189 protein-coding genes, 1 tRNA gene and 2 other RNA genes (2 of these 192 running past the window's edge) are annotated in these 230,686 nt (G+C 66.7%); 113 read left to right on the top strand and 79 right to left on the bottom strand.

What is annotated here, in order from left to right; genetic code table 11:
* Window positions 1-476, top strand: the 3' portion of a protein-coding gene (locus WDM91_13370) for a carboxyl transferase domain-containing protein (GenBank protein ID MEI9995580.1). Its footprint begins 1,084 nt before the window's first position; 476 of the gene's 1,560 nt are visible here — the last part of the coding sequence; its start codon lies off the left edge, out of view; its stop codon occupies window positions 474-476.
* A 103-nt stretch (window positions 477-579) separates the two neighbouring features.
* Window positions 580-1,605, top strand: coding sequence for an alcohol dehydrogenase AdhP (gene adhP, locus WDM91_13365; protein ID MEI9995579.1), 1,026 nt, complete (start codon window positions 580-582; stop codon window positions 1,603-1,605).
* A gap of 30 nt (window positions 1,606-1,635) precedes the next feature.
* On the opposite strand, the gene WDM91_13360 is transcribed toward adhP, so the two are convergent.
* Window positions 1,636-2,691, bottom strand: coding sequence for a putative zinc-binding peptidase (locus WDM91_13360; GenBank protein ID MEI9995578.1), 1,056 nt, complete (start codon window positions 2,689-2,691; stop codon window positions 1,636-1,638).
* A 119-nt stretch (window positions 2,692-2,810) separates the two neighbouring features.
* Here WDM91_13360 and WDM91_13355 point away from each other — a divergent pair, with 119 nt between their 5' ends.
* The 5 genes from WDM91_13355 (at window position 2,811) to WDM91_13335 (ending at window position 12,212) form a co-directional block, all read left to right on the top strand.
* Window positions 2,811-6,113 carry a transglutaminase family protein gene (locus WDM91_13355; protein ID MEI9995577.1) on the top strand — a complete coding sequence of 1,101 codons (3,303 nt, stop codon included), beginning with the start codon at window positions 2,811-2,813 and terminating at the stop codon, window positions 6,111-6,113.
* A complete protein-coding gene (locus WDM91_13350) occupies window positions 6,110-8,629 on the top strand; it encodes a circularly permuted type 2 ATP-grasp protein (GenBank protein MEI9995576.1) in 2,520 nt (839 codons plus the stop codon). The genes WDM91_13355 and WDM91_13350 overlap by 4 nt, the downstream gene beginning before the upstream one ends.
* On the top strand, window positions 8,629-9,501 hold the full coding sequence (locus WDM91_13345; GenBank protein MEI9995575.1) for a transglutaminase family protein: 873 nt from the start codon (window positions 8,629-8,631) through the stop codon (window positions 9,499-9,501). The genes WDM91_13350 and WDM91_13345 overlap by 1 nt, the downstream gene beginning before the upstream one ends.
* Before the next feature lie 255 nt (window positions 9,502-9,756).
* Window positions 9,757-10,488, top strand: coding sequence for a cyclic nucleotide-binding domain-containing protein (locus WDM91_13340; GenBank protein ID MEI9995574.1), 732 nt, complete (start codon window positions 9,757-9,759; stop codon window positions 10,486-10,488).
* A gap of 59 nt (window positions 10,489-10,547) precedes the next feature.
* On the top strand, window positions 10,548-12,212 hold the full coding sequence (locus WDM91_13335) for a PAS-domain containing protein (GenBank protein ID MEI9995573.1): 1,665 nt from the start codon (window positions 10,548-10,550) through the stop codon (window positions 12,210-12,212).
* A 124-nt stretch (window positions 12,213-12,336) separates the two neighbouring features.
* Here WDM91_13335 and WDM91_13330 read toward each other — a convergent pair whose 3' ends face one another.
* Complete coding sequence (locus tag WDM91_13330) at window positions 12,337-12,522, bottom strand: hypothetical protein (protein MEI9995572.1); 186 nt, start codon at window positions 12,520-12,522, stop codon at window positions 12,337-12,339.
* Between the two features lie 294 nt (window positions 12,523-12,816).
* Here WDM91_13330 and fixJ point away from each other — a divergent pair, with 294 nt between their 5' ends.
* Together fixJ and WDM91_13320 are read left to right on the top strand one after the other, a co-directional pair.
* Window positions 12,817-13,431, top strand: coding sequence for a response regulator FixJ (gene fixJ / locus WDM91_13325; GenBank protein MEI9995571.1), 615 nt, complete (start codon window positions 12,817-12,819; stop codon window positions 13,429-13,431).
* 71 nt (window positions 13,432-13,502) lie between these two features.
* Window positions 13,503-13,895: a response regulator gene (locus WDM91_13320; protein ID MEI9995570.1), complete on the top strand. Its 393-nt coding sequence runs from the start codon at window positions 13,503-13,505 to the stop codon at window positions 13,893-13,895.
* Between the two features lie 370 nt (window positions 13,896-14,265).
* On the opposite strand, the gene WDM91_13315 is transcribed toward WDM91_13320, so the two are convergent.
* Window positions 14,266-14,907, bottom strand: coding sequence for a TetR/AcrR family transcriptional regulator (locus WDM91_13315; protein ID MEI9995569.1), 642 nt, complete (start codon window positions 14,905-14,907; stop codon window positions 14,266-14,268).
* 139 nt (window positions 14,908-15,046) lie between these two features.
* Here WDM91_13315 and WDM91_13310 point away from each other — a divergent pair, with 139 nt between their 5' ends.
* From WDM91_13310 to WDM91_13300, 3 genes are read left to right on the top strand one after another with little or no spacing between them, the layout of a single operon-like run.
* Window positions 15,047-16,261, top strand: coding sequence for an efflux RND transporter periplasmic adaptor subunit (locus WDM91_13310; protein ID MEI9995568.1), 1,215 nt, complete (start codon window positions 15,047-15,049; stop codon window positions 16,259-16,261).
* Window positions 16,262-16,317: 56 nt separating this feature from the next.
* Entirely contained in the window at window positions 16,318-19,476 is a 3,159-nt protein-coding gene (locus WDM91_13305) for a multidrug efflux RND transporter permease subunit (GenBank protein ID MEI9995567.1), read from the top strand.
* Entirely contained in the window at window positions 19,477-20,958 is a 1,482-nt protein-coding gene (locus WDM91_13300) for an FAD/NAD(P)-binding protein (protein ID MEI9995566.1), read from the top strand.
* 24 nt (window positions 20,959-20,982) lie between these two features.
* Here the strand turns inward: WDM91_13300 and pgl are convergent, their stop codons facing one another.
* The 3 genes from pgl to WDM91_13285 all read right to left on the bottom strand — a co-directional run bounded on the left by pgl (window position 20,983) and on the right by WDM91_13285 (window position 23,633).
* Complete coding sequence (pgl, locus tag WDM91_13295) at window positions 20,983-21,708, bottom strand: 6-phosphogluconolactonase (GenBank protein ID MEI9995565.1); 726 nt, start codon at window positions 21,706-21,708, stop codon at window positions 20,983-20,985.
* Window positions 21,701-23,146: a glucose-6-phosphate dehydrogenase gene (zwf, locus tag WDM91_13290; GenBank protein ID MEI9995564.1), complete on the bottom strand. Its 1,446-nt coding sequence runs from the start codon at window positions 23,144-23,146 to the stop codon at window positions 21,701-21,703. The genes pgl and zwf overlap by 8 nt, the downstream gene beginning before the upstream one ends.
* A 106-nt stretch (window positions 23,147-23,252) precedes the next feature.
* On the bottom strand, window positions 23,253-23,633 hold the full coding sequence (locus WDM91_13285) for a response regulator (protein ID MEI9995563.1): 381 nt from the start codon (window positions 23,631-23,633) through the stop codon (window positions 23,253-23,255).
* A 73-nt stretch (window positions 23,634-23,706) separates the two neighbouring features.
* Between WDM91_13285 and WDM91_13280 the strand changes: the two genes are divergently transcribed.
* Entirely contained in the window at window positions 23,707-25,401 is a 1,695-nt protein-coding gene (locus WDM91_13280; GenBank protein MEI9995562.1) for a PAS domain S-box protein, read from the top strand.
* Here WDM91_13280 and WDM91_13275 read toward each other — a convergent pair.
* Window positions 25,391-25,912, bottom strand: a complete 522-nt coding sequence (locus WDM91_13275) for a cupin domain-containing protein (protein ID MEI9995561.1) — start codon at window positions 25,910-25,912, stop codon at window positions 25,391-25,393. The two genes, WDM91_13280 and WDM91_13275, sit on opposite strands and share 11 nt — an antisense overlap.
* 149 nt (window positions 25,913-26,061) lie before the next feature.
* Between WDM91_13275 and WDM91_13270 the strand changes: the two genes are divergently transcribed.
* Window positions 26,062-26,280 (top strand): DUF6496 domain-containing protein, encoded by a 219-nt coding sequence (locus WDM91_13270; protein ID MEI9995560.1) that lies wholly within the window; start codon window positions 26,062-26,064, stop codon window positions 26,278-26,280.
* Window positions 26,281-26,282: 2 nt separating this feature from the next.
* Here the strand turns inward: WDM91_13270 and WDM91_13265 are convergent, their stop codons facing one another.
* The 3 genes from WDM91_13265 to WDM91_13255 all read right to left on the bottom strand — a co-directional run bounded on the left by WDM91_13265 (window position 26,283) and on the right by WDM91_13255 (window position 37,770).
* Complete coding sequence (locus WDM91_13265; protein MEI9995559.1) at window positions 26,283-28,130, bottom strand: response regulator; 1,848 nt, start codon at window positions 28,128-28,130, stop codon at window positions 26,283-26,285.
* A gap of 10 nt (window positions 28,131-28,140) precedes the next feature.
* Window positions 28,141-34,452 (bottom strand): HAMP domain-containing protein, encoded by a 6,312-nt coding sequence (locus WDM91_13260; protein ID MEI9995558.1) that lies wholly within the window; start codon window positions 34,450-34,452, stop codon window positions 28,141-28,143.
* 285 nt (window positions 34,453-34,737) lie between these two features.
* Window positions 34,738-37,770, bottom strand: coding sequence for a glycoside hydrolase family 38 C-terminal domain-containing protein (locus WDM91_13255; GenBank protein MEI9995557.1), 3,033 nt, complete (start codon window positions 37,768-37,770; stop codon window positions 34,738-34,740).
* Window positions 37,771-37,796: 26 nt separating this feature from the next.
* Here WDM91_13255 and WDM91_13250 point away from each other — a divergent pair, with 26 nt between their 5' ends.
* The 3 genes from WDM91_13250 (at window position 37,797) to WDM91_13240 (ending at window position 43,523) form a co-directional block, all read left to right on the top strand.
* Window positions 37,797-39,857, top strand: coding sequence for a sulfotransferase (locus WDM91_13250; GenBank protein ID MEI9995556.1), 2,061 nt, complete (start codon window positions 37,797-37,799; stop codon window positions 39,855-39,857).
* A 160-nt stretch (window positions 39,858-40,017) separates the two neighbouring features.
* Window positions 40,018-42,471 carry a TonB-dependent receptor gene (locus WDM91_13245; GenBank protein ID MEI9995555.1) on the top strand — a complete coding sequence of 818 codons (2,454 nt, stop codon included), beginning with the start codon at window positions 40,018-40,020 and terminating at the stop codon, window positions 42,469-42,471.
* Between the two features lie 104 nt (window positions 42,472-42,575).
* Window positions 42,576-43,523 carry an SDR family NAD(P)-dependent oxidoreductase gene (locus WDM91_13240; protein ID MEI9995554.1) on the top strand — a complete coding sequence of 316 codons (948 nt, stop codon included), beginning with the start codon at window positions 42,576-42,578 and terminating at the stop codon, window positions 43,521-43,523.
* Between the two features lie 283 nt (window positions 43,524-43,806).
* Here the strand turns inward: WDM91_13240 and WDM91_13235 are convergent, their stop codons facing one another.
* On the bottom strand, window positions 43,807-45,345 hold the full coding sequence (locus WDM91_13235) for a carboxypeptidase M32 (GenBank protein MEI9995553.1): 1,539 nt from the start codon (window positions 45,343-45,345) through the stop codon (window positions 43,807-43,809).
* 118 nt (window positions 45,346-45,463) lie between these two features.
* Window positions 45,464-45,913, bottom strand: a complete 450-nt coding sequence (locus WDM91_13230; protein MEI9995552.1) for a PaaI family thioesterase — start codon at window positions 45,911-45,913, stop codon at window positions 45,464-45,466.
* Between the two features lie 156 nt (window positions 45,914-46,069).
* Here WDM91_13230 and WDM91_13225 point away from each other — a divergent pair, with 156 nt between their 5' ends.
* From WDM91_13225 to WDM91_13195, 7 genes are all read left to right on the top strand, one after another.
* The gene (locus WDM91_13225; protein ID MEI9995551.1) at window positions 46,070-48,691 is read left to right on the top strand and encodes an alpha/beta fold hydrolase; all 2,622 of its coding nucleotides are present in this window, start codon (window positions 46,070-46,072) and stop codon (window positions 48,689-48,691) included.
* 607 nt (window positions 48,692-49,298) lie between these two features.
* On the top strand, window positions 49,299-50,975 hold the full coding sequence (locus WDM91_13220) for a ShlB/FhaC/HecB family hemolysin secretion/activation protein (GenBank protein MEI9995550.1): 1,677 nt from the start codon (window positions 49,299-49,301) through the stop codon (window positions 50,973-50,975).
* Between the two features lie 11 nt (window positions 50,976-50,986).
* Window positions 50,987-63,496 (top strand): filamentous hemagglutinin N-terminal domain-containing protein, encoded by a 12,510-nt coding sequence (locus tag WDM91_13215; protein ID MEI9995549.1) that lies wholly within the window; start codon window positions 50,987-50,989, stop codon window positions 63,494-63,496.
* Window positions 63,493-66,462, top strand: a complete 2,970-nt coding sequence (locus WDM91_13210) for a CHAT domain-containing tetratricopeptide repeat protein (protein ID MEI9995548.1) — start codon at window positions 63,493-63,495, stop codon at window positions 66,460-66,462. Before WDM91_13215 ends, WDM91_13210 begins: the two co-directional genes overlap by 4 nt.
* Window positions 66,459-67,154: a hypothetical protein gene (locus tag WDM91_13205; GenBank protein MEI9995547.1), complete on the top strand. Its 696-nt coding sequence runs from the start codon at window positions 66,459-66,461 to the stop codon at window positions 67,152-67,154. Before WDM91_13210 ends, WDM91_13205 begins: the two co-directional genes overlap by 4 nt.
* A complete protein-coding gene (locus tag WDM91_13200) occupies window positions 67,151-69,181 on the top strand; it encodes an adenylate/guanylate cyclase domain-containing protein (protein ID MEI9995546.1) in 2,031 nt (676 codons plus the stop codon). Before WDM91_13205 ends, WDM91_13200 begins: the two co-directional genes overlap by 4 nt.
* Window positions 69,178-70,617, top strand: a complete 1,440-nt coding sequence (locus WDM91_13195) for a mechanosensitive ion channel family protein (protein ID MEI9995545.1) — start codon at window positions 69,178-69,180, stop codon at window positions 70,615-70,617. Before WDM91_13200 ends, WDM91_13195 begins: the two co-directional genes overlap by 4 nt.
* On the opposite strand, the gene WDM91_13190 is transcribed toward WDM91_13195, so the two are convergent.
* Window positions 70,614-71,006: a DUF3307 domain-containing protein gene (locus WDM91_13190; GenBank protein MEI9995544.1), complete on the bottom strand. Its 393-nt coding sequence runs from the start codon at window positions 71,004-71,006 to the stop codon at window positions 70,614-70,616. The two genes, WDM91_13195 and WDM91_13190, sit on opposite strands and share 4 nt — an antisense overlap.
* A gap of 137 nt (window positions 71,007-71,143) precedes the next feature.
* Here WDM91_13190 and WDM91_13185 point away from each other — a divergent pair, with 137 nt between their 5' ends.
* From WDM91_13185 to WDM91_13175, 3 genes are read left to right on the top strand one after another with little or no spacing between them, the layout of a single operon-like run.
* Window positions 71,144-73,114, top strand: a complete 1,971-nt coding sequence (locus WDM91_13185) for a protein kinase (GenBank protein MEI9995543.1) — start codon at window positions 71,144-71,146, stop codon at window positions 73,112-73,114.
* Window positions 73,111-74,253, top strand: a complete 1,143-nt coding sequence (locus WDM91_13180) for a tetratricopeptide repeat-containing protein (GenBank protein MEI9995542.1) — start codon at window positions 73,111-73,113, stop codon at window positions 74,251-74,253. Before WDM91_13185 ends, WDM91_13180 begins: the two co-directional genes overlap by 4 nt.
* 23 nt (window positions 74,254-74,276) lie before the next feature.
* On the top strand, window positions 74,277-76,151 hold the full coding sequence (locus WDM91_13175; protein ID MEI9995541.1) for a serine protease: 1,875 nt from the start codon (window positions 74,277-74,279) through the stop codon (window positions 76,149-76,151).
* Between the two features lie 23 nt (window positions 76,152-76,174).
* Here the strand turns inward: WDM91_13175 and mmsB are convergent, their stop codons facing one another.
* From mmsB to WDM91_13160, 3 genes are all read right to left on the bottom strand, one after another.
* Complete coding sequence (gene mmsB, locus WDM91_13170; GenBank protein MEI9995540.1) at window positions 76,175-77,062, bottom strand: 3-hydroxyisobutyrate dehydrogenase; 888 nt, start codon at window positions 77,060-77,062, stop codon at window positions 76,175-76,177.
* A 127-nt stretch (window positions 77,063-77,189) separates the two neighbouring features.
* Window positions 77,190-78,227: an enoyl-CoA hydratase/isomerase family protein gene (locus tag WDM91_13165; GenBank protein ID MEI9995539.1), complete on the bottom strand. Its 1,038-nt coding sequence runs from the start codon at window positions 78,225-78,227 to the stop codon at window positions 77,190-77,192.
* Window positions 78,228-78,385: 158 nt separating this feature from the next.
* Entirely contained in the window at window positions 78,386-79,885 is a 1,500-nt protein-coding gene (locus WDM91_13160) for a CoA-acylating methylmalonate-semialdehyde dehydrogenase (GenBank protein MEI9995538.1), read from the bottom strand.
* 261 nt (window positions 79,886-80,146) lie between these two features.
* On the opposite strand from WDM91_13160, the gene WDM91_13155 reads away from it, so the two are divergent.
* Window positions 80,147-80,665 carry a hypothetical protein gene (locus WDM91_13155; protein ID MEI9995537.1) on the top strand — a complete coding sequence of 173 codons (519 nt, stop codon included), beginning with the start codon at window positions 80,147-80,149 and terminating at the stop codon, window positions 80,663-80,665.
* 112 nt (window positions 80,666-80,777) lie between these two features.
* Entirely contained in the window at window positions 80,778-81,596 is an 819-nt protein-coding gene (locus WDM91_13150; GenBank protein MEI9995536.1) for an enoyl-CoA hydratase/isomerase family protein, read from the top strand.
* A gap of 100 nt (window positions 81,597-81,696) precedes the next feature.
* On the opposite strand, the gene WDM91_13145 is transcribed toward WDM91_13150, so the two are convergent.
* From WDM91_13145 to WDM91_13135, 3 genes are all read right to left on the bottom strand, one after another.
* Entirely contained in the window at window positions 81,697-84,042 is a 2,346-nt protein-coding gene (locus tag WDM91_13145; protein MEI9995535.1) for a UvrD-helicase domain-containing protein, read from the bottom strand.
* A gap of 147 nt (window positions 84,043-84,189) precedes the next feature.
* Window positions 84,190-85,566 (bottom strand): MFS transporter, encoded by a 1,377-nt coding sequence (locus WDM91_13140; protein ID MEI9995534.1) that lies wholly within the window; start codon window positions 85,564-85,566, stop codon window positions 84,190-84,192.
* Entirely contained in the window at window positions 85,563-86,975 is a 1,413-nt protein-coding gene (locus WDM91_13135; protein MEI9995533.1) for an MFS transporter, read from the bottom strand. The genes WDM91_13140 and WDM91_13135 overlap by 4 nt, the downstream gene beginning before the upstream one ends.
* A gap of 178 nt (window positions 86,976-87,153) precedes the next feature.
* Here WDM91_13135 and WDM91_13130 point away from each other — a divergent pair, with 178 nt between their 5' ends.
* Window positions 87,154-88,254, top strand: coding sequence for an NADH:flavin oxidoreductase (locus WDM91_13130; protein MEI9995532.1), 1,101 nt, complete (start codon window positions 87,154-87,156; stop codon window positions 88,252-88,254).
* A gap of 134 nt (window positions 88,255-88,388) precedes the next feature.
* Here the strand turns inward: WDM91_13130 and WDM91_13125 are convergent, their stop codons facing one another.
* A complete protein-coding gene (locus WDM91_13125) occupies window positions 88,389-89,771 on the bottom strand; it encodes a cytochrome P450 (GenBank protein MEI9995531.1) in 1,383 nt (460 codons plus the stop codon).
* 101 nt (window positions 89,772-89,872) lie between these two features.
* Between WDM91_13125 and WDM91_13120 the strand changes: the two genes are divergently transcribed.
* From WDM91_13120 to WDM91_13075, 10 genes are all read left to right on the top strand, one after another.
* Window positions 89,873-90,400, top strand: a complete 528-nt coding sequence (locus WDM91_13120; GenBank protein ID MEI9995530.1) for a ClpXP protease specificity-enhancing factor SspB — start codon at window positions 89,873-89,875, stop codon at window positions 90,398-90,400.
* A gap of 134 nt (window positions 90,401-90,534) precedes the next feature.
* Complete coding sequence (locus WDM91_13115; protein ID MEI9995529.1) at window positions 90,535-90,747, top strand: hypothetical protein; 213 nt, start codon at window positions 90,535-90,537, stop codon at window positions 90,745-90,747.
* Entirely contained in the window at window positions 90,744-91,160 is a 417-nt protein-coding gene (locus WDM91_13110; GenBank protein MEI9995528.1) for a type II toxin-antitoxin system VapC family toxin, read from the top strand. The genes WDM91_13115 and WDM91_13110 overlap by 4 nt, the downstream gene beginning before the upstream one ends.
* Window positions 91,161-91,179: 19 nt before the next feature.
* Window positions 91,180-92,574, top strand: coding sequence for a class II fumarate hydratase (gene fumC, locus WDM91_13105; GenBank protein ID MEI9995527.1), 1,395 nt, complete (start codon window positions 91,180-91,182; stop codon window positions 92,572-92,574).
* Between the two features lie 155 nt (window positions 92,575-92,729).
* A complete protein-coding gene (locus tag WDM91_13100; protein MEI9995526.1) occupies window positions 92,730-93,437 on the top strand; it encodes a fused MFS/spermidine synthase in 708 nt (235 codons plus the stop codon).
* Window positions 93,434-93,640, top strand: a complete 207-nt coding sequence (locus WDM91_13095) for a ribbon-helix-helix domain-containing protein (protein MEI9995525.1) — start codon at window positions 93,434-93,436, stop codon at window positions 93,638-93,640. Before WDM91_13100 ends, WDM91_13095 begins: the two co-directional genes overlap by 4 nt.
* A 70-nt stretch (window positions 93,641-93,710) precedes the next feature.
* Window positions 93,711-94,271: a glutathione S-transferase family protein gene (locus WDM91_13090; GenBank protein ID MEI9995524.1), complete on the top strand. Its 561-nt coding sequence runs from the start codon at window positions 93,711-93,713 to the stop codon at window positions 94,269-94,271.
* Between the two features lie 66 nt (window positions 94,272-94,337).
* Window positions 94,338-94,937, top strand: a complete 600-nt coding sequence (locus WDM91_13085) for a glutathione S-transferase family protein (GenBank protein ID MEI9995523.1) — start codon at window positions 94,338-94,340, stop codon at window positions 94,935-94,937.
* A gap of 1 nt (window position 94,938) precedes the next feature.
* Entirely contained in the window at window positions 94,939-95,127 is a 189-nt protein-coding gene (locus tag WDM91_13080; GenBank protein ID MEI9995522.1) for a DUF4169 family protein, read from the top strand.
* Between the two features lie 146 nt (window positions 95,128-95,273).
* Window positions 95,274-96,449, top strand: a complete 1,176-nt coding sequence (locus WDM91_13075) for a CoA transferase (protein ID MEI9995521.1) — start codon at window positions 95,274-95,276, stop codon at window positions 96,447-96,449.
* Window positions 96,450-96,480: 31 nt separating this feature from the next.
* Here the strand turns inward: WDM91_13075 and ssrA are convergent.
* Window positions 96,481-96,801, bottom strand: a transfer-messenger RNA (tmRNA) gene (gene ssrA / locus WDM91_13070).
* Between the two features lie 98 nt (window positions 96,802-96,899).
* On the opposite strand from ssrA, the gene WDM91_13065 reads away from it, so the two are divergent.
* Together WDM91_13065 and WDM91_13060 are read left to right on the top strand one after the other, a co-directional pair.
* Window positions 96,900-97,382, top strand: a complete 483-nt coding sequence (locus WDM91_13065; GenBank protein ID MEI9995520.1) for a lysozyme — start codon at window positions 96,900-96,902, stop codon at window positions 97,380-97,382.
* Between the two features lie 58 nt (window positions 97,383-97,440).
* The gene (locus WDM91_13060; GenBank protein ID MEI9995519.1) at window positions 97,441-98,232 is read left to right on the top strand and encodes a thymidylate synthase; all 792 of its coding nucleotides are present in this window, start codon (window positions 97,441-97,443) and stop codon (window positions 98,230-98,232) included.
* A gap of 40 nt (window positions 98,233-98,272) precedes the next feature.
* Here the strand turns inward: WDM91_13060 and WDM91_13055 are convergent, their stop codons facing one another.
* Window positions 98,273-98,959 carry an RcnB family protein gene (locus WDM91_13055; protein MEI9995518.1) on the bottom strand — a complete coding sequence of 229 codons (687 nt, stop codon included), beginning with the start codon at window positions 98,957-98,959 and terminating at the stop codon, window positions 98,273-98,275.
* Window positions 98,960-99,067: 108 nt separating this feature from the next.
* On the opposite strand from WDM91_13055, the gene WDM91_13050 reads away from it, so the two are divergent.
* From WDM91_13050 to WDM91_13030, 5 genes are read left to right on the top strand one after another with little or no spacing between them, the layout of a single operon-like run.
* Entirely contained in the window at window positions 99,068-99,550 is a 483-nt protein-coding gene (locus tag WDM91_13050; GenBank protein ID MEI9995517.1) for a GNAT family N-acetyltransferase, read from the top strand.
* Complete coding sequence (locus WDM91_13045; protein MEI9995516.1) at window positions 99,547-100,047, top strand: dihydrofolate reductase; 501 nt, start codon at window positions 99,547-99,549, stop codon at window positions 100,045-100,047. Before WDM91_13050 ends, WDM91_13045 begins: the two co-directional genes overlap by 4 nt.
* A 59-nt stretch (window positions 100,048-100,106) precedes the next feature.
* Window positions 100,107-101,027, top strand: a complete 921-nt coding sequence (locus WDM91_13040; GenBank protein ID MEI9995515.1) for an SMP-30/gluconolactonase/LRE family protein — start codon at window positions 100,107-100,109, stop codon at window positions 101,025-101,027.
* 40 nt (window positions 101,028-101,067) lie between these two features.
* Window positions 101,068-101,433 (top strand): hypothetical protein, encoded by a 366-nt coding sequence (locus tag WDM91_13035; protein MEI9995514.1) that lies wholly within the window; start codon window positions 101,068-101,070, stop codon window positions 101,431-101,433.
* Window positions 101,434-101,459: 26 nt separating this feature from the next.
* Window positions 101,460-101,834: a hypothetical protein gene (locus tag WDM91_13030; protein MEI9995513.1), complete on the top strand. Its 375-nt coding sequence runs from the start codon at window positions 101,460-101,462 to the stop codon at window positions 101,832-101,834.
* A 159-nt stretch (window positions 101,835-101,993) separates the two neighbouring features.
* Here WDM91_13030 and WDM91_13025 read toward each other — a convergent pair whose 3' ends face one another.
* Both WDM91_13025 and apbC read right to left on the bottom strand, forming a co-directional pair.
* On the bottom strand, window positions 101,994-102,614 hold the full coding sequence (locus tag WDM91_13025) for a putative 2OG-Fe(II) oxygenase (protein ID MEI9995512.1): 621 nt from the start codon (window positions 102,612-102,614) through the stop codon (window positions 101,994-101,996).
* A 3-nt stretch (window positions 102,615-102,617) separates the two neighbouring features.
* Window positions 102,618-103,730, bottom strand: a complete 1,113-nt coding sequence (gene apbC / locus WDM91_13020) for an iron-sulfur cluster carrier protein ApbC (GenBank protein ID MEI9995511.1) — start codon at window positions 103,728-103,730, stop codon at window positions 102,618-102,620.
* Window positions 103,731-103,869: 139 nt separating this feature from the next.
* On the opposite strand from apbC, the gene hflK reads away from it, so the two are divergent.
* From hflK to WDM91_13005, 3 genes are all read left to right on the top strand, one after another.
* On the top strand, window positions 103,870-105,024 hold the full coding sequence (gene hflK / locus WDM91_13015) for an FtsH protease activity modulator HflK (protein ID MEI9995510.1): 1,155 nt from the start codon (window positions 103,870-103,872) through the stop codon (window positions 105,022-105,024).
* Window positions 105,021-105,902 (top strand): protease modulator HflC, encoded by an 882-nt coding sequence (locus tag WDM91_13010; protein MEI9995509.1) that lies wholly within the window; start codon window positions 105,021-105,023, stop codon window positions 105,900-105,902. Before hflK ends, WDM91_13010 begins: the two co-directional genes overlap by 4 nt.
* Window positions 105,903-106,039: 137 nt before the next feature.
* A complete protein-coding gene (locus WDM91_13005) occupies window positions 106,040-107,497 on the top strand; it encodes a Do family serine endopeptidase (protein MEI9995508.1) in 1,458 nt (485 codons plus the stop codon).
* A gap of 165 nt (window positions 107,498-107,662) precedes the next feature.
* Here the strand turns inward: WDM91_13005 and serB are convergent, their stop codons facing one another.
* A complete protein-coding gene (gene serB / locus WDM91_13000; protein ID MEI9995507.1) occupies window positions 107,663-108,535 on the bottom strand; it encodes a phosphoserine phosphatase SerB in 873 nt (290 codons plus the stop codon).
* Window positions 108,532-108,780: a hypothetical protein gene (locus WDM91_12995; protein ID MEI9995506.1), complete on the bottom strand. Its 249-nt coding sequence runs from the start codon at window positions 108,778-108,780 to the stop codon at window positions 108,532-108,534. Before WDM91_12995 ends, serB begins: the two co-directional genes overlap by 4 nt.
* 12 nt (window positions 108,781-108,792) lie before the next feature.
* On the opposite strand from WDM91_12995, the gene miaA reads away from it, so the two are divergent.
* The 6 genes from miaA (at window position 108,793) to ilvC (ending at window position 114,291) form a co-directional block, all read left to right on the top strand.
* A complete protein-coding gene (miaA, locus tag WDM91_12990; protein MEI9995505.1) occupies window positions 108,793-109,698 on the top strand; it encodes a tRNA (adenosine(37)-N6)-dimethylallyltransferase MiaA in 906 nt (301 codons plus the stop codon).
* Between the two features lie 204 nt (window positions 109,699-109,902).
* Complete coding sequence (locus WDM91_12985; protein ID MEI9995504.1) at window positions 109,903-111,699, top strand: acetolactate synthase 3 large subunit; 1,797 nt, start codon at window positions 109,903-109,905, stop codon at window positions 111,697-111,699.
* 17 nt (window positions 111,700-111,716) lie between these two features.
* On the top strand, window positions 111,717-111,989 hold the full coding sequence (locus WDM91_12980) for a hypothetical protein (GenBank protein MEI9995503.1): 273 nt from the start codon (window positions 111,717-111,719) through the stop codon (window positions 111,987-111,989).
* Entirely contained in the window at window positions 111,986-112,495 is a 510-nt protein-coding gene (ilvN, locus tag WDM91_12975; protein ID MEI9995502.1) for an acetolactate synthase small subunit, read from the top strand. Before WDM91_12980 ends, ilvN begins: the two co-directional genes overlap by 4 nt.
* A 176-nt stretch (window positions 112,496-112,671) precedes the next feature.
* Complete coding sequence (locus tag WDM91_12970; protein MEI9995501.1) at window positions 112,672-113,256, top strand: hypothetical protein; 585 nt, start codon at window positions 112,672-112,674, stop codon at window positions 113,254-113,256.
* Window positions 113,257-113,274: 18 nt separating this feature from the next.
* A complete protein-coding gene (gene ilvC, locus WDM91_12965) occupies window positions 113,275-114,291 on the top strand; it encodes a ketol-acid reductoisomerase (protein ID MEI9995500.1) in 1,017 nt (338 codons plus the stop codon).
* Between the two features lie 10 nt (window positions 114,292-114,301).
* Here ilvC and WDM91_12960 read toward each other — a convergent pair whose 3' ends face one another.
* Window positions 114,302-114,475, bottom strand: coding sequence for a hypothetical protein (locus tag WDM91_12960; GenBank protein MEI9995499.1), 174 nt, complete (start codon window positions 114,473-114,475; stop codon window positions 114,302-114,304).
* 3 nt (window positions 114,476-114,478) lie between these two features.
* The gene (locus tag WDM91_12955; GenBank protein ID MEI9995498.1) at window positions 114,479-114,652 is read right to left on the bottom strand and encodes a hypothetical protein; all 174 of its coding nucleotides are present in this window, start codon (window positions 114,650-114,652) and stop codon (window positions 114,479-114,481) included.
* A gap of 169 nt (window positions 114,653-114,821) precedes the next feature.
* Between WDM91_12955 and purT the strand changes: the two genes are divergently transcribed.
* Both purT and WDM91_12945 read left to right on the top strand, forming a co-directional pair.
* Window positions 114,822-116,003, top strand: a complete 1,182-nt coding sequence (gene purT, locus WDM91_12950) for a formate-dependent phosphoribosylglycinamide formyltransferase (protein MEI9995497.1) — start codon at window positions 114,822-114,824, stop codon at window positions 116,001-116,003.
* A gap of 2 nt (window positions 116,004-116,005) precedes the next feature.
* The gene (locus WDM91_12945; GenBank protein ID MEI9995496.1) at window positions 116,006-116,878 is read left to right on the top strand and encodes a phytanoyl-CoA dioxygenase family protein; all 873 of its coding nucleotides are present in this window, start codon (window positions 116,006-116,008) and stop codon (window positions 116,876-116,878) included.
* An 8-nt stretch (window positions 116,879-116,886) separates the two neighbouring features.
* On the opposite strand, the gene WDM91_12940 is transcribed toward WDM91_12945, so the two are convergent.
* From WDM91_12940 to WDM91_12925, 4 genes are all read right to left on the bottom strand, one after another.
* Window positions 116,887-118,170 carry a nitrate/sulfonate/bicarbonate ABC transporter ATP-binding protein gene (locus WDM91_12940; GenBank protein MEI9995495.1) on the bottom strand — a complete coding sequence of 428 codons (1,284 nt, stop codon included), beginning with the start codon at window positions 118,168-118,170 and terminating at the stop codon, window positions 116,887-116,889.
* Between the two features lie 98 nt (window positions 118,171-118,268).
* Window positions 118,269-119,996, bottom strand: a complete 1,728-nt coding sequence (locus WDM91_12935; GenBank protein ID MEI9995494.1) for an ABC transporter permease subunit — start codon at window positions 119,994-119,996, stop codon at window positions 118,269-118,271.
* 212 nt (window positions 119,997-120,208) lie between these two features.
* Window positions 120,209-121,753 (bottom strand): ABC transporter permease/substrate-binding protein, encoded by a 1,545-nt coding sequence (locus WDM91_12930; GenBank protein MEI9995493.1) that lies wholly within the window; start codon window positions 121,751-121,753, stop codon window positions 120,209-120,211.
* Window positions 121,750-122,475: an ATP-binding cassette domain-containing protein gene (locus tag WDM91_12925; GenBank protein MEI9995492.1), complete on the bottom strand. Its 726-nt coding sequence runs from the start codon at window positions 122,473-122,475 to the stop codon at window positions 121,750-121,752. Before WDM91_12925 ends, WDM91_12930 begins: the two co-directional genes overlap by 4 nt.
* A gap of 439 nt (window positions 122,476-122,914) precedes the next feature.
* Here WDM91_12925 and WDM91_12920 point away from each other — a divergent pair, with 439 nt between their 5' ends.
* From WDM91_12920 to WDM91_12885, 8 genes are all read left to right on the top strand, one after another.
* Complete coding sequence (locus WDM91_12920) at window positions 122,915-124,483, top strand: 2-isopropylmalate synthase (protein ID MEI9995491.1); 1,569 nt, start codon at window positions 122,915-122,917, stop codon at window positions 124,481-124,483.
* 97 nt (window positions 124,484-124,580) lie between these two features.
* Window positions 124,581-125,621: a rod shape-determining protein gene (locus WDM91_12915; GenBank protein ID MEI9995490.1), complete on the top strand. Its 1,041-nt coding sequence runs from the start codon at window positions 124,581-124,583 to the stop codon at window positions 125,619-125,621.
* 36 nt (window positions 125,622-125,657) lie between these two features.
* The gene (locus WDM91_12910; GenBank protein MEI9995489.1) at window positions 125,658-126,725 is read left to right on the top strand and encodes a rod shape-determining protein MreC; all 1,068 of its coding nucleotides are present in this window, start codon (window positions 125,658-125,660) and stop codon (window positions 126,723-126,725) included.
* Between the two features lie 4 nt (window positions 126,726-126,729).
* Entirely contained in the window at window positions 126,730-127,263 is a 534-nt protein-coding gene (locus WDM91_12905; protein ID MEI9995488.1) for a hypothetical protein, read from the top strand.
* Window positions 127,263-129,155: a penicillin-binding protein 2 gene (gene mrdA, locus WDM91_12900; GenBank protein MEI9995487.1), complete on the top strand. Its 1,893-nt coding sequence runs from the start codon at window positions 127,263-127,265 to the stop codon at window positions 129,153-129,155. The genes WDM91_12905 and mrdA overlap by 1 nt, the downstream gene beginning before the upstream one ends.
* Window positions 129,152-130,306 carry a rod shape-determining protein RodA gene (gene rodA / locus WDM91_12895; protein MEI9995486.1) on the top strand — a complete coding sequence of 385 codons (1,155 nt, stop codon included), beginning with the start codon at window positions 129,152-129,154 and terminating at the stop codon, window positions 130,304-130,306. Before mrdA ends, rodA begins: the two co-directional genes overlap by 4 nt.
* A gap of 95 nt (window positions 130,307-130,401) precedes the next feature.
* A complete protein-coding gene (locus tag WDM91_12890; GenBank protein ID MEI9995485.1) occupies window positions 130,402-130,701 on the top strand; it encodes a glycine zipper 2TM domain-containing protein in 300 nt (99 codons plus the stop codon).
* A 106-nt stretch (window positions 130,702-130,807) separates the two neighbouring features.
* Window positions 130,808-130,883, top strand: a tRNA-Lys gene (locus WDM91_12885).
* A 7-nt stretch (window positions 130,884-130,890) separates the two neighbouring features.
* Here WDM91_12885 and WDM91_12880 read toward each other — a convergent pair.
* Window positions 130,891-131,196, bottom strand: a complete 306-nt coding sequence (locus WDM91_12880) for a hypothetical protein (protein MEI9995484.1) — start codon at window positions 131,194-131,196, stop codon at window positions 130,891-130,893.
* Window positions 131,197-131,313: 117 nt separating this feature from the next.
* On the opposite strand from WDM91_12880, the gene WDM91_12875 reads away from it, so the two are divergent.
* The gene (locus tag WDM91_12875; protein ID MEI9995483.1) at window positions 131,314-132,387 is read left to right on the top strand and encodes an alpha/beta fold hydrolase; all 1,074 of its coding nucleotides are present in this window, start codon (window positions 131,314-131,316) and stop codon (window positions 132,385-132,387) included.
* A gap of 82 nt (window positions 132,388-132,469) precedes the next feature.
* Complete coding sequence (locus tag WDM91_12870; protein MEI9995482.1) at window positions 132,470-132,664, top strand: hypothetical protein; 195 nt, start codon at window positions 132,470-132,472, stop codon at window positions 132,662-132,664.
* 6 nt (window positions 132,665-132,670) lie between these two features.
* Here the strand turns inward: WDM91_12870 and WDM91_12865 are convergent, their stop codons facing one another.
* From WDM91_12865 to WDM91_12825, 9 genes are all read right to left on the bottom strand, one after another.
* Window positions 132,671-133,645 (bottom strand): Gfo/Idh/MocA family oxidoreductase, encoded by a 975-nt coding sequence (locus WDM91_12865; GenBank protein ID MEI9995481.1) that lies wholly within the window; start codon window positions 133,643-133,645, stop codon window positions 132,671-132,673.
* A gap of 169 nt (window positions 133,646-133,814) precedes the next feature.
* The gene (locus tag WDM91_12860; GenBank protein MEI9995480.1) at window positions 133,815-134,288 is read right to left on the bottom strand and encodes a MarR family winged helix-turn-helix transcriptional regulator; all 474 of its coding nucleotides are present in this window, start codon (window positions 134,286-134,288) and stop codon (window positions 133,815-133,817) included.
* Window positions 134,278-134,934, bottom strand: coding sequence for a maleylacetoacetate isomerase (gene maiA / locus WDM91_12855; GenBank protein ID MEI9995479.1), 657 nt, complete (start codon window positions 134,932-134,934; stop codon window positions 134,278-134,280). The genes WDM91_12860 and maiA overlap by 11 nt, the downstream gene beginning before the upstream one ends.
* Window positions 134,924-135,907 (bottom strand): fumarylacetoacetate hydrolase family protein, encoded by a 984-nt coding sequence (locus WDM91_12850; GenBank protein MEI9995478.1) that lies wholly within the window; start codon window positions 135,905-135,907, stop codon window positions 134,924-134,926. The genes maiA and WDM91_12850 overlap by 11 nt, the downstream gene beginning before the upstream one ends.
* A complete protein-coding gene (locus WDM91_12845) occupies window positions 135,904-137,031 on the bottom strand; it encodes a homogentisate 1,2-dioxygenase (GenBank protein ID MEI9995477.1) in 1,128 nt (375 codons plus the stop codon). Before WDM91_12845 ends, WDM91_12850 begins: the two co-directional genes overlap by 4 nt.
* Complete coding sequence (gene hppD, locus WDM91_12840) at window positions 137,028-138,104, bottom strand: 4-hydroxyphenylpyruvate dioxygenase (GenBank protein ID MEI9995476.1); 1,077 nt, start codon at window positions 138,102-138,104, stop codon at window positions 137,028-137,030. The genes WDM91_12845 and hppD overlap by 4 nt, the downstream gene beginning before the upstream one ends.
* 69 nt (window positions 138,105-138,173) lie before the next feature.
* A complete protein-coding gene (locus WDM91_12835; GenBank protein MEI9995475.1) occupies window positions 138,174-139,037 on the bottom strand; it encodes a CopD family protein in 864 nt (287 codons plus the stop codon).
* Window positions 139,034-139,468: a copper chaperone PCu(A)C gene (locus tag WDM91_12830; GenBank protein ID MEI9995474.1), complete on the bottom strand. Its 435-nt coding sequence runs from the start codon at window positions 139,466-139,468 to the stop codon at window positions 139,034-139,036. Before WDM91_12830 ends, WDM91_12835 begins: the two co-directional genes overlap by 4 nt.
* An 8-nt stretch (window positions 139,469-139,476) precedes the next feature.
* Window positions 139,477-139,839 (bottom strand): copper resistance CopC family protein, encoded by a 363-nt coding sequence (locus WDM91_12825; GenBank protein MEI9995473.1) that lies wholly within the window; start codon window positions 139,837-139,839, stop codon window positions 139,477-139,479.
* Window positions 139,840-140,106: 267 nt separating this feature from the next.
* Here WDM91_12825 and WDM91_12820 point away from each other — a divergent pair, with 267 nt between their 5' ends.
* From WDM91_12820 to WDM91_12805, 4 genes are all read left to right on the top strand, one after another.
* Window positions 140,107-140,274 carry a hypothetical protein gene (locus WDM91_12820; protein MEI9995472.1) on the top strand — a complete coding sequence of 56 codons (168 nt, stop codon included), beginning with the start codon at window positions 140,107-140,109 and terminating at the stop codon, window positions 140,272-140,274.
* A gap of 52 nt (window positions 140,275-140,326) precedes the next feature.
* On the top strand, window positions 140,327-141,772 hold the full coding sequence (locus tag WDM91_12815) for an alpha-L-fucosidase (protein ID MEI9995471.1): 1,446 nt from the start codon (window positions 140,327-140,329) through the stop codon (window positions 141,770-141,772).
* 100 nt (window positions 141,773-141,872) lie between these two features.
* Window positions 141,873-143,138 (top strand): LLM class flavin-dependent oxidoreductase, encoded by a 1,266-nt coding sequence (locus tag WDM91_12810; protein ID MEI9995470.1) that lies wholly within the window; start codon window positions 141,873-141,875, stop codon window positions 143,136-143,138.
* Complete coding sequence (locus WDM91_12805; GenBank protein MEI9995469.1) at window positions 143,138-143,920, top strand: alpha/beta fold hydrolase; 783 nt, start codon at window positions 143,138-143,140, stop codon at window positions 143,918-143,920. The genes WDM91_12810 and WDM91_12805 overlap by 1 nt, the downstream gene beginning before the upstream one ends.
* Window positions 143,921-143,945: 25 nt before the next feature.
* On the opposite strand, the gene WDM91_12800 is transcribed toward WDM91_12805, so the two are convergent.
* Window positions 143,946-145,235, bottom strand: coding sequence for an HWE histidine kinase domain-containing protein (locus tag WDM91_12800; GenBank protein ID MEI9995468.1), 1,290 nt, complete (start codon window positions 145,233-145,235; stop codon window positions 143,946-143,948).
* Between the two features lie 305 nt (window positions 145,236-145,540).
* Here WDM91_12800 and WDM91_12795 point away from each other — a divergent pair, with 305 nt between their 5' ends.
* Window positions 145,541-147,274: an amidohydrolase family protein gene (locus tag WDM91_12795; protein ID MEI9995467.1), complete on the top strand. Its 1,734-nt coding sequence runs from the start codon at window positions 145,541-145,543 to the stop codon at window positions 147,272-147,274.
* A 57-nt stretch (window positions 147,275-147,331) separates the two neighbouring features.
* Window positions 147,332-148,984: an acyl-CoA synthetase gene (locus WDM91_12790; GenBank protein ID MEI9995466.1), complete on the top strand. Its 1,653-nt coding sequence runs from the start codon at window positions 147,332-147,334 to the stop codon at window positions 148,982-148,984.
* A gap of 27 nt (window positions 148,985-149,011) precedes the next feature.
* On the opposite strand, the gene WDM91_12785 is transcribed toward WDM91_12790, so the two are convergent.
* From WDM91_12785 to WDM91_12760, 6 genes are all read right to left on the bottom strand, one after another.
* A complete protein-coding gene (locus tag WDM91_12785; GenBank protein MEI9995465.1) occupies window positions 149,012-149,605 on the bottom strand; it encodes an LUD domain-containing protein in 594 nt (197 codons plus the stop codon).
* Entirely contained in the window at window positions 149,602-151,011 is a 1,410-nt protein-coding gene (locus tag WDM91_12780) for a lactate utilization protein B (protein MEI9995464.1), read from the bottom strand. Before WDM91_12780 ends, WDM91_12785 begins: the two co-directional genes overlap by 4 nt.
* Window positions 151,008-151,766, bottom strand: coding sequence for a (Fe-S)-binding protein (locus WDM91_12775; GenBank protein ID MEI9995463.1), 759 nt, complete (start codon window positions 151,764-151,766; stop codon window positions 151,008-151,010). Before WDM91_12775 ends, WDM91_12780 begins: the two co-directional genes overlap by 4 nt.
* Window positions 151,763-152,659: a lysophospholipid acyltransferase family protein gene (locus WDM91_12770; GenBank protein MEI9995462.1), complete on the bottom strand. Its 897-nt coding sequence runs from the start codon at window positions 152,657-152,659 to the stop codon at window positions 151,763-151,765. The genes WDM91_12775 and WDM91_12770 overlap by 4 nt, the downstream gene beginning before the upstream one ends.
* A gap of 103 nt (window positions 152,660-152,762) precedes the next feature.
* Window positions 152,763-155,354, bottom strand: a complete 2,592-nt coding sequence (locus WDM91_12765; protein MEI9995461.1) for an MMPL family transporter — start codon at window positions 155,352-155,354, stop codon at window positions 152,763-152,765.
* A 20-nt stretch (window positions 155,355-155,374) separates the two neighbouring features.
* Window positions 155,375-156,097 (bottom strand): VacJ family lipoprotein, encoded by a 723-nt coding sequence (locus tag WDM91_12760; GenBank protein MEI9995460.1) that lies wholly within the window; start codon window positions 156,095-156,097, stop codon window positions 155,375-155,377.
* A gap of 214 nt (window positions 156,098-156,311) precedes the next feature.
* Here WDM91_12760 and WDM91_12755 point away from each other — a divergent pair, with 214 nt between their 5' ends.
* From WDM91_12755 to WDM91_12735, 5 genes are all read left to right on the top strand, one after another.
* Window positions 156,312-156,740, top strand: a complete 429-nt coding sequence (locus WDM91_12755; GenBank protein MEI9995459.1) for an RbsD/FucU domain-containing protein — start codon at window positions 156,312-156,314, stop codon at window positions 156,738-156,740.
* On the top strand, window positions 156,737-157,570 hold the full coding sequence (locus WDM91_12750; GenBank protein MEI9995458.1) for an amidohydrolase family protein: 834 nt from the start codon (window positions 156,737-156,739) through the stop codon (window positions 157,568-157,570). The genes WDM91_12755 and WDM91_12750 overlap by 4 nt, the downstream gene beginning before the upstream one ends.
* A gap of 211 nt (window positions 157,571-157,781) precedes the next feature.
* Window positions 157,782-159,236: an MFS transporter gene (locus tag WDM91_12745; GenBank protein MEI9995457.1), complete on the top strand. Its 1,455-nt coding sequence runs from the start codon at window positions 157,782-157,784 to the stop codon at window positions 159,234-159,236.
* Complete coding sequence (locus tag WDM91_12740; protein MEI9995456.1) at window positions 159,233-160,174, top strand: nitronate monooxygenase; 942 nt, start codon at window positions 159,233-159,235, stop codon at window positions 160,172-160,174. Before WDM91_12745 ends, WDM91_12740 begins: the two co-directional genes overlap by 4 nt.
* 94 nt (window positions 160,175-160,268) lie before the next feature.
* Window positions 160,269-161,174, top strand: a complete 906-nt coding sequence (locus WDM91_12735) for a Ku protein (protein ID MEI9995455.1) — start codon at window positions 160,269-160,271, stop codon at window positions 161,172-161,174.
* A gap of 77 nt (window positions 161,175-161,251) precedes the next feature.
* Here the strand turns inward: WDM91_12735 and ligD are convergent, their stop codons facing one another.
* From ligD to WDM91_12720, 3 genes are all read right to left on the bottom strand, one after another.
* Window positions 161,252-163,102, bottom strand: coding sequence for a DNA ligase D (gene ligD, locus WDM91_12730; GenBank protein MEI9995454.1), 1,851 nt, complete (start codon window positions 163,100-163,102; stop codon window positions 161,252-161,254).
* Between the two features lie 17 nt (window positions 163,103-163,119).
* A complete protein-coding gene (locus WDM91_12725; protein ID MEI9995453.1) occupies window positions 163,120-163,842 on the bottom strand; it encodes a DNA polymerase ligase N-terminal domain-containing protein in 723 nt (240 codons plus the stop codon).
* 136 nt (window positions 163,843-163,978) lie between these two features.
* On the bottom strand, window positions 163,979-164,560 hold the full coding sequence (locus WDM91_12720; protein ID MEI9995452.1) for a TetR/AcrR family transcriptional regulator: 582 nt from the start codon (window positions 164,558-164,560) through the stop codon (window positions 163,979-163,981).
* A gap of 78 nt (window positions 164,561-164,638) precedes the next feature.
* Here WDM91_12720 and WDM91_12715 point away from each other — a divergent pair, with 78 nt between their 5' ends.
* Complete coding sequence (locus WDM91_12715; protein ID MEI9995451.1) at window positions 164,639-165,400, top strand: Coq4 family protein; 762 nt, start codon at window positions 164,639-164,641, stop codon at window positions 165,398-165,400.
* A gap of 73 nt (window positions 165,401-165,473) precedes the next feature.
* The gene (locus WDM91_12710) at window positions 165,474-165,806 is read left to right on the top strand and encodes a GIY-YIG nuclease family protein (protein MEI9995450.1); all 333 of its coding nucleotides are present in this window, start codon (window positions 165,474-165,476) and stop codon (window positions 165,804-165,806) included.
* Between the two features lie 9 nt (window positions 165,807-165,815).
* On the opposite strand, the gene WDM91_12705 is transcribed toward WDM91_12710, so the two are convergent.
* From WDM91_12705 to WDM91_12695, 3 genes are all read right to left on the bottom strand, one after another.
* Entirely contained in the window at window positions 165,816-167,303 is a 1,488-nt protein-coding gene (locus WDM91_12705; protein ID MEI9995449.1) for an AMP-binding protein, read from the bottom strand.
* A 124-nt stretch (window positions 167,304-167,427) separates the two neighbouring features.
* Window positions 167,428-168,057 carry a MarC family protein gene (locus tag WDM91_12700; protein ID MEI9995448.1) on the bottom strand — a complete coding sequence of 210 codons (630 nt, stop codon included), beginning with the start codon at window positions 168,055-168,057 and terminating at the stop codon, window positions 167,428-167,430.
* A 209-nt stretch (window positions 168,058-168,266) separates the two neighbouring features.
* Complete coding sequence (locus WDM91_12695; protein ID MEI9995447.1) at window positions 168,267-169,064, bottom strand: alpha/beta hydrolase; 798 nt, start codon at window positions 169,062-169,064, stop codon at window positions 168,267-168,269.
* 58 nt (window positions 169,065-169,122) lie between these two features.
* On the opposite strand from WDM91_12695, the gene WDM91_12690 reads away from it, so the two are divergent.
* Together WDM91_12690 and WDM91_12685 are read left to right on the top strand one after the other, a co-directional pair.
* Window positions 169,123-169,617: a hypothetical protein gene (locus WDM91_12690; protein MEI9995446.1), complete on the top strand. Its 495-nt coding sequence runs from the start codon at window positions 169,123-169,125 to the stop codon at window positions 169,615-169,617.
* A 105-nt stretch (window positions 169,618-169,722) separates the two neighbouring features.
* Window positions 169,723-170,127: a biopolymer transporter ExbD gene (locus tag WDM91_12685; protein MEI9995445.1), complete on the top strand. Its 405-nt coding sequence runs from the start codon at window positions 169,723-169,725 to the stop codon at window positions 170,125-170,127.
* A gap of 39 nt (window positions 170,128-170,166) precedes the next feature.
* Here WDM91_12685 and WDM91_12680 read toward each other — a convergent pair whose 3' ends face one another.
* Both WDM91_12680 and WDM91_12675 read right to left on the bottom strand, forming a co-directional pair.
* On the bottom strand, window positions 170,167-172,251 hold the full coding sequence (locus tag WDM91_12680; protein ID MEI9995444.1) for a 3-hydroxyacyl-CoA dehydrogenase NAD-binding domain-containing protein: 2,085 nt from the start codon (window positions 172,249-172,251) through the stop codon (window positions 170,167-170,169).
* A gap of 111 nt (window positions 172,252-172,362) precedes the next feature.
* On the bottom strand, window positions 172,363-172,953 hold the full coding sequence (locus WDM91_12675; protein MEI9995443.1) for a TetR family transcriptional regulator: 591 nt from the start codon (window positions 172,951-172,953) through the stop codon (window positions 172,363-172,365).
* 240 nt (window positions 172,954-173,193) lie between these two features.
* Between WDM91_12675 and WDM91_12670 the strand changes: the two genes are divergently transcribed.
* Entirely contained in the window at window positions 173,194-174,108 is a 915-nt protein-coding gene (locus WDM91_12670; GenBank protein MEI9995442.1) for an SDR family oxidoreductase, read from the top strand.
* Window positions 174,109-174,216: 108 nt separating this feature from the next.
* Window positions 174,217-175,083: an enoyl-CoA hydratase-related protein gene (locus WDM91_12665; protein ID MEI9995441.1), complete on the top strand. Its 867-nt coding sequence runs from the start codon at window positions 174,217-174,219 to the stop codon at window positions 175,081-175,083.
* A gap of 45 nt (window positions 175,084-175,128) precedes the next feature.
* Here WDM91_12665 and WDM91_12660 read toward each other — a convergent pair whose 3' ends face one another.
* On the bottom strand, window positions 175,129-175,830 hold the full coding sequence (locus WDM91_12660) for an MBL fold metallo-hydrolase (GenBank protein ID MEI9995440.1): 702 nt from the start codon (window positions 175,828-175,830) through the stop codon (window positions 175,129-175,131).
* Window positions 175,831-176,099: 269 nt separating this feature from the next.
* On the opposite strand from WDM91_12660, the gene WDM91_12655 reads away from it, so the two are divergent.
* The 6 genes from WDM91_12655 (at window position 176,100) to WDM91_12630 (ending at window position 184,771) form a co-directional block, all read left to right on the top strand.
* Window positions 176,100-177,212 (top strand): hypothetical protein, encoded by a 1,113-nt coding sequence (locus WDM91_12655; GenBank protein ID MEI9995439.1) that lies wholly within the window; start codon window positions 176,100-176,102, stop codon window positions 177,210-177,212.
* 184 nt (window positions 177,213-177,396) lie between these two features.
* Entirely contained in the window at window positions 177,397-179,835 is a 2,439-nt protein-coding gene (locus WDM91_12650) for a TonB-dependent receptor (GenBank protein MEI9995438.1), read from the top strand.
* Between the two features lie 158 nt (window positions 179,836-179,993).
* On the top strand, window positions 179,994-180,377 hold the full coding sequence (locus tag WDM91_12645) for a glycine zipper domain-containing protein (GenBank protein MEI9995437.1): 384 nt from the start codon (window positions 179,994-179,996) through the stop codon (window positions 180,375-180,377).
* A 147-nt stretch (window positions 180,378-180,524) separates the two neighbouring features.
* A complete protein-coding gene (gene ettA / locus WDM91_12640; protein ID MEI9995436.1) occupies window positions 180,525-182,183 on the top strand; it encodes an energy-dependent translational throttle protein EttA in 1,659 nt (552 codons plus the stop codon).
* A gap of 159 nt (window positions 182,184-182,342) precedes the next feature.
* Window positions 182,343-183,059, top strand: coding sequence for a Crp/Fnr family transcriptional regulator (locus tag WDM91_12635; protein ID MEI9995435.1), 717 nt, complete (start codon window positions 182,343-182,345; stop codon window positions 183,057-183,059).
* Window positions 183,060-183,526: 467 nt separating this feature from the next.
* A complete protein-coding gene (locus tag WDM91_12630; GenBank protein ID MEI9995434.1) occupies window positions 183,527-184,771 on the top strand; it encodes a sodium:proton antiporter in 1,245 nt (414 codons plus the stop codon).
* A gap of 21 nt (window positions 184,772-184,792) precedes the next feature.
* Here the strand turns inward: WDM91_12630 and WDM91_12625 are convergent, their stop codons facing one another.
* The gene (locus WDM91_12625; GenBank protein ID MEI9995433.1) at window positions 184,793-185,437 is read right to left on the bottom strand and encodes an ABC transporter substrate-binding protein; all 645 of its coding nucleotides are present in this window, start codon (window positions 185,435-185,437) and stop codon (window positions 184,793-184,795) included.
* A 79-nt stretch (window positions 185,438-185,516) separates the two neighbouring features.
* Entirely contained in the window at window positions 185,517-186,245 is a 729-nt protein-coding gene (locus WDM91_12620; GenBank protein ID MEI9995432.1) for a VacJ family lipoprotein, read from the bottom strand.
* A 136-nt stretch (window positions 186,246-186,381) separates the two neighbouring features.
* On the opposite strand from WDM91_12620, the gene WDM91_12615 reads away from it, so the two are divergent.
* Genes WDM91_12615 through WDM91_12600 form a run of 4 tightly spaced genes read left to right on the top strand, consistent with a single transcriptional unit; the run spans window position 186,382 to window position 192,389 of the window.
* Entirely contained in the window at window positions 186,382-187,335 is a 954-nt protein-coding gene (locus tag WDM91_12615; protein MEI9995431.1) for a metalloregulator ArsR/SmtB family transcription factor, read from the top strand.
* A complete protein-coding gene (metF, locus tag WDM91_12610; protein ID MEI9995430.1) occupies window positions 187,332-188,216 on the top strand; it encodes a methylenetetrahydrofolate reductase [NAD(P)H] in 885 nt (294 codons plus the stop codon). The genes WDM91_12615 and metF overlap by 4 nt, the downstream gene beginning before the upstream one ends.
* The gene (gene metH, locus WDM91_12605; protein ID MEI9995429.1) at window positions 188,213-191,926 is read left to right on the top strand and encodes a methionine synthase; all 3,714 of its coding nucleotides are present in this window, start codon (window positions 188,213-188,215) and stop codon (window positions 191,924-191,926) included. Before metF ends, metH begins: the two co-directional genes overlap by 4 nt.
* 7 nt (window positions 191,927-191,933) lie before the next feature.
* Window positions 191,934-192,389: a hypothetical protein gene (locus WDM91_12600; GenBank protein MEI9995428.1), complete on the top strand. Its 456-nt coding sequence runs from the start codon at window positions 191,934-191,936 to the stop codon at window positions 192,387-192,389.
* 261 nt (window positions 192,390-192,650) lie between these two features.
* On the opposite strand, the gene WDM91_12595 is transcribed toward WDM91_12600, so the two are convergent.
* Window positions 192,651-193,340 carry an SDR family oxidoreductase gene (locus tag WDM91_12595; GenBank protein MEI9995427.1) on the bottom strand — a complete coding sequence of 230 codons (690 nt, stop codon included), beginning with the start codon at window positions 193,338-193,340 and terminating at the stop codon, window positions 192,651-192,653.
* A complete protein-coding gene (locus tag WDM91_12590; protein ID MEI9995426.1) occupies window positions 193,337-196,942 on the bottom strand; it encodes a hydantoinase B/oxoprolinase family protein in 3,606 nt (1,201 codons plus the stop codon). The genes WDM91_12595 and WDM91_12590 overlap by 4 nt, the downstream gene beginning before the upstream one ends.
* A gap of 30 nt (window positions 196,943-196,972) precedes the next feature.
* Between WDM91_12590 and WDM91_12585 the strand changes: the two genes are divergently transcribed.
* Entirely contained in the window at window positions 196,973-197,704 is a 732-nt protein-coding gene (locus tag WDM91_12585) for a TerB family tellurite resistance protein (protein MEI9995425.1), read from the top strand.
* Window positions 197,705-197,713: 9 nt separating this feature from the next.
* On the opposite strand, the gene WDM91_12580 is transcribed toward WDM91_12585, so the two are convergent.
* Entirely contained in the window at window positions 197,714-197,947 is a 234-nt protein-coding gene (locus WDM91_12580; protein MEI9995424.1) for a hypothetical protein, read from the bottom strand.
* 189 nt (window positions 197,948-198,136) lie between these two features.
* On the opposite strand from WDM91_12580, the gene WDM91_12575 reads away from it, so the two are divergent.
* From WDM91_12575 to WDM91_12550, 6 genes are all read left to right on the top strand, one after another.
* Window positions 198,137-199,663, top strand: a complete 1,527-nt coding sequence (locus WDM91_12575; GenBank protein ID MEI9995423.1) for a hypothetical protein — start codon at window positions 198,137-198,139, stop codon at window positions 199,661-199,663.
* Between the two features lie 117 nt (window positions 199,664-199,780).
* Window positions 199,781-200,329: a hypothetical protein gene (locus tag WDM91_12570; protein MEI9995422.1), complete on the top strand. Its 549-nt coding sequence runs from the start codon at window positions 199,781-199,783 to the stop codon at window positions 200,327-200,329.
* Window positions 200,330-200,340: 11 nt separating this feature from the next.
* Window positions 200,341-200,637, top strand: a complete 297-nt coding sequence (locus tag WDM91_12565; protein MEI9995421.1) for a ribbon-helix-helix protein, CopG family — start codon at window positions 200,341-200,343, stop codon at window positions 200,635-200,637.
* Window positions 200,637-201,392, top strand: coding sequence for a siderophore-interacting protein (locus WDM91_12560; protein ID MEI9995420.1), 756 nt, complete (start codon window positions 200,637-200,639; stop codon window positions 201,390-201,392). The genes WDM91_12565 and WDM91_12560 overlap by 1 nt, the downstream gene beginning before the upstream one ends.
* Window positions 201,393-201,399: 7 nt before the next feature.
* Window positions 201,400-202,110: an N-acetylmuramoyl-L-alanine amidase gene (locus WDM91_12555; GenBank protein ID MEI9995419.1), complete on the top strand. Its 711-nt coding sequence runs from the start codon at window positions 201,400-201,402 to the stop codon at window positions 202,108-202,110.
* A gap of 68 nt (window positions 202,111-202,178) precedes the next feature.
* On the top strand, window positions 202,179-202,874 hold the full coding sequence (locus WDM91_12550) for an aspartate/glutamate racemase family protein (protein MEI9995418.1): 696 nt from the start codon (window positions 202,179-202,181) through the stop codon (window positions 202,872-202,874).
* 7 nt (window positions 202,875-202,881) lie between these two features.
* Here the strand turns inward: WDM91_12550 and WDM91_12545 are convergent, their stop codons facing one another.
* Window positions 202,882-203,154: a DUF1153 domain-containing protein gene (locus WDM91_12545; protein ID MEI9995417.1), complete on the bottom strand. Its 273-nt coding sequence runs from the start codon at window positions 203,152-203,154 to the stop codon at window positions 202,882-202,884.
* A 160-nt stretch (window positions 203,155-203,314) separates the two neighbouring features.
* Between WDM91_12545 and rnpB the strand changes: the two genes are divergently transcribed.
* Window positions 203,315-203,683, top strand: an RNA gene (gene rnpB / locus WDM91_12540) — RNase P RNA component class A.
* A 73-nt stretch (window positions 203,684-203,756) separates the two neighbouring features.
* On the opposite strand, the gene WDM91_12535 is transcribed toward rnpB, so the two are convergent.
* From WDM91_12535 to WDM91_12525, 3 genes are all read right to left on the bottom strand, one after another.
* Window positions 203,757-204,731, bottom strand: a complete 975-nt coding sequence (locus tag WDM91_12535; GenBank protein ID MEI9995416.1) for a nitronate monooxygenase family protein — start codon at window positions 204,729-204,731, stop codon at window positions 203,757-203,759.
* A gap of 152 nt (window positions 204,732-204,883) precedes the next feature.
* Window positions 204,884-205,231 carry a hypothetical protein gene (locus WDM91_12530; protein ID MEI9995415.1) on the bottom strand — a complete coding sequence of 116 codons (348 nt, stop codon included), beginning with the start codon at window positions 205,229-205,231 and terminating at the stop codon, window positions 204,884-204,886.
* A 66-nt stretch (window positions 205,232-205,297) separates the two neighbouring features.
* The gene (locus WDM91_12525) at window positions 205,298-206,587 is read right to left on the bottom strand and encodes an adenylosuccinate synthase (GenBank protein MEI9995414.1); all 1,290 of its coding nucleotides are present in this window, start codon (window positions 206,585-206,587) and stop codon (window positions 205,298-205,300) included.
* 172 nt (window positions 206,588-206,759) lie between these two features.
* Here WDM91_12525 and WDM91_12520 point away from each other — a divergent pair, with 172 nt between their 5' ends.
* Window positions 206,760-207,479, top strand: coding sequence for a TIGR02206 family membrane protein (locus WDM91_12520; protein ID MEI9995413.1), 720 nt, complete (start codon window positions 206,760-206,762; stop codon window positions 207,477-207,479).
* Window positions 207,480-207,570: 91 nt separating this feature from the next.
* Here WDM91_12520 and WDM91_12515 read toward each other — a convergent pair whose 3' ends face one another.
* Entirely contained in the window at window positions 207,571-207,978 is a 408-nt protein-coding gene (locus WDM91_12515; GenBank protein ID MEI9995412.1) for a hypothetical protein, read from the bottom strand.
* A gap of 137 nt (window positions 207,979-208,115) precedes the next feature.
* Here WDM91_12515 and WDM91_12510 point away from each other — a divergent pair, with 137 nt between their 5' ends.
* The 3 genes from WDM91_12510 (at window position 208,116) to WDM91_12500 (ending at window position 211,526) form a co-directional block, all read left to right on the top strand.
* Window positions 208,116-208,931 (top strand): Crp/Fnr family transcriptional regulator, encoded by an 816-nt coding sequence (locus tag WDM91_12510; protein ID MEI9995411.1) that lies wholly within the window; start codon window positions 208,116-208,118, stop codon window positions 208,929-208,931.
* A 51-nt stretch (window positions 208,932-208,982) separates the two neighbouring features.
* Window positions 208,983-209,705 carry a Crp/Fnr family transcriptional regulator gene (locus WDM91_12505; GenBank protein MEI9995410.1) on the top strand — a complete coding sequence of 241 codons (723 nt, stop codon included), beginning with the start codon at window positions 208,983-208,985 and terminating at the stop codon, window positions 209,703-209,705.
* A 354-nt stretch (window positions 209,706-210,059) separates the two neighbouring features.
* The gene (locus tag WDM91_12500; protein MEI9995409.1) at window positions 210,060-211,526 is read left to right on the top strand and encodes an exopolysaccharide biosynthesis polyprenyl glycosylphosphotransferase; all 1,467 of its coding nucleotides are present in this window, start codon (window positions 210,060-210,062) and stop codon (window positions 211,524-211,526) included.
* Between the two features lie 22 nt (window positions 211,527-211,548).
* Here WDM91_12500 and WDM91_12495 read toward each other — a convergent pair whose 3' ends face one another.
* From WDM91_12495 to WDM91_12475, 5 genes are all read right to left on the bottom strand, one after another.
* Window positions 211,549-212,130, bottom strand: coding sequence for a polysaccharide biosynthesis/export family protein (locus tag WDM91_12495; protein MEI9995408.1), 582 nt, complete (start codon window positions 212,128-212,130; stop codon window positions 211,549-211,551).
* A 137-nt stretch (window positions 212,131-212,267) separates the two neighbouring features.
* Window positions 212,268-212,984: a hypothetical protein gene (locus tag WDM91_12490; protein ID MEI9995407.1), complete on the bottom strand. Its 717-nt coding sequence runs from the start codon at window positions 212,982-212,984 to the stop codon at window positions 212,268-212,270.
* The gene (locus WDM91_12485; protein ID MEI9995406.1) at window positions 212,953-215,202 is read right to left on the bottom strand and encodes a polysaccharide biosynthesis tyrosine autokinase; all 2,250 of its coding nucleotides are present in this window, start codon (window positions 215,200-215,202) and stop codon (window positions 212,953-212,955) included. The genes WDM91_12490 and WDM91_12485 overlap by 32 nt, the downstream gene beginning before the upstream one ends.
* 92 nt (window positions 215,203-215,294) lie before the next feature.
* Window positions 215,295-216,467, bottom strand: coding sequence for an outer membrane beta-barrel protein (locus WDM91_12480; GenBank protein MEI9995405.1), 1,173 nt, complete (start codon window positions 216,465-216,467; stop codon window positions 215,295-215,297).
* A gap of 170 nt (window positions 216,468-216,637) precedes the next feature.
* Entirely contained in the window at window positions 216,638-217,156 is a 519-nt protein-coding gene (locus WDM91_12475) for a hypothetical protein (protein MEI9995404.1), read from the bottom strand.
* A gap of 463 nt (window positions 217,157-217,619) precedes the next feature.
* On the opposite strand from WDM91_12475, the gene WDM91_12470 reads away from it, so the two are divergent.
* Entirely contained in the window at window positions 217,620-218,402 is a 783-nt protein-coding gene (locus WDM91_12470; GenBank protein ID MEI9995403.1) for a transglutaminase-like cysteine peptidase, read from the top strand.
* On the opposite strand, the gene WDM91_12465 is transcribed toward WDM91_12470, so the two are convergent.
* The 4 genes from WDM91_12465 to asnB all read right to left on the bottom strand — a co-directional run bounded on the left by WDM91_12465 (window position 218,352) and on the right by asnB (window position 223,716).
* Window positions 218,352-219,152: a metallophosphoesterase family protein gene (locus WDM91_12465; GenBank protein ID MEI9995402.1), complete on the bottom strand. Its 801-nt coding sequence runs from the start codon at window positions 219,150-219,152 to the stop codon at window positions 218,352-218,354. The genes WDM91_12470 and WDM91_12465 overlap by 51 nt on opposite strands.
* A 27-nt stretch (window positions 219,153-219,179) precedes the next feature.
* Entirely contained in the window at window positions 219,180-220,451 is a 1,272-nt protein-coding gene (locus tag WDM91_12460) for a glycosyltransferase family 4 protein (protein MEI9995401.1), read from the bottom strand.
* A complete protein-coding gene (locus WDM91_12455) occupies window positions 220,435-221,748 on the bottom strand; it encodes a UDP-glucose/GDP-mannose dehydrogenase family protein (protein MEI9995400.1) in 1,314 nt (437 codons plus the stop codon). The genes WDM91_12460 and WDM91_12455 overlap by 17 nt, the downstream gene beginning before the upstream one ends.
* A gap of 90 nt (window positions 221,749-221,838) precedes the next feature.
* A complete protein-coding gene (asnB, locus tag WDM91_12450; GenBank protein MEI9995399.1) occupies window positions 221,839-223,716 on the bottom strand; it encodes an asparagine synthase (glutamine-hydrolyzing) in 1,878 nt (625 codons plus the stop codon).
* A gap of 217 nt (window positions 223,717-223,933) precedes the next feature.
* Between asnB and WDM91_12445 the strand changes: the two genes are divergently transcribed.
* From WDM91_12445 to WDM91_12435, 3 genes are all read left to right on the top strand, one after another.
* Window positions 223,934-224,875 (top strand): glycosyltransferase, encoded by a 942-nt coding sequence (locus WDM91_12445; protein ID MEI9995398.1) that lies wholly within the window; start codon window positions 223,934-223,936, stop codon window positions 224,873-224,875.
* A gap of 109 nt (window positions 224,876-224,984) precedes the next feature.
* Window positions 224,985-225,908: an endonuclease/exonuclease/phosphatase family protein gene (locus WDM91_12440; protein MEI9995397.1), complete on the top strand. Its 924-nt coding sequence runs from the start codon at window positions 224,985-224,987 to the stop codon at window positions 225,906-225,908.
* A gap of 37 nt (window positions 225,909-225,945) precedes the next feature.
* Window positions 225,946-226,914 carry a nodulation protein NodZ gene (locus tag WDM91_12435; GenBank protein MEI9995396.1) on the top strand — a complete coding sequence of 323 codons (969 nt, stop codon included), beginning with the start codon at window positions 225,946-225,948 and terminating at the stop codon, window positions 226,912-226,914.
* Here the strand turns inward: WDM91_12435 and WDM91_12430 are convergent.
* Window positions 226,911-227,624 (bottom strand): FkbM family methyltransferase, encoded by a 714-nt coding sequence (locus tag WDM91_12430; GenBank protein MEI9995395.1) that lies wholly within the window; start codon window positions 227,622-227,624, stop codon window positions 226,911-226,913. The two genes, WDM91_12435 and WDM91_12430, sit on opposite strands and share 4 nt — an antisense overlap.
* A gap of 208 nt (window positions 227,625-227,832) precedes the next feature.
* Between WDM91_12430 and WDM91_12425 the strand changes: the two genes are divergently transcribed.
* Together WDM91_12425 and WDM91_12420 are read left to right on the top strand one after the other, a co-directional pair.
* Window positions 227,833-229,083, top strand: coding sequence for a rhamnan synthesis F family protein (locus WDM91_12425; protein MEI9995394.1), 1,251 nt, complete (start codon window positions 227,833-227,835; stop codon window positions 229,081-229,083).
* A 72-nt stretch (window positions 229,084-229,155) separates the two neighbouring features.
* Entirely contained in the window at window positions 229,156-230,286 is a 1,131-nt protein-coding gene (locus tag WDM91_12420; protein ID MEI9995393.1) for a hypothetical protein, read from the top strand.
* On the opposite strand, the gene WDM91_12415 is transcribed toward WDM91_12420, so the two are convergent.
* Window positions 230,283-230,686 carry the 3' end of an oligosaccharide flippase family protein gene (locus WDM91_12415; GenBank protein MEI9995392.1) on the bottom strand. It continues 1,135 nt past the right edge of the window, so the window shows 404 of its 1,539 coding nt (coding positions 1,136-1,539); its start codon lies off the right edge, out of view — the gene reads right to left on this strand; the stop codon is at window positions 230,283-230,285. The two genes, WDM91_12420 and WDM91_12415, sit on opposite strands and share 4 nt — an antisense overlap.

Genomic DNA, 230,686 nt, shown 5'->3' with positions numbered 1-230,686 from the left:
TGCAAGACGTGCCGGGCGTCATGCCGGGACCGCAGTCGGAGCGCGAGGGAACCCTGCGCCCCGGTCTTGCGCTGACCTATGCGCTGGCCTGGGCGGAGGTGCCGCGGATCACGGTCGTGTTGCGGAAGGCTTTCGGTTATGGCGCCGTCGCGATGGGCGGCGGTGGACATTCCGGGCAAACGCTGGTGCTCGCCTGGCCAGGGGCGATGTTCGGCTCCTTGCCGGCCCGCAGCGCGGTGCTCGCCGCACATGCCCAGGAAATCGAGGAAGCGGCCGACCGAGAGGCCCATGAGCGCGAGCTTGTGGATCGCTACAATCGCAGCAGCGGCGCCTTCCATGCCGCGGCAAAGGCGAACATCGACGATGTCGTCGCGCCCTCCGAAACACGTGAGCGTCTCGCCGAGGCTCTGGCGCTGGCTCGCACCCGGCGGACCAAGCCGCCCGAACCGCGATATCGGCGCGGCGTGATGCCCTAGCGAAATCGCCGCTGCGCTGCATCGGCGACATTGCGCTGATCCTGATCAATCCTGTTGCATCCGACAGCGCTAGCGTCCGCTGGTGGTCTCAAGGGAGTGGCGGATGACACGAATGATGAAAGCCGCGGTGGTCCATCAATTGGGCAAACCGCTGACCATCGACGAGATTCCAATTCCCGAACCGGGCGTCGGCGAGGTCCTGGTCAAGATCGTTTCCACCGGCGTCTGCCACACCGATCTCCATGCCGCCGACGGAGACTGGCCGGTCAAGCCGACGCCTGCCTTTGTTCCCGGTCACGAAGGTGCCGGTGTCGTCGCCGCCATCGGTCCTGGCGTGACGGGCCTGAAGGAGGGCGATCCGGTCGGCATTGCCTGGTTGCACGACGCCTGTGGCGGTTGCGAGTATTGTACGACCGGTTGGGAGACGCTGTGCGAGACCCAGCATGACAGCGGCTACAGCGTGAACGGCACCTTCGCGGAATACGCGATCGGTTCGGCGGCCTATGTCGCGCGCCTCCCGGCCAACCCGGATTTCGCGCTCATGGCGCCGATCCTGTGCGCGGGCGTCACGACCTATAAGGGTATCAAAGAGACCGAAGCACGGGCCGGTGAATGGATCGCGATTTCCGGCGTGGGTGGCCTCGGCCACGTCGCGATTCAATATGCCAAGGCAATGGGCCTGCATGTCGTCGCGCTCGATGTCACCGAAGAAAAGCTCGCTTTGGCCGTAACGCTCGGCGCCGACATCGCAATCAATGCGGCCGAGCCGGACGCCGCCGCGCAGGTGATAAAGCAAACCGGCGGTGGGGCGCACGGCGTGCTCGTCACCGCGGTGTCGCCGAAAGCCTTCACCCAGGCCGTCAACATGACGCGCCGCAAGGGAACGGTCAGCCTGGTCGGCCTGCCGCCCGGCGACTTCGCGACACCGATTTTCGACATCGTATTGAAGCGCATCACGATCCGCGGCTCCATCGTCGGAACGCGACGGGATCTGGCCGAAGCGATCGCCTTCGCGGCGGAGGGCAAAGTTCGCCCGCATATCCACAAGGCGAAACTCGAAGACATCAATCACGTGTTCGCGAACCTGAAAGCCGGCAAGGTCGACGGCCGCGTCATCATCGACCTGTAGAAGAACACTGAAGATGGTCTCGTGGTCGGCCTACGAGCCGTGGACCAGATCGTGCACATAGCGCAGTTTTGCGATCACATTGGGCGACAGGATGAAGGGATAGAGGTCGCTCTGCCCCATGCTGCGGTTCAGACTGTTCATCGCAAAGGTCAGCGGCAGCCAAGCGTCTATTAGCGCCGCGATCGATGGGTTTTCATAAGGGGCAAAATCGACGGCGGCGGTGAGCTTGGTCCGCCAGCCGGGCTTGACCCTTACCCTGATGCCGAAGGCGCCAGCCGTCTCCAGCGTGTCGACGATGTGAAGGTAGTGAGCCCAGGTCTCGGCGAAGTCTTCCCAAGGATGCGCGCTGGCATAGCTGCTCACGAAGTTCTGCTGCCAGTCGACCGGCGCGCCGTTTTGATAGTGCGCCTGCAGCGCGGCCGCGTAGTCTTGACTCTCGTCGCCGAATATCGCGCGGAAGCCGTCGAGTTTGCCTCCGTCGCGCACCAACACATCCCAGAAATAGTGCCCGATCTCGTGCCGGAAATGGCCAAGCAAGGTACGATAGGGCTCTCCCATTGCCGCGCGGACATGCTCCCGCTCTGCATCGTCCGCCTCTTTGACGGCGAGCGTGATCAGCCCGTTGTCATGCCCCGTCATGACGCTTTGGCCATGGGTCTGCGGCGGATCGGCCAGGAAGTCGAAAGCCAACCCATGCTGCGGATCGTCGGTCCGGTTGCGAAGCGGAAGCTTCAACTTCAGCAGGCTGTAAAAGAGGCGATGCTTTGCCGCCTCGATCTTGGACCAGTGACCGGCATTTTCGGGCACGGACAGATCGGGGACCGTCCGGTTGTGGCGGCAGGCTGCGCAGAAGGCGCTTTTGCTCCGGACCGGCACCATCCAGTTGCAAACGCCGAATTCCTGGTTCTGGCAAAACCGATAGCGGCCACGCGCAGCCAAGGCGCGAAACGTGCCGTCTGTCAGGGGCTCGATGGCAGAAATCGTTTGCTTATCAGCAAGATAGCCGAGCGCGTGACCGCAATTTTCGCATCGGATATTCTCGAAATATAGCAATTGCCCGCAGGCTTGGCAGGTGAAAACGCGCATGGTGTGGGTCCCGGGAAGCGAGGGGTAACGCGGCGGGCAAAAGGCTGGTTCCGGGCTCCTTTGACGCGGTTGCGAAAGTGGCGTGGCAGGTTCTTCGCAGTTGCGGCAGAGTACCGGGAATGAGCATCCAGGTCGCCCTCCGCCATTCCACCCGCTACCGTTACGATCGGCTGATCAATCTTGGCCCCCAGATCGTGCGGCTGCGCCCCGCGCCACATTGCAGGACCCCAATCCTGAACTATGGCCTGACGATCAGCCCAGACCGGCATTTTCTCAACTGGCAGCAGGACCCGCAGTCCAACTGGCTGGCGCGTGTCGTGGTGCCGGAGAAGACCGACCATTTGACGGTGACCGTCGATCTCACCGCCGAGCTGAATGTCATCAATCCGTTCGATTTCTTTCTGGAGCCTGAGGCCGAGGCATTTCCCTTCGCCTACGCGCCGGAAATGCTTGAAGATCTCAAACCCTATCTTCAAGCCGCAACGCTCGGCGCCAGTTTCGAGACCTATCTCGCCGCTGTTCCGCGCCTGGAAAAGCCGACGACCGGATTTCTCTTCGATCTGAATGCGCAGGTGCAACGTGACATCGCCTATCTCATTCGCATGGAGCCGGGCATTCAAACGCCGGACGAGACCCTGGAGCGTCGTGCCGGCTCCTGTCGCGATTCGGCATGGCTGCTGGTGCAGTTGCTCCGTCGCCTCGGTGTCGCCGCGCGCTTCGCGTCGGGCTATCTGATCCAGCTCAAGCCAGATCAGAAGTCGCTCGATGGTCCGTCCGGCGCCGAGCAGGACTTCACCGATTTGCACGCCTGGTGCGAGGTCTATTTGCCCGGCGCAGGCTGGGTTGGGCTCGATCCGACCTCCGGTCTCTTCGCGGGCGAGGGGCACATTCCATTGGCCTGTGCGGCCAATCCTACACATGCGGCACCGATCACGGGCTCGCTGGACGAGTGTGAGGTCGCGTTCGAGTTCGAGATGTCGATCCATCGAGTCGTCGAGCCGCCGCGCGTGACAAAGCCCTACACGTCCGCACAATGGCGCGCGATCGATGCTCTCGGCGATCGCATCGATTCGATGTTGAAGGACGGCGACGTGCGCCTGACGATGGGTGGAGAGCCGACATTCGTATCGATCGACGACATGGACGGCGCGGAATGGACCACAGCCGCCGTCGGGCCCAATAAGCGCGGGCTCGCCGACACGTTGATCCGCCGTCTGCGCGACCGTTTCGCGCCTGGCGGTTTTCTCCATCACGGGCAAGGCAAGTGGTATCCGGGCGAAAGCCTGCCGCGCTGGGCCTTCGCGCTCTATTGGCGCGGCGACGGCGTTCCACTTTGGCGGGATGTCGAGCGCGTCGCGCGCGAGGCCGAGGATTACAAGCCGACAGCCGATGATGCTCGCATGCTTATCCAAGGCATTGCGCGCCGCCTCGATGTCAATCCGGCCTATGCCGTGCCGGCGTTCGAAGATCCGTGGCACTATCTCGGCAAGGAAGCCGCGCTTCCCTCCAATGTCGATCCCCTGGACTCCAAGCTTGAGGACGCGGAAGAGCGCGCGCGTCTGGCCCGCGTGTTCGAACGGGGGCTGAACAGTGTGGCGGGCTATGTGCTTCCGGTGCAGCGATGGAACGCGCCCGACAAGCGGCGCTGGCGCTCCGAGCGCTGGACTACGCGGTCGGGGCGGTTGCAATTGATACCTGGCGACTCGCCTGTTGGTTATCGCCTGCCGCTGGACGCGCTTCCTTGGTTGCCGGAGGCCGCACGGCCCTTCGTCCCGCCGCCTGATCCGTTCGAAAAGCTGCCGCCATTGCCCGAGCGCGACTCCTATCGCCAGCCCTATCTTGCGGGTGCGCTGCGCGATCCGGGTTGGGAAGCCCGGCGCGAGCGCGTCGAACAGGAGCCCCCGGTCGAAAGTGCCGCTGTCCGTACCGCGCTTGCTGTCGAGTCCCGCGATGGTCGCCTCAACGTCTTCATGCCTCCGGCGGAAAGCGCTTCCGACTATCTCGACCTCCTCGCCGCCGTCGAGGACGCCGCTGCCGAAATCGGCGCGCAGCTGCACATCGAGGGCTATGGTCCGCCTTACGATCCCCGCATCAACGTCATCAAGGTGACGCCCGATCCGGGCGTGATCGAGGTGAACATCCATCCCGCGCGATCCTGGCGCGACCAAGTCTCCATCACCGAAGCGCTCTACGAAGAAGCGCGCCAATCGCGCCTGGGAACCGAGAAGTTCATGCTGGACGGCCGCCATACCGGCACCGGCGGCGGCAACCACATCGTCCTTGGCGCGCAGCAACCGGCAGACAGCCCATTCCTGCGTCGGCCGGACCTTCTGAAGAGCCTCATCGCCTATTGGCAGAACCACCCGTCTCTCTCGTACCTGTTTTCGGGCATGTTCATCGGCCCCACAAGTCAGGCGCCGCGCATAGACGAAGCACGTCTCGATTCACTTTACGAGATGGAGATCGCGTTCCGCGAAGTGCCGGAGCGAGGTGCAGGCGGCGTTCCTCCGTGGCTGGTAGATCGCATTTTTCGCAATCTTCTGATCGATGTCACGGGCAACACCCATCGCACGGAAATCTGCATCGACAAGCTTTATTCGCCCGATGGCCCCACAGGTCGCCTCGGCCTTGTCGAATTCCGCGGCTTCGAAATGCCGCCGCATCCGGAAATGAGCCTGGCCCAAGGCCTGTTGCTCCGGGCATTGATCGCACGGTTTTGGCAGGCGCCGTATCGCGCCCCGCTCGTCCGCTGGGGCACGGCACTGCACGACACCTTCATGCTGCCGCACTTCGTCTGGGCAGATTTCGCCGATGTGATCGCGGATATGAACGCGAGCGGGTTCTCCTTCGACGCGGAATGGTTCCGCCCCCATTGGGCCTTCCGCTTCCCGTTGGCCGGCAAGGTGCAATATGGCGGCGTGGCGCTCGAACTGCGCCAGGCGCTCGAGCCGTGGAATGTGATGGGTGAGGAGGGCGCGGTCGGCGGCACTGTCCGCTTCGTCGATTCTTCCGTCGAGCGCCTGGAGGTGAAGGCCGCGGGCTTGGTCGATGGGCGTCACAAGATTCTCGTGAATGGCCGGGCTGTGCCGCTCAAGTTCATTTCACAGGGTGAGTCGGTGGGCGGCGTCCGCTTCCGGGCCTGGCAGCCGGCAAGCGCCCTGCACCCTACGATTCCCAGCCATGCACCCCTGACCGTCGAGGTCTGGGACGGCCGACGCAAGCGGTCCTTAGGGGGATGTACCTATCACGTCGCGCATCCTGGAGGACGCAACTACGTGACGTTTCCCGTCAATGCCTATGAAGCCGAGGGCCGCCGGCTGGCGCGGTTCGAACCGTTCGGATTCACCGGCGGCATCTTCGAACCGCCGGCGGAGGACATACATCCCGACTTTCCGCACACGCTCGACCTGAGATGGCGATGAACGAGGTCGTCCCTCGGTCGAAGCGATCGGCACGCTACGACGAGCTACGCGATGCCGATGGGGCTGTGCGCCCCGACTGGAAGCCGCTTGCCGATGCCTTGGGTGCAATGGGCACCGCGGAGTTCGCCCGCCGCGGCGCGGCCGCGCAGGCGATGCTGCGCGAAAATGGTGTTACCTACAATGTGTACGACGACGCCGGCGGCCAAGCGCGCCTCTGGCAGCTCGATATCGTGCCGTTCGTCATCGGACAGTCGGACTGGCGGATGATCGAGGCGGGGGTGATCCAGCGCGCCGAACTTACGAACGCCGTGCTGCGGGACGTCTACGGACCGCAAAAGACGATCGCACAGGGCCATTTGCCGCCGCATCTCGTGCACGGTCATCCGCAATTTCTCCGCCCTTTGGTGGGTCTGGAGCCGCCGGACGGCGTGCACGTGCATCTTTATTCCGCGGATTTGGCCCGCATGCCCGACGGATCATGGATGATCGTCGCCAGTCGCGCCGATGCGCCCAGCGGCATCGGCTATGCGCTCGAAAACCGCATCGTGGTCGGGCAGACCTTTCCCGATCTTTTCAGCGAAATGCGGGTTCAGCGCCTGGCTTCGTTCTTCAATGCCTACCGCGAGCATGTTCTGTCTCTGGGCCATGGTCGGCGCGGCCGCGCCGTCCTGCTCACGCCGGGGCCCCACAACGAAGCGTATTTCGAGCACGCCTATCTTGCGCATTATCTGGGCCTGACCCTCGCCGAAGGCGATGATCTCGCCATGCGCGATGGGCAGGTTTATCTCAAGACGCTGATGGGCATGGAACGCGTCGCGGTCATCTTCCGACGCGTGGATTCCGACTTCTGCGATCCTCTCGAGCTTCGCGGCGATTCCGCGCTGGGCATTCCCGGCCTGGTCGAGGCCGTGCGCTCGGGCAGCGTCGTGCTGGCGAACGCATTGGGCGGCGGCGTGATGGAATCGCCGGCGATGGACGCCTATTTGCCCGGCCTCGCGCGGGCCTTGCTCGGCGAGAATCTCAAGATTCCGGATATTCCGACCGTCTGGTGCGGCACCGAATGGGGCATTCGGGAAGCGCTCGCGCGGCTGGATCGCGTTGTCGTGCGGGACGCCTTCGATGCGCGCCCGCTATTCTCGCGACAGTCCTCGGCCCGGCTGGGCAGCGAACTCACCTTGGCCGATATACGCGTGCTGAAGGACCGGATTTCGCGCCGCGGTGCCACCGTGGTGACGCAAGATGCCGTGCCGCTTGGTCTCGCGCCGGTTTATCGCGACGGCAAGCTCGGGGCACGCCCTGTGTCGCTGCGCGTCTTCGCAGCCTGGACGCCCGACGGTTACGTCGTGATGCCCGGCGGCTTGGTGCGGGTCGCACCGGACGACCATGTCCGAATGCTCTCGATTCAATCCGGCGCCGCCAGCAAGGACGTTTGGGTCGGTGGACAAGGACCGGCCGATACTTTCAGCCTGCTCAATCCGCCGAGCCGGGCGATCGAGATTCGGCGCACTGGTGAGGCGCCGCCCAGTCGCGCAATGGACAATTTGTTCTGGCTGGGCCGCTATACGGAACGCGCCGAAAGTCTCGTGCGCATCCTGCGCGCCGTAACTTCCCGACTCGGTGAGGATCCGAACCTCGCCGTGGTCGGCGCGGAACGCTTTTTGCTTCCCTACGCGCAGGCGAGCACAGCCGCGATCCGCGAGACGATCGCAGGCGATGATACGAAGTTGCGCGGCGAATTGCACGGCCTTCTCTATGACCGCAAGGCAACTGACGGATTGCAGCGGCTTCTCTTTCGCGTACGCCAAGCTGCCTGGGCGGCGCGAGATCGTCTTTCGCTCGATACCTGGCGCACGATTCACATCCTCACGGAAAGCGTGCCGCCCGGCCGGAGCGACGAATTCGATCTCGCGCAGGCGCAAACCACGCTCGACGCGCTGGTGCGGCGGACGGCTGCGTTTTCCGGGCTCTGTGCCGAAAACATGACGCGAGGGCCCAATTGGCTGTTCGTGGATCTTGGCCGTCGCGTCGAGCGGGCTTCACATCTCACCTGGCTCGTCGGCCAGGCCGCAGGCCTGTCCGCGGATTCCGAAGCGGGATGCATCCGCATGGTGCTGGAGATCGCGGACAGCGCCATGACGTATCGGTCTCGCTATTTGAACGTCTTCGATGTCGCCGCGCTGATCGATCTGCTGCTGCTGGATGAAGGCAATCCGCGCGCCGTCGCTTTTCAACTGGCGGCAATCGAAAGGAACTTGAAGGAATTGCCGCTGATGACTCCGGCCCAGCGCGGTGGCAGCGCTTTGCGGATCGCCGGCGACGCGCGGCTTGCGGCAGCCGGCGCCAATTCGCTGTTGCTTGCCGTGTCGGGAGAAGACGGCGAGCGGACCGCGCTCGGCATGTTCACCGCAAAGATCGAAAATGCGATGACACACGTGACCAACGCGATTACCGATGCGTACTTTCAACATACGCTGTATCGGCGCACCGGCGCGGCGCCCGCGCGCGAGATGCCGTGATGCGATACGATGTCCGTCATCGCACGTCCTATCGTTATCTGCAGGATGTGTCCTATTCCTGTCATCTCGCCCATTTGCTGCCGAGGGCGACGGATTCCCAGAGCGTCGAGCAGGCGGAGATCGCATTGTCTCAGCCCGCCGCCCGCCGGCGCCGTATGGCCGATTATTTCGGAAATGTCGTGGAGTGGTTCGCGATCGACCAGCCTCATGCAGTGCTGGAGGTCATCTCGCAGTCGCGCGTGATCGTAACGCCGGCCAGACCGTTCGGTCCCACCGGGAGTGCGGCTTGGGAGCGCGTCAAAGGGGCTTTGGCGGACACTGCTCCGAGCGACGGCTGTGATGCCGTGCAATATACGTTCGACTCGCCGTTGACGGCGTCGAGCTCAGCCATCGCAATCTATGCAGCGCAAAGCTTTCCGGCCGGACGCGCGATCGTCGATGGCGCGTTGGACTTGATGCATCGCATTCACGCGGATTTTCGCTACGACACAACCGTGACGGACGCCGCGACGCCGGTTCATCGCGTGTTCGAGATCCGCTCGGGTGTCTGCCAGGACCTCGCGCATGCCGCCATCGCCTGTCTGCGCGCGCTGGGCCTCGCCGGACGCTATGTAAGCGGTTACCTCCTGACCAAACCGTCGCCGGGCCAGCCCCGCTTGCTTGGCGCCGATGCCAGCCATGCCTGGTTCTCCGTCTGGGCGCCGCCCTTTGGCTGGGTCGATCTGGATCCGACGAATGACGTGCGGGTCAGCGACGGCCACGTGACACTGGCCTGGGGCCGGGATTATGGCGACGTGGCACCGCTCAATGGCGTGATCACCGGCGGGAGCGAACATGTCGTAGAGGTTGGCGTCGATGTGATTCCGGCCTGATCCGCTCGATCCGGCGCCGGAATACGCAAGTGTCGAAGTCGCGACGGCACGAAGCGATATCTGGGCAAACTACATAGTGGCGAGCTGTGCAGATTTGCGCCGAGGCGATCGATGCTCCATGTGCATAGGGAGAACGCCTTATTCCAGACCCTGCGATTCTCCGTACGCGGAAGTCCCAGCTATTGATTCGATTCATTCTTAACGATGCTCCAACGGTCTCGCAGCAATTGCACCGATCGAACGGGAAACATCGACATGTCACTCAATGCCGCGCACGAACAGCCTCGCAGCATCGTTCTGCCGCATTCCGCGGTTGCGATCGCCGCGGCTCCGCCGGTTGCGCCCACGACGCTGCACGAGCACTTGGTTCTGTTGCGCGACGCCGGGGCAAGACTCAAGTTGTCTCGCAACGAAATGATCTTCCAGGAGGGCGATCCGGCTCAGCATATTTATCGGATCGTGAGTGGAACGATCCGACTTTGCCGTCATACGCCCGACGGCCGTCGCCATATCGCCGAATTCGCGCTGGCGGGAGACCTGTTCGGGGTGCTCGGCGGGCAACAACAGGCCTTCACGGCGGAGGCGGTCGGCGACGCCGTTCTCGTCGCCTATTCGCGGACTCAGCTCGATCGCGTCGCGGAGTGCGACGCGCGCTTCCGTGCCAACGTGCTTTCGCACCTGTCGACCGACCTGTTGAGCGCACAGCTCCATACCTTCATCCTGGGCTGTCAGAGCGCCAAGGAACGCGTCGCATCGTTCATCGTCCGGTTCGCGGAACGGACCGGTGCTATCGAAACCGGTCGGCTGACGCTCCCGATGGGTCGACAGGACATCGCCGATCATCTCGGTCTTACGATCGAAACGGTCTGCCGGGCAATCACGGCGCTAAAGAACGACGGCGTGTTGCTGGTTCCCAGCGTTCACGAACTCCTGCTGCGGAATGTCGAAGTTCTATGCAGCTTGGCCGAAGGTGATTCCTTGCACTAGCCGGCGGCTTCGCTCGCGGCCGCAAAGCCTGGCCGCTCATTTCATCGGGATCCGTTGCCATGCACGATATCGTCAGTGCGATCTTCAGCGCTTTCGTCCAGCTCACGATATGGACCTCCAGTCTCGCGACCGGCCTTGGCGCTCTCGGCGGGCACAAGCCGCAGCAGGGTGAACTCGCCATGGCTGCCATCGTCGTGGCATCGCTCCTGGTTTGTATCCTTGGCTGCTTCTGGGCGCTGGTCGAGAGGGGACGCCGCGCTGCCGGGCAGCATGCCATGAACCAGAATCTGGCGCGCGCGCAATCGGAAATTCGATTCCGCGAGGCGATGATCAGCGCCTGCCCGGAGGCGATCGTGGTCATGGGAGCCGACATGCCGGCGCCCCTGAGCTATCGGGGCGGTAGCGCCCTCCTTCAAGCCTGTCTTGCCGGCTCCGATTCCACAACGCTTGCAGCCCGGATGAAATCGCTTCTCGAAGCCGGGGCGCCGTTCGTCCTGACCGCCCGCACGGCGATTCACCAGGGGGTCGCCGTCCAAGGCTGCGTTGTCGGCAGTCGGGCCGCGATCTTCATGCGCATCGAAGACGAGACGACAGGACGCGCGCGCGATTTCCAGACGATGCTGGAGGCCATCCCCATGCCGCTATGGATTCGCGACCGCAGTTTCGCGCTGACCTGGGCGAATCGTGCATTTCTGGGCACGATCGGCGCAATCACGCTGGATGCCGCGCGCCGATCCGACCAGCGCCTCGTCCGCTCCGAGCGAGATCTGGTGGGTGCCGTACTAGAAGGCAACGACGTCATGGGCGAACGGCGGTATGCCGTCGTCGAAGGTCGGCGTCGCGCACTGTCCGTCGATATGGTGCGCTTGCCGAGCGCCCAGGTTGCAGGTATGGCGCTCGACGTGACGGAGACCGCACAGGCCGAGGCCCAAATCAGGCTTGATGCCGATGCAAATGCCGATTTGCTCGATAAGGTCGAGGTCGCCGTAGCACTGTTCGGCTCGGACCGGCGGTTGGCGTTCTCGAATCGGAAATTCTCGCAAATGTGGGGTCTGCCCGAGGCATGGCTCGAGACGCATCCGGCGATCGAGGACATCTTCGATCGACTGCGCGAGGTTCGGCGGCTTCCAGAACAGCGTGATTTCCAGAATTGGAAGAAGGAGCACCTGAAGCTATTCGAAACGGATGACGGCCAGCTCGACGAAGCATGGCATGTGCCGGGCGGCGTGAGCGTGCGCGTAAGAGCGTATCCCTATCTTCTGGGTGGCGTGTACTACATTTTCGAAGATGTCAGCGAAGCGCTGCGTCTCAGTACTTCACTTCACATGCTGACGGCGACACAACGCGCGACACTGGACACCATCGAGGACGGCATGGCCGTATTCGGCCCGGACGGGCGTCTGAAGATGCACAATGCCGCATTCGCAAGACTTTGGCATCTCGATGAGTCCGATCTGCAGGCCGAGCCGCACCTGACGACGCTGTCGGCGCTTTGTCTCACGCGTTTCGGTCGCGACGGGATCTGGAGCGCGGTGCAGTCGGGCGTCGTATCAAACGAGCCGGCGCGCTATGGCGATTGGGGCCGCCTCGCGCGGGCCGACGGCCGGATCTTGTCGCTCTCATTGACGAGATTGCCGTTGGGATCAACGCTGGTGAGCTTCGAGGACCGAACCGACTTGGAACGCTTTGAAGCTGCCATCGCATCCGACGTAGCCGTTGCATGAGCGGATTGTGAACGGGCATCCATACGGCACAGCAGGAGCCCAACGGCTGTCTGGGATGGGCCGGCTATAGCGCGATCTGCGCGGTTGTGGAGTCTGGAACATCGCAAGCTGTACGCGGCATCAACTAACCGTGACGATTGGCGATTTGCTGGTTGTACGCACCGGCAAGTGCATCGAGTTCGGCCGCGGCGGCAAGCAGTTTTGCAGCATAGCGTGGATCTGCGCCGGCTTCCGCATAGGCGCGGAGGTCGCGCGCGATCTCCGCGGCACGCTCCTGAGGCGTCAGGCTATTTGAATCGCATGTCCGCATCCCCGCTCCCGCGCGTTCAACCGGCAAGTCGAAGATGCGTCGGCGGCGCCGATTTCGACAATTAGGTCTTTCCGCTAGGCAAAACTGCGTAGAAGAGGGGCGTTGACGTCTATGAGAAACGCAGCAAGACGAAATTTGCTATATTGCGAACATTTAAGTAATTGTGGTGGTCATTCGTCTTTTTGCGCAAGATACCGACGCGACAAAGAGGAGCACCACCGCCCTTCCCTATGACGGTTCCGGCGCGGCGTTCCGCTTCCGCCTGCCGCTTGTCAATCCGAAGGAGGCTGCCGTATGAGCGCCGAGAAAACGATATTCGTCGTGGATGACGATCCCGGCGTACGCGACTCGCTTCGCGTCCTGATGGAGTCAGCCGGCTATATCGTTCGCGATCACGATTCCGCCAAGGCATTTCTCGCCGATCGAACCGGTGGCGGTTGTCTTGTGGCGGACATCCGCATGCCCGAAATGGACGGTCTGGAACTTCAGGAAGAGATGATCAGACGAAACATGCCAATACCGGTCATTGTCATCACCGGCCATGGCGATGTACCGCTTGCGGTGCGGGCGATGAAGGCGGGGGCGGTCGACTTCATCGAAAAGCCGTTCGACGACGAGGTGTTGCTCACCAGCATCCGACGGGCCTTGGAGATCGGCCAGAAAACCCGGGTCAAGGCCGCGGAGGTTGCGGCAGCCGAGCGCCTGCTTGCGTTGCTGACTCCACGCGAGCGCAATGTCCTGGACCAATTGGTGATGGGGCGTTCAAACAAGGTTGCCGCTTATGAACTCGGTATTTCGCCGCGTACCGTCGAAATCCATCGCGCCCACATCATGGACAAGATGAACGCCCGCAGTCTCTCCGATCTCGTTCGCATTGCGATCGCGTACCAGTCCGGACCCGGAAACTAGGCAATGGCACGTATGGCCGACCCCTTGGGTGCCGCCTAGGTTTAAAGTCGGCCAAACATGGTGAGACGGATGTGAGCGAGGTTTCAGAATGGCTGGCATATGTCGTCGATGACGATGACGCGGTCCGGGAATCGGCTCTCCTGCTGCTCGAAGCGGCCGGTGTTCCGGCGCGGGGCTACGGATCGTCGGGCGCATTTCTTGCTGCGTTTGATGCCACGCTGGCGGGTTGCCTGATCTTCGATGTCCATATGCCGGGCCTCAGCGGCATTGCTCTCCTCGCGCTTCTGCGCGGCTGGGGCGTGAATACGCCGGCGATTATCCTCACGGGACGAGCGGACCACGCCGTGGAAGCGGAGGCGTGGCGATATGGTGCCTCTTTGCTCAACAAACCTGCCTCTGACGACGAACTGATCGGCATGATCCGCGCGGCGTTTGCCACTCGGGGGTTATGTAGTGATCCGTAAGGGATCAACCCGAATATGGCCGGGCCGCGATTTGCGCCACTATCCGGGTGCCCCTCCTGATCTCTCCCCCGGGCTAAGAGGGCGGACGCGGCAGGCCTCGCTTTATGGCCGCCGCGTCCGAATGCCGGGACATGCCGCGTAGAAAACCACACAGGGGCGGCACACGCGCATTCTCCACATCGCGGACGACCCGAAGATCATCGATGTGTTCCTTTGTAGATTGCACAGGAAGCTGAGCGAGGCCGTCGGCCACGACACATATCCATGGAGCCGGCGAGACCAACCTCTGCGGCTATTCACACATGGCTCGACGCCAGGGCGCTGGCAACCCGGACGGAGTATCGCGCCGCGTTCGTTACGGCGCAGCGCGTCAGGACCGGGCTCTGCGGGACACGGAACCGCGCGCGTGCGGAGACGGTCGCTCGCCCGATGCGTTCCGCCTCGGCTTCGCCCGATCGCCGCCGGGCCAGGCAGCCAAGGCCATTGCTGCGACCTCTCGCAGATCCGCGGCCTTTGCGCCGGCCGACGCCTGCACGCACATTCCGTTCGCAATCGTGACGAGATAGCGCGCCAGCGCCGACGCATCGGCGCTTTCGGGCAGGTCGCCGGTCCGCCGCGCGCATTCGAAGCGTTCGCGCAAGACCAGCTCCTTCTCGGCGCGATGGCGTGCGAGCTCATTGGGGATGCGCTGATCGTCACCCGCAAGCCCACTCTGCAGCAACAGGCAGCCCGGTGGATGATTGTTGGGATCCGTCGCCATTTCGGCCACGCCTGTCAGGAACAACTCGGCAGATGCGCGGGCGGTCGGCGCGTCGAGCACTTCCTGCAGGAATCCCTTGCGTCCCTCCTCGTAGCGGTCGAGCACGGCGCGGAAAAGCCCTTCCTTGCTGCCGAAGCATGCGTAGAGGCTGGGCGCACTGATGCTCATTGCGCTGGTGAGGTCGGCCAGCGACGCGCCTTCGTAACCCTTGCGCCAAAACACATCCATGGCGCGATCGAGCGAATCCTCCACGCAAAAGGTGCGTGGTCGTCCCGTTCTCACTGCATGCCTCCCTGGCATTTATTTGTATCGTTCACTACATAATGGCCTTGAAGGTCTTCGTCCAGGGTCCATATCTGTAGCTCTCGTTACAGAATACAGGGGACCGCCCATGTCGCATATCGCCGAACTGACCGGAAAATTTACCGCCGCCGACGTCTCATCGCCTAAGCCTTTGTCTTTCCTAAAGAAACATCCCGCGCTGAGCGGCGTCGGGGCCGCCTTGGTCATCGGCCTGGGCGTCGCCATCCACAGCGCCAGCGGCAGCGAGGCGCCGGCCGTCTCCAATCTGCCCCCGGTTGTCACCGTCGCCGCGGTCAACCCGCAGGTGGTGCGCGTCTGGTCGGACTTCTCCGGCCGGATGGCTGCGGTGAACGCCGCCGATATCCGTCCCGAAGTCGGTGGCCGGGTGGTGGAGGTGCGCTTCAAGGACGGCCAGACGGTCGCCGCCGGCGACATCTTGTTCGTCATCGATCCGCGCCCTTATGAGGCGGCGGTCAAGAAGGCCGAAGCCGATCTGGCAACCGCCAATACCAATCTCAAACTGGCGGGAGCCGAGTTCGAGCGGGCGCAGCGCCTCATGGCAGCCCAGGCCGTCGCCCGGGACCTTTATGACACACGCGACAATGCTCGCGGCGTCGCGGTCGCCGCGGTACAGGCGGCGCAGGCGGAACTGGCGCAGGCCAAGATCGACGTCGACCACGCTTATGTTAAGGCGCCTATCGGCGGCCGTGTCAGCCGCGCCGAGGTTACCATCGGAAATCTGGTGCAGTCCGGCGCTACTGCCCCTTTGCTGACCAGCATCGTATCGAATGACGGAATCTATGCCGATTTCGAGGTCGACGAGCAGACCTATCTGCAGAGCATCCGGAGCCATGCGGCCACCATCGGCCAGGAGCAGCGCATTCCGGTGCAGCTCACGCTGCAGGGCGACGATAGCCATGTCTATCGCGGGACGATCGAGAGCTTCGACAACAAGATCGACACCGGCACCGGGACGATCCGCGCCCGCGCGCGCTTCGACAATGCCGACGGCTCCTTGGTGCCCGGCATGTTCGTGACGGTGCGGATCGCCAACCCCGCGACCAGCAAGGCACTGCTGATTCCGGAAGCCGCCATCGGCAACGACCAGAGCAAGCGCTTTGTCTATGCGCTGGACCGCGGCAATCACGCCTTGTTCCGCGAGGTTACCCTCGGGCGCGAAGTCGACGGGCGCCGGATTGTGACAGCGGGACTGAACCCCGGCGAGCGGATCGTGGTCGACGGTCTGCAGCGGGTCCAGCCGGGTGCGTTGGTCGACGCCCGCCAGGCGGTGGCGGCGCGCTGAGCGCCGCCCCGTCGGGGGTGCTATACATCCAAATATAAAGAGAAGCGGGGAACGCCGTGAACCTGTCCAAATTCTTCGTCGATCGTCCGATTTTTGCGGGCGTCATCTCGGTCGTGATCTTTCTCGCGGGCCTGATCGCGATGACGCAGCTGCCGATCTCGGAATATCCGGAGGTCGTGCCGCCCTCGGTCGTGGTGAAGGCGATGTTTCCCGGCGCCAATCCCAATACCATCGCAGACACGGTCGCGACGCCGCTCGAAGAGCAGATCAACGGCGTCGAGGGCATGCTCTATATGTCCTCGCAAGCCGCGTCGGACGGCACCCTGACGCTGACGGTCACCTTCAAGCTGGGCACCGATCCGAACCTGGCCCAGCAAATGGTGCAGAACCGCGTCAACCAGGCCCTGCCGCGCCTGCCGGACGTCACGCGCAACCTCGGCGTCACCACGATCAAGAGTTCGCCCGATCTCACCATGGTCGTCCATCTGAATTCGCCGGACGGCCGTTACGACATGCTTTACCTGCGGAATTATGCGGTCCTGAACGTCAAGGACCGTCTTGCCAAGATCGAAGGCGTCGGCGACGTCCAGCTGTTCGGTTCCGGCGACTATGCGATGCGGGTCTGGCTGAATCCGCAGAAGATCGCGGAGCGCAACATGACGGCGGACGACGTCGTCGCCGCGATCCGGGCCCAGAATGCCCAGGTTGCCGCCGGCGTGATCAACGGGCCGCCCTACAGCAAGACCGGCGAGCTGCAGCTTCCGGTGAACGTCCAGGGACGCCTTACGGATCCCGAACAGTTCGCCAACATCGTCGTCAAGCGTGACAACGGCGTCGTCACCAAGCTGGGCGAGGTGGCGCGGATCGAGATCGATGCTTCACAATATGGCTTGCGCTCCCTGCTGAACAACAAGCAGGCGGTCGCCATTCCGATCTTCCAGGCCCCCGGCTCCAACGCCATACAGATCTCCGACCGCGTTCGCGCGACAATGGAGGAGTTGAAGCAGAATTTCCCGCAGGGGCTCGATTATTCCATCGTCTACGACCCGACGGTCTTCGTCCGCGATTCGATCAAGGCCGTGGTGCATACGCTGCTCGAGGCGGTGCTGCTGGTCGTCCTGGTCGTGATCCTCTTCCTGCAGACCTGGCGCGCCTCGATCATCCCGCTGCTTGCCGTTCCGATCTCCATCGTCGGCACGTTCGCCGCGATGTTGATATTCGGCTTCTCGATCAACGCGTTGTCGCTGTTCGGCCTGGTGCTTGCCATCGGCATCGTGGTCGACGACGCCATCGTCGTGGTCGAGAACGTCGAACGCAACATCGAGGCGGGCCTGTCGCCCCGCGATGCCACACTGAAGGCGATGTCCGAAGTCACCGGTCCGATCGTCGCCATCGCGCTGGTCCTCTGCGCCGTGTTCGTTCCCATCGCGTTCATCAGCGGCCTGACCGGCGAGTTCTATCGCCAGTTCGCCCTCACCATCGCCTTCTCGACGATCATATCGGCCTTCAATTCCCTCACCTTGTCGCCGGCGCTGGCTGCAGCGCTGCTGAAGAGCCACGACGCCCCGAAGGATGCGCTGGCCCGCGGCATGGACCGCGTGTTCGGCGGCTTCTTCCGGCGCTTCAACGGCCTCTTTCACGCCGGCTCCGAGGGCTATGGCCGCGGTCTTGGCGGCGTCGTGGCCCGCAAGTCCCGCGCGATGCTCGTCTATGCCGTCCTCCTCGGCCTCACCTATATCGGCTTCCAGGCCGTGCCCCCCGGCTTCGTGCCGGTGCAGGACAAGCAATATCTCGTAAGCTTCGCCCAGCTTCCCGAGGGAGCTACGCTCGACCGGACCGAGGCGGTCATCCGCCAGATGTCCGATATCGCGCTCAAGGAACCCGGGGTGGAGAATGCCATTGCCTTCCCAGGCCTCTCCATCAACGGCTTCATCAACAGCCCGTCCGCCGGCATCATCTTCGTCGCCTTGAAGCCCTTCTCCGAGCGGACCTCGTCCGATCTCTCCGGCATTGCGATCTCCCAGAAGCTGCAGGCGAAGTACAATGCCATCCAGAAAGCGATGATCGCGATCTTCCCGCCGCCGCCGGTGCAGGGGCTCGGTACGATCGGCGGCTTCAAGCTGCAGGTCGAGGATCGCACCGACCTGGGCGATGCCGCGCTCGATCGTGTGATGAAGGACATCCAGACCAAGGCCCGGGCCAATCCGGCGCTGGTCGGCGTGTTTTCGAATTTCAACACGGGCGTGCCGCAGCTCTATGCGGATCTCGACCGGACCAAGGCGATGCAACTGGGCGTCAACGTCCAGGACGTGTTCGATGCGATGCAGACCTATCTTGGCTCGATCTATGTCGACGACTTCAATCGCTTCGGTCGTACCTACCAGGTGATCGCGCAGGCCGATACGCAATACCGCTCGAAGCCGGAGGATATTGCGCGCCTGCAGGTCCGCAACGCCGACAATCAGATGGTGCCGCTGGGCGCGATGCTGAATGTGCGGGAGACGACGGGACCGGACAGCGCGCTGCGCTACAACGGATTTCGCGCCGCCGATCTCAACGGCGCTGCCGCGCCCGGCTATTCGTCCGGCCAGGCGCAGGCCGCGATCACCAAGCTGCTCGCAGACAACCTGCCCAAAGGCATGACCTTCGAGTGGACCGACCTCACCTATCAGCAGATCCTGGCCGGCGACACCGCGCTCCTGGTCTTTCCGCTCTGCGTGCTGCTCGTCTTCCTCGTCCTGGCGGCGCAATATGAGAGCCTGTTCCTGCCGCTGGCGATCATCCTGATCGTGCCGATGTGCCTGCTCTCGGCGATCGCGGGCGTATGGCTGACGCATGGCGACAACAACATCTTCACCCAGATCGGCTTGTTCGTGCTGATCGGCCTCGCATGCAAGAACGCGATCCTGATCGTCGAATTCGCGCGCGAGCTCGAGATCCAGGGGCGCGCCACGATCGACGCGGCGCTGGAAGCGGCTCGGCTTCGTTTGCGCCCCATTCTGATGACGTCCTTCGCCTTCATCATGGGCGTCATACCGCTGGTCCTGTCCTCCGGGGCCGGCGCCGAGATGCGCCATGCCATGGGCATCGCGGTGTTCTTCGGCATGCTCGGCGTGACCTTCTTCGGCCTCTTCCTCACGCCGGTGTTCTACGTGCTGCTGCGCATGCTCGAAAAGCGCGTGACGGGCACTGAGATGGTGCATCACCACATCTGATTGTGGATTCGCGCCGGAAGACATGGTCTGATCGCGTCGATCAGAGAGCCATCCATGTCATCCAAAATCGTTGCGATCGTAGGCGGCGGCTTCAGCGGCGCGCTGCTGGGGCTGAAATTGCGCGAAGCCCGTCCCGACTGGCGCATCGATATCATCGAAGCAAAGCCCAGGATCGGGCGCGGCATCGCCTACGGCGCTTGCGCACCCGAACACATGCTGAACGTCCCGGTGGCGCGCATGGAACTGGGTCTGTCGCCAGGCTTCGCCGATTGGCTCGCTCGCGGCGGCGAGATGGAGGATGCCGTGGCCGAGGCCGGCGGCGACATGGCGGCGGCCTTCGCGCCGCGGCGGCTGTTCGGCGACTATATCGAGGCCCAACTGAAGACGGCGGTGACCACCCGTGGCCGCGCCGGCCTGCACGTGATCCGCGGTGAAGCCGTGCGCCTGCTGGCGGCGCCCCGCCGCGGCCTGCTCCTCACCGACGGCCGCGAAGTCGAGGCCGACATCGTGGTTCTCGCCATGGGCAACCTGCCGCCCCGCCCTCCGGGAGGGCCCGATCGCTGGCTGTATGATACCGGCACCTTCATCCCGGATCCCTGGGCGGTGGATGCGTTCCAGGATCTCGAAGATGACGAGCCTCTGTTGTTGATCGGCACCGGCCTCACCATGGTGGATGTCGCCTTGCATCTGGATAAGCGCGGCCATCGCGGCGCCGTCCTTGCCGTGTCGCGACGGGGCCTTCTGCCGCAAACGCACAGGGCCGGAGGAAACTGGCGCGCGTTCCTGCAAGGCCGCATTCCTGCCTCGCCGCTCGCCCTGCTGCGCCTGGTGCGGCAGGAGGTTGCGCGGGCACAGGAGCAAGGCGTGCCGTGGCAGCGCGTCTTCGACGCGATCCGTCCCGCCGTGCCGACGATCTGGGAGAGCTGGAGTGCCGAGCAGCGCCGGCAGTTCGTCCGGCATCTGAGGCCGCGCTGGGATATCCATCGCCATCGCATGGCGCCGCGCGTCGCGAATGCGCTGCACGACCTCATGCAAAGCGGGCGTATCGAGACGCTGGGCGGACGCATCGCCGGCTTCCGCGAAATCCCGGCGGGCGTTGCCGTGACGGTGCGCGCCCGCAAGGGAGGCGAGCGCCTCTTCGAAGCCGGCCGCGTGATCAATTGCACCGGCCCGGGCGCGGACTTCGGCAGGATCGCCATCCCGCTGATCGCGGACCTCCGCGAGCGTGGTGCTGCTCGCGCCGATCCGCTGGGGATCGGCTTCGAGACGTCCGATTGTGCTGTGCTTGACGCGAACGGCCGGGCTTCCGACTGGCTGTTTGCCCTCGGTCCGCTCACGAGGCCGGCTTGGTGGGAGATCGTCGCGGTGCCGGAGATCAAGATCCAGATCGACCGTCTCGTCGATCATCTGGTCAGCGAAGTGCCGGCCGGGAGCCGACGCCTGACGACCAGCGACTTCCTGGATATCGGCGAAGGCATCTAGCCTGCGGCCCTTCGCGATCGTCCTTCAGTCCGACCAGAAGACCGACACGGGCACGGCGGCCTGATGCAGCACGGCACGCACCGGTGCCTCGTCCACGTCGTGTCCCGCCAAGGCATGCCTGTAGGCATCGAGCTTCGCCTGGCCGCGGATCAACAACGCGATCCATCGCGCGTCGAGCAGGGCGCGCAAGGTCAGCGTCATGCGCTCGCCCATCGCCGAAGACCGCGGCGGGTCGACGGCGCGCGCGAGTGCTGCATCGGTCGTATCCAGCGCGCGCGCCAGCCCCACCGATCCGGGAATCAGCGAGGCGGTATGGCCGTCATCGCCCATTCCGAGCAGCACCACGTCGAAGGGACGCGGCATGGCGGAGAGCGCCGAATCCGCGTGGGGCTCAGCCTCCGCGGCGTGAAGGTGCATGGTCTTGAGCGGCACGAATTGCGCCTGCGCGGCCGCACCCACCAGCAAGCGTGTACGGATGAGATGCTCGTTGCTTCGCTCGGAGGTTGGATCGACCCAGCGCTCGTCCGACAGCGTGACCGTCACATCCGTCCAGGGCACCGCCCGAGCCGACAGCATGTCGTACAGAGGGCCCGGCGTCGTTCCGCCCGAGACGACGAAGCTTGCTCGCCCGCTTTGCGCCACGCCGGAGCCGAGACGTGCGGCGATCTCGCCGGCGAGAACGGCATGAAGATCGTCGGCGTTGCGGAAGCCGCAAAAGACCGGTTGCTGGAAGTCAGGAGTGCTACTCATACCAGCTGTGTCCGTTTCGTTCGGTGAGCGCGACCGCGGCGGAAGGCCCCCAGCTGCCGGCCGCATAGGGTAAAGGAGGCAGGCCATGCCGTTCCCAGCCCGCCATGATGGCGTCGACCCACGACCACGCGGCTTCGGCTTCGTCGCGGCGCACGAACAGCGTGCCCTTGCCGTGCAGCGCCTCGAGCAGCAGCCGCTCATAGGCGATGCGCCGCCGTCTGTTCTGGAAGGTGTCGCTAAGGCTGAGATTGAGGCTGAGCGGCCGCAGCTGCATGCCGTTCTGTTCGAGGCTCGGCGTCTTGTTCATCAGCAGCAGCGCGATTTCCTCCTCGGGCTGCAGCCGGATGGTAAGGCGGTTGGGCGGCAGGTCGTTGCCGGGGAAGATCGAGTGCGGCACGTCGCGGAACTGGATCACGATCTCCGAACGGCGCAGCGGCAGCCGCTTGCCTGTGCGCAGATAGAATGGCACGCCGGCCCAGCGCCAATTGTCGATATGGGCGGCGATGGCGACGAACGTCTCGGTGCCACTGCCATGGCCGCCGGCTTCGTCACGATATCCCTTAACCGCGTGCCCGTCGGCGAAACCAGCACTGTACTGTCCGCGCACGGTCTTCCTGGCGATGTCGCGGCCGCCGATGGGGCGGAGCGAGCGCAGCACCTTCACCTTCTCGTTGCGCACCGAATCCGGATCGAGGCTGGCCGGCGGCTCCATCGCGACGAGACAAAGCAGTTGCAGCAGGTGGTTCTGCACCATGTCGCGGATCGCGCCGTACTCGTCGTAATAGGACCACCGCTCCTCGACGCCGACCGTCTCGGCGACCGTGATCTGAACCTGCTCGATACTGATCTTGTTCCACAGGGGCTCGAAAAAGGCGTTGGCGAAGCGCAGCGCCAGGAGATTCTGCACCGCTTCCTTGCCCAGATAGTGGTCGATCCGGAAGATGCGCTCCTCGCTGAACGCCAATGCGAGCTGATCGTTGATCGCCCGGCAGCTCTCCAGATCGCGCCCGATGGGTTTCTCGACGATCACGCGGCTCTCCGGCGTCGCAAGACCCGACTCCTTGAGATTGCGGCAGATCGCGCCGTAATGGCTGGGAGAGGTCGACAGGTAGTAGAGGATGTCCCGCGCGCCATCGGTCGCACCGTGCAGATTGGCGAACGAAGCGGCATCGTTGGCATCCACCGTCGCATGACGCAGCCGGGCCTTCAGCCTGGCCCAATGCGCGGGATCGAACTGTTCGCCGGCGCGGGTGCGGATCGCCATCTCGACCATGGTGACGAAGGCCTCGTCCGTCATCGCGCCGCGCGAACAACCGACGATGATGAGGCCGTCGGGCAGCAGCCCCTCGCTGTCGAGGAAATAGAAGGATGGAAACAGCATGCGCTGCGCCAGATCGCCCGTGGCGCCGAAGATAACGATCGCGCGGCTCAAATGCATCAGAGTCCCCGTTCCGGACGTTTGTCTTTCCAGGCCGTCGAATTCTTACCGTATCGCAGGCCCGCGCGAAATTCGCGTGGTGGCCTGCGACACTCGTTCCGTATGCCTATTTCGCTTTCCGCTCGTAGAGATTCCGGCAGAGCGAGACAAGTTGCTCGGTGCGGGACGGCTTGCTGAGAAATACACTGTCCTTGACCATGCGATCCCGGTCGCAGGGGTTGGCCGATGCATAGACGACGGGGATCGCCGGATGGGCGGCGCGGCAAGCCTCGGCGACGTCCCAGCCATTGACAGGCCCCGTCAGCCGGATGTCGGAGACAAGGAGGTCGAGGGCATGTCCGCCGGCGATGTGCGCGACGGCCGCTTCGCCGCTGGAGATCTCCAAGACCTCCCAGCCGGCCTCCAGCAGGGCATCGGCGATTTCCATGCGGACGAGCCATTCGTCTTCGACCAGTAGCACGACCGGCTTTTGTGCGGAATCAGCCACGCCTTCGCTCCGAATGCCCTGCGGCCGGCACCATAGGCGAATAGTCGACGTCCGACACGCAGCGGCACAAGCGATGGTGAACGCGACTCGTCCATCTTGGTTCCGAAGGGGCGACCAATTTAATCGCTGGCCTTTCGCCGGGGCGCAGGTAAAACGAATTCGTGACAGCTGTATGCCTCCTGGGGGCCAGATGAGTTCGGGCACATCGGCGGAACACGAGAGCACGCCTGCAGGCCGCGCTTCGCCGACGCCGGATGCGGCGCAGCATCTGGCCGCGATCATCACCTCCTCGGACGACGCCATCATCAGCAAAGACCTCAACGGCATCGTGACCAGTTGGAACAAAGGCGCCGAGAGGCTGTTCGGCTATTCCGCAGAGGAGATCATCGGCAAGCCGATTTTGCTGCTGATTCCGGCCGACCGCCAGAGCGAGGAGCCGGGCATCATCGAACGCATCCGCCGGGGCGAACGGATCGAGCATTATGAAACGATCCGCCGCCGCAAGGACGGCTCTCCCATCGACATCTCGCTGACCGTCTCGCCCATCCGCGACGGCACGGGCACCGTCGTCGGTGCGTCGAAGATCGCGCGCGATATCTCGGAGCGCAGGCGCGCCGACGAGCAATTGCGCCGCCAGGCGAAGCATCTTCAGACGCTCAACCACGTCGCCGAAGTCGTGTCCCGCGACCTCGATCTGCAGCGAATCGTCCAGTCGATCACCGACCTTGCAACCGAACTGAGCGGCGCGAAATTCGGTGCGTTTTTCTACAACGTCTCCAATGAAGCCGGACAATCCTATCTTCTCTACGCGCTGTCCGGCGCCCCGCGCGAAGCGTTCGAGACCTTCGGCCTGCCGCGCAACACCGCCCTGTTCGCACAGACGTTCCGCGGCGAAGGGATCGTCCGCGTCGACGATATCGCGAAGGATCCCCGTTACGGGAAGAGCGCGCCGCACCATGGAATGCCGGCCGGCCACTTGCCGGTCGTGAGCTATCTGGCCGTGCCCGTGATGTCGTCGTCGAACGAAGTCATCGGCGGGCTCTTTTTCGGCCACGATCGGGCAGGCGTCTTCAGCGACGAATCCGAGTCCCTTATCGCGGCTGTGGCGGCGCAGGCCGCTGTGGCGATCGACAATGCAAGGCTCCACCGCGCCGCGCAGACGGAGATCGAGCAGCGCAAGAAGGCGGAGGAGGCCAAGGAACTGCTCCTCAACGAACTCCGGCACCGCGTGAAGAACACGCTCGGCACGGTCCAGGCGATCGCAAGCCAAACCTTTCGCACTGCACCCGAGGAGGAACGGCAGGCCTTTGTCGCCCGGCTTCATGCGCTCTCCGACGCGCATGATCTGTTGAACCTTCAGAATTGGCGATCCGTCGGAGTCGAGGAGACGATCGCGCGCGCCCTGACTCCGTTCCAGCAGCGGGACCGGAAGCGCTTCGTCCTCGGAGGCCCGGTGGTCGAACTCAACCCGACCACGGCACTCCTTTTGTCCATGGTGATCCATGAGCTCGGGACGAATGCGGTCAAGTACGGCGCATTGTCGAATGACAGCGGCGAGGTTGCAGTCACTTGGTCCCTGGGCGAGACATCCAACGGTACACGGCTGAAGCTCGACTGGGTCGAGCATGGCGGCCCGGCGGTCAAGAAGCCGGAAAAACGCGGCTTCGGCAGCCAGATGATCGAGCGCACCTTGCGCGGCGAGCAGGGTGCGGCAATGTTCGATTACGCAGCGGCCGGACTGCACTGCATCTTGGAGATCAAGATCTAGAACGGTTCCATTTCTGAAAAAGCGGACCGTTCGCGCCGTATACCGGATCCCTGCGCGGCAGTCTCACGCGCGCCGCAGAGCGTCGAACCTTGCCGTCGGTGTCCTTCGGCTCGCATTCGTCATACGCTTTCGCGTTGGGATAGGCGCCGACGATCAGAAGATCGCGGGCTTTGCGCAATCGGTAGTGGCCGAGACCGGCGGGTAGCACGATCACGTCTCCCGCCTTCACGGCGATCCGCCGGCCATTCCTTCCGCCGAAGCGGGCATGCAACCAGCCACGCGCCACGCCGAGCACCTCGTGTGTGTTGCTGTGATAGTGCAGCCAGTCATACATGCCGTCGCGCCACGAGCCGCGCCAACCATTGTGCGCAAACAGCGCCTCGAAGATCGCCGCCGGATCGTAGTCGCCGTCCAGCCTGACCGCGGAGCGATAGACCAGCAGCGGCCAGGGGCTGTTCGGAACCTCGCCGTCATCGCGAAAGCGGAACGTCCGCGGCTGCCTTTCACGCACCAACGATTCGAGAGCGGCATTCGACGGACGGCGGAGACCTGTGCGGCGCTCGACGAAGGCTTTGACATCTTCCACGACCGACATGTGCAGGAAATCCGGGATAAAAGAGAAGGTTCCGCGCGTTATGTCTTCCGAAATGGGAGGACACCATGGCTAGGTATTCCAAAAGCGCCGGCAAGGATGTGAAACGCGCGCTGCACCGGCGCAAGGCGGGCAAGCTCAAGCGTAGCAAGGGCGGCAAAGGCGGCACGGTCAAGAGCAGGAAGCAAGCGATCGCCATCGGCCTGTCCGAGGCCCGCAAGAAGGGCAAGAAGGTGCCGAAGCGCAAGGTCGCCAAGAAGCGCAAGACCAAGAAGAAATCCGCCTGAACCTAAGCAGCCGTCGGCACGGGCTTTGCGGGATTGGCAAATCCCGCGATGGCCTCGGCGAGCGCATCCCGCACCACCGGCTTTTGCAGCACGGGATAATGCCGGAAGCGCTTGTCGAGGCTCTCCGGTCCGTAGCCGGTCATGAAGACGAATGGGATGCCCCGGCCGGCCAGGGCCTCGGCAATGGGATAAGCCTCGTCCGCGCCGAGATTGACGTCGAGGATCGCGGCATCGAGTTGGCCGGTGAGGGCGTCGTGCGATGCAGCGACGTTGAAGAACGGCCCGACCACGCGATGGCCGAGCTCCTCTATCAGATCGCTCGTCGCCATGCCGATCAGGGGCTCGTCCTCCACGACCAGGATTCGGAGCGTCGCGACGCCGTGGCGCGCGTCAAGCGCTGCCGGGGCCGATTTGATCGCCAGCATCGCCTCCGGCGCCAGCAACGGGATGGTGATGGCGCATTCGAGGCCTTCCGGGCGCCAGTCGAAATGCGCACTGCCGCCGCGCTGGGTGGCGACGCTGGCATTGATGATCTTGCTCCCGAAGCCGCTGCGTGTGGGCGGCTCGACGGCAGGGCCGTCCGCCTCGCGCCAATCGATCGTGAGGCTGCCATTCTCGACCGACCAGCCGACATGAACCTTGCCTTGCGGCTCGGACAGCGCGCCATACTTTGCGGCGTTGGTCGCGAGCTCATGCAAGGCCAAGCTGATGGTTTGCGCCCTGTTCGCGTCGACCACGATGGCAGGGCCGTTGAGTGTCAGGCGTGCCGGATCTCCTTCGGAGAAGGGCGCCATCTCCTCGGCGATGAGCTTGTAGATATCGGCACCCTGCCAGCGCGCCTGCGACAGCAGATCGTGGACATGTGCCAGCGCGCGAACGCGACCTTCGACCGCGGCGACATAGCCCCTGATGTCGTCGGCCTTGGTAAGGCGGACGATCGCCTGGACCACGGCCAAGGCGTTGCGCGCACGATGGTCGACCTCGCGCGCAAGAAGCTCCTGACGGCCTTCGATCAGCTTGCGCTCCGAGATGTCGAGCGTCACGCCGCTTATCCGCGCCACGGAATCATCGGCACCGAAGGATGCGGTCGCGACTACGGAACACCAGCGCTCCTCTCCGTCGGGCCGCACGATGCGCAGTTCGCTCCGCGCCGTGTTCTGGCCGGGACCGAAGCCGCGCACGATCTTCTCCAGACGCGGCCAGTCTTCCGGATGAATGAACGGGGCCACCGAGGCGAGGTCGAATTTGGTCGCGGGCAGGTCGATGCCGAAGATCCGCGCCTGGCCCTCATCCCAGGCCCAGGTCCCGGCCACGGCGTCGTATTCCCACGACCCCATTTGCGCGGCCGCCAGCGCGAGGCTGCGACGCTTTTCGCTCTCGAAGAGCTGCGTCGTCGAGGCTTCGAGTTCCGCCGTCCGCTCCGCGACGCGCTTTTCGAGGTCGCGGTTGAGCTCCGCCAACTGGCGCGACTTGCGATAGAGATCGGCGAAGACCTTCACCTTGGCGCGCAAGATCTCCGGGATCACCGGCACCGAGACATAGTCGACCGCGCCGGCATCGTAGCCCCGAAGATGGTCGGTCTCGGAGATGTTGATCGCGGAGACGAAGATCAGCGCGGTTTCCTGGTAGCGGGGATGATTGCGGATCATCGAGGCCAATTCGAAGCCGTCGAGATCGGGCATGCACACGTCGATCAGCACGACCGCCACGTCGCTCTTGAGCAGGACCGCGAGCGCGGCGCGGGCCGATTGCGCCGTGATCAGGTTCACCTCCAGATCCTTCAGCATCACATGGTAGCTGAGGAGCTTGGCGGGCTGATCGTCGACAAGGAGGACGTTGACGTTGCTCATCATCATGCCTCTAGCGGTGCAGCCACATGCGCAGGGCGGAAAGCAGCTGGTCCGTGTTGACCGGCTTGGCCAGGTAGTCCGACGCTCCGGCCTCCAGGCATTTTTCACGGTCGCCCTTCATCGCCTTGGCGGTCAGCGCGATGATGGGAAGGCGGCGGAATTTCGGGTTTTCGCGGATCAGCGCCGTGGTCTCGTAGCCGTCCATCTCCGGCATCATGATATCCATCAGCACGATGGCGAGCTCGCGCGTGGATTCGACGAGCGCGATCGCCTCGCTGCCGGTGGTCGCGGTCAGGACGTGCATGCCGCGACGCTCCAGCACGCTGGACAACGCGAAGATGTTGCGCGCGTCGTCGTCGACCAGCAGGACGGTCTGTCCGATCAGATCTTCGTCGGAACTGTTCAGCCGCTCCAGCATGCGCTGCTTCTCGGGCGGCAGATCGGTGATGATACGGTGCAGGAACAATGCCGTCTCGTCCAACAGGCGCTCCGGCGATTCCACGCCCTTGACCACGATGCTGCGTGCCATGGTGTGGAGCTGGGCGTCCTCTTCCGCCGTCAACTCGCGTCCCGTGAAGACGATGACGGGAATGTCCGACAGTTCGGTATCCGCCTTGAGCTGTTCGAGGACCTCGAAGCCGCTCATGTCGGGCAGCCGCAGATCGAGCACGACGCAGTCGGAGGGCGCTTCCCGCAGCATGTCGAGCGCGTCCTGGCCGGACTCGGCCGTGACGATCTCGATGTCGTCATGCTCCAGGAGGGCGCGGATGCTCAGCTGCTCGTCGGGATTGTCCTCGACGACGAGCAGCTTCCTGCGCCGCGGCTTGGCGTACTCCTTGATGCGGTTGAGCGCCGCCTGAACGCCGCCCGTCGTCGCGGGCTTGGACACGAAGGAGAAGGCACCGCGTGCCAGGCCGTGCTGGCGGTCCTCGTCCAGGGTGACGATCTGCACGGGAATGTGGCGGGTCTTGGGATTCTGCTTGAGCTGGCTCAGGACGGTCCAGCCGAGCATGTCGGGCAGGAAGACGTCGAGCGATATCGCGCTCGGCTGATAGGCGTGCGCCATTTCGAGCGCATCGTCGCCGCGCATCGCGACCAGCACCTTGAAGCCTTCGTCATGCGCGAGATCGAGCAGGATGCGGGCGTAGTGCGGATCGTCCTCGACGATCAGAAGCACCGTATCGGTGGCGCCGATGTCGTTGCGGTCGTCGGGAATCTGCTCGATGCGTTCGGGACTCTGCGCGTTCGCCAGGGCCTTGGCCGCGAGCGGCGCAGCGGGCTGCGCCTGCGACGGCCGGGCAGTCGTCGCGGGACCCGCATAGCGCACGGGCAGATAGAGGATGAAGGTGCTGCCCACGCCGGGAATGCTGCGAAGCTGGATCTCGCCGCCCAGAAGGCTCGAAAGCTCGCGGCTGATCGCGAGGCCGAGGCCGGTGCCGCCATATTTGCGGCTGGTGGATGCGTCCGCCTGCTGGAAGGCCTCGAAGATGATGCGCTGCTTTTCCGACGGGATGCCGATGCCGGTATCGGCGACCTCGAAGGCGACGACGCCCGCGGCCTGTCCGAGCAGGGGATGGGAGGCGGTCCAGCCGGATTCGACCGACGTGACCGACAGGCGGACACCGCCGCGCTCCGTGAACTTGAAGGCGTTGGAGAGCAGGTTCTTCAAGACCTGCTGCAGGCGTTTGGAGTCCGTCGAGATCGTGCGGCCGAGCTTGGGGTCGATCTCGACGTCGAAGGAGAGCTGCCGGGTGTCGGCCTCGTGGCGGAACGGCCGCGCCACCGCGTCGATGACGCTGCTGAACGCGATCTCCTCCGCGTCGACCGTCACGGTGCCGGATTCGATCTTGGACAGGTCGAGGATGTCGCTGATGAGGTTGAGCAGGTCCGTTCCGGCGCCGTGGATGGTACGGGCGAATTCGACCTGCTTGGCGCTGAGGTTGGTCTCGGGATTGTCGGCGAGCTGCTGCCCCAGGATCAGGATGGAGTTCAGCGGCGTGCGCAGCTCGTGGCTCATATTCGCCAGGAACTCCGACTTGTATTTCGAGGTCAGCGCCAGTTCCGACGCCTTCTCCTCGAGCGCGAGGCGGGCCTGTTCGATCTCCTGGTTCTTGCGCTCGACCTCGACGTTCTGCTCGGCGAGCTGCTGCGCCTTCTGCTCCAGCTTTTCGTTGGTCTGCTGCAATTCGCGCTGCTGCGCCTGCAGCTCCGCGGCGAGCTGCTGCGATTGCTTGAGCAGGCCCTCGGTCTGCATCGTGGCCTCGATCGAATTCAGCACGATGCCGATATTGCCGGTCAGCTGATCGAGGAAGGCGATCTGCAGGTCGGTGAAGCTCGCCAGCGAGGACAGCTCGATGACGGCCTTGATCTGGTTCTCGAACACCACCGGCAGGACCAGGATGCTCTGCGGCGTCACCTTCAGCAGGGCGGAGTTGATCGGCGGGGTCGTCGCATGAAGGCCGGTGATCAGCAGGCGCCTTTTGTCCAGTGCGCACTGGCCGATCAGGCCTTCGCCGATCCGGACCGCCTTGGCATGCCCGTCGACGCCGTCATCGGCGTAGGAGGCCAGCAGGCGCAGGCTCTCGCCCTCGCTTTCCATCTGGTAGATGACGCCGAGCTGGGCGCCGATCAGCGGGGCGAGCTCGGACAGCAGCGTGCGGCCCACCGTGGCGAGGTCGCGCTGGCCCTGCAGCATGTTGGTGAAGCGGGCGAGGTTGGTCTTCAGCCAATCCTGTTCGGTGTTGCGGTCGGTGGTCAGGCGGAGATTGCCGATCATCGTGTTGATGTTGTCCTTCAGCTCCGCCACCTCGCCGCGGGCATCGACCTGGATCGAGCGCGTCAGGTCGCCCTTGGTCACGGCGGTGGCCACTTCCGCGATGGCGCGCACCTGGGTGGTGAGGTTGGCGGCCAGCAGGTTCACGTTGCCGGTGAGGTCCTTCCAGGTGCCGGCGGCGCCCGGCACGTTCGCCTGCCCGCCGAGGCGGCCTTCGACGCCGACCTCGCGCGCCACGGTGGTCACCTGATCGGCGAAGGTCGCCAGCGTCTCGGTCATGTTGTTGATCGTCTCGGCCAGCGCCGCGACCTCGCCCTTGGATTTCACGGTGAGGTTCTGCTTGAGCTCGCCCATGGCGACCGCGGTCACCACCTTCACGATGCCGCGGACCTGTTCGGTGAGGTTCGCCGCCATCACGTTCACCGTGTCGGTGAGGTCCTTCCAGGTACCGGCGACGCCCGGCACCTGGGCCTGGCCGCCGAGCTTGCCCTCGGTGCCGACTTCGCGCGCCACGCGCGTCACTTCGGAGGCGAAGGCGTTGAGCTGGTCCACCATCGTGTTGATGGTGTTCTTGAGCTCGAGGATCTCGCCCTTCACGTCGACGGTGATCTTGCGGCTGAGGTCGCCGCGCGCCACCGCGGTCGTCACTTCGGCGATATTGCGCACCTGCGCAGTCAGGTTGCCGCCCATCGAGTTCACCGAGTCGGTGAGGTCCTTCCAGGTGCCGGCGACGCCGGGCACCACGGCCTGGCCGCCCAGGCGCCCGTCGGTGCCGACCTCGCGCGCGACGCGCGTCACTTCGGCGGCGAAGGACCGCAGCTGCTCCACCATGGTGTTCAGCGTGTCCTTCAGCAGCAGGATCTCGCCGCGCACGTCGACGGTGATCTTCTTCGACAGGTCGCCGCCGGCGATCGCGGTCGCGACCTCGGCGATGTTGCGGACCTGCGCGGTGAGGTTCGAGGCCATGAAGTTCACGTTGTCGGTGAGGTCCTTCCAGGTGCCGGCGACGCCCGGCACCTGGGCCTGGCCGCCCAGCTTGCCCTCGGTGCCGACCTCGCGCGCCACGCGCGTCACTTCGGAGGCGAAGGAGTTGAGCTGGTCCACCATGGTGTTGAGCGTGTTCTTGAGCTCCAGGATCTCGCCCTTCACGTCGACGGTGATCTTGCGGCTGAGGTCGCCGCGCGCCACCGCGGTCGTCACTTCGGCGATGTTGCGCACCTGGGTGGTGAGGTTCGCCGCCAGCAGGTTCACGTTGTCGGTGAGGTCCTTCCAGGTGCCGGCCACGCCGGGCACGTTGGCCTGGCCGCCGAGGCGGCCTTCGGTGCCGACCTCGCGCGCCACGCGGGTGACCTCGCCCGCGAAGCGGTTGAGCTGGTCGACCATGGTGTTGAGAGTCTCCTTGAGCTGGAGGATCTCGCCGCGCACGTCGACGGTGATCTTGCGCGACAGGTCGCCGCTCGCGATGGCGGTCGCCACTTCCGCGATGTTGCGGACCTGGGCGGTGAGGTTGCCGGCCATCGAGTTCACATTGTCGGTGAGGTCCTTCCAGGTGCCGGCGACGCCCGGCACCTGGGCCTGGCCGCCCAGCTTGCCCTCGGTGCCGACCTCGCGGGCCACGCGGGTCACCTCCGAGGCGAAGGCGTTCAGCTGGTCCACCATGGTGTTCAGCGTGTTCTTCAACTCGAGAATTTCGCCCGACACGTTCACCGTGATCTTCTTGGACAGGTCGCCGCGCGCCACGGCGGTCGCGACCTCGGCGATGTTGCGGACCTGGGCGGTGAGATTCCGCGCCATCGAGTTCACCGAATCGGTCAGGTCGTTCCAGGTGCCGGCGACGCCGCGCACGACGGCCTGGCCGCCGAGCTTGCCTTCGGTGCCCACTTCGCGCGCCACGCGCGTCACTTCCGAGGCGAAGGCGTTGAGCTGGTCGACGGTGGTGTTAATGGTCTCCTTCAGCTGAAGGATCTCGCCCTTCACGTCGACGGTGATCTTCTTCGACAGGTCGCCATTGGCGATGGCGGTCGACACGTCGGCGATGTTGCGCACCTGCGCGGTGAGGTTCGACGCCATCGAGTTCACGGAATCCGTCAGGTCCTTCCAGGTGCCCGCGACGCCCAGCACGTTCGCCTGGCCGCCGAGCCGGCCTTCGGTGCCGACCTCGCGCGCCACGCGCGTCACTTCGGAGGCGAAGGCGTTGAGCTGGTCCACCATCGTATTGATGGTCTCCTTGAGCTGCAGCACCTCGCCCGAGACGTTGACGGTGATCTTCTTCGACAGGTCGCCGCCGGCGATGGCGGTCGCGACCTCGGCGATGTTGCGCACCTGGGTCGTCAGGTTGTTCGCCATGAAGTTCACGTTGTCGGTGAGGTCCTTCCAGGTGCCGGCGACGCCGGGCACCTGGGCCTGGCCGCCCAGCTTGCCTTCGGTGCCGACCTCGCGGCCGACGCGCGTCACTTCGGAGGCGAAGGCGTTGAGCTGGTCCACCATGGTGTTCATGGTGTCCTTGAGCTCCAGGATCTCGCCGCGCACTTCGACGGTGATCTTGCGACTGAGGTCGCCGCGCGCCACGGCGGTGGTCACCTGGGCGATGTTGCGCACCTGGTCGGTGAGGTTGCCGCACATCGCGTTCACCGAATCGGTCAGGTCCTTCCACGTTCCGGCGACGCCCGGCACCAGCGCCTGGCCGCCGAGCTTGCCTTCGGTGCCGACCTCGCGCGCCACGCGCGTCACTTCGGAGGCGAAGGAGCGCAGCTGGTCCACCATCGTGTTGATGGCTTCCTTGAGCTGCAGAATCTCGCCGCGCACGTCGACGGTGATCTTCTTCGACAAGTCGCCGTTCGCCACCGCGATGGTCACCTCGGCGATGTTGCGCACCTGGGCGGTGAGGTTGTTCGCCATCGAGTTCACGGATTCGGTGAGGTCCTTCCACACGCCGGTCACTTCGCGGACCTGCGCCTGGCCGCCGAGCTTGCCTTCCGTGCCGACTTCGCGCGCCACGCGCGTCACCTCGGAGGTGAACACGCCGAGCTGCCGGATCATCGCGTTCACGATGGTGGCGGAGCGCAGGAACTCGCCCTTGAGCGGCCGGCCCTCGACGTCGAGATGCACGGTCTGCAGCAGGTCGCCGCGCGCCACCGCGGTGATCGCGCGCGTCATTTCCGCGGTCGGCCACAGCAGATCGTCGATCAGCGAGTTGACCGAACTTTCCATCTCCGACCAGGCGCCGCTCGAAAGGCCGAATTTCACGCGATGGCGGGTCTTGCCCTCGCGCCCCACGAGACCGCCGACCCGGTCCAGCTGCTCCGCCATGCGCTGGTTGGCGGCGACGATGTCGTTGAACGTATCGGCGATCTTGCCTGCCAGCCCCACCTGGTCGCCGGCGAGCCGGACCGTGAAATCGCCGCGACGCATGGCCTGCAGCGCGGCCAGGAGGGCTTCGAGATCGGCTGGAGAGATGTCACGCAGGCGGCCATTGCCATGGTCGGCGGCGGCCGAGGCGGGGACGCGCGCCCGCTTGCTGCGCCGGACCATATCGCCACTCTCAGACATAGGCGCACTCCTTTGCCCGACGACCGTCGGCGGGATTCGCATTCTCGGAAAAATGCAGGAAAATCAAACGGTTCGCATGGAAAGGGTACGCTTGCGTACTCGCTGCGCCGCCTGAACACATAATTGGGCCCCATGCGGAGAATTCTCCGCCACCCGTTCGAACTCACTTTGTGTTTTTTGGTTCCCCGTGGGGTGAATCTTTTTTTCCCATGACGTTTTCAGGCCACGAATGGCCGGTCGAGCCATCGAAGCCGCAACCGATATTCGCCGTCGGCGGGCCGCCCGCTACGAGACCCGCAACGTCACGATCTGGAATGGCCGGAGCGCCAGCGTGACGGCATTGTCTTCGACGGCAATCGCCTCCAGGCGATCCTCCAGCGTGTTGCTCCGCATCACCGTGCGCACCGGAACGCCGAGCGCGATCCGCGACTCGCAGGCGCTGCCATGCGCTTCATAGAGACGCAGCAGCCAGCCTTCGCCGTCTTCCGCCGGCTTGATCGTGTCGATCACGACATGGCTCGGCTCCGCGACCGCCAATGGCCGCGCGAGGGTGTCGCTCGCGCCCCTGGTCCACAGCATGGGCCGGTTGAAGCGTAGCGCTTCACCGACCGTGCCGGCCCGCCGCCAGTCGCCGTCATGCGGATACAGCGCATAGCGCAAGCGATGTACGCCGATATCGGCGTCGCGATCCGGCGATTGCGTGCCGCGCAACAGGGTGAGGCTCATGGTCGATCCGAAGGTCGCATAGCCGTATCGGGAATCCGTCAGCAGCGAGACGCCGAAGCCGGGCTCCGACAGATCGGCCCAGCGATGGCCAGGGACTTCGTATTGCGCAAGGTCGGCATCGCTGTTGGCGTGGGTCGGACGCTCGACGGCGCCGGACATCGTCTCATAGGTGGCGCGCGGCGATTGCGGCGCGACCGGGAAGGCGACCTTGGCCAGGGTGCGGCGCTCGTGCCAGTCGATCTCGGTATCGAAGTCCAGGCGCTGGGCGCCGGCGTCGAGGCTGATCGTCTGAACGACACGGCTCTTGCCGCCGAGCCTTCGTTCGAAGCGGACGGCGACGCGCAGCGGGTCGCGCGAGACGATCTCGCAGCGTTCGGCGGGCGGCGTGACGCGGCCGGTCTCCAACGCGAAGGGATCGATGTCCCAGGCCTCGAAGGCCGTCGGGCGGTCGTCGAACAGGACAAAGCGGTTGGCCTCGCCGGACAGCATCTCGCGACCGGCCAGCATCAACGACACCACGCTGCCGCCGCGCGTGAGCGTGGCGCGCAGTTTGCTGTTTTCCAGGACAATGCCATCCGCCGTTTCGGTCAGCGACGCGCTTTCTCGCGTGTCTTCGATGCGGCCACTGGCGAAGGGCTCCGCGACAACCCGGCAGAGGGCGCCGTCGGGCGCGGTGACGATCTCGTCGCGGGCGAAGCCGATGGGGTTGAGCGGGACCATGCCTTCGCCGATGAGCGCCCGGTTCTGTGCCTCGACTTTGTCCGCCAGCTCGCCGAGCTCGCGGCGACTGCGGACATAGACCTCGCCGATGGAGCTGCCGGGGAGGATGTCGTGGAACTGGTTGGTGAGCAGCACGCGCCACAGGTCTTCGACTTCGGTGCGCGACGGTGTTTGCTTGCCCGCGAGCATCGCTCTCGTGCACAGATAGTCGAGATCCTGCAACCGGCCCTCGATCAGCCGGTTGAGCCGCTTGACCTCCGACTGGCTGGTGTAGGTGCCGCGGTGATATTCGAAATAGAGTTCGCCTTCGATGGTCGCGAAATCGCCGGCGTCGCGCGCCAGACGGTCGAAGAATTCGTTCGGATCGCGGGTTTCGCTGCGCGGGACGCCGAGCAGGTCGGCGGTGCGGCGCAGGCTTTCGATCATCGTCGCATCCGGCCCGCCGCCGCCGTCGCCATAGCCGAACAGATAGAGCGCCTCCGTGGTGCGATCGGCATCTTTGTAATTGGCGGCGTGGTAGCGCAGCTCTTCCACCGTCGCCATGCCGTTATAGGTGTCGGCCGGCGGGAAATGGGTCAGCACGGCGCTGCCGTCGATGCCGCGCCAGTGAAAGCTGTGATGCGGCGGCGCGGTGAAGCGGTTCCAGGAGAGCTTCTGCGTGAGGAAGCGGTCCATGCCGGCTTCGCGCATCAGCTGCGGCAATTGCCCGGCATAGCCGAAGACGTCGGGATTCCAGAACACCCGCGCCCGCGCCCCGAACGTCCGCTCGAAATAGCGCTGGCCGTAGAGGAATTGCCGGCACATGGCTTCGCCGCTGGGCAGGTTGCAATCGGGCTCGACCCAGCTGCCGCCGATCGGAATCCATTGTCCGCTTGCGACCTTCGCCCGGATGCGGGCGAAGAGCGCGGGATTGTCCTCTTCGATCATCACGTATTGCGCCGCCTGCGAACAAGCGAATTTGAATTCGGGATACGCGTCCATCAGGGCCAATACATTGGCGAAGCTGCGCTGGCATTTGCGCCGCGTCTCCTCGATCGGCCACAGCCAGGCGGTGTCGATATGCGCGTGCCCGATGGCCGACAGGGCGTGGACCACGCTGCCATTCGTCGCGCCGAGCAGGGCGCTGAGGATCGCGCGACCGGCCGGCCAGGTCGCGCGATCCTCCGGATCGAGCACGTTGCAGACCCGGTTGAGATCGTGGAGCAGCCTGCCGGCCCAGGTCGTGTCCAGTGCCGGACGCACGAGCTTGGGAGCCACGCCGCCCGTCGAGCGCGGCGTCTGGGCCGGTTCGCGGTCGGCCTCGAGCTGGCGCAGCACGTCGAAATCGTGGAACAGCGACCACGCCTCGGGATCGAGGCGGCGAAGCTCGCAGGCCTCAAGCCGATACGGCATGGCGGGCGGATGGCCGGCTTCCGCGGCGCCGAAGGCCCGGTTGCAAGCGATCTCGACATAGAACGTAAGCGTCTCGCCGCCCGTGGCCGCGTCGACCAGTCGCGCCGTGTTGCGCCCGGGGTTCAGGCCCTGCAGCGAACGGCCGCCCTGCCAGAGCATGGCCTCGGACTTCGAATCCCAATAGAGCTCGACCTGCGCATCGCGCCATGCCTCCGGAACCTGCGCCGTCACCCGCGCCCAATAGGTCGCCCAGAGCGGGCCGAGCGGCTCGCCAAGCGCGATGTTGCGATAGGTCAATTCGGTCGCTTCTTCGAAAGAGATACGGTCCGTCGGTCCAGCCAGCTCGATGTTCTGGACCGGTGCGCGAGCGGGGTGGATGGTGCGCTGCAGCCGCCGTGCAAACTGCGCCAGGCGGGTGCGGGTATAGCCGGCATAGCGGCCGCGGATGCGCTGGAATTCGGTCGGGACTTCGTCGTTCATGGCTGGACCTTAAGACAATTCGGCGCGTGGTTGACAGGCTTGGCCGGCAGACACTTCTATCGGCCGGCATGACGGACGCTGCCGCACCGACCGGGACGCTCGCTGCCGCGCTGGCCCACGCCGCGCGGCTGCTGGACAGCAACCCCGCCGCCGCGGCCGAGCAGGCCCGCGAAATCCTCGAGGCCGTGCCCGGCCATCCGCAGGCGCTGCTCTGCCTGGGCGCGGCGCAGCGGCGGCAGGGCGACCTCGCCGCAGCGCTTGCGACGCTCGAAGCGCTCGCCGCCGCGCAGCCGCGCGCGGCGTCCGTCTGGCTCGAGCTCGGGCTCGTCCGCGCCGCGCAGGGCGAAGGACGCGATGCCGTCACGGCGTTGCGGAAAGCCACGAGGCTCAACCCGGACTTCGCCGAGGCCTGGTCGGCGCTCGGCGAGCAACATGCCCTGCTGGGCGACGATGCCGCCGCGGCCGATGCCACGGCGCGGCAGCTGCGCAGCGCGACCAAGGATCCCAAGCTCCTGGAAGCCGCCGGGGCGTTGTGCGACGGCAAGCTCGCGGTCGCCGAACGGTTGCTGCGCGATTTCCTCAAAGCCGATCCGAACAGTATCGCGGCGCTGCGCATGCTGGCCGAGGTCGGGGCGCGGCTGGGTCGCTATGGCGATGCCGAGATCCTGCTGGCGCGGTGCCTCGAGCTGGCGCCCGGCTTTGTCGCGGCGCGGCACAACTATGCCGTCGTCCTGCACCGTCAGAACAAGTCGCTCGACGCCATCGCGCAGATCGAGATCCTGCAACGCAGCGATCCGCGCAATCCCGCCTATCGTGCGCTGAAGGGCGCGGCCTATGGCCAGATCGGCGAGTATGCGCAGGCCATTGCGGCTTACGAAGACGTGCTCAAGGGGTTTCCCAATCAGCCCAAGGTGTGGATGAGCTACGGCCATGCGCTCAAGGCGGTCGGGCGGCAGGCCGACTCCGTCGCGGCCTATCGCAAGTCCATCGCGCTGGCGCCGACGCTCGGCGAGGCGTGGTGGAGCCTCGCCAATCTCAAGACCGTGCGCTTCGGCCGTGACGACGAAGAGGCAATGCGGGCCGGCCTCGCGCGTGACACGCTGGACGGCGAGGACCGCTATCATCTCGATTTCGCGCTCGGCAAGGCGCTGGAGGACGACGGCCGCTATGCAGAAGCCTTCGCGCATTACGCAGCCGGCAATGCGCTGCGGCGTAAATCCGTCGTCTATGACGCCGAGGAAACCTCCGATCATGTGCGCCGTTCGCGGGCCGTTTTCACGCCTGGCTTCTTTGCCGGGCGTGCGGGGCAGGGCGATCCGGCGCCCGATCCGATCTTCATTGTCGGCCTGCCGCGCGCCGGCTCGACGCTGGTCGAACAGATCCTGGCGACCCACAGCCAGGTGGAAGGCACGATGGAGCTGCCGGACATCATCGCCATCGCGCGGCGGCTCTCCGGCCGCAAGGCGCGCAGCCAAGCTTCGAACTATCCCGAGATGCTGGCCGACCTGACGGCAGAGCAGCGTGCCGAACTCGGCGCCGAATATCTCGAACGCACCCGCGTGCAGCGCAAGACGGATCGGCCGTTCTTCATCGACAAGATGCCGAACAATTTCGCGCATGCCGGACTGATCCATCTGATCCTGCCCAAGGCCAAGATCGTCGACGCGCGGCGCCATCCGCTGGGCTGCTGCTTCTCCGCCTTCAAGCAGCACTTCGCGCGCGGCCAGGCGTTCAGCTACGACCTCATCGAGCTGGGGCGCTATTACGCCGACTACGTCGCGCTGATGACCCATATGGACGCCGTCCTGCCCGGCCGCATCCACCGCGTTCTCTACGAGACCATGGTCGACGATCCCGAAGGCGAAGTGCGCCGGCTGCTGGCGTATTGCGGTCTGCCGTTCGAAGCCGGCTGCCTGCAATTTCACCAGAATGACCGTGCCGTGCGCACTGCGAGTTCCGAACAGGTCCGCCGCCCGATCTCCCGCGAGGGCGTCAATCAATGGCGGCATTTCGGGCCTTGGCTTGGTCCGCTGGAGACTGCCCTGGGCCCGGTGTTGCAGGATTACCCGCAGTCGCCGCCGATCTGACGCGGTGCAGCATTTTTCGCGTGCCGCTCCGGCCGCGGCCATTGACGGCTCAACGGCCGGCGCTTCAACTTATGACAGATGTGAGACCGGGGTTCTGCCCGCGTTCGGGGGCGACATCTGTTGTTGGGGGGACATACTCGCGATGCGGGGTCATTCGATTTTGACCAAGGGCCGTCCGGCGCTTTGGCAGCTGCTTCTCACCACCACCATGTTGACCGGCGTCGCCGTGCCGGCGCTTGCCGCGGACGCGGACACCGGCGGCGGCATCGAGACCGTGGTGGTCACGGCCGAGAAGCGCAGCGAAGACCTCCAGAAGGTGCCGCTGAGCATCCAGGCGCTGCCGACCGAGAAGCTGCAGCAGCTTCAGATCACCGACTTCGCCCAATACGCGCGCTATCTGCCGAGCGTCACCTATACGGTGGGCGGCGCGGGCGCGGGCAATGGCGGACCGGGTTTCGCCAACGTCTCGATGCGCGGCGTCTCGAGCGGCGGCGACGGCAACCATTCCGGCTCGCTGCCGACCGTCGGCGTCTATCTCGACGAGCAGCCGATCACGACGATCGGCGGCTCGCTCGACGTGCATGTCTACGATATCGCGCGCGTCGAATCGCTGTCGGGTCCGCAAGGCACGCTGTACGGCGCGAGCTCGGAAGCCGGCACGCTGCGCATCATCACCAACAAGCCGGATTTCACCGGCACCTATGGCGGCTTCGACGCCGGGGTGGACACCGTCGATCACGGCGGCATCGGCTACGAGGCCGAGGGCTTCGTCAACCTGCCGCTGACCGACAAGATCGCGATCCGCCTCGTCGCCTATGACGAGCACGACGCGGGCTATATCGACAACATCCCCGGTTCGCGCACCTTCCCGACCTCCGGCATCACCGTCACCAACGCGGCGGTCGTGCGCAACGACTTCAACGTCTCCGACACCGCCGGCGGGCGCCTCGAGGCGGAGATCGATCTCGACAACAACTGGACGCTCTCCCCGTCGCTCATCGTCCAGCGCACCAACAGCAGCGGCCTGTTCGGCTACGACGCGAGCCTCGGCGATCTGAAGGTGCAGCAGTTCTTCCCCGATTTCGCGCATGACAGCTGGTACCAGGCGGCGCTGACGGTGCAGGGCAAGATCAGCAACCTCGATGTCGTCTATTCGGGCGGCTATATGGAACGCAACATCAACGCGGCGTCGGACTACACCGACTATTCGTTCTTCTACGACACGCTGCACGGCTACGGCGCCTATACCGTCGACAACCACAACAACCTCATCGACCCGCAGCAGTACATCCTGGAGAAGGACCACTTCACCAAGCTCAGCCAGGAAGTGCGCGTGTCGTCGCCGCAGGAAGGCCCCTTTCGCTGGCTGGGCGGGCTGTTCTTCGAGCGCCAGACGCACCACATCCTGCAGAACTACACGGTCGCCGGCTTGTCGGACGAGAACGCCGATCCGGGCGTGCCGCAGATGTCGGTGCCGGGTTGGCCGGGAACGCTCTGGCTCACCAACCAGCAGCGCGAGGACATCGACGTCGCGGCGTTCGGCCAGGTGTCGTATGATGTGACGCCGGACATCACGCTGACGGCGGGTGGACGCGTGTTCTATGCGGCGAACTCGCTGCAGGGCTTCTTCGGCTTCAGTTCGGACTACTCGTCGCACACCGGTGTTGCCGGCTGTCTGGGCCGGCCGCCGATCGTGCCGAACACGCCTTGCACGGATTTGAACGCGTCGGTTTACGAGAGCGGCTTCACGCACAAGCTGAATGCCACCTGGCGCATCGACGACGACCGGATGGTCTATGCGACATGGTCGACCGGCTTCCGGCCTGGCGGCGTCAATCGCCGTGCCACCGTCCCGAACTATCAGCCGGACCGGCTGACGAACTACGAGATCGGCGCCAAGACCGGGTGGTTCGACAACACGCTGCACGTCAACGTCGCGGCCTATATCGAGGACTGGAACCGCTTCCAGTTCTCGTTCCTCGGCCAGAACGCGTTCACCGAAATCCACAATGCCGGCAACGCCCGCATCTACGGCGCGGAAGGCGATTTCGTCTGGCAGCCGGTCGAAGGGTTGTCGCTCTCGGGCGCCGGCACCTATACCGATGCGCACCTGACGACCGACTATTGCGGGCCGGTGGTCGGCGGCGTGATCATCAATCAGTGTCCCGGTCCGGTGGATCCCTGGCAGCCGGACGCGCCAAAAGGCACGCAGCTTCCGGGAACCCCGAAGTTCAAGGCAAACATGATCGCGCGCTACGAATTCCCTTTCCAGGGATTGCTGGCGCATGTGCAGGGCGGACTCGTCTATCAGAGCACGAGCTGGGCCGACCTGCGCCTCAACGCGGCCGATCCGACGTCCGGCGACCCGTTGTCGATGCCGGTGCCGGTGCGCTCGGTGCTGGGTCCGCTCAAGGCGTTCACCACGGCGGACTTCTCGTTCGGCGCGGAGACGGATCACTGGGGCGTCGATCTCACGATCGCCAACGCGTTCGACGAGCGCGAGCAGTTGTACCGTTCGGCGCAGTGCACGGTGCAGACCTGCGAAGGCACGCTGTACACGGCGACCGACCAGCCGCGCACCTTCGGGATCCGGGTCACGCACAAGATCGACTAAGCCCCGATTTCCTTACCTTGGCGTAAGCGAAGGCCGGCAAATTTCGCTGGCCTCCCCGCGCGTGCTCGCCGACACTGCGCTGACAAAAAATCGGGAGACGCAGCATGAAGGACTTCGCGGGCAAGATCGCCGTCATAACGGGCGGCGGCACGGGCATGGGGCGCGAGCTGGCGATCCAGCTGGCCTCCGAGGGCTGCACGGTCGCGATGTGCGACGTGATCGCCGAGAACATGGCGGAGACCCAGCGCCTCGCCCTGGCGCAGGCACCGCAAGGCACCAGGGTGATCGGCACGGTGGCCGACGTCGCCATCGAGGACCAGGTCAACAGCTGGGCCCAGACGGTGCGGCGCGAGCTCGACACCGACAAGATCCACCTGTTGATCAACAATGCCGGCATCGGCGGCGGCGGCTCGATCGTCAACGGCGACCGCGGCCAGTGGGAGAAGACCTTCAACGTCTGCTGGGGCGGCGTCTATCACGGCGTGCGCGCCTTCCTGCCGCTGCTGATGAAGGCGAGCGAAGGCCATATCGTCAACACCTCCTCGGTCAACGGATTCTGGGCCTCGATCGGCCCGGGACGGCCCCACACCGCCTATTCGGCCGCGAAGTTCGCGGTGAAGGGCTTCACCGAAGCGCTGATCACCGACCTCGCCGTGAACGCGCCGCACATCAAATGCTCGGTCGTGATGCCGGGCCATATCGGCACCGAGATCGTGACCAATTCGCGCAAGATCCTCTCCGGCGGAGGGCCGGGCGACCTTGCCGGGGCGCGCGGCATGCTGGCGGCGCAGGGGATCAACGTCGCGGCGCTGAGCGACGCGCAGGTGCTGCAGTTCGTCCAGGCGGCCGGCGATGGCTTCCGCGACAGCGCGCCGACGAGCGCGGCGCAAGCGGCCAAGATCATCCTCGACGGCGTGCGCGAAGACCGCTGGCGCATCCTGGTGGGCAAGGATGCGCAATTCCTCGACGAAAAGGTCCGCGCCGCGCCGGAGACTGCTTATGCGCCGGAGTTCTACGAAGCCCTGGTCAAGGGGACGGAGTGGCGGATTTAGCAGGCTGCAGCATTTGAGCGTGGCCCTCGCCCTTCCAGGCTCAGGGCGAGGGCCATCGAGGCACAGCGCATGAACGCGGATCCAGGCACAAACCTCATCCTGAGCTCGTCGAAGGATGGACGGCAGGCACAGCCCCTCCGCAAAATGTCATCCCGGCCGAGCGGAGCGAGAGCCGGGACCCATCGAGACACTTGCGCAATGGGTCCGTCCGTACGCTGTCGCTACGGACCGGTGCGATGCTGACGCATCGCTTGGCCGGGATGACAGGCGTGATTCAAACGGATCACGACGGACTCTGATCCAGCGGCTCTTCGAGATAGCGCCGCCGCACATGGCGCTTCAGCGCGGCGGCGGAGAGCTTTTCGCCGGTGGCGGCGATGACGATGTCGTCGAAGCTCTTCAGACTCGCTTGCTCATGGATGCGGGGGCGCACCCAGGCGAAATAGGGCTTGAAGTCTCCCATTTCCAGCGCCGGCAGGATCGCCGGATCGTCGGCGCAGGCCCGCTCGAACAACTGCGCCCCCAGCGCTTCGCCCAGCGCGTAGTTCGGGAAATAGCCGAACAGCGCCGCCGCCCAGTGGATGTCCTGCAGGCAGCCCTTGGCGTGATTGGGCGGCACGCGGCCGAACAGTTTCCCGAACATCTCGTTCCAGGCGCCCGGGATGTCGTCGACGGCGAGATCGCCGCCGAGCAGCGCCTTCTCCAACCGGTAGCGCAGGATCACATGCAGGGGATAGGAGATCTCGTCCGCGTTGACGCGGATATAGTCGTCGTCGACGCGGCGGAAGAAGTTCAGCACATTCGCCGGCTGCCACGGCGCCGGGTCGCCGCCGAGATATTCGTGCAGCAAGGGCGCCAGGAAGCGCAGGAATTCCTTGCTCCGTCCCGCCATCATCTCCAGCATCAGCGACTGGCTCTCATGCGCCGAGGCGCCGCGCGCGAAGCCGACCGGCGAGAAGGCAAGCTTGCGCGGCAGGTTCAGCTCGTACATCGAATGGCCGGCTTCATGCAGCGTCGCCGCCACCGAATAGCGGAACTTGTCCTCGCTGTAGCGCGTGGTGAAGCGCACATCGCCCGGCGAATGCGGCATCGAGAAGGGATGCGGCGCCTCGTCGATCCGGCTGGTCTCCGGCGAATGGCCGACGATCCGCGCCAGCCTCTCCGACAGCGCCTTCTGCTTCGGGACCGAGAAGTCGCCGCCGAAGTCGAGTACCGCCGGCCACCTTGCCTGGCGTTCGCGAACCTCTGCGAGGAGGCCGGGCAGATCGGCTGCGAGATCGTCGAAGATCGGATCGATCACCGCACCGGTCAGGCCGGGGTCCTGCTCGTCCATCATCGCGTCGTAAGGGGCGAGGCCCAGCTTGGCGCCTTTCGCCGCCGCCACCTCCTTGTGGATCGCCATCAGCGTCTTGAACCCCGGCGCGAAGAGCGAGAAATCGCTGTTCGCCTTGGCCTCCAGCCAGGCCGCCTGCAGCGCCTGCGACACCCGTGCGCGTTCGACCACCAGATCCTTGGGCACCGCGGCGCGGTGGACCCAGAGCCGGCGCATCTCCGCCAGATTGGCGCGATCGGCGTCGTCGAGGACATTGGCGTAGGCCTGCGCCTCGTCGAGCAGGGCGCCGACCTCCGGCGTGCCGGTCAGGTCGGAAGTGACCTCCGCCAGCGCGCCGCGCTGTTCGCCGCGCGCCCAGCTGCCGCCCTTGGGCATGTTGGTCTGGGCATCCCAGTCGATCAGCGCCTCGATGCTGGCGAGCTTGGACGACAGCGCGAATTTCGCGGCGGCGCGCGCGTAAGGATCGGCCTGCGACGGCGATGGCGGCATGATGACCTCGGATGGACCCCGAGGCGGAGAGTAGAGCGGATTCTCGCCGGGCGAAATCTCAAACTCCGTTGTCATCCCCGTCGAGCGCGAGGGACGGGGATGACAAGTTGAGCGAAACTCAAATCACCATTTGCGTCTGGATCACCACCGCGACCAGCTTGCCGTCTTCGCGGGTGACGTTGGTCTGCCACACCGAAGAGCGGCGGCCGACATGCAGCGGCACGGACTCGGCGAAGATCGGAGCCCCTTCCTTGGGCGCGCCGAGGAAATTGGTCTTGCTTTCGATGGTCGTCGTCTTGGCGCCTTCGGGCAGGTTCAGGAACGCGCCGCAAGAGGCGGTGATGTCGGCCAGCGACATGATCGCGCCGCCATGCAGCGTGCCGCCGGAGCGGCACAATTCGTTGCGGGCCGCCAGGGTGGCGCGGACGCGCTGCGGCGTCGCTTCGGTGATCTCGAGGCCGATGAGCCGGGGGAAGGGCTGCTCGGCCGGCGTCAAGGGCTTGGGCGCGGGCGGCTCGCTGTCGTTTGCGGGGACGGCAATGAGCCTGGCTGTGTCAACGTGGAGCATGGTGGCCTCCGTGTCGGCCCGGTTCGGGACGGGAATCGCCCCTGCAAGCCGGGAATAAATCCTGCATGCGACGTCTTTGCAGGGAGCATGCCGTCCCGCGGCGGGACGCGAGCTCCCTTCAGGATTTGTTGGTCGGGTGGAGGCTATCGTCGGATCGTGTTGCACAGACTGACCGCGCCCTGGTTCGACCGCTCCAACTACCCGTTGGATTGGAACGGCCCCGTTCGCGCCTTTGTGCCGTTCCCGGACAACGACGCATCCGTCTCGGAACGCTTTGCAAGTATCGCGCAGACACATCCGGACCGGATCGCGCTCGACGACGGTACGGCCGCGCTCACCTACCGCGCGGCACAGGCCGCGGTCGCGAGTCTCGCCGGCTGGATCGCGGCGGAGACGGCGCCGGGCGATCTTGTGGGCATCCTGCTTCCGACTTCCGCGGATTTCCTCCTGACGATGCTCGCCTGCTTCGCGGCGGGACGGTTGTTCGTGCCGCTGGATTCGCACTATCCGCGCGCCTGGCTCGCCGAGGTCGTGAAGGATTGCGGCATGGCCGCGATCGTCGCGCGCTTCGACGATCCCGACACGGCCGGGCTCGTGCCGGACGGCATACGCCGTCTCGACTTGTCGGCGCCGCACGACCGCGCCGCGCCGCTGCAGCCGCTGGGTCCCGACGATCCGGCCTTCGTCCTTTTCACCTCCGGCAGCACGGGCAAGCCCAAGGGCATCGTCAACGGCCAGCGCGCCCTGCTGCGCCGCGTCGCGCAATATGTCGACGCCGCGCATGTCGATGTGCAGGACCGCTTCCTGCCGCTCAGCTCCGAATGCACCATCGCGGGATTGCGCGAGCGCTTCACCGCGCTGCTGACCGGCGCGACGCTGCACCTGATCGACGTCCAGCGCGCCGGGGCACGGCAGATCCTGAACCGCCTGCACGATGCGGGCATCACCATGATGTACGGCGTGCCGGCGCTGCTGCGCACCCTGATGCAGCTCGGGACGCCGGCGCCGGAGTCGCTGCGCGTTCTCCGGGTCGGCGGCGACGCCGTGCTGTGGAGCGACGTCGATGCTCTGCGCGCCTGGCTGCCGCCGGACTGCCGGATCGAGCTCGGCTATTCCTCGACCGAGGCGCCGATCATGCAATGGTTCGTGCCGAACGGTTTCCCGCGCGAGGGCTCGCGCGTCCCGCTGGGCTATCCGCTGGCCGGCAACGCGCTCGCCATCCTGGGCGAGGACGGCCAGGCCGTGACGCCCGGCGAGGAAGGCGAGCTCGTCGTGTGCAGTCCCTATGTCGCGCTCGGGCGCTGGCGGGACGGGCGTGTCGAGGCGGGCGATTTTCCCGCCGCGGCGAACGACCCTTCCTGCCGCGTGCTGCGCACCGGCGATCTCGTGCGGCTGCGCGCCGACGGGCTGATCGACCTGATCGGCCGCAAGGACCGCCAGCTCAAGATCCGCGGCCAGCGGGTCGAGCCCGGCGAACTCGAAGCCGCGCTGCGCCGCTGCGACGGGGTGCACGACGCCGCCGTCTTCCCGCGCCGGGTCGGCGCCCAATGGTGGCTCATCGCCTATGTCGTCGGCGCGGTCGATACCGCGGCGCTCAAGGCCGCCCTGCGCGATCGGCTTCCGGCTGCCCTGCAGCCGCAGCGCATCCATGCCGTCGCGGCGATCCCCCGCCTTGCCAGCGCCAAGCTCGACATGGCGGCGCTCGGCGCGCTCGATGCGGACTGGCAGGGCCGCGAGGTGCTGGCGGCCCTTCCGTCCAGCGATGCGCCGACCGGCGAGACCGAAACGGCGATCGCGGCGATCTGGCAGCGCGTGCTCGATACGGACGCCATCGGGCGGCACGACGATTTCTTCGAATCCGGCGGCGACTCGCTGTCCACGCTCAACCTGATGTTCGCCGTCGAGGAGGCGTTCGGCGTCGCGCTGCCGGTGACGATGATCTACGCCGCGCCGACCATCGCCGCGCTGGCCGCCGCGATCGACCGGCGGGAGACGGCCGCCTTCTCGCCGCTGGTGCGGATCCGGGACGGCGACGGCACGCCGCTCTTCATCGTGCACGGCATCGGCGGCAATGTGATGGAGCTGTTCGCGCTCGGCCGCCGGATCGCGGGCAAAGGCGCCGTCTACGGAATCCAGGCGCGCGGTCTCGACGGGCGCGAGGCGCCGGGCGCCTCCGTCGCCGCGATGGCGGCGGACTATCTCGGCGCGATCCGCGCGGCCTATCCCGACGGGCCGTTCCACCTGGCCGGCTATTCGGCCGGCGGCCTGATCGCCTTCGAGATGGCGCGGCAGATGCGGCCGGCATCGCTGACCCTGATCGATACGCAGATCCCGATGCGGCAATGGCCCTTCGCTACCTGGGCGAGACACATCGCCAAACGGGCACGGCATCATGCAGGCGTCCTTTCGTCCTTGCCGCTGCGCGACGGGCTTGGGCATGCGGTGCAGGCGGCGGCGTCGCTGACACAGCGGCTGCGTCGGCGCGCTGCGCCGCAAGCGGTCGCGGCACCGGCGCTGCACATCCCGCCTGCCCTGCAGGCGGTGCACGACGCCACGACGCTGGCCATCGGCGATTATCGCCCCGCACGGTATGACGGTCCGGTCGGGCTCGTCGTTCCGGTGCAGGAAGATCCGTGGATGCTGGACGTGGCGCGATACTGGAAGACGCGCGCCGCATCGATCCGTATACGGATCGTTCCGGGCGATCATCGCTCCATGGTGCAGGGCGCGAACGCCGCGCAAGTCGCGGCGGCGCTCTCGGCCCTCATGCAGGGCTGATCTCGTTCTCTCGCAATTGTGGGGATATGGCGCAAATGGGGTTTGGACCGACTCGGTTCAAGAGGGTCCGATAATTTTTTCGTTGTCGAGTTATCCCCACGCGATGCGCGCGAAAGGCGCGGCGGATGCGGAGAAATCCGCGCGCAAGCGAGGACAAGCCCCACACGGCGGCGCGGCGGACGATATTTTGTTTCAGATTTTTTTCAGGCTGTTCGATGCGGACGGACCTCCATCCAAATGCGATGACTGCAACAGCAGCGATCCAGTTGAGGCGCTGTCGCGGGCCAGGACAGACAGAGCACAGACATGATATATGGTGCCGGGAGGGCATTGCCGCAGCGCCCGCCCGGCCGGGGGAATCGGCTCGCGGCCTGGATGCCCCCGCCTTGAGCCCGACAAGTTCCAGAAGTTCCCACCGCAGGCCGGCCTTATGGCCGGGTATTTTCTTACTCCGTAATTGTTGCGCCACCAGAAACAGGGCAGATTGCGGGCGCCTCGCGGCCCAATTCGGGCAAGCGGGACCAGGCTATCCGAGGGGATGTCGTTGAGGGGTCGGAGGAAACGTCGGTCGACGGGGTGCGCGAAGGCGTCCGCGTCGGCACTGGTGTTGGCAGGCGGCATCATTCTGGCGGCCACATCGGCCGTGGCGCAGGTGCTGCCGGGTGCCGTGCAGCCCGGCCGCGACCGCACCGGGCCGACGGCGCCGCCGCAGCCCGATTTCGATTTCAGCATCGTGGCGCCGCACCGCTCGGCCGTGCCGCGCGCGGTCGACGAGGTGCATTTCAAGCTCACCGGCCTCAAGCTCACCGGCGCGACGACCATCCCGGCCGAACAATTCCGCCCGCTCTATGCCGGCCTGATCGGCAAGGACGTCACGCTGGGCGACATCCTCGACGTCGCGGACAAGATCGAAGCGATCTATCGCGCCCGCGGCTATCTGCTGGTGCGCGCCTATGTTCCGCCGCAGCGCGTGCGCGACGGGGTGTTCACGATCAACATCGTCGAGGGCCATCTGGGCGCCGTCGCGGTGCAGGGTGGCGACCGCCGCGTGAAGCGGCTGGTGCGCGGCTATCTGCGCGATGCCGCCGCGGCGCGGCCGCTGACGCTGCCGACGATGGAGCGCGGACTCCTCCTCACCAACGACATCCCGGGCATCACGGCGAGCGGCGTGCTCAAGCCGTCGCCGGACACGCCGGGCGCCTCCGACCTCATCGTCGACGTGCAGCAGCCCTTCATGACCGGCGGCCTGGCGGTCGACGATCGCGGCTCGCGCTTCTCGGGCATCTGGACGGTGTCGGGCGACGTCGAGTTCAACAGCCTGTTCGGCGCCGACCAGCTTGCCGCTTCGGTGGTCTCCTCGCCGGATTCGCTGGAGCAGATCCAGGGCTCGCTGCGCTACCGCACCGCGATCGGCGACGACGGGCTCATCGGCACGCTGACCGGCACGGTCACCCATGGCGAGCCGGGCTCGACGCTCAGCGCCTTCGGCGTCCTGACCGACAGCTGGGCGGCGGGCGGGCGCCTGACCTATCCGCTGATCCGCAGCCGGCGCGAAACGCTGCTGCTCGACGGCGGCTTCACGGTGCAGGATGCGCGGGTCGACGTCTCGGGGCCGGTGAGCCACGACCAGTGGCGGGTGATAGATCTGGGCGGCTCCTACCAGCGCACCGACATCTTCGGCAACGGCCTGTGGACCTCGACCTTCGACGCGGCGCAGGGCCTGCCGATCTTCGGGGCGACGCCGGACACGGTGATCAACCCGGTCACGCATCTCGAGCAGCCCAATCCCCTGCTGTCGCGGGTCGGCGGCACCACGGCCTTCACCAAGCTGACCGGCTACACCCGTTTGCTGCTGCCGCTGGGCGGCAATTTCAGCACGGCGTTCTCGGCCCAGGGCCAATACGCCTTCAACCGCCTGATCACCGGCGAGCAGATCGCCTTCGGCGGCACGCTGCTCGGCCGCGGCTACGATCCGGGTGCGATCACGGGCGACGACGGCCTCGGCGGCTCGGCGGAGCTGCGCTACGATTTCCGCTTCGCCGACTCCCTCGTGCAGGGTCTCGAGCCCTATATCTACGTTGATGCGGCGCAGGCCTGGTACAACGGCAATGACCCGTCGCTGAAGGACCAGAACATCCAGTCGGTCGGCGGCGGCTTCCGCTTCTGGCTCGCCTACAATCTGACCGGCGCGCTCGAGGGCGCGCGGACCCTGCATGCGGTGCCGGGCAGCGATGCCTACAGGGAATCCACCAAAATCCTCCTCGATCTCGCCGTGCGGTTCTAGGGACCAGAGTCATGAACAAGACCAACGCCGCCATCGTCCGCACCCTCCTTCTGGGTACGTCCTGCCTCAGCGTGCTGGGCGTGGCGCAGGCCGATCCGACCGGCGGCACCGTCGTCGGCGGCCAGGGCACGATCACCCAGCATGGCGGCAACAGCACCGTCATCGACCAGAAGACCGGCAAGCTGGTCATCAACTGGGACAGCTTCTCGATCGGCGCCGGCGGCACGGTGCAGTTCAACCAGCCGGGGCAGAATTCCATCGCGCTGAACCGCGTCACCGGTTCGCAGCCGACCTCGATCTACGGCAACCTGCTGGCCAACGGCCAAGTGTGGATCATCAACGGCAATGGCGTGCTGTTCGGCAAGGGGTCGCAGACCAATGTCGGCGGCCTCATCGCGACGACGGCGGATATCCGCGACGGCGACTTCCTGGGCGGCAATTACAGCTTCTCCGGCGGCACCGGCGCCTCGGTCGTCAACCAGGGCACGATCAGGACCCGGAAGGGCGGCTCGGTCCTGCTCTCGGGCGCGAGCGTCTCGAACCAGGGGCTGATCTCGGCGGACACCGGCACGGTCGTGCTCGGCGGTTCGAGCGCCTATACGGTCGATTTCGACGGCGATGGGCTGCTGCGCTACGCGATCACCGCGCCGACCGGCAAGGCCGACAACGGCCAGACCGGCGTCTCCAACTCCGGCACGATCAAGGCCGCGGGCGGCCGCGTGGTGATGACGGCGCGCGCCGCCTCCAGCGTGCAGGACGCGGTGGTCAACAACACCGGCATGATTTCGGCGACCAGCGCCAAGGTGCAGAACGGCGAGGTCATCCTCGACGGCGGCGACGGCGATGTGAGCGTCTCCGGCACGGTCGACGCGTCCGGTGCGGCCGCGGGCGCGACCGGCGGCACGGTCACGGTCACCGGCCGCAACGTCACGGTGGCGGACAACACCAAGATCGACGTCTCGGGCGATGCCGGCGGCGGCACGGTGAAGATCGGCGGCGACCTGCATGGCGGCGGCACGTTGCAGCAGGCGGACAACGTCCATGTCGGCAGCGCGACCATCAAGGCGGACGCGACGCATCGCGGCAATGGCGGCACGCTGGTCGTGTGGTCGACCGGACAGACCGATTTCGCCGGCATCGTCAGCGCCAAGGGCGGCGCGGCCGGCGGCAATGGCGGCTTCATCGAGACCTCGGGCCACAATCTCTCCGTCGCACCGACCACCAAGGTCGACACCAGCGCGCCGCACGGCAAGACGGGCAACTGGCTGCTCGATCCCAGCAGCATCGTCATCGACAACAGCGGCAGCACGCAGGTCGACGGCACGCTGCCGGTCGACCAGGATTCCGGCTCGACGGATTTCATCTCGCCGACGACCCTCATCGCGGCGCTGACGAACAGCAATGTGACACTCGAAGCCTCGACCGCGATCGAGGTGAACGATGCGGTGATCTATACGAGCGACCATTCGCTGACCCTGCTGTCGGAAGGCGAGATCGGAATCAATGAAGCGGTCCAAAACGGCGGCGCCGGCAACATCACCCTGATCGCGGGCTGGGACGGCTCGAGCACCGATTTCTCCAACCTCCTGGTGAACGGCAGCGACACGCGCTTCGGCAACAACAGCGGCAATGTCGCGATCGGCAACGGCCATGCGGCGGTCGGCAGCCTGGGCGGCACGACCCTGGTCGCGGGCTACAACGTCCTGCTGCAGGCGCAGAGCAACGACGCGGTGGCGCAGATCGGCTATCGCATCGGCGTGGGCGCGGGCGGCACGAGCGACATCATCGTGGCGGCGCAGAACCAGGTCTCGCTGTTCGCGGGCGAGGGCACCAATGCGCTCGCGATGATCGGCAACGGCGACAAGTTCGGCCTCGTCACGGGGCCGGTGAGCGGCGACATCACGATCATGGCCGGCAATGTCCTGCGCACCCAGGTCTATACCGGCGGCACGCTGTGGATCGGCAATGCCTCGCCCGGCGGCGAGAGCGGCAATGTCACGCTGGTGACCGGCGCGGTGGACGATGCGTCGTGCTGCGGCTTCGAGGGCCAGGGCTCGATCCTCCCGATGCTGACGGCGGACCTCAACGGCGGCAACGTCACCTGGGAGTCGACCGCGGCCGATATCGATATCGACCAGCCGATGCTCTATGCGAGCCCTTACGACCTGACGCTGATGTCGGTCGGCAATGTCAATATCGGTGCCAGCATCCAGAACGCGCAGCCGGAAGGCGCCGGCGCGATCAACCTGGTCGCGGGCTGGGACGGCGTCACGGCCATGGCGGACATACCGGCCACGTCCGGCGCCTATGGCAACAATGACGGCGGCATCGCGATCGGCGCGGGCGAAGGCGGCCCGGACGTCGCGGTGGGCACGGCCGGCGGCACGACGAACGTCTTCACCGGTACGCTCGACATCACCTCGAGCGGCGGCTATGCGCAGCTCGGCTATCACGGCGTCGGCGGCGGCGACATCAACGTCACGACCAGCGGCGATCTGTACATCGAGAGCTTCGGCGGCTTCGACGCGATGCTCGGCAACGGCTCGTTCCAGGAAGGCGACGAGGGCGGCGTCACCGGCAATATCGACGTGCGGGTCGGCGGGCTGTTCGGCATCTACGACGACAACAACGGCGATCTGGGCGAGCATGTCTGGTTCGGCAATGTGAGCGCGTCCTTCGCCGAGACCGGCAATGTCACGATCATCGCTGCGGACGGCGACGTGCCGTCGAGCTTCGCAGACATGGTCGCGGCCGATTTGAACGGCGGCGACTTCACCGTCGGCTTCACGGGCGAGGATGGCGGCTCGATCGGCGACATCATCTATGACAGCCCGCACGACTTCACCGCGCTGTCGACCACCGATCTGTATATCGCCGGCAGCGTCCAGAACGGCGGCTCTGGCGCGATCAACCTGGTGGCGGGCTGGGACGGCGTCTCGACGAATGTCAACGACATCCGCGACAATTACGGCTACGGCGTCGAAGGCTACGGCACCGTCACGATCGACGGCTATTACGGCGGCGCTTATGTCGGCTCCAAGGGCGGCGCGACAAACGTCCTGACGGGCAACCTGGTCGTCGAGACCGGCTTCGACGAAGGCACCAACGCGCAGCTCGGCTATCACGGCAACGGCACGGGCAACATCACCGTGCTGGCGACGGGCGACGTCAGCCTGCTGGGCGGCGACGCCTCGGTCGGCAGTCCTTATGCGATGATCGGCAATGGCGCGCTGGACGGCTCGGTGACGGGCGACGTCGGCGGCGACATCTTCGTCTCGGCCCAGGGCACGCTGCGCAGCGAGACGCTCGACGGCGCGCCGCCCTGCGACGATTGCGGCTTCGCGGAAGGGGCCGTGGCCGGCCGCGGGCTGCTGAGCGAGAGCGATGGCGGTCTGCCCTTCGTCACCGGCATCGGCAATGCGACGACGGACGGCACGATCACCGGCAGCACGGTGCTGCTGGCCGGCAGTCTCGACGACCAGTTCGACACCAATGGCGGCTTCGGCCGCATGATCGCGAGCGACCTGTCCTATGGCGACGTGACGCTGGGCCATACGAGCTGCGAGTGCAGCCTCGAGGTCGCCGGCGACATCATCTACGACAGCAGCCACACCCTGAACCTGGTGTCGGCCAGCGACCTCGACATCGAAGGCAAGATCCAGAACAGCGGCTCGGGCACGATCAACCTGGTTGCGGGCTGGGACGGCGATCTTAGCAATATCGGCGTCGACGGCCATTACGGCCTCGACGGCTTCGGCACCGTCGATATCGGCGGCAGCAACGCAGCGGGCGATTCGTGGGTCGGCGGCGCGATCGGCGCCACGAACGTCTACGCCGCCAGTCTCAGCCTCGACGCGACCAACGGCTATGCCCAGCTGGGCTATCACGGCGCCGGCGGCGGCGACATCAACGTCAAGGTCACGCAGAACATCAACGGCTTCGGCAGCAGCGGCAATTCCAACACGCTGCAGCTCGGCAACGGCTCGCTCGCCGGCGACATCCAGGGCGACGTCACCGGCAATATCAGCCTCGATGCCGGCAACCAGACGGTCTTCTTCTCGCAGCAGGGCATCGCCTGGCTCGGCAACGCCGCGTCGGACGGCTACAAGGAGACCGGCAACGTCACCTCGCTGGCGACCACCGGCAGCTATGACGGCGACTTCATGGAGGCCGACCTCGGCACCTCCGCCGACACCGGCGGCGACCTCTTCATCGGCTTCCGCAACAACGCCGACGCGGTCGGCTTCCGTATCGGCGGCCTCGAATACGACAGCCCGCATTCCCTCGTCTTCGCGACGGGCGGCAGCCTCGACGTCGTCGGCAGCGTGATCAACGACGGCGCGGGCGACATCACGATCGTGGCCGGCTGGGACGGCACGACGGTCGGCACGGGCGCGGAGATCCTCGCGGCCCATGCCTATGGCCTGAACGGCGCGGTGATGAATGTCGGCGGCGACCATGCCTATTCGATCGACGATTTCGACTTCAGCAACGACCAGACCGCGAACCTGTCGATCGGCACCGCCGGCGGCCACACCAATATCCTGACGGGCGATCTCGACATCGCGCCGGCCGAGGGCTTCTACGCCCAGATCGGCTATCACGGCCTGACCGGCGGCGATATCCTCGTGCGGGCGACCGGCGAGATGACGCTGACGGGCGGTGCGACCGCAGCGGAATACGCGATGATCGGCAACGGCTCGCTCACCGGCGACGTCGAGGGCCAGGCGACCGGCAATATCGATATCGCCGTCGGCGGCGAGAGCTCGCTTCTCGCCGGCGCGGCGGGCGGCAATGTGTGGATCGGCAACGCCTCGGGCCTCACGCCCAGCGGCAATATCGTGTGGACGACCGGCACGCTGGACGCCGAGACCGCGATCGGCGCGATGATCGGCACCGATCTGGCGGGCGGCGACGTCACGATCGGCGTGACCGACGACCTGGCCACGCCGACGCTGAGCGACGCCATCCAATACGACAGCAGCCATACGCTGAGCATGCTGAGCGCCGGCAATATCGTCATCGCGGCGGATGTCCAGAACGCCGGTACCGGCGCGATCAACCTGATCGCGGGCTGGGACGGCACCACGCTCGATCCGGCGCACATCCTCAACGACGGCGTCTATGCCAACAATGGCGGCGGCGTGACGATCGGCGGGGCCGACGCAACGGGCAACGTCTCGGTCGGCAGCGCCAATGGCGCGACCCATGTCGCCGGCGCCTTCGTGACGGTGGACGGCGAGGGCCACACGGCGCAGCTCGGCTATGGCGGCGGCGACGGCACCGGGATCCTTACGATCTACACGCCGGGCGAGCTCAACCTGGACGCCGGCGCAGCCGCGAATTCGCGGGCCGTGCTCGGCACGCCGACCGGTGGGCTGGTGGTCTTCGCCGATGCCATCAGCCAGCAGGCCAACACCGCGATCACGACCACCGACGCCAATCTCAATGCGGCGAGCGGCAATATCGTCCTGAGCTCGTCGCAGAACGACATCACCGGCACGCTGCGCGCCGTCGCCGATGGCGGCAGCGTCACGGTCGCCAGCCAGAGCGGCATGGTGCTGGACCTGATCGAGGCCGGCAGCGGCGCCACGATCACGTCGGGCGGCAACATCACCCAGATGGCCGACCGGAACATCGACGTCACCGGCGCGCTGAGCGTCAGCTCGACCGGCGGCGACATCACGCTGGACGACCGGAACAATTCCTTCGGCGACCTCACCGTCTCGACCGCGGGCAGCCACAGCGCGACCATCGTCGGCGGGCAGGCGATCAACGTGGCGAGCGCTTCGGTGGGCGGCACGCTGTCGCTCGACGCGACGGACGGCGACATCACCCAGTCGGGCGCGATCTCGGCCGGCGGCCTCGACGTCACGGCGGAGCTCGGCGACATCACGCTGACCAACGGGGACAACAGCTTCCACAGCCTGACCGCCTCCACGGTGGACGGCTATTCGGCGTCGTTCGTGTCGTCGGGCGATCTCGCCGTCGACGGCGCGACGATCGGCGGCCTGCTGACGCTGAACATCGGCGAAGGCAGCATCACGCAAGGCGCTGCCATCACCGCGAACGGCCTCGACGTCACCGTGACGGGCGGCGCCGTCACGCTGGACAATGCCGGCAATGCCGTGACCGGAACGGCCAGCTTCTCGGCGCCGGACGGCGTCACCTTCACCAACAGCATCGCGACGGAGCTGGGTGCGAGCGACACCGGCGGCAGCTTCACGCTGCGCTCGGGCGGCGCGGTCACGCAGAGCGGCGCGCTGGACGTGGCCGGCCTCGACGTCCGCACCACCGCCGGCACGATCACGCTCACCGACGCGGACAACACGATCGGCCAGCTGGCGATCTCGACCGGCGGCACGGACAACGCATCGGTCGCGAGCGCGGGCGATCTTCGCGTCGCCAGCGCGACGGTCGGCGGCACCCTGACCCTGGCCGTCGGCGAAGGCGCGATCACGCAGACCGGCGCGATCATCGCGCAGGGGCTCGACGTGAGCACCACGGGCGGCGCGATCACGCTGACCAATTCCGGTAACGATTTCGCCGCGCTGACCGTCGGCACCGCGAACGCCGACAACGCCAGTATCTCGGACGGCACCGACCTATCGATCACGAGCGCCCATGTCGGCGGTACGCTGACGCTCAACCTGGGCGAGGGCAGCCTCAGCCAGACCGGCGCGATCGTCGCCGGCGGGCTGGATGCCAGCGCGACCGAGGGCGGCATCACGCTGACCGATACGGACAACAGCTTCGCGAGCCTGAGCGTCCATGCGGGCACCGACGCCACGGTGGTCGATTCGACCGGCGTGGCGCTCGGCGGCAGCGCGACCGGCGGGGGGCTCTCGCTCACCGCCGGCGGCGCGGTCACCCAGACCGGTACGATCAGCGCGGCCACGCTCGGCATCGACAACAGCGCGGGCACCGGCGGCATCACGCTGAGCGACACGGGCAACCACGTCACCGGCGCCGTCACGCTCAAGAGCACCGGCGCGGTGAGCTTCGCCGACAACACCGCGACCGTGCTGGGCCAGGTCGACGCGGGCGGCACGTTCACCTTGCATTCGGGCGGCGCGGTCACCCAGACGGGCACGATCCATGCCGATGCGCTGGATATCACCGCGGTGACGGGCGCCGTCACGCTGACCAATGTGAACAACGACTTCGCCTCGCTCGAGATCGACGTCCAGGATGGCCACAGCGACGCAGCGGTCGCGGTGTTGGGCAACCTGGATGTGGTTGGCGCCGGCGTGGGCGGGACGCTGACCCTGACGTCGGGCGAAGGCAACATCACCCAGAGCGGCGCGATCAGCGCCTCGGATCTGGTGCTGAACGCGACCGGCGGTAGCGTCACACTGACCAATGCGGGCAACATTTTCTCGACCCTGCGGGCGAACGCGGTCACGGCCGACATCGTGGACGGCGTCGGCGTCGATATCGGCGCGAGCTCCATCGTCCGCACCTTCACCCTGGCGGCAGGCGGTCCGGTCACGCAATCGGGCGCGATCCAGGCGGCGGGGCTCGACGTCTCGACCACCTCGGGCGGCATCACGCTGACCGATGCCGGCAACACGTTCAGCGCGCTCAAGGTCGCGACGGCCGGCAGCGACGACGCCACGGTGCAGACCAGCGGCGCGCTGGCGGTGGTCTCCGCGGATGTCGGCGGCACGCTGACCCTGACGGCCGCGGGCGACATCACCCAGGCCAGCGACCAGGTGCCGGGCATCCATGCCGCGGCGCTGAACGTCACCTCGACCGGCGGCGCGATCAACCTGCTCTCCTTCGACAACGTGTTCGGCGAGCTCACGGTCTCGACCACGGGCGCGAAGGACGCGCTGTTCTGGGACGATTCGGTCCCGCTTTCGGTCAGCAGCGCCACGGTCGGCGGCCTGCTCACGCTGGATGTGGGCGTGGACGGCATCACCCAGACCGGCGCGATCCATGCAGGCGGATTAAGCGTCTCCGCCATCGGGACAGGGATATTCCTCAACAATACCGACAACCAGTTCAACACGCTGACCGTGAATTCGAGCGGGATCAACACGCCGGTGTCGATCACGGACAAGCTGGGCTTCACCCTTTCGGGCGCGAACACGACCGGCTCGCTGAGCCTCACCGCCCTCACGGGCGGGATCACCGCGCAGAGCGGCGTAAGCAGCCTGGGGCTGACGCTCAACGCCGCCGGCGACCTGGTGTTCGCCCACGGCAACACCGTCGGACAGCTGATCGCCACCACCGGCGGAGCCTTGACCTTCTACGACACCAAATCCCTCACCGCTTATCTTCAGGTGAGCGGCGCCCTGGCCCTGCTCGCCGAGGGTGACGTCAGCGTCGGCGCCTCGAACGTGCAGGCGTCGTCGGGCAACGTCGCCATCCTGGCGGGCTGGGACGGCACGACGACCGACGCGGCGCATTTCGGCGACGCCGGGGTCTACGGCAATCGTTATTACAACAGCCAGACCGGCTATCTCAGCGACGGCACGCTGAGCTTCGGGCCGGGCGTCGCGATCGGCGCGCAAAACGGCACGACGGCGGCCTATGGCTCGGCCATCTCCCTCACCGGCAATGCGGTGGGCAATTCGCAGCTGGGCTATCGGGGCACCGGGACGGGCAACATCATCGTCCGCGCGACCGGCGCGATCACGCTGACCGGCGGCGAGGGCCACTGGGCGCAGATCGGCGGCGGCACGGCGTTCGGCGACAACGCGACCGGCGGCGACGTCACCCTGGTCGGCACGAGCATCTCGTCCAGCGGCACGGCCGCCGTCACGGGCGACGATCTCTCCTTGACGGCCACCGGTGGCGGCATCGGCATGGCCGGCGGGCCGCTGCAGATCGCGGCCAACGGGCTGACGCTCTCGGTCCAGGGCGGCGATGCGAACCTGTCCTCGCCCAATGATGCGGTCGTCTTCCACGGCGCCGACCTGCATGGCGGCGCGCTGATCTTCACCGCCGGCGGCGCCATCGGGCAGGACGGCGCGATCCACGCCGCGACGCTCAATCTCGCGAGCCAGGCGGACATCACGCTCAACGACGCCGGCAACAGCTTCGCCACGCTGCTGGTGAACACCACCGGCGCCGCCGCGATCACCGACTCGACCGGCGTCGCGATCGGCCGCAGCAGCATCGGCGGCACGCTGACGCTGCATGCGGGCGGCGCGGTGACGCAAGGCGTGCCGGCGGGCAACGCGCCGCAGCAGGCGGGCAGCTTCCCGGCGCTCTCCGCCGGCGGGCTCGACATCTCGACCACGGCGGGCGGGATCACGCTCACCGATCCCAGCAACCATATCACCGGCACGGCGGCGTTCAGCGCGCCGGGCGACGTCGCGTACACCAATGACGGCGCCATCGACCTCGGCCAGGTCGAGACCGACGGCAAGGTCACGGTGCGCGCGGGCGGCGACATCACCCAGTCCGGCTATCTCCACGCCGCGACGCTCGATGCGGGCACGACCGCGGGCGACATCACGCTGCTCAACAAGGGCAACGCGGTCGCCAACAGTTCGGCGCAGGGCGCCTTGTTCTTCTCCGCGCCAGGCGACGTCGCCTACTACCAGAACGGCGACATCGTCCTCGGCACGACCAATGTCACCGGCGCGCTGTCGCTCTCGACCCTCGGCGAAATCGGCCAGGTTGGCGCGCTGAACAGCGGCGCGCTGACGCTCATCGCCGGCGACGGCATAGCGCTGAACAATTCCAGCAACCTGTTCGGCCCGGTTTCCATCACGGTGAACGGCGGCTCCAATGCGAGCCTGGTGAATTCCGGCGCGATCGTCGTCACCGGCGCGACCCTGGCCGGCGGCGAAGGGGTGGCGGGCGAGCTCGATCTCACCGCGCACGGCACGATCACCCAGACGGGCGCGATCCAGGCCGGCCAGCTCGAACTCTCGACGTCCGGCGCGGGCAGCACGATCACGCTGATCGATCCGGACAACAGCTTCGACGGGCTGGGCGTGGTGACGTCGGGCGCCGGCTCCAACGTGTCCGTATTGTCGAACGAAGCGGTGTTCGTGACCGGGGCGCAGGTGGCCGGCTCGCTCAGCCTCACCGCGGGCGGCGACGTGACCGAATCCGGTCCGCTCCAGGTGAACGGGCTGACGGTCCGCGCGAATGACGGCGCCATCCTGCTCACCAGCACGACCGGCAACGCGGTCACCGGCCCGGTGAACCTGACCGCCGACGACGGCGTGAGCTTCTACAACACGCAGCGCACCGTGCTGGGCAGCCTGCACGCGGGCGGCGACGTCGTCCTGCTGTCCAAGGGCGATGTGGTGTTCCTGGGGCCGGCGCAGACGACGGCGGGCAATTTCCTGGTTGTGGCAGGCTGGGACGGCACGACGACCGCGCCGACCGTGCTCGGCGCGACCGGCACCTATGGCAACGCCAACGGCAGCATCGTCATCGGCGGCGTCAATCCGGGCCAGGGCATCGGCGCGACGGGCAACGTCGCGGTCGGTGCCAGCACGGGTTCGACCACGGCCTATGGCTACGATCTCACGCTGAACGGCAGCACGGCCGGCTACGCGCAGCTCGGCCATCACGGTGCGGGCGGCGGGAATATCACGGTCCGGGCGCTGCATGACCTGACGCTGAACGGCGTCTCCACCACCGGCTGGGCGATGATCGGCAACGGCTCGCTGACGAACGACGTCGAGGGCACGGTCACCGGCGATATCGACATCCGGACCGGCGGTACGTCGCACTTCAACGCGGTCTCGGGGATGCAGGCCTGGATCGGCAACAGGTCCACCGGCGCCGAGACGGGCAACCTCGTCTTCGTGGTGATGGACGATGACGGCAGCCAGGACTGCGATCTGGGCTGTTTCGCGCAAGCCGCGATCGTGGGCGGCGACGTCACGCTCGGCATCACCGGCACCGACGATCACGATATCGACGGCGACATCACCTACAGCAGCAGCCACGCGCTGACCTTGCTGCTCGCGGGCGGTTTCGCCGTGACCGGCACGCTGCAGAACGCGGGCACCGGCGCGATCACCCTGGTCGCGGGCTGGGATGGCCACAGCTTCGGCTCCTTCGCGACCGCCGGCGCGTCCGGCAATGGCGGCGGGGGCGTGACGATCGGCGGCGCGACGGCGGCGGGCGACGCCGCGGTCGGCAGCGCCGGCGGCACGACCGCGATCTACGGCGCGAGCCTCACGCTGTCGGGGCAGAACGGCTATGCCCAGCTCGGCTTCCACGGCGCCGGCACCGGCGCGATCGTCGTCGACGTCACCGGCGCGGTGACGCTGACCGGCGGCGGCGGCGCGGCCTATTTCGCGCAGATCGGCAATGGCGGTCTCCAGACCAGCGGCGACTATGGCGGCGACATCGCGATCACCGCGGGCGGCGACCTGACGCTGAGCGGCGGGGCGGGCTCCGAAGCCTATGCCCAGGTCGGCCATGGCGGCGCGGAGTCGAACAGCAATACCGGGGGCTACAGCAACGTCGCCGATATCACGGTCGACGCGGCGGATGTGGTGCTCGCTGCGGGGACCGGTTCGGCGGATTATGCCCAGATCGGCAATGGCGGCTACAAGTCCGGCGCCGGCCTCAGCGGCGGTACGGGGCTGAACGGCGGCGACATCACGATCACCGCCGGCCACACGGTGAGCCTCACCGGCAGTGGCGACGACGGCTATGCGCAGATCGGCAATGGCGGCAGCCAGAGCAACCTGAACGCCGCAGCTTCCGCCGGCGGCACGGATTCGGGCGACATCATCGTGCACGCGCCGAACGGCTCGGAAGGCTCGGTGACGCTGACCTCCGGCACGGGCGCCAACGCCTACACCCAGATCGGCAATGGCGGCTATGCGATCAACTCCGGCGCGCAGGCCGTGGCGGCGAACTTCACCGTGACCGGCGACGTGACCGTGACCGACCTGGCGCTGCAGGGCGGCGGGCCGAACGGCTATTCGCAGATCGGCAATGGCGATCTCTCGCTGACCGGCTTCGGCAATATCAGCGGCGACATCGTGATCGACGCGAACGGCCAGATCACCTACCAGGACGGCCCGGGACCGCATTCCACCGCCTCGATCGGCAACTTCACCGGCCAGGGCACGGTGTCGGGCACCCTCAGCGGCGCGACGCCGCCGAACGAAGGCGGCGGCGGCGGCGACGTGCACACCGATCCCGTCGTCATCGGCGTGATCGTGACCAACACGGCCGGCAACAATCCGCCGGGCAACCCACCGATCACGACCATCTACACGATCGTGACGACGCCGACCGACGAGGACAATGGCGGCGCGACCGCGGTCACCGCGAGCCTCGAAGCCGTGAAGCCCGGGCCACTCGCCTCGCTCGACGACAATGGCGTGGACGGCGCCACGCCCTACAGCGCCGACAGCGCGACGGTGGTGATCGCGGACTCGCTCGACGGCGCCAAGAAGCCGGGAAGCACGCTGATCCTGCTGCCGGGCATGCTTAAGCAGACTGGACCGGGGCAGGGCGGCCTGCACGGCGTGCCGCCGGCCGACCAGGATTTCTCCAGCTGGGGTAACGAGGCCTTGTGGCAGTGAGCGCGAACCGACTCTCCTCCCTGCTGGCCGGCGCCGCGCTGATCGGCGTGGCGGCGGCGGCTTTCGCCGCCTCGGACGGCGCAAGCCTCGGAACGACCCTCGCGGGCGAGACCTGCCGGCTGTCCGGCGGCGACATCGTCTGCGGCGATGCGGTCGCGGGCACGCAGCGCATCTCGCAGCTTGCCGCCGGCCTGCCGGCCGACGAGGCGGGCCGCCATGCCGCGATCCTCGCCGGCGCCAAGGCGCTGCCGGGCGGCCTGGCGACGACGCAGGACGTGGCCTGCGATCCGGCGCAATGGATCGGCGGCGACGCCGCGCTCTATCTCTGCACCCTGCGCAGCAACAACTGGCCGCGGGTGATCCTGGTGGGTGCGAGCGGCAATACGCTGGTCGCGGCCGAGGGCCTGCCCTCGATGCTGCCGGTGCTTGAAGCCGCGCTGCAGAGCGCGACCGGACGCGGCGCCGCGCCGGGCGAGAGCGATGCGGCGGTGGCGCTGATGCGCGCGAAATACGGCGAGGCCGGGCTCAAGCTCGCCAGCGGCGATTTCTCCGGCTACCGCAAATATGTCGAGGCCGCGCGGATGTATGGCGGCGCCGACAATTATGCGGGGGCGGAGGATGCCTATCGCCACGCCCTCGACGTCGAGACGCGGCTGTTCGGCGACGATGCGCTGGCGGTCGGCGAGACGCTGGCCGAACTGGCGCTGCAGGTCTCCAACCAGGGCCGCTTCGACGAAGCGGCGGCCCTGTTCCGCCGCGCCCAGCCGATCATCGAGGGCTCCGCCTCGGCTTCGGCGCGCGCCCGGCTCGCCTCCTACCAGGCGCTCGATGCCGCGAACCAGCGCGATTACGCCGATGCGCTGAAATATGCCCGGGCCGCGACGGCGCTGCGCCGGGCCGAGGTCGACGCCGCCAAGGCCGCTTCGGTGTCGGCCGGCGCGGAGACCGTCGAACCGGTCGCGCCGGTCGCGCTGGAGGGCGAGCTCGCCCATTCGCTGCGCATCGAATCGGAGATGGCGCTGCGGCTCGGCGACAACGCCTCGGCCCAGGCCGCGGCGGAAGAAGCGCTGTGGATCATCACCGAGGAGCCCGGCCTGCCGCTGTGGTGGCGGCCAGAGATGGTCGCGCTGATGGGCGAGGTGAATGCCGCGCAGGGGCGCGTCGTGGTCGCCGAGCGCGATTTCACCGAGGCGCTGACGCTGGACCAGAAGCTGTTCGGCGACACCGCGCCGACCGCGCGGGCGCATCTGCGGCTCGGCCAGTTCTACGCCCAGCAGCAGCTCTACACCGCCTCGGTCGCGTCCTATCACAGCGCCTTCGCCATTCTCGGCAAGGACCGCGTGGCGCGGTCGCAGATCGTCTCCGACCAGATCGTGCCCTTCCTCGCCGCGGCGACCGCGCTGGCGGTGCAGGACCCGTCGCAGAAGCCGGCGCTCGACGCCGAGATGTTCGGTGCCGCACAGCTGGTGAATTCCGGCGTCGCCGACCAGACCATCGCCCGCGTCGCGGCGCGCGAAGCGGCCGGCGATCCGGCGCTGTCGGGACTGGTGCGCCAGCTCGAAGCCGCCCAGGCCAGGCGCGAGACCGCGCGCCTGGAGCTGGTAGCGGAGAACGCCAAGCCGAACGACGAGCGCAATGCGCAATTGCTCGCGCGCTACGATCTGGACCTCAAAAGCGCGGGCAGCGATGCCGACGCACTGCGCGCCAAGGTGACCCAGAGCTATCCGGCCTATGCCCGCCTCGCCGATCCCGGGCCGGTCACGCTCGGCGATTTCCAGAAGCAGCTCGGCGCCGGCGAAGCGTTCCTGACCTTCGTGGTCGGCGCCAAGGGCAGCTTCGCGCTGGTGGTGAGAGCCGGCGGCTTCACCGCCGCGCCGCTCGCCGCGACAAGCGACAGTCTTGCCAGCGACGTCACCGAGCTGCGCGCGGCGCTGGTCCCGCGGCTCGGCCGGCTGTCCGATTTCAGCCTGAACGCCTCCTACGCGCTCTACAAGCAACTCATCGCGCCGGTAGAGCCCGCGCTCGCAAGCGCGACGCATCTGATCGTGGCGCCGGGCGGCGCGCTCGACAGCCTGCCGCTCGCGCTGCTCGTCACCGCCGAGCCGAAGGGCGGCTATGCCAACGCCGCCTGGCTGATCCGCAGGCTCGCGATCTCGCAGGTGCCCTCGCCGCGTGCGCTGGTGACGCTGCGCGCCGAGCCTGCCGGCCGTGCCCCGCGGCCGTTCTTCGGCGTCGGCAATCCCGCCTTCACCGGCAATGGCAGCAAGGCCCTGTCGGCGCTTGCCGCCGCCTGCGTCCAGGGCGCCGCGGCCGATCCGGCGCTGCTGCGCGCCTTGCCGCCGCTGCCCGAGACCGCCGGCGAGGTGCAGAGCGTGGGCCGCACGCTGGGCGCGCAACCCGGCTCTATCCTGCTCGGCAGCGCTGCCACAGAGGGCGCGGTGCGCAGCGCCGGGCTCGATCAATATGCCGTCCTCTACTTCGCCACCCATGGCATGCTGCCGGGCGAGCTGCATTGCCAGGCCGAGCCGGGGCTCGTGCTGTCGCCGCCGCCCGGCGCGGCTGCGTCCGCCGCCAGCGACGGGCTGCTGAGCGCCAGCGAGATCTCCGCGCTGCATCTCAATGCCGATCTCGTCGTGCTCTCGGCCTGCAACACGGCGGCGGGCGGCGGCGGCAAGTTCGGCGGCGGCGCGCTGGAAGGCCTCGCCGATTCCTTCTTCAACGCCGGGGCGCATGCCGTGCTGGCGAGCCATTGGGAAGTGCCCTCGGCCGCGACCCAGACGCTGATGACCACGGTGTTCGCGCGCTATGCCAAGGACCCGCGCCGCGACCTCGCCGAGGATCTGCGCCAGGCGCAGCTCGCGATGATCGCACAGGGCCCGACGGCGCATCCCTTCAACTGGGCGGCCTTCACGCTGATCGGCGATAGCGGATCGACGGCGCAGGTCGCGATGGGAGACAGGAAATGACACGCGTTGCCCTTGCCGCGCTGGCGGCGCTGCTGCTGTCCGGTTCGGCCGTCCTCGCCGCCGATCTCACCGTCGTCGAAGCCCGCGGCATCGGCCTCAAGCCGGGCAGCACGGTGGATTCCACCAAGCCGCTGGTGCTCAAGCAGGGCCAGCACGTGACGCTGATCAACGATGCCGGCGCGACGCTGTCGATCGACGGACCGTACAGCCAGGCGCCGTCGGCCGGCGGCACCGGCCGCAGCCTGGGGACGACCCTCGCGGCGCTCGGAACCGAACGCAGCGCGCGCACCGGCGAGGCGGGCGTGACCCGCACCGGCGATGTCGCGGCCAAGCTGCCCGATCCCTGGCTGTTCGACGTGACGCGCAACGGCAATGTCTGCCTGCGCGAGGCCGCGCAGCCGGTGTTCTGGCGTCCCGATGCCAAGATCGCCACCGCACTCACCGTGATGCCGGTCGACCGCAGCTGGAAGAGCCAGGCGGCCTGGCCGGCGGGGCTCGACCGCCTGACGGTGACCACGGACGTGCCGGTGCATGGCGGCGCGGCCTATGTCGTGAACTATGCGGGGACCGATTACGCGCTGGCGGTGAACATCGTGCCGGCGAGCCTCGCCAACGACGCCATGCGGGCGGCCTGGATGGTGGAGAAGGGCTGCGAGGCGCAGGCGGAGGCGCTGCTTCACCCGCGCAAATGAAGGCCTGGCTGGCGCGCCTGGCGGCGCGGTTTCCGCTCCTGAAGGCGCTCGGGCGCAACAAGCGGCTGGCGGATGCGGCGACCGCCGTCAGCATCGCGCTCGTCGTCTCGCTGCTGGCGATGTATGCCGTCGGCAGCCTGTCCTTCCTGACCAGCGCCGACCGTTTCGTGCAGGATTGGGAGATCGCGACCCGCTCGCCCATCGAACCGCAGGATCCCGATATCCGCATCGTCGCGGTCGATGACGGGACGATGCAGAATTTCCCCTATCGCTCGCCGCTGGATCGCGGCTTCCTCGCCAAGCTGCTGCTGGCGCTCGACGCCAAGCATCCCAAGGTCATCGTCCTCGACTACCTGTTCGACCAGCCGACCGAACCGGCGAAGGACGCCGAATTGCGCCGCGTGCTGCGTGCGATCAAGACGCCGCTCGTGGTGAGCTATTTCGAAGCCGGCGGCCATGTCAGCGGCAAGCAGGTCGCCTATCTCGAATCCTTCGTGCCCCGCAGCACCTGGGCGGCCGCCAATACGGGCACCGACCAGACCGACACGGTGCGCTTCATCGTCCCGCGCATGAAGACGCCGGGCGGCGTCACGATCCCCACCGTGCCGCCCCGCGTGGCGCAGATCCTGGGCGTCCGGACGCCGGACGGCGAGGTGCCCATCGTGTGGCGGGGCGATCCGGGCGTGCACCAGCCCGCCTTCGCGGAGTACTCGGCCTGCGTCACCGGCTTCGAGGGCTGCCTGCCGATGCAGTTCTATCCGCCGCCGGTCTTCCGCGACAAGATCGTCCTGATCGGGTCGGACCAGACGCTGGTCGACCAGCATCGTACGCCCTTCGCGGCCGCGCCCTGGACCGGCAAGGCCACGATGCCGGGCGTCGTCACCTTCGCCTACGCCATCGCACAGCTGCTGCAGCACCGTGCGCCGCCGGAGCTGTCGTGGTGGGACAATTTCCTGGTCGCCCTCCTGTTCGCGGGCATCGGCGCCTGGCTCGGGCTGTTCGACTACCAGCTCGTGCTGCGGGGCGCGACGATCGCCGGCCTGACCGCCGCGCTCTGGGCCGCCGGCGTGCTGGTGCTCTATGAGCGGTTCGGCATCCTGATCGGCCTGATCGCGCCGACCATCGCGCTGATCGGCTCCTTCGCGGCGGTGGAGTCGATCACCGGCCTGGACGCACGGCGGCAGCGCCAGTTCATCCACAACACCATGTCGCTCTACCTGCCGCCCAGCTTCGTGCAGCAGATCGTCGACGACCCCGACAAGCTGGTGCTGGGCGGCGAGCGCCGCGAGATGAGCCTGCTGTTCACCGACATCCACGGCTTCACCACCATGTCGGAAGGCCTCGATCCCAGGGATGTCGGACGCGTCCTCAACAACTATCTCGACGGCATGACCGGGGCGATCAAGCGGCATGACGGCACGATCGACAAATTCATCGGCGACGCCGTGTTCGCGCTGTGGAACGCGCCGCTCGACGTCGCCGACTACGCGACCAAGGCGGTGCGCTGCGCCCTCGACATGGATCTCTTCACCGAGAGCTTCCGCAAGAAGATGAACGAGGAGGGCATCCCGCTGAGCTACACCCGCATCGGCGTGCATGCCGGCGCCGCGGCGGTGGGCAATTTCGGCTCCCGCGACCGCCTCAGCTACACCGCCTCCGGCGATGCGGTGAACGCCGCGTCCCGACTGGAGGGCCTGAACAAGACCTTCGGCACGCGGCTGTGCGCCAGCGACGCGGTGAAGGTCCTGTGCCGGGGGATCGCGTTCCGTCCGATCGGATCGGTGGTCCTCAAGGGCAAGACCGAGGCGCTCGACGTCTGGGAGCCCTTGCACGACGGGGCGTACCGGGACGATTATCTCGCGCGCTATGCCGAAGCTTTCGAGGCCGCCCATGCCGGCGACGCCGCCGCGCTCACCAAATTCGCCGCCCTTGCCGAGGCGCGGCCGGACGATCCTTTGGCTGCGTTCTACGTCCAGCGTCTCGCGCAGGGCGAGAGCGGCACCAAGATCAAGATGACCGAGAAATGATCTTCTGGTCCGCCTTCGCACTGATCGTTCTCGTCGCCCTGCGCCTGTGGGGGCTGGAGCCGCTCCACCCCTATTTCTCGCCGGGCGTCGTGACGGAGTTCTCCCATGGCTTGGTCGTCGCCATCGTGGTCGCCGCCACGCTGCTGGTCGACGGGCTGATCCGGCATTTCTACTGGCTGCGCTATCTGCAGCGCCGCCTCAACCGCGAGACGCCCGCGCTGATCCAGGACATCCTGACGATCGCGCTGGTGCTGCTCGGCCTGTCGATCGGCCTGTGGTGGCAGGAAGGATTCTCCTTCACCGGCTTCGTCACCGCCTCGGGCGCCACCGCCATCGTGCTCGGCATCGCGCTGCAGACGGTGATCCAGGACCTGTTCGCCGGCCTTTCGATCAATCTCGACGGCTCCTATTCGCTGGGCGACTGGCTGACGATCTATTCCGAGCAGCTGCCCGAGCCGGTCTATGGCCGCGTCACGCACATGACGTGGCGCTCGACCTTCCTGGCGCTGGACGACGGACGGCGCGTGATGGTGCCCAACCATCTCGCCACCGCCAATCCGGTGATGAACCATTCGCGCCCCGCCGACGCGAAGCGGCTCAGCGTCGAGATCGCGATCGACGGGCGGCTCGCATCGGAGCGCGTGCTCGACATGCTGCTGGGCGAGGCGTTCAAGGCGGTGCGGCGGCCCGGCCTGGCGCGGACGCCCGAGCCGTCGGTGATCCTGACCCGGCTCACGCCGGATGCGCTGTTCTACGACGTGCGGTTCTATTTCCATCCCGACCAGATCGAGCCGGGCTCGGCCAAGTCGATCGTCCTCACGGCGCTGCAGGACGTGATCATCCGCAACCGCATGCCGCAGCCAGTCACGCAGATCGAGCTCACCAGGGAGCCCGATTTCGAGCGCGCGCTGGGCGAGGCGGAGATCCGCGTCGCGCTGCGTCACGCCGGCCTGTTCGCCAATGTGCTGGACGAGGAGCAGTCGCAGGAGCTGGCGCGGCTCAGCCGGCCGGTGGATTTCGCGCGCGGCGGCAACCTGATGGTGCAGGGCGACCTGGCCTCGTCGATGTTCATCATCCTGGAAGGCGCGGCGCGCGTCAGCGTGCTGGGCCAGAACAACGATCCGCGCGAGGTGGCGGTGCTGGCGACGGGCGATGTGGTCGGCGAGATGTCGCTGATGACCGGCGCGGCACGCAACGCCACGGTCACCGCGCTCACCCGGGTGCGGGCGCTGGAGATCACCAAGGACCCTGTGGAGGCGCTGCTCAAGCGCTCGCCGGAACTGCTGCAGCGCTTCAGCCATGTGCTGGCGCGGCGCGAGCAGGAGCGTGCCGCCATCGCGCAGAAGACCGTGCAGGTCGCGGCGGTCGAGCAGGACCTCATGGCGCGGATGAAGACGTTCTTCAGTCGCGTGCTGTGGTCGGATGCGGGATCTTAGCGGAACGCCCCGGTCAGCAGCACATAGACGATGCCGAGATAGGTGAGCTGGTGGATCAGCTGGTCGGTGCCGAACAGGATCCAATAGCGCTGCTCCGTCGGCTCCATCCTGTAGAGGCGGTCGAGCCGTGTCTTCAACCAGTCGGTGTGGTAGTGGATCGCGAATTCGGCGACGAGGATGATGGAAGCGGCCTTCAAGCTCGGGCCGAAGATCAGCAGCGCCGGGATCGTGCCGAGGATGTGCAGCCCCGAATGGATGAAGCCGCCGAAATGGCCGTAGATGGCCTTGGTGCGGACCTGGTACTGCGTCTGCAGGACGAAGTCGCACAGGAAATGCTTGATCTGCAGCGCCAGAAGCGCAGACAAGGCCAGAGCCGTTTCCTGGCTCATATGCCGCTCCTTCGTCGTATCCGCCCAGGCTTGAGATAGTGCATATCGGCGCAAATAACCATTCCCATTTCCGGCTTCCGTGAGGCGCGGGGCTCGACTAGCATTCGGCTTTCGACAACCTGGGGACCGCGCAGAGCATGTGGATTGCGACGGTCGCGTTGCCGCCGGATCTCGCGGCCGATCTCACGGCGGGACGCTTCGCGGCGCTCGCCGCGCGGACGGCGCGCGATGCCGTCGGCGCGTTCGCCGCCGGCATCGCGCGGGCCGCACTGGGCCGGGCCCGCGAAGCACGCGAGGCTTTCGCGCAGGCCGCGGCCGATCCCGCACTGCGGGATGCCGCCGCCGTCGAGAACGGCTTCCTCGATCTCGCCGCGCCGGACAAGCTCGATGCCATCTGCGCTGCGGTTGCCGCACTGGACGAGCGCCTGAAGCCGGGCTCACTGCTGGCGGCGCGGGCGCGCCATCTGCTCGGCACGGCACAATACCGCCGGATGCGGATCGGCGATGCGCTGGATGCCCTGGCCGCGGCACAGGCGCTTTATCGCACAGCGGGCAGTGCCGAGGGCGAGGCGCAGACGCTCGACACGCTGGGCCAGTTGCACCAGGCGATGGGCAGCGAGACCGCGGCGCTCGTCTGCTATGCGCGATCGCTGGCGCTCAAGGCGAAGATCGGCGACCGTGCGGGCACGGCGATCACGTTGGGCAATCTCGGACGCTATTGCGCCGGGCTCGGCCGCGCGGCGGACGCGGCAGGCTTCCTCGCGCAGGATTTCGAGATCGCGGAGGAACTGGGCGATGCCCGCGGCCAGGCGCGGGTGCTGATCGACCTCGCCGGTCTCGACCGTGAGGCCGGCGATGCGGCCGCGGCGCGCACGAAGTTGCTGCGCGCCCGGACGATCGCGGCGCAATCGGGCCTCGACCAGCTCGCCTTCGAAGTCCTCGCGGAGCTCGCGATCACCGACCACAGCGCCGCCTATCTCGAGGCCGCGCGCGAATGCGCCGGCGCCATGCCTTCGGCCTTCGACAGCCTCATGCTCGGCTGGATCGAGGCGCGGCTGATCGTGGCGGCGGACCGGCCGCGCGCCATCGCGCTGCTGACCGCCGCCGCCACCGGCTTTCGCGACGCGGGGATTCCGTCGTCCGAGATCGAAGCGCGGCTCGCGCTGGCGGAATTGCTGCCCGGGCCGGCGGCGGAACGCGAAATCCTTCTCGCGCTCAAGCGCGCCCGCGCGGGCGGGCTGACGCGCTATCGCGTGCGCATCGGCGAGACGATGGAACGTCTTTCGCTTACCGAGGGCGTCGCGGAGGAGACCGGCAAGCCGATCGGCGAGGACGCCGGCGTCGACGGCTACGTCCTGCGCGAGCGTCTCGGCAGCGGCAGCTTCGCCACGGTATGGCGGGCCTTCGACGCCGAGCGCGGCCGCGAGGTGGCGCTGAAGATCCTCGATCTCGAATCCCGCTACGAGGTGGCGGAGCGCGAACGCCTGCTGGATTCCGCCCGGCTCGACATGGAGGCCGCGAACCGCGCCCGCCATCCCGGCCTGGTGAAGGTCTATGCCATCGGCCGCAACGGGCGCGGCAATGTCTATCTCGCCGTCGAATACATCGCAGGCGAGGACCTGCGCACGCGGCTGGAATCCGGCGCGGCGCGCGAGCCCAGGGCGATCTGCGGCACGCTGGCCGACGTCGCGGCGGCGCTCGCGGCGCTGCATGGGCAGGGCGTGGTGCACCGCGACCTCAAGCCAGAGAACATCATGCTGCGCGAGGACGGCTCGCCCGTGCTGGTCGATTTCGGCATCGCGCATATCGCGGGCCTGCCGCAGAAGGCCGGTTCGGTGTCGCGCGGCTCGCCGGAATATTTCTCGCCCGAACAGGGGCGTGGCGAGACGCCCGCGCCGTCCGACGACATGTATGCCCTCGGCGTGATCCTGTCGGAATGGCTGCAGGGCGTGCGGCCCGATGGGCCCGCGCATCGGTTCTCGCTGTTCGGCGGCCGTGCCGCCCCAGAGACGCCGGACGAGCTGGCCGCGGCATTGCTGGATCGGGCGGGCGCGAACCGTCCGACGGCGGAAGAGACGGCCCGGCTTCTCAAGAGGTTCGCGGGATGATCGACGGCTACGACCTCGACCGCGATCTCGCCGCCATCGGCCGCGCTCTCGGCAACGATTTGCCCGAGGCGGCGGTCTTCTATTGCGGCCGGGCGCTGGAGGTCACGGCGGCGCGCGCGGTGGCGGCGCTGGGCCTCGATCCCGCCGCCCAGGTCTTCGCCAATCTCGACATGCTGGAGCGCCTGTCGCTGATCGCGCGGCCGGCGCTGACGCTCGGCCATGCACTGCGCCGGCTGTCGAACGATGCGCGCCATGTCCTGCGGCCGCTCTCGGTGCAGGACGGGCAGTTCGCCGCGCTGTGCCTCGGGCCGTGGCTGCAATGGTATTTGAGCGACTATTTCCGCGGCCCGCACCACGCGCCGGCCGATGCCGGCTACGGGATCGCGACACCGCTCACGGCGGGCAATGTCGCGGAGCTTCTTGCCCTGCTGCGGCAGGCGCAGGCGAGCGGCGAGGATGTCTCGGACAGGCTCCTGCCGCTTTGCGACGCGCGCGTCGCGCGCCTGCCGGCGCTCGCGGCGATGGTCGCCGAGACGCTGATCTCCTGCGGCCATGCCGAAGCCGCGCATGGCGTCCTGGAGGCGGCGCGCGCCGTGACGCCCGACGACCTGCGGCTGAACCAGCTCCACGCGCTCGAGCGGCGCCGGGCAGGCCATGCGGATGAGGCATTGGTGCTGCTGCAGGCGCTGTCCGGCCGGCATTCCGAAGACGAAGAGACGCTCGGGATCACCGCCGGGGCGCTCAAGGCCTCCGGCGCGCTGGCGCCGGCGTTGCAGCATTACCTGAAGGGCTGGCAGGTCAGCCGCGAGCGGAACCTCTATCTCGGCGTCAACGCCGCGGCGCTGCTGTTCTGGCAGGGCGATGCGCGTGCCGCGCCGCTGGCCACCCGGCTGGTCCAGGTCTTCGCGGGCCGCAACGCCCGGCTCGCCGCGGCCGGGATCGACATCGCGGTGCAGCGCGACTACTACGACGAGGTCACCGAGGCCGAGGCGCGGCTGCTGGCGCGCGAAGATGCGGCGGCGCGCACGCTCTACGCGCAAGCCTTCGCCCGTTTCGCCGCGCGCAAGGGCGACATCGCCGGCACCAGATTCCAGGCAAACCGCTCCATCGCCTTGCTGGGCGGCGATCTGCTGGCGTAAATCGCAGACCCAGGGGGAATCGCATGCCGATCAAGATCACCTACAAATCGCCGCCCTATCGCGACAAGGTCCTGTCCTTCACCGATACGCTGGAGGAGATCCGCGTCGGCCGCACCCAGGACACCGACGTTCCGTTCCCCGAGGATATGGCGATCGTCGGTCACGACCACTTCGCGCTGCGCCGCGAGGCCGGCGGCTATCGCTTCGTGATCAATCCGCAGCATCGCGTCTATCTCGACGGCAAGGACGTCTATGACGGCCAGGCGCTGTCCACCCCGACCGAAATCCATCTCGGCACGCCGAGCGGACCGCGCCTGCTGCTGGAGCCGTCGCGCCAGCGCGGCACGCAATATGTCGCGACCGAGCCGCAAGGTCACAGCGCCGCGCTGCCCGAGGTCGCGCGCTCTGCGGCGCGCTGGACGCATATGCTGGGCGCGCTGGTCGCGCTCGGCCTGCTGTTCGGGCTTTATGCCTATTGGCGGCTGAGCGGCCAGGACCAGCCGCCGCTCTATGCCCATGCCGGTTCGGCCGCGGATTTCTCCGACATCATCGCGAAGTACCAGAATTCGGTCTTCCTGGTGGACGAGGTCGACGCCGGCGGCAATTCGCATGGCGGCGCCACCGCCTGGGTCGTCGCGCTGAAGGACGGGCGCAAGGGTTTCGCGACCAACGCGCATGTCGGCGGCATGCTGGCGGAGGCGCGGCAGAACCACTATCGCCTCGTGGTGCGCGCGCCCGATGCACAGCATCGCGAATATGAGATCGTCGATGCGATCATCCATCCCGCCTATGCTGCGTTCAACACGATGCTGGAGGATGCCGGCAAGAAGGCCAATTCCGGCATGCTGCGCCAGGTCGACCTGTCGCCGGCCTATGACGTCGCGATCCTGATCCCCGACCGCCAGGACGGCCTGCCCGAGGCGCTGCCGCTGGCGCGCGACAATGCGCTGGCCACGCTGCATGCGGGCGAGCCCATCGCCTTCATCGGCTATCCGGCGGAGAATCTCGTGAGCTTCGACGTGAGCGCGCCGACGCCGACGTCGCAGGTCGGCATCATCACCTCGGTGCGCAATTTCTTCCTCACTGCCGATGGCGGGCCGGCACAGCTGATCGAGCATTCGCTGCCTTCGGCCGGCGGGGCTTCGGGCAGCCCGATCTTCGATATCCATGGCCGGGTGGTGGCGCTCCTGTCCGGCGGCAACAACATCGCCGGCAAGGATGGCGACCGCATCCCCAACGCGGCGCTGGTGAATTTCGCGCAGCGCGTCGACCTGCTGGGCGATCTGGTCGACGGGCGGGCCGCCGACCAGCTCGCCGACGACCGCCGCGCCTGGGCCGAGGGCATCGCGCGCTGGAGCCGGCCGCCGGACGCCGTCGCCGCGGTCTATGCCAAGTCGTTCGAGGAGACCGAAGGCAAGCTGCAGCGATTCACGCGTGCCGGCGCGACCGGCGCCGGCGATCCGCTGTTCGCGGGCCGCTCCGCCGCGACCTACGACCTCGCCCTGCTGCCGGCGGTGCGTTACCTGGTGACGGCCTATACCGGCGCCAAGACGCCGCTGCGCATCGTGGTCTACGACGCCGACCATCCCGCGACGGTGCTCGACACGACGGTCTATGTCGCCGATGGGCCGCTCGGCGTGGTGGAGATCCCGGCCGGCCCGGCGGCCCGTGTGAAGATCGCGGTGATCTCCGAAGCCGGCGGCAAGGCGCCGGTGCCGTTCAAGCTCGACGTCTACTGGTCGACCGCGAAACCGCCCACGGGCGCGGGGCAGGAGGCCGCGTCGAGCCCGCATGGCGGCGGCACAAAGCCCGCGCCCACGCCGCCTGCGGCGGGGCCCGCGCCGTCCGGAGGGGACGAAGGCGGCAGCGGCGATGTCGGACAGGACGGGCCGCACTGATCGCGTCCCATCCCGGGGCGCGATCAGGCGCCCCGGAGCATCTTGATGATGCCGGAGAAGTCGACGCCGGCATTGCCTTGCGCCGCGAACAGCGCGTAGAGCTGCGCCGCTTCGGCGCCCAGGGGCGTTGCGGCGCCGGCGCTGGCGGCGGCCGCCTGCGCCAGCTTGAGGTCCTTGAGCATCAGCGCGGTGGCGAAGCCGCCCGTATAGTCGCGGTTGGACGGCGCGCTCGGCACCGGGCCGGGCACCGGGCAATAGGTCGTCAGCGACCAGCTCTGGCCGGATGCCGCCGACATGATGTCGAACAGCTTCTGGTGCTCGAGGCCGAGCTTTTCACCGAGGGCGAAGGCTTCGCAGGTTCCGATCATCGAGATCGCGAGCAGCATGTTGTTGCAGATCTTCGCCGCCTGGCCGGCGCCGGCGCCGCCGGCATGCACGATGCGCTTGCCCATCTTCTCCAGCACCGGCCTGGCGCGCGCGAAGGCCGCGTCGCTGCCGCCGCACATGAAGGCCAGCGTGCCGGCCTCGGCGCCGCCGACGCCGCCCGACACGGGAGCGTCGAGGAAATCGAAGCCGGCCTTCTCGGCGGCAACGTGCACCGCACGGGCGGAGTCGATGTCGATGGTGGAGCAATCGATCAACAAGGCGTCCTTGCGGGCGGCTGTGAGGATGCTCTCGCTTTCGAGATAGACCGAGCGCACATGCGTGCCCGCCGGCAGCATGGTGATCACCACGTCGGCATCCTTCACCGCGTCGAGCGCAGTGGTCGCGGCCTTACCGCCCGCATCCGTCACGGGCTTGAGCGCCGCGGGGCTCACGTCGAAGGCGCGGATCTGGTCCTGCGCCTTGAGCAGATTGCGCGCCATCGGCCCGCCCATATTGCCGACGCCGATGAAGGCGATGGTGGTCATGTTCGTTTTCTCCCGTCATCTCCATTTTCGTCATCGCCGGCCTCGTGCCGGCGACCCATGATCGCCGTGATGCATGGGTGTTCCTGGGTGGCCGGGACAAGCCCGGCCATGACGATTGTGCTGGTGTCTAAAGCGGCAACTCTCTTTCGCCCAGTGGCGCGAAGTAGGCGTCGATATCCACGTCGCTCACTTCCGCCAGCGTCGCCGGCTGCCAGTTCGGCGCGCCGTCCTTGTCGATGATGGTGGCGCGGACGCCTTCGTAGAAGTCGTGGCCGGCGATGACGCGGTTCACCATGCGGAATTCCATCCGCATGCAGGCGTCGAAGTCCAGCTTCGCGCCCTCGCGGATCTGGCGGAAGGCGAGCTTGGTCGCGGTCGGCGATTTGGCGCGGATGGCCTTCGCGGTGTCGAGCGCCCAGTCGGTGCCGTCGCGTTCGAGCCGTTCGAGAATGCCTTCGACCGAAGGCGCCGAGAAGATCGCGTCGATCCTGCCGCGCAGCTCGGCGAGCGGCGGCGGCGCGGTCTCGGCGTTCAGGCCGTCCAGGGCGGCGTCGGGCTCGTGGCCGTCGGCGAGGTTCTCGATCAAGGCCGCGCGCGCGCTGCTCGAAACTGTGTGGGTGGCGACGCCGCCATAGAGTGCGTCGGCGGTCTTCAATCGCGCGCCGGTCAGTCCCAGATACATCCCGATCTCGCCGGGCAAGCGCGGCAGGAAGAAGCTGCCGCCGACGTCGGGAAAGAGGCCGATGCCAGTCTCCGGCATCGCGAACTGCATCGTCTCGTCGGCAACGCGATGGCTGCCATGCACCGAGACGCCGACGCCGCCGCCCATCACGAAGCCGTGCAGCAGTGCGACGTACGGCTTGGGATAGTGCTTGATGAAGGCGTTCAGCAGATATTCGTCGCGGTAGAAGTCGATCGCGTAAGATGTCCCGGCCTTGCCGCTGTCGTAGAGCGTGCGGATGTCGCCGCCGGCGCAGAACGCCCGCTCCCCCGCGCCCTGGATGACGACGGTCTTCACCGCGTCGTCGCCTGCCCATTCGCGCAGCGTGGCATGCAGCGCCACCACCATGCCATGGGTGAGCGCGTTCAGCGCCTTGGGCCGGTTGAGCGTGATCAGCCCGACAGCGCCGCGCGTCTCGAACAGGATTTCTGCGTCGTCCGTCACCACTTGAACTCCGCTGTCATCCCCGGCCGAACGCCGCGTAGCGGCGTGAGGGGAAGGGGACCCAGGTGTTTGCCACCGTCACGGGTTTTCCGCCTGGGTCCCCTTCCCCTCGCATCGCCGCGCGATGCTCGGCCGGGGATGACAAGCGATGCATGCCTTCACTTCATCGTCGGGATGACGAAGCTCGCATTCTCGCGCACGCCGCCTTTCGGCCAGCGCTGTGTCACCGTCTTGACCCGCGTATAGAACCGCACGCCTTCCGGCCCATGCTGGTTGACGTCGCCGAACGCCGAGCGCTTCCAGCCGCCGAAGGTGTGATAGGCCAGCGGCACCGGGATCGGCACGTTGATGCCCACCATGCCGACCTGCACCTTGCTGGCGAACTCCCGCGCCGCGTCGCCGTCGCGGGTGAAGATCGCCACGCCGTTGCCGTATTGATGCTTGCTGGGCAGCGCCAGCGCCGCGTCGAAATCCTCGGCGCGCGCGATCTGCAGCACCGGCCCGAAGATCTCCTCCTGATAGGTCTTCATCTGCGGCGTCACATGGTCGAACAGCGAGCCGCCCATGTAGTAGCCGTTCTCGTAGCCCTGGAGCTTGAAGTTGCGGCCGTCGACCAGGAGCTGGGCGCCTTCCGCGACGCCCTGGTCGATATAGGCCTTCACCTTCTCGCGATGCGCCGCCGTGACCAGCGGGCCGTAATCGGCATCCGGATCGGTCGGGATGCCGACGCGCAGGCTTTCCACCCGCGGCTTCAATTTGGCGACCAGCGCCTCCGCCGTCTTCTCGCCCACCGGGACGGCGACGGAAATCGCCATGCAGCGTTCGCCGGCCGAGCCATAGCCTGCGCCGATCAGCTCATTGGTCACCTGGTCGAGATCGGCGTCCGGCATGATGATGGCGTGGTTCTTGGCGCCGCCCATCGCCTGCACGCGCTTTCCGTGCGCGGTACCGTGGCTGTAGACGTAATGCGCGATGGCGGAGGAGCCGACGAAGCTCACCGCTTGGATGTCCGGATCCTCGAGGATCGCGTCCACCGCTTCCTTGTCGCCGTTGACGACCTGCAGCACGCCGGCCGGCGCGCCCGCTTCCATCATCAGCTCGGCGAGCCGCATCGGGACCGACGGGTCCTTCTCCGACGGCTTGACGATGAAGGTGTTGCCGCAGGCGATGGCGACGCCGAACATCCACATCGGGATCATCGCGGGGAAGTTGAACGGCGTGATGCCGGCGACGACGCCCAAAGGCTGGCGCATGGAATAGATGTCGATGCCCGGGCCGGCGCCCTCGGTGTATTCGCCCTTCATCAGATGCGGGATGCCGCAGGCGAACTCGATCACCTCCAGGCCGCGCTGGATGTCGCCGCGCGAATCCGCGACCACCTTGCCATGCTCGGCGGAGAGCATGTGCGCCAGCGCATCCATATTCTTCTCGACCAGCGCCTTGAAGTTGAACATCACGCGGGCGCGGCGTTGCGGATTGATCGCCGACCATTCGCGGAACGCCGTCCTGGCATGCTCGACCGCGCCGCGCAGTTCGGCCCGGCTGGCGAGCGCGACCTTGGCCTGCACCTCGCCGGTCGAAGGATCGTAGATATCGCCGAAGCGGCCCGAGACGCCCTCGGCGATTTTGCCAGCGATGAAGTGGTCGATCGTTTTCATGGAACATGCCGACAGGTTGGGTGTCGGGATCGTTCGTAGCACCGGCATGGCGCCGGCAAAAGCGCTCTCGGAGGATTTCGCGAAAGCGGCCGATGGCGACCAAATCTTGCTGGAAAGGCCTGCGAAACGCGTACTAATGTGGCGAGACTTTCGTGTCTCAGACTGTCGCAACCGACGCGGCTTCGCGGCACGCGCATTGAATAAGAGCGTGCGCCTGCATAGGTCTCCAGTGAGCTATCCGTTGGCGAAAGAGGCCACACAATGACGATGAAAACGAGTGCAGCGATCTTTCTTGCCGTCGGCCTGGCCGTTTCCGGTCTTGCCGGAGCGGCGCAGGCGGCGGGCGGTCACAATGGCGGCGGCCATTCCGGCGGCGGCGCGTTTGGACATTCCGGCGGAGGCCATTTCGGCGGCCACGGTGGAGGTCACGGCGGCGGCCATTTCGGCGGTCATGGTGGCCATGGCGGGCACGGCTATGGCTATGGCGGCTTTGGTTACGGTCTCGGCTTCGGCCTTGGGCTGGGCGCGCTGTATTACGACTATCCCTATGCCGACACCTATGGCTATGGCCCGGCGCCCTACGATTATGACGACGACTATCCCGATGATTCCGTGCCGCCGCCGGGCGCGGGGGTCGGCAATGGGCCGCCGCCACCGGCTCCTGGCTACTGGTACCGATGCGACAATCCCGCCGGCTTCTACCCTTACGTTGCGACATGCGCGAACCCCTGGCAGGCCGTTCCGGCGGTGCCGCCGCCGCCGCCCGGCGATGCCGACTGAACGGAGCGGAGCCGCGGCGAACAAGGTTGCCGCAGCGAAAGGCCAATTTCCGCGTGATGGCGAGTGAAAGGGCGCTGTAGTGTTGCCCGCCGCCGCACCGGAAAGACCGTCCATGTCGCAGACATACGAAACGCTGCTGATCGAGAAAAACGGCGCGGTCGATTGGGTGACGCTGAACCGGCCCGAGGCGCTCAATGCGCTGAACACCGTCCTGGTCGATGAGCTGCTCGATTATTTCGGCGCGCTCTATTTCGACCGCAGCGTGCGGATCGTGGTGCTGCGCGGGGCGGGGCGCGCCTTCTGTGCCGGGCTCGACCTCAAGCAATCCGGCGAGCGCCGCAATGCCGAGGGTGCCAATCTCGGCGGGCCGGATGCCGGCCTGCTGGGCCAGCGCCGGATCAGCGAGATCGTGCTGCGCATGCGCCGCTGCGGCCAGCCGATCATTTCCCTGGTGCACGGCCCGGCCTGCGGCGGCGGCTTCGCGCTGGCGCTGGCCTCCGACATCCGCATCGCGGGGCAGAGCGCGCGGATGAACGCGGCCTTCATCCGCATCGGATTGTCGGCCTGCGACATCGGCGTGTCCTATTTCCTGCCGCGGCTGGTCGGCACCTCGGTGGCCTCCGAGCTGATGCTGACCGGCCGCTTCATCCATGCCGATCGCGCCCTGCGGACGGGACTGGTTTCGGAGGTCGTGCCCGATGCCGATCTCGCGAAAGCCGCCGAATCCTATCTCGAAGAGATGCTGACGACGGCGCCGCTGGGGCTGCGCCTCACCAAGGAGTGCCTGAACATGAGCATCGACGCGCCCGGGCTGGAGGCCGCGATCGCCATGGAAGACCGCAACCAGATCCTGTGTGCGCAGACCAACGACGTGCGCGAGGGCATGACGGCGTTCCTGGAAAAGCGGAAGCCGAATTACACGAACACGTAGCGGGTACGGAGACGGTGCTCCTCATCCTTCGACAGGCTCAGGATGAGGTCCTGGCCAAACGATCTCGTCAGTTTGCCGGCGCGCGCTGCTGTGCTTGGGCTCAGGCCCGGGTGACGAAGGTGTCGATCACCTTCTTCTCGCCGGCCTTGTCGAAATCGACGGTGAGCTTGTTGCCTTCCACCCCGTTGACGCGGCCATAGCCGAATTTCTGGTGGAAGACGCGGTCGCCGCGACTGTAGTCCGATGCGGCGGGATCGCTGGTCTGGATCGTGTAGGCCTGCGCCTCGATCAGCGGCGGCCGGGCGCGGGGCTGGCCGCCGGCGCGGTTGGCCTGGGCCCGCTTCCAGCCGGGCGAGTCATAGGTCGAGGCGAAGCCGCCGGCATTCATGTTGTCGCGGAAGCCGACATTGCCGCCATAGAAGCCCTCATCGACCATGGTCTCGACATGCTCTTCGGGCAGCTCGGTGATGAAGCGCGAAGGCAGCGCGCTCTGCCAGCTGCCATGGACGCGGCGGTTGGCGGCGAAGCTCACGCGGATGCGCTGGCGGGCGCGGGTGAGGCCGACATAGGCGAGGCGGCGCTCCTCCTCGAGACCGGCAAGGCCGCTTTCATCCATGGTGCGCTGGCTGGGGAACAGGCCTTCCTCCCAGCCGGGCAGGAAGACGGTGTTGAACTCCAGGCCCTTGGCAGCATGCAGGGTCATCAGGTTGATGCGGTCGCCGGTCTCGTCCTGCGCGATCTCCATCACCAGCGAGACATGTTCGAGGAACGCCGCGAGAGACTCGAAGGTCTCCATCGAGCGGACGAATTCCTTCAGGTTCTCCAGCCGCCCCGGCGCCTCGGCCGATTTGTCGGCTTTCAGCATGTCGGTATAGCCGCTCTCGTCCAGCACCATCTCCGCGAGCTCGGTGTGCGGGATGTGGCGCGAGGTCTCGGTCCAGCGGTGGAAATTCGCCGCCAGCTCGGTCAGCGCCTTGCGCGCCTTGGGCGGCAGCTCGTCCGTCTGCGCGATCTCGCGCGCGGCGGTGAGCAGCGGGAGCTGGCGGCTCCGCGCGAACTGGTGCAGCGACTGCACCGAGGCGTCGCCGATGCCGCGCTTGGGCTTGTTGACGATGCGCTCGAAGGCGAGGTCGTCATCTCCTTGAGCAATAAGCCGCAGATAAGCCATGGCGTCGCGGATTTCGGCGCGCTCGTAGAAGCGCGGGCCGCCGATCACGCGATAGGGCAGGCCGAGCGCGATGAAGCGGTCCTCGAACTCGCGCATCTGGAAGGAGGCGCGCACCAGGATCGCCATCTGGCCGAAGGGCTGGTCGCGGCGGTGCAGGTCTTCGGCGTCCGACGCGATGTTGCGGGCCTCCTCCTCGGCGTCCCACACGCCCTGGATCTTGATCTTCTCGCCCGGATCGCCCTCGGTCCACAGCGTCTTGCCGAGCCGGCCCTTGTTGGCGGCGATCAGGCCGGAGGCGGCGCCGAGGATCGCAGGCGTCGAGCGGTAGTTGCGCTCCAGCCGGATGACCTTGGCGCCGGGGAAATCGCGCTCGAAGCGCAGGATGTTCTCGACCTCGGCGCCGCGCCAGCCATAGATCGACTGGTCGTCGTCGCCGACGCAGCAGACATTGCCGGACGCGGTGGCGAGCAGCTTGAGCCAGAGATACTGGACGACATTGGTGTCCTGGTATTCGTCGACCAGCATGTAGCGGAAGCGCTCGCGATACTCCGCGAGGATGTCGGGATGCGCCTTGAGGATGTTCAGCACATGCAGCAGCAGGTCGCCGAAATCGGCGGCGTTCAGGTCCTTCAGGCGCTGCTGGTATTGGGCATAGAGCTCGACGCCCTTGCCGAAGGCGTAGCCATGGCCTTCGCCGGCCGGCACGTCGGCGGGGGGCAGGCCGCGGTTCTTCCAGTCGTCGATCATCGAGGCCAGCGCGCGCGCCGGCCAGCGCTTCTCGTCGATCCCGGCGGCATCGATCAGCTGGCGCATCAGGCGTAGCTGGTCGTCGGCGTCGAGGATGGTGAAGTTGGACTTGAGGCCGGCCAGTTCGGCATGGCGGCGCAGCATCCTGGCGCCGATGGAGTGGAAGGTGCCGAGCCACTGCATCCCCTCGACCACGCCGCCGATCAGGGCGCCGATGCGCTCCTTCATCTCGCGCGCCGCCTTGTTGGTGAAGGTGACGGAGAGGATCTGGCCGGGCCAGGCCTTGCGGGTGGCGAGGATGTGGGCGAGCCGGGTGGTCAGCACGCGGGTCTTGCCGGTGCCGGCGCCGGCCAGCACCAGGACGGGCCCATCGGTCGCCTCGACCGCCTCGCGCTGCTGCGCGTTCAGGCCGGCGAAATAGGGCGGATCGCGCGGAATGGGCGCGGTCTGGGGTTCGCCGGCGGGCGAGTCGTCCTCGCCGCCGAAGGCGTCGTCCAAGGGATCGTTGTAGCGGTTGCCATAGCCGCTCATGGGGACGCAGACGATTCAGGGTGCATGGGAACCAATGTAGAACCTGGAGGCCGGAATGTCATCGCCCGCGATGGCATTGCCGGGCGCGATCGTTTCCGGGCGCGGGCTGGAACTTTGTGGGGTTCCCGGTCCGCGCGGCCGGCCCTTTTACAGATTCCCCTCCTCGTCCTCGCGGCTCGCGAGACTCGTCGTCGCGGTCTCGTCCAGCGCCGCCGCCTTCTCCGCCTCGAGCTGCAGCCGCTTCTTGCGCGGTTCCTCGACCAGCGTCACCAGCAGCACCAGCGCGATCGCCTCGCAGGCCACCGCGACCCAGAACACCGCGTAATAGCCGAAGCTCGCCGCGATCAGGCCGCCCAGCAGCGGCCCGGCGGCGCTCATGATGCTCTCGGCGGTGTTGGAGAAGGCCAGGCGCATCGCCATGTCGTCGCGATGGCCGAACTCGAAGACGATGTTCTGCGCGCTCATCTGGTAGCCGCTGTTGCCGGCGCCCAGGCCGAAGAAGGCGATGAACAGCCAGAGCGGCGAGCTCACGCGCATCAGCAGGATCGTGGCGGCGATCCAGAACACCAGCGCGATGATGAAGTTGGAGCGGAAGCCGTGGCGGTCGGCGAGATAGCCCCAGCCCACGCTCATCACCGTGTCGGCGCCGAGGAAAGCGAGCGACAGCGAGCCGACCACGTCGCCGGAGAAGCCGATCTTCTTGCCGACATAGATGATATAGAAAGGCTGCGCCACGCGGCTGGCGATCGCGAAGGTCCGCGCGATCATGAAATACATGAAGCCGGGATTGCTCCGCAGCATCGGGACGAGGTCGCGCATCCGGTCGCCGATCGTGCTGCGCGCCCGCACCGTCGGCGGCTCCGGCTCGCGCACCAGCAGGCGGAACGCGGTCAGTCCGAGACTCGTCAGGACGAAGGCCAGCGCGAAGGTCGTCGAATAGCCGTTGCCGAGCACGTTGTGGCCGACGAGATATTTGCCGGCCGCCCAGCTCAGGCTGGCCGCGACGATGCCGCCGGTGAGGTTGCGCCAGCCCTGCAGCTGCCCGCGCCGCGCGATCGGGATCATCTTCCCCAGCAGGAACTGGAACGCGACGCTTTGCGGGCCCGAGAACAGACCGAGCAGGAAGAGGAACAGCAGCACGCTCACTAGCAGCGGCGTGCCGCCCAGGAACCAGCCCGCCAGCGCGATGCCCAGGATCTGCACCCGCATCATGGTGCCGAGGAACATCGAGACCGGCATGATCTTCTTGCGATGCTCGATCTGCGCCGCGCCCGCGATGGGCGAGATCACGCCGCCGAGCTGCTGCAGGCTGGCGCCGAGGCTGACGAAGAAGTCCGAGCCCGAGATCTGGTGCAGATAGGCCGGGATGAAGGTCGGCGCGTTCACCAGGCGGAAGCCCGTCATCCCCAGCATGCCGTGCACGAAATGGCCGGCATAGTTGCGCCGAAGGTTCTTCCACACGAAGCCCTCATAGGCCGCTTCGCGTTCCGCTTCGCTCGACAGGCCGGCGTAGATGTCGCTCATTCGGCGGGCGCCAGCGTGAATCCGGTGGCGCGGCGCCAGAAGAAGGCGAGTACCGCGCAGGCCAGCACGGCAAGCCCGCCGAAGCTGATCGCATCGGTCACGCCGACATGCTGGGCCAGCGTGCCCAGCATCAGCGCCCCCCAGGGCAGCATGCCCATGAAGCTCTGCGTGTAGTGGGAGATCACCCGGCCGCGGAAATTCTCCGCCGCCACGGTCTGGATGATGGTGTTGGTCGTGCCGCCCAGCAGCATCAGGAACGCCGACACCGGCAGCAGCAGCGCCATCGAGAGCAGCAGCACATGCGAATGCACGAAGGCGATGATGCTGACGCCGAAGATCCCCGCCGACAGCACCGGCATGTAGACGAGCTGCTTCTCGGTGATCCGCGACAGGAAATAGGCCCCGATCAGCGCGCCGGCGCCCGCCGCCGACATCAGGAGCCCTTGCTCCTTCGAGGTGCCGTGCAACAGGTCGCGCGTGATCGCCGGCATCATGGTGATATAGGCCGCGCCGAACAGCGACGACGCCGCCACCAGGACCAGCGACAGCCGGATCTGCGGCGTGGCAAAGGAGTAGCGATAACCCTCGAGGATCTCGTACAGCGCGTTGCGGTCGATGCGCGGCGGCCGCGCCGCCAGCCGCATCATCAAAAGGCTCAGCAGCACAGCGCCGAACGACACCGCGTTGAGCGCGAAGCAGATGCCTTCGCCCACCGCGAAGATCAGCAGCCCCGCCAGCGTCGGTCCGACGATCCGCGCTCCGTTGAACATCATCGAGTTGAGCGAGATGGCATGCCTGAGATCCTCGCGCCCCACCATGTCCAGCGTCATGGATTGCCGCGTCGGGATGTCGAAGGCGTTGATCGTCCCCATGGTCAGGGCCAGGCAGATGATCTCCCACACCTGCACCAGATGCAGCAGCGTCAGCACCGCCAGCACCGTGGCCTGCAGCATCGCCGCGGTCTGCGTCGCCAGCAGGAACTTCCGCCGGTCGACGCGGTCGGCGACCATGCCCCCGAACGGCGTGATGAGGAACACGGGCACGGTCGAGCAGAACGACACCACGCCCAGGAGGACCTTGGAATGCGTCAGGTCGTAGACCAGCCAGGGCTGCGCGGTGTTCTGCATCCACGAGCCCATCAGCGAGACGATCTGGCCGGTGAAGAACAGCCGGTAATTGCGGTGGCGGAAGACGGAGGCCAGGCCCGAGCGCCGTGGGCCGGCGATATCGGCGATTTCCTGGACGGCTTCGGCCTCGGACGGAGGCTCCTCCGGCGGGGTTCCCAGGATGGTTTCCGGCTCATCCGGCATCAGCGGCACGGAGGACGGCAGCGCCGCCGCACCGCCGTCTGGATTCGCGCCTTCGCTGCCGTCGTTGCCTTGGGGATCTTGAGGGGAGGAGGCACTCATGACCCACCGGAGGTACTCCCCCCTCCCGCTCCGCTCAAGGCTTAATTCCCCCCGCGCGGCACCATGGCGTGGCGGCGTTCCAGTTACCTCCCCCCTTGCGGGGAGGTGATCACGCGACCTTGTCACCACCGTACTTGCCGTGCTGACTCCCGCTACCCGCTATCGACAAGGAATCCCGATGCCCGCCACCGACGTCCTCTTCAAGCCGTTCAGCCTCAAATCGCTGTCCCTGCCCAATCGCGTGGTCATGGCGCCGATGACGCGCTCCAAGTCGCCCGAGCAGATCCCGAACGACCAGGTCGTCGCTTATTACCGCGCCCGCGCCGCCGGCGGCACCGGCCTGATCCTGACCGAAGGCACCGCGCCCGAGCATAAGGGCGCCACCAACGACGTGAACATCCCGCACTTCTACGGCAAGGAGTCGCTCGCCGGCTGGGCCAGGGTGGTGGAGGCGGTGAAGGCCGAAGGCGGCCACATCATGCCGCAACTCTGGCATCAGGGCGTGGTGCGCCATCCCGGCACCGGACCGCATCCCGAAGCGCCCAGCATGAGCCCCTCGGGCCTCGCGCGGAAGGACAAGAAGGTCGCCGAGCCGATGAGCGACGGCGACATCGCCGACGTCATCGCCGGCTTTGCCAGCTCGGCGCGCTATGCCAAGGAGCTCGGCTTCGACGGCGTCGAGCTGCACGGCGCGCATGGCTACCTGATCGACCAGTATTTCTGGGAGGGCACCAACCAGCGGGACGACAAATATGGCGGCGAGCTGCCGCAGCGCGCCACCTTCGCGGCCGACATCGCGCGCGCGGTGCGCCGCGAGACCGGTCCCGACTTCCCGATCCTGCTACGCTTCTCGCAATGGAAGCAGCAGGACTTCGCCGCCCGCCTCGCCCACACGCCCGCCGAGCTCGAAGCCTTCCTGAAGCCGATGATCGACGCCGGCGTCGATATCTTCCACTGCTCGACCCGCCGCTTCTGGGAACCGGAGTTCGACGGCTCGGATTTGAATCTCGCCGGATGGACCAAGAAGCTGAGCGGATTGCCGACGATCTCGGTCGGCTCGGTGAGCCTGAACATGGATTTCATCACCGCTTTCCGCCAGGCCGGCGCCGAGGTCAGCGGGATCGATCGGCTGATCGAGATGATGGAGCGCGGCGATTTCGACCTGATCGCGGTCGGCCGCGCCCTGATCGCCAACCCGGACTGGGCCAACAAGGTCAAGGCGGGCAAGCTGAACGAGCTCAAGCCGTACACGCCGGAGATTTTGGCGGAGCTGGTGTGATTGGATTGTCATCCCCGGCGAGCCGTGCGTAGCGCGGCGAGGGAAGGGGACCCAGGCGGTCAGACCGGAGTCGGTCTATCCGCCTGTATCCCCTTCCCCTCGCTTCGCTCGGCCGGGGATGACAATCGCGCGGCTTAGCGCCGCGCGATTGTCATCTTCAATCCGAACTGCGGCCGCAAGGTAAGGCGCGCCAGCGGCACCACCGGGTGCCCCTCGACCAGCGTCAGCCGATAGCGCTTGACGATCGCGCTCAGCACGATCAGCGCCTCCTGCATCGCAAAGCCCATGCCGATGCAGATGCGCGGCCCGGCGCCGAACGGGATATAGGCGAAGCGGTGGATCTTCTCGCGCCGCCCGGGCGCGAAGCGGTCGGGATCGAAGTAATCCGGCGCGTCCCACAGCTTGCGGTGCCGCTGGATCAGCCAGGGCGAGATCAGCACCGAGGTCTTGGCGCGGATGTCGATCCCACCGATCCGGTCCGGTCCGATGGAATCGCGGCTCACGAAGGGCGCGGGCGGATAGAGCCGCAGCGACTCCTCCAGCACCTGGCGCGTATAGACGAGACGCGACGTGTCGCCGTCCGCGGCGCGCACCTCCGCCGCGACCCGCGCATCGATCTCGGGGAATTGCGACAGCAGGTAGAGCGTCCAGGCCGTCGCGTTCGCCGTCGTCTCATGCCCTGCGAAGATGAACGTCATGACGTTGTCATAGACCTCGTCCTCGCCGAACAGCGCGCCCCCCTCCGGATCGCGCGTGGTCAGCAGCAAGGTGAGGAAATCCTTTGGCGCCGCCACCGGGGCGCGCGCGACCAGCGCCTTGCGCCGGGCGATCAGCGCCCCGATCTCCTTGCGGAAGAAATTGACCGCCACCCGCGCCCGCAGCCGCTTGGGCGTCGGCGCCCAATGCGGCACGCCCAGCGTGGTCAGCAGGTCGATCCGCCCCAGCGTGTCCAGATAGGTCACGAAATGCCGCGCCAGCGCGGGATAGTCGATCTTCACGTCGTCGGAGAACATCGTATGGGTGATGATCGCGTAGGTGACGCGCATCATCTCGTCCGCCGCATCGATCACCGTGCCCGGCGCAAGGTCGTCCCAGCGCGCCAATGCGTCTTCCGTCACGCGCGCCATGGGCGCGGCGAAATCGGCGATATGGCGCATCGAGAAGGTCGGCGCCGTGGTGCGGCGCTGGAATTTCCAGCTTTCGCCGTCGGCATTGAACAGGCCGTTGCCGAGCGCCGGACCGGTCGTGCGCTGCACCTGACGGCTCTTCACATAATTCTGCACGTTGTCGAGCAGGACGTGGCGCACGCCTTCGGGATCGTTGACCAGCAGGAAATCCTGCATCCAGTTGCGGTCATAGACGTAAAGTTCGCGATAGGCGCGTTCGCCCCAGGCCGCGACCGCGTTGCGCCCGATCTCGCGCACCGCCTGGATGCGGCCGATCGCACGGTCCAGCGGCACCGGCGCCGCGGGGCGCAGGCGCATCGATTCGACCGGTTTCATCAGGGCGTCGCTCATGGAACGACACTAGCACCGCCGCGCCGTTCTGACATCTTTGCGGCCCGATTGACTCCGAGTGGCGGGCGCTTAGTCTCGCCGCTTCAGGCAGCGGACCGTGCATGGCAAAGGACTTCATCGGCTATCAGGCATTGACGGACGCGGCGTTGCGCGGCGTCGTGCGCGACGCGTTGCGCCGGATCGAGAAGCAGGGATTGATCGGCTCGCACCATTTCTACCTGACCTTCAAGACGAAATTCCCCGGCGTCGACATTCCCGATTTCCTGCGCGAGCAATATCCCGACGAGATGACCATCATCCTCCAGCATCAGTTCTGGGGCCTGAAGATCACCGAGGAGTTGTTCGAGGTCACGCTGACCTTCAAGAAGCTGCCGGCGACGCTGGTCATCCCGTTTCCGGCGCTCACCGCCTTCTTCGATCCCGGGGTTCAGTTCGGTCTGCAGTTCCGCGGCTCGGAGGGCGATGCCAAGGCGAGCGGTCCCACGCCCCTGCCGCAGCCGGCGGCGGAGCAGAACCGCGAGAAGACGACGGAGCTCACGCCCAGGCTGCCGGCCGAGGCCGAAACGTCGGAAAAGCCCGCCCCCGCGCCCGGCGAAGTGGTGAGCCTCGATTCCTTCCGGAAGAAGTGAGGGTTCGCGTAACGTCCCAGATTCGCTTGAATAGAGATTCAACTATAAGTTGATCACACTATGGCCTCCCGCTCGTGCGCCGCATAAAATGCACCATGGCAAAAAGGACAATTCCTCCGACCAGGCAGCCCACTATGCCGTCGCGCCCCGGCGCCGCCGACGAAGCCCGCCCTTATCGCGACGACACGCTGGCGCATGTGGCGCCGTATGGAAATCTCGCGGACGCGATCCTCGCTGACATTGCCGAATTCGGTGGAGGATTTGACGACTTCGAGCCTCTCGAGAGGGACCATTATCGCCCATTACCCGATTTCCGCGACTGGGATATGGCTGACGGCGACGAATGATCATCGTCGACACCAATGTTCTCTCTGAAATGATCAGGCCGGAACCCGCGATGCCCGTCGTGCGCTGGCTTCGGTTCACGCCTGCCAATCATCTCTACACCACTGCGATAAGCGAAGCCGAAATGCGCTTCGGCGTGGAAAAATTCGGAGTTGGTCGCCGGAGGCTGGCACTTGAAAGTGCGGTCGAGCGCATTTTTGCCGTTCGCTTTGCGGGCCGAATTCTTCCGTTCGATAGCGATGCCGCCAAAGCCTTTACCCCCTTCGCGATTGCCATGCGGCGCGAGGGCCTTAGCTATTCCCGCTTGGATGCTCAGATCATCGCCGTCGCCAAGGCGCACAACGCCGCCATCGCCACCCGCGACGCTGGATTCGCTCATTCCGGCGTGCCACTTATCGATCCCTGGAACAGCTGATCGATACCGGATTGCCGCCATGACCAAGACCACCCGCACCGAAACCGACACCTTCGGCCCCATCGAGGTCGATGCCACGAAATACTGGGGCGCCCAGGCCGAGCGCTCGCTGCACAATTTCAAGATCGGCTGGGAGAAACAGCCGGCGTCGATCGTGCGCGCCCTCGGTATCGTCAAGCGCGCCGCGGCCGAGACCAACATGGCGCTGGGCCATCTGGACAAGACGGTCGGCGAGACCATCGTCAAGGCGGCGCAGGAGGTGATCGACGGCCAGCTCGACGCGCATTTCCCGCTCTCGGTCTGGCAGACCGGCTCGGGTACGCAGTCGAACATGAACGCCAATGAGGTGATCTCGAACCGCGCCATCGAGATGCTGGGCGGGGTGCTGGGCTCCAAGAAGCCGGTCCATCCCAACGACCATGTGAACATGAGCCAGTCGTCGAACGACACCTATCCGACGGCCATGCATATCGCCTGCGCGGAGGAGATCCACCACCATCTGATCCCCGCGCTGCGCACCCTGCGCGATGCGCTGCACGCCAAGGCGGAAGCCTGGAAGGACATCATCAAGATCGGCCGCACCCACACCCAGGATGCGACGCCGCTCACCCTCGGCCAGGAATTCTCCGGCTACACCCAGCAGATCCAGAGCGGCATCGGCCGCATCGAGCAGACGATGCCGGCCCTGATGCAGCTCGCCCAGGGCGGCACGGCGGTGGGCACCGGCCTCAATGCGCCCATCGGATTCGACAGGCTGGTCGCCGAACGGATCGCGCACATCACCGGCATGGCCTTCACCACCGCGCCCAACAAGTTCGAGGCGCTGGCGGCGCATGACGCGATGGTCTTCGCCCATGGCGCGATCAACACCGTCGCGGCCTCGCTGTTCAAGATCGCCAACGACATCCGCCTGCTGGGCAGCGGTCCGCGCTCGGGCCTGGGAGAACTGTCGCTGCCGGAGAACGAGCCCGGCTCCTCCATCATGCCCGGCAAGGTGAACCCGACGCAGTGCGAGGCGGTCACCCAGGTCTGCACCCGCATCTTCGGCAACAACGCGACCATCACCGTCGCGGGCAGCCAGGGCCATTTCGAGCTCAACGTCTACAACCCGGTGATGGCCTACAGCTTCCTGCAGAGCGTGCGGCTGATGGCCGACGCGGCGGTGAGCTTCACGGAGCATTGCATCGTCGGCATCGAGCCGCGCCGCGACAACATCAAGGCCGGGCTCGAGCGCTCGCTGATGCTGGTGACGGCGCTGGCGCCCAAGATCGGTTATGACGCGGCGGCGAAGATCGCCAAGACCGCGCACAAGAACGGCACCACGCTGAAGGAAGAGGCCCTGAAGACCGGTCTCGTCACGGCGGAGGAGTTCGACGCGATCGTACGGCCGGAAGACATGATCGGGCCGAAGTGACGAATCCACCTCCCCGGAGGGGAGGTCGAAAGTCACAAGCGAAGCGAGGTGACTTTCGGGTGGGGGGATTCTATCCGGATGGAGCGCCCCCACCCGAAAATCGCTTCGCGATTTTCGACCTCCCCCATTGGGGGAGGTGAAAGAGAGTCTTCCCATTGTCCGCCAGGCATCTCACCGTCATCGAGCAGGACAATGCCAGCGGCGGCGTCTCGTTCTGGCAGGCGGGCGACAACCATTCCGTCGCCGACGGCCGCGGCGTCAGCCTCGCCGACTACATCCATGCCATGTACGGGATGATCCGTCAGGCCGGGGCGCGGCGCGTGTTGCTGATCGGCTGCGGCGGGGGCACGCTCGCCACCATGCTGCACCGCGCCCGCGTCCGGGTGACCATGGTCGACATCGATGCGGCGTCGTTTGAGATCGCCCGCACCTATTTCCACCTGCCCGCCGCGATCGAATGCCATGTCGGCGACGGCGCCGCCTTCCTGCGCGATACGCCTGCGCGCTACGACGCCATCGTGCTCGACGCCTATTCCGCCGGAACGATCCCGGCGCAATTCCGCCGAGCCTCGTTCTTCAGGCTCGCCAAGTCGCGGATGCGCCCGCGCGGCGCGATCTTCCTCGCCAATCTGATGGCGGCAGACGACCATGACCGTGCGCCCGATCGCATCGCACGGCTGATGCAGGCGGCATGGCGCGACGTCCGCCTCCACGACGCCGACGGCTATGTGAACCGCAACGTCGTCGCGGTCGCCGGCGCGGTACGAGACCTGAAGCCGCCGCGCCTGACCATGCGGCCGCAGCGCCAGGCGCGGAGCATCGCCCGCAGCCTCGCCGAGCTGACCTTCCGGCTGCCGCGATGAGCCTGCGCAAGCGCTCCTTCTCGCTCTCCGGCCACCGCACCTCGGTCGCGCTGGAGCCGGAGTTCTGGGCCGTGCTGGAGCGCGAGGCTGCCGGCACGAGCCTCGCCGCCCTGGTCGCCCGCATCGATGCGGCGCGCGGCGAACGGCCGCTGGCGAGCGCGTTGCGCCTGCACGCGCTGGCGGCGGCCAAGGCCGGCGACTAGAGTCCTGCTGACACGATGCTGGCAACAGGCTGGCAGTAGGGTCTTTCCGGACCCGGCAAGGACGCATCCCGTGATCACGCTTTACCATCAGCCCAAGACCCGCTCGGAACGCTTCATCTTCCTGCTTGAGGAGTTGGAGGCACCCTATGAGCTCAAGCCGAACGGCGCTGGAAACCCGCACCCGCACGGCAAGGTCCCGGCGATCCGCGACGGCGAGACCGTCGTGTTCGAGTCCTCGGCCATCGCGCTTTACCTGACTGACAAATTTCCGAAAAACGGCATCGGCCCGCTGGTCGGCGACGCCAAGCGGGGGGCCTATCTCACCTGGCTCGCCTATTATTGCGGCGTCATGGAGCCGTCCTGGATGATGGCGTTCATGAAGGCCGAGGCGCCCCGGGTCTCGGCCGGCTGGGCGCCGGTCGAGGAGGTCATGGCCTTCGCGACGCGGACGCTGGAGCAGGGCCCCTACATCCTGGGCGAAAAATTCTCGGCCGCCGACGTGCTGATCGGCACGACCTTCCAGATGTTCCTGGGCGGACCGCTGCTGCCGAAAACCCCGCTGCTGGAGGCCTATGTCCAGCGGGTGGTCGGCCGGCCGGCCTACGCCCGGGCCGCGGCGAAGTCGGCCTAGCGGCTGTCACGCCCATGTCGTAAAAGCGCAATACGCAAATCCGGGCCACCGGAAGGGTTTGTCGACATGATCACGCTGTATCACGCGCCGCGCTCGCGCTCCTCGCGCATCATCTGGCTGCTGGAGGAGCTGGGCTGCGATTACAGGATCGAGCTCGTCCCGATCTTGCGCGGCGACGGCACGGGCGAGCCCGCGCCGGATTCCTATGCCGCGATCAATCCGCTCAAGAAGGTCCCGGCGATCAAGGTGTTCGACGAGATCGTCACCGAATCCGCCGGCATCTGCCTTTATCTGACCGACAGCCACCAGAAGCGTGCGCTCGGCCCACTCCCCGGTTCGAACAACCGTGCCGAATATGTCCGCTGGCTGTTCTTCTACACCGGTGCGCTCGAGCCCGCGGCGACCGCGCGCTTCTCCGGCTGGGACAAGGAAAAGCCGACCAGCTTCGGCAAGCTCGAGGATATCGAGGCCGTAATCTCCCGGCAGCTCGAGAGCACGCCCTATCTGCTGGGCGACGAGTTCTCCGCCGTCGACGTCCTCTACGGCTCGACCATCGCGTTCTTCAAGGGAACGTTGTTCCCGGCTCGCAAGCACTATGACGACTATGTCGCGCGGATCACGGCCCGTCCGGCCTATGCGCGCGCCCAGGCCAAGGACAACGGCTAGGATGGCGCAGATCGTCAACCTCCGCCGCGCCCGCAAGGCCAAGGGGCGCGACGCCCGGGCGGCGGAGGCCGACGCCAACCGCGCCAAGCACGGGATCGCTAAGCCGGTGCGGGCGCTGGCCAAGGCGCGGACGGAAAAGGACGCGCGCACCGTGGATGCGCACAAGCTGGACGGGGACGATCAAAACTAAGTTGTCATCCCCGGCCGAGCGATGCGATAGCATCGCGAGGGGAAGGGGACCCAGGTAGCGCCACCGTGAAGGTGTTTCCGACCTGGGTCCCCTTCCCCTCACACCGCTTCGCGGTGTTCGGCCGGGGATGACAGCGGAGTTTTGCGTTGAATACTGCAGCACCCGGCCCCCTCTCCGGCCTCCTCGTCATCGATCTCACCCGCGTGCTGGCCGGGCCCTATGCCGCGCTGATGCTCAACGAGCTCGGTGCCCGCGTGATCAAGGTCGAGCCGCCGCGCACCGGCGACGACAGCCGCCATATCGGGCCCTTTGTGAAGACGCCATCCGGCACGGTGAAGTCGGGCTATTTCATGAGCGTCAACCGCGCCAAGGAATCCATCGCCCTCGACCTGAAAGCCGACGGCGACCGCAAGATATTCGAAGCCCTGCTCGCCCGCGCCGATGTGCTGATCGAGAACTATCGCGGCGGGACGATGGAGAAGCTCGGCTATGGCTACGAGCAGATCAAGGACAAGTACCCGCGCCTGATCTATTGCGGCGTCTCCGGTTTCGGCCATACCGGGCCTTACGCCAAGCGCCCCGCCTACGACATGGTGGTGCAGGCGATGGGCGGCGTGATGAGCCTGACCGGTCATCCCGACTCGCCGCCGACCCGTGTCGGCACCTCCACGGGCGACCTCTCGGCGGGCCTCTTCGCGGTCATCGGCATGATCACCGCGCTCTACGACCGCCAGAACACCGGCAGGGGCCAGAAGGTCGACATCTCGATGCTCGACAGCCAGGTCGCGCTGCTGGAGAACGCGATCTCTCGCTATGTCGCGACCGGCGACGTGCCCGGCCGGCTGGGCAGCCGGCATCCCTCCATCGCGCCCTTCGCCGCCTTCGCCACGAAGGACGGCCATATCGCCATCGCGGCGGGCAACGACGATCTCTTCGCCCGGGTCGCGCGCGTGATCGGACGCGAGGACCTGATCGCCGACGCGCGCTTCACCAGCAATCCGACACGCGTGGTCCATGTGGACGCGCTCGCCGCCGAGATCGAGACCGCGCTGTCGGCGCGCAGCAGCCAGGACTGGCTGGAGGCGCTGGACGAAGCCGCCGTGCCTTGCGGCCCGCTCAACAATGTCGCGCAGGTGATGGACGATCCGCAGGTCCGCCATCGCAACATGATCATCGAAACCTTGGATCCGGACCTCGGCCCCATCCGCATGCAGGGCAATCCGGTGAAGCTGAGCGCGCATCCCGATCCGAAGACGCGCGCGCACGCGCCGGAGCTGGACGAACATCGCGCGGCGATCTTGAAGGAATTGGGCCTCTCTTAGGCCGGCGCATGCCCCGACGGTTCAGGGAAGAAGTGGGACGCTTCTGTTGCCCGGTGCGTCCCCAACCGCGCTTGGCTAACCGAAGTTAGGCAGCGAGGGCCATTTCATTATCGTTGGCACCTGTACGAATAGCCCGATAACGGCGGATACAATACCGAGCAAAAGGACAGCCTTTACACGTCCGTCGATCCTGTTTCGCCCCCAGCAGAAGACCACTGTGAAAAGTGGGCTTGTGGTGGAGGCGCCGGGTACCGCCCCCGGGTCCGGGCCGCTTATTACGAAGCCGTTTATCGCCATAGCCGGACAAGCCGGCACATCCAATATAGGCCCTGCGGGTTAAGAATTGAAGGGCCGAGAAAGGGCGGCGTTGGCGGGTTCCGCACGATCCGCTAACCTATGATTCCTCGACGCGTCGCGTTTTCGTCGAATGTCCCGGTGAAAGGCGACCGCATGTCCAATTGGCCCGATGAGGCATCCGTCTTCGCGCTGGCCGCGCCCCTGATCGAGCAATTCGAGGGCTTTCGCGCCGCGCCCTACCGCGACTCGGTCGGCGTGGCGACCATCGGTTACGGCACGATCCAGTATCCCGACGGCAAGGCGGTGACGATGAGCGATCCCGCCGTCACGCAGGCGCAGGCCGGCGAATATCTGTCCTATCAGATGCAGCTGAAAGCCGCGGCTCTGGGGCCGCTGCTGCAAAAGCCGGCGACGCTGCACCAGGCGGCGGCGATGCTCTCGCTGGCCTACAATATCGGAACCGGCGCGTTTCAGAGTTCGACGGTGCTGCGCAAGTTCAACGCCGGCGATCCCGCGGGCGCCGCCGACGCCTTCCTGATGTGGGACAAGGGAACGGTGAACGGCAAGAAAGTGGTCATCGACGGCCTGCACAAGCGCCGGGTCGCGGAGCGGACGATCTTCCTGACGGCGGATTGAGGATGCATGCCGTGCGGCGCCCGCGCTAGAATGGGCGCCGAGTCGAGAGTTGCACGGCATGCGGCAGTACCACGATCTGATGGAATTGGTCCTCAAGACCGGCGTGGAGCGGCGCGACCGCACCGGGACCGGCACGCTGTCGGTGTTCGGGCATCAGGCGCGCTACGATCTTGCCGACGGCTTCCCGCTGATGACGACCAAGAAGCTCTTCACCAAGGCGATCGTTCTGGAGCTGCTCTGGTTCCTGCGCGGCGACACCAATGTGCGCTGGCTGCAGGAGCGCGGCGTGACGATCTGGGACGAATGGGCCGACGCGCAGGGCGAGCTGGGGCCGGTCTATGGGCATCAATGGCGCTCCTGGCCGTCGCCGGACGGGACCATCGACCAGATCGCAAACCTCGTGCGCGACTTGAAGGCCAATCCCGAGTCGCGGCGGCTGATCGTGACGGCGTGGAATCCGGCCGACGTGCCGAAGATGGCGCTGCCGCCCTGCCACTGCCTGTTCCAGTTCTATGTCGCGAACGGACGGTTGTCTTGTCAGCTTTATCAGCGCTCGGCGGACATCTTCCTGGGTGTGCCGTTCAACATCGCGAGCTATGCGCTGCTGACGCTGATGCTGGCGCAGGTGGCGGGGCTCGAGCCCGGCGAGCTCATCCACACGCTGGGCGACGCGCATCTCTATCTCAACCATCTCGACCAGGCGCGCGAGCAGCTCACGCGCAAGCCCTATCCGTTGCCCACGATGCGGCTCAACCCGGACGTGACGGACATCTTCGGCTTCAAGTATGAGGATTTCACGCTGGAGAACTATCGCGCGCATCCGACCATCAAGGCCGAGATCGCGGTGTGAATCCTCCCCCGCGCCGCGGGGGAGGACCCGGAATGTCGGATCAGTAGAACAATCCGTATTGGACCTGGATCACCTCGCCGCTGTCTTCATCTATCAGCAAGGCGTCGTTGCCGTAACGCACCCAGGTCGTGCCCGGCGGCGGATCGGGAAGGTCGAAATCCTCATAGTCGTCGATCCAGTAATTCTGCGCGAAGAACAGGGCCGGCAGGACCTCGCCATAGGTCCAGCGATGCGCATACCAGCCGCTCGGGCGACGGTAGCTGCCGTGATGGTAATGCTGCGGCGCGTTGAGCACGCGGCGCAGTGCGTTGAAAGCCGGATTGCGGTTGTGCGCGCCGTTATGCGCCGCACCCCCATGCCCTTTATTGCCGCGGCGATCGAAGAGACCGCCGGCATTGTTGTCGCCACGCCCTTTGTCGTCACCGCGCCCGGCATTGTTGTCGCCGCGCCCGCGATGGGGTGCCCCCATCATCGCGCCCCCGGTCAACGGCGAGGCGTTGGTGCGGGCTGCCGGCGCTCCGCCGTGGTGAGCGCCGCCCGGCGCGCCGCCGCCCCCTGGGGCGCCGCCGCCGTGATGGCCGCCCGCCGCGCCGCCATGCGGTTGAGCCGCGGCGGGGGCCGCGCCGCCGCCATGGCGGTCGCCGCGGTCGTGATCGTGATCGGCGGCCAACGCCGGACCCGACATCAGCAGGACAAGCGCCGTGGCGCCAAACAAGGTAGATTTCATGGAGAGGGTTCCTTCTTCGAACATGTTAACCCGCGCCGCGTCTTCGGGTTCCCGGCGCGTTTACCGTGGCGCCGGTCACTCTTATGCTGCGGCGCGAAAGGAGGGGCCATGACGGAGCTTTCGATCAGGCGGGCGCAGGACGGCGATGCGGAATTGGTTGTCGCGCTGCTGCGGGAGCTGGCGGAATACGAGACGCTGCTACCCCTCTTTCATATCACGGCGGAAGCCGTCCGTCGCGATTTTCTTGGTGCGCAGCCGCTCTGCCAATGCGATCTCGCCTTCGAAGACGGCGCGGCCGTGGGCGGGATGACCTGGTACTGGACCTATACGAGCTTCGCGGCGAAGCGGGCGATCTATCTCGAGGATTTGTTCGTGCGGCCGGCCTTTCGCGGCCGCGGCCACGGCAAGGCGCTGCTCGCGCATCTGGCGAAAACGGCGGCGGCGGCGGATGCGGCGCGGATCGACTGGGCGGTGCTGGACTGGAACCGGCCGTCGATCGAATTCTATGACAGCCTCGGGGCGCGGCCGCATGCCGGCTGGCTGGGCTATCGGCTGGAAGGCGACGCGCTGAAACGGCTGGGCGGCGGATGACGGCCCCGATCGTTCTCGTGCTCGCGATGGCCGACAATGGCGTGATCGGCGCGGATGGCGGCATCCCCTGGCGCATTCCGGAAGATCTGAAGCGCTTCAAGGCGCTCACCATGGGCAAGCCGATCGTGATGGGCCGCAAGACCTGGGAGAGCTTCCCGAAGCGGCCGCTGCCGGGACGCACCAACATCGTGATCACGCGCGACACGGCCTATGCGGCCGGAGGCGCGGTCGTCGTGCATTCGCTGGACGACGCGCTGGTGCGCGCGCGTGCCGAGGCACCGGCGGAGATCGCCGTCGTGGGCGGGGCCGAGATCTATCGCGCGGCGCTGCCCTATGCGGACCGGATCGAGCTCACCGAAGTGCATGTCGCTGCGGAAGGCGAAACGCGGCTGCCGCCCTTCGACGCGAGCATCTGGCGGGAAACCGCGCGCGAGGCGCACACCACGGCGGATGGTCTGCGCTATTCTTACGTGGCGCTGGTTCGGCGCTCGCCTTGAGGGACGGTGCGAGGTCACGCTAGCTTCGCGCCATAGAAAAACATCCCGGGGAGCTGGACATGGAATTCAGGGAAATCGCGTCGGGGCTCAAATTCCCCGAAGGGCCGGTCGCGATGGCGGACGGCTCGGTCGTCCTGGTCGAGATCCCCGCCGGCCGCATCACGCGGGTGAAACCGGACGGCACGACCCAGATCATCGCGACCCCGGGCGGCGGCCCGAACGGCCTCGCGATCGGGCCGGACGGGCATCTGTATTGCTGCAACAATGGCGGCAATTTCGAGATGAACGACGTCAACGGCCTGATGATCCCGGGCCACACGCCGGCCGGCCACACGGGCGGCCGCATCGAGCGCATCGACATATCCACCGGCAAGGTGGAGGTGCTGTACAGCGCATGCGACGGGCAAAAGCTGTTGGCGCCGAACGATCTCGTCTTCGACACGGCGGGTGGCTTCTGGTTCACCGACCATGCGAGCAACAATGCCGAGCGCCGGCTGCATGGCGCGCTCTATTATGCGAAAGCCGACGGCTCGAAGATCACGCGCGTGCTGCGCGAATTGACCTCGCCCAACGGCGTCGGGCTCTCGCCGGACGGGATGCACGTCTACTATGCCGAGACCATGCCGGGCCGCTTATGGGAATTGCCTCTGACGGCGCCGGGCGTCGCGGCGATCCCTGCCGGGTTCACGCCGGCCAATTTCGTCGGCGCCTATCCGGGGCTCGCCTATTTCGATTCGCTGGGCGTGCAGGCCGATGGCGGGGTCTGCGTCGCGACCATCCTGGCGGGCGGCATCTCGACCTTCTGGCCGGGCACAGCGCCGGCAAGGTTCGAGCACACCGCGTTCCCCGACCTCATCTGCACCAATATCTGCTGGGGCGGGGCGGATATGAGAACGGCGTACATCACGATGTCGTCGACCGGAAAACTCGCCGCATGTGAGTGGCGCTCACCAGGCCTCGGGCTGGCTTATAACGCCTGAGGATTTCGGCTAGGGTTTTCGCAAATCGAGGAGACAGATCATGCGTGCGATTCTTCTGGGTGCCGTTTTCGCGATCGCGGCGGCGGCGCCGTCGCTGGCCGACGATGCGACCGATCCGATGGCGACGCTCTATGGCAACACCGTCCTGGTGGTGGACGCGAAAGGGCTCGAGTCGCACACCTATTACAGTGCCGATCACACCTTCAGCGGCGTCGCGCCGGCATACTCCTATCACTACAAGGGTACGTGGGAGATCACGGCGGACGGCAAGCTCTGCCGCACCTTCGATCCGGTGCCGCCCGGCGTGACCAATCCCGATTGCGACACCTTCACGCCGCGTGCGGTCGGCGACAGCTGGACCGCGCCGGACGGCGCCAAGGGCCAGATCGTGCAGGGCGTGAACTGAATCGAACCGATCGAAGGGCAAGAGATATGCGCAAGACCTTGATGGCGGCTTCCCTCATCGCGCTGTGCGCCGCGCCGGCGCTCGCCGCCGACGACATCATGGCGGGTTACTACGGCAACACGGTGATCTCGACCGGTGGAATGGCGGAGGTGCATACGCATTATCGCGCCGATCACAGCTTCGACCTCGTCGGCTCGATGATGGGCATGAGCCGCAGCTACAAGGGGACGTGGGCGCTGGACGGCAAGGGCGATATCTGCCGGACCTTCGTCGGCGACGTGCCCAGCGGAACGCCCAATCCGCTGTGCACGCCGGTGACGGCGCACAAGGTCGGCGACAGCTGGACGACCACCGCCAACGGCGCGACGCGAAATCTCGTGATGAAGGCCGGTGTGGAGTAGAGAGACGTCGCGCCTGCCGGCACGGGCGCAATACGCATCAACTTGAAACGACCGACTCTAGCGCGGCTCACCGTTTCACGGAATCGGTGATCCGCTCCAAGGTATTGGTTGGGCGCAATTCCCGGTGGAAAACCGCTTCGCACTTTTCCTGGAATTGCTCTAGGGCACGCTCATGTCGAATTCGATCGCGACGCGCTGGTGCTCGCCGTCATAGCGGCGTTCGCCGCGCGCGAGCCAGGACGGATGCAGCACGATCATGCCGCTCTGCGGCCGGATGATCTCGATCTGACCGGCCGTGAGGCCGCCCGGCACGCGGAAGGCGAGGCCCGGCGCCACCATCGCGGGCAGCGGGCCGCGCGGATCGGCGAGTTCGCACTCGCCACCCAACGCCTCGTCGTCCGATTTGGCATAGCCGTCGTCGACGTAATAGACGCCGGACCAGTAGGCGCCGGGCCGCGCGATGGATTCGCGGTACTCGCCCTTCTGCCGCAGGCAGGCGATGGCTTCGATCTTCCAGGGCAGGGTCACGCGCCCGCCGGTGCGCGTCGAGGTCAGGCTGTCGGCGAGATCGCGCGCGACGCGGAACAGGGTCTGCAGCGATTCGCCCGTCCAGGCCGCGCAATCGCCTTCGGAGCGCCAGCCCTGGCCGCGCGTGCCGGTGCCGGCGCGCTCGACGATCACAGGACGCAGCGTCGCGTTCACGTCCTGCGCCACCGGCAGGAAATGGATGGCGACCGGCGTCGCGAAGAGACTGCGAATCTGGGGCTTGCTTGCGGCCATAGCCTATTCCAGCACAATTCGCGGCGCTGCGCGTTGCGCCAGCGCAACACCGGCGGCGACTTCTTTCGCGACGGCGCGAAAGGCGGCGGCTTCCGCGGAGTCCGGTGCGGTTGCGACGATGGGACGCCCGGCGTCGGAGGTCTCGCGGATCGCCAGCACCAGCGGGATTTCGCCCAAAAACGGCACACCCATCCTCTTCGCCTCGGCGCGCGCGCCGCCATGGCCGAAAATGTGATGCTCATGACCGCACTGCGAGCAGATGAAGCTGCTCATGTTCTCGACGATGCCGAGCACCGGCACCTGGGTCTTGGCGAACATCGCGACACCCTTGCGGGCGTCGATCAGCGCGATGTCCTGCGGCGTCGAGACGATCACGGCGCCGCGCAGCGGCACGCGCTGCGAGATGGTGAGCTGCGCGTCGCCGGTGCCCGGCGGCATGTCGAGCACCAGCACGTCGAGCGGCGCCCACAACGTGTCCTGCAGCATCTGGGTGAGCGCGCTCTGCACCATCGGGCCGCGCCACACCACCGCTTCCTCCTCGCGGATCAGGAAGCCGAGCGACATGATCTTGATGCCGTATTTCTCGATCGGCACGATCTTCTTGCCCTCGGCGCGCGGCTTGTCGCGGATGTCGAACAGGCGCGGGACCGAGGGGCCGTAGATGTCGGCATCCATCAGGCCGACCTTGAGGCCCTGCTGCGCCAGCGCGATGGCGAGGTTGGCAGCGACCGTCGACTTGCCGACGCCGCCCTTGCCGCTCGCCACTGCGATGATGGCGGCGACGCCGGGAATGCCGGCGGGCGCGGCCGGCTCGGCGCGGGGCGGGGCATGGGCGGGGCGCTGCGGCGCGGGTCGCGGGGCGGCGGTCTGGTGGGCGGTGAGGACGGCGGTGACCGAGAGGACGCCGGGCAGGGTGCCGACCGCCTCCTCGCAGGCCTTGCGCAGTGGTTCGGCACCCGGGCCGCGGGCGGCGTCGACCTCGACCGCGAAGCCGACATTGCCGTCCCGCACGACTAGGCCCTGGATGATGTCTTCCTGCACGACGCTGCGGCCGCTCTTGGGATCGATGATCCGGTCGAGCGCCCTCAGCACCTCGTCGCGTGTCGCGTGCGCCATGTCATTAAATCCGTGTCTGTCCTTGAACCGCGTCGCTGCCGATCCGATCTAAGGGGATGGGGGCGCACGTTTGCGCCCCGGCGGCGCAGCACATATAACCGCCGGGCCTTGGGAAACCAAGGAAGAGGGCTCGCACAGAATGCCTTGGACCAATTCATCCGGCGGAAACGACAATAACAGCGGCGGCTCGCGCGGACCGTGGGGCCGTGGCACGCCGCCCGGCGGCGGGATGCGGCCGCCCGATTTCGAGGACATGCTGCGCCGCGGCCAGGATCGCCTGCGCCGCTTCCTGCCGGGGCCGGGTCTCGGCGGCGGCAGCCTGATCGTGCTGGCGCTGATCGTGGCGATCGTCTGGCTCGCCAGCGGGATTTATTTCGTCCGCGGCTACGAGCAGGGCATCGTGCTCCGCTTCGGACGCTATGTCGCGCGCACCGCGCCCGGCATCAATTACCACCTGCCCTGGCCGATCGAGACCGCCTACACGCTCGACGTGACGCGGCCGCGCCAGATCAATATCGGCTTCAAGCCGCCGGAAGCGGACGATCCCAACGCCACGCCGGAAGACATCTCGACCGAAGCCGACATGCTGACGGGCGACGAGAACATCATCGACGTGAACTTCACCGTGCTGTGGAAGATCAACGACGCCGGCGCCTATCTCTTCAACGTCGAGGACCCGGATGCGACGGTCAAGGCGGTGGCGGAGAGCGCGATGCGCGAGGTGGTCGGCCGCAGCCAGTTCGAGGACATCCTCACCCAGGGCCGCGAAGTGGTCGAGAGCGAGGTCCGCGACCTGATGCAGAAGACGCTGGACCAGTACGGCGCCGGCGTCGTCGTCACGAACGTGAACATGCAGAAGGCCGACCCGCCGGCTGACGTGCTGGGCGCCTATCGCGACGTGCAGAAGGCGCGCGCCGACCAGGAGCGCTTCCGCAACGAGGCCGAGGGCTTCGCCAACAAGGTGATCCCGGAGGCGCGGGGCAATGCCGCCCGCATCGTGCAGGACGCCGAAGCCTATCGCCAGCAGGTGATCGCCGAAGCCTCCGGCCAGGCCAAGCGCTTCCTCTCGGTGCTCGCGCAGTACCGGGCGGCGCCCGACGTCACGCGGCGCCGCATGTATCTGGAGACCATGAGCAGCATCCTGGCGACCACCAACAAGGTGATCGTCGACGATTCGGCCAAGGGCGTGGTGCCCTATTTCCAGCTGCCCAACATGCTGGGCAATGGCGGGGCGCGGCCCGCCCAGCCGGCGCCGGATGCCGGCCAGGCGCAGAGCGGGACGGCGTCGCCATGAACAGAATCCTCGCCATCCTCGCGGGCCTGACCGGCGTCGTCGCCTTCATCCTGCTGCTCTCGAGCTTCTATTTCGTCAACCAGACGGAAGAGGCGCTGGTGCTGCAATTCGCGGCGCCGCAATCGGTGGTCACCGAGCCGGGCATGCACTTCAAGACGCCGTTGACCCAGAGCGTGGTGTTCTTCGACAAGCGCGTGCTGCTGCTCGACGCGCCGCCGGAGGAAGTGGTCGCTTCGGACAAGAAGCGGATGATCGTCGACGCCTTCGCGCGCTGGCGCATCACCGATCCGCTGAAATTCTACCAGTCGCTGACCGACCGCGACAGCGCGCTGCTGCGCCTGACGCCGCTGCTGTCGTCGAGCGTGCGCGGCGTGCTGGGCAAGGAGAGCTTCGCCGCGGTGCTGTCGGCCAAGCGCGCCGTCCTGATGATCGACATCCGCAACGAGCTCAACCGCGCCACCCGCGGCTTCGGGATCGAGATCGTCGACGTCCGCATCCGCCACGCCGACCTGCCGTCGGCCAATTCCGGCGCGATCTATTCGCGCATGGAGAAGGAACGCGAGCGCGAGGCGGCGGAGTACCGCGCCGAGGGCAGCGAGACGGCCCAGCGCATCCGGGCCCGCGCGGCGCGCGAAGTGACCATCCTCACCGCCGAGGCGACGCGCGAGTCGGAAATCCTGCGCGGCGAAGGCGACGCCCAGAAGACCCGCATCCTGGGCGAGGCGTTCAGCCAGGATCCGGAGTTCTTCGGCTTCTACCGCTCGATGCAGGCCTATCAGGATTCGATGGGCGCCAACGCCACGGGGGCGACGACGGTGGTGCTGTCGCCGAGCAGCGACTTCCTCAAATATTTCGGACACGGGCCTGGCGGGAAGTAGGCGGCGAACCTTTTCCTCCCCCGCAACCACGGGGGAGGAAAGGACCTTCATTCCTCACGCCTTATTGGCTTCACATTCGCTGCGCATAGGATTAGGCAGAGAAAACCGCCCCTGCCCGCCTCAAGGTTCCATCGCCGATGCGTATCCGCTGGCTTTCCGCCGTCTCCCTGTCGCTTCTGCTGGCCGTGGGCGCCGCCGCGGCTCCGCCCAAGCCGGGTGCGGCCCGGCCGCCGGCCATCGTGCCGGTGCGCGGCGCGCCTGCCAGCTTTGCCGACCTCGCCGACCATCTGCTGCCGACCGTGGTCAATATCGCGACGACCCAGACGCTCAAGCCGACCGCGTCGCAGGGCCTGCCCAACATCCCGCCGGGCTCGCCCCTGGCGGACCTGTTCAAGGACCTCCTGGGGACTGCCCCCAACCTGCCGCGCCACGTCACCTCGCTGGGTTCCGGCTTCGTCATCGATCCCTCCGGCTTCATCGTCACCAACAACCATGTGATCGAGGGCGCCGACCAGATCACCGTGGCGCTCAACGACGGCACGACGCTGCCGGCCAAGCTGATCGGGCGCGACGAGAAGACCGATCTGGCGCTCCTGAAGGTGAACCCGCGCAAGCCGCTGCCCTTCGCGCGCTTCGGCGACAGCGACCATGCGCGGATCGGCGATTGGGTGATCGCGATCGGCAATCCCTTCGGGCTGGGCTCGACGGTGACCGCCGGCATCGTCTCGGCGCGCAATCGCGACATCGAGTCGGGGCCCTATGACGACTTCATCCAGACCGACGCGCCGATCAACCGCGGCAATTCAGGCGGCCCGCTCTTCGACATGGAGGGCAATGTCGTGGGCGTGAACTCGGCGATCTATTCGCCCAGCGGCGGCTCGGTGGGCATCGCCTTCTCGATCCCGTCCAATCTCGTGCGCGAGGTCGTGGGCCAGCTGCGCCAATACGGCCAAGCGCGGCGCGGCTGGATCGGCGTCCGCATCCAGCAGCCGACCGAGGACATCGCCGAGGCGCGCGGCCTTCCGGGCATCGCGGGCGCGATCATCGCCGACGTCACGCCGGGCGGCCCGGCCGCCAAGGGTGGCGTGCTCTATGGCGATTTCGTCACCGCCTTCGACGGCAAACCGGTCGGCGACAGCCGGGCGCTCAGCCGCGCCGTGGCCGACACGCCGATCAACAAGACGGTGAACGTCGAGCTCTGGCGCAAGGGCAAGAAGATGACGGTGCGGCTGACCGTGCTGCGCCTCAACGAGAAGACGTCGGCGCCCCCGCCCAAGGCGCCGAAGGGCGCGCCGCCGCTCAAGGTGACGATGCTGGGCCTGTCGCTCGGCGTGCTGGACGGGCCGGCGCGCGGCCAGTTCCATATTCCGGGCGGCGTCCAGGGCGTGGTGGTGACCGAGGTCGCGGCCGACAGCCCGGCGGGCAATGCGAACATCCGGCCGGGCGACGTGATCGTGCAGGTCCAGGATGTCGGCGTGCGCGCCCCGGCCGACGTCGCGAACCAGATCGCCGCGGTGCGCAAGACCGGCAAGAAGGTCGTCGCGATGCTGGTCAGCCGCGGCGGCGACATGACCTATGTGGCGGTGAGGCTGTAGCCGAACTGTCATCCCCGGCCGAACGCCGCGAAGCGGCGTGAGGGGACTGCGTAGCGACAGCGTACGCAGACCCAGGCGTTTAAACCTGGGCAGTCTCGGCACCTGGGTCCCCTTCCCTTCGCGATGCTGCCGCATCGCTCAGCCGGGGATGACAGCGGTGGGTGATTACTCCGCTCCCAGAATATCTTCGTCGCTGTACCCTTGCAGATACAGAAGTGCAGTCAGGTCGCCGTGCCGGATGCTGGCGCCGGCGGCGGCGGCCACCACCGGCTTGGCGTAATAGGCCACACCCAGGCCGGCGCGCTGGATCATCGCGAGGTCGTTGGCGCCGTCGCCGACCGCGACCGCGTCGTCCGGGTCAAGTCCCAGTTCGCGGCAGGACTTCTCCAAGGCCGCCAGCTTGGCTTCGCGTCCGAGGATGGGATCGCCGACCAGCCCGGTGAGCGCCGCACCGTCATGCAGCAGATCGTTGGCCTGATCGCCGTGGAAACCGGCCGCCGCGGCGACCCGTCCCGTGAAGTAAGAGAAGCCGCCCGAGACCAGCAGGGTGTGCGCGCCGTGCCTGCGCATCGTGGCGAGCAAGGTCTTCGCGCCGGGATTGAGACGGATGCGCTCGTCATAGACACGCTGCATCGCCGCCAGTTCGAGGCCCTTGAGCATCGCGACGCGCTCGCGCAGCGCCTCCTCGAAGGCGATCTCGCCGCGCATCGCCCGTTCGGTGATCGCCGCGATGACGGGTTTCAGGCCGGCCATATCGGCCAGCTCGTCGAGGCATTCGACATTGATGATCGTCGAATCCATGTCGGCGATCAGCAGCTTCTTGCGCCGGTTGGCGGCCTTCAGGACGTTCACGTCGACCGGCTGGTCGGCGAAGTGGTGCCGAGCGCGTTCGAGCACCTCGCGCGGATCGTGATCGAAGGGGATGTCGAGGGCGCGTCCCTCCGACAGCCAATGCTCGCGGCCGACCTCGAAGGCCGGCATGCGCACGGCGTAGGCCGAAGCGCCGATGATGTTCAGGACATAGGGCAGGGCGGTCACGGCGCGGTCGGGCGCTTTTTCTTGAAGCGGGCATCGAACGCCGCCTGGATGCGGCCCTGCTGCTTCTCCAGCGTCGCGACCTCGGCCTCCAGGCCGCGCATGCGGGCGATGTTGAGGGCGCGCTCGATATTGTAGCGCGCGTCTTCCAGGCAGCCGCGGACATCGGCATTGCGCACGTCGTAGATCGCGCTCATGGCCTCTTCCGCCAGCGCCACGAACCGTGCGATTTCTGCTGTGTCGCTCAACGAGTCCGACCCTTGTCCATCGACGCCATTCTTATCGCAGGCCCCACCGCGAGCGGCAAGTCGCAGGCGGCGCTCGAGCTCGCGCGGGCCCTGGGCGGCGTGATCGTCAATGCCGATTCCATGCAGGTCTACCGCGAGCCGCGGCTTCTGACCGCGCGGCCGAGCGACGCCGAGATGGCGCAGGTGCCGCATCTGCTCTACGGCCATGTTCCGGCGCGGGAGCTCTATTCGACCGGGCGTTATCAGAGCGACGCGGGGCATGCGCTGCATGAGGTCCGCGCGGCGGGGCGCATCGCGATCTTCGTCGGCGGCACCGGGCTCTATTTCCGTGCCCTGACCGACGGACTGGCAGAAATCCCCAGCGTGCCGGCCGGCGTGCGCGAAGCGGCGCGCGCGACGCTGGCGGCGCTCGGTAACGACGCGTTCCACGCCGCGCTGTCGCGCCGCGATCCGGAGATGGGCGCGCTGCTGAACCCCGGCGACGGGCAGCGCATGTTGCGGGCGTGGGAGGTGCTGGAGGCCTCGGGCAAGAGCCTCGCCTTCTGGCAGAAGAACGAGGGCCGGCCGGTGCTCGACGGGCTGAGGCTGGCCCGCTTCGTCGTCGAGGTGCCGCGCGAGGTACTGCGGGCACGGATCGAGGCGCGCTTCCGCGCCATGCTGGCAGCGGGCGCGATGGAGGAAGCCCTGACGCTGGGCGATCTCGACCCCACGCTGCCATCGGCGCGGATCATCGGACGGCGCGAATTGCTGGCGCTGCACGACGGCGTATTGACGGAGGAGCAGGCCATCGAGCGGGCCGTGATCGCGACCCGGCAATACGCCAAGCGGCAGGACACCTGGTTCCGCAACCAGCTGGGCGATTGGGCGAGGGTCGATGGTGAACGCAATTTTGTTGCAGATATGTTAAAATCTCTATGATGAAATTGCTTGACGGCGAGTCCGGCTTTCCCTAGTTTGCGCCGCATCAAATGGATCTCGCGATGCGCTTTGCACTCGTACTTATTGGACAGCCGCTGACCGGACGGGGATGACCCCGTTTCCCGGCACAGCGGCTGTGTTCGAACGAGGGGCGGCGACGCCCCTTAATCATTTCTGGCTCCCCGCGAATTTTGGACGAAGACGATGGACAAAGATGGACAGGCACTGACCGGCGCACCGACGGGCGCCATCGAGCTTTCCGGCGCGCAGATGGTGATCCGCGCCCTGAAGGACCAGGGCGTGCAGCACATCTTCGGCTATCCCGGCGGCGCGGTGCTTCCCATTTATGACGCGCTGTTCGAGGCGGAGGGCATCACGCATGTCCTCGTCCGGCACGAGCAGGGCGCGGTGCATGCGGCGGAAGGCTATGCCCGCTCCACCGGCAAGCCCGGTGTCGTGCTGGTCACGTCCGGGCCGGGCGCGACCAATGCGGTGACGGGGCTGACCGACGCGCTGATGGATTCCATCCCGCTGGTCGTGCTGACCGGCCAGGTCGCGACGCATCTGATCGGCAATGACGCATTCCAGGAATGCGACACGGTCGGGATCACGCGGCCCTGCACCAAGCACAATTGGCTGGTGAAGGACGTGAACGACCTGTCGCGCGTGCTGCACGAGGCGTTCCAGATCGCGACCACGGGGCGCCCCGGGCCGGTCGTGGTCGACATCCCCAAGGACGTGCAGTTCAAGAAGGGACCTTATGTCGGGCCCGACGCCGTGCGGCACCGCACCTATCGTCCGAAGACCGAGCCGGAGTTGGGGACGATCGTGAAAGCCATCGAGATGATGGCGGCGGCGAAGAAGCCGATCTTCTATACCGGCGGCGGCCTCATCAATGCGGGGCCGGAGGCGAGCCGGCTGCTGCGCGAGTTGGCGAAGCTCACGGGCTTTCCGGTGACCTCGACGCTGATGGGGCTGGGCGCGTTCCCCGCTTCCGATCCGCAATGGCTCGGCATGCTGGGGATGCACGGCACCTACGAAGCCAACAACGCGATGCACGATTGCGACCTGATGATCTGCCTGGGGGCGCGGTTTGACGACCGGGTGACCGGCGCGGTCGACAAGTTCTCGCCGGACTCCAAGAAGATCCATCTCGACATCGACGCCTCGCAGATCAACAAGAACGTCCGGGTCGATCTCGGCATCGTCGCCGATGCGGCCAAGGCGCTGAAGGAGATGCTGCATTTCTGGAAGACCCAGAAACGCAAGGTCGACGCGGCGGCGCTGGCGGAATGGTGGCGGCAGATCGAAACCTGGCGGGCGCGAAAATCGCTCTCGTTCAAGACGTCGGCGAAGATCATCAAGCCGCAACATGCGATCCAGCGGCTCTATGAGTTGACCAAGGGTCGCGACACCTACATCACGACCGAAGTCGGCCAGCACCAGATGTGGGCGGCGCAGCACTATCATTTCGAGGCGCCGAACCGCTGGATGACGTCGGGCGGGCTGGGGACGATGGGCTATGGCCTCCCCGCCGCGGTCGGCGTGCAGATGGCCCATCCGGACAGTCTCGTGATCGACATCGCCGGCGAGGCGAGCGTGCAGATGACGATGCAGGAGATGTCGACGGCGGTGCAGTACGACCTGCCGATCAAGATCTTCATCTTGAACAACGAATATATGGGCATGGTGCGGCAGTGGCAGCAGCTGCTGCATGGCGGGCGCTATTCGCATTCCTATTCCGAGGCGCTGCCGGATTTCGTGAAGCTGGCGGAGGCTTACGGCGCGGTCGGCCTGCGCGCGAGCACACCGGACGAGCTGGACGGCAAGATCCTCGAGATGATCGACGTCAGGCGGCCGGTGCTGTTCGACTGCCGGGTCGATCCCAAGGAGAACTGCTATCCGATGATCCCGTCGGGCGCGGCGCACAACGAGATGATCCTGTCGGATGCGCAGGAGCAGGACACGACGGTGTCGGACGAAGGAAAGATGCTCGTCTGACGACGGGCAGGGGCGCGATGAAATATCTCCACATAAAATGGCACAAGGCCGCCGGCAGCGACCCGCTGCATCTCTACAGCGAGCTGGACGGCGAGCGCTATGAGCGGCGCAAGGTCGAGATTTTCGGCGATGGACGGCGCGGCTTCGCGGATGCCAGCGAGGAGGCGGGCGGCACCTTCCTGGGCACGCTGCCGGTGCCGACGCTGGACGAACTCGCCGGCGACGACGCCTATGAGGCGAAGGCGATCTCCCAGGACGATTTCCAGAGAATATGGCTGAAGCGCAGATGAAAGCCCCGAACGTCGAACGCCACACCATCGCGGTGCTCGTGGACAACGAGGCGGGCGTGCTCGCGCGCGTCGTCGGCCTTTTCTCCGGCCGCGGCTACAACATCGAGTCACTCACGGTGGCCGAGGTCGATCATGCCGCCCATACCTCGCGCGTCACGGTGGTCACCAGTGGCACGCCGGCGGTGATCGAGCAGATCGAGGCGCAGCTCCGCCGCCTCGTCGCAGTGCACCGGGTGCACAACTGGACGACCTCGGCGCCGGGGATCGAGCGCGAGATGGCGCTGGTCAAGGTCGCCGGCAGCGGCGAGAAACGCGTCGAGGCGATGCGGATCGGCGAGATCTTCCGCGCCCATATCGTCGACACGACGCATACCAGCTTCATCTTCGAGATCACCGGCGCGCCGTTCAAGATCGACCAGTTCGTCGACCTGATGCGACCGCTCGGCCTGGTGGATGTCAGCCGCACCGGCGTCGCGGCGATTGCGCGCGGTCCGGAGGCGATGTGATGGGCCATTTTCTTCACCTCCCCCTTGTGGGGAGGTCGAAATTTGTGGAGCAAATTTCGGGTGGGGGGCGCTCTATCCGGAGAGATCTACCCCCACCCGAAAAATCGCTGCGCGATTTTTCGACCTCCCCTCGAGGGGGAGGTGAACGTTCGACGCGTGCTCCGCGCATCGGTGCTTTGACGACGCTCGCTTTCCTCGCCGCCTGTTCCACCCATTCGCCTGCGACAGTGCCTGCCCCGCCGCCCGCGCCGGTCGCCACCCTGTGCGGGCCGGCCTCGCCGCTGGCCGCAGCCGATAGCAAGCTCGTCTGCAACATGCGCGCGGCGCTCGGCGAGACCGATCTGCCCGACGCCTGGCGCAGCACCGGCGGACCGGTGGCGCGCGTGATCCTGATCCCGGCAGGGCAGGCGGCGCTCTCGATCCGCGTCATCGGCGGCAAAATGACGGTGCACCGGCTGGCGCATGGCGCCATCGAGCTGTCGCGCACCGTCGATCTCGGCGAGGGGGAACGGGCGGCGCTGCGCGACGCCGGCGCGAAAGCCTGGGGGACGCTTGGACCGGTCGCCGACGCGCCGACCTTCGCGCCCTGCAAGGCCGCGAACTACATCGTCGCCGAGACCAATCTCAACGCCCTCGCCAAATTCGCGGTGTCGCGCTGCGTCGCGCTGAAGCCGCTGCGCGATCTCGCCGACGCCTATCTCGCGATCGCCTCCGAAAAGGTGCCCGAACTCAAGCACGACCTCGAACAATCTCTCGACTGACAGCCAAAGGAACATCCCATGCGTGTCTATTACGATCGCGACGCCGATCTGAATTTCATCAAGAACAAGAAGGTCGCCGTCATCGGCTTCGGCAGCCAGGGCCATGCCCATGCGCTCAACATGCGCGACAGCGGCGTCAAGGACGTCGCGATCGCGGCGCGGCCGGGCGCCAGCGCCAAGAAGGCGGAAGCGGCCGGCTTCAAGGTGCTGGACGTCGCCGAGGCGGCGAAATGGGCCGATGTGATGATGATGGTCACGCCCGACGAGCTGCAGGCCGACATCTACAAGGACTATCTGCACGGCAACATGAAGCAGGGCGCGGCGCTGCTCTTCGCGCATGGCTTCAACGTGCATTTCAAGCTGATCGAGGCGCGCGGCGATCTCGACGTGCTGATGGTGGCGCCCAAGGGGCCGGGCCACACGGTGCGCAGCGAATACCAGAAGGGCGGCGGCGTGCCCTGCCTGATCGCGATCCACCAGGACGCGAGCGGCAATGCGCACGACCTCGGCCTCTCCTATGCCAGCGCCATCGGCGGCGGCCGCGCCGGCGTGATCGAGACCAGCTTCCGCGAGGAATGCGAGACCGACCTGTTCGGCGAGCAGTCCGTGCTGTGCGGCGGCCTGGTCGAGCTGATCCGCGCCGGCTTCGAGACCCTGACCGAAGCGGGCTATGCGCCCGAGATGGCCTATTTCGAATGCCTGCATGAGGTGAAGCTGATCGTCGACCTGATCTACGAGGGCGGGATCGCGAACATGAACTACTCGATCTCCAACACCGCGGAATACGGCGAATACGTCACCGGCCCGCGCATCATCACGGCGGAGACCAAGAAGGAGATGAAGCGCGTGCTGGACGACATCCAGACCGGCAAGTTCGCGCGCGACTGGGTGCTGGAGAACAAGGCCGGCCAGGCGAGCTTCAAGGCGACCCGCGCCCGCGGTGCGGCGCATCCGATCGAAGAGGTCGGCGCCAAGCTGCGCGCCATGATGCCGTGGATTTCCAAGAACAAGCTGGTGGACCAGGCGAAGAATTGACGGGCGCGCGTCACGCGCCGTCGTCGTCCGCGCCGGGCGCGGCGAAGGCCGCCAGTCCGAGGGCATGAACGATCGCATCGCGGCGACGCATCGTCGCTTCGGCGGCGGCGCGGGCCGCGGCTTCGTGCGCCGGCGAAGCGCCGGTGGCGCGCGCCTTTGCGAAATCGATGACGTTCTCGTTCATCGCCTAGCGCTGCCGCTCCAGAAGCCGCTCGCCGGCGCGATGGAGTTCGTAGCGCGCGTGGTCGCTCTTCATCCGGCGGGCATGGTTGTGCGCCTCCTCGTCGGATTCGTGATAGCTGACATGGACGACGGCGAGGGTGCCGTCATCGTGGAAAAAACGAATCTCATAGTCGGGCATGGTGTCCCTCCTTGGCCTTGAATTGCCGGATTGTCCCGTTCGACAGGAATGGAAACGCACGGTCTGTGGCGCCAACCGGAACTTGACGTGGCGAAATTGCGGCTGGCGGCCTTGAAATTTTCGCGCATTTCGGGAACCACATAGGGCGATGGAACCCGCAGGTCCGCCCATGCGCCTTGGAACGCCGCTCTCGCCGAACACGATTCGCGTGATGCTGCTGGGCGCGGGCGAGCTCGGCAAGGAAGTCGTCATCGAACTGCAGCGCCTGGGGGTCGAGACCATCGCGGTCGATCGTTATGCCGACGCGCCGGCACAGCAGGTGGCGCACCGCGCGCATGTCGTCGACATGACCGATGCGAAGGCGTTGCGCGCGCTCGTCGAAAAGGAGCGGCCGCACCTGATCGTGCCGGAGATCGAAGCCATCGCGACCGATGAATTGCTCCGCATCGAAGCCGATGGGCTCGCGACGGTGATCCCCACGGCCCGCGCGGCGCATGTCACGATGAACCGCGAGCGGATCCGCCGCCTGGCGGCGGAGGAGCTGGGCCTCGCGACCTCGCCCTACGCCTTCTGCGCCTCGCGGGAAGAACTGCAGGCGGCGACGGCGTGGATCGGCTTTCCCTGCTTCGTCAAGCCGGTGATGTCGTCGTCCGGCAAGGGGCAGTCACGGCTCAGGAGCGCCGACGACGTTGCCGAGGCGTGGGACAAGGCGCTCACCGCGGGGCGGGTGAAGGGGGCGCGGGTGATCGTCGAGGGCGAGATCGCATTCGATTTCGAGATCACCCAGCTCACCGTGCGCGCCGCGAACGGCACGCAGTTCTGCGAGCCCATCGGGCATATCCAGGTCGACGGCGACTATGTGGAATCCTGGCAGCCTCAGGCGATGAGCGCGGCGGCGCTCGCCAAAGCCCGCGACATGGCCGGCAAGGTGACGGCGGCGCTGGGCGGTCACGGCATCTTTGGGGTCGAGCTGTTCGTGAAGGGCGACGAGGTGTGGTTCTCGGAAGTCAGCCCGCGGCCGCACGACACCGGCCTGGTGACGCTGGTCAGCCAATACCAGAGCGAATTCGCGCTGCACGCCCGCGCCATCCTCGGCCTGCCGGTCGACGCATCGCTGCAGGCGCCGGGCGGCTCGGCGGTGATTTATGGCGGGATGGACGCGAAAGGCATCGCCTTCGACGGCGTGGCGGAAGCGCTGGCGGTGCCTGGGAGCGAACTGCGCCTGTTCGGCAAGCCGGAGTCGCATGTGAAGCGCCGCATGGGCGTCGCGCTGGCACGCGGCCGCGACACGGACGAGGCGCGGGCGCGGGCGAAAGACGCGGCGGCGCTTGTGAAACCAGTGAGGAGCTAACGATGCGCGTACCCGACAAGAACATCGCCGAGGTCTTCGACCGCGGCTACACCATCGTCGAGAACTTCATCGACAAGGAGAGCCTGGCGGCGGCGCGCGCGGCGCTGTGGACCATCCATCCCGAGCCGGAGGAATATTTCGCCGATCCGTCGAAATATCCCCAATACGCCGCCTCGCAATTCGCCGGCATCCAGCTCTTCCCGTTCGACAGGTGGGAGCTCAACCGGCTCGCGGTCTATCCCGACCTCGTCGACATGGCCGAGCGCTTCCACGGCACCACGGAGATCGATCTCTACAAGTCCGAGTTGTGGGCGAAATATTCCGGTGCGATCAACTACGACCAGTTCCATCATCGCGACTACCGCAACCACACCATCGTGGTGCCGCGCGAGGACCAGAAGAACGCGCAGATGACGACTTTCATCCTGCTGTCGGACGTGACGGACAAGGACGGGCCGACCAAGGTGGTGCCGCTGAGCGAATATCGCGACGTGCCGCTCGGCAAGGCCCGCACCAAGTTCGGCGACTATTTCGACAAGGAAGAATCGATCGAGGGGCCGGCGGGCAGCCTGATGGTCTACAAGACCGATGTCTTCCACCGCGGCTCGAACTTCACCGCGCCGGAGCGCGCGCGGTTCGCGATCCTCACCGACTTCAAGACCCGCGCCTGGCGCTGGCAGGGCAAGCTCGCCTGGCCGGACCATTCCGAGAAGAAGACCTGGGACGAGGCGATGAGCAAGATGACCCCGCGCCAGCGCGACCTGTTCGGCTTTCCGCCCGCGGGCAGCGACTACTGGAACGCGCAGACGCTGCGCGACGTGCAGGCGCGGTATCCGGAGATGGATCTGGCGCCATACCGGGACGCTGCGACCTAGCGCAAGACCTATATCGGATTTTCCAGACTGAAGGTCTCGCTCTCGTCGTCATAGCTAAACAGCTCGGCGAAGCGCGACCAGCTGACGATGGTGCGCAGCGTCTCTTCCGCGGCGTCCTCGGTCATATAGTCCTCGAGCTCGTCGAGGAAGCGGCGCCGCGGCGCGGTGTGGCTGGCGCGCTCGTCCAGCACGCGGCGGATCAGGCCGGCCAGCGGCACATGCGCGAGCAGCGCGCGGTGGAAAATCTCCTTGCGTTCGCCCAGCGCCGCGTCGGCGAAGCGCTTGCCCATATGGGAGAGCTTGATGTCGCCGCCTTCCAGCTCGCCCAGGCGCAGCAATTGCAGCGCCTCGGCGACGGGGAACAGCTCGTCGATCTCCATCTGCAGGTCCGACGCGATGTCGGGCAGGTCGGCCTTGCCGTTATAGGGCTGCGCCGCGACCGCTTCGATGAGGCCGGAGACGAGGTTCGGCGAGACATGGTTGAGCAGGGTCGCGAGGCCGCCGCGGTCGAGCCTCGCGCTGCGCTGCCGCGCGGTCATCTCGGTGTAGATCTGATCGACGTAGTTCTCGAAGCGCGGGTCGGTGCGGTCGCGCGGGCGCGGGATGTCGATCTTGATCTCGCCCGCGACCCGGCCGGGGTTGGTCGAGAACAGCAGCACGCGGTCGCACATCAGCACCGCTTCCTCGATGTTGTGCGTCACCAGGATCACGCCCTTGATCGGCAGCTGGCCTTCGCCCCACAGCTCGAGGAAATCGGTGCGCAGGTTCTCCGCCGTCAGCACGTCGAGGGCGCTGAACGGCTCGTCCATCAGGAGGATGTTGGGATGCACCACCATGGCGCGGGCGAAGCCGACGCGCTGGCGCATGCCGCCGGAAAGCTCGCGCGGATAGGCGCTCTCATAGCCGTCGAGGCCGATCAGGTCGATCGCCGCCAGCGCGCGGGTGCGGATCTCCGCCTGCGGGATGTTGAGGGCTTCGAGGCCGAGCTGGACGTTCTCCAGCACGGTGAGCCAGGGAAAGAGCGCGAAGCTCTGGAACACCATGGCGATGCCGTTGGCGGGGCCTTCGATGGCATGGCCGAGATAGGAGAGCGTACCGCCTTGCGGCCGCGCCAGGCCCGCGATCAGGCGCAGCAGCGTCGACTTGCCCGAGCCGGAGCGGCCGAGCAGGCCGACGATCTCGCCCTGTTTGAGCGCCAGCTCGACATTGTCGAGCACCAGCAACTCGCCGCCGCCCGGGCGCGGGAAGGAGCGGCGGACATTGTGCACGTCGAGGAGGAGTTCGTCGGTCATGTGTCACCTCTTGCCTCGCTCACCCTTCGACAAGCTCAGGGTGAGGACTTCCACTTGACCCTCATCCTGAGCTTGCCGAAGGATGAGGGGAACCCCATTCACGTCAGCCTGTAGCGCCGCTCGGCGAACCAATAGAGCGGGCGCCAGAACAGCCGGTTCACGATCAGGACATAGAAACTCATCGTCGCGATGCCCAGCACGATGCGATGGAAATCGCCGCTGGCCGTCGCGTCGGCGATATAGGTGCCCAGGCCATGGGCGCGCACGGTGTGGCTGCCCCAGCTCGCGACTTCGGCGACGATGGCCGCGTTCCACGAGCCGCCCGAGGCGGTGATCGCGCCGGTGACGTAATAGGGGAAGACGCCGGGCAGGCCGACCTTGCGCCACCACAGCCAGCCCTTGACCTGCAGATTGGTGCCGGCATCGCGCAGCTCGCGCGGCAGGATGGAGGCGCCGGCGATGACGTTGAACAGGATGTACCATTGCGTCCCCAGGACCATCAGCGGCGAGAGCCAGATGTCGGGGTTGAGGTCGTAGCGCACGATCACGAACACCGCGACGGGGAAGACGAGATTGGCCGGAAAGGCCGCGAGGAATTGCGCCACCGGCTGGATCACGCGCGTCAGATGCGGCCGCAATCCGACATAGACCCCGATCGGCGTCCAGATCACGCTCGCCAGCGCGATGAGGATCGTTACGCGCAACAGGGTGAGGAAGCCGAGGCCGAAGGCGTCGCCGATGTCGCCCCAGCTGAGCGTGCCGCCCAGCATCAGCCAGATGTGCCACAGGGCGATGGCGGACAGGACGGCGAGCAGGGCGATCCAGACGACGTCGGCGGCGCGCGACGGCACCGCTTCGGTGAGGCGCGCGGCGCGGCCGGGGACCTGCGGCGCCAGGCGGTAGGTCCAGCGCATGAACAGGTGGAAGGGCTCGGCCAGCAGGTCCATGAAGCGCGAGCGGCGCAGCACGTCGAGCACCCAGGATTCGGGATAGTCCTCGCTGTCCTCGTTGTCGAAGCGGAATTTGTCGGCCCAGGCGACCAGCGGGCGGAACAGGAGCTGGTCGTAGAGCAGGATCACCACCAGCATGGTGCCGATGGCATAGCCGATGGCGGCGAGGTTCTGCTGCGCGATGGCGCTGGCGATGTAGGAGCCGATGCCGGGCAGCACGATCGTGGTATGGCCGACGCTGATGGCCTCGGCGGCGACCACGAAGAACCAGCCGCCCGACATCGACATCATCATGTTCCAGATCAGCGGCGGCAGGCCGAACGGCACTTCGATGCGCCAGAAGCGGGCCCAGCCGTTGAGCCCGAACATCCGCCCGGCCTCCAGCAGTTCGGGCGGCACGGTGCGCAGCGACTGATAGAAGCTGAACGCCATGTTCCAGGCCTGGCTGGTGAAGATCGCGAACACCGCCGCGAGCTCGGCGCCGAAGATGCGGCCGGGTGCGAGGCTGAGGAAGAACACCACCGTCACGGAAATGAAACCGAGGATCGGGACGGACTGCAGGATGTCCAGCAGGGGCACCAGCAGCGTGCCGGCGCGCTGCGACTTCGCGGCCCAGGTCGCATAGCTCAGGGTAAAGACCAGCGAGACGCCCAGCGCGATCAGCATGCGCAAGCTGGTGCGCAGCGCGTATTCCGGCAGATAGCCGGGATCCAGCGGCAAGGTGCCGTGACCCAGCGAGGACAGGGGCTGCACCAGGGCGCGGCTGGCATCGGCGAACAGCACGATGAAGCCGAGCACCAGCACCGCCGCCAACATGTCCCAGCGGCTGGGCAGCAGGCGGCGTGCCTCGATCGAGACGGGCGGCAGGATCTTCATATCCGGCAGGCCTCGAATGGGTTGAGCGTCATACGCGGGCGAGCGTCCTGCACGGCGTGCGGAACGCGCGGGCAAAGAACCACTTTGGCCGCGCGGGGGGAAGCGAAAAGTGGCGCGGTGATGGGCGCGGTTGTCGCAATCACCCTGCGGCCACCCCCGGCCCCGCTTCGGCGAAGAAAGGGCCGGCCCTTCCGGGCGGGGGAGCGGATGGCCTAGTGCGCGATCGTCTTCTCCAGCCAGCGCGCGGCCTGTTGCGGGCTCCGCTTGTCGTCGGGACGGTCGACCATCAGATTGGCCTTCTGCATGGTCGCAAGGTCGATGGCGCCGATCAGCGGCGTGAGCGCCTTGAGCAGCACGGTATCGCCGGCATGCGCGGGCGAGACCAGAAGGATCGCGTCATAGGGCGGCAACGCGCCTTTGGGATCCGTCAGGACCTTGAGGTCGTATTGCGCGATACGGCCGTCGGAGGAGAAGGCGCTGATCACGTCGACGTCGCCGCTCATCAGGGCGTTGTACATCAGGTTCGCCTGGTATTGCCGCTGGACGCCGAATTTGAGGCCATAGGCCTTGACCACGGCGCGCCATTCGGGCCGCGAGAAAATCTCGAAATCGCCGCCGATCTTCATCTTCGGCGCATAGGCGGCGAGGTCCGCGAGGGTATTGATGTGGAGCGCGTCCGCCTTGGCGCGCGGCATGGCGAAGGCATAGGCGTTCTCGAAGCCCAGGCTGCCCATCAGGCGGATGCCGTAGGTCTTCTTCATGTAGTCGGTCATCTGCGCCAGCACCGCGGCGCGGCCGGGCGCATCGCCGCGTTTCATCTCGCTCGCCCAGATCGTGCCGGAATAGTCGACATAGACGTCGAGATCGCCCGCCGCCAACGCGCGGAAGATCACCGTGGAGCCCAGACCGTCGCGCCGCGCCGTGGTGAGGCCGGCGGCGCCGAGCCTGTCGGCGAGGACGTTGCCCAGGATGTATTGCTCGTCGAAGCTCTTGGTGCCGATGACGACGCCGCGTCCGCTGCCGCCGAACATCGGATAGAGGCTGGCGAGGATCACGGCCGCGATGCCGACGAGCGCGACGACGATGCGCGGCCGCGAGCGCAAGGCGAGTCCATCCTCGGCCAGCGCGAGCAGGCGGTCGATGACGATGGCGAGGCCGGCGGCGCTGACCACGCCGAACAGCACGAACACCCAGTTCTCGGTCTGCAGGCCGGTGAAGATGTAGTTGCCCAGGCTGGTCTGGCCGATCGGCGTGGCCAGCGTCGCGGTGCCGATCACCCACACCGCGGCGGTGCGGATGCCGGCCATGATGACCGGCGCGGCCAGCGGCAGCTCGACCTGGAACAGCGACTGCCACGGCGTCATGCCGACGCCCCGCGCCGCCATCTTCACCGCGGGATCGATGCCGGCCAGCGCCGTGATGGTGTTCCTGAGCACCGGCAGCATCGAATAGAGCGTCAACGCCAACAGCGCCGGCAGGAAGCCCAGGGCGCGGAAGCCGAAGCCGAACGTGTCCTGGGTGAAGTGCGAAACGATCAGCAAAACCGGGTAGAACAGCGCCAGCAGCGCAAGGCCTGGAATGGTCTGGATGATGCTCGCGAAGCCGAGCGCAGCGCCGCGCAGCCAACGCGAACGGGCCGCAAGGATCGCGAGCGGCAGCGAGATCGCAAGGCCGAGCGCCAGCGCGCTGACGCTGAGCAGGACGTGCCAGCTCAGGAAATCGGGCAGGTTGCTCCAGGCTTCGTCGAAGCTGTTCATGCGCTCAGCGCCAGGATCTGCGCCAAGCGGCGGGCGCGCTTTTTCGGCGTGTCGACCAGCGCCTTGACGAAGTGGTCGGCGGGCGCGGCGAGAAGCTCGTTCGGCGTGCCGATCTGCAGCAGCGCGCCGTCCTTCATCACCGCGATGCGGTCGCCGAGCATCATCGCCTCGGTCATGTCGTGGGTGACGAAGATCGTCGTAAGACCGAGGCTGTTGTGGATCTGGCGATAATCCTCGGCAAGGTCGTCGCGGATCAGCGGGTCGAGCGCGCCGAAGGGCTCATCCATCAGCATGATCTTCGGCCGCGCCGCGAGCGCGCGTGCGAGCGCGACACGCTGCTGCTGTCCGCCGGAAAGCTCTTTGGGAAAGCGCGCGCGATATTCGTCCGGCGCAAGGCGCACGAGGTTGAGCAATTCGTCGACGCGCGCGTCGCGCTCCGCCCGGGGCCAGCCGAGCAGCTTCGGCGTCACCGCGATGTTCTCCGCCACCGTCATGTGCGGGAAGAGGCCGGCGCCCTGGAAGACGTAGCCCATGCGGCGGCGCAGGCTCACGGCATCGCGCGCGAGCACATCTTCGCCGTCGACCAGGATCCGTCCCCCCGACGGCTCGATCAGGCGGTTGAGCATGTTGAGCGTGGTGGTCTTGCCCGAGCCGGATTCGCCGATCAGCACCAGAAATTCGCCGTCGCCGACGGCAAAGCTCACGGCGCGGACCGACGGCATCGCGGTTCCGGGATAAGCCTTTGAAAGTCCTTGTAGTTCTATCAAAATGTCATCCCCGCAAGAAACCCGCCCGCCCTTGCGTGTCTTGCCACATTCAGCGTAAAACCGGGCGTCCCAAGTCGAAAATAGAGCTTTTACCGGCGCTTAACCACGACGCGGGCAAAGTTATCGAACCGTAAACACGGCGGGCGGAACGGCGATTCGGCAATGACGACGGTGGCACACAATGACGCAAAGGGCGGGTTCTCCGTCGGCGTCCGTGCGCGCACCTTGCTCAAGCCCCGTCCTTCCCTCGGTTCGTCGCACGCGCTTCTGCTTCTTCTTAGCTGCCCCTAGGCGCTGCCGGCGCGCGGTCATCGCGCGACAGGTGCTTAGGGGATGAAAAGCGAAAGGAGAGATCAGAAGCCGCCTCTGCGGCGAACGGAAGGAATGCATTGCCATGAGTAGCCCATCCCAGAAGGTTTCCGCGGACAAGGTCCGCATCTTCGACACCACCCTGCGCGACGGCGAGCAGTCGCCGGGCGCCGCCATGACGCTCGAGGAAAAGATCCAGATCGCCGAGTTCCTCGACGAGATGGGCGTCGACATCATCGAGGCCGGGTTCCCCATCTCGTCGGCCGGCGACTTCGAGGCGGTCAAGCAGATCGCCGGGATCGTCAAGAACGCGACGGTGTGCGGCCTGTCGCGCGCCGGCTTCAAGGACATCGATGCGGCGGGCGAAGCGCTCAAGGGCGCCAAGCGGCCGCGCATCCATACCTTCATCTCCACCAGCCCCGTCCACATGAAGCACAAGCTGCAGATGGGCGAGAACGCGGTGCTGGAGGCGGTCGGCGCCTCGGTGACCCGGGCGCGCAACTTCACCGACGATGTGCAGTGGTCGGCGGAGGATGCGACCCGCACCGTGCCGGATTTCCTGTGCCGGACGGTGGAGACTGCGATCCATTCGGGCGCGACGGTCATAAATGTGCCCGATACGGTCGGTTATTCGACGCCGCAGGAATATTTCGAGATCATCACGATGCTGCGGAATCGCGTGCCGAACGCGGACAAGGTCGTTTTCTCGACCCATTGCCACAACGATCTCGGCCTGGCGGTGGCCAATTCGCTGGCCGGCGTGCTGGCGGGCGCGCGGCAGATCGAATGCACCATCAACGGCATCGGCGAGCGCGCGGGCAATGCGGCGCTGGAGGAACTGGTGATGGCGCTGAAGGTGCGCCGCGACCTCATGCCGTTCGAGACGCGGGTGAACACCACCATGCTGTCGCGGGCCTCCAAGCTCGTCTCCAACGTCACCGGCTTCCCGGTCCAGTACAACAAGGCGATCGTCGGCAAGAACGCGTTCAGCCATGAGTCCGGCATCCACCAGGACGGTATGCTGAAGAACGTCGAGACCTACGAGATCATGCGGCCCGAGGATGTCGGCGTGCATGCGACCTCGCTGGTGCTGGGCAAGCTGTCGGGCCGCCACGCCTTCCGCGACAAGCTGGAGGCCATGGGCTATGTGCTGGAGGACGCAGCCTTCGCCGAAGCCTTCAAGCGCTTCAAGGATTTGGCGGACAAGAAGAAACACGTCTTCGACGAGGACATCGTGGCGCTGGTGGACGACGAGATCGTCCGCGGCCATGACGCGGTGTCGGTCAAGGGGCTGCGGGTCGAGAGCGGGATCGGTCTTCTTCCCGGCTGCGCGCTGACGCTTTCCATCGGCGGCGAGGACAAGACCGTCAGGACCACGGGCGACGGCCCGGTCGACGCCATCTTCAAGGCGATCAGAGAACTTTATCCGCACACGGCCACCCTGCAGCTCTTCCAGATCCACGCGGTCACGGAAGGCACGGATGCGCAGGCCACGGTCAGCGTGCGGCTCGAGGAGAACGGGCGCACCGTCACAGGCAAGGGCTCGGACACCGACACGCTGGTGGCCGCCGCCTATGCCTATGTCAATGCGCTCAACAAGCTTTTGGTGAAACGCGAAAAGCAGGCGCCCGAAGCCCTGACCGTCGCGCGATGATACAGGACGCCCCGGCGCGGTCGGCGCCGGGGCGGTCTTCGCGGGAACAAGGGTTGCAAGGGAGGTCTGCCCCTAACAAGAACGGGACAGGTTAAGTATGTTCGGCAGTCTTCTCGGCGCCCTTTCGAGCGATATGGCCATCGACCTCGGGACCGCGAACACGCTTGTGTACGTCAAGGGCCGGGGCATCGTCCTCAACGAGCCCTCGGTCGTCGCCACGATCAACCGCGGCGGCAAGAAACAGGTCCGCGCCGTCGGCAACGACGCCAAGATGATGCTGGGCCGAACTCCCGGCAATATCGAGGCGATCCGCCCGATGCGCGACGGCGTCATCGCTGATTTCGAGATCGCGGAGGAGATGATCAAGCACTTCATCCGCAAGGTCCATAACCGCCGGTCCTTCGCCAATCCGATGATCATCGTCTGCGTGCCCTCGGGTTCGACCGCGGTGGAGCGCCGCGCGATCCAGGAATCGGCCCTGTCGGCCGGCGCGCGCCGCGTCTATCTGATCGAGGAGCCGATGGCGGCGGCGATCGGCGCCGGCTTGCCGGTCAGCGAGCCGACCGGCTCGATGGTCGTCGACATCGGCGGCGGCACGACCGAAGTGGCCGTGCTCTCGCTGGGCGGCATCGTCTATTCGCGCTCCGTCCGCGTCGGCGGCGACAAGATGGATGAGGCGATCATCGCCTATATCCGGCGCCACCAGAACCTCCTGATCGGCGAAGCTTCTTCGGAGCGCATCAAGAAGGAGATCGGCTCCGCCGCGCCGCCGTCCGACGGCAATGGTGTGACCATGGAAATCAAGGGCCGCGACCTGCTCAACGGCGTGCCGAAGGAGATCACGATCACCCAGCGGCACATCGCCGAAGCGCTGGCCGAGCCGGTGGGCGCCATCGTCGAGGCGGTGAAGGTCGCGCTCGAGGCGACGCCGCCGGAGCTCGCGGCCGACATCGTGGACAAGGGCATCGTGCTCACGGGCGGCGGCTCGCTGCTCGCCAATCTCGACCAGGTGCTGCGCGACGAGACCGGCCTGCCGGTGTCGATCGCCGACGATCCGCTCTCCTGCGTCGCGCTGGGCACCGGACGGGTGCTGGAGAACACCAAGGACATGCGCCACGTCCTCTCGACGCAATTCTGACCTGGGCCGGCCGCAGGGCCGGATCGTGTAAACGTCATGGCGAACGGCGGTTGGAAGATAGCGCGGCGGCGCGGCGGGGCTCAGCTCCCCATCGCGCTGCTGGCCGCCCTCGCCGTCGCCCTGATCCTGATCGGCAAGGCGCAGAGCAACCTGTTCGACCGGGCCCGCGCCAACGTCACCGACTGGGCCGCGCCGGCGCTGCAGGTGGTGCGCACGCCGCTCGCCGGGCTCGACCGCTGGATCGGCTCGATCGGCAACCTCTTCAGCGTCTACCAGGAGAATCTGCGGCTCAAGGAAGAGAATGCGCGGCTGCGGCAATGGCAGAACGCGGCCGTGGTGCTCGACGGACGGGTCAAGCGCTACCAGCTCCTGCTGCACGCGGTGCCCGATCCGGCGCTGCAGACGGTGATGGCGCGGGTGATCGGCCGCGCCAACCGGCCGTTCCTGCAGACCATGATCCTCGACGCCGGCAAGGCGCAGGGCGTCAAGCCGGGGCAGGGCGTGATCGACGCGCGCGGCATGATCGGGCGCATCTTCCTCGCCGGCGATCACACCGCATGGGTGATCCTCCTGACCGATCTCAACAGCCGCATTCCGGTGTCCATCGAGCCGGGCAACGTCCAGGCGATCATGGCCGGCGACAATACCGGCGCGCCGACGCTCGATCTGCTGTCGCAGAACGTGGTGCTCAAGCCCGGCATGCAGGTGGTCAGCTCGGGGGACGGCGGATTGCTGCCGCCGGGTCTCGCCATCGGTACCGTGGTCGCCGATCCCTCGGGCGGCTTTCGCGTCGCGCTGCTCGCCGATCCCGCTTCGAGCGAGGACGTCAATATCGTCGACTTCAAGCAGAAGGCCGAAGCGCCTCCCGCGGTGTCTCCGGCCGACCTGCCGGCCACGGCCGCGGGCCTGCCGCCCGCCGCGCCGCCGGCTCCGATACCCGCGACCGCGCCGAACGGATTGCCCACCACCACGCCACCCGGCGTCAATGCCGGCGCACCGCAGCCGGCCGCGGCGAACGGCGCCAAGCCGCCGCAGCCCGCCGCGGCCAACACGGCCAAGCCCGCGCCGTCCGACGCCACGCCAGACGCCGGCGGAGCCGAATAGACCGATGGAGCGCGCGGGCGGCATGATCGGCGGACGCATCCTCTCGGCGATCACGCCCGTGCTGCTGGGCGCGCTGGGTGCGCTGGCGGCGAATTTCCCGATCTCCTTCCTCGGCAATCTGGTGCCGCCGCCGCTGCTCTCGCTGATGCCGCTCTACTTCTGGGGCATCGTCCGGCCCGACCTGATGTCGCCCTTCTGGGCCTTCATGCTGGGCCTGCTGGAGGATTTCCTCTCCGGTCCGGGCAGCCCGCCCGGCGTCTGGGCGGCGTCCTATGTCGCGGCTTACGCCTTCCTCGACAGCCAGCGCGACGTGCTGGCGGGGCTCTCCGGGCTGGGGGCGCTGATGGGCTTCGCGCTCACCGCGCTCGTCGCCTGCGTCAGCGCCTACCTCATCGTCGACGTCTATCACTGGCGGGTGCAGCCGCTGGCGCCGGTGCTGGCCGAGCTGGCCGTCACCGTCATCGCCTATGTCTTCGCCGTCGTGATCCTGGGCGGCATCCATCGCCGTGTGGTCGGGCCGCTCAGGAGCGATTTCTGATGCCGCTGTTCGACCGCAAGGACAAGAGCCGCTACGCCAGCTTCACCCGCCGCTCGCTCGGCCTGACCGGCGGCATGGTGGCGGTGTTCGGCATCCTGGGCGGGCGGCTCTATCAGCTCCAGATCAAGAACGGCGACCAGTACAAGACCCAGGCCGAGGAGAACCGCGTCAGCCAGCGCCTGACGCCGCCGCCGCGCGGCCGCATCCTCGACCGGTTCGGCACCGAGCTTGCCAACAACCGGCGCAATTACCGCGTGCTGATCGTCTCCGAGCAGGCGACCGAAGGCGTCGACGCGGCGCTGGATTCGATCGGCAAGCTCATCGTGCTCACCGACGCGCAGAAGAAGCGGGTGGCGCACGACATCGCGGCGAACAAGAAATTCGTGCCCGTGCCGGTGGCGGAGAACCTCTCCTGGGAGGAGTTCGCGCGGATCAACATGCACCTGCCCTACCTGCCGGGGATCCAGCCCGATGTCGGCGAGACTCGCGACTACCCCTATGGCTCGGACCTCGCGCATATCCTGGGCTATGTCGCGGCGGTCAGCCCCGACGACAAGAAGGACGACGACGATCCGCTGCTCGGCCTGCCGGGCTTTCGCATCGGCAAGCGCGGGATCGAGAAGGCGTTCGATTCCGAGGTCCGCGGCCAGGCCGGCGCCAGCCGCGTCGAGGTCAACGCCTATGGCCGCGTCATCCGCGAGCTCTCGCGGGACCAGGGCGTGCCGGGCAAGGACGTCTGGCTCACCATCGATGCCGAGCTGCAGCGTTTCACCGACCAGCGCATGGGGACGGAGAGCGCTGCCTGCTGCGTGCTCGACGCCCAGACCGGCGACGTGCTCGCGCTGTCCTCGACGCCCGGCTACGACCCGAACCTCTTCAATGTCGGCATCTCGCCCGACCAGTGGAAGTCGCTGATCACCGACGACCACAAGCCGCTGATGAACAAGGTCTTGTCGGGCGCCTATCCGCCGGGCTCGACCTTCAAGCCGGCGATGGCGCTGGCGGCGATGCAGAACGGCCTCAAGGACCTGCACGTCGTCTGCACGGGCGCGACGACCATCGGCAATCACCAGTTCCATTGCTGGAAACGCGGCGGTCATGGCGGCGTGGACCTCAAGCGCGGCATCGCGCAGTCCTGCGACGTGTTCTTCTACGAAGTGGCGCGCCGGCTCGGCATCGACAAGATGGAAGCGGCGGCGCGGGCGCTGGGCCTCGGCGCCGCCACCGGCATCGAGATCCCGGGCGAGAATTCGGGCTTCATCCCGAGCGCTGCGTGGAAGGAAGCCCGCTTCGGCATTCCGTGGCAGATGGGCGAGACGCTCGTCACCGGCATCGGCCAGGGCTATGTGCTGACGACGCCGCTGCAGCTCGCGACGCTGGCGGCGCGCATTGCCAGCGGCCGCGCGGTGACGCCGCGCATCGTCCATACGGTGGGCGGCGTGGCGCAGCCGCGGCCGCTGGCCGATCCGCTGCCCTTCGGCGACGAGGCTTTCGCTGTGGTGCGTGAGGGCATGAACGCGGTGGTGAACGAGGGCGGCACCGCCTCGCGCTGGCGCATCGCCGAGCCGGGCATGGACATGGCGGGCAAGACCGGCACCGCCCAGGTCCGCGTCATCACCCGCAATGAGCGGCAGAGCGGCGTGCTCAAGGACACCGCGCTGCCCTGGAACCTGCGCGACCACGGCTTGTTCATTGCTTTCGCGCCCGTCGCGGCGCCGCGCTATGCGCTGGCCTGCATCGTGGAGCATGGTGCGCTCGGCCATCCGCAAGTGCAGATCGCCCATGACGTGCTGCTGTTCGCGCAGAAGCGCAATCCGCTCGCCTTGCGCGCCGCCTATCCCACCAACGCCGCGATGGCCGCGCCGCCGGCGCCGCTGGGAGGCCGTGGATGACAACCCGTCCCTATGCCGCGGCTCGCCGCACGCTCTCGATCGCCGACAAGATGTTCGAGGTGAACTGGGGCCTCGTGCTGCTGATCACCATCGTCGCCTGCGCCGGCTTCGCGATGCTTTATTCCGTGGCGGGCGGCAGCCTGTCGCCCTGGGCGACGCCGCAGATCCTGAAATTCCTCGTCGGCCTGGCCATCCTGGTGACGGTCGCGATGGTCGACATCCGCACCTGGATGAGCCTGGCCTATCCGATGTATGCGGGCGCGCTGCTGCTGCTGATCGCGGTGGTGATCGCCGGCCATGTCGGCAAGGGCGCCGAGCGCTGGATCACGCTGGGGCCGCTCGGCCTGCAGCCGTCCGAACTGATGAAGGTCACGCTGGTGCTGGCGCTCGCCCGCTTCCTGCACGGCCAGAGCGTCGAGGACATCTCCAAGCCCCGAAACCTCGCCATCGCGCTCGCGATCATCGGAATCCCGGCGGTGTTCGTGGTGCTGCAGCCCAATCTCGGCACCACGCTGATCATCGCGGCGGACGGCGCTTCGCTGCTGTTCCTCGCCGGCCTCTCCTGGTGGTGGATCGCGCCGACCCTGACCGGCATCGCGGTCGCCATCCCGATGGCCTGGCAGTTCGTGCTGCACGACTACCAGAAGCGCCGCGTGCTGACCTTCCTCAATCCGGAATCGGATGCGCTGGGCGCCGGCTGGAACATCACCCAGGCGAAGATCGCGATCGGCTCGGGCGGCGTCACCGGCAAGGGCTTCCTGGGCGGGACGCAGAGCCGGCTCAACTTCCTGCCCGAGAAGCAGACCGATTTCATCTTCACCAATTTCGGCGAGGAGTTCGGCTTCGTCGGCTGCATCGCGCTGCTGATCCTGTTCGCGGTGATCATCGGCTACGGCATCCAGATCGCAATGGGCGCGCGCAGCCAGTTCGCCCGGCTGCTCGCCATGGGCGTGACGCTCAACTTCTTCTTCTACATCATGATCAACGCCTCGATGGTGATGGGCCTGATCCCGGTCGTCGGCATTCCCATGCCGCTCATTTCCTATGGCGGCTCGGCGATGTTCTCGGTGATGTTCGGCTTCGGGCTGCTGATGAGCGTGCATGTCCACCGCCAGGTGGAAATCCCGCGCCATCCCGGCGGGATCATCTGAACCCGCAGGCGCGGCCGGAACCATCGCTCCGGCGCGGCCGTTTAGCTTCTGCCGCTTGCGCGCGGCGGGAAATCGCATTGCAGGGAGCTTTTCAGATGCTGAACCGCACCACCCGCCTCCTGGCGGCCGCCACGCTCGCACTCGGCGCGGGAACCATTGCGGCGCAGGCCGATTCGTGCAGCCGCCACGGCCATGGCACGGGAACTGTGCTGGGCGCTGTCGGCGGCGGCGTCATCGGCAGCGCGGTCACACATGGCAGCCTCGGTGGCGTCGTCGGCGGCGCGGTGCTCGGCGGCCTCGCCGGCAATGCGGTGGCACGCGATGTCGATTGCCGTCACCGGTACCATCAGGCGCGCTACTACTATCGCCACGGCCATCGTTATTCGCGCTGGTGAGGATTTCCAAGCCGGATCGCGCCGGTCGCGTGCGTTGTGCGCGATCCGGCCGGCCTGCTGGACACGCCAAAACCGCTCTGCTATAGGCCGCGCCTCTTGATTGGATGGGCCGGTAGCTCAGTTGGTAGAGCGTTCGACTCTTAATCGAATGGTCGTGGGTTCGATCCCCTCCCGGCCTACCATCCAAACTCAGCGATGACCGCCGCCGCCATGTCCGCCGTGGAAACCGCCGGCATGCGCGAAGGCGGAAGCGCGGGCCGCGGCGAAGGCCGTGCCTGAGCCGCCGGCGGAAGCGTTGCCGCCCACCACCACGGTCGTGCCGCCATAGACATAGCCGCTGTCGCCGTACCGGTCGCCGACGCCGCCGTCGAAATTCGCGGTCTGCAGCCGGCCGTTGAGGACAAGAGGCTCGCGGCAGCGGCATCCGTCATGTGCTGCGGCGGCCGTGACGCTGCAGGCGGCGAGGATTGCGATCAGGAGCATTCTGCCCGGCATGCGGTTCACCTTCTGTGACCTGTCCGCGATGGTAGTCCGTCCGGCGGCGAACGCCAATCGCGGTTGACCTTCTCGGGCACAGCAGGGAGGCTCCGGCGTCGCCGCGAGGGAAATCCCATGCTCCGCTGTCTTAACCTTGTCGCGGGCGTCATGTTGCTCGCTGTTGGTGCCGCGCAGGCCGCCGATCCGCCGACCAGCGAAGGCGACTACACGATGCGCGATTTCAAGTTCCGCTCCGGCGAGACGCTGCCCGCCCTGCGGCTGCACTACACCACGCTGGGCACGCCGCAGCGCGACGGCCATGGCCGGGTGACGAATGCGGTGCTGATCCTTCACGGCACGGGCGGCGACGGGCACCAGTTTCTGCGGCCGCAATTCTCGGGCGTGCTGTTCGCGCCGGGCGGCGTCCTCGACGCAGCGAGGTATTTCATCATTCTTCCCGACGGGATCGGGCACGGACGGTCCTCGAAGCCGAGCGACGGATTGCACGCCCGCTTTCCGCATTACGATTACGACGACATGGTCGCGGCGCAATATGCGCTGGTGACGAAGGGGCTGCAGGTGAACCATCTGCGCCTCGTCATGGGCACGTCGATGGGCTGCATGCAGGCTTTCGTATGGGGCGAGACCTATCCGGATTTCTCCGATGCGCTGATGCCGCTCGCCTGCCTGCCGGTGCAGATCGCCGGGCGCAACCGGATGTGGCGCAAGATGACGATCGATGCGATCCGCGACGATCCGGCCTGGGCGGAGGGCGAATACAAGGCCCAGCCGCTGGCCGGCCTGCGCACGGCCGCCGATCTTCTCGTCATTGCGGGCAGCGCGCCGCTGCCGTTCCAGAACGCCTATCCCACGCGCGCCGCCGCCGACGCCTATGTCGAGGACCGAATCGGAACGGAACTGAAGACGCTCGATGCGAACGATTTTCTGTACCAAGTCGACGCGTCGCGAAACTACGACCCGTCCGCGACGCTGGCGAAGATTGCCGTTCCCGTCATGTGGATAAATTCCGGCGACGATTTCATCAATCCACCGGAGCTCGGCATTGCCGAGCGCATGGTCAAAACCTTGCCGCGCGGCCGGTTTGTGCTGATTCCCGCCAGTGCCCAGACGCATGGCCACGGCACCCATACCTGGGCGGCACTGTGGCAGGATCGCCTCAGCCTGTTGCTGAAAGAAAGCGCGCGCTGAACCGACTCAGGAACCGCCAAATTGCATCTGCGTTCTTTCGCAGTAGGAGGGCTGCTAAGGACGGAACACCACAATGTCTGCAATGGGATTGAGCTCCATCATCAGCGCGCACGCCGATTACGATCGGTCGCATTTTATCTTTCCGCGCACCCAGTCGGTTGGACTGCGCGCCACGCCCTGGGCACGACGCCTGAAGCCGCAGAGAAGCTGGAGCGAGATCGGGCTCTACACGGCCGCCGCGGTGGCCGGCACGCTCGCGACTGTCGCACTTCTGTAGGCGCGATCAGCGAAAGTCGCGCGCAACGCCGGCCGCGGCGTAGATCGCGTCGATCGCCGCCATGTTCGCCAGCGAATCCGCGTTCGAGATCAACGGCGCCTTGCCGCGCAGCAGCACGTCGCCGAGTTCGGCGAGTTGCGCCACATAGGTCGCAGGTCCTGCCGTCGGCTCCTCGCGGCTCCGGCCATCCGCCGTGACGGTGAAGCGGCAGCCGAGTTGCGGCGCGACGAAGTTCAATATCTCGAGCGTTCCGCGCGCGCCGGTGAGCCGCAGCGTCGCGCCGAAACGGTCCGGCTTCATCGAGGTGGAGAGGGTCGTGGGCACGCCGGCGAAATCGAGCGCCGCTTTCGTCGTGACGTCGACGCTATGCTCCAGCGTGCAGGAAGCGTCCAGCACCTTGGGCTCGGAGCCCAGCACCGAGCGCAGGCAATGCGTGGGGTAGCAGCCCAAATCCATCAAGGCGCCGCCGCCCTGCTCGCGCGTCCAGCGCAGTTCGCCTTCGCGCCAGGGGATCGGGACATCGAAAAAGGCCTCCGCGCGTTCCAGCCTGCCCAATTCGCCGCTGCGCACGATGGCGACGGCACGGTGCATCACGGCGTGGTGGCGATAGTGGAAGGCCTCGACCAGAATTCGGCCGGTGCGGGCGGCGGCGTCGTTCATCCGCGCCGCCTGCGCCGCATTCATCGCGAAAGGCTTCTCGCACAGGACATTCTTGCCGGCCTCCAGCGCGGCGATGGTCCATCGCGCATGGCCGCCCGGCGGCAGGGCGTTGTAGATGAGATCGACATCGGCATGGCGGACCAGCGCGTCATAGTCCTTCGCCACCACCGGGATCTCGTGCTCGGCGGCATACGCTCTGGCGCGTTCGGGATCGCGTGCCGCGACCGCGACGACCTCGAAATCGGGATTGTCGCGCGCCGGATGGATGACGACGGGCGGCGCGATCTTGGCCGCGCCCAGGATGCCGATGCGGATGGTCATGATGCTCTCGCTACTGTGCCATGGCCCGCGCCCTTCGACGCCGCCTGCGGCGTCGCTCAGGATGACATGCGGACCACCCAGGTGACATCGCTACACTGCCGCAGATTGGGCGGCGCACCAACTGGGTGTGACCCGCATTCGCGAGCCATGACAATTGGAGCGACGCGGCCTACGCACCCGCCAGCAGATGTGCCTGGCGCGCGAGCTTGTCCATCAGCGCGTCGAGCCGGCGGCGCTCCTCCGGCGCGAGGGCGGAGAGCAGGACCTCTTCCAGACGCAGCGCGAGCGGTACGACCTCGTCGTAGATCGCGCGACCGCGGGCACTCAGCGACAGGCGCTGAATGCGGCCGTCCTCGGCGTCCGTGTTGCGCGCCACGCGCCGGGCCCGCACCAGGCTGTCGACGGCACGGCTGACCTGCACCTTGTCCATCGCGGTGCGGATCGCGACCTCGCGGGCAGAGAGCGCCGGCGTGCCGCCCAGCACCGCCATCACCCGCCATTCGGGGATGGTGAGGCCGAAGCGGTCGGAATATTGCTGCGCGATGGCGCTCGACACCTGGTTGGACAGCACCGACAGCCGGTAGGGCAGGAAGCGGTCGAGGTCCAGCCGCGCCTCGCCCTTGGACGTGGCGCTACTCGGCATCGGGCTGGTTCTTGGGCAGCGCCGCCTCGAAAGCGGGATGCGCCAGCGCCGTCGCCTCGATCCGTGCAATGGTCGGCCATGCCTCGATCTCGAGCTTGACGCGCCTTGCGTTCGCGACCTGCGGGATCAGCACGATGTCGGCGATGGTGGGCGTATCGCCATGGCAATAGGCGCCGGTGTGCCCGGAGGTCGCGAGCATGGTCTCCAGCGCCGCGAAGCCGGTGCGGATCCAATGACGCTGCCAGCGGACGACGTCGTCGTCGGAGACGTCGAGCTTGTTCTTGAGATACAGCCCGACGCGCAGATTGTTCACCGGATGGATGTCGCAGGCCGCGACATAGGCGATCTCGCGGGCCCTGGCGCGGCCGTAAGGGTCGGCCGGCAGCAGCGGCGGCTCGGGCACGATCTCGTTGAGATATTCGAGGATCGCCAGCGATTGCGTGATCAGATGCCCGCCATGCGCCAGGGCGGGGATCAGCGCCTGCGGATTGATCGCCTTGTATTCCGGCGTGTGCTGCTCGCCGCCATTGCGCAGCAAGTGGATGAAGCGCAGCTCCGGCACGATGCCCTTGAGGTTCAGCGCGATGCGGGCGCGGAACGCCGCCGAGGAGCGGAAATAGCCGTAGAGCGCGAACTCACTTGCCATGTTGGACGACATGCTGGTCGATGGCTCCGAAGATCGAGTGGCCTGCGCCATCGTACATCTCAATCCGCACCCGGTCGCCGAATTTCATGAAAGGCGTGGCGGGCTTGCCGCTTTCGATGGTCTCCAGCGTCCGGCGCTCGGCGATGCAGCACGAGCCGACATTGCCGCTTTTGTTCGACACGGTGCCCGAGCCCACGATGGAGCCCGCCGAAAGGGCGCGGGTCTTCGCCGCATGGGCGATGAGCTGGGCGAAGGAGAAGGTCATGTCGGTGCCGGCGTCCGGCGCGCCGAATTTCTCGCCATTGAGCCAGACGTCGAGCGGGCGGTGCAGCTTGGCGCCCTGCCAGGCATCGCCCAGCTCGTCCGGCGTCACCGCGACGGGCGAGAAGGCCGAGGCCGGCTTGGACTGGAAGAAGCCGAAATTCTTGGCCAGCTCGCCTGGGATCAGATTGCGCAGGCTGACATCGTTCACCAGCATCACCAGGCGAATATACTGCGCGGCGTCGGCTGCCGCGGTGCCGTAAGGCACGTCGCCGGTCACGACGGCGACCTCGGCCTCGAAATCGATGCCCCAGGCTTCGTCGCCGGCCGCGATGTCGTCCATCGGTCCGATGAAGCTGTCGGAGCCGCCCTGGTACATCAAGGGATCGGTCCAGAAGCTCGGCGGCATCTCGGCGCCGCGCGCCCTGCGCACCAGCTCGACATGGGTGACATAGGCCGAGCCGTCGGCCCATTGATAGGCGCGTGGCAAGGGTGACATGCACTGCGCCGGATCGAACGGCTCAGCGTCCCCGACGCGGCCGGCGTTGAGCAGGGCCGAGACCTCCTCGAGCTGGGGCGCGATGTCGTCCCAATAGTCGAGCGCGACCTGCAGCGTCGGCGCGATCTCCGGCACGGGCATGCAGCTCTTGAGGTCACGGCTCACCACGGTAAGGCGGCCGTCGCGGCCGTGACGGAGCGAGGCGAGCTTCATTTCACGATCCAGCTTTCCGCATAGGTCTTCACTTCGGTGGTCTCCGCTTCCGGGCTCATGTCGAGCGGGTCGCGCGCATCGATCATCACCGCGACTTCGTCGGTCATGGTCTTGACGGCTTTCGCGCCGGCCGCGAAGGCCTTGGGATGCGGCCCATGGGTGAAGCCGTTGGGATGGAAGGTCACCATGCCGGGCTTGATGTTGTCGCGGCTGAAGAACTCGCCCGCATGGTAGAAGATCACCTCGTCGAAATCGTCGTTCGAATGGAAGAACGGCACCTTGAGCGCGCCGGGATCGCTCTCGATCGGGCGCGGTACGAAGGTGCAGACCACGAAGCGGTCGGCGACGAAGGTGGAGTGCACGCTCGGTGGGATGTGATAGCGGTGGCTCATCACCGGGCGGATGTCGCGCCAGTTGAGCTTGAGCGCTGTCAGGTTGCCCTTCCAGCCCACCGCGTCCAGCGGATTGAACGGATAGGTGATGGTCGAGATCTCGCCGCGGCGCTTCACGCGGACGTTCCATTCCTTCTCGTTCGCCTGGGCGCGGAACGCCTCGTCGAGCTTGGGCGTCTCGAGCGCTGCGGGGTCGAAGATGGCGTGCGGCCCCAGGATGCCGCGGTCCGGCAGTTTGTAGGAGCCGTTGGTCGCCTCGATCAGCAGCGAGACGGTGTGGCCGGCGGGCTCCAGCCGCCACATCGTGCCGCGCGGCAGCATGATGTAGTCGCCGTCGCGATAGGACAGGTGGCCGAAATCGCAGAACAGCTCGCCGCTGCCTTCATGGATGAACAGCAGCACGTCGCCGTCGGCGTTGCGCACCAGCTGCGGCATGAAGCGGGTGATCGACCAGATCGTGATCCGGCAGCTCGCATTGGTCAGCAGCGGCACGGCGCGGAACGGCTCGTCGCTGTGCTCCGCGGCGGCCACCGCGTCGAAGGCGCGGGGACGCAGCGGCCCCTCGAACTTGCTCCAGCCGGTCGGCGCGTGGCGGTGGTAGATGTGCGTCGCGGGACCGAAGAAGCCGTCGCGGCCGATCTCGCGCTCGAAGGTCCCGGCGGGAAGGTCGGCATGGGCCTGCTTCGAGGTTTCGCCCTCGCGCAGCGGGAATTCGATCCAGTTCTTGCTCATGCGGCGCTCGTGTCCTTGAGGACGCCGCGCTTGATCTGGTCCGCTTCGATGCTCTCGAACAGCGCCTTGAAATTGCCCTCGCCGAAACCCTGGTTGCCCTTGCGCTGGATCAGCTCGAAGAAGATCGGTCCGATGGCGTTCTGGGTGAAGATCTGCAGCAGCAGGCCGGTGTCGTCCTCCACCGCGCCGTCCATCAGGATGCGGTCCTTCTTCAGCCGCGGCACGTCTTCGCCATGGCCCTGGATGCGGTTGTCGAGCCGCTCGTAATAGGTATCGGGCGTGTCCTGGAAGGCGACTGCGGTCTGCTGCAGGCGCTCGACGGATTCATATATGTCGTTGGTGCCTAGCGCGATGTGCTGGATGCCTTCGCCGTGATAGGCGTCGAGATATTCGGCGATCTGCGACTTGTCGTCGGAGCTTTCGTTGATCGGAATGCGGATCTGGCCGTCCGGACTGGTCATGGCGCGGCTCTTGAGGCCCGTCAGCCTGCCCTCGATGTCGAAATAGCGGATCTCGCGGAAGTTGAAGAACTTCTCGTAGAACCCGGCCCACTGGTCCATGTTGCCGCGGAAGACGTTGTGGGTGACGTGGTCGATCTCGGTCAGGCCGGCGCCCGCATGCTCCCAGCCCAGCTTCGGATCGGTCGGCACGAAGTCGACGTCGTAGATCGTGCGGTCGCCATAGCGGTCGACGAGATAGATCGCGCTGCCGCCGATGCCTTCGATCGCCGGGATGTTCAATTCCATCGGGCCCACCGTGTTATGGAACGGCTTGGCGCCCAGTTCGATGAGCTTGGCATAGGCCTTGGCGGCGTCCTTGACGCGGAACGCCATCGCGCAGGCGCTGGGGCCGTGCGCCTTGGCGAACTGCGCGCCGTGGCTGTCCGGCTCGGCATTGACGATGAAGTTCACCCGGCCCTGGCGGAACAGCGTCACGTCCTTGGCGCGGTGCTTGGCGACGGCGCGGAAGCCCATGCGCCCGAACAGGGAATAAAGCTGGGTCACGTCCGGCGCGGTGTATTCGACGAACTCGAATCCGTCCGTCCCCATCGGGTTTTCCCAAAGCGCAGCCATCGGCGGTCTCTCCTCAAATCAAGCCCGGCGGCAATATAGTTTCAAATGAAACCAATTGCGAGTCCGCCGTCACATCTCCATCGGCGCGATCACCCCGAGGAATCCGACGATCGCCACGATCAGCACCGCGCATGATAGTTCCGCGACCACGGTCAGCGGGATCGTCTCGCGGGCGTCGGCATCGCCGCGGACCAGACCGGGCAGGACGGCGAAGCGGTTGGTCAGCGCGAGCGCGACCATCAGCATGGCGAGGACGATCTTGATCGCCAGCCAGGTGGCATAGGTCGCGGACCAGCGCATGCCCGGAGCGCCGAGGATCGCGATGCCGTTGACCGTCCCTGCCGCCAGCAGGATGGCGACCGACACCACGCCCCAGCGCGAGAACAGGCGCAGCAGGGCCACCGCGCGCGGCAGGTCGCGAGGCGGCGTGACGTGCGGCAGCAGCACGACGAGACCGCCCAGCCAGAAACCCGCGGCGATCAGATGGAGCGCATCATTCGCGGCGCGCAGGGTCTCGTATTGCGGCGATCCGGACGCGGCGGCATGGCTGGTCAGGCCGAGCAGCGCCAGCGCCGCACCGGCGGTCAACGTCCTGGGCAGCCAGGCGTCCTTCAGGAGCGAAAAGCCGCAAAGGCCGGCCAGCAGCACCAGCCGCAGCAGGAAGACGTGCCCATAGAAGGTCTGGCGGACGACCAGCAGGATCGTCGTACCGTCGATCGCCGCGGCCGGGTCGCCCGTCATTTCGCCGGCCACGAGGCAAAGCCAGGCCAATGCGGTCAGCAGGGCGATGACCGCCGCGACAAGCAGCAGGCGCCGGAACCGCGCCCCGTCCACCCCGATCCCGCGCGCCTGGAGGAGGAGGGCGCTGGCGCCGAACGCCGTCATCAGGCTCGCGAAATGCAGGGCGCGGACGGCGGCGAACAGCGCGGTCACCTGCCGGCCGCTCCGCGCACCGCGAAGACCGCGTCAAGCTTGCCGCCGCCGGCGAATTCCAGCGTCACGCCGATCCTGGCGCCGGGCTTCAGTGCCGCCGCCGGATCGCTGCACATCAGATGATAGCCGCCGGGCGCGAAGCGAACAGAGGCGCCCGGCGCGACGGCGACCTGCGGCAGATCCTGCATCCGGGCCATGCCGCCCTCGGTGTTCGAGCGATGCAGCATCAACATGCCGCAGGCCGGCGAGGTGGCGCCGCGCAGCACCAGTGTCCGGCCGCCCGTGTTGTGCAGGGTGAAATAGCCGCTGGCCGGCAGGCCGCCAGGCAGCGCGCGCAGCCAGGCGTCGTGCACCGTGGCCGGCGCAGCGAAAGCGACCGGCGCCATGAGACCGGCGAAGGCCGCAAGATACGCAACGATGCGGGCGCGCATGATCGCTCCTAGGGCAGCACGAGGAAATTGTACTTGCCGTCCGACAGATGGGTGTCGATCGAAACGGCACGCCACGAAACCGTATAGCGCCCCGGCTTCAGCGGGTTCAGTGGCACGCGCATCGTCTTGCCCGTCGCGACCGACGGGCCGGAGTCGACCACGTGGTCCTTCTCGTCCGTCACGACGATATTGCTGAAAGCCGGTTCGAGTTCGCCGGTGAAGTTCAGGACGACCTCGGGCGGCGAGGCGGCGAGATTGGCGCCCGCCACCGGCGTCGCGTCCACCAGATAGGTGTGTGCAAGCGATGGCATGGCGAGCATCGCGGCCGCCGCGGCGGCCAGGGCGAGAGCTTTCGTCGTTCTGTTCGGCATGGTGCGGGTCCACCAGGAAAGTGCGTTGCGGGGATGGAAGAGGACGTATCTGCGGTCGTTGAGATTGTCGACACCGGACGAAGCGCTCCAGCGAGCGGTGGAACGGCAAGGCGCATGAAGTCCCTCTGTGCCGGATTTGCGGCTTTCCGCGGCTTGCGGTCAAGCCCGTGCCGCGCATCGGCAGGTGAACCGGCGATGAACGGCGCCTTCAGGCCCGGTTCCGAAGCCGCAGTGCATCCTCGATCATCGTTTCGAGGGAGATTTCACATGCTTCGCCAACAGAGAATTGCCCGCAAGGCCGCCGCCCGTGCCGCGTCCCGCCGCGCCAGCGACGACATGGCGCTTGCCGCCACCATCGCCTTCTTCGGCGTCTTCCCGCTGGTGATGGCGGGTGGGTTGCTGCTGGTGCAAGTGATAGGCGCGGCTGTGCGATAGGGCTTCCGGTGCGGCACGTTGAGCCCGCGGTGCCGGCTGCTACAGTGGCCGCATGGCTTACGAACCGACGCTCGATTCCCTCAACGCCCATCCCGTGCCGCAATGGTTCGAGGACGCCAAGTTCGGTATCTTCATCCATTGGGGCCTGTTCTCGATCCCGGCCTTCGCCGCGAAATCGGGATCGATCTCCGATGCGTTCAAGGACAGTTACGACATCGCGGTGGCGCAGACGCCTTATTGCGAGTGGTATTGGAACGCGATCAAGGTGCCGGAGAGCGACAGCGCCAAGCATCACGCCGCGACCTATGGCAACGCGCCTTACGAGCACTTCCGCGAACCCTTCCTCGAAGGCCTGAAGCAGTGGAAGCCCGACGATTGGGCCGCCGCCTTCGCCGATGCCGGCGCGAAATATGTCGTGCTGGTCACCAAGCATCATGACGGCTTCTGCCTGTGGCCGTCGTCGGTCGCCAATCCGCACCAGGAAGACTGGGGCAGCCCGCGCGACATCGTCGGCGAGCTGGCGGAAGCGGTCCGGAAGAAAGGGCTGAAGTTCGGGCTGTATTACTCCGGCGGGATCGACTGGACCTTCAATCGCGAGCCGTTGCGCACCCTCGCCGATTTCATGGGTTCGACGCCGGGCGGCGACTATCCGGCCTATGCCGACGCCCAGACGCGCGAGCTGATCGACCGTTACAAGCCCGCCGTGCTGTGGAACGACATCTCGTGGCCGACAGGCCTCGACGACGAGCTGAAGCTGTTCGCCGACTATTACAACGCGGTGCCCGATGGCGTGCTCAACGACCGCTGGCTGCCGATGACGCCGGAGCGCGCGGCACTTGCGACGCCCGAAGGGCGCAAGGCGATGGACGCGATGCTCAAGCCGCGGATGCAGGCCGGACCGAGCAAGGGCATCATCCCGCAGCTGCCGCCGCATTGCGATTTCCGCACGCCGGAATATGCCGCTTTCGAGACGATCCAGGAGAAGAAGTGGGAAGCGACGCGCGGCATGAGCCATTCCTTCGGCTTCAACCGCAACGACACCGAGGCGGATTATGAGAGCGTCGAGTCGCTGGTGCACAGCTTCATCGACGCGGTGGCGAAGAACGGCAATCTGCTGCTCAATGTCGGCCCGCGGGGCGCCGATGCGCAGATTCCCGCCGAGCAGATCGCGCGGCTCAAGGGCTTCGGCGCCTGGTTGGCGGCGAACGGCGAAGGCATCTACGGCACGCGGCCCTGGACGCGGTTCGAGGGCGTCACCGCCTGTGGCGTACCGCTGCGGTTCACGCAGAAGGATGGCGCGTTGTACGTGCATCTTCTGGGCACGCCGGCCGGATCGGAGATCGTGATCGCGGGCGACGATCTGCCGGCTGCGGCGAGCGCGGTCCATGTGGCGAGTGGCGCTGCTGCTGCGGTGCAGCGCGGCGCAGACGGCGTGTCGCTCAAACTGCAGGCACCGCTCGCGGACGCGCCAGCGCATGCATTCAAGCTGATGAGATGACGAGCGCAGTGCGCTGCAGCACTGCACATCCAATTGCCATCGGCCTGACATTTCGTCAGGATCACTCCCAACAAACATCAAAAAACACCGGGAGGCGCGCATGAAATTCACCTGGTTCAACCTGATGCCCTGGCCCTATCTGCCGGACGATTTCCGGGAGAAGAACCGCTCGGTTTGGGTCGATATCGACCAGCGCCTGTTCGATCCGGTGAAGAGCCATGAGGTCTACAACACCTATCTCGACCTGCTCGAATACGCCGCCGAGTGCGGCTTCGACGCCATCGGCGTCAACGAGCATCACCAGAACGGCTACGGCATCATGCCGAGCCCCAACATCATCGCCGCCGCGCTGTCGCGGCGCACCAAGGATGTCGGCCTGGTCGTGCTGGGCAATTCCATCGCGCTCTACAATCCGCCGGTGCGCGTCGCCGAGGAGTTCGCGATGCTCGACTGCATCTCGGGCGGCCGCCTGATCGCGGGCTTCCCGGTCGGCACCTCGATGGACACCAATTTCTGCTACGGCCAGATCCCGGCGCTCACCCGCGAGAAATACCAGGAGGCGCACGACCTCATCATCAAGGCCTGGACGACGCGCGATCCCTTCGCCTTTAACGGCCGCTACAACAAGCTGCGCCATGTGAACATCTGGCCGCGCCCGATCCAGCAGCCGCATCCGCCGATCCACATCCCCGGCGGCGGCAGCGTCGAGACCTATGATTTCTGCATCGACAACACCTATTCCTATTCCTACCTGTCGTTCTCGGGCTACATCCGCGCCAAGGCGCTGATGGACGGCTACTGGAAGCGTGTCGCGGAGCGCAATGCGCCCGACACCTCGCCCTACCGCGCCGGCTTCGCGCAGACCATCTGCGTCGCCGACACCGATGCCGAGGCCGAGAAGCTCTACAAGGAGCATGTCGACTACTTCTACAACCGCTGCCTGCACGTCTATCCGGGCTTCGCGGATGCGCCGGGCTATCGCACGATCAAGACCATCCAGACCGGCGCGCTGTCGCAATACGCACCGCCGGTCGGCGGCTATTCCAAGCTGACCTGGAAGGACCTGACCGAGCAGGGCCATGTCATCGCGGGCTCGCCCGAGACGGTGCGCCAGCGGCTGGAAGAGCTCGCCAGGACGCTGCATGTCGGCAACCTGTTCTGCCTCATGCATGTCGGCAACATGCCGCGCGAGAAGTGCATGTACTCCACCAAGCTGTTCGCCGAGAAGGTGATGCCCAAGCTGCGCAACGTCTTCCCGGACTACGCGGACGACGATCGCTTCTGGTGCCATCCGATCAGCCAGGTGAAGCCCGGCAGCCTGCCGACCGAGAAGAAGGCGATGGAAACCGTCGGAGCGGCACGCTGATGGCCCTCGAACTCAAGACCGTCGCCACCCCGCATGTGCCGGTGCGCTACCTCGAGGGCGGCAGCGGCCAGACGCTGGTATTCCTGCACGGCGCCGGCGGCGCGCTCGTCTCCGACATCTTCCTCAACAAGCTTGCCGAGAAATACCACGTCTACGCGCCGCTGCTGCCCGGCTATGGCGACAGCGAGGAATGTGGCGAGATCCGCGACATGCTCGACGTCACGCTCCACAGCTGGGACGTGATCGAGGCACTGCGTCTCAAGAACCCGATTCTGGTCGGCCATTCGATGGGCGGGATGATCGCGGCCGAGATGGCCGCCATCGCGCCGCACGACGTCACCCGGCTGGGCCTGATCTGCCCGGCGGGCCTATGGCGCGACGACCATCCGATCCCCGACCTCTTCGCGACCATGCCGTTCGAGATGCCCAGGCTGCTGTTCCACGACGTGGAGGCCGGCACCAAGCTCTTGACCGCGGGGCTCACGCTCAGCGATCCGAAATTCCTCCAGACCTATCTCGTGACCAATGCGCGCCAGCTCGGCATGGCGGGCAAGATCCTGTTCCCGATCCCCGAGCGCGGCCTCGGCCAGCGGCTCTACCGCATCAGGGCGAAGACGATCCTGGTGTGGGGCGACAGCGACAAGCTGATCCCACCGGTCTATGCGCATGGCTTCAAGAAAGGGATCGCTGGCTCGGAGCTGGTGTCGATCCCCGAGGCCGGGCACATGGTGACGCTGGAAAAGTCCGACCAGGTGATCCAGGCGATCGGCCGGCTGGACTGATCGGCCTCTTGCGCTCGCCGGACGGCTAGTCCGTCTCCAACGCCTCGTTGCGCGGCGGCGCGGTGAAGGCGATGCGGCAGATATAGCCCTCCGGGGGATATTCCATGGTCACCTGCCCATTCTGTTCGCGCGAGGCGATGAAGGAGATGACCCTGGCGCCATAGCCCGCCTTGGCAGGCTCGATCGGGAGCGGTCCGCCACTCTCGCGCCAGATCATCTCGACCCGCCGCGCGTCGCCGGCCGGCACCACGTCCCAGGTGAAGGAGACGCGGCCGTCCGGCACGGACAGCGCACCGTGCTTGATCGCATTGGTGGTAAGCTCGTGGATCCCGAGCGCCAGGCTGCCGCCGGTCGCCTGGCTGAGGACGAGTTTGGGGCCGCCGAAGGCGAGCCGCGACTGCTCGGTCTCGAGGAACGGCGCCAGCGTCGCGGCGACGACCTCGCCGGTCTCCATCGTCGTATAATTGCTGGCGAGCGCGAGGTCGCCGGCGGCGGTCAGTGCATGCAGCCGGCCAAGCAGCTTCTTCTGGAACGCGTCGACCGCGGGATCGGCTTCGCGCGGGCGCGAGCTCTTCACCAGCGACTCGATGATGGTCATGAGATTCTTGAGGCGATGCCGCGCCTCGCCGACCATCATGTCCTGCTGTTCGGCGGCGAGCTTGCGCTCGTGGATATCCGTGAGGATCGAGACCCACTCCTCGACTTCGCCGCGTGCATCGAGCAGCGGCACGGCGCGCATCAGATGCCAGCGCCAATCTCCGGTCTTGGGATCCTTCAGGCGGAGCTCGGCCCGCTGCACCTGGACGTCCTTGGCCGGTCCCGCCGGCAGCAGCTTCTCCTGGTCGTCGGGATGGATGGCGGAAAGCCAGCGCGGACCGGCATAGTCCGGCCATTCCATCCCGATCAGGCGCGCCAGATCGGGATGCGGCCGCTCGATGCGGCCCTGGCCGTCCGACACCGTTACCGCCGACGTCATCACGGAGAGCAGGCGGCGATAGCGCACGCCCCAGCGCCGGCTCTCGCGGAACAGCACGCGCAGGACGAGCGCCAGCACGGTCTGCAATACCGTTGCGGCTATGAAGATCCACAGATCGACGCCGGCGAATCGATAGATCGCAACCAGCAGGGCGATGGCGAGAGCGGGCAACGCCAATTCGACGCCGCCGAAGACGCCGGCAATCATCAGCGCGGGAAAGAAGAACACGGCGCCCCAAGGCGTTCCCGCCAGCAAGCCCGCGAGCACACCGAGCGCCAAGGCTGCCGTAACGACAAGCAGGCGCGCGGCGCGCGACAGCCCACCGTCGAGGCCAGGCATGTGCGCCGACGTCGTGCCGAGCACGGTCGCCGAAAAGCGATCGCGCAGCCCCGTCCAGGCTCGGCCAAATACCCTTCGCACGCGCAAAAACCCCGGCCCAACATGTTTTCGGAACTGGCGCTGTGCCCCGGACCGTGGCGCCGCCCAGTGCCGGCACCCAACTCTGGAATGATAGCGTATACCGCCGGCCATTAAGCAAGGCTTGGAAATACACGTATGCGGGTTCCGCGCGGTTCCCAACTTGACTTTGTGTCAGTACGGACCAACCGTTCGCAAAACACAACAAGACGCCATCGGGGAACGCCATGCGTGCAGAGTACGATCTCGTCATCCGCAATGGTCTCGTCGCCGACGGCAAAGGGGGCGCGCCGGTTCGCGCCGATGTGGCGGTGACGGACGGCCGGATCGCCGCCGTCGGCGCAAATCTGGGTGCGGGCGCGGAAGAGATCGATGCCGCCGGCAAGCTGGTCACGCCGGGCTTTGTCGACATCCACACCCATTACGACGGTCAGGCGACCTGGGACACGCAGCTCAATCCGTCGAGCTGGCACGGCGTGACCACGGTGGTGATGGGCAATTGCGGCGTCGGCTTCGCCCCGGTGCGCAAGGCCGACCACAACCGGCTGATCGAGCTGATGGAAGGCGTCGAGGACATCCCCGGCGTCGCGTTGCACGAAGGTCTCAAATGGAACTGGGAAAGCTTCGGCGAATATCTCGACGCGGTCGAAAGCACACCGCACGACATCGACGTCGCCGCACAGCTGCCGCATGGCGCGCTGCGCGTCTATGTGATGGGCGCGCGCGGCGCCAATCTCGACGCCGCGACGGAGGACGACATCGCACAGATGCGGCGGCTGGCGGCGGAAGCGATGCGTGCCGGCGCGCTCGGCTTCTCCACCTCGCGCACGCTCAACCACAAGACGGTGAAGGGCGATCCGACGCCATCGCTGCGTGCGACAGAGGCCGAGCTCACCGGCATCGCGCTGGGGCTGAAGGACGCCGGCAGCGGCGTGATCGAGATGATCTCAGACTTCAACCAACCCGACCTTCCGACCGAGTTCGGCATGATCCGCCGCATCGTCGAGGCCTCGGGCCGGCCGCTCACCCTGTCGCTGGCGCAGGGCCATTCCCATTCCGAAGGCTGGCGCCATATCCTCGCGCTGATCGAGCAGTCGTCGGGTGCCGGCCTGCCGATCAAGGCGCAAGTGGCGCCGCGGCCGATCGGCGTGCTGCTGGGCCTGCAGGGCACGGTCAACCCGTTCATCACCCACAAGACCTTCCAGGCGATCAAGGACAGGCCGCTGGCGGAAAAAGTCGCGGCGATGCGCGATCCCGCCTTTCGCGCCGCGATCCTGGCCGAGAGCGCCGAACGCGATAAGGCGCATCCGCTGGCGCGCGGCATCCTGGCGTTCGAGCGCATGTTCCCGCTGGGCGACCCGCCGAATTACGAGCCGCCGCAGGAGACCTCCATCGCCGCGACGGCCGAGCGCTCGAACCGCAACGCCGCCGAGATCGCCTACGACATGCTGCTGGAGGATGAGGGCCGCGCCTTCCTGTTCGCGCCCTTCGCGAACTACGCGAACTTCAATCTCGACCATTGCGGCGAGATGATCGCGCACAAGGACTGCGTGATGGGGCTGGGCGACGGCGGGGCGCATGTCGGAATCATCTCCGACGCGAGCTTCGCCACCTATCTGCTGACCCATTGGGGCCGCGACCGCGGCAAGGGGATGTTCGACCTCGGCTACCTGGTCAAGCGCCAGACCTCGGATACGGCGCGCGCCGTCGGCCTGCTGGACCGCGGCCTGATCGCGCCGGGCATGAAGGCCGATCTCAACGTGATCGACATGGAGGCATTGGCGGTGCATGCGCCGGCGATGGCTTACGATCTGCCCGCGGGCGGCAAGCGCCTGTTGCAGGGCGCGAGCGGCTATGACGCGACCATCGTCTCGGGCCAGGTGATCTATCGCGGCGGCAAACATACCGGCGCCTTGCCCGGCAAGCTGGTACGCGGTCCGCAGGCCGCGCCGGCGGGTTGACGGCCGCGCTTGTCGAGGGACGATGGCGAGCGCCCGACAGCGGAGAATGTGAGGCATATGCGCGAACTGACAGAAGAGCGTCCGGCCACCCAGACCGGATTTAATTTCGGCGACATCGTGGACGCGGTGTCGGACACGGTGTCGCCCGCGGCGCCGGCCTTCGTGCATGGCGAGCGCGTCATAGCCTGGGGCGAAGCGACCAGACGGATGAACAACATCGCGCGCAACCTGCACGCCAAAGGCGTCAAGCCGGGCGACAAGGTCGCGTTCTACATGCGCAACGGCATCGAATATGGCGAGATGACGGGTGCGTGCTTCCTCGGCCGGCTGACGCATGTCAACGTCAACTACCGCTACAAGCCCGAAGAGGTGCGCTACATCGTCGACAATTCCGACGCGACGGTGGTCGTCTACGCCCGCGAATTCCGCGACGCCGTGGCGCAGATCCACAACCAGCTCGACAAGGTCAAGGTGTTCGTGGAGGTCGGCGTGTCCGACGTCGCCGCCTTCGCCACGCCCTATGAGAAGCTTGCTACGACCGGCAATGGCGCCAGGCTCGGCATCGAGCGCTCGCAGCACGACCAGGTCATGGTCTACACCGGCGGCACGACGGGCATGCCAAAGGGCGTGATGTATGCCCAAGGCGACCTCTCCACCACGCTGCTGGCGCGCATCTTCGTCGCCACCGGCAAGCTCCCGGCGACGGTGCAGGAGATCGTCGATTTCGTGATCGCGGCCGGCGACGGCAATATCCGCTACCTGCCGGCCTGTCCGCAGATGCACGGCACCGGCTTCTTCGGCACGATGTCCACCCTCCTCACCGGCGGCTGCGTCGTGACGGTCGACAACGCCTCGCTCGATCCGGATGCGATCTGGACCGCGGTGGAGCGGAATCGCGTCACCAACATGGCGATCGTCGGCGATCCCTTCGGCAAGCCGCTGCTGCGCGCGCTGGACGAGAATCCGGGCAAATACGATGTTTCCTCCGTCATCGCCATCGGCTCCTCGGGCGCGATGTGGAGCCAGGAGGTCAAGCATGGCCTGCTCGAGCACCTGCCGCCCGGCGCCGCGCTGACCGACGCGTTCTCCTCGACCGAGGCGCTCGGCATGGGCGTGTCGGTGACACAGCGCGGCGCGGACACGCCGACCGCCGCCTTCACCATCGGGCCGAGCGCCATCGTGATCGACGACGAGGACCAGCCGATCGAACCGGGCAGCGGCAAGACGGGCCGCCTGGCGGTCGGCGGCGTGCTGCCGGTCGGCTATTACAAGGACGAGGAGAAGACGGGCCGGCTGTTCAAGACGATCAACGGCAAGCGCTTTTCGATCCCCGGCGACTACGCGGTCGTGGAGAGCGACGGGCGGATCATCCTTCTGGGCCGCGGTTCGAACTGCATCAACACGGCGGGCGAGAAGGTGTTTCCCGAGGAAGTCGAGGAGACGCTGAAGAAGCATCCGGCCATCGAGGACGCGCTGGTGCTGGGCGTGCCCGACGACAAATGGGGCCAGGCGATCACCGGCGTGGTGAAGCTCGCCGACGGCGCGGCGTTCGACGAAGCGGCGTTGCGCGCCCATGTGCGCGAGCATCTCGCGGGCTACAAGACGCCCAAGCGCGTGATCGTCGCCGGCGTGCCGCTGCGCGCGCCGAACGGCAAGGCGGACTACAAGAGCGCGAGCGACTTCGCGCGACGGGAATTGGGGATCGGATAGAATTTCACCTCCCCGCAAGGGGGGCAATCAGTGGCGCACCACCAGCACCGCCAGCGCCTTGGGGCCGTGCGCGCCGAGCTCCATCGTCTGCTCGATATCGCCGGTGCGCGACGGGCCGCTCACGAGGTTCAGGGTCGAGGGCAGGGGGCCGAGCTTGGCCAGCACGTCTTCCAGCTCCGCCACCACGTCGCCGGCGCGCAGAATCGCGATCTCCAGCACCGGGCGGAAGTGCCAGGAGGCAGGTGCGCCCTTGCCGCTCGGATAGACCAGGGTGCCGGTCTCCGCGATGGCGAAGGGCGCGCGCGTCACCGCGGCGTCGAACGGGCCGGGCGGTCCGCGCCGCACCTCGACATTCGGCAGCGCCAGCGTTTCGAGTTCGCTGCCGGGCGGGACATGCACCGTCGCCGCCATGTTGCGGCCGCGCAGGATGTCGGCGATGGCGGCGGGCACCTCGGCCATGCTGTCCAGCATCCGCACATCTGCGTGTTGCGCGGACATCTTCTTCGCGAAGACCTCCGCGAGATCGCCGTCGCTGCGCGGTGCGCGATAGATGCCGGGCATCGGGGCCCGTGCCAGCCGCCGAACGCGGATCGACTCGAGGATCGCGTCACGTGCGCTCATCGCCGCGCCTTCCATTGCTGCTGGAAGGTCTTGCCGTGCGGTGCCGGGAAGTCGCGTACCGCGAACCAGCCGTTCTTGACCGGCAGGGCGCGGACCATGCCGCTGCTGGCCATCAGACGCAGCAGCCGCGCCGCGACGCGCGTGCCGAAGCGATAGAGTGCCGGCCGCTTCGCTGCGAAGGCCCACAGCCCAAGCCCGCGCGTGATCGCCTTGGGCGCCAGACCGCTGCTGTATTCCACCGCACGCCAATGCCGCATGATCTTCGGCAGCGGGATCATCACCGGACAGACCTCGGCGCAGCGGCCGCAAAAGGTCGAGGCATTGGCGTGATGCGCCGCTTCCGCGACGCCCATCACGCCCGGATTGAGCGCCGCGCCGATCGGCCCCATATAGGTCGCGCCATAGGCGTGGCCGCCGACCGCGCCATAGATCGGGCAATGGTTTATGCAGGCGCTGCAGCGGATGCAGCGCAGCACGTCCTGCGCCTCGGTGCCGATCAGGCTCGAGCGTCCGTTGTCGACCAGCACGATATGGAAGTTCTCCGGCCCATCCGTTTCCGCGGTACCGCGCGGCCCCGCCATTACGCTGACATAGGTCGAGATCGGCTGCCCGGTCGCCGAGCGCGGCAGCAGGCGCAGCAGCACCGCCACGTCGGTCATGTCGCGCACCACCTTCTCGATGCCGGTGACCACGATATGCGTCTTGGGCAGAAGGCGCGTGAGGTCGCCATTGCCCTCATTGGTCACGATCACCGCGGCGCCATCGGCCGCGCTGAGGAAGTTGGCGCCGGTGATCCCGGCATCGGCCGTCTCGAACTGTGCCCGCAGGATGGCGCGGGCTTCCTGCACCAGCGCGTTGCGCTCCTCCAGCGAGCGCTTGGGATCGAGACCGGTATGCGCGGCGAGGAAGGTCTGCGCGACTTGCTCCTTCGACAGATGGAAGGCCGGGGCGATGATATGGCTGGGTGGCTCCTTGCGCAGCTGGATGATGTATTCGCCCAGGTCGGTCTCGACCGGCACGATGCCGTTGGCTTCGAGGAACGGGTTGAGCGCGATCTCCTCCGTCACCATGGACTTGCCCTTGGTGACGGTCCCGGCTCCGGCGTCCTGCAGGATGGTCAGGATCGCGCGCCGCGCCTCGCTCGCATCGCGCGCCCAATGCACCGTGCCGCCGCGTGCATTCACCGACGCCTCGAAGGTCACGAGCAGGTCGTCCAGATGCGTCACCGCATGGTCGCGGATGGCCTTGCCCGCCTCGCGCAGCGACTCGAAATCGCCATAGCGCTGCACCGCCGCGGCGCGGCCGGCGCCGAAATGGGTCTTGAGACGGCCCAGCGCGGGGCGCAGCAGCGGGTCCTTCAGCGCGTCGCGTGCTGCTTGCGGGAAGGCTTTGGGATCGGGGCTCACGGCTCGCCCAGCGCCGGCTCGCCGCCCATGTCCGCCAGCACTTCGGCGGCGTGTCGGACCTCCAGCGTCTTGCCCTGGCGCGCCATGCGGCCTTTGAGATGCAGCAGGCAGCCCAGGTCGCCGCCGATCAGCGCGCCGGCGCCGGTGGCGCAGGCATCGGCGATCTTGTCGTCCGCCATGCGCTCGGAGATCTCCGGATATTTGACGCTGAACAGCCCGCCGAAGCCACAGCAGACCTGCGGATCGGAAAGCTCGCCGATGCTCAGTCCGCCGACGGTGGCGAGGAGCGCGCGCGGTTCCGCCTTCACGCCCATCTCGCGCAGCGACGAGCAGGAATCGTGGTAGCAGACGCGCTTGGCGTACTGCGCCGTCACGCCGGTCATGCCGCACACTTTCACCAGGAATGACAGCAATTCATGTGTTTTCGCGGCCAGCGCCCGGGCGCGCGGCAACCAGACCGCATCCGTCTCGAACACTTCGGGATAATGCCGTTTGATCATCCCGGCGCAGGAGCCCGACGGCGCCACGATGTAGTCGAAACCCTCGAAGGCGGCGACGACGTTGCGCGCGATCTCGCGCGCGTGACCATCGGCGCCGGCATTCCAGGCGGGCTGGCCGCAGCAGGTTTGGGTCGGCGGCACATGGACCTCGCAGCCGGCCTGCTCCAGCAGCTTGACGGCCGCAAAGCCGATCTGCGGCCGCACGAGATCGACCAGGCAGGTGACGAACAATCCGACGCGCGGGCGGGTGCTCACGGATAGGGCCGGCCGCGCGGATCGCGCCTGGGCCGCTTGCCGCCGCGCTTGACGTGTTTCGCCGGCACGCCGTCGCCCAGCGAGTAGGTGATCTCCTTCAGCTTGTCCATCACCGACTGGCGGTCGTTGATCCCCGCGAGGCGGTCGTAGGGCAGGATGTCGCCGAGGCGGATATGGACGTCCGAGCCGATGCGGTCGTGCACTTCCTTGAAGATCAGCGACAGGCGCAGCGTCATCGAGATGTGGCTGGCGATCTGGAACAGCCGGCTGTTCTGGCCGGCGAAATAGACCGGCGCGACCGGCGCCTTGGCCTGTGCGATCAGCCGGGCGGTGAGGTTCTTCCACTCCGTGTCGATGGCGCGCTTGTGCCAGATGGTCGGCGTGGTCGAGACGCCGCCGGCCGGGAACACGACGAGGCAGCCGCCCTTCATCAGATGGCTCTTGGCCTCGGCGCGGGTCCGCAGGTTGGTCTTCAGCGCTTCTTCGGTCTCGGCGAAATCGACGGGCAGGAGGAATTCCTTCACCTCCTCGGCGCGCAGCAGCACCGCATTGGTCAGCACACGGAAGTCCTTGCGGACCTTCGCCACCAGATGGCAGATCAGGAGCCCATCCAGCACGCCGAAGGGATGGTTCGCCACCACGACCAGCGGCCCGGCCTTTGGCCATTTGGCCAACGCGTCCGCGTTGTACTTGACGTGCAGCTCGAGCTTGCGCACCGCCGCGTCCCAGAAATCCTCGCCGGGCACCGGATTGGCGCGGTTGTCGTCGTAGAGCCATTTCAGATAGGGCTGGCCCGTGATGCGCTCGACGATGCGGATGAACAGCCGCTTCAGCCGGGGATCGGCCGGATCGGCGTAGGAGAAGGTGTCGATGTCGGCGGTGGAGTCGGCCATGGCGCCATTTTGTCACGAGCGGCGGGGACAGGCCACCGCGAGAACCGGGCGGATTTTGGGCCGGGACCGGCCCCTTTCGCCATGGCGAATGCCACGCCGCATGTCAGCGCCTCGGCCGCGGGTGGTCCGGACGCCCCATCAGCGCCGGCAGGAAGAACAGCGTGGTCGCCAGCGTCCAGCCCAGCGAGATCATCAGGAGCTCGCCCATGCTCGCGGTCCCGGGATGGCTCGACAGCCACAGGCTGCCGAAGCCGGAGGCGGTGGTCAGCGCGCTGTAGATCACCGCGCGCGTCAGGCTCGACTGCAGCAGGTCGACCTGGCCGGCCCGCCATGCCATCACGAAATAGATATTGAACGCCACCCCGATCCCGAACAGCAGCGGCAATGCGATCACGTTGGCGAAGTTGAGCTGGAGCCCGATCACCACCGTGGTCGCCATGGTCAGCAGGCCGGTCAGCAGCAGCGGGATGATGGTCAGCAGCACGTCGCGAATGCGGCGCAGCGCGAGCAGCAGCAGCGCGGTGATCACTGCGAAGGACAGCACGCCGGCATGGATGAAGGCGTTGACGATGGTCGTGCCCGACTGCCGGATGGAGATCGGCGCGCCGGTCGCGTCCGGCACCACGGCCATCACCGCCTTGGAGAACGCGTTGAGCGACTGGTTGCTGCCCGAGGTGTCGGCGGGGAACACTTGGATGCGCGCCGTCCCGTCCTTCGCCACCCAGTCGCGCACCATGTCCGCGGGCATGCTCGCGATCGACACCGGTGCGGCCTGCAGCGACGCGCTCATCTGCCCCAGCAGCACCTTGAGGCCGGGGACCAGCGCTTCGGTCGCGCGCGCCCGCAACGCCGCGCTGCCGCTGGCGAGCGTGTCGAGCGTACCGGCCAGCGCCGCCGCATCGCGGCCCGCGGCACCCGCATCGCCGGCCGCCGCCCGGCGCAGGTCGGCCGCCGTCGCCCGCAGGCTCGCCACGAGCTCGGCATCGCTCGGGTCCGGCTTCACGCCGAACGGATTGATCACGGGATCGAGCAGCATGTCGGCGTCCGCGATCAGCTTCAGCTTGGCCGGCTGGTCGTCGGGCACGAAATCGGCGAGGGTGATCGCCTGGCCGACGACCTTGAGCTTCGCCAGCTTGGCGGCTTTCACCCTGGCCGCGTCGAGGTTGGGCGCCAGCACGTCGATCGTGTTGGGCGAGGTCTGCGGATCCTTGGTCAGGTCGAGGATGGTCGAAACCGACTCGGTCTTCGGACTGCGCAGATTGAGCGGATTGAAGTCGAACTTGACCATCGTGGTGAGCGCCAGCGCGACCAGCCCGATCAGCAGCGCGGCGCCCATCACCAGCCGGCGGTGCGAAAGCATGGCGCGGTCCACCGCGGCGAAGAAGCGATAGCCGACCTCTTCCTTCTCCGGCCCCGGATCCACCAGCACCAGCAGGGCCGGCAGCAGCGTGATGCCGAGCGTGAAGGCCACGATCATCCCGATGCCCGCGACCTCGCCGAGCTGCGCCACGCCGGCATAATCGGTCGGGACGAAGGAGAAGAACCCCGCCGCCGTTGCGCCCGCCGCCAGGGCCAGCGGCATGCCGACGCTGCGCCCGGCGCAGCTCAGCGCCTTGCGCAGGTCGTTGCCGACGAACCGCTCATAGCGGTAGCGCACGCAGAACTGGATGCCGAAATCGACGCCCAGTCCGACGAACAGCGCGACGAACGCGATCGAGATGATGTTGAACACATGCGCGACCGCGAGGCCGAGCGCCATGGTGATCGCGAGGCCCGCAACCAGCGTGAGCAGGATGCAGGCGATGATCTTGAACGAGCGCACCGCCAGCCACAGCGTCGCCAGCACCGCCGCCATCATGGCCAGGCCCATCAGTGCCGCGCGCTCGGCCAGGGTCGCGAATTCCTCGTCCGATAGCGGCACCGGACCTGTCAGGCGCACCCGCACGCCATGCGCCTCATCGAGGTGCAGGCCGCGCGCCGCGGCGCGGATCGCGTCCGTCGCGCTCGCGCCGGGTTCCAGCGCGCCGAAATCGAGCTGCGGCTGCACCTCGATGAAGCGGCGGGTCTCGCGGCCCGATGCCGGCGCACCCGTCACCAGCGAGCGCCAGGACAGGTGGGTGTTCCCGCCCGCCGCGACCTTCGCCAGCGTGTCGCCGAAGCCCTTCATCGGCCGGTCGATGTCGGACAGCTTGGCCTGCCCGCGCGCCACGCCCATCAGCGCGGTCTGCAGGCTGCCCATGATCCCGCGCAGCGACGGATCGCTCGCCATCGGTCCGAGGAACGGCGCGGCCTGGATCATCTGCTCGGTGTTCGCCCGCACTTCGGGCACGGACAGGAACAGCAGACCGTTCTTGTTGAAGAAGTCGCCGCCATCCGGCCGCCGCACGACGGAAAACAGCGTCTTGCGTCCCGCCAGGGCGTCGGTCAGGGCCTGGGTTCCCGCTTCGGCCAGTTCCGGCGTCTCGCCGTCGACCACGACGAGGATCAGGTTCACCTGTTGCGGGAACAGCTTGTCGAACGCGATCTCGTGCTGCCGCCAGGGGACGTCGCGGGAGATCAGCTTGCTCGAATCCGTGTCCATCTGGAAATTCTGGGCCGTGTACCAGGCCCCGGCCACGCTCAGGCCCGCGAACAGCAGGGCCACGGCGGCAGGCACACGGCAGCACGCCGCAACGATGCGTTCGATCAAGGACATCAAGGGCTTTTAGCGGACGGTTAGAAGTCCGGCAAACCCGTCACGTCGGGCTCGCCATTGCGGATCTCGGCATTGCGCGACTGGCGGTAGAGGCTGCGGGTCGTGGCATAGAGATCGATGGAGGACCGCTGGATCTCGCGAAGCGCATCGATGCTCAGAGAACGGGAGTCGACGAGGGAAAGCACCCGAAGCGGCCAGGACCAGTAATAATTCTTGTGCCGCCAGCGCAAATAGCCGAGCGGATTGATGTAGCCGTCGGCGACGCCGCCCGCGATATCGCGCGGCGTGGCCGGGCCGCCCAGGGGCACCATGAGATAAGGCCCCTCGCCGACGCCGTAATAGCCGAGCGTCTGGCCGAAATCCTCCTCGTGATAGGGCATGTCCCAATCGGTCGCGACGTCGAAGACGCCCGCGGCGCCCAGCGTCGAATTCACCGCGAAACGCCCCAATGCCTCGCCGCTGCGCTCCAGATGGCCCTGCAGCACGTCATTGGCGAAGGTCACCGGCAGGTGCAGGTTGGTCAGGAAGTCGTGCAGGTGCACACGCAGGGTCGTCGGGGTGACGCTTTTGTAGAACGTCGCCGCCGGCAGCGCGACCCGGTTGTCCAGGCCACGATTGAACGCGAAGACGTGCCGGTTGAGCGACTCGAACGGATCGTTCTGCTCCTGCTCCTCGGGCGTCGTCGAACAGGCCCCCAATCCGGCGCACAGCGCCAGGATTGCCGCTAAACCCAGATACCGCAAATGCCCCCCTTACGAATCCCGGCACGCTCGAAAACAGCCGATAGCTTAGCGTCACAATCGGCGGGCCGTCCATGGTGGGTATCGCGACGGATTGCAAAATCTTCGGCGCGCTTGCGGCCCGCATTGCAACCTCCGTACAGTTGGGCTTTGAGACCGTCGTGAAGACGGCAAGCCACGGGCAGGAACGGGATTTGCGGCGGCACGGAACCGAAAGATGTTGAAGGGTCTCGATCCCCTTCTGGGTCCGGCATTGCTGGCGGTCCTGCGTGGCATGGGGCATGGCGACGAGATCGTTGTCGCCGATGCGAATTTTCCCGCCTCGAGCACCAACAAATGTGTCATCCGTGCCGAAGGAACGGACGCGCCGCGCATGGTCGCGGCGATCGTCTCGGTCCTGCCGCTCGATGATTTCGTCCCGGCCGCGGCCTTCCGCATGGCGGTGGTGGACAAGCCGGACGACGTGCCGCCGGTGACCGCGGCCTTCGCGCAGGCGCTGGCGGGCGGCGGCTATGCGGGCGCGATCGAAGCGGTCGAGCGCTTCGCGTTCTACGAACGGGCCCGCGCCGCCGTCGCGGTGATCGCCACCGGCGAAACACGCCTCTACGGCAACCTGATCCTGAAGAAGGGCGTGATCCGGCCATGATCCGGATCGATGCCCACCAGCATTTCTGGCGGATGGACCGCGGCGACTACGGCTGGCTCAGGCCGGAGGCGCATCCCAGGATCGCGCACGATTTCCTGCCGGCCGACCTGGAGCCGATCCTCAACGCCGCGCGCATCGACAGGACCATCCTGGTCCAGGCCGCGCCCAGCGAAGCGGAGACGCATTTCCTGCTCGCGCTGGCGAATGCGCATGACATCGTCGCCGGCGTGGTCGGTTGGATCGATTTCGAGGCCTCCGATGCGCCGTCCCGCATCGCGCGGCTCTGCGCCAATCCCAAATTTGTCGGCCTGCGCCCGATGCTGCAGGACATCGCGGAGGACGAATGGCTGCTGCGTCCCGCCCACGCTCCGGTGTTCGACGCCATGCAGCGGGGCAAGCTGCGCTTCGATGCCCTGGTCAAGCCGCGCCATCTGCCGATGCTCGACGAATTCGTCGACCGCTATCCCGACCTGCCGCTGGTGATCGATCACGGCGCCAAGCCCGACATCGCACGCGACGGCCTGAGCCTGTGGGAGCCTTATCTGCGCCACATCGCGACGACCTCGAACAGCTATTGCAAGCTCTCGGGTCTTGCAGGCGAAGCCGGCCCCGGCTGGTCGGCCGATACGCTGCGCCGCTATGTCGACGTGCTGCTGGACTGCTTCGGGCCGCAGCGCCTGATGTGGGGCAGCGACTGGCCGGTGCTGAATGAAGCCGGCGACTACGCCACCTGGTTGGGCGCCAGCGTGACGCTCACCGAACATCTCTCGGCCCCCGACCGCGAAGCCATCTTCGGCGGCACGGCGGCGGCGTTCTACGGGGTGGCATGAGGTTGGTTTTCGCGATTGAGCCTCCCCCACCCGACGTGCTCCCCCGGACCCTGTCCGGGGTCAGCGCGTCGCCCTTCCCGCAAGGGAGAGGTGAAAACGGCGCCGTCCGGCGCGCTTGCGCGCCGAACATGATCCACGCGGAGCCGCGGAGTGGCGGAGCGGTGCGTCCGTCCTCCGCGCCGCCGCGGCGCGACTATCTGGAAGTGATCTGATGTCCGAGCGCGATTCCTCGAAGCTTCCCGTCGTCACCCAGGCGGTCTACGGCACCGGCCAGTTCGTCGACAGTGTCGCCAGCACGGTGACGGGGCAGTTCCTGTTCTTCTACCTGACGGCGGTGTGCGGCCTTTCGGGCTCGCTCACCGGGCTGTCGCTGTTCGTCGCGCTGGCGATCGACGCGATAGCCGATCCCTTGGTCGGCTCGCTGTCCGACAACACGACCTCGCGCTTCGGCCGCCGCCATCTCTATATGTTCGCGAGCTTCCCGTTGATGCTGGTCGGCCTGGGCATGCTGTTCAGCGTGCCGCCGAGCCTCGCGGGCTGGCCGCTGTTCTTCTACGTCACCGGCATGGCGCTGATCCTGCGCCTGGGCATGTCGGCCTATGTCGTGCCCTATTTCGCGCTCGGCGCCGAGTTGACCGACGACTACCTGGTGCGCAGCCACGTCATCGCCTGGCGCTCGGCCTTCAGCGTGCCCGCCACCATCCTGCCCTTCGTGCTGGCCATCGTCTTCTTCCACGGCAAGATGCTGACCCGTATGGCCTATGTCCCGCTGGGCTGGACCTGCGCGGCGATCCTCTGCCTCTTGGGGGCGCTCGCGGCCTTCGGCACGCTGGGCTCGCTGAACCGGCTGCACCGCGCCGCGCCCGCCGCCGGCCACCCGCTGGGTCGCCTCATGCGCGAGCTGCCCGAGGTCTTCCGCAACCGTTCCTTCCTCATCCTGTTCTCGACCGTGCTGATCTTCTTCGTCGCGCAGGGCACCGCCGCGGTGCTCGCCCAGCATGGCGGCAAGTATTTCTGGAAGCTTTCCACCGATGCGATCCAGCAGCTCGGCATCGTCGGCGCGCTCGGTCTGCTGACCGGCATCCCGGTGGTCGCGCTGCTGGGGCCGCATGTCGAGAAGAAGACCATGACGCTGTGGGCGCTCGGCTATATCTGCGTCGCCCAGTCCGGCATGCCCCTGCTGCGCATCGCCGGCATCCTGCCGGACCACGGCCCGCTGCTCTTCCTCGCGCTCGCGATCAACGCCGTGATCGTCTATGGCGCGGTGACGGTGCTGGCGATCAGCTTCCAGTCGATGATGGCAGATGCCGCCGACGAGCACGAGCTGCTGTTCGGCGCCCGCCGCGAGGGCCTGTATTTCGCCGGCACCACCTTCTCCGCCAAGGCCGCGACGGGGCTGGGCAGCCTGATCGCGGGCTTCGCGATGGACCTGATCCACTTTCCCTACGCCATCGCCGACAAGGGCGGCGAGAACCTGCACCTGGCGCCCGACATCGCGCGCAATCTGGGCCTGGTCTATGGCGTGGCGCCCGCGGCGATGACGCTGCTCTGCATCCTCATCAATACGCGCTACCGCATCGATCGCAAGGCGCATGCCAGCATCCAGCGCACGCTCACCGAGCGCCGCGCCGCCGCCAACTCGCAATCCCCGGAGATCGTCGTATGACCGCCATCAAGAATCGCATCACCACCATGCTCGGCGTCGAATATCCCATCGTGCAGGCGCCGATGGGCTGGATCGCACGCGCCCAGCTCGCCAGCGCGGTGTGCAACGCCGGCGGCATGGGCATCATCGAGACCTCGTCGGGCGAGCTCGACGCCGTCAAGGGCGAGATCCAGAAGATGCGCACCCTGACCGACAAGCCCTTCGGCGTGAACGTCGCGCTCGCCTTCGTGCGCGATCCGGGCATCGTCAATTTCATCATCGACCAGGGCGTGAAGTTCGTCACCACCTCCGCGGGCGATCCGCAGAAGATCGTGGGGCCCTTGAAGGACGCCGGCCTCACCGTCTTCCACGTCGTCCCGTCGCTCAAGGCCGCGCTGCGCGCCGTCGATTGCGGCGTCGACGGCCTCGTCGTGGAGGGCGGCGAAGGCGGCGGCTTCAAGAACCCGCGCGACGTCGCCACCATGGTCCTGCTGCCGCTGGTCTGCGAGAAGGTGGGGGTGCCGGTGATCGCCGCGGGCGGCATGGTCGACGGCCGCACCATGGCCGCGGCCTTCATGCTGGGCGCCGAGGGCATCCAGATGGGCACCCGCATGGTGAGCGCCGCCGAAAGTCCGGTGCACATGAACTGGAAGACCGCGATCCTCAATGCGCAGGAGACCGACACGGTCTTCCTCAACCGCATGGGTCCCGGTCCCGCCCTGCGCGCCCTGCGCACCGAGAAGACCACGCGGATCGAAAAGGAACCGCCGCCCAACGTCATGGCGGAGTTCGGCAAGGCCACCGACCTTTATTTCGGCGGCGACATGGAGGCGAGCATCGCGCTGAGCGGCCAGGTCGCCGGCCGCATCGACTCGATCAAGCCGGTCAAGCAGGTGATCGACGAGACGATGGCGGAATTCCACGATGTGATTGCGCAGAGAGCGAAGCAGTATGCATGAACATCTCGGCCCTCGCGGCGCGTGAGGGTCGAACGGCTTTCGGATACAATCGGGTTCCGGGGCGTTGAGTCCCGGATCCGCTGGAAAAATCCCCATGGCCGCGCGCAAAAAAGCCCGTTCTCCCGCCAAGAGGCACGAGGCGCCCGCCCATGCCACCGGCGCCCGGCGCGGCGGCCGTCCCGCCTGGCAAGGCCATCTGCGGCTGTCGCTGGTGAGCTGCCCGGTCGCGCTCTACGGCGCCACGACGCGCGCCTCCGACATCTCGTTCCATATGCTCAATCCCGAGACCAACAACCGCATCCGCATGATCCCGACCGATCCCGACACCGGCCCGGTCGAGCGCAAGGACCTCGTGAAGGGCTACGAGGTCGAGAAGAACAAATACATCATCGTGACCAACGAAGAGCTGCAGGAGGTGCGGCTGGAGACCACGCGCACCATCGATATCGAGCGCTTCGTGGATGCGAACGAGATCGACCGGCTCTACTGGAACGACCCGTATTTCCTGGTGCCCGACGGCAAGAGCGGCACCGAAGCCTTCGTGGTGATCCGCGACGCGCTCGAGCAGGCGGGCCGCATCGCCATCGGCCGCGTCGTGATGCACACCCGCGAGCGCATGGTGGCGCTGGAGCCGCGCGACAAGGGCATCGTCGCCTACACGCTGCGCAGCGCCGAGGAGGTGCTCGATCCGAAGAAGGCCTTCGAGGATATCCCGGCCAGCCGCTCCGACAAGAAGATGGTGGAGATCGCGCAAAAGATCATCGAGCAGCAGGAAGGCGACTTTGATCCCAGCATGTTCGAGGACCGCTACGAGAAGGCGCTCAAAGAGCTGATCAAGCGCAAGGAAAAGGGCGAGAAGCCCGTCAAGGCCGAACCGGTGGAGGACACCAACGTGATCGACCTGATGGAAGCCTTGAAGAAGAGCCTGAAAGGCAAAAGCGGCGCGGCCCCCGCCAAGACCCCGGCCAACAGCAACGCCAAGAAGCGCGCGCACCGATAACCTCGCCCGCGAAGCGGGAGAGGACGTCCGCGCTGCCGTATCCTCCCCCGCGGCGCGGGGGAGGATACGTGGAGCGATCACATCCCCATCTTCTTCATCGCCGGTCCCAGCGCCTTGGCGCTCTTCGCCAGGTCCGCCCACGGATCCGCCTTCTTGAGCAGCGGCCCCACCGTGCGGATGGTGAATCTCTGCGGATCGAGCCCCTTCTTCACCTGGCTCCACGCCACCGGCACCGCCACCGGCGCACCCTCGCGCGCCCGCGTGCTCCACGGCGCGACGCCGGTCGAGGTGCGGTCGTTGCGCAAATAGTCGATGAAAATCTTCCCCGTGCGCGCGTTCTTGGCCATCGTCGTGGTGTAGCGGTCGGGCATGTCGGTCTCGAGCTGCACCGCCACCGCCTTGGCGAAGGCCTTGGTCTGCGGCCAGTCGGCGCCCTTGATCGCGATCACCACATGCAGCCCCTTGCCGCCCGTCGTCTTCACGAAGGGCGTGAAGCCGAGCCTGGCGAGCCGCCTGCGCAATTCCTGCGCCCCTTCGATGACGCGCTCGAACGGCACATCCGGCGCCGGATCGAGATCGAGGATGATGCGCTCGGGCACGTCGGGATCGCCGGGCTTGCTGCCCCAGGGATGCAGCTCCGTCACCGCCTGCTGCGCCAGCGCCACCAGCGCCTCGGGACTGTCGACGCCGAGATAGGGATTGGGCTCGCCGCTCACCTTGATCGCCAGCATCGCCGCCTGCGTGCCCTTCAGGGCATGGCGCTGGAAGAAGGTCTCGCCGGTGATGCCGTCCGGCGTGCGCACGATGGAGACCGGCCGGTTCGCGATATGGGGCAGCATGCGCGGTGCGGCGGCTTCCATGTAGCGCGCGAGGTCGAGCTTGGTCACCGCCGGGCCGAGCTTGGACTTCGGCCACAGCTCCTTTTCCGGATGGCTGATGGTGATGCCGAGCACGACATTGTCGCCGCCCTTCGCGGCACGCGCGACCTTCTTGGCCATGGCTGTCTTCTCCTTTGCGGGCGCGTCCGCGGGCACTTCGGGTACCACGCTGTCCGCCGGCTTGTCGGCGCGCAAGCCCTTGAACGCCGCCTGGCGGAAGAGCCCGTCCGACGTGACGTTCTCGTATGCGATCTCGGCGACGAGGTTCGGTTCGACCCAGTTGAGGTCCGGTGCGCGCGGCGGATTGGCGAAGGCGGACTTGTCGCGCTTGAGCGGCTTGAGTTTCTTCAGGAGGTCGGCCGCCACAGCCGCGGTGTAGCCCGTGCCGACGCGGCCCATATAGACCAGCTTGCCGTCTTGGTGCGTGCCGACCAGCAGCGAGCGCATCTTGCTCGCGTCGCCGCGCCAGCCGCCGATCACCACTTCCTGCCCGCCGCGGCATTTGCTTTTGGTCCAATAATCGGCGCGGCCCGAGACATAGGGCGCATCGAGCCGCTTGGAGATGATGCCTTCCATGTCCATCTTGCACGCCGCTTCCAGCATCGCGTCGCCGTGGCTCGCGAAATGCGGCACGAAGCGCAGGCGGTTGCCGGCGTGTGAGCCTTTGAGGATCTCCTCCAGGATCGCCTTGCGCGCCGAGAGCGCCAGCTTGCGCAGGTCGTGGCCTTGCGCGAACAGACAATCGAACACGAAGAACACCAGCTTGGCCGTCTTGCCTTCCGATAGCGCGAGCTGCAATCCGCCGAAGCTCGCGGCGCCTTGCGCATTCAGGGCGCAGATCTCGCCGTCGATGATACAATCGGGCAGGGCGCCGCCATCGGCCGCGATCTCCGGGAAGCGGTCGGTCCAGTCGAGCCCCTTGCGGGTGCGCAGCCGGGCACGGTCCTTCTCGACCCGCATCTGGACACGATAGCCGTCGAACTTGACCTCGTGCACCCAATTGGCACCGCTCGGCGGCGTCTCCATCAGGCGCGCGAGCTGCGGCGCCACGAAGTCCGGCAGGCGGGCTATCCGCGGTGCGTCAGGCGCGTCTTCGCGCGAGTCTTTTTTTTAGCGGCGGGTTTCTTCGCCTTGGCGGGCGCTTTGATTTTCAGCGCCTTCACGTTCTCGTCGGTCGAGCGGTTCGAATTCCACACCTTGGTCGATTTTGCCGCGATCTCGTCCAAGGTGCGGCCGGTCTTCACCGAGGTCACTTCCTTCGCCAGCGCCTCGCCCGCCTTGCCGCGCTTGGCCTTGTCGTCGACCTCCTTGATCAGCAGCCAGTTGTGCCGGACCTTGCGGCCGGCCTTCGCCTCGTCGTCGCGCAGCCGGATCAGGGCCCATTTGCCCTGCATCCGTTCGCCGTCCATCACGATCTTCAGGTGTCCGCCGCGCAATTCCTTCGCCGGGTCTTCGCCTTGCGGCGTCCAGGTCCCGCGATCCCACAGCTGCACCGTGCCGCCGCCATACTGGCCCTCGGGGATGGTGCCTTCGAAGGTGCCGTATTCGATCGGGTGGTCTTCGACCTCGACCGCCAGCCGCTTGACCGCCGGATCGAGCGACGGCGTCTTGGTCACCGCCCATGATTTGTAGACCCCACCCAGTTCAAGCCGCAGGTCGTAATGCAGCCGTGTCGCCGCATGGCGCTGGATGACGAAACGGTACTTGCCCTTGCCCTTCGCGACCTTGCCGCGCGGCTCCGCCGTGATCCCGAAATCGCGTTTGGAATAATATGTCTGAAGACCTGCCATGCAGCGAAAACTGCCACGGCGCGCGGAAGGTTCCCAGAGCGTGCGTGCTTCGAGGCTCGCCGCTGCGCGGCGAGCACCTCAGCATGACGAGGGTGGAGAACCACAAATCTCGTCATGCTGAGGTGCGCCCCTGGCCTTAGGCCGGGGGCGCCTCGAAGCACGCCCGCACGAACGGCAGCGCCACCTCCACCACCCGCTCGACCGGCTCGGCGAAGCCGTCATCGATCCAACGGCGCGCGATGTCGATCACCGCGCCCAGCACGCCGGCCGCCATCAGCACGTCGCGCGTGCCCGGCGCGAACATCTGGACCAGCGCCTTCGCGGCTTCCACACCCGCCGCCTGCATCTCGGGCTCGCGGCCATGCGGGTCGTTGAGGAACACCCGGGCCGGTCCCGGATGCGCCGCGAGCCCTTCATAGAATCCGGTCAGCGCGCCACGCACCGGATCGGACGCCGCCGCCCGGGCCTGTTCGATCTGGGCCAGAAGTTCGCGCTGCGCGGTTCGGTACGCCTCAAGGAACACGGCCTCGCGATTGGGAAACGACTCGTAGAAATAGCGCGCCGTCAGCCCGGCCTCGGCGCAGATCGCCGCGACCGTGGCGCCTTCGCGGCCCACCCGGCCGAACACGTCGACCGCGGCCCGAACCAGCCGCTCGCGGCGGTCCGCCTGCCGGTCCACGAAGCTCGCCCCGCCATAGCGGCGCTTTTCTTTTTCCAATACGACCATCTTGACTCCGGCGTGCCATCTGACTATCTGATAATCAAGATTGTCAGATTATCAGATGGAGGCCTGCCCATGGCTGCCACGCCCAAGCTGGACATGAACCGCCGCCGCGACTGGAAAGCCGCCTTCCGCGCCATGCGCCTCCTGCTGGCCGATCCCAACGACACGCCGCAGGTCTTCCGCATCATGCATGCGCTGAACGCCGGCATCACCGAGAAGAACTACAGCCGCCTGCTGCAGACCGAGCAGGGCGGCCGTATCGCCTATCGGCGCGAAGAGCTGGTGGGCAAGCTCACCAATCCCGAATTCATGGCGCAGTTCGCGCCCGGCACGGTCGGTGCCGCCTATCGCGCCTTCCTGGAGAAAACCGGCTACTCCGCTGCCGGTCTGGCGCAGATCGGCAACGAGACGCACGGCGTCACCGGCGACATGCAGCATCCCTATGCCTGGTTCGGCCGCCGTGAGCGCGACGTGCACGACATCTGGCATGTGCTGACCGGCTACCAGGCCGACGATCCGCTGGGCGAGCTGTGCCTCGTCGCCTTCTCCTACGCCCAGACCAGAGGCCTCGGCTGGGGCTTCATCGCCTTCATGGGCGGCCTCAAGAGCCTGCGCGAGCCGAACAGCCGCGCCGTGCGCCGCGCGATCTGGGAAGGCTATCGCCGCGGCAAGGCGACGACATGGCTGCACAACGAAGAGATCGACACGCTGTTCGCCGAACCGCTCGAAGCGGCGCGGACGCGCCTGAACATCGGCAAGCCCGACGCCTACCGCGCCGCGCACGAGGCGATCGCGGCGACACAAGGCGCCGCGCAGATGGTGGCGGCGGAGTAGACTCCGCTTTACACGTACCCCATGCTGTCATCCCGGACGCCGCGAAGCGGCGATCCGGGACCCATGGTGCGGCATGCGCGAACATTCCTATTGGGTGTACCTGCTTGCGAGCGCTCCATACGGAACGCTCTATACCGGCGTCGCCAACAATCTCATCAGACGAGTCTGGGAGCATAAGGAAGGTGTCGTTGCCGGCTTCACCAGAAGGTACGACGTGAAGACGCTTGTCTGGCACGAATGGCACGAGAATGTCGAAGCGGCCATTGCGCGCGAAAAATCGCTGAAACGCTGGCGCCGCGATTGGAAGATCGCTTTGATCGAGGCGGACAATCCGCTCTGGATCGATCTCTATCCCGGCTTGTTGGACCATGGGTCCCGGATCGGGCCTGCGGCCCGTCCGGGATGACAGGTCTGGCTACGTCTTCACCCGCGCATCGCGGAGCGCCGTGCGCCGCACCTTCCCCGCGTCGTCGCGGACATTCTCCTCGACCAGCTCGAACGAGCGCGGCTGCTTGTAGAGCACCAGCCGTTCGGCGAGATGCCGCTTGAGGTCCTCGAGATCGAGGCCCGGCCGCGGCTGCACGATCGCATGCACCTGGTTGCCCAGCTCGTCATGCGGCAGGCCGATCACCGCGCTCGACGCCACCAGCGGATGCTCGTCCAGCGCCGCTTCGATCTCCGCCGGATAGACGTTCGCGCCGCCCACCAGGATCATGTCGGTGCGCCGGTCGGCGAGATAGAGATAGCCGTCGTGATCGAAATAGCCGATGTCGCCCAGGCTCTCCCAGCCGCCCGGCAGGGTGCGCGCCTCGGCGCCGACATAGCGATAGGAGGGCGGCAGCGACGGATCGCGCTTCATATAGACCTCGCCGATCTCGCCGGTGGGGAGTTGGTTGCCGCCGGCATCGAACGCCGCCATCGTCCCGCCGCCCAGCACGCGCCCGACCGAGCCGCGATGGGTCAGCCATTCGCCCCCCGTGATCACGGTGATCGCCTGCGCCTCGGTGCCCGCATAGAGCTCCATGATGACGTCCGGCCCCAGCCAGTGGATGAACGCTTCCTTCAGGTGGGGCGGGCAGGGCGCCGCGAGGTGCCACAGCGTCTTGAGCGATGAGACGTCGTAGCGCTCGCGATTCGGCAGCCGCCAGATGCGGCTCATCATCGTCGGCACGAGATAGATCCAGTCCGCCTTGTAGGTCTGGATGTCGCGCAGCGTCGCTTCGGCGTCGAATTTCGGCATCACCACGACATGCGCGCCCGCGTTCAGCGCCCCGAAGACGCAGCCGAACGGCCCATTGTGGTAGAGCGGACCCGGCATCAGCACGGTCGAGCCGCCGTCATAGCGCCAGAACGAGCCTTCGACGCCGCCCTTCACCGCGACGCCGGGCTGGCCCGAGACGATCAGCTTGGGCCGCCCGGTGGAGCCGCCCGAGGTCGGTGCCTTCCACGAGGGCGCGATGGCGTCGGGCAGGTCGCTGTCGTCGCTCGACGCGGCGAGCAGCTCGGCGCTCGACACCACGGGCCGCGGCGATTGCATCGGCTGGTCCGCGATCACGATGGGCGAATTCGCCAACTCGATGATCGCCGCCAGCTCGCCCGGCGGCAGGCGCGACGACACAGGCTGCGGCGTGGCGCCGATCTTCCAGCAGGCGTAGCAGGCTTCGATGAAGGCATTGCCGTTGGGCAGCGCGATGGTGACGAAATCGCCGAATTTGGCGCCCTTGGCCGACAAGCCGCGCGCCATGCGGTTGGTGCGCTTGTGCAGCTCCCTCCAGGTGCGCGTGATGCCCTGGCTGGTGATCGCGGGCGCGTCCGGTTTTTCCGCCACGACCTCCTGCATGCGCGCGCCGATGGAGATGAACTCGGCGGTCGCCATCGCCGCCAATACGCCCTGCTGAGACATGATTTCGACCCTGATGATAGCTTGTTGACCGCATCAAACTGCCCCGCGCGCGGCAGAGTCAAACCGGCTGCGGCAATGCGGGCAAATGGCTCCTCCCCTGCGCGAAGCGCGGGGGGAGGGGCGCCTAATGAAACAGCCCGCTATCGCTCAGCCCGTCGAAGATGAACTGCATCGCCAGCGCCGCCAGCAGCACGCCCGAGACGCGCGCGATGACGTTCGCGCCCGTCTTGCGCAAGACGCGCATCAGCCGGTCCGAGGCCAGCATCGCGACCAGGGTCGCCAGCATCATCACGCCCAGCGCCGCCAGCACCGCCGCCATGTCCAACGGCCCGTGCGTCTTGCCTATCAGCAGCACGATCGCCGTCATGCTGCCGGGCCCGGCGGTCAGCGGGATGGCGAGCGGAAACACCGCGACGTCGGTCTCGTGGCTGCGCGCTTCGCCCTCCTCGGTCGGAGTGATGGAGGAGATCGCCGAATGCTGGGCCAGCAGGAGGTCCGCCGCCACCATGAGCAGCAGCACGCCGCCCGCGGTGCGGAACGCCGGCAGCCCGACGCCGATCAGGCCGAGCAGCTGGATGCCGCCCAGCGCGAAGGCGACCAGGACACCGGTCGCCACTGCCGCCGAGACGATGGCGGTGTTGCGGCGTTCAGCCTTCGACATCCCGGCGGTCAGCGCCAGGAACATCGACCCGACCTCGACGGGTCCGATGGCGACGAACAGGGTCGCAAGCGCGGTGGGAAAGAGGTGGAACATGCAAACTCCGCTGTCATCCCCGGCGAGCGCGGCGCGCCTTGCGCGCGGCGCGAGGGAAGGGGACCCAGGTGATGAAAATCGGCCGGTCGCGACGATCTCGCGAGATGGGTGTTCTTACCTGCAAGACCGTCCTGTTGTCACCACCTGGGTCCCCTTCCCTTCGCGATGCTGCGCATTGCTCAGCCGGGAATGACAACTTTGGTGCAAGCCTACCCCTTCAAGAACCCCACCATCGCCGGGATCGCGCTGCGGTCCTGGAGCATGAAGAGGTGACCGCCCTCGAAAAACCGCAGCTCGGCGCCCCTGATCCGCGCCGCCATCTTTTCCTGCGTCGCTGGCAGGGCGATGCCGTCATACCGGCCGGCGGCGATCAATACCGGGCAGGAGATCTCGCCCAGCCGGTCGTACGTGTCGTGATGCGACCGGGCTTCGAGCTGACGGTGATAGCCCATGGCGCGGCTCGGCTCGGCGGCATAGGGATCGTTGGCGGCGAAGGCGACGAACTGCTCGTATTTCTCGGGATTGGCCGCCGCCCAGGCCGCGTCGCGCCGCGTATCATTGATCGGGATCATGTGCCGGGCGCGCTCCAGCGGCGTCATGTGCTCGATCTCGTGGAATGGAAATGACGCGCCGCCCGCCCCGCCCGGTGAGGTGCAGGCCAGCACCAGCCGCTCGACCTTGCCGGGATGCCGCAGCACGAATTCCTGCGCCACCATCCCGCCGAAGGACACGCCGATCACCCGGGCACCGCGCCAGCCGATGAAGTCCATCAGCCGCGCCGCGTCGTCGGCATAATCCGCCATGGTGTAGGGCATGTCCGGCTTGGAGGTCTGTCCCAGTCCGCGCTGGTCGTAGGAGAGCAGGTCGAAGGCGCGCGGGAACGGCCCGTCCATTTGGTTCGGCTTGCTGCGCAGGTCGCCGCCCGAGCCCGAAATGAACAGCAGCGGCGTCCCCGCGCCCGCGCGTTCGTAATAGACGTCCAGATCGCCGATCTTCGCAAAAGCCATGTCCGTCCCCCGGTTCCGTCGCCTTAGCCTACACCGGCAAAATATCGGGGCGCGACATGTGGCCCGCGCAACCGCCGGCCTTGCCGTCCGTTCACACCGCATGATCCGCCGTCTCGCCCTCGCCGCCGCCGCGCTCGTCGCGCTCGGCGGCACCGCAGCCGCGGCGCAGATGGCACGGATTCCCGCGAGTTTCCGTGGCGACGATGTCTATCTGCAGGTAAGTCTGAACGGCGGCGCTCCAGTCTGGATGAAATTCGACGTCGGCGCTGCGACCTCCGTGCTCGCCGGCGCGACGCGCCCGGCGCAGCTAAGCGTCGCGGCCGGGCCGGCGGCGCTCGAACGTGTCCGTTTCCGTCCGTCGGCCGTGCCCGGCGGCCTCGCACCCGACGGCACGCCGCTCGCCGGAAGGCTGGGCGAGGATTGCCTGGGCGACCGCGTCCTCGTCATCCGCAAGCGCGAGCACGAAGTGTGGCTCTCGCCGCCCATCGATACGTCGGCCGTGCCGCTGCCAGCGCCGGAGCGTCCCGCGCGCATCGCCGCCTATCGCCCCTGACAGCCAGTCATTCATTTTCATCGTCATGCGCGCGAATTGCGCGATTTCGCCACAATCGCCGCGCAGCCTCGTTTCGTCGAAGGCCACGTCGCGGGGAGACAGGTCATGGCCATGAGCACCCAAGCATCCACCGGCGATCTCATGTCGGAGATGAACACCACGCCGCTGATCGACGTCATGCTGGTCCTGCTGGTGCTGCTGATCATCACGCTGCCGCTGCAGACCAATGCGCTGCGTATCGACATGCCGGCCGCGGGCGGCGCCGTGCCGCCGCGCGCGGTGGTGCTGCTCGGCGTCGATATCGACGGCGCCGCGATGTGGAACGGCTGGCGCATCACCAACGCCTCGCTCGATGCCCGTCTCGCCGCCGCCGCGCAACAGGATCCGCAGCCCGAGATCCATCTGAGCGCGAGCCGGCTGGCGCGCTACGACGCGGTGGCTGCCGTGCTGACGGCAACCCAGCGCCATGGCCTGCACGCGGTGGGCATCATCGACACGCAGAAATATTGAACGAGGAGCCCTTCCCGGCGGGGGGAGGGCGCCGTTCGGTTACCGCAGGTCCGCAAACTTCTTACCCTCGGCGGCCAACGTCTCCAGCAGCGCGGCGGGCTTGAACGTGTCGCCCATCGTCGCCTGGAACTCCTTCAGCTTCGCCAGCACCTTGTCGAGACCGATCGAGTCCGCGTAGTGCATCGGGCCGCCGCGATAGACCGGCCAGCCGTAACCGTTGACCCACACGACGTCGATGTCGCTCGGCCGGATCGCCTTCTTCTCCTCGAGGATCTTCGCGCCTTCGTTGATCATCGGGTAGATGCAGCGCTCCAGGATCTCGTCGTCCGGGATGTTGCGCGGGTTCTTGCCGCTCTTCGCCACGAAGTCGTGGATGATCTTCTCGGTCACCGCGCTCGGCTTGGCGGCGCGCGTCTCGGGGTCGTAGTCGTAATAGCCCGCGCCGGTCTTCTGGCCGCGGCGGTCCGCCTCGCACAGCACGTCGCGGATCGTCTCGCCGTGGCTTTTCTCCTTCACCCAGCCGATGTCGAGGCCGGCAAGGTCCGACATGGCAAAGGGCCCCATCGGGAAGCCGAAATCGTAGAGCACGCGGTCGACGTCCCACGGCATCGCGCCTTCCAGCACCATCTTCTGCGCCTCGCGCCCGCGCGCCCCCAGGATGCGGTTGCCCACGAAGCCCGGGCACACGCCCACCAGCACCGCGATCTTGCCGATGGTCTTGGCGAGCTTCATCGAGGTCGCGATGACCTCCTTCGACGTATGATCCGCGCGCACGATCTCGAGCAGCTTCATCACATTGGCCGGCGAGAAGAAGTGCAGGCCGATGACGAATTCCGGGCGTTTTGTGACCGACGCGATCTCGTCGATGTTGAGGCCCGACGTGTTGGTCGCCAGGATCGCACCCTGTTTCACGATGGCATCGAGCTTGGTGAAGATGTCCTTCTTGATGTCCATCCGCTCGAACACCGCCTCGATCACGAGGTCGCAATCCGCCAGCGCCGCCATGTCGAGTGAGCTGCCGAACATCGCCATGCGCTTGTCGACCTCCTCCATCGGGAAGCGGCCGTTCTTGGCGCTGCGCTCGTAATTGCCGCGCACGACCTTCAGGCCGCGGTCCAGCGCGTCCTGCTTGACCTCGACGATGGTGACCGGGATGCCGGCATTGACGAAGTTCATTGCGATGCCGCCGCCCATCGTGCCCGCGCCGATGATGCCGACCTTCTTGATCGGGATCAGCTTGGTGTCGTCCGGCACGTCCGGGATCTTGTTGGCGAGGCGTTCGGCGAAGAAGTAATAGCGCTGGGCCGCCGATTGCGAGCTCATCATCACCTCGCCGAACAGCTTGCGCTCGACCTTCATGCCCTCCTCGAAGGGCAGGTTCACCGCGGCCTCGATGCACTGGATGTTGGCCTCGGGCGCCTTGAAGCCGCGGAATTTGCGCGCATTGGCCTTGCGGAAATTCGCGAAGATCTCGGGATGGCCCTTGGCCGCCGCCAGCTTGGCGTCGTTGTCGCGTACCTTCACCAGCGGCTTCTTCTCCGCCACGACCTTCTTCGCGAAGGCGATGGCGCCGGCCTTCAGTTCGCCTTCTGGCACGATCTCATCGACCAGCCCCATGGCGAGGCATTCCTTGGCGGGAACGTGCTGCCCGCTGGTCACCATCTCGAGCGCCTTCTCGGCGCCGGTGATGCGCGGCAGGCGCTGCGTCCCGCCGGCGCCGGGCAGCAGGCCCAGATTCACCTCCGGCAAGCCGCACTTCGCGCTCGGCACCGCGACGCGGTAATGCGCGCACAGCGCGACCTCGAGTCCGCCGCCCAGCGCCGTGCCGTGGATCGCCGCGATCACCGGCTTGGGGCTGTCTTCCATCATGGTCTGCACGTCGAACAGCGACGCGCCCTTCATGCCGCCCGCGAATTCGGAGATGTCGGCGCCCGCGATGAAGGTGCGCCCCTCGCAGATCAGCACGATGGCTTTCACGTCCGGGTCGGCGATCGCCGCCTTGAACCCTTCATGAAGCCCGTCGCGCACCCCGGCCGACAGCGCATTGACCGGCGGCGAGTTGAGCGTGATGACGCCGATCTCGCCTTCCTTGGAAAAATCGGTGACGGGGTTGATGGCGGTCATGGCGGGCTCCCGGTGGTTTCTTGATTGGCGATGCGGCCGACAAAAAATCAGGTGAGCAGAACGAAGTCGAGTCGCATCTTTTCCTCCCCCCGTAACAACGGGGGAGGAAAGCTATCCCCCCAGCGCTTTCACCACCCGCCGGGCAAATCCCGCCATCTCTTCCTTGCCGCCGCTCTCGTACCAGCGCTGCGACGCGACGCGCAGCGTGCCCGCCGCGGTCATCGCCGCCAGCCGCGCCTTGAGGTCGCCTTGTCGCAGCCCCTTCCGCTCCGTCAACGCGTCGGCCAGCGCCCGCTCCAGCCGCTCGTATTTCATCTGGCTGCGGCCCCGCAGCGCCGGCGTCTCGTTCACCAGCCGCGCCAGCGCGAAAGCTTCGGCGCGCGGCAGCGGCGTGCCGAGGCAGGAGAGGATGGCGTTCGTCGCCATGTCGAGCAGCGACAGCCCCTTCGGCTGCATCGCCACTGCCGCCACCATCGCGTCGGTCGAGGCGTCGAGCCAGGCGAAGGCCAGGTCCTCCTTGGATTCGAAATAGTGAAAGAACGTCCGCCGCGAAATCCCCGCCGCTTCGGCGATCTCGTCCAGCGTGACCGCATCGAACCCCTTGGCCACGAACAGACGCAGCGCCATTTCGGTGAGCCGGGCACGGGTTTCAGCCTGCTTGCGTGCCCGCAGGCCGGACGATTTTGCGTCGCTCTTCGCCATCACACACAGCATGTCATGGCCCGCGACTGCGGGCCACCCAGGTGACGCGCCTACGATGCCGCAAGAGGAACGGCGAGCGAGTTTCGACGGCGGAGAGGTATCGACCGGGTGGCCGCACGTCATCCTGAGCGACGCCGCAGGCGGCGTCGAAGGGCGCGGGCCATGACGCCGTGGATGTTGCACCCCTTGCAATATTGCACTCAGTGCACATATCATCCTCGCACCGAAGAGGACGCCCCCATGCCCTGGACCGCCGCCGACATCCCCGACCAGACCGGCAAAGCCGCTATCGTCACCGGTACGGGCGGCCTCGGCTATGAAACCGCGCTGGAGCTGGCCCGTCGCGGCGCGGATGTTGTGCTCGCCGGCCGCAGCCAGGCCAAGGGCGATGAATCCGTCGCCAGGATCCGCGGCCAGGTCCCGGCGGCGAAGATCGTCTTCGAGGATCTCGACCTCGCCAGCCTCGCATCCATCGCCGCCTTCGCGCAGCGCATGCGCGCCCGCGCCACGCCGCTCGATCTTTTGGTCAACAATGCCGGCGTCATGGCGCTGCCCGCGCGGCGGACCACCGCCGACGGCTTCGAGCTGCAGTTCGGCACCAATCATCTGGGCCATTTTGCGCTGACGGCGCAGCTTCTGCCGCTGCTGCGCGCCGCGCCCGCCCCGCGCGTCACCATCGTCAGCAGCTCCGCCGCGCGCAACGGCAAGATGCGCTTCGACGACCTGCAATTTGCCAAGGGCTACAGCCCCTGGGCCGCCTATTGCCAATCCAAACTCGCCAATCTCCTCTTCCTGTTCGAGCTGCAGCGCCGCAGCGGCGCGCAGGGCTGGAAACTGATGGTCAACGGCGCCCACCCCGGCTACGCGCTGACCGAGCTCATCCCCAACGGCCCCGGCCGCGTCGGATTCATGGGCGGGCTCAGCACCGTTCTCGGCAAGGTGCTGGCGCATTCGCCGGCCGCCGGCGCTCTGCCGCAGCTGTTCGGCGCGACGTCGCCGCGCGCCAAGCCTGCCGGTTATTACGGCCCCGACGGCCTGTTCGAGCTCATCGGCGCCCCCGCCGAGGCCCGCGTCCCGCCGCGCGCCAAGAACCTCGCCGACGCCGCGCGCCTCTGGGCGATGTCGGAGAAGCTGACCGGTACGGCGTTCGCTTAGATTCACCTCCCCGAATTCGGGGAGGTGAAACGTCGCTTGCTGCCGCCACGTCACGCTTCCCTCCCGTGCTCACAGGTCTAACCTTGCCGGCAAAACGGGAGGCCTTCGATGACCTACGAGCACATCACCTACGCCGTCGCGGACAGCATCGCGACCATCACGCTGAACCGTCCCGACAAGCTCAACGCCTACACCGCGACCATGGGCATCGAGCTTGAAGAGGCGTTCCGCGCCGCCGACGCGGACGACGCCGTGCGCGTGATCATCGTCACCGGCGCGGGCCGCGGCTTCTGCGCCGGCGCCGACATCTCGGGCGGCGCCAACGCCTTCGACACAAAGAGCGGCAACGCCGCGATGTTCAACCAGGCCTCAAGCAGCGAAGCGGTGGGCCAAAGGAAGAGAGTCGGCTTCATCGAAGCCATCTACAATTGCCGCAAACCCTCCATCGCGGCGATCAACGGCCCGGCGGTTGGCGTCGGCATCACGCTGGCGCTGCCGATGGACGTCCGCATCGCGTCGAGCGAAGCGAAGTTCGGCTTCGTCTTCGCGCGCCGCGGCCTGGTGCCCGAAGCGGGCAGCGCCTGGTTCCTGCCGCGTCTGGTGGGCCTCGATCAGGCTTTGCGCTGGTGCCTCTCGGGCCGCGTCTTCGGCGCCGACGAGGCGAAGCAGGGCGGCCTCGTCAGCGAAGTCCTCGCGCCGGACCAGCTCCTGCCGCGCGCCCGCGTCATCGCCGCCGAGATCGTCGAAAACACCGCGCCGGTTTCCGTCGCGCTGACGCGCCATATGCTCTGGCAGTATTCGGCGCAGCCCACGCCCTTCGGGGCGATCGCGATGGATGGTCCGCTCAGCGTCGAGCTCGGCGGCGGCGGCGACGTGAAGGAAGGCGTCGCGGCCTTTCTCGAAAAACGCCGGCCGAACTTCCCCGGCAAGGTCAGCGCCGGTTGGCCCAAAAGCTACAAGCCTGCGCCACGGTGAAAGGTTCACGCGCATGTGCGAAGCCGCCTCCGCGTGCCAATTCGTCTAATAAGGCCTTCTCGGCGCGTTCGCTTCCAGTTCGCGCGTGATCCCCAGCGCCAGGTCGCAGACATAAGGATTGGTCTTCCGCTCCCAGCCGAAGGTCGACATCTGGCCGTGCCCCGGCACGAACTGCATGTCGTCGCCCAGGGGCCATAGCCGCCCGGTGATCGATTCGACGAGCTGCTGGTGATTGCCGCGCGGGAAATCCGTCCGCCCGACCGACCCGGCGAACAGCACATCGCCGACGAACGCCACCTTGGCGCCCGCATGGAAGAACACGACGTGCCCCGGTGTATGCCCGGGGCAGTGCCGCACGCCCAGCTCGGCCTCGCCAACCGTCACCGTATCGCCATCCTCTAGCCAGCGCGTCGGAGTGCAGTTCTCGGCGTCGGCGAAGCCCGGCCGCTTGGCGTTGCGCCCCAGCTCGTCGAGCAGGAACTGGTCGTCGCGGTGCGGCCCTTCGATCGGTACGCCGAACTCTCGGGCCAGCTTGGCCGCGCCGCTCGCATGATCCAGGTGCCCATGGGTCAACAGGATCTTGTCCAAGGTCACCCGCTCGACCCGGAGCGCGTCCCTGAGCCGGTCCAGGTCACCGCCGGGGTCGATGACCGCGGCCCGCCTGGTGCGCGTACACCACACCAGGGAACAATTCTGCTGGTAAGGGGTGACGGGCAGGATTGCAGCCTTGATCGGTGTCTCGTCCATGCCATTTGAGATAGAGGGTGCTGGCCGGGAGGTCCACCGGAACCGAAAGTGGTATCCCGAGATTTTGGAGGAACAATTACCAGTCCGGATGTACCTAATTTTTGCAATTTTGTTGCGCTGTTATAAGTAGCGTCAGCGTAACCAAGGTGCAACAAATCCGGCGCAAAAGGGCGGAAATGCCGGCTGAATCCCAGCGATTGCTGGAGTAAGCGCGTTAGCACTGTTACGTTGGTCAACGGCCGAAAGGTCAGAGTGGGATTGAAGGTGTCATGAAGGTTACGGTCCGCCGCGCGATCTGCGCTGTCGCGGGATCGCTCGTGTTCGCGGGCGCCGCATGCGGCGCCGTGCCCGTTGCCCAGCCCTTTGTGCCGCTTGCCGCCGACAGCCCGACCGTCGTGGCATTGGACTTCGCCCAGCCCTTGAACCCTTCCGCCGTGTCCTATGGGCCGCCTGGCGCTGCCGCGTTCGAGAGTGCTTCGACAAGCGTGGCATTGCTCGACGGAGTCGATCTTCAGGTCGGCTACAAGGTGGACCTCAGCGCAGGTGTCCCGCCTGCCGGCGCCACGGCCACGCATGGCCTCGACGGACTCTTCCTGTCCTCCGCGGCTGTCGGCGCGCCGTACAGTTCGCTGGCCGCCGGCGGCGAATTCGCCGGTATCACGGCTTCGCTGACCCGCGACCTGCATGTCAGCGCCGGCTTCGCCAGTCTCTCGCCGGGCCAGCCGGCCTACACGCCCGACGCGATGGGTGCGCTCGCCCGTCTTGCCGGCACGCCGATGCCCTATGCCGCGCGCAGCGCCGATTCGGCGCTCGCCGGACTGTCCTGGGACGCCACCAATTGGGCGAGCTTCGGCGTCACCGCGTCGCGCACGGCCGAGCGCGACGGCATTCTCAACGTCCCGGTGCCCGGCGCCGCGGCCGACACGACGGCGCTGGGCCTGTCGGCGCGCCTGCGCTTCGGCAATGGCTGGGTGACCACGGCGTCCTATAGCGAGGGCATCACGCAGCTCGACCTCAAGGCCGGTGTCGCGCCGGCATTGACGGGCGATGCGCTGCGCACCCGCTCCTACGGCATCGCGATCGCCAAGAACGGGCTGTTCGGCAATGACGCGCTCGGCTTCGCGGTATCGCGCCCGGCAATCGGCTCCGACAGCGAGTTCGTCAGCATGCCCGGCATGACCGGCGCGTCCTTCTTCGCGCGCAACCACATGCTCGAAGGCGCCAGCGCATCGTCCGAAACCGATGTCGAGATCGGCTACATCACGACTTTCCTCGATGGTTCGCTGGCCCTGCAGACCAACGCGTCGTTCCAGATGAACTATGCCGGCCAGAACGGCGCCAACGCCGTATCGCTGCTGAGCCGCGCCAGAATCAAGTTCTGATTTTCATCCTCGACGGCTCCTGCCCAAGTCTTGAGCATGTGCGACCCCGCGCTCGCAGTGCCGCGAGACGAGATGCCGCGATTTGCAAAAGCTTGATCGAACCGTAGCCCATCCGTAGTTTGCGCCGCTTACCAGCGCCCCGATCCGGCGCGCCGTGCGCCGCTTTGTACATGAGTGGGGCACAATGAATCTCTCGAAGCGCGGCGCGCTGAAACGCGCGCTCTATATCGGCACCTCGCTGTCCGTCGCCGTCCTAGCCGCGCCGCAGGCGCTGGCCGACGATGCGACGACGGTGGAAACCGTCATTGTGACCGCGGAGCAGACGACCCACTCCGCCGTCCAGATCAGCGGTGCCCAGGCGCAGCGCGTCCTGCCCGGCCTCAGCCCGCTCAAGGCGATCGAGACCCTGCCCGGCGTCGTCTACGAGACGTCCGATCCCTGGGGCAACAACGAGCAGAACGAATCCCTCATCGTCCACGGCTTCACGACCCAGCAGCTCGGCTACACGATGGACGGCGTGCCCCTCGGCGACCAGCAATACGGCAACTACAACGGCCTCTCGCCGAGCCGCGCGCTGGCCAGCGAGAACGTCGACCATGTGACGCTGTCGTCGGGTGCCGGCTCGCTCGGCGTCGCTTCGACCAGCAATCTCGGCGGCGCGATCGAGACCTTCTCCTCCGATCCACTCGACTATCGCAACTTCAACCTGCGCGAGACGCTGGGCAGCTTCTATACCAGCCGCACCTTCGCGCGCTTCGACACGGGCGACATGGGCGACGGCAATTCCGCCTATGTCAGCTATCTGCACCACGACGCGCGGGCCTGGGACTTCGACGGCCACCAGATGGCCGACCAGGCGAACTTGAAATTCGTCCACACCGACGGCAACGGCAAGCTGACCTTCTACGCCGACTGGCAGTACAAGGTTGAGCCCAATGAAGACGCCACCGGCTATGGCAACCAGGCCGGCGGCACGGGCGCCTTCACGCCCTACACCCGCCCCTTCCTGTTCCCGGACTATGCCGCTGCCGTCGCCTCGCTCACCCACGGTACGCCGCCGGCCGCCCAGGGCAACAACTTCTCGAACTACGACAGCGCCGCCCAGCGCGAGGACGCGCTGGCCTATCTGCAATACGACTGGACCCTCGACAGCGACATGACGTGGTCCAACCAGGCCTATTACCACCATGACACCGGCCGCGGCATCGTCGCCGGCCCGATCAACCAGGCGGGCCTGCCGGGCCTGTTCGGCATCTACTATCCGGGCCTCGTCGTGGGCGGCTCGACCTCCAGCACCGGAACGCTGGACAATATCGCCGCCGTGTTCGGCGGCACCGGCTATGAGGTGCGCACCACCGAATACCGCATCAACCGCGCCGGCGAGCGTTCGACCTTCAACTGGCAGCTCGGCGATCACCAGATCGAGGCCGGCGTCTGGTACGAGCGCAACGCCTCGTCGACCGCGCGCCGCTGGTACGCCTTCACGGCCGACAACAACGACCTGACGCCCTATGACGTGCCGCGCGATCCGAACTTCACGCAGTACTACGTGACGCTGAAGACCGACGACCTGCAGCTCCACCTCCAGGACCAGTGGCAGATCCTTCCGAGCCTGCTGCTCCAGGCCGGCGTCAAGGCGAGCCTGCAGACGGCCAGCAACCGCGTCGTGACCCAGCAGCAGAACCTGCAGGCGGGCAATCCCGCCGGCCTCCCCGCCACCAGCCCGCAGGTCAATTTCCCGACCGGCTCGATCACTTCCGACAACTGGTTCCTGCCGCAGGTCGGCGCGACGTGGGATGCGACCGAGAACGAGCAGGTCTTCGTCAACGTCCAGAAGAACATGCGGCAGTTCGTGCCCTATGCCGCAGGCAGCAATTTCTACGGCGCGTCGCCGTGGAGCCTGGGCAGCCAGCAGGCCTTCGACGATTTCAAGGCGACGGCCCATCCCGAAACGTCTTGGACTTACGAAATCGGCGTGCGCTCGCATCGCGATGTGGATTTCGGACCGATCACCGGTATCGAGGGCCAGCTCAACTACTACCACGTGAATTTCTCGAACCGGCTGTTCAACGTTGCGACCTACAACTTCATCAACCCCAATCCCGCGATCCTGGTGAATGTGGGCGGCGTGACGATGGACGGCGCCGACCTCGAAGGGACGCTGCATTTCGGCGAGCATTTCCGCGCCTATGACGCGATCTCCTACAACCAGTCGACCTATGACTCGGACTTCAACACCGTGGTCGGTGGCGTGCTGACCCCGGTGGCGATCTCCGGCAAGTCGGTGCCGCTGCAGCCGCGCTGGCTCAACAAGTTCGTGCTCGCGGCCAATTGGGACGCATTCGAGGCGCAGGTGAGCGGCGATCTCGTCGGCAAGCGCTACGTCACCTATCTCAACGACATGTCGGTGCCGAGCACTTTCCTGCTCGGTTTCGAGGCGAGCTATGTGGTCGATCTGGAGAACAACGACTATCTGCACCGCCTGAAGATCAGCGTGAACGCGACCAACCTCACCGATACGACCGGCGTCTCCACCGCGGTGGTGACGGGTGCCTCGGGCGGCTATCAGGCTTACCCGATCGCGCCGCGCATGGGCTTCATCACGGTCGGCACGGATTTCTAGGCCGCGTTCGGGTCGGTGGCGGGCCGCGATCTGTGCGGCCCGCCGCGCCGGATTGTCGATTTTCAGACCTTGCGGTGCAGGGCGCCGCTCGCGCAATGCTTGGCGAATCGCGAAGAATCACGCACTGATGGTGGCCGAGGCGCATTCGGAGCAAAGCCATGGCCGTCCGCAAGAAAGCCAAGAAGGCGAAACCAGCAAAGAAAAGTGCCAAGCGCGTCGTCAAGCGCATCAAGAAAGCGGTGAAGTCCGCCGCCAAGAAGACCGTCGCCAAGGCGAAGGTCGCGCGCAAGGCGGCGAAAAAGACCGCCAAGAAGGTCGTCGGGAAGGTTGCCGCCAAGGCACCTGTGGCGAAGAAAGCCCGGAAGAAGACCGCAAAGCGCGGCACGATAACCGTACCCAAGGCGCTCAAGACGCCGGCTGCCGGCGCGGCCGTAGGTGCGGTGATCGGCTCGATCGCCGGCCCGATCGGCACGGCAGTGGGTGCCGCGCTGGGGGCGACGGCGGCGAGCAGCCTCTCGGATTCGGACGACAAGTCCGTCTGACGCGCCGGCCGGCCGACGGCCACTGTATTCGGGGACGTGGTTCCGTCAGGCGGCATGCTTGTCGGCTGATCTCTATGCCGGTTGCCGCCACCGCATCGCTTCGCTAAAAGCGCCCATCTCAACACCGCTTTTCCCGAAGGAACGCCGATGGCCGGTCCGGAATTCGTCTATGTCATGAAGGGTCTGTCGAAGACCTATCCCGGCGGCAAGCAGGTCCTCAAGGACATCTGGCTGTCCTTCTATCCCGGCGCGAAGATCGGCATCGTCGGCGTCAACGGCGCCGGCAAGTCCACCTTGATGAAGGTCATGGCGGGCCTCGATCCGGACTACACCGGCGAAGCCTGGGCCGCCAAGGGCGTGCGGATGGGCTACCTGCCGCAAGAGCCGCAGCTCGATCCCGCCAAGGACGTGCGCGGCAATGTGATGGAAGGCGTCGCCGCCAAGCAGGCGCTGGTCGACCGCTACAACGAGCTCGCCTCGAACTATTCCGACGAGACCGCCGACGAGATGGCCAGGCTGCAGGACGAGATCGAGGCCCAGGGCCTGTGGGATCTCGACAGCCAGGTCGACCAGGCGATGGACGCGCTGCGCTGTCCCGATCCCGATGCCGACGTCTCCAAGCTGTCGGGCGGCGAGCGCCGCCGCGTCGCGCTGTGCAAGCTGCTGCTCGATGCGCCCGACATCCTGCTGCTCGACGAGCCGACCAACCATCTCGACGCCGAATCCGTCGAGTGGCTCGAGAAGACGCTGCGGGACTACAAGGGCTGCATCATCCTCGTCACCCATGACCGCTACTTCCTCGACAACGTCACGGGCTGGATTCTCGAGCTCGACCGCGGCAAGGGCATCCCGCACGAAGGCAACTATTCGTCCTTCCTCGGCGTGCAGGAAAAGCGCCTGCGCCAGGAAGGCGCGGAGGAAGCGGCGCAGGAACGCGCCATCGCCGCCGAGCGCGAATGGATCCAGAAATCGCCCAAAGCCCGCCAGGCCAAGTCCAAGGCGCGCATCAACGCCTATGAAGAACTGGTCGCCAAGAGCAACGAACAGCGCGTCGTCACCAACCAGATCATCATCCCGGTCGCCGAGCGCCTGGGCAGCGTGGTGATCGAAGCCGAGGGCCTCGCCAAGGGCTATGGCGACCGCCTGCTGTACGAGAACGTCAATTTCACGCTCCCCGCCGGCGGTATCGTCGGCGTGATCGGCCCCAACGGCGCGGGCAAGACGACCTTGTTCCGCATGCTGACGGGCCAGGAGAAGCCCGATGCCGGCACGCTGCGCGTCGGCCCTACGGTGCAGATCGGCTATGTCGATCAATCGCGCGATGCGCTCGATCCGAAGAAGAATGTCTGGGAGGAAATCTCCGGCGGCCTCGACGTGCTTGAGCTCGGCAAGCGCACGATGAACTCGCGCGCCTATGTCGGCGCCTTCAACTTCAAGGGCGGCGACCAGCAGAAGAAGGTCGGCCAGTTGTCGGGTGGCGAACGCAACCGCGTCCATCTCGCCAAGATGCTGAAGTCGGGCGCCAACCTGCTGCTGCTCGACGAGCCGACCAACGACCTGGACGTCGACACGCTGCGTGCCCTCGAAAGCGCGCTGGAGGAGTTCGCGGGCTGCGCCATGATCATCAGCCATGACCGCTGGTTCCTCGACCGCATCGCGACCCACATGATGGCGTTCGAAGGCGACAGCCATGTCGAATGGTTTGAAGGCAATTACCAGGACTACGAAGCCGACAAGAAGCGGCGCCTGGGGATCGACGCCGACCAGCCGCACCGCATCAAGTACAAGCGCTTCACACGGGCCTAGCGCTGGATTTCCCGTTCCGAGACGCGCGAAGGCGCGCATAAGGCGGGTTTGGTTCGAAATCCTACGAAAGTTCCGCCGCGACGTACAATTCCAAATCCAACTAACATTCGCTACTGGCGCGTCTTGAGCGTATCGCTCTTGCCCAATCGGGAAGAGCTCGTGGTCCTTCGTTACAAGCGCAATCATCTCCTGAGCCGGCTGGCGGCTGCGGACGCGGCGCGGGTGGCGCCGTATCTGGAAACTGTCGATCTGCCGGCCCGCTTCCCGTTGGAAGCGGCGCATCGGCCGATCTCGCATGTCTACTTTCCGGAAGAAGGCCTGGTGTCGGTTGTCGCCCTCGGTTCTCGCGAGCAGATCGACGTCGGCATCATCGGGCGCGACGGGATGAGCGGACATGCCGTGTTGCTCGGAACAGACCGCTCGCCGAACGTCATGTACATGCAGCTTGGCGGTCACGGCACGCGTATCACGGCCGATCATCTGCGCGCCGCGCTGCGCCAGAGCGAGACTCTGCGGGCGCCGCTTCTCGCCTTCCTCGAATCCTTTCACGTGCAGACGTCGCACACGGCGCTGGCGAACGGCCGCGCCAAGCTCGAAACGCGTCTCGCGCGCTGGTTGCTGATGGCGCATGACCGCCAGGATTCGGACCGGCTTTCGCTCACCCACGAATTTCTCGCGATCATGCTCGGCGTCCGGCGTCCCGGCGTCACGGTCGCCGTGCGCAAGCTCGAGGCCGCCGGCATGCTCGAGGCGCAGCGCAACGCGATCACGATCCGGAACCGCAAGGGTCTGGAGATGCTGGCCGACGGTGTCTATGGCGTGCCGGAAACCGAGCAGCTGCGCCTCACGGGATGGAAGCCGCCCCATCACAGCTAGATCGGCTTGCACGTCCGCCCGCGCACCGGCGAAGCGAGTCACGCAACGCGGTCGCCGTCCGGCTGCGAAGCTTCAGCAAAGCGATCCCCAGAGGCAGCTCGCTCCCGCATAGGCTGCCACCACCAGCCAGCTGACCGCCGCGATCCAGGCGATCCAGGCGAAACCGGGTCGGACGTGCCTCTCTCTATCTGAGCTGATCACACTGGCCCCGTCGACATCTGCACAAGGGTAGCAGCACGCGATGGACGGAAATCCGCAAACACCGTCCGAAACCGTACGAAGCGAAGAGTTTCGGATGCCGCGCGATGGAAAAAAGCCCGCGGCCCCGCGATACATCGAAGTTGAAACATCTTTCGCCGGCCGCGCATGTCATCCGCCGCCTCCGACGATTGCGAAGGCGGATCGCCGGCGCCTTGCCGATCTGCCGCGCGGTTGCGCGACGGAAGGATTGAAGTAGGTTCGGCCGCATGACGCCGTTCGAGCTCACCGCCGTGCTGATGACCCTGGTGGCCGCAGTGGGTTGGCTCAACGCCAGGACGCTGCGCATGCCGCATGGCGTCGCGATGCTGCTGCTGGGGATCGTCGTCGCGCTTGGCCTTTTCGCCCTGCGCGCGACGCCGGACGGCGGCCCCTTCGCCGACGGCGTCATCGGCACCGTCGCACGGATCGATTTCGTCACCACGGTCGTCGGCATCATGCTGCCCTTCCTGCTGTTCGCCGGCGCGATGCAGATCGATCTGGGCGAGATGCGGCGGCGCTGGGCGTCGATCGGGGCGCTGGCCACGCTGGGGGTCGCGGGCTCGGTCGCGATCGTCGGCGTCGGCACCTGGGCGATCGCCGCGGCCCTCCACATCGCGCTGCCGCTGCCCTGGGCGCTGGTGTTCGGAGCGCTGATCAGCCCGACCGATCCCGTGGCGGTGCTTGCCACGGTCAAGCACGGCAAGCTGTCGAAGACGCTGCAGGTCGTCCTCCAGGGCGAGGCGCTGTTCAACGACGGCGTCGGCATCGTCGCTTTCACCGCCTTGCTCGCCTTTGCGAGCGGCGTGGGCGATGCCGATCCGTTGCGCGCGATCGGCGCCGTCGTGGTCGAGGCGCTGGGCGGACTGCTGTTCGGCGTCGCGGCGGCGGCGGTCGCCATCCGGGCCATGGAGTCGATCGCCGACTTCGCGGTGGAGGTCAGCCTGACGATCGCGCTCGCCATGGCGGTCTACGCCGTCGCGCAATGGCTGCATCTCAGCGGCGCGATCGCCGTCGTCGGGGCCGGCGTGATGTTCGGCAGCGAGCGTGCCAAGAGGGCGATGCATGGCGAGACGGAAGTCTACGTCAAAAGCTTCTGGACCCTGGTCGACGAGATCCTCAACGCGCTGCTCTTCCTGCTGCTGGGCGTGGAGATGCTGATCGTGCCGTTCTATCCGGGCCAGATCGGCTTGATCGTCGCGGTCATCGTCCTCGTCGTCGCCGCCCGCTTCGCCGTCGTCCTGCCCTGGGGCGCTTATTTCCGCCTGCGGCATGCCGAGCAGGGCGCGACCGCAATCCTGGGCTGGGGTGGATTGCACGGCGCCCTGTCGCTCGCGCTTGCGCTGACGTTGAGCGCGGGCCCGGAGCGGTCCCTCATACTGGCGATGACCTATGCCGTGGTCGCGTTTTCGATCACGGTGCAGGGCCTGACCTTCCCGCCGCTCACGCTCTTCCTGCAGCGCAGGGCGCGTTAGGACGGCCGGACGGTGGCCGCGTCAGTGGTACGACCGTGCCAGTTCATGCAGATGGCTGATCAGCGTCGGGATGCTGCCGCCGTTCTGGCCCAGGAAGGAGCTGAACTGATCGCGCTCCTCGAGGGCCAGCCAGATGCCGGCGACGCTGAAGTCGATCACGACGAACTTGCCGTCCGTGCCCAGCACGCGGAAATCGACCTCGAGCGGCTGCTGGCCGCTATGGTCGTTGGGATCGATCATCTGCGTCGTCACGATCGTGTCGCCGGGGGCATGCTCCTGCGAACCCGTCACCCGCAAGGTCTGGCCGGAATATTTCGCGAAATAGGACTGGTACACCGCGGTCGCGTAATTCTGGAAGGCGGCGGCGAACTGGTCCTGCTCGGCAGGGCTCGCGGTGCGCCTGTATTGCCCCAGGGTGAAATTGGCGATGCGCCGCATGTCGGTCAGGCCGAGGATGAAGCCCTGGAATTGCGCCCGTCTTTGCTCGGTCGACAACCCCTTGTTGTTGAGGATGCCCAGGCCCCTTTGGACGTTCGCCTGCACGAACGCCTCGGCAGGAGAGGCGGCAGCCGCCGGCGCCGCCGCAAACACGGCGGCCGCGGCGACGAAAAGCGCCAGCACCGTGCGTCGGGCAATGCCCGTTATCCCGGTCGTGGTCTCAGACATCGAATCTCTTTCCTCAAGGCAGAAAACGGTAAACGCATGCTCGGGCCTGCTTGTGGCAAGTTCGTGGCGGTTTGTCGCGTCAGAACTCCGGCAGGTCCTTGGCATCGGGGCGGCCATTGCGAATTTCGTTGTTGCGCAGCTGTCTGTAAAGACTGCGCAGCGACGCATAATAGTCCACGGAGCTGCGCTGCACGCCCTGGACCGTCTCGTAAGTCTGGCCACGCAGGTCCAGCAACGTAAAGTAATATCGGCCGGCGTCCCACCAGATGTGCTGCTTGAAAGGCACGTAATTCCACGGATCGACGATCGCGGCGTCGACCACCAAGCCGACCGCATCGCGCGGCGGCTGGGGCCCGAAGAAGGGGGCGATCAGGTAAGGCCCTTCGCCCACCCCCCAGACCGCCAGCGTCTGGCCGAAATCCTCGCCATGGCCGGGGATATGGAAGTGCCGCGTCGCCGGATCGAACAAGCCGCCCGCCCCGATGGTGCTGTTGATCATGAAGCGCGCGAAGGTCTGGCCGGCGCGTCTGGTCTCGCCCTGCAGCACGTCGTTCACGAACACCGTGGGTGCGGCGATGTTTTGCAGGAAGTTGTGGACCGAGCGCCGTCCGCCGTCCGGCACAAGGTAGAAGTAGATCCCGACCGTCGGGATGACGAAATAATGGTCGATCTTGCCGTTGAGCCGCAGCGTGTCGCGGTTCATCGGCTCCCAGGGGTCGTTGTTGGCCAGCATTTCCGGCGTGGGCGCTGCGCATCCCGCCAGCCACAATGCCGCGAGTCCCAGCAGCAATCCGCGAACCCCGACCATCCCGACCGCCCCGATTTTGGGCTGCTTATAGCAGGGTTCGAATCGCACGCCGAAATCCGGGGCATCCCGAGGCTAAGTCTATTGCATTCCCATATAAAGATATGTTTATATGTCGTCCATGGATACTCTGGTGGCTATGCTGCGTGCCGCGGGCGACCCGACCCGGCTGCGTCTCTTATTGCTCCTGCGTCAGGCAGAGCTGACGGTGAGCGAATTGGTCGAGATCGTGGGCCAGTCCCAGCCCCGGGTTTCCCGCCACCTCAAGCTCCTGACCGAGGCGCGCCTGATCGAACGCTTCAAGGAAGGCAGCTGGGTGTTCTATCGCGCCGCCGACCGTGGGGAGGGCGCCGATCTCACCGCCGCTGTCGCCGCGCTCGCGGCGCCGCACGAATCCGACCTCAAGCGCCTCGCGCAGGTGCGCGAGACCCGCGCTGCCGAGGCCGCCGCCTTCTTCAAGGCCAATGCCGCCGAGTGGGAGCGCATCCGCGCCTTGCACGCGCCGGAGAAGGACGTCGAAGCCGCCATTGTCCGCCACATCGCCGAACGGCCGATGGACATGCTGCTCGATGCCGGGACCGGCACGGGCAGCATGCTCGAACTGCTCAGCCCGCATGTGAAGCGCGCCGTCGGCATCGACGTCTCGCCGGAGATGCTCGCCATCGCCCGTGACCGGCTTGCGCGCGCCCATGTCGGCCATGCGCAGGTGCGTCTCGGCGACACCTATCGACTTCCCTTCGCCTCCGGCAACGCGCTCGGCGGCTTCGACGCCGTGTTGTTCCATCAGGTGCTGCACTTCCTCGACGATCCGCAGGCCGCGGTGGTCGAAGCGGCACGCGTGATGCGCGACGGCGGACGGCTGCTGATCGCCGACTTCGCGCCGCATACGCTCGAATTCCTGCGCGAGGATTTCGCCCATCGGCGCCTCGGTTTCTCCGACCGCGAGATCCATGGCTGGCTTGACGCCGCCGGCCTCGACTCGCTCACCGGCGAGACCATCGTTCCGCGCGCCGCGGGCAGCGACAAGCTCATCGTCAAGCTCTGGCTGGCGCAGAAAGCGGCGCATGCCGGAGAGAAGGCTGCCGCGGCATGACCCTGCAGGAACTGGTCTCCGATACGCGTCCCATCGGCGTGAGCTTTGAATTCTCCCCGCCGCGCACGCCGGAGGCGGAAGAGACGCTGTGGAAGGCGATCCGCCGCCTCGAACCGCTCTGCCCGTCCTTCGTTTCGGTCACCTATGGCGCGGGCGGCGGCACGCGCGAGCGCACCCATGCCACGGTCAAGCGGATCGTCGACGAGACCTCGCTGAAGCCGGCCGCGCATCTCACCTGCGTCGGCCATCCGCGCGGCGAGATCGAGGAGATCCTGCAGGGCTACTGGGACAACGGCATCCGGCACATCGTGGCGCTGCGCGGCGACATGCCCGACATGAGCGGACCATACCGCGCCCACACGGAAGGCTTCGCCTCCACGCCCGAGCTGATCGCGGGCATCCGCAAGGTCGCGCCCTTCGAGGTGAGCGTCTCCTTCTATCCGGAGAGCCATCCCGATTCGCCGTCGCTCGACCACGACATCGACCTGCTGAAGCGCAAGGTCGATGCCGGCGCCACCCGGGCGCTGGGCCAGTTCTGCTTCTACAACGACTCCATCGCGCGCTTCCGCGACAAGGCGGCCGCCGCCGGCATTGCCGTGCCGATCGTTCCCGGCGTGATGCCGACCACCGCCTTCCGCGGCGTGGAGCGGATGGCCGGGCGCGCCGGCGCCTCGATCCCCGCCTGGCTCAACCGCGCCTATGCCGGGCTCGACGACGACGTCGAAACCCGCCGCATCGTCGCCGCCGCCGTCCTGGCCGAACAGGTGCAGGAGCTGCGCGCCCGCGGCTTCCACGACTTCCACTTCTATACGCTGAACCAGGCGAACCTGACCTATGCAGCCTGCCGCATCATGGGCTTGCAGCCGAAGGACCTGTCATGAGTTTTGACCGCACGGCCCGCCTCAATTGGCTCAGGGAAGAAGCCAGGAACCGCATCCTTCTGCTCGACGGTTCCTGGGGCGTGATGATCCAGGGCTACAAGCTGGGCGAGGACGATTTCCGCGGCGCCCGCTTCGGCAACCACGGGAGCGACCTCAAGGGCAACAACGACCTGCTCACGCTGACCAAGCCGGAGGTCATCCGCGAGATCGGCCACGACTATCTGAAGGCCGGTGCCGATTTCATCGAGACCAACACCTTCAACTCGATCGCGATGTCGCAGGCCGATTACGGCCTTGAGCATCTGGTGAGCGAGCTCAACGAGGCCGGCGCCCGTCTCGCGCGCGAGGTCTGCGACGCGCACGCCACGTCGAGCCGCCCGCGCCTCGTCGCCGGCGTGCTGGGCCCGGCCAACCGCACGGCTTCGATCTCGCCCGACGTCAACGATCCTGCCTTTCGCAACGTGACCTTCGACGAGTTGCGTGCGACCTACAAGGACGCGACGCTCGGTCTGCTGCGCGGCGGCGCCGATGTGATCATGATCGAAACGGTGTTCGACACCTTGAACGCCAAGGCGGCGATCTTCGCGATCGAGGAGGCCTTCGACGAAGCCGGCACTCGTGTGCCGGTCTGGATCTCCGGCACCATCACCGATCTCTCCGGCCGCACGCTCACCGGCCAGACGCCCGAGGCGTTCTGGCATTCGGTGCGCCATGCCAAGCCCTTTGCCGTCGGCCTCAACTGCGCGCTGGGCGCCAAGGAGCTGCGCCCCTATATCGCCGATCTCGCGAATGCCTGCGACACGCTGGTCAGCGCCCATCCCAATGCCGGACTGCCCAACGAATTCGGCGGCTACGACCAGAGCGCGGACATGATGGCCGAGATGATCGGCGAATTCGCCGAGAGCGGCCTCGTCAACATCGTCGGCGGCTGCTGCGGCACGCGTCCCGAGCACATCAAGGCGCTGGGCGAGCGCGTCAAGGGGCTCAAGCCCCGCATCGTGCCGGAGAAGCCGAAGCTCATGCGGCTGTCCGGCCTCGAGCCCTTCACGCTCACGCCCGACCTCAACTTCGTCAATGTCGGCGAGCGCACCAACATCACCGGCTCCGCCAAGTTCCGCAAGCTGATCGCGGCCAACGACTACGACGCCGCGCTCTCGGTCGCGCGCGACCAGGTCGCCAACGGCGCCCAGATCATCGACGTCAACATGGACGAAGGCCTGATCGACTCCGAGGCCGCGATGCGCCGCTATCTCAACATGGCGGCCGGCGAGCCCGACATCGCACGGGTGCCGCTGATGATCGACAGCTCCAAATGGAGCGTGATCGAGTCCGGCCTCAAGACCTGTCAGGGCAAGCCGATCGTCAACTCGATCAGCCTCAAGGAAGGCGCGGAGTCGTTCGTCCGATATGCCCGCCTGGTGATGCGCTACGGCGCCGCCGTCGTCGTCATGGCGTTCGACGAGCAGGGCCAGGCCGACACCAAGGAACGCAAGGTCGCGATCTGCAAGCGCGCCTATCGCATCCTGGTCGACGAGGTCGGCTTCCCGGCCGAGGACATCATCTTCGATCCCAACATCTTCGCGGTGGCGACGGGCATCGAGGAGCACAACGACTACGGCCGCGCCTTCATCGATGCGGCGGCGGAGATCCGCAAGGAATGCCCCTACGCGCACATCTCCGGCGGCGTCTCCAACTTCTCCTTCTCCTTCCGCGGCAACGAGCCGGTGCGCGAGGCGATGCACTCCGTCTTCCTGTTCCATGCCATCAAGGCGGGGATGGACATGGGCATCGTCAACGCCGGCCAGCTCACGGTCTACCAGGACATCCCGACGCCGCTGCGCGAAGGCATCGAGGACGTGCTGTTCAACCGCACGCCGAACGCGACCGAGAACCTGCTGACGCTGGCGCAGCGCTACAAGGGCGACGGCTCCGTCGCCGCCGTGCAGGACGCCGAATGGCGCAAGCTCCCGGTGCAGGAGCGCATCACCCATGCGCTGGTCCACGGCATCGATGCCTTCGTCAATGAGGACACCGAGGAGGCGCGGGCTGCGGCGACCCGTCCGCTCGACGTGATCGAAGGTCCACTGATGGCGGGCATGAACGTGGTCGGCGACCTGTTCGGTTCCGGCAAGATGTTCCTGCCGCAAGTCGTGAAATCGGCGCGGGTGATGAAGAAGGCCGTCGCCTATCTGCTGCCCTTCATGGATGCCGAGCAGGCCAAGAACGAGACCAAGGAACCCGCCGGCAAGATCGTGATGGCGACCGTCAAGGGCGACGTCCACGACATCGGCAAGAACATCGTCGGCGTGGTGCTCCAGTGCAACGGCTATGAGGTCATCGACCTCGGCGTGATGACGCCGACCCAGAAAATCCTCGACGCCGCGCGCGAGCATGGCGCGAACATCATCGGCCTGTCGGGCCTCATCACGCCCTCGCTCGACGAGATGGTCCATGTCGCCAGCGAGATGGAGCGCCAGGGCTTCGACATCCCGCTGCTGATCGGCGGCGCCACCACCAGCCGCGTCCATACTGCGGTCAAGATCGATCCGGGCTACCGGCGCGGACAGACCGTCTATGTCACCGATGCCAGCCGCGCCGTCGGCGTCGCCTCGAACCTGCTCAGCAAGACGGCGAACAAGGACTATGTCGCCGGCATCCGCGCCGAATATGAGGAGATCGCGCGCGGCCATGCCGCCCAGCGCGCGCCGGGCCGCCGCCTGACGCTCGCCCAGGCCCGCGCCAACAAGGAGAAGATCGACTGGTCGGCCTACAAGCCGCCGGTCCCGAAATTCTTCGGCACGCGCATATACGACAACTACGATCTCGCCGAACTGGCGACCTATATCGACTGGACGCCGTTTTTCCAGACCTGGGAACTGGTCGGCAAGTTTCCCGCCATCCTCGAGGACGACAAGGTCGGCGAAGCCGCGCGCAGCCTCTACAAGGACGCGCAGGCCATGCTCAAGAAGGTGGTCGACGAGAAATGGCTCACCGCCCGCGCCGCGGTCGGTTTCTTCCCCGCCAACAGCATCGGCGACGACGACATCCAGATCTTCGGCGACAAGGCGCGCAAATTCCCGATCCACACGCTGCACACGCTACGCCAGCAGATGAGCCGGGAGAACAGCCGCCCCAACATGGCGCTCGCCGATTTCATCGCGCCCAAGGGCACGGAGGACTACATCGGCGCTTTCGTCGTCACGGCCGGCATCGGCGAGCAGCCGCATATCGACCGCTTCAAGGCGGCCCATGACGACTATTCCGCGATCCTGCTCAGCGCGCTGGCCGACCGTCTTGCCGAGGCCTTCGCCGAGCGCCTGCACGAGCGCGTGCGCCGCGACTTCTGGGGCTATGCGCCCGACGAGGCGTTGCGCAACGACGATCTCATCGCCGAGCGCTATCGCGGCATCCGTCCCGCCCCCGGCTATCCCGCCCAGCCCGAGCACAGCGAGAAGGCGACGCTCTTCAAGCTGCTCGACGCCGAGGACAAGATCGGCGTGAAGCTCACCGAAAGCTATGCGATGTGGCCCGGCTCGTCGGTCAGCGGCTTCTACTATTCGCATCCGGCATCGCGCTATTTCGGCGTCGGAAAGATCGAGCGCGACCAGGTCGAGGATTATGCGAAGCGCAAGGGCTGGGACATGGCGACGGCGGAACGCTGGCTGGGCCCGCTGCTCAACTACGATCCGCGCGCCAAGACGGCGGCGTAGCGCCGCCATGTCCGTTCCATCCCTCGCGGAGATGCGAGCCACGAACGGCTCCGACGTCTCGCCGGCCGACTACGTCCACCACGCTCTGCGCGCAGCGGAGCTGGGCGCCGATTTCGCGGCGGCGCTGATCGCGCTGCTGAATCCGCGCATCGTCGAGCGGGAAGGCCGCATGCTGGTCGAAGCGGTCGGTGCTCCAGCCCGTTACGCGGCCTTTCGCGCCCAAGGACAGGCGCCTCAGGAGGCCGAATACTGGGCGAACCTCACCGTGGTCAGCGACCTGCTGGGCGATCTGGACGTGCCTCAGGCACACAAGCTTGCACAGGTCCTGCGCTGGTCGTGGCAGAACGCGCTCGCGGCGCAATATCCGCAGGCGACACAGGTCGTGCGTGTGCTCGAAGACCGTGCCGCGGCAGAGGTCCTTGTGACCCTGTCCGAACCGCCTTCCGCGTCCACGCCGGAATGATCTGCCGGGACGCGCCGAAGCAAGCGTCCGTTGGCTCTAGAAGAGCCCGACGACGATGGCCCCCAGAAACAAAAACACCAATCCGACCGTCAAGATGTGCAACTCGCGGACCATGGGAGCCCTCCAGTCCTGGAGACGTTCCCAGCGTCCGGCGTCCTTCGGGCATCCGTCAACACATCCGAATCGGGACTCGTTGAATCGCCTCATGGATTCGGCACAAATTATTTCTGACAATCGCTCATCGTCCCGGCGGCGGACGCATCACCACGCGATTTCCCTGCCGGTATAATCGCGGAAGCTGCCGCTGTTTTCCGCATTGAGTTCCGCGATCCGCGCCCGCAAGCCGTGCACGCTTTGCGGCGGCGTGACCGGCGCGCCGCTGCCGCCCATGTCGGTCTGTACCCAGCCGGGATGGAAGATGCCGACGGCGATCCCGTCGGAGGCCCATTCCTTCGCCAGCCCGCGCATGAACGAATTCACCGCCGCTTTCGACGCATGATAGGGGTAGGCGCCGCCGCTATGATTGGCGATGGAGCCGAGCTGGCTGGTGATCGTCACCAGCTTCTTGTCGTTGCCCGCCTTCAGGTTCTCGTGGAACGCGGCCGCCACCGTCACGGGCGCGACGCTGTTTACCGCGAAGATCCGCAGCCAGGCTGCGGCGTCGATGATCCCCTTTGCCCGCTCCCGCGGCCCGCCCACGCCGGCATTGTTGATCAGGATGTCGATGGGAGCCGCCCCCAGCTCCGCCTTGAGCGCCGCGACCGAGGCCGGATCGGCGACGTCCAGCGCCGCGGTCCGTACATTGCGCGCGCGCTTCACCAGCGCGTTCAGCGCCTCGGCGGCGTCCGGCTCGCGGCAACAGGCGATAACGTCGGCGCCGTCGGCGGCATATTGCGTCGCGAATTCCAGGCCGATGCCGCGATTGGCGCCTGTCACGAGAATCGTCGTCATGCTGTCCCATACCCTCCGCCGCCCGGCGTTTCGATTTCGATGACGTCTCCGGCCGCGACATCGATCGCGTCGCAGCCCTTGAGCATAACGCGCGTGCCGTCCCGGCGGACGATGCCGTTGCGGCCTTTTTCGCCCGCCCCGCCGCCCGCCAAGCCGAACGGCGCGGTCTCGCGCCGCGTCGAGAGGATCGCCGCCGTCATGGCCTCCCGGAAGCGGATGCGCCGCACGACGCCATCGCCGCCCCGCTGCGCGCCCGCGCCGCCCGAGCCTTGGCGGATGAAGAACTCCTCCACCAGCACCGGATAGCGCGTTTCGAGCACTTCGGGATCGGTCAGCCGCGAATTCGTCATATGGGTGTGCACGGCGGATTGCCCTTCGAAGCCCGCGCCGGCGCCGGCACCGCCGCAGATCGTCTCATAATATTGATGGCGCTCATTGCCGAAGGTGAGATTGTTCATCGTGCCCTGGCTCGCCGCAAGCATGCCCAGCGCGCCGAACAAGGCATCGACCACCGCCTGGCTGGTCTCGACATTGCCGGCCGCCACGGCGCCGGGCGGGCGCGGCTTCAGCAGCGAGCCCTCCGGCACCACGATCTCGAGCGGCTTCAGGCATCCCGCATTCATCGGAATATCGCTGTCGACCAGGCAGCGGAAGACATAGAGTACCGCCGCCTTGGTCACCGATCCCGGCGCATTGAAATTGTTCGCCGCCTGCGCGCTGGTGCCCGTGAAGTCGATCCGCGCGGACCGGCTGGCGCGGTCCACCGTCACCGCGACGCGGATGACCGCGCCGCCGTCCATCGGCATCTCGAAGGCGCCGTCGGACAGCCGGCCGATCGCCTGTCGCACCGACTCCTCGGCATTGTCCTGGACGTGCCGCATATAGGCGGTCACGACGCCCAGGCCACGCGCCGCGCAGGCGTGGCGCAGTCCGTCGGCGCCCTTTCGGCAGGCGGCCGCCTGGGCGCGCAGGTCGGCGAGGTTCTGCTCCGGATTGCGCGCCGGCCACGGCCCTGCGTCCAGCACGCCGCGCACCGCCGCTTCGTCGAACACGCCCGCGTGAATCATGCGGATGCCGTCGAACAGTGCGCCCTCCTGCGCGATGTCGGTCGAGAAGGGCGGCATCGAGCCCGGCGTGATGCCGCCGATATCGGCGTGATGGCCGCGGGCCGCGGTGAAGAAGGCGCGTTTTCCGTCGACGAACACCGGCATGACGACCGTCACGTCGGGCAGATGGGTGCCGCCGTCATAGGGCGCGTTGGTGACGAACACGTCGCCCTCGCGCATGTCGGGATGCTTGGCGAGGACGGCGGTGACGCAATCGCCCATCGAGCCCAGATGCACCGGCATATGCGGCGCATTGGCCACCAGCCCGCCCTCCGCATCGAACGCGGCGCAGGAGAAATCCAACCGCTCCTTGATGTTCACGGAGGTGGCAGTGTTCTGCAGCACCACGCCCATCTCCTCCGCGATGGCCATGAACAGGTTGGCGAAGACTTCGAGCGACACCGGATCGGCGATCTCGGCGCGCGGCGCGACGCGGGCGCGCTCCGCGACGCGCCGCAGGACGATGCCATGTTCCGTGCACGCGGCGCGCCAGCCGGGTTCGACGACGACGGTCTGATGCGGCTCGACGATGAGGGCAGGGCCGTCGACATCGGCCGACCCGCGCAGGACGGCCGCGTCATGCCATGCGCCTTGGCTGAAGAGGCGCACAATCTCCCTTCCTTCCGCGTTCATGGAGGAGGCGGATCGCATCGCCGAGCGACGCGGGACGGAAGGCGAAGAGTCACCAGCGGCGCCGGAGAATCCGTCCCCGCCCGTCTCGCCGCGCGCCTCGACCTCCATCGACTCGGCGACCAGTCCGCGACCTTCGAAGCCGAAGCCGAATTGCCGCGCATGATCCGCGGCGAACGTCTCCGTCATCTCTTCGACGGGGCCGAACCGCACCGGCAGCGTGGTGTCGCTGCCCTCATAGCGGAGATGCACCCGGACGGTGCTCGCGATCAGGCGGGCGCCTTGCGCGATCAGCTCGTCTTCCGCCGCACGCCGCAACTCGCCTTCCGCCCGCGCCAGCGTCTTGCCGGCTTGCGCGAGCGGCCGTCCGATCGCCCGCTGGCGCATGCTGCGCAGGGCCGCACGCTTCATGCCATAGGCGGACAGCACGCCGGACAGCGGATGCAGGAACACCGTCGTCATGCCCAGCGCGTCGGCCACCAGGCAGGCATGCTGCCCGCCCGCGCCGCCGAAGCAGTTGAGCGCGTAGTCGCGCACGTCGATTCCCTTGGCGACGGAGATGCGCTTGATCGCGTTCGCCATGTTCTCCACCGCGATGCGGATGAACCCATCGGCGATCTCCGCCGCCGGCCGTCCGATCCGCGCCGCAAGTTCGCCGAACGCGTTGCGCACCGCATCTTCGTCGAGCGGCTGGTCGCCGCCCGGCCCGAAGATCCGGGGGAACAGATCGCCCCGCAGCTTGCCCACCATCACATTGGCGTCGGTCACCGTCAGCGGTCCGCCGCGGCGATAGGATTTGGGACCCGGATCGGCGCCCGCCGAGTCCGGTCCCACGCGGAACCGGGCTCCGTCGTAGCTGAGGATCGAGCCGCCGCCCGCCGCGACCGTGTGGATCGCGAGCATCGGCGTGCGCAGCCTCACGCCCGCGATCTCGGCTTCATAGACGCGCTCGAATTCGCCGCTCCACCGCGCCACATCCGTGGAGGTGCCGCCCATGTCGAAGCCGATGACGCGTTCGAACCCCGCTTCGCGTGCGGTCTCCGCCATCCCCACCACGCCGCCGGCCGGTCCGGACACGATCGCATCCTTGCCGCGGAAGAAGTCCGGCGCCGCCAGTCCGCCATTCGACGTCATGAAGGACAGCCTTGCGTCCTGCAAGGCCGCGGCGATCTTCTGCGTGTAGCGCGCCAGCACCGGCGAGAGATAGGCATCCGCCACCGTGGTGTCGCCGCGCGACACGAATTTCATCAGTGGCACCGCCTCGTGGCTCGTCGAGATCTGCGAGAAACCGCAGGCCCGCGCGATCTGCGCCGCCCGCGTCTCGTGGGCGGGAAAGCGATAGCCGTGCAGGAACACGATGGCACAGGACGCGATCCCGCGCGCCCGCGCCGCCGTCAGGTCGCGCATCAGCGCTGTTTCGTCGAGCGCCCGCAACACCGTGCCTTCCGCCGTCACGCGCTCGTCGGCTTCGATCACGCTCTCATAGAGCATGTCCGGCAATTCGATCTTCAGCGCGAACAGCTTGGGCCGGTTCTGGTACCCGATGCGCAGCTGGTCGCGGAAACCGCGCGTGGTGACCAGCACGGTCGGCTCGCCGCCGCGCGTCAGCAGGGCATTGGTGGCTACCGTGGTGCCCATGCGAACCTCGCCCACGAATCCGGCCGGAATCGCGGCTCCGCTTTCGAGACCCAATGTGCGACGGATTCCCTCCAGCGCCGCGTCGTCATAGCGCGCGCTTTGTGACAGCAATTTCAGGGTCGACAAGGTTCCGTCCGGCGCCTCCGCGACGATGTCGGTGAACGTGCCGCCGCGGTCGATGTAGAAATTCCACCGCGCAGCGGATGCATGGCCGGGTTGTGCTGACATGGCGCCGAGATTGTCCTATTGCTTCGCCCCATGTCCATGTTGGGAAAGCTAGGGGGCGCCGCGGCCGGTTTCATGCTGGGCGGCGGGCCGGTCGGCGCGCTGATCGGGGCGTTGGCGGGCCACTTCCTGATCGACCGCGAAATGCCGCAGCTCGAGCCGGGCGAGGCGCCGGGCGTGGTCTTCACCATCGCCATGATCGCGCTGGCCGCAAAGATGGCCAAGGCCGACGGCGCGGTGACCGACGACGAGGTCCAGACCTTCCATCGTTTGTTCCGCGTCCCGCCGCACGAACTCGGTGCCGTCAACCGGATCTTCCGCCTCGCGCAACAGGACACCGCCGGTTATGAGGCCTATGCCGGACAGGTCGCCAAGATGCTCGTGGGAAATCCGGCGCTTCTCGAAGACATCCTCGACGGCCTGTTCGAGATCGCCAAGGCGGATGGCGTCTTCCATCCCGGCGAATCGGCCTTCCTCGAGCGGGTTGCGGAGATTTTCGGCTTCACCCAGGGCGAGTACCGCCGCATCCGCGCTGCCCATATCGGTCCCGACAAGGGCGATCCTTATGTGATCCTCGGCGTCGCATTCGACGCGAGCGATGACGAGGTCAAGGCGACCTATCGCATGCTGGTGCGGGAGAACCATCCCGACAAGCTCATCGCCCGCGGCGTGCCGGAAGAATTCATCCGGCTCGCGACCGACAAGCTGGCGGTGATCAACGCGGCCTATGACAGGATCGAAAAAGAACGGCACTGGATAAAATAAGCGGTGCGCTTAGTGATAGCGCACCGGCATCACGTCATGGATGCTGACCACCGACACCGCGTGGCCCGTGGCGTCGGCGATCTCGATCTGCTTGCGGTCGAATTCGTCGGGATTGTCCGCGATCAGCTCGCGCACGATCTTGACCGCTGCATCGCGCGCCGCTTGTGCGGTAGAGAAATGATATGCGACGGGGTCGCGGATCAGATCCTCGCCGTCGCGGACATTGAGATAGAACTGCGCCATTGCGATCTCCTGACATGAGAACGGTGCGGCATCCCACAAGTTCCGCCCGGCGGCCCTGCTGAATTTCGCTCGTATCTCGCAACCCTTTCGCGGGAAAGGGTTTTTACGCCTTTGCTTGACAGCGGCGGGCTGCCGCAGAACGCTGCCCAAGTCCGTCCAACCTCCCGCCCAGCAGAACAGGAAGCGATTATGGCTCTTCGTGGCCTTTTGTGCCTGGTCGCCGCTGTTGCCATCGCCGGCGCGGATGCGCGTGCCGTCCCCGCGGCGTCTCCCGGCGCCCCCGATATTGCCGCGCTCGCGGCGTTGCAGCCGGACGACACAGAAGTCCGGGTCATGTCCGTGCCCTATTATGCGACGCCGGGAGACGGCGGCGGCGGCATCTTCGTCTGGCAGAAGGCGAGCACCGCCGCGCCCGATCGCTGTCTCGTGTTCGGCGCGCCCGGCGGCGGGCCGGGCCGCTGGGTGCGCCAACTTCAGGGCGTGCCGTTCAGCGTCGACATGTGCGGCACCGGCACGGCGGACGACAGCGTCGCGTTCAGGGCGGCATTTTCCGTTTGCGCGGGCCAAGGCGTGCATCTGAGCCTGTCGGCCAGGCACTATTATCTGCGCGCGACGCTCAATCCGCCGCCGCACTGCGCGTGGGACGGGATGGGCAGCATGGGTTACGGCTCCGGCACCTTGCCGACCGTGCTGGATTTCTCGCGCGCCGGCCCGGCCGTCACCGAGGCCGTCAACGTCACGGGCCCAGGCGGCGCGGGCGACTACAAGCCGGCGCTTCCCTTCGGCCACTTCGCGATCATGGGGCACGGCTCTTCGCTCAAGCGCGGTCTCTATGTAAGCCGTCTTCTGGGCCTGCAGATCCATGACGTCAGCGTGACCTACATCCCCGGCGGCGGCCCCTGTTTCCACATCGGCCAGGTGCAGCAGAGCGCGTTCGATTTCCTCTACGCCTATGGCTGCGGCAGCCCGACCAGCGGCGAGATCGTGTTCGACGGCGAGACCGAAAGCACGACCACGACGGCCAGCAACATCTTCGCGGAATCGGATGCCGGCAACCGGGCGCTCTGCGGCGTGATGATCGACCACAATCTCGATTTCGCCCTGCTCAGCGGCGATGCCGAATGGTCCGGCACGCCGCTCTGCATCAACAGGCGCGGCGGCGGCGTCCTCGGCGTGACGGTCAGCAATTTCGACATGGAGGGGCCGAGCAACGGCGCGTCGCATTGCGTGATGATCGGGCCCGATGCGGGCGGCGGTGTCGTCGGCACGAACATCGCCTTCAGCAACTTCATCTGCCAGGCGGTCCGGACACCGATCACCTCCGCCTTCTTGATTCGGAACACCCGCAATTTCCGCGCGACCAACGGCTACACGCAGTTTCCCGTCAACGGCGGCACGATCTTCGCTTTCGAGGGCGCCAACGAAGGGGCCGTCATCGACGGCAACACCGGCCCTCCGGGGCAGACCAGCCATCTGGTCCGGGTCGCCGGCGCGCTCGTGCCGGGCGCCAATGCGGATACGCCCTGGTACATGGCCGCGATGCCGGCTCCAGTGGCGAAGCTGCATGTCTGCAATACGAGCTACTTGGGCGTGCGCCGCATCGTGACCGATGCGACGCGGACACCGGCCGTGGGCATCGGTTCCGTCGTGGCCGGCGGCGGCCCCAACACCGTGGCGGTGGGCTGCGACGGGACAAGCTGGCGCATCGGCGGCTAGCGATCCGGGACGGCCTTTGTGATGATTATTTGATGACTCCCCTTGACGGATGGCTCCTTGATGACTTTATGATGATCACAAGGGCCGGTTACGGGCCCGCACATCAAGGAGTCACACATGAGCAAGATCGGAGTGGGCGTCGGCGAGGATTTCCCGGTCGACGACGGCAAATCCGCTGCCGCCGCTGGGCCGGAGCCCCAGCGCGGCCCCGGCGATGACGGCTATGCCGAATACGCCGCCCGCCGCGAAGCCTATCGCCGCTGGCACGAGCAGCGCCGCGAATGGAAGCGCCAATGGCGCGACGAATGGCATGCCCGCCGCCGCGAATTCCGCGATCAGTTCCGCGGCAGTTATTACGACGGTTATGGCCGCGACAATGGCGGCCGCGCCTATATGGCTTGGGGCCATCCGGGCATCTGGAGCACGGGTCTGCTGTGGCGCATCCTCGCCGCGGTCGCGGTCATCGCGGCGGTGGTCTTCGTCTTCAACCACATCTACTTCATCCTCGGTGCGCTGGTGGTGATGGTGCTGGTCGCCGCCGCCTTCCGCCACGGCTTCGATCCTTTCGATCTGCCGCCGCGCGACTTCGCCCGCCGCGAGCGGCGCCCCAACCCGTCGGCCGAGCGCCCGGCACCGCCGCCGGCTCCCACCGACACCCCCAATTGAAGGAACATCCCATGCACGGACATCGTCACCGCCGCTTCCACGGCGCCGCCGCGGAGGCCATGCGCGCCGCCGCCGAGGCCATGGAGACCGGCGAGCGCACCACCACCCGCGTCCAGCTCGAAATGCCGCCCCAGGCCATGGAGCGCCTGCAACGCCTGAAGGAGAAGACCGAGGCCGCCTCCTATGCCGAAGTCATCCGCAACGCGCTGCGCGTCTTCGAGGCTCTGATCCAGGAGCACGAAGCCGGCGCGGAATTTTCCCTCAAGCGCGCGAACGGAGAGACCGTCGCCTACAAGATCTTCGTCTGATGAGCATCGCCGAACCCCAAAGCCCCGGCGCATTGGCGCAGATCGGTCTGTTCCTGCAGCGCAAGGGCCGCCGCGTCTGGCCGCTGACGGTCCAGGCCAAGCGGCTCGTCACGCCGCGCATGATGCGGGTGATCTTCACCGTGCCCAAGCTCGACGAACTCGTGTGGAAGCGCGGCCAGGATCTGGTGCTCGAACTGCCGCAAGCGGACGGCACCATTGCGCGGCGTCACTACACGATCCGCACGCTGGACGCGGAGGCGGGCACGCTCGCCATCGACTTCGTGCTGCATGGCGATAGCCCCGCCGGCAGCTGGGTGCGTGCCGCCGAGCCCGGCGCTCAGATCCATGCAGCCGGGCCGCGCGGCCATACCTATCTGCACGAGGCCGATTGGCATCTCTTCGCCGGCGACGAGACCTGCATCCCCGGCATCTTCGCGATGCTCGAAGGTCAGCCGCCCGGCGCCACCGCCTTCCTCGAGATCGCCGACGATGCCGAGCGCCAGCCGGCACCCGACGGGGCGCGCGTGGTCTGGCTGCCGCGCGGCGGCGCCGCTCCCGGTCCCAGCCGGATCCTGTACGATGCGGTGGAGGCCTTTGCCTTCCCACCCGGCCGTGGCCACGCCTATGTCATCGGGGAAACCTCGAACGTCCGCGCCATCCGCCAGCGCCTGATCGCGCGCGGGCTTGGCAAGGAGCAGACTTGCGCGGAAGGCTATTGGCGCCCCGGCCGCGTCGGCGGTCACGACCACGCATGAAGGACGCATGACGCTGAAGCTCGTTTCCTGTCCGTCGCCCAACCACGATGCCCGTCCGGACGGCGCGCCGATCGACATCCTGGTGCTGCACTACACCGGCATGAAGACCGCGGACGAGGCACTGGCGCGGCTCTGCGATCCGGCGGCGAAGGTCTCGGCGCATTATACGATCGGCCGCGACGGTCGCGTCTTCGCGCATGTGCCGGAGGAACGTCGCGCCTGGCATGCCGGCGTGTCGTGGTGGGCGGGGGAGAAGAACGTCAACGGCCGCTCCATCGGGATCGAGCTCGTCAATCCGGGCCATGAATTCGGCTATGAGCCCTTCGCACCGGATCAGGTCGCGGCGCTGATCGATCTCGCGCAGGGCATCCTCTCGCGCCATCCGATACCGCCCGGCCGCGTCGTCGGCCATTCCGATGTCGCGCCGGCGCGCAAGATGGATCCGGGCGAACTCTTTCCCTGGCAACACCTCGCGGAGTTCGGCATCGGCCTCTGGCCTCGAACTGCGCCGATCGGTCGTCCACCGCGCAAGGATGAGACGGTTTTGGAAAACCCGGCGTCGGCGCTCGCCCAATTCGGCTACGGCGTCCCGCCCCAGACGGACGCGTCCCTGGACGCGGTCATCACCGCCTTCCAGCGCCACTTCCGGCCCGGCGCCGTCAACGGTGCTTGGGACAGCGAATGCGCCGCCATCCTCGACGGCTTGCTGGCAGCCTAGCCTGGGCGCACATCCGCCATGCGTCCCGCGGACTTCCGCCGATGGCGCCGCCTGCTAGCCTTTACGCCATGAAAACCATCGGCCTGCTCGGCGGAATGAGCTGGGAATCCACCGTCACCTATTACCAGCTGATCAATCGCGCGGTGCAGGCGCGGCTCGGCGGCGTGCATTCGGCGCGCCTGCTGCTGCACTCTTTCGATTTCGGCGAGCTTGCGCCTCTGCAGCAGGCCGGCGAATGGGACGAGGCCAACCGCCGCATGGCGGACGCCGCGCGCCATCTCGCCCAGGCCGGCGCGGACTTCCTCATCATGTGCTGCAACACGATGCATTGCGCGACGCCGCAGATCGAGGCGGCAACCGCCATCCCCTTCCTCCACATCGCCGATCCGCTCGGCGCCGCGATCCGCGACGCCGGCTTCACACGCGTGGGCCTGCTGGGGTCAAATCATACGATGGAGCAGGATGGCATTCTTCGCGGCCGGCTCAAGACGCGTTATGGAATCGACGTCGTGCTGCCGGAGGGCGCCGAGGCGGCAGAGGTCAGCCGGGTGATCTATGAGGAGCTCGTGCGCGGGAAATTCCTCGACTCGTCCCGGGCGACCTATCGCGACGTCATTGCCGGGTTGGTCGCGCGGGGCGCGCAAGCGGTGATCCTCGGCTGCACCGAGCTTCCGCTGCTCGTACGGCCGGAAGACGCCAGCGTTCTGCTGTTCGACACCACCGCATTGCACGCCGCCGCGGCCGTCGAGTTCGCCCTCCGGTAGTTGTCGGCTATCGCGTACCGGCGCGGAAATTCTGCGCATGTGTCGCGCGCAGGCCGGCCAGACCGTATTTGTCGATCGCGCGCTGCCAGGAGAGGAATTCCTCCACCGTCAGGGCATAGCGCGCGCAGGCGTCGTCCAGGCTCAGGACGCCGCCGCGCACCGCCGCGACGACCTGCGCCTTGCGCCGCGGCACCCAGCGCTTCGTTTGCGGTTCCGGCAGTTCGAAAGGCGGCGGAACGCCCGCGCCTGCTTTGAAAAAGTTCTTTTCGGCCAATCCCATCGCGTCTCTCCCAGCGGTTTCTCACTGGCAATAGTCCGCAACCGCGTAAAGCGTTCCGAGGGAACTTGACGGACAGCAAACCGCCTTAACGGACTGCAAAGGCATTCGTTAAAACTGTGCGCTCGACCGCCTTGGCGGGATGTCCTAGGGTCACAACGCGTCAGATGGCTGGATGGCTGCTTTTCGCCGCAAGGCGGGAAGAGGAAAGTCCGGGCTCCACGGAGACACGGTGCCGGTTAACGGCCGGCGGGGGCGACCCCAGGGATAGCGCCACAGAAACATACCGCTAACCCGCGTGAGCGGGCAGCAAGGTTGAAATGGTGCGGTAAGAGCGCACCGCGGTCCCGGCAACGGGAGCGGCAGGGCAAGCCCCACCGGGAGCAAGACCAAATAGGGACGGCACGTAATCCGTTTCCGGATAGCCGTCCGGGTCGGTCGCGCGAGGTGTGTGGCGACACACATCCCAGAGGAATGGCCATCCATCCGCGCAAGCGGTGGACAGAACCCGGCTTACAGGCCATCTGACGCGTTGTTTCGAGCGCCAGGCCGCGCCGTTCATGCCGGACGTGTCCAAGCATGAGCGGCTGCGAGCCGCCCGGGCCCTACGCGACCATCCGGTCGAGCCGCGCGCGGATGATCGTCTCGGCCTCGCGCATGATGCGGTCCATCAGATCCTTGCAGCTCGGGATGTCGTGGATCAGGCCCTGGGTCTGGCCGGCCGACCAGATGCCGTAATCGGTGTCGCCCGTGTCGTAGACCTTGCCGCCGCGGGTGCCGGCCACCAGCTCGCGGACATCCTCGAACTTGGCGCCGCCGCGCTTCTCGATCTCCACCACCTGCTGGCTGATCTTGTTGCGCGCCACGCGCGACGAGTTGTGCATGGTGCGGAAGATCATGTCGGTGTCGCGCTCGTCGTGATCGACCAGGGCCTGCTTCACCTTCTCATGGATCGGCGCCTCCTTGGTCGCCATGAAGCGCGTGCCCATATTCGCGCCCTCGCAACCCAGCGCCAGCGCCGCCACCAGGCCGCGCGCATCCGCGATGCCGCCCGACGCGATCACCGGGATCTTCAGCTTCGCGGTCGTGACGGGAAACAGGACCAGCCCGCCAATGTCTTCCTCGCCGGGATGCCCCGCGCACTCGAAGCCGTCGATCGAGACGCAATCGACGCCGATGCTCTCGGCCTTCACCGCGTGGCGCGCGGTGACGCATTTGTGGATCACCTTCACGCCCGCCGCCTTGAAGGCGGGAAGGTGCGGTGCCGGATTGTTGCCCGCGGTCTCCACCACCTTCACGCCGCTTTCGCAGATCACCTGGCGGTATTCGTCGTAGGGGATCGGATTGATCGACGGCAGGATGGTGAGATTGATGCCGAACGGCTTGTTGGTCAGGCCCCGCGTCTTCTCGATCTCCTTCACCAGTGCTTCCGGCGAGCCTGGCGTAAGCGCCGTGAGGAATCCGAGCGCGCCGGCATTGGCGACGGCGGCGATCAGCTCCGCCTTGCCGACGCGGGTCATGCCGCCGCAAGTGATGGGGTTCTCGACGCCGAACATTTCGGTGAAGCGTGTCTTGATCATGGCATTTCCCTTCGCAGTTTTCTCTGCTGCGGAACGTGCCGCGTTTTCGCGCCCGGCGGAAGGGGTGGTGCCGTTACGGAAATGGCGTCGGCGCCGCCCCTCCTTCGACAGGCGTGGAAACCAGGCCTTTTTCGGCCTCGCGGTTCAGACCTTCAGCCGCACTTCGTCAGGCGAAGCTTGTTGGAATTGAACGTGCTGCCGTCGACGATGACCGATTCCGCGCGCAGCGTATTGTCCTCGAAGACATAGACGTCCGTGATCTTCTTGCCGCCATTCTCGAAGCTGGCCTTCCACGTCCGGCCGTCGAACGCGGAGGCCGTCAGCGCGAAGTCCTGCTTCTCGGGATAGAGAATGTGCAGCGTATCGGCATCGACCTGGATCATCCCGTTCGGGCAGGCGTCGCTCCACGTTCCACGCAGGGCCTCGGGGGTCGACACGCCGCCGCTGCAGGATGCGAGCGTTGCGCTCAGCGCGGCAATCAACAGAAGCTTGGCTTTCACGGGCGATTCCCCCAAATCGATTCGTGTCGAATCTAGCGGCGGCATTGATGGGCCGCCACAGGGAACTCACCCCAGATAGGGGTCGCGCACCATGATGGTGTCGTCGCGATCGGGGCTGGTGGACAGCAGCGCCACCGGCGTGCCGATGAGCTCCTCCACCCGGCGGACATATTTGATCGCATTGGCCGGCAACTCGGCCCAGCTGCGCGCGCCGCGCGTCGAGCTCTGCCAGCCGTCCAGCGTCTCATAGACCGGCACGAGCTTCGCCTGGTCGTTGGCATCCGCCGGCAGGTAGTCGAGCAGCGCGTCGCCCAGCTTGTATCCCACGCACACCTCGATCCGCTCGAAGGTGTCGAGGATATCGAGCTTGGTGAGCGCGATGCCGTCGATCCCGCCGGTGATCGCGGTCTGGCGCACCAGCACGGAGTCGAACCAGCCGCAGCGCCGCTTGCGTCCCGTCACCGTGCCGAATTCGTTGCCGCGCGCGCCCAGCGTCTCGCCGATCGCGTTCTGCTGCTCGGTGGGGAAGGGGCCTTCGCCGACGCGCGTCGTATAGCTCTTGGTGATGCCCAGCACATAGCCGATCTGGCGCGGGCCGACGCCGGCACCGGCCGCCGCCTGCCCCGCCACGGTGTTGGACGAGGTGACATAGGGATAGGTGCCATGATCGATGTCGAGCAGCACCGCCTGCGCACCTTCGAACAGCACGCGCTTGCCGGCGCGCCGTGCCGCGTCCAGTTCGCGCCAGCTCGATCCCGCATAAGGCAGAAGCTTCGGCGCGATCTCGGTCAGCACCGCCAGCAGCGCCGCGGCGTCGATCTCCTCGGCGCCCGCGCCGCGCCGCAAGGCATTGTGATGCGCCAGAAGGCGTTCGATCTTCGCCGGTAGCGATGCGAGGTCCTTCAGGTCGATCACGCGGATCGCGCGCCGTCCGACCTTGTCCTCATAGGCGGGGCCGATGCCGCGCTTGGTGGTGCCCAGCCGCTGCAGCGAGTTCGACGATTCGCGTACCGCATCCAGCTCGCGGTGGATCGGCAGCACCAGCACGGCGTTCTCCGCCAGCACCAGCACGTCGGGCGTCACCGCGATGCCTGCTTCGTTCAGCCGCCCGATCTCCTCCAGAAGCGACCAGGGATCGACCACCACGCCGTTGCCGATGATCGAACGCTTGCCCTGGATCACGCCGGAGGGGAGCAGCGACAGCTTGTAGGTCTTGTCGCCGACGACGATCGTATGCCCGGCATTGTTGCCGCCCTGGAAGCGCACGACCATCTCGGCCCGGTTGGCCAGCCAGTCGATGATCTTGCCTTTACCCTCGTCGCCCCATTGGGCGCCGATCACGGCGACGTTGGACATATTCCGTACCCGGACAAGATGGCTATCCCGCGAGGGATTCGCGGGCACGGTGTCCAGTTATAGCGCCGCCGGGCGGGCGCGTGAAACGCGCGTTCCGCCGCACGCCGGCCGCCGAGGCGCCCACAATCCGCCACCGTGACGCGGTTCCTTCCCCGGTGTCGGAGGGCCGTCCATGCATACCCCTTTCGTCCTGTTGGGGACGCAGCATCTCATCGTCATCGCGCTGACCTTCGCGATTCCGTTGGCGCTCGCCGCCGCCCCGCGGCGCGCCGACCTGTGGATCCGGCGCGGCTTCGCGGCACTCCTCATCGGCACGTGGATCGCGTGGTATGTGCTTTTCGCTGCGCGCGGCTGGCTGGGCGCGGGCAACGAACTGCCGATGAACCTGTGCGACTGGGCGACCGTCGCGTTGCTCGTCACGCTCCTCAGGCCGACCCAGCGCGCCTTCGAGCTCGCCTATTTCTGGGCGCTGGCGGGCACCACCCAGGGTCTCTTCACGCCCGACGTGACCTACGCCTTTCCGGAAGCGCAGTTCATCGTCTTCCTGCTGGGTCACGGTACGATCATCGCTGCAGTGATCTATCTGATGGCCGGAAGCGCGATGCGGCCGGTGCCCGCGTCGATCGCGCGCGTGGCGGTGTGGACGCTGGTCTATGCGGGCATGGCGGCGCTGACGGACTGGGTGCTCGGCGTCAATTACGGCTTCTTCCGCGCCAAGCCGGGACACGCCACGTTCTACGACCTGCTGCCGCCATGGCCTTACTACATCCCGGCGACGTTCCTGATCGGCATGGCCGCGATCTTCATCCTCTATGCCCCTTGGTTCGCCGCCGATCGCCTGCGTCCCCGGCGGCCCGCGCAAGGATTGCAAGCTGGGAAAACGGACGGTTGAGCCCAGGCAACCTCAGGCTTTTTGGAAGCGAATTGCGGGCGTCCGTTCGATGCCGCGTTGCGCATGGCGCATCTGAAATCGAAGGCCGCCTTCAGTCGCCTTCCGGCGTCTGCCGCCGGCGCAGGCCGCAGTCCTGCATGGCCGCGACCAGCAGTCGGGTCTCCAGCGGCTTGGGTACGAGCGGGAACGCGCGCCATTCCGGCGGAAAGGCGCCGAGGCCGCGACCGGTCGAGAAGACAAAAGGAACTTTGCGCCGCAGCAATTCGGACGCCAGGGGAAACACGAGTGCCGCCCCGATATTCACGTCCAGGATAGCGAAATCCGGGGTGATCGACTCGAGGACGCTCCAGCCTTCATCCAGGTCGCGGGCGATATGGATGTCCGTATAACCCAGTTCGCCGAGCATATCCTCGAGGTGGATCGCGATCAGGAACTCGTCTTCGACGACCAAAATACGCATGAGCCCGACAGCGACGCTGTCCCCTTCTTCGGCCGGCAATCCGCCGGCACTGTGTCAACTACTGGACATGACAGTAGTTCCCGCGTCTTAGCCATGTGTCCTAAGGACTTATGCTTAACGCCGGGCCGCCTCGCGCCTCTTATGTCCACTACTAGACAGACCCGAGAACGGCTTCGGTGCTAATCGCGAACAAGGGACTGTTCGAGGCGGATTCGGGCGTGGCCAAAGCAAAGGCACGAATATCGGGCGGAGCGACGCTTCCGTCCGGTGCGGCCCCCCGCCCCGGTAACCAAATCCTTCGCCTGCTGCCGCGCGGGGCGCTGGACACCCTTTCACCATGGCTGCGGGACGTCGACCTGAACCATGGCGAGACGCTTTTCGAGCCCGGCGATGATGTAACCCATGCTTTCTTTCCGCTGGACGGTGCCGTCATCGCGCTCGTTCTGCCGATGCAAGACGGGCACGCCGTGGAAGCGGCAACCATCGGTCGGGAGGGCGCGGTCGGGGGCGTGGTCAGCCTGGGGATGAAGCCGGCCTTCGCACGCGGTCTGGTGCAAATCCCCGGCAAGGCCCTGCGCATCCCGGTCGGGCGGCTCGAAGCGGCCAAGCGGTCGTCGCCGCGCCTGCATGATATCTTCGCCCGCTATGCCGATTGTCTCGTCGCCCAGGTGTTTCAATCGGTCGGATGCTCGATGGTCCATCCACTCGAGGCGCGTTGTGCCCGGTGGCTGCTGCTCACGCACGACCGGCTGCAGCGTCCGGATCTGCCGCTGACCCAGGAGGCGCTTGCCGAGATGTTCGGCGTCGCCCGCACCTATCTGACGCGCGTCGCCAGCACCCTCCAGCGCCGCGGCGCGATCTCCCATCGGCGCGGCATCGTCCATATCGAGCAGCGCGCGCTGCTCGAGGAGGCGACCTGCGAATGCTACGGCACGGTGCGCCGGCATTTCGAGCGCATCCTGCCCGGGCTTTATCCGGACTTGGAGGCTTGAGCGTTTTGGTGCACTTCTCGTTCGCGCGGCATTTGCGGCGAGGAGAGGGCGGTGGTATCGGCAAGGGCAAACACGAAGAACCGGTTGCTGGCCGCTTTGCAGCCGCGCGACTTCGCGCTTCTGTCCGCCGGATTCGAGACCGTGACGCTGAAGACCGGCGACGTCCTCTTCCGGCCCGGCGAAAATGTCGAGTGCGTTCATTTCCCCGAGCCCGGCACCATCGCCGCGCTCGTCCTCGACCTGCGTGACGGTGCGATCTCCGAAGCGGCCATGGTCGGGCAGGAAGGCGCGCTGGGCGGCATCGTCAGCGAAGGCGACAAGCCGGCTTTCGCGACGGGTGTCGTTCAGATCGGCGGCGGTGCCCAGCGCCTCTCCATCGAGCTGTTCGACCGCGCCAAAGCCCGCTCGCCCGCCATGCGCGATCACTTCGCGCGCTATGCCGACTGCCTGCTCGCCCAGGTTCTTCAGTCGACGGCCTGCAATGCGGTGCATGACCTCGATGCGCGGTTGGCGCGCTGGCTGCTCACGCTGCGCGACCGCCTGGAGAGCGACGAGATCGGCGTGACCCAGGATTTCATCGCCCAGATGCTCGGCGTCCACCGGCCCTATGCCACCCGCATCATCGGCGATCTCGAGAGAACCGGCGCGATCCGCCGCGGCCGCGCCAACGTCACCGTCGTCGATGTGCGCCGGCTCGAACTGCAGGCCTGCGAATGCTACGGCTATCTGCGCCGCCATTTCGAGCGGCTGTTGCCGGGCGTCTATCCGGGCTGAACTCTCGCTTGGGCCCTCGCTGTGCAAGGGTGGCCTGTTGCGGGTGCCGACGGCCGAATGTTCAAGAACGTGTTATGCCCGTATATGACGCATCCGAGTTGGGAACTTGAATAGTCGTCATGCTATCCAGAGGCCTTGTTTCTCCAAGCAAAATCGCAACCGCGTCGTAAACATTACCTTTACCGAATAATTTGCTTTTTCTTGTTGCCGGACAAGTGTTTAACTTTGCTACCGCCGAAGGGCTGCTAGGTTGTCTTTGGCGGAATGGTGCGTATCCGGCCGCACACCGGCTGGAGTTTGCCATGAACAACGCGCCGCCGGACGGCTGTCGCGTTGAGGCGTTGCGTGGGGCGAATGAACGTTCAAACGACAGGCTATCCGCAGGGAAGCAGGCACGTCGGCATCGCCCAGACATGGCGGGCCGATGTCCCGATTCAATATGCCGTGTCGGCCCTCGCGCAGGCTGTCGATACCGCGATCATCGTTGCGATCAGCATTCTGTCCGGAATGGCCTTCCAGTCGATGGCCCATGGAACGACCGGCAATATTCCGGGATTCGCCGCGACCGGCGTCATCGTTTCCGTGCTGTTCTGCGGTCTCGTGCGCCTGCAGGCTTCGCGCGAACCGCGCGGGAGCGCGACGCGCCTGGGACGGGCGCGCATGGCCGCGATCGCCTGGGTCGTCACCTTCCTGTTTCTCATCGTTCTCGCCTTCAGCATGAAGATCAGCGCGCAGTTCTCGCGCGGCGCGATCTTCGCCTTCTTCACCGTGGGGATGGCGGGAGCGCTCGCCTCGCGGATGCTGACGCCGCGGCTGCTGGCCGGCTGGATGCGGGCCAGCGCCTATCGCGGATTGGAAATCCTCGTCGTGGCGCCGAATGCGAGCGCCGATGCCGACCTCTTGCGCGAGGAGTTGGCGCAACAGGGCTGCGAGAGCATCCGGATTCTCGGATTCGACGATGGTTGCAATGCCGTCGACTGGGTCGGCGAGCGCAAGCGGCTCCTGCAACGCGTGTTCGACGCCGCGCGGTCGGCCGCGCCGGGCGAAATCTACGTCCTGGGGGGGCGGCTGTCCTTCGATGAGGTCGGCGGACTGATGTCGGGACTGCGCATCCTGCCGCGCGCCGTCTATCTCGTACCCGACGAGCGCGTCTCGACGCTCCTGCAGCACTCGGTGCGCGGGATCGGCGCGGTCGTCGCGTTGGAGATGCAAAAAACGCCCATGACCAGCACGGAGCGCGTCCTCAAGCGCAGCCTGGACCTGGCCGTCGGCGGCGCGGCGCTGATCTTCCTCTCGCCGTTGCTCCTCGCGATCGCGATCGCGATCGCGGTGGATTCGCACGGTCCGTTGATCTTCCGGCAGTCCCGCCTGGGCTATCGCGGGCGCCCCTTCAGGATATTCAAGTTCCGGACGATGACGGTGCTCGAGGACGGCGACGCAGTCCGGCAGGCCTCGCAGAGCGACCATCGCGTGACGTCCGTCGGCCGCTGGCTGCGCCGGTCGAGTCTCGACGAACTGCCGCAACTGCTGAATGTGCTGCGCGGCGAGATGTCCATCGTGGGTCCGCGGCCCCATGCGGCCGCCCATGATGCGCTCTATGCCAAGCTGATCGAGAATTACGAAGTGCGCCAGCATGTGAAGCCGGGCATTACGGGCTGGGCGCAGGTCCATGGCCTGCGCGGCGCGACGCCGAATCTCGATCTGATGTATCGCCGCATCGAGATGGACATCTGGTACGCATGCAATTGCAGCCTGCCGCTCGATATCCAGATTCTTTTCAAGACGGTCGGAGCCGTCGCGGGCCAGAAGAACGCCTTCTGACCCACAGAAGGCGGTCCCGGTCTCAGAAGAATCGTTCGCCGACGCGAATGATGTCGCCGGGCTCGACCCGCGTGCTCTGATCGGCCGGAAACCTCTGCTCTTGCGTGCCGCCATGCCGCCGGATGTAGACCGAGCCGTCATCCGCCCGGAACGTGAAGCCGCCGGCCAGCGCGACGGCGTTGAGGACCGTCATGTCGTTCACATACGGATATTCGCCGGGCTTGTTCACCTCGCCGATGATGTAGAACGGACGATAGTTCGCGACTTCGACGCTGACGCGCGGATCCTTGAGGTATTCGCCGTTGCGCAGCGTGTCGGCGATCTCGGCCTCGAACTGCCGCACCGTCAGGCCGGCGGCCTTCACCTGGCCGATCAGCGGCAGCTGGACCGAGCCGCCCCCGTCGATGGCGAACTCGCCGCTCAGGTCGGCCTGGCCGTAGACGCTGACATGCACCTTGTCGCCCGGGCCCAGGCGATAGGTCGAGTTGATCGAATCGTCCGGCGCTGCGACGGTCTGTGCGGCGGCTGGCGCGATGGCACCGGGAGTCAGGCAGGCAGCGAGCGCGGCAAAGGCCAAAAGGCAGGCTACGGCTAACGCTCTCATCTGTGCCCCTCTCGTTCGTCTCGTGCTGCCAGCATGGCCGATCCTTATCAGATAGCGTACCGGCCGGCGCCGGCACAATTGGATAGTGAACTGCGGTAAATGCGCGTCGCTCCGGTCGGCGCGGCACGCCGGTCGATTCAGGCTTTCCGGAGGGCGGCCCGCGCTTCGGGGTCCGTCATGTCCGCCAGCAGCGTAGAGCGCAAATGGGGCGGCAGCTTGGCGAGGAAATGCCCGAGGGCATCGCGCTCCGGCGGCTTGTGCCACAGGCCGGCAACGAGATCCGCGGCGGCGAACTGCTCCTCGATCGTCAGCCGGTCCCAATGGGCGACGCGAAACCGCAGGCTGGGCCACATCACCGCGAATTCGCGGGGCGTCGCGAGCCAGGACATCCGCAGCGCGGCATGGGCGAGGGGATCGAGCCCGATCCGCGCGGTACGGACATAGGCAAGTCGCAGCCAGGAATTGCCGTCGGCGGGCGCCTCGGCGAGGCGTGCCCGCAGCAGGTTTTCGGCCGTCAGCTGCAGCGACGGCGCCAGAAAGCTCGCACGGTTGCGCTCGGCAAAAAGCGACGCGACCTGCGCCGCATCGTCGAGATCGCTCGCGTTCAGCACATGGTCCTGGTCTCCGACGATCGCCTGCTGCACCGCCTGCGCCAGCCCGGCATTCGAAACCGGCTCGCCGAACCGGATGGCCTTCGCCACCGCATGGAGCCGATAGAGCGCCAGATCGTGCCGAAGCAGACCGCCGGAAAGGACGATCAGCCCCAGCGCAAACGCCAGCAGCGCGAACGCCGCAGGCCTTGCGCGCCACGCCGGCGGCTCATCAGGACGCGTAGTAGTCTTTGTATTTTCCATAATAGCTGTAGCTGTCGCCGTGATAGCCGTAGCGCGTCTGGCGCTTGCGATCGGTCATGCTCAGCGCCACGCCGGCGATCGGCGCGTCGAAGGACAGCAGCAGCCGGAGCGCCTCCTGGGCGGCATCCTTCGGCGTCTCCTCCCAGCGGATGAAGAAGACGGTCGTATCGCACAGCCGCGCCAGCAGGCGCGCATCGATCACCGGCAGGACCGGCGAAGAGTCGATCAGCACCAGGTCGTAGCTCTGCCGCGCCGCTTCCAGGAGATTGCGCATCGCCGCCGACGACAGGATGTCGGGCGGATTGTTGACCGTCGCGCCCGGCAGCAGGATGTGCAGCGAGCTGATCTCGTCCTTGATCACCGCCTCATGCACCTGCGCTTCGCCGCGGATGCACTGGACCAGGCCAATGCCCTTGTCCTGTTTCCGCTTCAGGATCGCTCCGATGCTGGGCCGCCGGATATCGCCGTCTATGAGCAGGACGCGGTCCCCCGCCTGGGCGCAGGAGCGCGCCAGCGACAGGGCACCGGTCGATTTGCCCTCGTTCGGCAGCGCCGAGGTGATCAGCACCAGCACCGGCTCCGAATCGACATTCGACAGCTGAATCCCCGCCCGCAGCATCCGGAACGCCTCATTGTAGGCCGACAGGGGTTTGTGGACGACGATCTCCGAGGGGGTGTGCGGGGTGCCGTTCCAGGAAAGTTCGGCGCTGTCGACCAGCGGCAGGCTTGCCAGCATGGGGAAATTGAGCTCGCTCTCGACCTGCTGACGCGTGCGCAGCCCGCGATCGAGCTGTTCGAGCAGGAACGCCATGATGGCGGCGGCGAGCAGTCCGGCCCCGGCGCTGCCGGCGAGATAGAGCAGGGTCTTGGGATAGGACGCATTCGCCGGCACCGTGGCGCGGCTGATCACGCGCGCCTGCGTGGTCTGCAGCGTGCCCTGTTCGCCCAACTCGTTGAAGCGCTTGAGGAAGGCCTCGTAGAGCGACTTGGCGGAGTCGGCGTTGCGTTGCAGCTCGCGCAGCTGGACGTTGGCCTGGCTCGCCGTGGCGTTCTGTCCTTCCGCGTCCCGCAGTCCGTTCTGGACGACGGCAAGTTGCGCGCTCGACACCGCGACGTCGCTTTGCAGCGCGGACAGGATGCGCTGGATTTCACCGTTGATCTGCTGGTTGATGCTGTTGATCTGCTCGGTGAGCTTGATCATCTCCGGATGGCGGGCACCGAAGGTCGAGGAGAGCTGCGACTGTTGCTGCAGCAGCGCGGCCCGCTGCGTGCGCAGGGTCTGGAACACCGCGGAATTCATCAGCTCAGGGATCGCCTCGACCGAACCGCCGCGCGCGAGCACGGCACGAACCCCGTTCAGGCGCGTCGCCTTTTCCGCATAATCCGTGCGCGCCTTGAGCAATTCGTCATTGAGGTTGGCGACGCGCTGATCCTGCAGGGTCTGGCCGGCCTCGTTCAGCGTCTGCAGATGGTTCGCGGCGGCATAGCTCGCGACGGCGCCTTCGGCTTCGGCGACCCGCTTGCGCAATTCGGCCAGGCGCTGGCTCAGCCAGTTGTTTGCGATCCGCGTGGCTTCGAATTTCGCTTCCAGCTGGTCGGTGATGTAGCCGTCGGCGACGGTGTTGGCGATCCGGGCGGCTTTCGCCGGATCCTGCGACGAAAACTGGATGGTGATGACCGAGGTGCCTTCCGCGACGCCGGCCGTCAGGCGGTCCTCGAACCGTCCCATGGTGGCGATCCGCACGTCGTCCTTGTCCGGCGTGCCTCCGCCGCCCAGCCCGGCGAGATTTTTGAGGGACCGGACGAGGCCGAAGCCGCCCGTCGCGCCCGCGCCGAACTCCGGGTCGGATTCGAGATCGAGCTTGTCGACGATCTTTCCGGCGAAAGACGACGATGTCAGGATCTGGATCTGGTTCGCGATGGAGATCGGCGGGCCGGACTGCTCGCCCAGAATCTGCTGAAGGTCGACGGCGTTCTGGTTCTCGGGATCGAACAATACGGTCGAGATCGCCGTATAGCGCGGCGTCAGGCTCATCGTATAGGCGACGCCGATGGCGGTCACCACCACGAAGGCGGCGAGCATCGGAATCGCCCGCCGGCGCAGCACGGCGAGCAGGGCGGCGATCGAAAGTTCCGGTGTGCTGCCGACGAAGCGCTCCGCGCCTTCAGCGCGTTCGGGCGGTAAGATTTCCCCAGCCGCTGGGTTTTGAGTGTCCATAGGTCCCATACTTTGAAGCGCCGACGGCGCGGGCGCGAGCGGACCCAGCATCGCATTTCCGGCTGCGCCCGGCCATCCTTGGTTCTTGCCGGCTAAAGCGCCAGTCGCAGATGCGCCTCTACGATATTCTGGCTGTAATTGGTGCCGGGAACGTTCGAGTCGCGTGTGTTGTACTGGTAGTCCGCCACCAGATGGATCTGCGGCCGGAAATGGTAGTCGATCCCGAATCCGGCGGTGTAGATGTCCTCGTTCCGGACGACCCCGTGATAGTCGTTGTTCGTATAGGCGACGTTCGCATTCAAGGTCACCGAGCGGGTCAGCGCGTGCGAGACGTCGAGCGACGCGACGGTCGCGAAATAGCCGGTCGCTCCGACCTGATCGGTTTCCTCGATCGAGCGGTGCACGTCGAGCGTGACGTCGGTGAGCCGCGTCGCCGACCAGTGCAGCTGGGCGCCGTAATCGACGCCGCCGATATTCGTCAGCGGCGCTTTGTAGTCCTGCTGGAGATAGCCGACATAGGCTTGGCCGTCGACCAGATGGCTCAGCTGCACCCGGACGCCGGCATCGGCCTGATAGCCCGTCGAATTGCGGAACTTGAAGACCGCCAATTCATAGTCGCGCTGATTCCAGTTGGCGCGGGCGAACACCTGGTAGCCGGGGCTGAACTGGTAGCCGAGATCCAGATAGGCGCTCGCGACGTCGCGGTTGCGGTCGACCTCGAAGAGCGTGCCGCCGCCGACCGCCGGGGTGTTCTGGAAGCGAAGCGTCGTATAGGCGCCCCCGATGTCGACCTGCAGCCGGTCGAAGACGTGCTTGATGTCGGCGGCGTTGTTCCACCGGAAATAGTTCGTCGGCTTGGCCGCATTCGTGGTGACGTTCGTGTTGCCAGGAAGCTCGGACAGCCGCGCATATTCGGATGTCGCGTCGAACTGCGTGTCCGATCCCAGATCGAACTTGGTTTCGCCGCCGAACAGGTAATTGTCGGTATTTTCCTGGGTCAGCGTATCGAAGCGGCGCAGATCGTACTCCGCCTTCAGCACGACGAGATAATGGGTCCAGGTGGATTCGAGGCGGAGTGCCGGATGGACGTCCCAGCTGACATCGGACTTTGCGCCGGTGTCCACCGCGAAGACGTTGTCGTTGTACTGCCCGCTCAGATCCAGCGACGGATAGAGCATGAAGCCGCCCAGATGGATGCCGAGTTCGGATTCCGGGCCGACATTGGTGGGCGCAATCTGCTGGGCGGTCGCCGTCCGCGCCGACAACAGGCCTGCACACACAAAGGTCAGTGCAAAAGTAACCTTACGCCCCGAAATCACGTGTCCGTCCCCCACTAACGCTCATCGCCGATATTCTCTGCCGCTTGTCTTACGAACCGCCTGCCGTGCGCGGATCAATCGGCCCGTTGACCGGCTGGAACACAGCCGGCTTCCGATCAGGGGCCGTTGGGGCTCGGCGTGCTGCCCCCACCGCTGGTGCCGCCGCCGGGGAAGTTGTTGTCCCCGGATGTGACGGCGGTGGCTTGGCCGCCCGGGGTTCCGCCGCCGGCGGTGCCGTTTGCGGCAACTTGCGTGGCAGCGGCCGGATTGCCCGCGACGACGCCGGCATAGGCCGCCGCCTGAAGCGCGCGATCGCCGGTCGACGACGCGGCCAGGACATAGATCGCCGTTGCGAGATCGGTATCGTTTGCGGCGTAGCTCCGCACCAGCGCCTTGATCGCCGCTGTGACGGCGGCGGGGTCGCCGGCATTCATCGCCGCGACGATCTGCGCCGCCAGCGTCGCCGATACCTGGACGCTCGCATTGTCCGCCAGCGTGACGGTGACGTTGCCGCTCACGGGATCGGTCACGACGGTGGCTGCCGCCAAGGCAGCGGGCGCCGCCAACGTCGTCAGCGAGACACCTATCGCGATGCTCGTCGAAACCAACAACATACGCGCGGACCAGAAGCGCATTGGCCCCTCCACCTAGTAACCCAAAATGAACTCTACGCGGGAATTAAGACGATTGGCCAGAAGCGTCTTGGGCTAAGACGGTGCGATGCAGCATAAATTGGAATACAGGCCGCCAGCGTGTCTCTTGGGGAACGCTTTCGCCTAAATTTTGAGCATTTTGCGGCGGGCGTTTTGTCGCTCCGTACTGGAACCTAGCAGGCGAGGCGGTGAGGCTCAGGCCGCGCCAGCCGGCGTGGCCGGACCGGCCGGTGATCGACCGGTCCGGCCACGCCGACGCGGTATTGGCGGAAATTTCTTGTGCAACCCAGCCGTGCATTACCTGTTCAAGTACAGAATCCATAAAATTTGAATCAAGTTAAGTAAAAAGTCCCATAGAACTTGAATTGGTTTTGAAGTTCCCGGAACCCGGAAGATTAACAGGCGAGAAGTCATGATGCCCTAGCTGGTGCTGTTGGGGCGTTTCATGTGCGATTACAAAACCCATTATTGTGGGCGTGCGGTAGCTTTTGCCTTGTTTTTTATGGTTTCCGCCTGTTCAACTCTTCCGGGCGTAAGTACACCGTTGCCGCTGGGATTACCCACGGCGGCGCCGTCTGGCTATGTCGTGCTTTGTGCGCACGAACGGGATCAATGCCCGGCCAAGCCGGCCAATGGGCCGACGGCGGTCGTTTACGAAGTGCCGCGGACCGATGGTCCGCTCACGCCCGACCGCTGGCTTGCGCTCGACTCGGTCAACCGCGAGGTCAACCGCCGCGTGCGCTACGTCACCGACCAGGACCGTTTCGGACAGCCGGATGTCTGGGAGCCGGCGACCACGGAAGGCGACTGTGAGGACTATGCCTTGGCAAAGCGTCAGATGCTCTGGGCGGCAGGCTGGTCGCCAAGCGAACTGAGTCTTGCCCTCGTGCAGTCGCCGCAGACCGGTCCGCATGCCGTTCTGATCGCCAATACCGCGCAGGGGGCCTATGTGCTGGACAATGCGAACAACTGGGTGCTGCCCTGGAGCGAGACGAACTACACCTGGGTTACGGCACAGGATGCCGACGGCCAATGGCGGGTTGCAGGGGCGAACGCCCAGGCCGTGCTTCTCGCAGAGGCCGCAGCCGAGCGCGGCGGAATGGCACCGGCCGGTCTGGCGAGGCAGCAAGTCGCGAACCTCTCGGCAAAGGCGGCTCAGCCGGCGGGCTCGGATGCTTCAGGTCGACAGGTACCAGACCTCGGCGCCATGGAACCCGGCAGCCGTTAGCTTGCCCGTCGCATAGGCCCCGGTGTCGATGCCGATGCGGCCCGGGCCGACGACGACGTCTTCATGGGGCGTGTGCCCATAGACCACGGTCTGCGGCAGGGCGCGCCCGGCGGCGGTGAACTCTTCGCGGATCCAGAGGAGATCGCGCTCCGACTGGTATTCGAGCGGAATCCGCGGCCGCACCCCGGCATGGACGAAGACATAGTCGCCGATGGCCGCATGCAGGCGCAGGTTGTTGAGAAAATCGAGATGCTCGCGCGGAAAAGCGGCTGCGAAGGCCCGCGCCGTCGCGGGCCAGTCGATCTCGGCCCCCTGACGCAGGATCGCCACGCCATAGCTGGTGAGGGTCTGCAAGCCGCCGAAATCGCGCCAGACCTCGCCGAATTTCGGATCGCCCAGGAAATCGAGCAAAGCCTCCTCGTGATTGCCTTTGAGGAAGTGGCAGTCCCATCCGCGCGGGAGTCCGGTCAGAAGAAGATCGATCACGCCGCGCGAATCCGATCCGCGGTCGACATAGTCGCCGACGAACACGACGATGGGGCGCTGTGCCGCCGCGCGGGCCTGCACATCCTCCTCGATCCGCGCGACCAGCGCCGCCAGCAGATCGCTGCGGCCATGGATGTCGCCGATGGCGTAGACGAGCGCGCCTTCGGGGACGCGCGACGGCTTGGCGTGGTCCCGCCGCCCGCCGGTGAAGGCCGCGCGAAGCGAGCGGCCGACACGGCCCAATGCAGATGCGACGTCGTTCATAAGATCGCCAGGAAGCGGCAGGCCAGCTTAGTTGCGATTGGCCGGCGGAGCCATGCCGGAGTTCGCGGCGGATGCCGAAGCGGATTGCGATCCGATTTTCGGGTGCAGCAGGCAGTCATAGGCCGCGAGCAATTTGGGCGCCTCGCGCTCCCATACGAGTTCCGTCTCGACCCGGTTGCGGCCGAACGCGCCCATGGCGGCCCGCTTGGCCGGATCGTCGAGGAGCTCAAGGATTTTGCGCGCGAAATCCACCGGATCGTTGGGCGCCGCATAAAGCGACGCCTCGCCGGCGGAGTAACGCCCCTCGGTTAGCTCGAACTGCACGATTGGCTTGGCGAGCGCCATGTATTCCATGATCTTGTTCATGGTCGATTTGTCGTTCATCGCGTTGACGCGGTCGGGATTGACGCAGACATCGGCGGTGTTCAGCACCTCCAGCAGCACGTCGTCCGGGACGCGGCCGTAGAATTCGACCTGGCCGTCGACGCCCAGCCGGACGGAGAGCGCCTTCATCGCGTTCAGCGCCGGTCCGCCGCCGATGATGGCGAAGCGGATATCCGTCCGGCCGAGCGTCTGGGTCATGTGCTTCGCCGCTTCGAGAAGAAGATCGATCCCCTCCTGCTGGCCGATCACGCCGACATAGCCGATCAGGTGGCGGGCGCCGTGCTTGCGTGCGGCGTTCGGCGGCACGATGCGCAGGCGCTCCAGCTTGGGTCCGGAGCGCACGACGAAAACCTTGTCCGGCGCCATGCCGCCGCGTTCGATCGCGATCCGCCGGTAGGATTCGTTGGTGGCGAGCGAGGCGTCGGCGGCATGGAAGGTGCAGCGCTCCAGCCAGCAGAGGAGTTGATAGAAGCGGTCCTTGCTGCCGAATTTCGCCAGATAGAGTTCGGGGTTGATGTCGTGGTGATCGAACAGGAACTTCTTGCCGAGGAGCTTGAAGGGCCATGCGATCAGGAAGATCGTGTCGGGCGGGTTGCAGGCATGGATCACGTCGAAGCCGTGCCGCAGCCAGATCCAGCAGGTCAGGACGAATTCGAAAAACAGCGCGCTGGCATATTCGACGACATAGCCGAGCCCGCCCTCGGCATCGAACGGCAGCGGATGGCGATAGATGTGGATGCCGTCCAGGACTTCATGGGATTTCCGCGCGTCCGCCCCCTTTGGGCAGATCACCGCCACGCGATAGCCCGCGGCCTGCAGGGTCGTCGCCTCGGACCAGACCCGCCGGTCGAACGGCACCGGCAGGTTCTCCACGATGATCAGGACGCCGCCGCGAGAACTACCAGTTGATGCCAATGTAGTTCCCTCCCAGCGTCTCCAACTCGCGGAAGCGCACGAGATCGACCAGCGTCTGCTGCGGTGTCAGGCGACCGGCGAGGCTTGCGAACGCCGGATCGCGATTGCCGACGACCAGGATCTCGGCATGGCCGATCGCCGCGTCGACGGTGTCGAGCATCAGGTCGGAAAGATGCGGAATCGTGTGGAGGATGTAGTCGCGGTTCGCGCCGACGAGGCGGGCGAGCTGCACGTTGCGGTCGAAGATGCGCAGCTGATACCCCTTGCCGATCAGCCGCTCCGCCAGCTCGACCAGCGGGCTCTCGCGCAGGTCGTCGGTCCCTTCCTTGAAGCTGAGGCCGAGAAGCGAGATCCGGCGCCCCCCCAGGCCGACGATCTTCTGCAAGGCGCGCTCGACCTGATGGACGTTGCTTTTCAGGATCGCGTCGAGCACCGGCAATTCCAGGTCGTGGCTGCGGCCGAAATAGGTCAGGGCGCGGCAATCCTTGGGCAAGCAGGAGCCCCCGAAGGCAAAGCCCGGCTTGAGATAGACCGGCGAGATGTTGAGCTTCGTGTCCTGGACGAACGCATCCATCAGCGCATGGCTGTCGACGCCGCGCGCCTGGCAGATGTTCCCGATCTCGTTGGCGAAGGCGACTTTCAGCGCATGCCAGCAATTGTCGGCGTATTTGACCATCTCGGCCGTCTCGGGCGGAAACACGATCAGCGGACCGGGCAGGCCTTCATACAGTGCGGTGACGCAGGCGATCGTATCGGCATCGGTCGCGCCGATCACCGTCTTGGGCGGATTGTGGAAGTCCCGGACCGCGGTGCCCTCGCGCAGGAATTCCGGGTTCACGCCGACGCCGAAATCGCGGTGCGCCCGCTTGCCGCTGGCGGCCTCGAGCGCCGGAATGACGACGTCGTGCAGCGTGCCCGGCAGGACCGTCGAGCGGATGACGACGTGATGGCGCCGATCCTGGCCCTTCAAGGCCGCACCGATCTCCTCGCAGACCGCGCGGATCGCCGAAACGTCGAGATTGCCGTTGCGCGCGCTGGGGGTGCCGACGCAGATCAGCGACAGGTCGCTGGCGCCCACGGCGTCCGCGGCATCGGTGGTCGCGCGCAGCCGTCCATCGGCGCGCGCGCGCGCGATGAGCCCCGCGACCTCGGCCTCGATGACCGGCGTCTCCCCGTTGTTGATGAAAGCGACCTTGGTCTGGCTCTTGTCGACTCCGGTCACGTCGTGTCCGCGTTCGGCCAGGCAAGCGGCCGACACCGTCCCGACATAGCCAAGTCCAAATACCGCGATACGCATGATCCCCCCGTCGCCTTTCGCGACACTAGCAGGGGAGATTGCCGCCAACCACGGCAATCGGCGCGCCGAATGCCGCGCCGGACGGCGGCGCTATACCGAGATCGCGGAACCGCGCAGAAACTCTTCGAGATTGATCAGAGTCCAGATCGCGGATTCGTGGTTCTTCCGCCCGTCCTCATGCTCGGCCAGCACGCGGGCGACGCACTGCCGGTCCAGCATCCCCGCGATGCGCGCATCGGGCGCAAGCAGCAGATCCGTCACATAGCTGCGCATGCTCGTCCGGAACCAGACGCCCACCGGCACCCGGAAACCCACTTTCTTGCGGTGGAGCGTCTCGGCCGGCAGCACGCCGGCCATCGCCGCACGCAGGACGCGCTTTCCGCCGCGTCCCTGCGCATAGAACGACTCGTCGAAGCCGGCGACGGTTTCGGCCAGCGCTACGTCCATGAACGGCATCCGGCCCTCGATCGCCGCCGCCATCATCATGCGGTCGGCGCGTTCGAGCAGGTTGTCCGGAAGGTAGGATGTCTGGTCGAAATGCTGCATCCGGCGTATCGCGCTCGCCGACCGGCTCGAGAAGGGAAATTCGTCGAGGGCCCGCCTTTCGCCGCGGCCCGCCAGCAGGTCGTCGCGGAGCGCCGGCTCCATCGCGGCGAACCATCCCAGCATGCGCGTCTGGAAATCCGGCTCCGTCGCGGCGCGTGCGAGGATCTGCAGCCGGCGGCCGCGATCGCCCAAAAGGCCGGCGGCGGCACGCAGCATCCGTTTGACGCCGTCCGGCGAGGATCGCTGGAACGCGTCGAGCCAGGGCTCGGCCCGGTATTTGGGATAGCCTGCGAGCAGCTCGTCGGCGCCTTCGCCGGTCAATACCATTTTCACGCTGCCCGCCGCCGCGCGGGACAGTTCGAGCATCGGGATGTCGGCCGGCTCCGACAATGGCGCGCCGCGAAACCGGATGGCGTCGGGAATGCGGTCGCGGACGATGCGCCAGTCGATGATCAGCTCGTGATGTTCGGCCGAAACCAGGCTTGCGATTTCGCGCGCATAGCGCAATTCGGAATATTCCGCCTCATGGAAGCCCACGGAGAAGGTCTTGATCGGCTGCGAAAGCTGCCGCGCCATGAGCGCGGCGATGGAGGACGAATCCAGCCCGCCGGACAGGAAGACGCCGAACGGCGCGTCGCTGCGCAGGCGGAGGCGGATCGATTCCTCCAGCTTGGCCCGGAACAGGCGGGTGGCGTCTTCGAACTTCCGCACCGTGACCGGCCGGTCCGCCATGGTCGGCGGCGTGTAGTAGCGGCGGACGTCCAGGCGCCCGTCCCGCCAGACCGCAAGATGGCCCGGCGGCAGCTTCTTGACCGGCTTGTAGAATGTGTGCGGCCCCGGAACGTAGCGGCTGAGCAGGTAGTCTCGGACCGAAGCCGAATCGAGCTCGGCCGCGACCAGGCCGGATTGGACGATCGGCGCGATCTCCGATGCGAAGACGATGCCGTCCTGGGGCTCCGCGAGGAACAGCGGCTTCTTGCCGAACGGGTCGCGGACCAGCACAAGCGTCTTTTCGACGTCGTCCCACAGCGAAAACGCGAACATTCCCCGCAATCTTCCAAGCGCGGCTTCACCCCACGCCACCCAGGCGATCAGCAGCACTTCGGTGTCGGAATTCGACTTGAAGCCGTATCCCAGCGCCTCGAGCTCGCGGCGCAACTCGAGGTAGTTGTAGATCTCGCCGTTGAGCGACAGGACCCAGCGGTCCGCATGGACCATCGGCTGGCTGCCGCCGGCCGTCAGGTCGATGATCGCGAGGCGGCGGTGACCGAATCCGACCTGCCAGGTCGATCCGTCTTTCGCGGATGTCCAGACGCCCGAACCATCCGGTCCGCGATGGGCCAGAAGATCAGTCAGGCTTTGAAGTCGCTGGACGGGTATCCTAGGCTCGCTGCGGAGCGCGTACCCGAAGATGCCGCACAAATCGAACTCCGCCCCGAATCGTTTACAAGCAAATCGTCTTATGCATGCGAAACTGCGCTGGTGCGCTTTACTTCCATTTAACGAAAGTTTTTTGGATGGTTGTTCCGGAGTGAAGGGCCTAAATTAAACGATGTCAACATCCATGTTGCTTAGCCGAATGCAGGACGCAATACTTACCGTCGTCCAGGCGCTGCGCCGTGGCCGGAGTCCGGACTGAATGCAGGTCGACGTCGTCATCCCGACTGTCGATCGCGACAGGCTTCTCGTCGAGGCGATTCAAAGCGGCCTGCGCCAGAAGGTGCCGTTCGGCGGCGTCGAGATCATCGTCGTCGACAATTCTCCGGACGGCAGCCAGAGGCAGATCGTTGAAGGGCTTGCGTCGGACGCCGCCGCGAATGTCCGCCTGCGCTGCATCCACGAGCCCCGGCCGGGACTTGCCTTCGCGAGAAACCGGGGCGTCTTGGAGTCGAACGGCGATTTCATCGTTTTTCTCGATGACGACGAAGTCGCCGCGCGCGACGACTGGCTGGCGAAACTGGTCTGTGCGCTCGTCCAGACCGAAGCGGATGTGGCGTTCGGTCCGGTCGTCCCGCAATTCGAGAATCCGCCGGCCCGGTTCAAGGACTTCGCCACGAGCCTCTACTCGCGGCAGGTGCATCGTCCGGACGGCGCCACGATCACCGACCTTGCGGCGCTGCTCGGCACCGGCAATTCCTGTTTTCGTCGCGCCACCTGCTTCGATGGCGGCGACGAGCCCTTTCGGCACGCCTTCGACAAGACGGGGGGCGAGGATATCGACCTGCTGTACCGGCTGCGCCGGCGCGGCAAGCGCTTCGTCTGGGCCGCCGACGCGCCGGTCGCCGAATTCGTTCCCGGCGCGCGGCTCGAGCGCCGCTATCTCTCCGACCGTCGTTTCCGGCAAGGACAGCAACGCGCCTATCTGCAGATCTCGGCCGCGCCGCGCCGCTACGATGCACTGCTGTTCTGGATGGCGGCCGGCGTGGCACAGGCGGCCTATCATGCATCGGCCGGCCTGATCGCGGGCCTGCTGGGACGGAGCGAATCCGCCGAACGGCACCGGATCCAATATTGGGGCGGCGTCGGAAAAGTGCTGTGGCAGGCCCGGCATCGCCGCGAATCCTACGGTACCCAAGGCTGATGCGCGTCGCGCTCGAGATGTCGCCGTGGTGAGAAGGCTATCGGACAAACTGCGTTTTTGGACTCGGAGCAGTCGATGGCGCCGATACTGTCTCGCGTCCGGCATCGGGTTGGCGGCCCCCATCGCGCTGTGGTTTCTCGGCTGGATTCTGGTGGGCGACGATCTCCTGCCGGTGCGCTGGGGCGCCTATGCCGCGCCCTGGCTCGCGCTCCTGGCGGCGGCGGCGGCGCTCCTGTTCGCCGCAGCGCGGACCTGGCCCGCGGCCCTTGCGATACTGATCGTCGGGCTGCTCATCCTGGCGCCGGTGGCCAAGCGGTTCGATCCCGCACGGTGGGGCCGCACGGCCGCGGCCGGCGAGCTTCGCGTCATGTCGTTCAATGTCAGTACGATGAACTCCGATTTCCCGTCGGTCGCCCGGCTGATCGCGCGCGAGCGGCCGGATGTGATCTTCCTCCAGCAATTGGTCGACCTGCCGCGGCTGGATGCCGAGCTGGCGCGATTGCCGGCCGTCCCGAAATTCGCCGGTTTTCCCGCCCACGGGGCGGATATGATGATCCTCTCGCGCTTTCCGATCGGCGCGGGCCGGCTCTATCAGGATAGCGCGACGGCGATCGTGACCGTCGGAGGCTGTCCGCTGCGCCTATGGAGCTTCCACGCGCCGCATGGCCAAAACGGCGTGGCCGCCCAGAGCCGGTTCTTTTCGGAGGCGGCCGCGTCCGTTGCGGACGAGCCCCTGCCGGTCATCGCCGGCGGCGATCTCAACAGCACCGAGTTCAATTCCGTCCAGGCGCCGTTGCGCGCCGTCCTGCGTGACGCCAATGATGACGCCGGCGCAGGCCTGGGTTTCACATTTCCGTCGCGGGTGCGTCGCTTCGGGATGCTGGGGACGCTGTTCCGGATCGACTATATTTTCTCGCGGGGCGTCACCGCCGTGGCGGCATGGACCGTCGACGACAATGCGGGCTCCGATCATTTCCCCGTCATGGCTGCATTCCGGATTACGGACGCGTGCCGGCGGAAATCTGGTAGATAACGCATCGAACGCCGCGGCCATCGCACAGTCCGGGGACATGACGCACTGGCTTCTCATCAAGGGCAAGGCCGGCCTGGGCAACAGGCTGCTCTCCACGCTTTGCGGGATCGCGTTCGGCCGGATGGCGGGGCGACGCATCGTCGTGGATTGGCGCGACGACGCCTATGCCGCGCCCGGCGTCAATGCTTTCCACCGGCTGTTCCAGTCGCCGGTGGTCGAGGAGTCGTGGCCGTTCGATCCGACCGTCGCAAGCGTTGCGCCCGCCATCTGGCGCAGCCACCTGGATTGGACCGTGTCGCGGATGATCGGGACCTTCGATCCGCACCGCTTCAAGGATCCGACGGTCTATCGGACCTATTGCTGCGATCTGTCGACGCTCCGCCAAGCCGAGGACGTCCTCGTCTATTGGTCCTATCTTCCGAAGTTCCGCCGGATCCGCCGTCATTTCGCGGGTGAGCTCGCGGCTGCGAAGCGCCTGCCCGATCATGCGTTGATCCGGTCTCTGATGGACCGCTATGTCGCGCTGCAGCCGCATATCGCCGCCGAGATCGATGCCTTCGCCGCCGCGCGGTTCTGCGGACCCATGATCGGCGTCCATGTGCGCCAGTCCGACCGCTCCACCCCGCTCGCGCGGCTTCGCAAGGATGTGGCGACGCTGCTGGCGCGGGCGCCGTCGGCGACGATCTTTCTTGCGACCGACAACCTCGCCATCCAGCGCCAGTTCGAGCAGAGCTATCCCAATGTCGTCGTCACGGACAAATGGCTGCCGGCGCCTGGCGAGGCCGTGCATTACAACCGCGCCGACGCCGATCCCGAACGCTCGGCGATCGAGGCGCTGAAAGACATCTACCTGCTGTCGCGCTGCGACTACCTGGTCTATCCGCGAGGCTCGACCTTTTCCTATCTGGCGCGATGCCTGGGCGGTTTCGCGGACGGCAACGTCATCGACGTCGAACGCCATGCGCCGATCGTCCTGGCCAAGCGCGCCATCCATTCGTGGATCTAGGACTTCAGCAGGTCCTGCGCGACGAACAGATAATTGTCGCGGTTGCGGTGGATGAAGGACAGGCCGGCGCCGCGCAGCCGCGCGATCATGCGCAGGACTTTGCCCAGCGAGGTCGGCGTGTCGAATTCGACGCAGAGGATCGACGGAAGCACGCCGTCGCCCAGCATGCCGTCCAGCACATCCCGCCAGGCGCCTTCGATGTCCATCTTCAGCAGGTCGATCCGCCGGTGGCCGAGCCGTTCCATCAGCGTTCCGAGCGTGAAGCATTCGGCTTCGAAATATTCCCCGGTCGCGTGGATGTCGCGCACCGAATAATTCGCGTGGCGCCGGTTCATCGGCGCAAAGAAGCGCAGGCGGGCGTTCGTCTTCCAAAGACCCCAGGGGTGGAAATCGATCCCCGTCCCGGCGGCGCCGATCTCGCCCATATGCGCGATGGCGCTCGGCGTGGGATCGAAGGAATGGACCTGGGCATGGAGGTCTCGTGCCAGCGCCACGTCGAAGCTCGCGTTCAGGCCGACGCCGACGCAATAACAGACGGCGCCCGGCTTGATCAGCTCCACCGGGACGATCCACGCCCCTTCGCCCTCGCCGAGGGAGACCAGGGCCAGGTTCCGCCCCTGCGTCTCGACGACAAGCGGAACGACCGCCCGCGCGATGCGCTTGTTGGTCCAGTTGTAGCCCCGCTTCAGGACGCCGAGCAGCGACGGCATTTGCACCTCCGGGATTCCTTCGCCGGGCTTTGCGGCAAAGGTCGAAATGAGAGGTCCGCGGATCGGCCAGCGCCGCGGCCGGCCGTCTGACCGGCCGTCCTTGACACGCGTGCCGGCCTTCGACCGTATTGCCATCTAAGGGGTTTTTGCGGCCTTTGTGCAACGATGCCGCGACGGCGGCGCATCAGCGATTGGAACAGCGGCCACCGTGAGCAGGATTGTCGCAGTTCCGGCCGCGGGCCGCCTCGAGCTGGACGCTCCCCTGGCACCGGGCCGCTATGCGGTGCGGATCCTGGAGTGCCCCAGCGGCGGCGCAAAACTGAGTCTGCGATTTGGCGACGACGAGGCTTATGGACGTTTGCCGGCGGCGGCGGGGCACCGCTATCTGCTGCAGCTCCGCCGGCCGGCGACCGCGCTTGCCTTGGTCGCGCCGGCCGCCGGCACGCTGAAGATGGCGATCGGGAGACTTGGCGCGCTCCCTGCCGCATGGCATGCGGCGCGGCACGCCCGGGTCTTTCCGAGCAACCGCATCGCGCTCGGCGGCGGGACCGCGACCCTGCTCGAAACCGCTGCCGGGGATGTGCGGTCGCAGATCCAGGCCTATCGCAGCGATCTCCACTTCTGGCAGCTGGGATTGGAAGACGACGCGGATGCGGTCCGGCGTCATCCGGAATTGGATGCGGGCTGGCCGCCGCACGAAGGAATTTTCCGTCCCGCGAGACCCGCGCGCCCTGGCGGGATCGGCGTCGTCGTGCATCTCCACTATGCGGAGCTGTGGGACGAGATCGCGGCCTGTCTTTGCCGGATGGAACGCCCTTTCGACCTGCATGTCGGCCTGACCGCGCCGTCGCGGGATCTCGAGCGGAGGATCGCCGAGACGTTTCCCGGCGCGACGTTCCACGCGTTCGAAAACCGCGGCCGCGACATCGGCCCCTTTGTCGACCTGCTCGGCCGCGGCGTCCTCGATCGCTATGCCTATGTCTGCAAGCTGCACGGCAAGCGCTCGCTGCAGTCCGGCACCACGCGCGACTTCGGCGCGCGCTGGCGGCGCCATTGCTATGTCGAACTGCTGGCCGCGCCGGGGCGCGCCGAACGCCTGCTGGATGCATTCGACCGCGACCCCGGGCTCGGCTTGATCGGGCCGGCCGGCAACCGCATCCCGAACCGCCGCTATGCACCGCGCGCCGCCTGGGGCGGCAACCGGGCGCTCACCCTGCAGGTCGCGCGGCGCATGGGGATCGCCGAAGCCGATTTCGCCCTCGATTTCTTCGCCGGCTCGATGTTCTGGGTGCGGCCCCAGGCCTTGCAGCGGTTGCGCGGGCTCGGCCTGCAGCAGCGCGATTTTCCGCCCGAAAGCGGGCAGAGGGACCGCACCTTGCAGCATGCGATCGAGCGATTATTCCTTTCCGCCGTGCGTGCGGCGGGATATGGCGCGGCGGAGAGCGGCGACTTTGATTGAAGCGATGGACCGCGGCGACGACCCCTGGATGGCATTCGCTGACCCGCCATCCGCGCTTGACGGAAGGCCGGCATGACCTTCGCATCCACCGTCGCGACGAAATGGGGGAACTTCCGGAAGTTCGCCGTCGAATGGCGGCACGGAAACATCCACACACGCCGCTCGGCCGGTGCGCTCGCGCAAGCGGCGGCGGGCGATCGCGCCGGGCGGCACGTGGTCTTCCTGATCGCCGGCGCGAACATCGTGAATGGCGGCCTGATGTCGATCGCCTCGATCGCGCGGGAGTCGGCGCGGCTGCTGTCGCCGCGGGGCGTCCGGGTCTCGGTCTGCACCGCGCTCGGCCAGCAGCCGCTGCGCCGTCTCGACAAGTTCGACAACACGGCGGCGCTGCTGCCGTTCGGCGCGCTGCTGGAGTGCCTCGCGGCGGGAAGCCGCGTTCTGGTGCACGTTCCCGAATGCGCCGTCGAGCAGATGATCCTGGATCATGCCGCGCTCTTCGCCCGGCCCGGCGTGTCCTGGTCGTTCAACATCCTCCTGCAGAACATCGATTTCATTCCCTCCAGGGAGGTCGTCGCGCGGCTTCAGGGGCTGGGTCCGGTGACGGCCACGGTCGCCCACGCCGCCTATGCCGATGCCGGGACCGCCGCGCGGCTCGGCTGCCCGGTCCATCTTCTTTCGACCTGGGTCAGCCCCGAGGAATTCCGCCGGAGCGGCTATGCCGACAAGGAGCGCCTGGTCGTGGTCTCGCCCGACCCGAGCCCCTTGCGGCGCAGCGTCCTCGCCGCGATCGCACAAGCCCTTCCGGACCATCGCATCGTCGAGATCCGCGACATGACCTATCGGCAGTACAAGGCCACGATCGCGCGCGCGAAATTCGCCTTTACCTTCGGCGAGGGGCTCGACGGCTATTTCGTCGAGACGGTCTTCAGCGGCGGAATCGGGATGGCGGTCTACAACAGCCGCTTCTTCACGCCCGACTATGAGACGCTGCCCGGTCTGTTCGCGGATCTGCAGGACGACGTGTCGGCGATCGCCGCCTTCCTGCGCGCGGCGGACCGGCCGGAAAGATACGGGGAGGTCGCAGACCGTCAATTCGCGATGCTGGCGAAGAAATATGTGCGCGCCGAATATCTGAGCAATCTCGAAAGCTATTACGCGACCTACCAGGCATCGCTCCTCGCGCCGGACGACGGGCCGCGCTAGCGCGACGGTCCGGAGAGCCGGGCGAGCCGCGGTGCCAGGACTTGCGCAAGCTTGCTCCGAAGCAGCGAAGAACCGGCGCAGGCGGCGGCCGTCACCACGGCGCCGCTCGCCGCCACCACCGCCAGGGCGGGCCAGCGACCCGCCGGCAGCGCGATCGCCGCGGACAGCAGCCAGCCCGCCGCCAGGCTCGGCAGCGCGATCGACAGGATGTCGCGCGTCACCCATCGCCAATGCCGGCCTTTCATAAGCCTTGCATGGATCAGCGGGACCCAGGCGATGGCGTAGAGGCCGTTGACCGCCGCCCAGGCGGCGCCGGTCCCGACCGCGCCGTAATATTCGGCGCCGAAGACCAGGAGCGGGACGAGCAGCACGAAGATCAGCGCATTGCCCAGGAAATGCA

The organism is Rhizomicrobium sp., assembly GCA_037200385.1.
Classification (GTDB): Bacteria; Pseudomonadota; Alphaproteobacteria; order Micropepsales; family Micropepsaceae; genus Rhizomicrobium.
This window is presented reverse-complemented; position numbering and strand designations above follow the sequence as displayed.

Coding starts and splice junctions, on each gene's coding strand:
- adhP (MEI9995579.1), top strand. CDS start 580: ATGACACGAATGATGAAAGCCGCGGTGGTCCATCAATTGGGCAAACCG.
- WDM91_13360 (MEI9995578.1), bottom strand. CDS start 2,691: ATGCGCGTTTTCACCTGCCAAGCCTGCGGGCAATTGCTATATTTCGAG.
- WDM91_13355 (MEI9995577.1), top strand. CDS start 2,811: ATGAGCATCCAGGTCGCCCTCCGCCATTCCACCCGCTACCGTTACGAT.
- WDM91_13350 (MEI9995576.1), top strand. CDS start 6,110: ATGAACGAGGTCGTCCCTCGGTCGAAGCGATCGGCACGCTACGACGAG.
- WDM91_13345 (MEI9995575.1), top strand. CDS start 8,629: ATGCGATACGATGTCCGTCATCGCACGTCCTATCGTTATCTGCAGGAT.
- WDM91_13340 (MEI9995574.1), top strand. CDS start 9,757: ATGTCACTCAATGCCGCGCACGAACAGCCTCGCAGCATCGTTCTGCCG.
- WDM91_13335 (MEI9995573.1), top strand. CDS start 10,548: ATGCACGATATCGTCAGTGCGATCTTCAGCGCTTTCGTCCAGCTCACG.
- WDM91_13330 (MEI9995572.1), bottom strand. CDS start 12,522: ATGCGGACATGCGATTCAAATAGCCTGACGCCTCAGGAGCGTGCCGCG.
- fixJ (MEI9995571.1), top strand. CDS start 12,817: ATGAGCGCCGAGAAAACGATATTCGTCGTGGATGACGATCCCGGCGTA.
- WDM91_13310 (MEI9995568.1), top strand. CDS start 15,047: ATGTCGCATATCGCCGAACTGACCGGAAAATTTACCGCCGCCGACGTC.
- pgl (MEI9995565.1), bottom strand. CDS start 21,708: ATGAGTAGCACTCCTGACTTCCAGCAACCGGTCTTTTGCGGCTTCCGC.
- zwf (MEI9995564.1), bottom strand. CDS start 23,146: ATGCATTTGAGCCGCGCGATCGTTATCTTCGGCGCCACGGGCGATCTG.
- WDM91_13280 (MEI9995562.1), top strand. CDS start 23,707: ATGGTGAACGCGACTCGTCCATCTTGGTTCCGAAGGGGCGACCAATTT.
- WDM91_13270 (MEI9995560.1), top strand. CDS start 26,062: ATGGCTAGGTATTCCAAAAGCGCCGGCAAGGATGTGAAACGCGCGCTG.
- WDM91_13265 (MEI9995559.1), bottom strand. CDS start 28,130: ATGAGCAACGTCAACGTCCTCCTTGTCGACGATCAGCCCGCCAAGCTC.
- WDM91_13260 (MEI9995558.1), bottom strand. CDS start 34,452: ATGTCTGAGAGTGGCGATATGGTCCGGCGCAGCAAGCGGGCGCGCGTC.
- WDM91_13255 (MEI9995557.1), bottom strand. CDS start 37,770: ATGAACGACGAAGTCCCGACCGAATTCCAGCGCATCCGCGGCCGCTAT.
- WDM91_13240 (MEI9995554.1), top strand. CDS start 42,576: ATGAAGGACTTCGCGGGCAAGATCGCCGTCATAACGGGCGGCGGCACG.
- WDM91_13235 (MEI9995553.1), bottom strand. CDS start 45,345: ATGCCGCCATCGCCGTCGCAGGCCGATCCTTACGCGCGCGCCGCCGCG.
- WDM91_13230 (MEI9995552.1), bottom strand. CDS start 45,913: ATGCTCCACGTTGACACAGCCAGGCTCATTGCCGTCCCCGCAAACGAC.
- WDM91_13215 (MEI9995549.1), top strand. CDS start 50,987: ATGAACAAGACCAACGCCGCCATCGTCCGCACCCTCCTTCTGGGTACG.
- WDM91_13205 (MEI9995547.1), top strand. CDS start 66,459: ATGACACGCGTTGCCCTTGCCGCGCTGGCGGCGCTGCTGCTGTCCGGT.
- WDM91_13200 (MEI9995546.1), top strand. CDS start 67,151: ATGAAGGCCTGGCTGGCGCGCCTGGCGGCGCGGTTTCCGCTCCTGAAG.
- WDM91_13195 (MEI9995545.1), top strand. CDS start 69,178: ATGATCTTCTGGTCCGCCTTCGCACTGATCGTTCTCGTCGCCCTGCGC.
- WDM91_13190 (MEI9995544.1), bottom strand. CDS start 71,006: ATGAGCCAGGAAACGGCTCTGGCCTTGTCTGCGCTTCTGGCGCTGCAG.
- WDM91_13185 (MEI9995543.1), top strand. CDS start 71,144: ATGTGGATTGCGACGGTCGCGTTGCCGCCGGATCTCGCGGCCGATCTC.
- WDM91_13180 (MEI9995542.1), top strand. CDS start 73,111: ATGATCGACGGCTACGACCTCGACCGCGATCTCGCCGCCATCGGCCGC.
- WDM91_13175 (MEI9995541.1), top strand. CDS start 74,277: ATGCCGATCAAGATCACCTACAAATCGCCGCCCTATCGCGACAAGGTC.
- mmsB (MEI9995540.1), bottom strand. CDS start 77,062: ATGACCACCATCGCCTTCATCGGCGTCGGCAATATGGGCGGGCCGATG.
- WDM91_13160 (MEI9995538.1), bottom strand. CDS start 79,885: ATGAAAACGATCGACCACTTCATCGCTGGCAAAATCGCCGAGGGCGTC.
- WDM91_13155 (MEI9995537.1), top strand. CDS start 80,147: ATGACGATGAAAACGAGTGCAGCGATCTTTCTTGCCGTCGGCCTGGCC.
- WDM91_13150 (MEI9995536.1), top strand. CDS start 80,778: ATGTCGCAGACATACGAAACGCTGCTGATCGAGAAAAACGGCGCGGTC.
- WDM91_13145 (MEI9995535.1), bottom strand. CDS start 84,042: ATGAGCGGCTATGGCAACCGCTACAACGATCCCTTGGACGACGCCTTC.
- WDM91_13140 (MEI9995534.1), bottom strand. CDS start 85,566: ATGAGCGACATCTACGCCGGCCTGTCGAGCGAAGCGGAACGCGAAGCG.
- WDM91_13135 (MEI9995533.1), bottom strand. CDS start 86,975: ATGAGTGCCTCCTCCCCTCAAGATCCCCAAGGCAACGACGGCAGCGAA.
- WDM91_13130 (MEI9995532.1), top strand. CDS start 87,154: ATGCCCGCCACCGACGTCCTCTTCAAGCCGTTCAGCCTCAAATCGCTG.
- WDM91_13125 (MEI9995531.1), bottom strand. CDS start 89,771: ATGAGCGACGCCCTGATGAAACCGGTCGAATCGATGCGCCTGCGCCCC.
- WDM91_13120 (MEI9995530.1), top strand. CDS start 89,873: ATGGCAAAGGACTTCATCGGCTATCAGGCATTGACGGACGCGGCGTTG.
- WDM91_13115 (MEI9995529.1), top strand. CDS start 90,535: ATGCCGTCGCGCCCCGGCGCCGCCGACGAAGCCCGCCCTTATCGCGAC.
- WDM91_13110 (MEI9995528.1), top strand. CDS start 90,744: ATGATCATCGTCGACACCAATGTTCTCTCTGAAATGATCAGGCCGGAA.
- fumC (MEI9995527.1), top strand. CDS start 91,180: ATGACCAAGACCACCCGCACCGAAACCGACACCTTCGGCCCCATCGAG.
- WDM91_13095 (MEI9995525.1), top strand. CDS start 93,434: ATGAGCCTGCGCAAGCGCTCCTTCTCGCTCTCCGGCCACCGCACCTCG.
- WDM91_13085 (MEI9995523.1), top strand. CDS start 94,338: ATGATCACGCTGTATCACGCGCCGCGCTCGCGCTCCTCGCGCATCATC.
- WDM91_13080 (MEI9995522.1), top strand. CDS start 94,939: ATGGCGCAGATCGTCAACCTCCGCCGCGCCCGCAAGGCCAAGGGGCGC.
- WDM91_13065 (MEI9995520.1), top strand. CDS start 96,900: ATGTCCAATTGGCCCGATGAGGCATCCGTCTTCGCGCTGGCCGCGCCC.
- WDM91_13060 (MEI9995519.1), top strand. CDS start 97,441: ATGCGGCAGTACCACGATCTGATGGAATTGGTCCTCAAGACCGGCGTG.
- WDM91_13055 (MEI9995518.1), bottom strand. CDS start 98,959: ATGAAATCTACCTTGTTTGGCGCCACGGCGCTTGTCCTGCTGATGTCG.
- WDM91_13050 (MEI9995517.1), top strand. CDS start 99,068: ATGACGGAGCTTTCGATCAGGCGGGCGCAGGACGGCGATGCGGAATTG.
- WDM91_13045 (MEI9995516.1), top strand. CDS start 99,547: ATGACGGCCCCGATCGTTCTCGTGCTCGCGATGGCCGACAATGGCGTG.
- WDM91_13040 (MEI9995515.1), top strand. CDS start 100,107: ATGGAATTCAGGGAAATCGCGTCGGGGCTCAAATTCCCCGAAGGGCCG.
- WDM91_13035 (MEI9995514.1), top strand. CDS start 101,068: ATGCGTGCGATTCTTCTGGGTGCCGTTTTCGCGATCGCGGCGGCGGCG.
- WDM91_13030 (MEI9995513.1), top strand. CDS start 101,460: ATGCGCAAGACCTTGATGGCGGCTTCCCTCATCGCGCTGTGCGCCGCG.
- WDM91_13025 (MEI9995512.1), bottom strand. CDS start 102,614: ATGGCCGCAAGCAAGCCCCAGATTCGCAGTCTCTTCGCGACGCCGGTC.
- apbC (MEI9995511.1), bottom strand. CDS start 103,730: ATGGCGCACGCGACACGCGACGAGGTGCTGAGGGCGCTCGACCGGATC.
- hflK (MEI9995510.1), top strand. CDS start 103,870: ATGCCTTGGACCAATTCATCCGGCGGAAACGACAATAACAGCGGCGGC.
- WDM91_13010 (MEI9995509.1), top strand. CDS start 105,021: ATGAACAGAATCCTCGCCATCCTCGCGGGCCTGACCGGCGTCGTCGCC.
- WDM91_13005 (MEI9995508.1), top strand. CDS start 106,040: ATGCGTATCCGCTGGCTTTCCGCCGTCTCCCTGTCGCTTCTGCTGGCC.
- WDM91_12985 (MEI9995504.1), top strand. CDS start 109,903: ATGGACAAAGATGGACAGGCACTGACCGGCGCACCGACGGGCGCCATC.
- WDM91_12980 (MEI9995503.1), top strand. CDS start 111,717: ATGAAATATCTCCACATAAAATGGCACAAGGCCGCCGGCAGCGACCCG.
- ilvN (MEI9995502.1), top strand. CDS start 111,986: ATGAAAGCCCCGAACGTCGAACGCCACACCATCGCGGTGCTCGTGGAC.
- ilvC (MEI9995500.1), top strand. CDS start 113,275: ATGCGTGTCTATTACGATCGCGACGCCGATCTGAATTTCATCAAGAAC.
- WDM91_12960 (MEI9995499.1), bottom strand. CDS start 114,475: ATGAACGAGAACGTCATCGATTTCGCAAAGGCGCGCGCCACCGGCGCT.
- WDM91_12955 (MEI9995498.1), bottom strand. CDS start 114,652: ATGCCCGACTATGAGATTCGTTTTTTCCACGATGACGGCACCCTCGCC.
- purT (MEI9995497.1), top strand. CDS start 114,822: ATGCGCCTTGGAACGCCGCTCTCGCCGAACACGATTCGCGTGATGCTG.
- WDM91_12945 (MEI9995496.1), top strand. CDS start 116,006: ATGCGCGTACCCGACAAGAACATCGCCGAGGTCTTCGACCGCGGCTAC.
- WDM91_12940 (MEI9995495.1), bottom strand. CDS start 118,170: ATGACCGACGAACTCCTCCTCGACGTGCACAATGTCCGCCGCTCCTTC.
- WDM91_12935 (MEI9995494.1), bottom strand. CDS start 119,996: ATGAAGATCCTGCCGCCCGTCTCGATCGAGGCACGCCGCCTGCTGCCC.
- WDM91_12930 (MEI9995493.1), bottom strand. CDS start 121,753: ATGAACAGCTTCGACGAAGCCTGGAGCAACCTGCCCGATTTCCTGAGC.
- WDM91_12925 (MEI9995492.1), bottom strand. CDS start 122,475: ATGCCGTCGGTCCGCGCCGTGAGCTTTGCCGTCGGCGACGGCGAATTT.
- WDM91_12920 (MEI9995491.1), top strand. CDS start 122,915: ATGAGTAGCCCATCCCAGAAGGTTTCCGCGGACAAGGTCCGCATCTTC.
- WDM91_12915 (MEI9995490.1), top strand. CDS start 124,581: ATGTTCGGCAGTCTTCTCGGCGCCCTTTCGAGCGATATGGCCATCGAC.
- WDM91_12910 (MEI9995489.1), top strand. CDS start 125,658: ATGGCGAACGGCGGTTGGAAGATAGCGCGGCGGCGCGGCGGGGCTCAG.
- WDM91_12905 (MEI9995488.1), top strand. CDS start 126,730: ATGGAGCGCGCGGGCGGCATGATCGGCGGACGCATCCTCTCGGCGATC.
- mrdA (MEI9995487.1), top strand. CDS start 127,263: ATGCCGCTGTTCGACCGCAAGGACAAGAGCCGCTACGCCAGCTTCACC.
- rodA (MEI9995486.1), top strand. CDS start 129,152: ATGACAACCCGTCCCTATGCCGCGGCTCGCCGCACGCTCTCGATCGCC.
- WDM91_12890 (MEI9995485.1), top strand. CDS start 130,402: ATGCTGAACCGCACCACCCGCCTCCTGGCGGCCGCCACGCTCGCACTC.
- WDM91_12880 (MEI9995484.1), bottom strand. CDS start 131,196: ATGCCGGGCAGAATGCTCCTGATCGCAATCCTCGCCGCCTGCAGCGTC.
- WDM91_12875 (MEI9995483.1), top strand. CDS start 131,314: ATGCTCCGCTGTCTTAACCTTGTCGCGGGCGTCATGTTGCTCGCTGTT.
- WDM91_12870 (MEI9995482.1), top strand. CDS start 132,470: ATGGGATTGAGCTCCATCATCAGCGCGCACGCCGATTACGATCGGTCG.
- WDM91_12865 (MEI9995481.1), bottom strand. CDS start 133,645: ATGACCATCCGCATCGGCATCCTGGGCGCGGCCAAGATCGCGCCGCCC.
- WDM91_12860 (MEI9995480.1), bottom strand. CDS start 134,288: ATGCCGAGTAGCGCCACGTCCAAGGGCGAGGCGCGGCTGGACCTCGAC.
- maiA (MEI9995479.1), bottom strand. CDS start 134,934: ATGGCAAGTGAGTTCGCGCTCTACGGCTATTTCCGCTCCTCGGCGGCG.
- WDM91_12850 (MEI9995478.1), bottom strand. CDS start 135,907: ATGAAGCTCGCCTCGCTCCGTCACGGCCGCGACGGCCGCCTTACCGTG.
- WDM91_12845 (MEI9995477.1), bottom strand. CDS start 137,031: ATGAGCAAGAACTGGATCGAATTCCCGCTGCGCGAGGGCGAAACCTCG.
- hppD (MEI9995476.1), bottom strand. CDS start 138,104: ATGGCTGCGCTTTGGGAAAACCCGATGGGGACGGACGGATTCGAGTTC.
- WDM91_12830 (MEI9995474.1), bottom strand. CDS start 139,468: ATGCGCGCCCGCATCGTTGCGTATCTTGCGGCCTTCGCCGGTCTCATG.
- WDM91_12825 (MEI9995473.1), bottom strand. CDS start 139,839: ATGCCGAACAGAACGACGAAAGCTCTCGCCCTGGCCGCCGCGGCGGCC.
- WDM91_12820 (MEI9995472.1), top strand. CDS start 140,107: ATGCTTCGCCAACAGAGAATTGCCCGCAAGGCCGCCGCCCGTGCCGCG.
- WDM91_12815 (MEI9995471.1), top strand. CDS start 140,327: ATGGCTTACGAACCGACGCTCGATTCCCTCAACGCCCATCCCGTGCCG.
- WDM91_12810 (MEI9995470.1), top strand. CDS start 141,873: ATGAAATTCACCTGGTTCAACCTGATGCCCTGGCCCTATCTGCCGGAC.
- WDM91_12805 (MEI9995469.1), top strand. CDS start 143,138: ATGGCCCTCGAACTCAAGACCGTCGCCACCCCGCATGTGCCGGTGCGC.
- WDM91_12800 (MEI9995468.1), bottom strand. CDS start 145,235: ATGCCTGGCCTCGACGGTGGGCTGTCGCGCGCCGCGCGCCTGCTTGTC.
- WDM91_12795 (MEI9995467.1), top strand. CDS start 145,541: ATGCGTGCAGAGTACGATCTCGTCATCCGCAATGGTCTCGTCGCCGAC.
- WDM91_12790 (MEI9995466.1), top strand. CDS start 147,332: ATGCGCGAACTGACAGAAGAGCGTCCGGCCACCCAGACCGGATTTAAT.
- WDM91_12785 (MEI9995465.1), bottom strand. CDS start 149,605: ATGAGCGCACGTGACGCGATCCTCGAGTCGATCCGCGTTCGGCGGCTG.
- WDM91_12770 (MEI9995462.1), bottom strand. CDS start 152,659: ATGGCCGACTCCACCGCCGACATCGACACCTTCTCCTACGCCGATCCG.
- WDM91_12765 (MEI9995461.1), bottom strand. CDS start 155,354: ATGTCCTTGATCGAACGCATCGTTGCGGCGTGCTGCCGTGTGCCTGCC.
- WDM91_12755 (MEI9995459.1), top strand. CDS start 156,312: ATGTTGAAGGGTCTCGATCCCCTTCTGGGTCCGGCATTGCTGGCGGTC.
- WDM91_12750 (MEI9995458.1), top strand. CDS start 156,737: ATGATCCGGATCGATGCCCACCAGCATTTCTGGCGGATGGACCGCGGC.
- WDM91_12745 (MEI9995457.1), top strand. CDS start 157,782: ATGTCCGAGCGCGATTCCTCGAAGCTTCCCGTCGTCACCCAGGCGGTC.
- WDM91_12740 (MEI9995456.1), top strand. CDS start 159,233: ATGACCGCCATCAAGAATCGCATCACCACCATGCTCGGCGTCGAATAT.
- WDM91_12735 (MEI9995455.1), top strand. CDS start 160,269: ATGGCCGCGCGCAAAAAAGCCCGTTCTCCCGCCAAGAGGCACGAGGCG.
- WDM91_12725 (MEI9995453.1), bottom strand. CDS start 163,842: ATGGCAGGTCTTCAGACATATTATTCCAAACGCGATTTCGGGATCACG.
- WDM91_12715 (MEI9995451.1), top strand. CDS start 164,639: ATGGCTGCCACGCCCAAGCTGGACATGAACCGCCGCCGCGACTGGAAA.
- WDM91_12710 (MEI9995450.1), top strand. CDS start 165,474: ATGCGCGAACATTCCTATTGGGTGTACCTGCTTGCGAGCGCTCCATAC.
- WDM91_12705 (MEI9995449.1), bottom strand. CDS start 167,303: ATGTCTCAGCAGGGCGTATTGGCGGCGATGGCGACCGCCGAGTTCATC.
- WDM91_12700 (MEI9995448.1), bottom strand. CDS start 168,057: ATGTTCCACCTCTTTCCCACCGCGCTTGCGACCCTGTTCGTCGCCATC.
- WDM91_12695 (MEI9995447.1), bottom strand. CDS start 169,064: ATGGCTTTTGCGAAGATCGGCGATCTGGACGTCTATTACGAACGCGCG.
- WDM91_12685 (MEI9995445.1), top strand. CDS start 169,723: ATGGCCATGAGCACCCAAGCATCCACCGGCGATCTCATGTCGGAGATG.
- WDM91_12680 (MEI9995444.1), bottom strand. CDS start 172,251: ATGACCGCCATCAACCCCGTCACCGATTTTTCCAAGGAAGGCGAGATC.
- WDM91_12675 (MEI9995443.1), bottom strand. CDS start 172,953: ATGGCGAAGAGCGACGCAAAATCGTCCGGCCTGCGGGCACGCAAGCAG.
- WDM91_12670 (MEI9995442.1), top strand. CDS start 173,194: ATGCCCTGGACCGCCGCCGACATCCCCGACCAGACCGGCAAAGCCGCT.
- WDM91_12665 (MEI9995441.1), top strand. CDS start 174,217: ATGACCTACGAGCACATCACCTACGCCGTCGCGGACAGCATCGCGACC.
- WDM91_12660 (MEI9995440.1), bottom strand. CDS start 175,830: ATGGACGAGACACCGATCAAGGCTGCAATCCTGCCCGTCACCCCTTAC.
- WDM91_12655 (MEI9995439.1), top strand. CDS start 176,100: ATGAAGGTTACGGTCCGCCGCGCGATCTGCGCTGTCGCGGGATCGCTC.
- WDM91_12650 (MEI9995438.1), top strand. CDS start 177,397: ATGAATCTCTCGAAGCGCGGCGCGCTGAAACGCGCGCTCTATATCGGC.
- WDM91_12645 (MEI9995437.1), top strand. CDS start 179,994: ATGGCCGTCCGCAAGAAAGCCAAGAAGGCGAAACCAGCAAAGAAAAGT.
- ettA (MEI9995436.1), top strand. CDS start 180,525: ATGGCCGGTCCGGAATTCGTCTATGTCATGAAGGGTCTGTCGAAGACC.
- WDM91_12630 (MEI9995434.1), top strand. CDS start 183,527: ATGACGCCGTTCGAGCTCACCGCCGTGCTGATGACCCTGGTGGCCGCA.
- WDM91_12625 (MEI9995433.1), bottom strand. CDS start 185,437: ATGTCTGAGACCACGACCGGGATAACGGGCATTGCCCGACGCACGGTG.
- WDM91_12620 (MEI9995432.1), bottom strand. CDS start 186,245: ATGGTCGGGGTTCGCGGATTGCTGCTGGGACTCGCGGCATTGTGGCTG.
- WDM91_12615 (MEI9995431.1), top strand. CDS start 186,382: ATGCTGCGTGCCGCGGGCGACCCGACCCGGCTGCGTCTCTTATTGCTC.
- metF (MEI9995430.1), top strand. CDS start 187,332: ATGACCCTGCAGGAACTGGTCTCCGATACGCGTCCCATCGGCGTGAGC.
- metH (MEI9995429.1), top strand. CDS start 188,213: ATGAGTTTTGACCGCACGGCCCGCCTCAATTGGCTCAGGGAAGAAGCC.
- WDM91_12600 (MEI9995428.1), top strand. CDS start 191,934: ATGTCCGTTCCATCCCTCGCGGAGATGCGAGCCACGAACGGCTCCGAC.
- WDM91_12595 (MEI9995427.1), bottom strand. CDS start 193,340: ATGACGACGATTCTCGTGACAGGCGCCAATCGCGGCATCGGCCTGGAA.
- WDM91_12590 (MEI9995426.1), bottom strand. CDS start 196,942: ATGTCAGCACAACCCGGCCATGCATCCGCTGCGCGGTGGAATTTCTAC.
- WDM91_12585 (MEI9995425.1), top strand. CDS start 196,973: ATGTCCATGTTGGGAAAGCTAGGGGGCGCCGCGGCCGGTTTCATGCTG.
- WDM91_12580 (MEI9995424.1), bottom strand. CDS start 197,947: ATGGCGCAGTTCTATCTCAATGTCCGCGACGGCGAGGATCTGATCCGC.
- WDM91_12575 (MEI9995423.1), top strand. CDS start 198,137: ATGGCTCTTCGTGGCCTTTTGTGCCTGGTCGCCGCTGTTGCCATCGCC.
- WDM91_12570 (MEI9995422.1), top strand. CDS start 199,781: ATGAGCAAGATCGGAGTGGGCGTCGGCGAGGATTTCCCGGTCGACGAC.
- WDM91_12565 (MEI9995421.1), top strand. CDS start 200,341: ATGCACGGACATCGTCACCGCCGCTTCCACGGCGCCGCCGCGGAGGCC.
- WDM91_12560 (MEI9995420.1), top strand. CDS start 200,637: ATGAGCATCGCCGAACCCCAAAGCCCCGGCGCATTGGCGCAGATCGGT.
- WDM91_12555 (MEI9995419.1), top strand. CDS start 201,400: ATGACGCTGAAGCTCGTTTCCTGTCCGTCGCCCAACCACGATGCCCGT.
- WDM91_12550 (MEI9995418.1), top strand. CDS start 202,179: ATGAAAACCATCGGCCTGCTCGGCGGAATGAGCTGGGAATCCACCGTC.
- WDM91_12545 (MEI9995417.1), bottom strand. CDS start 203,154: ATGGGATTGGCCGAAAAGAACTTTTTCAAAGCAGGCGCGGGCGTTCCG.
- WDM91_12535 (MEI9995416.1), bottom strand. CDS start 204,731: ATGATCAAGACACGCTTCACCGAAATGTTCGGCGTCGAGAACCCCATC.
- WDM91_12525 (MEI9995414.1), bottom strand. CDS start 206,587: ATGTCCAACGTCGCCGTGATCGGCGCCCAATGGGGCGACGAGGGTAAA.
- WDM91_12520 (MEI9995413.1), top strand. CDS start 206,760: ATGCATACCCCTTTCGTCCTGTTGGGGACGCAGCATCTCATCGTCATC.
- WDM91_12500 (MEI9995409.1), top strand. CDS start 210,060: ATGAACGTTCAAACGACAGGCTATCCGCAGGGAAGCAGGCACGTCGGC.
- WDM91_12495 (MEI9995408.1), bottom strand. CDS start 212,130: ATGAGAGCGTTAGCCGTAGCCTGCCTTTTGGCCTTTGCCGCGCTCGCT.
- WDM91_12490 (MEI9995407.1), bottom strand. CDS start 212,984: ATGGAAAATACAAAGACTACTACGCGTCCTGATGAGCCGCCGGCGTGG.
- WDM91_12485 (MEI9995406.1), bottom strand. CDS start 215,202: ATGGACACTCAAAACCCAGCGGCTGGGGAAATCTTACCGCCCGAACGC.
- WDM91_12475 (MEI9995404.1), bottom strand. CDS start 217,156: ATGCGCTTCTGGTCCGCGCGTATGTTGTTGGTTTCGACGAGCATCGCG.
- WDM91_12470 (MEI9995403.1), top strand. CDS start 217,620: ATGTGCGATTACAAAACCCATTATTGTGGGCGTGCGGTAGCTTTTGCC.
- WDM91_12465 (MEI9995402.1), bottom strand. CDS start 219,152: ATGAACGACGTCGCATCTGCATTGGGCCGTGTCGGCCGCTCGCTTCGC.
- WDM91_12455 (MEI9995400.1), bottom strand. CDS start 221,748: ATGCGTATCGCGGTATTTGGACTTGGCTATGTCGGGACGGTGTCGGCC.
- WDM91_12445 (MEI9995398.1), top strand. CDS start 223,934: ATGCAGGTCGACGTCGTCATCCCGACTGTCGATCGCGACAGGCTTCTC.
- WDM91_12435 (MEI9995396.1), top strand. CDS start 225,946: ATGACGCACTGGCTTCTCATCAAGGGCAAGGCCGGCCTGGGCAACAGG.
- WDM91_12430 (MEI9995395.1), bottom strand. CDS start 227,624: ATGCCGTCGCTGCTCGGCGTCCTGAAGCGGGGCTACAACTGGACCAAC.
- WDM91_12420 (MEI9995393.1), top strand. CDS start 229,156: ATGACCTTCGCATCCACCGTCGCGACGAAATGGGGGAACTTCCGGAAG.